142 protein-coding genes, 4 tRNA genes and 2 riboswitches (1 of these 148 cut by a window edge) are annotated in these 180,317 nt (G+C 46.6%); of the genes, 28 read left to right on the forward strand and 118 right to left on the reverse strand.

Translation table 11 applies throughout. The features are described from left to right. A protein-coding gene (locus HFD99_RS25900; RefSeq protein WP_090889783.1) for a DUF4183 domain-containing protein crosses the window boundary here: on the reverse strand, positions 1–421 show its 5' portion. The gene continues 185 nt to the left of window position 1, outside the view; the window shows 421 of its 606 coding nt (coding positions 1–421); it begins with the start codon at positions 419–421; its stop codon lies beyond the left edge, outside the window. Positions 422–870: 449 nt separating this feature from the next. Between HFD99_RS25900 and HFD99_RS04690 the strand changes: the two genes are divergently transcribed. After that, positions 871–1,284 carry a DUF4183 domain-containing protein gene (locus tag HFD99_RS04690; RefSeq protein WP_017426787.1) on the forward strand — a complete coding sequence of 138 codons (414 nt, stop codon included), beginning with the start codon at positions 871–873 and terminating at the stop codon, positions 1,282–1,284. Positions 1,285–1,446: 162 nt separating this feature from the next. Here HFD99_RS04690 and HFD99_RS04695 read toward each other — a convergent pair whose 3' ends face one another. Next, positions 1,447–2,184, reverse strand: a complete 738-nt coding sequence (locus HFD99_RS04695) for a cyclase family protein (protein WP_045244269.1) — start codon at positions 2,182–2,184, stop codon at positions 1,447–1,449. A gap of 399 nt (positions 2,185–2,583) precedes the next feature. Here HFD99_RS04695 and HFD99_RS04700 point away from each other — a divergent pair, with 399 nt between their 5' ends. After that, on the forward strand, positions 2,584–3,867 hold the full coding sequence (locus tag HFD99_RS04700; RefSeq protein WP_016821905.1) for a pectate lyase family protein: 1,284 nt from the start codon (positions 2,584–2,586) through the stop codon (positions 3,865–3,867). Between the two features lie 145 nt (positions 3,868–4,012). Here the strand turns inward: HFD99_RS04700 and HFD99_RS04705 are convergent, their stop codons facing one another. The 5 genes from HFD99_RS04705 to HFD99_RS04725 all read right to left on the reverse strand — a co-directional run bounded on the left by HFD99_RS04705 (position 4,013) and on the right by HFD99_RS04725 (position 15,002). Continuing rightward, the gene (locus HFD99_RS04705) at positions 4,013–5,080 is read right to left on the reverse strand and encodes an ABC transporter ATP-binding protein (protein WP_016821906.1); all 1,068 of its coding nucleotides are present in this window, start codon (positions 5,078–5,080) and stop codon (positions 4,013–4,015) included. 213 nt (positions 5,081–5,293) lie between these two features. Further along, entirely contained in the window at positions 5,294–6,673 is a 1,380-nt protein-coding gene (locus tag HFD99_RS04710; protein ID WP_016821907.1) for a sensor histidine kinase, read from the reverse strand. A gap of 2 nt (positions 6,674–6,675) precedes the next feature. Beyond that, complete coding sequence (locus tag HFD99_RS04715) at positions 6,676–7,386, reverse strand: response regulator transcription factor (protein ID WP_016821908.1); 711 nt, start codon at positions 7,384–7,386, stop codon at positions 6,676–6,678. Positions 7,387–7,567: 181 nt separating this feature from the next. Beyond that, positions 7,568–8,068 carry a hypothetical protein gene (locus HFD99_RS04720; RefSeq protein WP_025365558.1) on the reverse strand — a complete coding sequence of 167 codons (501 nt, stop codon included), beginning with the start codon at positions 8,066–8,068 and terminating at the stop codon, positions 7,568–7,570. A gap of 157 nt (positions 8,069–8,225) precedes the next feature. Beyond that, positions 8,226–15,002 (reverse strand): WIAG-tail domain, encoded by a 6,777-nt coding sequence (locus tag HFD99_RS04725; RefSeq protein ID WP_167440814.1) that lies wholly within the window; start codon positions 15,000–15,002, stop codon positions 8,226–8,228. A gap of 189 nt (positions 15,003–15,191) precedes the next feature. Between HFD99_RS04725 and fabV the strand changes: the two genes are divergently transcribed. After that, positions 15,192–16,379 carry an enoyl-ACP reductase FabV gene (fabV, locus tag HFD99_RS04730; protein ID WP_016818703.1) on the forward strand — a complete coding sequence of 396 codons (1,188 nt, stop codon included), beginning with the start codon at positions 15,192–15,194 and terminating at the stop codon, positions 16,377–16,379. A gap of 297 nt (positions 16,380–16,676) precedes the next feature. After that, on the forward strand, positions 16,677–16,829 hold the full coding sequence (locus tag HFD99_RS04735; protein WP_017426780.1) for a DUF1540 domain-containing protein: 153 nt from the start codon (positions 16,677–16,679) through the stop codon (positions 16,827–16,829). 73 nt (positions 16,830–16,902) lie between these two features. On the opposite strand, the gene HFD99_RS04740 is transcribed toward HFD99_RS04735, so the two are convergent. Beyond that, the gene (locus HFD99_RS04740; RefSeq protein WP_016818701.1) at positions 16,903–17,205 is read right to left on the reverse strand and encodes a hypothetical protein; all 303 of its coding nucleotides are present in this window, start codon (positions 17,203–17,205) and stop codon (positions 16,903–16,905) included. A 93-nt stretch (positions 17,206–17,298) separates the two neighbouring features. Further along, positions 17,299–17,670, reverse strand: a complete 372-nt coding sequence (locus HFD99_RS04745; RefSeq protein ID WP_016818700.1) for a DUF4190 domain-containing protein — start codon at positions 17,668–17,670, stop codon at positions 17,299–17,301. Between the two features lie 221 nt (positions 17,671–17,891). Here HFD99_RS04745 and HFD99_RS04750 point away from each other — a divergent pair, with 221 nt between their 5' ends. After that, positions 17,892–18,479 carry a hypothetical protein gene (locus HFD99_RS04750; protein WP_123797511.1) on the forward strand — a complete coding sequence of 196 codons (588 nt, stop codon included), beginning with the start codon at positions 17,892–17,894 and terminating at the stop codon, positions 18,477–18,479. Positions 18,480–18,487: 8 nt separating this feature from the next. Here HFD99_RS04750 and lpdD read toward each other — a convergent pair whose 3' ends face one another. The 5 genes from lpdD to HFD99_RS04775 all read right to left on the reverse strand — a co-directional run bounded on the left by lpdD (position 18,488) and on the right by HFD99_RS04775 (position 29,355). Then, complete coding sequence (gene lpdD / locus HFD99_RS04755; RefSeq protein ID WP_025365561.1) at positions 18,488–18,838, reverse strand: prenylated flavin chaperone LpdD; 351 nt, start codon at positions 18,836–18,838, stop codon at positions 18,488–18,490. 185 nt (positions 18,839–19,023) lie between these two features. Continuing rightward, positions 19,024–24,537: a S8 family serine peptidase gene (locus HFD99_RS04760; RefSeq protein ID WP_123797512.1), complete on the reverse strand. Its 5,514-nt coding sequence runs from the start codon at positions 24,535–24,537 to the stop codon at positions 19,024–19,026. Positions 24,538–25,076: 539 nt separating this feature from the next. Further along, positions 25,077–26,702 carry a S8 family serine peptidase gene (locus HFD99_RS04765; RefSeq protein ID WP_123797513.1) on the reverse strand — a complete coding sequence of 542 codons (1,626 nt, stop codon included), beginning with the start codon at positions 26,700–26,702 and terminating at the stop codon, positions 25,077–25,079. A 515-nt stretch (positions 26,703–27,217) separates the two neighbouring features. Next, complete coding sequence (locus HFD99_RS04770) at positions 27,218–28,996, reverse strand: SulP family inorganic anion transporter (protein ID WP_019688262.1); 1,779 nt, start codon at positions 28,994–28,996, stop codon at positions 27,218–27,220. 29 nt (positions 28,997–29,025) lie between these two features. Next, positions 29,026–29,355 (reverse strand): ArsR/SmtB family transcription factor, encoded by a 330-nt coding sequence (locus HFD99_RS04775; protein ID WP_016818694.1) that lies wholly within the window; start codon positions 29,353–29,355, stop codon positions 29,026–29,028. 554 nt (positions 29,356–29,909) lie between these two features. Here HFD99_RS04775 and HFD99_RS04780 point away from each other — a divergent pair. The 3 genes from HFD99_RS04780 (at position 29,910) to HFD99_RS04790 (ending at position 34,069) form a co-directional block, all read left to right on the forward strand. Beyond that, on the forward strand, positions 29,910–31,367 hold the full coding sequence (locus HFD99_RS04780) for an RtcB family protein (protein ID WP_016818693.1): 1,458 nt from the start codon (positions 29,910–29,912) through the stop codon (positions 31,365–31,367). Further along, complete coding sequence (locus HFD99_RS04785; RefSeq protein WP_017426772.1) at positions 31,367–32,650, forward strand: AAA family ATPase; 1,284 nt, start codon at positions 31,367–31,369, stop codon at positions 32,648–32,650. Before HFD99_RS04780 ends, HFD99_RS04785 begins: the two co-directional genes overlap by 1 nt. Before the next feature lie 258 nt (positions 32,651–32,908). Further along, positions 32,909–34,069: an MFS transporter gene (locus HFD99_RS04790; RefSeq protein WP_123797514.1), complete on the forward strand. Its 1,161-nt coding sequence runs from the start codon at positions 32,909–32,911 to the stop codon at positions 34,067–34,069. An 83-nt stretch (positions 34,070–34,152) separates the two neighbouring features. On the opposite strand, the gene HFD99_RS04795 is transcribed toward HFD99_RS04790, so the two are convergent. The 3 genes from HFD99_RS04795 to HFD99_RS04805 are packed head-to-tail and all read right to left on the reverse strand — an operon-like array spanning position 34,153 to position 36,457. Continuing rightward, positions 34,153–34,905 carry an amino acid ABC transporter ATP-binding protein gene (locus HFD99_RS04795; protein ID WP_123797515.1) on the reverse strand — a complete coding sequence of 251 codons (753 nt, stop codon included), beginning with the start codon at positions 34,903–34,905 and terminating at the stop codon, positions 34,153–34,155. A 14-nt stretch (positions 34,906–34,919) separates the two neighbouring features. After that, positions 34,920–35,588 (reverse strand): amino acid ABC transporter permease, encoded by a 669-nt coding sequence (locus tag HFD99_RS04800; RefSeq protein ID WP_016818689.1) that lies wholly within the window; start codon positions 35,586–35,588, stop codon positions 34,920–34,922. A 17-nt stretch (positions 35,589–35,605) separates the two neighbouring features. Next, complete coding sequence (locus HFD99_RS04805; protein WP_123797516.1) at positions 35,606–36,457, reverse strand: amino acid ABC transporter substrate-binding protein; 852 nt, start codon at positions 36,455–36,457, stop codon at positions 35,606–35,608. A 280-nt stretch (positions 36,458–36,737) separates the two neighbouring features. Between HFD99_RS04805 and HFD99_RS04810 the strand changes: the two genes are divergently transcribed. Continuing rightward, positions 36,738–38,030: an MFS transporter gene (locus HFD99_RS04810; protein ID WP_117289371.1), complete on the forward strand. Its 1,293-nt coding sequence runs from the start codon at positions 36,738–36,740 to the stop codon at positions 38,028–38,030. Between the two features lie 128 nt (positions 38,031–38,158). Here HFD99_RS04810 and HFD99_RS04815 read toward each other — a convergent pair whose 3' ends face one another. Continuing rightward, complete coding sequence (locus HFD99_RS04815; RefSeq protein ID WP_013372531.1) at positions 38,159–38,416, reverse strand: GlsB/YeaQ/YmgE family stress response membrane protein; 258 nt, start codon at positions 38,414–38,416, stop codon at positions 38,159–38,161. 297 nt (positions 38,417–38,713) lie between these two features. On the opposite strand from HFD99_RS04815, the gene HFD99_RS25625 reads away from it, so the two are divergent. Continuing rightward, a complete protein-coding gene (locus tag HFD99_RS25625) occupies positions 38,714–38,977 on the forward strand; it encodes a YkgJ family cysteine cluster protein (protein ID WP_185094035.1) in 264 nt (87 codons plus the stop codon). Between the two features lie 35 nt (positions 38,978–39,012). Further along, on the forward strand, positions 39,013–39,969 hold the full coding sequence (locus HFD99_RS04820) for an acetylxylan esterase (RefSeq protein WP_123797518.1): 957 nt from the start codon (positions 39,013–39,015) through the stop codon (positions 39,967–39,969). 141 nt (positions 39,970–40,110) lie between these two features. Here HFD99_RS04820 and HFD99_RS04825 read toward each other — a convergent pair whose 3' ends face one another. Next, positions 40,111–40,434 (reverse strand): DUF3817 domain-containing protein, encoded by a 324-nt coding sequence (locus HFD99_RS04825; protein WP_019688270.1) that lies wholly within the window; start codon positions 40,432–40,434, stop codon positions 40,111–40,113. 153 nt (positions 40,435–40,587) lie between these two features. Here HFD99_RS04825 and HFD99_RS04830 point away from each other — a divergent pair, with 153 nt between their 5' ends. Further along, positions 40,588–41,592 (forward strand): LLM class flavin-dependent oxidoreductase, encoded by a 1,005-nt coding sequence (locus tag HFD99_RS04830; protein WP_016818684.1) that lies wholly within the window; start codon positions 40,588–40,590, stop codon positions 41,590–41,592. Between the two features lie 279 nt (positions 41,593–41,871). On the opposite strand, the gene HFD99_RS04835 is transcribed toward HFD99_RS04830, so the two are convergent. The 4 genes from HFD99_RS04835 to HFD99_RS04850 form a co-directional block, all read right to left on the reverse strand. Further along, positions 41,872–43,491, reverse strand: coding sequence for a cellulase family glycosylhydrolase (locus tag HFD99_RS04835; RefSeq protein WP_123797519.1), 1,620 nt, complete (start codon positions 43,489–43,491; stop codon positions 41,872–41,874). Between the two features lie 441 nt (positions 43,492–43,932). Then, on the reverse strand, positions 43,933–44,184 hold the full coding sequence (locus HFD99_RS04840; protein WP_013372537.1) for a hypothetical protein: 252 nt from the start codon (positions 44,182–44,184) through the stop codon (positions 43,933–43,935). 164 nt (positions 44,185–44,348) lie between these two features. Beyond that, positions 44,349–46,109, reverse strand: a complete 1,761-nt coding sequence (gene dhaK / locus HFD99_RS04845) for a dihydroxyacetone kinase subunit DhaK (RefSeq protein WP_123797520.1) — start codon at positions 46,107–46,109, stop codon at positions 44,349–44,351. A 1-nt stretch (position 46,110) separates the two neighbouring features. Beyond that, positions 46,111–47,244 (reverse strand): glycerol dehydrogenase, encoded by a 1,134-nt coding sequence (locus HFD99_RS04850; RefSeq protein ID WP_123797521.1) that lies wholly within the window; start codon positions 47,242–47,244, stop codon positions 46,111–46,113. A gap of 190 nt (positions 47,245–47,434) precedes the next feature. On the opposite strand from HFD99_RS04850, the gene HFD99_RS04855 reads away from it, so the two are divergent. After that, complete coding sequence (locus HFD99_RS04855; RefSeq protein ID WP_029514300.1) at positions 47,435–48,466, forward strand: PocR ligand-binding domain-containing protein; 1,032 nt, start codon at positions 47,435–47,437, stop codon at positions 48,464–48,466. A 146-nt stretch (positions 48,467–48,612) separates the two neighbouring features. Here the strand turns inward: HFD99_RS04855 and HFD99_RS04860 are convergent, their stop codons facing one another. The 14 genes from HFD99_RS04860 to HFD99_RS04925 form a co-directional block, all read right to left on the reverse strand. Beyond that, the gene (locus HFD99_RS04860; RefSeq protein ID WP_167440833.1) at positions 48,613–49,545 is read right to left on the reverse strand and encodes a DUF2167 domain-containing protein; all 933 of its coding nucleotides are present in this window, start codon (positions 49,543–49,545) and stop codon (positions 48,613–48,615) included. Between the two features lie 578 nt (positions 49,546–50,123). Continuing rightward, the gene (locus tag HFD99_RS04865; protein ID WP_016818678.1) at positions 50,124–50,900 is read right to left on the reverse strand and encodes a hypothetical protein; all 777 of its coding nucleotides are present in this window, start codon (positions 50,898–50,900) and stop codon (positions 50,124–50,126) included. Positions 50,901–50,917: 17 nt separating this feature from the next. Continuing rightward, on the reverse strand, positions 50,918–51,073 hold the full coding sequence (locus tag HFD99_RS04870; RefSeq protein WP_162835280.1) for a hypothetical protein: 156 nt from the start codon (positions 51,071–51,073) through the stop codon (positions 50,918–50,920). 55 nt (positions 51,074–51,128) lie between these two features. Beyond that, positions 51,129–51,641 carry an RDD family protein gene (locus HFD99_RS04875; RefSeq protein ID WP_025365574.1) on the reverse strand — a complete coding sequence of 171 codons (513 nt, stop codon included), beginning with the start codon at positions 51,639–51,641 and terminating at the stop codon, positions 51,129–51,131. Positions 51,642–51,703: 62 nt separating this feature from the next. After that, positions 51,704–54,355, reverse strand: a complete 2,652-nt coding sequence (locus HFD99_RS04880) for a molecular chaperone (protein ID WP_123797522.1) — start codon at positions 54,353–54,355, stop codon at positions 51,704–51,706. Positions 54,356–54,386: 31 nt separating this feature from the next. Then, positions 54,387–55,076, reverse strand: a complete 690-nt coding sequence (locus tag HFD99_RS04885) for a hypothetical protein (RefSeq protein WP_016818675.1) — start codon at positions 55,074–55,076, stop codon at positions 54,387–54,389. Beyond that, complete coding sequence (locus HFD99_RS04890; RefSeq protein WP_025365576.1) at positions 55,073–56,392, reverse strand: hypothetical protein; 1,320 nt, start codon at positions 56,390–56,392, stop codon at positions 55,073–55,075. The genes HFD99_RS04885 and HFD99_RS04890 overlap by 4 nt, the downstream gene beginning before the upstream one ends. Before the next feature lie 46 nt (positions 56,393–56,438). Further along, complete coding sequence (locus HFD99_RS04895; RefSeq protein WP_025365577.1) at positions 56,439–58,316, reverse strand: serine/threonine protein phosphatase; 1,878 nt, start codon at positions 58,314–58,316, stop codon at positions 56,439–56,441. 22 nt (positions 58,317–58,338) lie between these two features. Beyond that, positions 58,339–59,169, reverse strand: coding sequence for a PP2C family protein-serine/threonine phosphatase (locus tag HFD99_RS04900; protein WP_025676108.1), 831 nt, complete (start codon positions 59,167–59,169; stop codon positions 58,339–58,341). Positions 59,170–59,204: 35 nt separating this feature from the next. Further along, positions 59,205–59,732 (reverse strand): FHA domain-containing protein, encoded by a 528-nt coding sequence (locus tag HFD99_RS04905; RefSeq protein WP_025365579.1) that lies wholly within the window; start codon positions 59,730–59,732, stop codon positions 59,205–59,207. A 64-nt stretch (positions 59,733–59,796) separates the two neighbouring features. Beyond that, positions 59,797–60,345 (reverse strand): FHA domain-containing protein, encoded by a 549-nt coding sequence (locus HFD99_RS04910; protein ID WP_044787227.1) that lies wholly within the window; start codon positions 60,343–60,345, stop codon positions 59,797–59,799. Positions 60,346–60,377: 32 nt separating this feature from the next. Beyond that, positions 60,378–60,827, reverse strand: coding sequence for a J domain-containing protein (locus HFD99_RS04915; protein WP_016818669.1), 450 nt, complete (start codon positions 60,825–60,827; stop codon positions 60,378–60,380). 130 nt (positions 60,828–60,957) lie between these two features. Then, a complete protein-coding gene (locus HFD99_RS04920) occupies positions 60,958–61,383 on the reverse strand; it encodes a hypothetical protein (RefSeq protein ID WP_007431573.1) in 426 nt (141 codons plus the stop codon). A gap of 119 nt (positions 61,384–61,502) precedes the next feature. Further along, a complete protein-coding gene (locus tag HFD99_RS04925) occupies positions 61,503–63,671 on the reverse strand; it encodes a hypothetical protein (protein ID WP_029515169.1) in 2,169 nt (722 codons plus the stop codon). A gap of 625 nt (positions 63,672–64,296) precedes the next feature. On the opposite strand from HFD99_RS04925, the gene HFD99_RS04930 reads away from it, so the two are divergent. Beyond that, positions 64,297–66,399: a vWA domain-containing protein gene (locus HFD99_RS04930; RefSeq protein WP_123797523.1), complete on the forward strand. Its 2,103-nt coding sequence runs from the start codon at positions 64,297–64,299 to the stop codon at positions 66,397–66,399. 40 nt (positions 66,400–66,439) lie between these two features. Here HFD99_RS04930 and HFD99_RS04935 read toward each other — a convergent pair whose 3' ends face one another. From HFD99_RS04935 to gcvH, 15 genes are all read right to left on the reverse strand, one after another. Continuing rightward, positions 66,440–67,351, reverse strand: coding sequence for a serine/threonine protein kinase (locus HFD99_RS04935; RefSeq protein ID WP_016818667.1), 912 nt, complete (start codon positions 67,349–67,351; stop codon positions 66,440–66,442). Positions 67,352–67,528: 177 nt separating this feature from the next. After that, positions 67,529–68,782 carry an L-lactate MFS transporter gene (locus HFD99_RS04940; RefSeq protein ID WP_017426752.1) on the reverse strand — a complete coding sequence of 418 codons (1,254 nt, stop codon included), beginning with the start codon at positions 68,780–68,782 and terminating at the stop codon, positions 67,529–67,531. Between the two features lie 189 nt (positions 68,783–68,971). Further along, a complete protein-coding gene (locus tag HFD99_RS04945) occupies positions 68,972–69,736 on the reverse strand; it encodes a LytR/AlgR family response regulator transcription factor (RefSeq protein ID WP_013372559.1) in 765 nt (254 codons plus the stop codon). Further along, positions 69,733–71,394 carry a sensor histidine kinase gene (locus tag HFD99_RS04950; protein ID WP_185094033.1) on the reverse strand — a complete coding sequence of 554 codons (1,662 nt, stop codon included), beginning with the start codon at positions 71,392–71,394 and terminating at the stop codon, positions 69,733–69,735. The genes HFD99_RS04945 and HFD99_RS04950 overlap by 4 nt, the downstream gene beginning before the upstream one ends. 59 nt (positions 71,395–71,453) lie before the next feature. Beyond that, positions 71,454–72,440 (reverse strand): S66 family peptidase, encoded by a 987-nt coding sequence (locus tag HFD99_RS04955; RefSeq protein WP_123797524.1) that lies wholly within the window; start codon positions 72,438–72,440, stop codon positions 71,454–71,456. A 182-nt stretch (positions 72,441–72,622) separates the two neighbouring features. Continuing rightward, the gene (locus HFD99_RS04960; RefSeq protein WP_123797525.1) at positions 72,623–74,119 is read right to left on the reverse strand and encodes a methyl-accepting chemotaxis protein; all 1,497 of its coding nucleotides are present in this window, start codon (positions 74,117–74,119) and stop codon (positions 72,623–72,625) included. 208 nt (positions 74,120–74,327) lie between these two features. Next, positions 74,328–74,969: a 50S ribosomal protein L25 gene (locus tag HFD99_RS04965; protein WP_123797526.1), complete on the reverse strand. Its 642-nt coding sequence runs from the start codon at positions 74,967–74,969 to the stop codon at positions 74,328–74,330. A 234-nt stretch (positions 74,970–75,203) separates the two neighbouring features. Further along, positions 75,204–77,732, reverse strand: a complete 2,529-nt coding sequence (gene pulA / locus HFD99_RS04970) for a type I pullulanase (RefSeq protein ID WP_123797527.1) — start codon at positions 77,730–77,732, stop codon at positions 75,204–75,206. A 267-nt stretch (positions 77,733–77,999) separates the two neighbouring features. Then, positions 78,000–79,655, reverse strand: coding sequence for an amino acid ABC transporter ATP-binding/permease protein (locus HFD99_RS04975; protein ID WP_123797528.1), 1,656 nt, complete (start codon positions 79,653–79,655; stop codon positions 78,000–78,002). Continuing rightward, positions 79,648–81,801, reverse strand: a complete 2,154-nt coding sequence (locus tag HFD99_RS04980) for a DUF454 family protein (RefSeq protein WP_082218667.1) — start codon at positions 81,799–81,801, stop codon at positions 79,648–79,650. The genes HFD99_RS04975 and HFD99_RS04980 overlap by 8 nt, the downstream gene beginning before the upstream one ends. 210 nt (positions 81,802–82,011) lie before the next feature. Further along, on the reverse strand, positions 82,012–83,157 hold the full coding sequence (locus HFD99_RS04985; protein WP_025365591.1) for a mannitol-1-phosphate 5-dehydrogenase: 1,146 nt from the start codon (positions 83,155–83,157) through the stop codon (positions 82,012–82,014). Continuing rightward, positions 83,154–83,588 carry a PTS sugar transporter subunit IIA gene (locus tag HFD99_RS04990; RefSeq protein WP_025365592.1) on the reverse strand — a complete coding sequence of 145 codons (435 nt, stop codon included), beginning with the start codon at positions 83,586–83,588 and terminating at the stop codon, positions 83,154–83,156. The genes HFD99_RS04985 and HFD99_RS04990 overlap by 4 nt, the downstream gene beginning before the upstream one ends. Further along, complete coding sequence (locus HFD99_RS04995; protein ID WP_025365593.1) at positions 83,585–85,663, reverse strand: BglG family transcription antiterminator; 2,079 nt, start codon at positions 85,661–85,663, stop codon at positions 83,585–83,587. The genes HFD99_RS04990 and HFD99_RS04995 overlap by 4 nt, the downstream gene beginning before the upstream one ends. Positions 85,664–85,746: 83 nt before the next feature. Further along, positions 85,747–87,225 (reverse strand): PTS mannitol transporter subunit IICB, encoded by a 1,479-nt coding sequence (locus tag HFD99_RS05000; RefSeq protein ID WP_025365594.1) that lies wholly within the window; start codon positions 87,223–87,225, stop codon positions 85,747–85,749. A 426-nt stretch (positions 87,226–87,651) separates the two neighbouring features. Beyond that, positions 87,652–88,050: a glycine cleavage system protein GcvH gene (gene gcvH / locus HFD99_RS05005; protein WP_016819056.1), complete on the reverse strand. Its 399-nt coding sequence runs from the start codon at positions 88,048–88,050 to the stop codon at positions 87,652–87,654. 407 nt (positions 88,051–88,457) lie between these two features. Then, a riboswitch (glycine riboswitch) is annotated at positions 88,458–88,531 on the forward strand. Between the two features lie 13 nt (positions 88,532–88,544). After that, positions 88,545–88,641, forward strand: a riboswitch (glycine riboswitch). 79 nt (positions 88,642–88,720) lie between these two features. Here gcvH and gcvT point away from each other — a divergent pair. From gcvT to gcvPB, 3 genes are all read left to right on the forward strand, one after another. Continuing rightward, entirely contained in the window at positions 88,721–89,821 is a 1,101-nt protein-coding gene (gene gcvT / locus HFD99_RS05010; RefSeq protein WP_016819057.1) for a glycine cleavage system aminomethyltransferase GcvT, read from the forward strand. A gap of 124 nt (positions 89,822–89,945) precedes the next feature. After that, entirely contained in the window at positions 89,946–91,301 is a 1,356-nt protein-coding gene (gene gcvPA / locus HFD99_RS05015) for an aminomethyl-transferring glycine dehydrogenase subunit GcvPA (protein WP_016819058.1), read from the forward strand. Beyond that, positions 91,298–92,794 (forward strand): aminomethyl-transferring glycine dehydrogenase subunit GcvPB, encoded by a 1,497-nt coding sequence (gcvPB, locus tag HFD99_RS05020; protein WP_016819059.1) that lies wholly within the window; start codon positions 91,298–91,300, stop codon positions 92,792–92,794. The genes gcvPA and gcvPB overlap by 4 nt, the downstream gene beginning before the upstream one ends. 128 nt (positions 92,795–92,922) lie before the next feature. Here gcvPB and ptsP read toward each other — a convergent pair whose 3' ends face one another. The 10 genes from ptsP to HFD99_RS05070 form a co-directional block, all read right to left on the reverse strand. Continuing rightward, positions 92,923–94,635, reverse strand: a complete 1,713-nt coding sequence (gene ptsP, locus HFD99_RS05025; protein ID WP_016819060.1) for a phosphoenolpyruvate--protein phosphotransferase — start codon at positions 94,633–94,635, stop codon at positions 92,923–92,925. Further along, positions 94,628–94,903: an HPr family phosphocarrier protein gene (locus HFD99_RS05030; protein WP_007431597.1), complete on the reverse strand. Its 276-nt coding sequence runs from the start codon at positions 94,901–94,903 to the stop codon at positions 94,628–94,630. Before HFD99_RS05030 ends, ptsP begins: the two co-directional genes overlap by 8 nt. A gap of 110 nt (positions 94,904–95,013) precedes the next feature. Further along, positions 95,014–97,059, reverse strand: a complete 2,046-nt coding sequence (gene ptsG, locus HFD99_RS05035; RefSeq protein WP_016819061.1) for a glucose-specific PTS transporter subunit IIBC — start codon at positions 97,057–97,059, stop codon at positions 95,014–95,016. 239 nt (positions 97,060–97,298) lie between these two features. Beyond that, the gene (glcT, locus tag HFD99_RS05040) at positions 97,299–98,174 is read right to left on the reverse strand and encodes a glucose PTS transporter transcription antiterminator GlcT (protein ID WP_090889850.1); all 876 of its coding nucleotides are present in this window, start codon (positions 98,172–98,174) and stop codon (positions 97,299–97,301) included. Positions 98,175–98,365: 191 nt separating this feature from the next. After that, positions 98,366–99,901, reverse strand: a complete 1,536-nt coding sequence (locus HFD99_RS05045; protein ID WP_090889853.1) for a flotillin family protein — start codon at positions 99,899–99,901, stop codon at positions 98,366–98,368. A gap of 48 nt (positions 99,902–99,949) precedes the next feature. Continuing rightward, on the reverse strand, positions 99,950–100,468 hold the full coding sequence (locus HFD99_RS05050; RefSeq protein ID WP_031462051.1) for a hypothetical protein: 519 nt from the start codon (positions 100,466–100,468) through the stop codon (positions 99,950–99,952). A gap of 173 nt (positions 100,469–100,641) precedes the next feature. Beyond that, positions 100,642–101,805 carry an iron-containing alcohol dehydrogenase gene (locus HFD99_RS05055; protein ID WP_016819065.1) on the reverse strand — a complete coding sequence of 388 codons (1,164 nt, stop codon included), beginning with the start codon at positions 101,803–101,805 and terminating at the stop codon, positions 100,642–100,644. Positions 101,806–101,990: 185 nt separating this feature from the next. After that, positions 101,991–103,634: a UDP-glucose--hexose-1-phosphate uridylyltransferase gene (locus tag HFD99_RS05060; protein ID WP_017426738.1), complete on the reverse strand. Its 1,644-nt coding sequence runs from the start codon at positions 103,632–103,634 to the stop codon at positions 101,991–101,993. Between the two features lie 17 nt (positions 103,635–103,651). After that, positions 103,652–104,641 (reverse strand): UDP-glucose 4-epimerase GalE, encoded by a 990-nt coding sequence (gene galE, locus HFD99_RS05065; protein WP_016819067.1) that lies wholly within the window; start codon positions 104,639–104,641, stop codon positions 103,652–103,654. 1 nt (position 104,642) lies between these two features. Further along, positions 104,643–105,821 carry a galactokinase gene (locus HFD99_RS05070; protein ID WP_045244585.1) on the reverse strand — a complete coding sequence of 393 codons (1,179 nt, stop codon included), beginning with the start codon at positions 105,819–105,821 and terminating at the stop codon, positions 104,643–104,645. 220 nt (positions 105,822–106,041) lie between these two features. Here HFD99_RS05070 and HFD99_RS05075 point away from each other — a divergent pair, with 220 nt between their 5' ends. After that, entirely contained in the window at positions 106,042–106,908 is an 867-nt protein-coding gene (locus tag HFD99_RS05075) for an AraC family transcriptional regulator (RefSeq protein ID WP_017426736.1), read from the forward strand. Between the two features lie 137 nt (positions 106,909–107,045). On the opposite strand, the gene mgrA is transcribed toward HFD99_RS05075, so the two are convergent. The 4 genes from mgrA to HFD99_RS05095 all read right to left on the reverse strand — a co-directional run bounded on the left by mgrA (position 107,046) and on the right by HFD99_RS05095 (position 110,478). Then, entirely contained in the window at positions 107,046–108,065 is a 1,020-nt protein-coding gene (gene mgrA / locus HFD99_RS05080) for an L-glyceraldehyde 3-phosphate reductase (protein WP_017426735.1), read from the reverse strand. 84 nt (positions 108,066–108,149) lie between these two features. Then, positions 108,150–108,890, reverse strand: coding sequence for an NAD-dependent protein deacylase (locus HFD99_RS05085; protein WP_017426734.1), 741 nt, complete (start codon positions 108,888–108,890; stop codon positions 108,150–108,152). Beyond that, positions 108,887–109,657, reverse strand: coding sequence for an HAD family hydrolase (locus tag HFD99_RS05090; RefSeq protein ID WP_017426733.1), 771 nt, complete (start codon positions 109,655–109,657; stop codon positions 108,887–108,889). Before HFD99_RS05090 ends, HFD99_RS05085 begins: the two co-directional genes overlap by 4 nt. Positions 109,658–109,671: 14 nt before the next feature. Next, complete coding sequence (locus tag HFD99_RS05095; protein WP_017426732.1) at positions 109,672–110,478, reverse strand: alpha/beta fold hydrolase; 807 nt, start codon at positions 110,476–110,478, stop codon at positions 109,672–109,674. A gap of 314 nt (positions 110,479–110,792) precedes the next feature. Between HFD99_RS05095 and HFD99_RS05100 the strand changes: the two genes are divergently transcribed. The 3 genes from HFD99_RS05100 (at position 110,793) to ilvD (ending at position 114,282) form a co-directional block, all read left to right on the forward strand. Continuing rightward, positions 110,793–111,827 carry an acyltransferase family protein gene (locus HFD99_RS05100; RefSeq protein ID WP_017426731.1) on the forward strand — a complete coding sequence of 345 codons (1,035 nt, stop codon included), beginning with the start codon at positions 110,793–110,795 and terminating at the stop codon, positions 111,825–111,827. Between the two features lie 174 nt (positions 111,828–112,001). Further along, complete coding sequence (locus HFD99_RS05105) at positions 112,002–112,250, forward strand: KGG domain-containing protein (RefSeq protein WP_013372595.1); 249 nt, start codon at positions 112,002–112,004, stop codon at positions 112,248–112,250. Between the two features lie 343 nt (positions 112,251–112,593). Beyond that, complete coding sequence (gene ilvD / locus HFD99_RS05110) at positions 112,594–114,282, forward strand: dihydroxy-acid dehydratase (RefSeq protein ID WP_016819075.1); 1,689 nt, start codon at positions 112,594–112,596, stop codon at positions 114,280–114,282. Positions 114,283–114,366: 84 nt separating this feature from the next. On the opposite strand, the gene HFD99_RS05115 is transcribed toward ilvD, so the two are convergent. After that, complete coding sequence (locus HFD99_RS05115; RefSeq protein WP_017426730.1) at positions 114,367–115,815, reverse strand: polysaccharide deacetylase family protein; 1,449 nt, start codon at positions 115,813–115,815, stop codon at positions 114,367–114,369. Between the two features lie 178 nt (positions 115,816–115,993). Between HFD99_RS05115 and HFD99_RS05120 the strand changes: the two genes are divergently transcribed. Continuing rightward, positions 115,994–117,148: an AI-2E family transporter gene (locus HFD99_RS05120; RefSeq protein WP_016819077.1), complete on the forward strand. Its 1,155-nt coding sequence runs from the start codon at positions 115,994–115,996 to the stop codon at positions 117,146–117,148. Here HFD99_RS05120 and HFD99_RS05125 read toward each other — a convergent pair. The 11 genes from HFD99_RS05125 to HFD99_RS05175 form a co-directional block, all read right to left on the reverse strand. Next, positions 117,136–118,911 carry a peptidoglycan D,D-transpeptidase FtsI family protein gene (locus HFD99_RS05125; RefSeq protein ID WP_017426729.1) on the reverse strand — a complete coding sequence of 592 codons (1,776 nt, stop codon included), beginning with the start codon at positions 118,909–118,911 and terminating at the stop codon, positions 117,136–117,138. The two genes, HFD99_RS05120 and HFD99_RS05125, sit on opposite strands and share 13 nt — an antisense overlap. Before the next feature lie 258 nt (positions 118,912–119,169). Then, positions 119,170–121,419 (reverse strand): methyl-accepting chemotaxis protein, encoded by a 2,250-nt coding sequence (locus HFD99_RS05130; RefSeq protein ID WP_017426728.1) that lies wholly within the window; start codon positions 121,417–121,419, stop codon positions 119,170–119,172. 224 nt (positions 121,420–121,643) lie between these two features. Then, positions 121,644–122,975, reverse strand: a complete 1,332-nt coding sequence (locus HFD99_RS05135) for a peptidase U32 family protein (protein WP_013372602.1) — start codon at positions 122,973–122,975, stop codon at positions 121,644–121,646. Positions 122,976–123,007: 32 nt separating this feature from the next. Further along, complete coding sequence (locus HFD99_RS05140; protein WP_016819081.1) at positions 123,008–123,937, reverse strand: peptidase U32 family protein; 930 nt, start codon at positions 123,935–123,937, stop codon at positions 123,008–123,010. A gap of 11 nt (positions 123,938–123,948) precedes the next feature. Next, a complete protein-coding gene (mltG, locus tag HFD99_RS05145) occupies positions 123,949–124,977 on the reverse strand; it encodes an endolytic transglycosylase MltG (RefSeq protein WP_026065403.1) in 1,029 nt (342 codons plus the stop codon). 94 nt (positions 124,978–125,071) lie between these two features. Then, the gene (locus tag HFD99_RS05150; protein WP_017426726.1) at positions 125,072–125,377 is read right to left on the reverse strand and encodes a DUF1292 domain-containing protein; all 306 of its coding nucleotides are present in this window, start codon (positions 125,375–125,377) and stop codon (positions 125,072–125,074) included. Further along, entirely contained in the window at positions 125,374–125,676 is a 303-nt protein-coding gene (locus HFD99_RS05155; protein WP_013372606.1) for a DUF1292 domain-containing protein, read from the reverse strand. The genes HFD99_RS05150 and HFD99_RS05155 overlap by 4 nt, the downstream gene beginning before the upstream one ends. A 13-nt stretch (positions 125,677–125,689) precedes the next feature. Continuing rightward, entirely contained in the window at positions 125,690–126,106 is a 417-nt protein-coding gene (gene ruvX, locus HFD99_RS05160; RefSeq protein ID WP_016819084.1) for a Holliday junction resolvase RuvX, read from the reverse strand. A gap of 9 nt (positions 126,107–126,115) precedes the next feature. Then, the gene (locus HFD99_RS05165; RefSeq protein ID WP_007431624.1) at positions 126,116–126,376 is read right to left on the reverse strand and encodes an IreB family regulatory phosphoprotein; all 261 of its coding nucleotides are present in this window, start codon (positions 126,374–126,376) and stop codon (positions 126,116–126,118) included. A 136-nt stretch (positions 126,377–126,512) separates the two neighbouring features. Continuing rightward, entirely contained in the window at positions 126,513–129,146 is a 2,634-nt protein-coding gene (gene alaS, locus HFD99_RS05170) for an alanine--tRNA ligase (protein WP_017426725.1), read from the reverse strand. 350 nt (positions 129,147–129,496) lie between these two features. Further along, complete coding sequence (locus tag HFD99_RS05175) at positions 129,497–130,564, reverse strand: AI-2E family transporter (protein WP_016819086.1); 1,068 nt, start codon at positions 130,562–130,564, stop codon at positions 129,497–129,499. Positions 130,565–130,775: 211 nt separating this feature from the next. On the opposite strand from HFD99_RS05175, the gene HFD99_RS05180 reads away from it, so the two are divergent. Further along, entirely contained in the window at positions 130,776–132,749 is a 1,974-nt protein-coding gene (locus HFD99_RS05180; RefSeq protein ID WP_016819087.1) for a methyl-accepting chemotaxis protein, read from the forward strand. Between the two features lie 177 nt (positions 132,750–132,926). Here HFD99_RS05180 and HFD99_RS05185 read toward each other — a convergent pair whose 3' ends face one another. The 4 genes from HFD99_RS05185 to cymR form a co-directional block, all read right to left on the reverse strand. Beyond that, positions 132,927–133,139 carry a hypothetical protein gene (locus tag HFD99_RS05185; RefSeq protein WP_013311529.1) on the reverse strand — a complete coding sequence of 71 codons (213 nt, stop codon included), beginning with the start codon at positions 133,137–133,139 and terminating at the stop codon, positions 132,927–132,929. A 10-nt stretch (positions 133,140–133,149) separates the two neighbouring features. Beyond that, positions 133,150–133,671 (reverse strand): PRC-barrel domain-containing protein, encoded by a 522-nt coding sequence (locus HFD99_RS05190; RefSeq protein ID WP_016819088.1) that lies wholly within the window; start codon positions 133,669–133,671, stop codon positions 133,150–133,152. Positions 133,672–133,806: 135 nt separating this feature from the next. Continuing rightward, complete coding sequence (locus tag HFD99_RS05195; protein ID WP_123797529.1) at positions 133,807–134,958, reverse strand: cysteine desulfurase family protein; 1,152 nt, start codon at positions 134,956–134,958, stop codon at positions 133,807–133,809. 389 nt (positions 134,959–135,347) lie between these two features. Next, the gene (gene cymR, locus HFD99_RS05200; protein ID WP_013372613.1) at positions 135,348–135,767 is read right to left on the reverse strand and encodes a cysteine metabolism transcriptional regulator CymR; all 420 of its coding nucleotides are present in this window, start codon (positions 135,765–135,767) and stop codon (positions 135,348–135,350) included. Between the two features lie 304 nt (positions 135,768–136,071). On the opposite strand from cymR, the gene mnmA reads away from it, so the two are divergent. After that, positions 136,072–137,193: a tRNA 2-thiouridine(34) synthase MnmA gene (mnmA, locus tag HFD99_RS05205; protein WP_025365607.1), complete on the forward strand. Its 1,122-nt coding sequence runs from the start codon at positions 136,072–136,074 to the stop codon at positions 137,191–137,193. A 269-nt stretch (positions 137,194–137,462) separates the two neighbouring features. Here mnmA and HFD99_RS05210 read toward each other — a convergent pair whose 3' ends face one another. Further along, positions 137,463–138,119, reverse strand: a complete 657-nt coding sequence (locus HFD99_RS05210; RefSeq protein ID WP_025365608.1) for a DUF5984 family protein — start codon at positions 138,117–138,119, stop codon at positions 137,463–137,465. Next, positions 138,116–139,264, reverse strand: a complete 1,149-nt coding sequence (locus HFD99_RS05215) for a WXG100 family type VII secretion target (RefSeq protein ID WP_025365609.1) — start codon at positions 139,262–139,264, stop codon at positions 138,116–138,118. The genes HFD99_RS05210 and HFD99_RS05215 overlap by 4 nt, the downstream gene beginning before the upstream one ends. A 418-nt stretch (positions 139,265–139,682) precedes the next feature. Between HFD99_RS05215 and HFD99_RS05220 the strand changes: the two genes are divergently transcribed. Continuing rightward, positions 139,683–140,513, forward strand: a complete 831-nt coding sequence (locus HFD99_RS05220; RefSeq protein ID WP_016819116.1) for a PPK2 family polyphosphate kinase — start codon at positions 139,683–139,685, stop codon at positions 140,511–140,513. 105 nt (positions 140,514–140,618) lie between these two features. Here the strand turns inward: HFD99_RS05220 and crcB (HFD99_RS05225) are convergent, their stop codons facing one another. The 14 genes from crcB (HFD99_RS05225) to HFD99_RS05290 form a co-directional block, all read right to left on the reverse strand. Beyond that, a complete protein-coding gene (crcB, locus tag HFD99_RS05225; protein WP_016819117.1) occupies positions 140,619–140,984 on the reverse strand; it encodes a fluoride efflux transporter CrcB in 366 nt (121 codons plus the stop codon). Beyond that, complete coding sequence (gene crcB / locus HFD99_RS05230) at positions 140,981–141,382, reverse strand: fluoride efflux transporter CrcB (RefSeq protein WP_016819118.1); 402 nt, start codon at positions 141,380–141,382, stop codon at positions 140,981–140,983. Before crcB (HFD99_RS05230) ends, crcB (HFD99_RS05225) begins: the two co-directional genes overlap by 4 nt. Positions 141,383–141,467: 85 nt before the next feature. Next, positions 141,468–142,778: a replication-associated recombination protein A gene (locus HFD99_RS05235; RefSeq protein WP_167440815.1), complete on the reverse strand. Its 1,311-nt coding sequence runs from the start codon at positions 142,776–142,778 to the stop codon at positions 141,468–141,470. Positions 142,779–143,057: 279 nt separating this feature from the next. Further along, positions 143,058–145,199: a HelD family protein gene (locus HFD99_RS05240; protein WP_167440816.1), complete on the reverse strand. Its 2,142-nt coding sequence runs from the start codon at positions 145,197–145,199 to the stop codon at positions 143,058–143,060. 238 nt (positions 145,200–145,437) lie between these two features. After that, complete coding sequence (locus HFD99_RS05245) at positions 145,438–147,255, reverse strand: ABC transporter ATP-binding protein (protein ID WP_167440817.1); 1,818 nt, start codon at positions 147,253–147,255, stop codon at positions 145,438–145,440. Positions 147,256–147,352: 97 nt separating this feature from the next. After that, positions 147,353–148,651 (reverse strand): NCS2 family permease, encoded by a 1,299-nt coding sequence (locus tag HFD99_RS05250; protein WP_016819122.1) that lies wholly within the window; start codon positions 148,649–148,651, stop codon positions 147,353–147,355. Positions 148,652–148,823: 172 nt separating this feature from the next. Continuing rightward, complete coding sequence (locus HFD99_RS05255) at positions 148,824–149,573, reverse strand: tRNA threonylcarbamoyladenosine dehydratase (protein WP_016819123.1); 750 nt, start codon at positions 149,571–149,573, stop codon at positions 148,824–148,826. A 158-nt stretch (positions 149,574–149,731) separates the two neighbouring features. Next, complete coding sequence (aspS, locus tag HFD99_RS05260; protein WP_019688323.1) at positions 149,732–151,510, reverse strand: aspartate--tRNA ligase; 1,779 nt, start codon at positions 151,508–151,510, stop codon at positions 149,732–149,734. A gap of 85 nt (positions 151,511–151,595) precedes the next feature. Next, positions 151,596–152,840, reverse strand: coding sequence for a histidine--tRNA ligase (hisS, locus tag HFD99_RS05265; protein WP_013372628.1), 1,245 nt, complete (start codon positions 152,838–152,840; stop codon positions 151,596–151,598). 658 nt (positions 152,841–153,498) lie between these two features. Next, positions 153,499–153,969, reverse strand: coding sequence for a hypothetical protein (locus tag HFD99_RS05270; RefSeq protein WP_167440818.1), 471 nt, complete (start codon positions 153,967–153,969; stop codon positions 153,499–153,501). Positions 153,970–154,030: 61 nt separating this feature from the next. Beyond that, positions 154,031–154,537: a type 1 glutamine amidotransferase domain-containing protein gene (locus HFD99_RS05275; RefSeq protein WP_031462070.1), complete on the reverse strand. Its 507-nt coding sequence runs from the start codon at positions 154,535–154,537 to the stop codon at positions 154,031–154,033. A 229-nt stretch (positions 154,538–154,766) separates the two neighbouring features. Further along, entirely contained in the window at positions 154,767–154,991 is a 225-nt protein-coding gene (locus HFD99_RS05280; RefSeq protein ID WP_167440711.1) for a hypothetical protein, read from the reverse strand. Between the two features lie 69 nt (positions 154,992–155,060). After that, on the reverse strand, positions 155,061–155,507 hold the full coding sequence (gene dtd / locus HFD99_RS05285) for a D-aminoacyl-tRNA deacylase (RefSeq protein WP_013372633.1): 447 nt from the start codon (positions 155,505–155,507) through the stop codon (positions 155,061–155,063). A 137-nt stretch (positions 155,508–155,644) separates the two neighbouring features. Beyond that, complete coding sequence (locus HFD99_RS05290) at positions 155,645–157,822, reverse strand: RelA/SpoT family protein (RefSeq protein ID WP_016819128.1); 2,178 nt, start codon at positions 157,820–157,822, stop codon at positions 155,645–155,647. Positions 157,823–158,091: 269 nt separating this feature from the next. On the opposite strand from HFD99_RS05290, the gene uraA reads away from it, so the two are divergent. Further along, positions 158,092–159,402 (forward strand): uracil permease, encoded by a 1,311-nt coding sequence (gene uraA / locus HFD99_RS05295; protein WP_017427785.1) that lies wholly within the window; start codon positions 158,092–158,094, stop codon positions 159,400–159,402. Between the two features lie 146 nt (positions 159,403–159,548). On the opposite strand, the gene HFD99_RS05300 is transcribed toward uraA, so the two are convergent. The 7 genes from HFD99_RS05300 to HFD99_RS05330 form a co-directional block, all read right to left on the reverse strand. After that, the gene (locus HFD99_RS05300) at positions 159,549–161,597 is read right to left on the reverse strand and encodes a methyl-accepting chemotaxis protein (RefSeq protein ID WP_167440819.1); all 2,049 of its coding nucleotides are present in this window, start codon (positions 161,595–161,597) and stop codon (positions 159,549–159,551) included. Positions 161,598–161,832: 235 nt separating this feature from the next. Then, positions 161,833–162,345, reverse strand: a complete 513-nt coding sequence (locus HFD99_RS05305; RefSeq protein ID WP_013372637.1) for an adenine phosphoribosyltransferase — start codon at positions 162,343–162,345, stop codon at positions 161,833–161,835. A gap of 65 nt (positions 162,346–162,410) precedes the next feature. Continuing rightward, positions 162,411–164,807 carry a single-stranded-DNA-specific exonuclease RecJ gene (gene recJ / locus HFD99_RS05310; RefSeq protein WP_167440820.1) on the reverse strand — a complete coding sequence of 799 codons (2,397 nt, stop codon included), beginning with the start codon at positions 164,805–164,807 and terminating at the stop codon, positions 162,411–162,413. Between the two features lie 33 nt (positions 164,808–164,840). Next, positions 164,841–165,797: a cation diffusion facilitator family transporter gene (locus HFD99_RS05315; RefSeq protein WP_167440821.1), complete on the reverse strand. Its 957-nt coding sequence runs from the start codon at positions 165,795–165,797 to the stop codon at positions 164,841–164,843. A 140-nt stretch (positions 165,798–165,937) separates the two neighbouring features. Next, complete coding sequence (secF, locus tag HFD99_RS05320; RefSeq protein ID WP_016819133.1) at positions 165,938–166,852, reverse strand: protein translocase subunit SecF; 915 nt, start codon at positions 166,850–166,852, stop codon at positions 165,938–165,940. Continuing rightward, positions 166,842–168,098: a protein translocase subunit SecD gene (gene secD / locus HFD99_RS05325; protein ID WP_016819134.1), complete on the reverse strand. Its 1,257-nt coding sequence runs from the start codon at positions 168,096–168,098 to the stop codon at positions 166,842–166,844. Before secD ends, secF begins: the two co-directional genes overlap by 11 nt. Positions 168,099–168,188: 90 nt before the next feature. Next, positions 168,189–168,446: a post-transcriptional regulator gene (locus HFD99_RS05330; protein ID WP_013372642.1), complete on the reverse strand. Its 258-nt coding sequence runs from the start codon at positions 168,444–168,446 to the stop codon at positions 168,189–168,191. A gap of 308 nt (positions 168,447–168,754) precedes the next feature. Between HFD99_RS05330 and spoVB the strand changes: the two genes are divergently transcribed. Then, entirely contained in the window at positions 168,755–170,326 is a 1,572-nt protein-coding gene (spoVB, locus tag HFD99_RS05335; protein WP_016819135.1) for a stage V sporulation protein B, read from the forward strand. A gap of 6 nt (positions 170,327–170,332) precedes the next feature. On the opposite strand, the gene HFD99_RS05340 is transcribed toward spoVB, so the two are convergent. Beyond that, the gene (locus HFD99_RS05340; protein ID WP_016819136.1) at positions 170,333–171,109 is read right to left on the reverse strand and encodes a YetF domain-containing protein; all 777 of its coding nucleotides are present in this window, start codon (positions 171,107–171,109) and stop codon (positions 170,333–170,335) included. A 205-nt stretch (positions 171,110–171,314) separates the two neighbouring features. On the opposite strand from HFD99_RS05340, the gene HFD99_RS05345 reads away from it, so the two are divergent. After that, positions 171,315–171,704 (forward strand): TIGR04086 family membrane protein, encoded by a 390-nt coding sequence (locus HFD99_RS05345; RefSeq protein ID WP_016819137.1) that lies wholly within the window; start codon positions 171,315–171,317, stop codon positions 171,702–171,704. Between the two features lie 69 nt (positions 171,705–171,773). Here the strand turns inward: HFD99_RS05345 and yajC are convergent, their stop codons facing one another. The 12 genes from yajC to HFD99_RS05405 form a co-directional block, all read right to left on the reverse strand. Next, entirely contained in the window at positions 171,774–172,109 is a 336-nt protein-coding gene (gene yajC, locus HFD99_RS05350) for a preprotein translocase subunit YajC (RefSeq protein ID WP_016819138.1), read from the reverse strand. 35 nt (positions 172,110–172,144) lie between these two features. After that, positions 172,145–173,284, reverse strand: coding sequence for a tRNA guanosine(34) transglycosylase Tgt (gene tgt, locus HFD99_RS05355; protein ID WP_019688330.1), 1,140 nt, complete (start codon positions 173,282–173,284; stop codon positions 172,145–172,147). Between the two features lie 20 nt (positions 173,285–173,304). Further along, positions 173,305–174,333, reverse strand: a complete 1,029-nt coding sequence (gene queA, locus HFD99_RS05360) for a tRNA preQ1(34) S-adenosylmethionine ribosyltransferase-isomerase QueA (protein WP_102999040.1) — start codon at positions 174,331–174,333, stop codon at positions 173,305–173,307. Positions 174,334–174,340: 7 nt separating this feature from the next. Continuing rightward, positions 174,341–176,434, reverse strand: coding sequence for a SpoIID/LytB domain-containing protein (locus HFD99_RS05365; protein WP_123797537.1), 2,094 nt, complete (start codon positions 176,432–176,434; stop codon positions 174,341–174,343). Positions 176,435–176,659: 225 nt separating this feature from the next. Further along, on the reverse strand, positions 176,660–177,667 hold the full coding sequence (ruvB, locus tag HFD99_RS05370) for a Holliday junction branch migration DNA helicase RuvB (protein ID WP_016819142.1): 1,008 nt from the start codon (positions 177,665–177,667) through the stop codon (positions 176,660–176,662). Between the two features lie 50 nt (positions 177,668–177,717). Continuing rightward, the gene (ruvA, locus tag HFD99_RS05375) at positions 177,718–178,332 is read right to left on the reverse strand and encodes a Holliday junction branch migration protein RuvA (protein WP_031462078.1); all 615 of its coding nucleotides are present in this window, start codon (positions 178,330–178,332) and stop codon (positions 177,718–177,720) included. Continuing rightward, the gene (ruvC, locus tag HFD99_RS05380) at positions 178,329–178,832 is read right to left on the reverse strand and encodes a crossover junction endodeoxyribonuclease RuvC (protein WP_016819144.1); all 504 of its coding nucleotides are present in this window, start codon (positions 178,830–178,832) and stop codon (positions 178,329–178,331) included. The genes ruvA and ruvC overlap by 4 nt, the downstream gene beginning before the upstream one ends. Before the next feature lie 230 nt (positions 178,833–179,062). Continuing rightward, positions 179,063–179,764: a BofC C-terminal domain-containing protein gene (locus HFD99_RS05385; protein WP_031462079.1), complete on the reverse strand. Its 702-nt coding sequence runs from the start codon at positions 179,762–179,764 to the stop codon at positions 179,063–179,065. Positions 179,765–179,877: 113 nt separating this feature from the next. Continuing rightward, positions 179,878–179,951: transfer RNA gene (locus tag HFD99_RS05390), tRNA-Pro, on the reverse strand. Between the two features lie 7 nt (positions 179,952–179,958). Continuing rightward, positions 179,959–180,038, reverse strand: a tRNA-Leu gene (locus HFD99_RS05395). 12 nt (positions 180,039–180,050) lie between these two features. Beyond that, a tRNA-Arg gene (locus HFD99_RS05400) sits at positions 180,051–180,127 on the reverse strand. Positions 180,128–180,132: 5 nt separating this feature from the next. Beyond that, positions 180,133–180,207: transfer RNA gene (locus HFD99_RS05405), tRNA-Gly, on the reverse strand. Positions 180,208–180,317: the final 110 nt, after the last annotated feature.

Genomic DNA, 180,317 nt, shown 5'->3' on the forward strand with positions numbered 1-180,317 from the left:
GAGAAGCTCCCTGCACACCATCTACAGAAAATTGATCCGCCATAATCGTGACTGAAGATTCAATCGGATCAGGACTAAAATAAAAATACCGCTCAGCCGTAGGGACAATTTCAATATTGGAGATGTCAGGTGCCGGACCGGTTGGACCCGTTATACCTTGGGCTCCAGTAGGACCGGTTACGCCCCGTGCCCCGGTTGGACCGGGTGCACCTGTTGCGCCTGCACTACCTTGAGCTCCAGCTGGACCGGGCACTCCCGGTGCTCCCTGTGTTCCTGCAGGGCCCTGTATTCCTGGTACTCCTGGTACTCCTGGCACTCCCGGCACTCCCGGCACTCCTGGCACTCCTGGCGCTCCTGGCACCCCGGCTTCACCTGGAAGACCTGCTGAACAGGGCATACCTTGCTTTCTTGTATGCTCCATCCTCTTCCGTTTAGCAGGAGTATTTCTGAAGCGCCGTTGTACAATAATTAGCTTTGGATGCTTTTGGGCATGCAATCCCGTTTTTGTTTTACCTTTGAATGGATACCTGGGCTTACACTTTTTTCGTTTGTTGATCTTGCAATGTACTGTTCTCTTTCCCTGCCTTCTTAGTGATGCATCACGTCTCCTCATACCAGCCGTACACACCTCCTCCTCTCATGCTTATGTATTGTATGCACATCTCCCATTAGGGTCTTAGGCATTTGTAATATGCAGATTCCAAGTATTCGCTTTCATTTTTTGTGCAGTAAAATAGGGCCTTCTCCATTTACCCTATTATTAATAGAAAGGTTCATATGCCGTTTCCGAATAGGTTGAAAAATCATTTATTGATTAAGAGCCAGCGAATGGCTCATACCACATACCAGTAAAGAAAGGAGATGAGAACTATGCCAATCATAAAACCTGTATTTACAGCAGTAGCCACGGCTCCAGTGTCAACGGGGGGTGCTATAACCACGACCATAACCCCAGCAACTACCCGTTTTTTTGCAACCATTACAGCCGGGATGATCGGAGCAACAGAAACAACTGTTCCTGCTGCCAGCTTCGTAGATGACGCCGATGCTCCCGTGGTTGCTTTACCGGCATTAACAGCCACAGATTCTTCTAATTATTATATTAACGGAGTCATTCAGCAGAGCTCCTTATTCACCCTCTCCACAGCAAGTCTGGTCATTGCCTCCGTAGATATTACACCAGGTGTCCCGGTTGTTATAGAAATAGCAGATTTTAGCGGTACAACCTCTACTATCACCACTCAGCCTACCATCTCGGCCCCTACCGTAACGATTATCACATAAGGCGTTTCAATGATTTTGAACCAAGCCGGACTGAATGGTCATTCACGCTGTACACTACCCCGTATACGCTAGAAAAAGACCGATTCAGATGTCGATATCTGAATCGGTCTTTTAAACTCAAGATCATCTAATCTATTTTCAAATGGATTGGGTACTGCAAGATTAAGGCATAATAGCAAAGGAGCGCACCGGAAAACCGGGTGAATCCTGAATGCTCGGAACGATATTATAAATGATTGCGCCCGTCGGAGGCAGCTTGTCCAAATTTGTCAGCACCTCAACTTGATATCGATCCTGCTCCAATATGTAATATTCCCCTACCAGTTTGCCCGCTTTTCGATAAGCTACAGAGGAGTCCGTATCCAGTGTTTCATGTCCGATAGCAGCAACATTCCGTTCTTCTACCAAAAAGCGCAGCGCATCCAGCGACCAGCCTGGGCAGTGTGCATCTCCGGCATTGTCCTTGTTCGAGAAGGCATCTGGATTAGGCCAGCGCTTGCTCCAATCACTGCGAAAGGCGGTAAAGGACTGTTCGGCAATACGTCCGTGCTCTTTTTCAAAATCCAGAATATCCGCGACCGTAAGCTCATAGTCGGAATTGGCTGCAACGGCTGCTGAACGGTCAATGACAACCAGCGGTAAAACCAGTTCCTTCAATGAAAGCTCATGTAAATAACGTTTCCCCTTCACAAAATGAACGGGAGCGTCAATATGAGTTCCATACTGCCCTGGAAAGCAGTATTGTTTTACAAAAAAGCCATCGTCGTGGGTAAACAGGGTATCCACCTGAACGTTATCGAAAACCGGAAAATGGGGAATTTCAGGATAAAAGGCATGGGACAAGTCCACCCACTCTTTTTGCTTCAACAACTTCAATACATTTGCTAAATCCTCTGCCATGATGCCGATTCCTCCTCAGCTTTATTACAAGCATTGTACCTGAGGATACTACAAAAATCCATAATTCTCCTGTCATTTTTCATCACTTTTTGACTTGGAATCGTTAACATTATCAGAAAAACTATTTTATCTTTATTCACTGAAATAACTCCATATAATCATATATACAATTCCCATTTCCTATGATTGTTAACGTTTTCATTTATATATATGCATTTTGATTGGAAAAAGAAGGTCTCTATTGAATTATTTAAAAATTCGACAAAAATTTTAGTATGTAACTTTTATTATATTAACAAATACTGGTACACAAAGTATGATAGAACATGTAGAAACTACAGGAGCACCCGGGACTCCCTCGTTCGTCTACTCCATTTATCCAATATACGGAGGTATTTTATGAAAAAGAGATGTTCACTCGGAATCGCAGCCGTGTTATTGTTCGCTACTCTGGCTCCTATGGGTGCACCTGCTCATGCAGCAAGCGATATTGGCAAGGAGACACTTGGCAGCAAAAACGGTTGGGCCGCCTTTTCTACAGGCACGACAGGTGGAGCTACTGCTACTTCCTCCAATACTTTCACCGTAACGAACCGCAAACAACTTGTCGATGCGTTAGGCAAAAGCAGCAACACTACACCTAAAATTATTTATGTCAAAGGTACAATCAATGCCAATGTCGATGACAATAATAAAGCGCTAGGATTGAACGATTACAAAGACCCTAAGTATGATTTCAATGCGTATCTCAAGGCGTATGATCCGTCGACATGGGGTAAAAAGGTTCCTTCTGGTACATTGGAAGACGCACGTAAGGCATCACAGAAGAATCAAGCTAGTCGTATCGTTATTGAAATCCCATCCAATACAACGATTGTCGGTCTGGGCAACAATGCTATCATTAATGGTGCAAACTTCCAACTGAAAAAGGGTACAGACAACGTCATTATCCGTAATATTGAGTTTCAGGATGCCTACGATTATTTCCCGCAGTGGGACCCAACTGACGGCAGTACAGGCAACTGGAATTCAGAATATGACAGCATTACCATTAACGGAGCTACGCATGTATGGGTGGATCACAATACGTTCAATGACGGGGCTCACCCCGATAGCGGAAACGGCACCTTCTACGGTCAAGAATACCAACATCATGATGGACTGCTCGATGTGATTAACCAGGGTGATCTGGTTACCGTTTCATACAATCACTTTTACGATCATGACAAAACATCCATTATCGGCAACAGCGACAGCAAAACAGCAGATGAAGGGGCTTTACGTGTAACCCTGCATCACAATTATTATGAGAATACAGTACAACGCACACCACGCGTACGTTATGGACAAGTCCATCTCTATAACAATTACTATACAGGTGATGTAAAACGCTCTGAATACCCTACACTATATATATGGGGCGCAGGCAAATCCTCCAAAATCTTTGCTGAAAACAATGTCATTGACGTTGCGGGACTATCCGCAGCCAAAATTGTGACTGTTTTTGGTGGGACTGCCTTGTCAGATACTGGCACACTTCTGAATGGACAGGCCGTAAACGCAGGCTCCAGCGCGGGTCTTAGCTCCTCTGTAGGCTGGAAGCCATCCTTGAACGATAAAATTTCCCCATCCGCCAGCGTGAAGGCAGAGGTCACTTCCCAAGCCGGTTCCGGCAAGCTGTAAGCGCTACCGTATAATACAAATCACCACAGACTCATGCAACCTGTGGTGTTACACCAAAAAGGCTGTTCCTCCGTAATATTATTCCATACGGAGGAAACAGCCTTTTTTTATTTATCATCTGTTTATTTATAAATTATATATTGCTTTAACTGCCGTATTGTTCAACTAAAACCGGCTTTTCAAATGCGTTATCCAGCTTGCGAAGTTTAGCCTTCACCGCTTCTGGTGGCTCAACTGCAGGTGCATCTGGATGAAGCAACCATGATTTCACAAAGTGTGTATCAGACAATTGATAGAGCGGAGGCTCTTTCTCAAAGTCAATTTTCATGGCATAAGAACTGCGGGCTGCAAACGCATCCCCTACAGGTGGGTGAAGCAGATCCGGTGGTGTTCCCGGGATCGCAGCCAGCTTCTGACCATGGCTGTCCAAACTAGGCATGGAAGCAAGGAGTCCCCATGTATATGGATGTTTTGGGTTATAGAAAATTTCATTAACCGTACCTGTTTCCACGATTTGCCCTGCATACATAACAGCAACGCGATCCGCCATCTTCGCCACAACACCGAGGTCATGAGTAATAAAGATGATAGAAGTATCAATCTTTTTCTGAAGATCCTTCATCAGTTCCAAAATTTGAGCTTGAATGGTTACGTCCAGCGCAGTCGTCGGCTCATCGGCAATCAGAAGTTTCGGATTAGCAGCCAATGCCATCGCAATGACGACACGTTGACGCATACCGCCACTAAATTCATGCGGATATTGGTTAAAACGCTGTTCAGGATGCGGAATACCTACCAGATTCAGCAATTCAATCCCCCGCTTGCGAGCAGCGTCCTTGGATATCTTTTCATGCTTGAAAAGCACTTCCGTGATCTGCTTACCGACTTTCATCGTCGGGTTAAGTGAAGTCATTGGGTCCTGAGAAATCAGGCCAATTTCCTTACCACGAATTTTTTGCATCTGCTTTTCCGTTTTATTAATCAGCTCTTGTCCGTCAAACATAATTTGACCCTTTTGATAAATGCCTGGAGGGGTCGGGATCAGCTTCATAACAGCTTGTGAGGTTACGCTTTTGCCTGAGCCGGATTCACCGACAATCGCCAGCGTCTCTCCTTTATTGACATGAAAGTTTACGCCACGAATGGCCTGCACTAGTCCCTGACGGGTCTTGAAAGATATCGTTAAGTCCTTCACTTCCAAAAGGCGGTTCATCTCATCACTCTTTCATTTATTATTCATCACTATTATTGACCACTATCTAAAAAAACGACGTTCATGAGTCAAGGTATATACGAATAATTTTACTCATTTTAGTACCTGCCAGTCAAGCAATATCTAAAATATCACCAAAAACCTTTCATGATATGTCACGTTAGTGGTATATATAAGCGAAAAAGTGATCATTTTTAACCATTTTTGCCTCATTTATAACATGTGTTGAATGTAACTGAAGCGTGCACCACCTAATGGCGATCGTGTACAAAGTAGTTCTCCATTCAGTCGGGAGGCTATTTGACGGCAGATGGCCAATCCTAGTCCCGTGACGCCATTTGATCCTGTATAGAATCTTCCAAACACCTCGGCTGCTTCAGACTCGGTTAGTCCTCTCCCATCATCATCTACATGCATAACCCACACAACCTCCGCCGTTGTCCCCGTCTCCAAATGAATGACAACCTCCGTAGAGGTGTGTCGAACTGCATTTTGCAGCAAATTCAATATCATGCGAAATAATTGCTCAGCCGGAACGGCCACATGCAGACCCTCTCCCTCCACTCGAAGCGAGATAGAGCGTTCACTGGCCATCGGCATCAATAGATGAACAGCGTCCTCCGCCATACTTCTCAGATCAATCAGAGAGACAGGCCATTCCTCATTCAACGCCTCCAGCCTCGATAGCTGAAGCAACTTTTCCACCATATCAATTAATCGCTGGGATTGCACTTTAATGATGCTCAGTCCCTCGTCCTGGGATACTACTTGATCCTGAATGGCATATACATAACCTTGGATGGACATTAACGGTGTCCTTAGCTCGTGTGATACATTTTGCAGAAATTCAATTTGGCTGTGGTGGTGCTGCTGAATGCGGGCGGACATGGAATGAAAGGTGCCTATTAGTTCGCCAATTTCGCTTTTGTCCGCCTGCGGAAACTCACTATCTTGTGGCTGATTCGGCTCATAGTTGCCTACCGCCTCTTTCAATCGTTTGAGTGGACGCACCAGACGTGAAACAATCATCAGACCAATAACGAGAATCACCAGAAAACTCGCTACGATCGATAGTAACGTAGTTCTCATTAACGGTACATATAGGGCTCTCAAAGAAGATAAGGGTGAGTATACAAAGATGCGGAAAGGTTGTCCGGGCAATTCTTCATTCGTAAACAACACCTTTTTACCTTGAAGCACCGCAACGCCTTCATGTGTAGTAACCAGATCGTGGGCAGACGGATGAACCGATGCAAAAAATCCTTGGCGGGTCAAAAGCAAATGCTCGATCTTTTTGCCTTCCATCCCAGAGACGCTGGAGTCGATGATGCGGTTATCCGTGCTTAAAATAAAGTAATCGGCAGATAAAAGCACACCCTTGATAACATAGTTAAATTCGGCATTATCCAGTCGATCAAAGCCTCCGTCACTCATAATGTGGACGGCTTTGCGTGCCTGCTCATGAAGCTTGGATTTGGCCTGATTCACCAGAATGTCATCGATGAGCCTAATAAATAAGACCACCGTAATACAGACAGTAATCAGCATGGCAATGGACAGGGACAGCAGAATTTTGGCTCTCATCGTACGCATGGCTACATCTCCTGAACCGTTGCTTTATATCCAAATCCCCATACCGTGTTAATGACAAGCGTAGAGTGGTATTCTGCCAACTTTTTGCGAATACGTTTGACCAGATCATCTACGACTCTCACATCACCTATAAAGTCATAGCTCCACACCTGCTGAATCAAATGCTCTCTGCCAAAAGGCCGTTCCAGATGATTCGCAAGAAACAGCAACAGGTCGAATTCACGTGAGGTCAAATTTAACGTTTGTCCGTCTACTGTAACTTTACGAAAGTCAGCAAAAATGCACAGATTGCCTGCATGGCAAAGATTTGTGCTCTCTGCTGCTTGCTTGTCATCGGATGCAGACGTGCCCGCCTTGCTCAGTCTCAGCATCGCTTTGACCCTTCCCACCAGCTCTCTTGGATTAAAGGGCTTGGTCAAAAAATCACTGCATCCCAATTCCAGCCCGTGGATACGGTCACTTTCCTCTCCGCGCGCGGAGATCATAATGATCGGCATTTCTGTAAACTCACGAAGCTGAGTCAATAGAGAAAGCCCGTCAATGCCCGGCATCATAATATCAAGCACGAGGCAATCTGGACGGTTTGTTCGGATATGCTCTACCAATGTTTTCCCACTGGAAAAGGAAGTTACCTCGTAGGACTCTTTTTTCAAATATTCAGATATTAATTGCAAAATGAACACATCGTCATCTACTACTACTATTTTTGTCATGGCCTTAACCCCTTGCCGTTGTTCTGGATGCTAGCATCCTTTCTTTAAGCTTAACAGAAGCCCAGCAGAATAGACAAAAGACGGGTATACCGTTCCCGGTCCCGTCTTTTCTTATCATGAATCGCTGCTGTATATGCCAGGTGAACTGAAAGCTAACTACACTTCTACCTTATTTTCTACCTTATTTCTTAGTTGTTACTACTTTAGCTGCTGCCTTTGGAGCAGTTTTGGCTGGGACTGCTTTTTTCACTGGAGCTTTATGGGTTACTTTTTTAGCTACAACATGTTGTGCACGAGTTTTATGTGCTGCTACCTTGTGTTGAACAGCGTTATGTTTTTTCACATGATGTTTAACTGTGCGGTGTTTTGCTTTCACTGCTTTTGCTTTGTGGCTTGCCACTTTTTTCGCAACGGCTTTTTTGGCAGGAGCTTTTTTTGCTTTGGTTGTTGCTTTATGAGCTGTTGCAGCTTTTTTAACAGGTGCTTTCACCACAGGTGTTGTTTTCGTTGCAGACGCTTTTGACGGTGCTTTGCTAGCAGGAGTCGTAACCGCAGGAGTTTTGATGGCTGGTGCAGGGGTGGCTGGAGTTGTGGTTGCTGTAGCGGCGAATGCGCTGCTTGCTCCTCCCAGTACGCTTACTACGGTCAATACGGCTGCTGCATTTTTAGTCCATTTTTTCATGATTGAATCACCTCTCCTTTAAAGTATCTTTAGCTTATCAGGAGAATTCGGGATAATTGTGGAGCAAATATGTGAAAAGTATATGAAAAAGCGTGCAGCTCTGTATCTGGAGAATACATGAGTCTGCACGCTATAAGTGTTGCAACCATCATCTCCACTAACCGATGGCAATCCAGGAAATAATACCGTAGTTATGCGCGGTTTCACTCCACTTGGTTACAACGATCACCGCTCCATTAGTCGTTTGGGATTTCAGTGTTGCATGAAAGAGAGGATGGTTCGTCATCGCTACCAACGTGTAGTCCGGGTTCACAAATGGCTCCCCAAATACAATGGTTACTTCCGTCTCTCCTTCGCTTCCTTTTAAAAGAAACGGCGCTCTGCCAAACTGCTGTAATGCAGGCTGGTTCGCACAAGTACGAACCGGGGTGATGCTCAAATGCTCAGGTGTCACTGCATTCAGTTCCAGCTCACGTGAGCCAACGGAACCTTCTGCCAGATGGTGACCTTCGATGCTCTGCTCTGCCACATGATGACTTTGTACCGCAGCAGCCTGTAGATGCTCTGGACCTACAGCTTCTGGGCTTAGCACCTCACTGTTGACGACCTGATCCTGCAGATGGCCGCGGGATATACTGTTTGCCTGAAGTTTGTCGCCACTGATCCCTTCCTCCGGTAAAAGCCCCGAGAGATGAATATCTGTGGATAATTGATCCAGTGTCACCGAGCCGGGCTTTATGTGGTGCGAATCAATGACTTCCTTTGCAATATGCTGACCTTCAATTGCCTCCTCAGCCACATGGCGGGACTCCACCGTTCCATCTGCGAGTTTGCCGGACGTCACTGCTCCATCCTGTATAGCTTGCTCTGACACCGCCTGCCAGCCGATATGCTGTGACTGAATAGCTCCTGCTTGCAAATGCTCAGATTGAACAGAATCCGGTGAAATGTGACGGGACTGCACAGCCCCCTCTGCCAGTGCTGACTCTTGAATCGCCCCATCGGACAAATGCTGGGAGTGCACGGCATGCTCTGTCAAATGTACGGAGCTTACACTGGCTTCCGCCAGATTCGAAGCACGCACCGCGCGAAGCGCAAGCTTCTCAGCGTTCACGCTACCTGCCTGGAGCGCGTGAACAGATACACTCCCTGGCGCAATATGCTGGATCGTCACTGCCGAAGGCTGCAAGTGGGCTGAGGTGATAGATTCCGGCGCCAGATGGCTCGACTGGATGGTCTCTTCTGCCAAATGATGGGCTTGCACGGCTTCGTCCGTAATGTGCCATGGCTGGACGGAATGTGGAGATATTTTGGCAGCTGTCACAACCTCATCTGCCAGTTTGTCGGACGTAACGGACTCATCCTGTAAGGCATCGGTCGATATCGACTGGGATGCCAAATGCTCGCCCTGAATGGTTCCAGTGTGCAGATGGTGCGACTGGATCGATTCCGGGGCAATATGCACGGACTTCACTGCACCTTTTGCCAGCGCTGTATCCTGGACTGCGCCAGTTGCCAAATGCAGGGTGTGTACCGAATGTGCGGACAAATGCGAAGGACCCACGCTGCCTTCCGCAAGATTCGCCCCTTGTACCGAGTGGACCGCCAACTTCTCCGAGGTGACGCTTTCCGCTTGTAGCGCACGACTAGACACACTATCCGAGGCCAGATGGCTCGCCAGCACAGTCGAAGACTGCAAGTGGGCTGAGGTGACGGACTCTGGCGCCAGATGGCTCGACTGAACGATCTCTTCTGCCAAATGATTGGCTTGCACGGCTTCATCCGTAATGTGCCATGGCTGGACGGAATGTGGAGATATTTTGGCAGCTGTCACGACCTCATCTGCCAATTTATCAGACGTAACGGACTCATCCTGTAATGCATCGGTTGATATCGACTGAGATGCCAGATGCTCTCCCCGAATGGTTCCAGTAAGCAGATGGTGCGACTGGACCGATTCCGGGGCGATGTGTACCGACTTCACTGCCCCCTCGGCTAGCGCTGTATCCTGTACTGCACCGTCTGCCAGATGCTGGGTGTGTACCGACTGTGCAGACAGATGTGACGGGCCGACGCTGCCTTCCGCAAGATTCGTTCCTTGCACCGAGTGGGATGCCAGCTTCTCTGAGGTGACGCTTTCCGCTTGTAGCGCACGACTAGACACACTATCCGGAGCCAGATGGCTCGCAAGCACCGCCGAAGACTGCAAGTGGGCTGAGGTAACAGATTCCGGTGACAGATGGCTCGACTGGATGGTCTCTTGTGCCAAATGATTGGCTTGCACGGCTTCGTCCGCAATGTGCCACGGCTGTACCGAGTGAGCCGACAGCTTGGCGGCAGTCACACCCTCATCCGCCAATTTATCAGACGTAACGGACTGATCCTGTAAGGCATCGGTCGATATCGACTGGGATGCCAGATGCTCGCTCTGAATGGTTCCAGTTTGCAGATGATGCGGCTGGATCGATTCCGGGACAATGTGTACCGACTTCACTGCCCCCTCGGCTAGCGCTGTATCCTGGACTGCGCCGACTGCCAAATGCTGAGTGTGTACCGACTGTGCGGACAAATGCGAAGGACCGACGCTATCTTCCGCAAGATTCGTCCCTTGCACCGAGCGCGATGCCAGCTTTTCCGAAGTGACGCTTTCCGCTTGTAGCGCAAGACCGGATACACTTTCTGGTGCCAAATGGCTCGCAAGTATCACCGAAGGTTGTAAGTGAGCTGAGGTGACAGATTCCGGCGCCAGATGGCTCGACTGAACGGCCTCTTCTGCCAAATGATTAGCTTGCACCGCTTCATCTGTAATGTGCCACGGCTGTACGGAGTGAGCCGACAGCTTGGCGGCAGTCACACCCTCATCCGCCAATTTATCAGACGTAACGGACTCATCCTGTAAAACATCAGTCGATATCGACTGGGATGCCAGATGCTCGCCCTGAATGCTTCCAGTGTGCAAATGGTGCGACTGGATCGATTCTGGAGCGATATGCACAGATTTCACTGCTCCCTCTGCCAACGCTCTATCCTGTACCGCTCCGGCTACCAGATGCCGGCTGTGTACGGACTGTACCGACAAATGTGACGGGCCGATGCTGCCTTCCGCAAGATTCGTCCCTTGTACCGAGCGCGCTGCCAGCTTTTCCGAGGTGACGCTTTCCGCCTGTAGTGCACGACCGGATACACTATCTGGCGCCAAATGGCTCGTAAGCACTGAGGAAGCCTGCAAATGGCGAGAGGTAACGGATTCCGAGGCCAGATGGCTTGACTGGATGGCTTCTGTCGCCAAATGATTTCCTTGCACCGCTTCATCTGTAATATGCCACGGCTGTACCGAGTTGACCGACAACTTGGCGGCAGTCACACCCTCATCCGCCAATTTATCAGACGTAACGGACTCATCCTGCAAAGCATCGGTCGATATGGCCTGGGATGCGATATGCTCGCCCTGAATGCTTCCAGTGTGCAGGTGATGCGGCTGGATGGACCCCGCGGTAATGTGTACCGACTTCACTGCTCCCTTTGCCAGCGTTGTATCCTGTACTGCACCTGTTGCCAGGTGCCGGGCGTGTACCGACTGTGCAGACAAATGTGACGGGCCGACGCTGTCTTCCGCAAGATTCGTTCCTTGCACTGAGTGGGCTGCCAACTTATCCGAGGTGACGCTTTCCGCTTGTAGCGCACGGCCGGACACACTATCCGGGGCCAGATGGCTCGTGAGCACTGACGAAGACTGCAAGTGGGCTGAGGTTACACTTTCCGGCGCTAGATGGTTCGACTGGATGGACTCTTCTGCCAAATGATTTCCTTGCACCGCTTCGTCTGTAATGTGCCACGACTGTACCGAGTGGGCCGACAGTTTGGCGGCAGTCACACCCTCATCCGCCAATTTATCAGACGTAACGGACGCATCCTGCAAAGCATCGGTCGATATGGCCTGGGATGCGATATGCTCGCCCTGAATGGCTTCAGTGTGCAGATGGTGCGGCTGGATCGATTCCGGGGCAATGTGCACGGACTTCACTGCTCCCTCTGCCAGCACTCTATCCTGTACCGCTCCAGCTGCCAAATGCCGCGTGTGTACGGACTGCACAGATAGATGTGAAGGGCCGATACTGCCTTCTGCAAGGTTCATTCCTTGTACCGAGCGGGCTGCAAGCTTTTCTGAGGTCACACTTTCCGCTTGAAGCGCACGACCGGACACACTATCCGGGGCCAAATGTCTCGTAAGCACCGAGGAGGCCTGTAGGTGCACCGAAGTGACCGCTCCAGATGCCAGGTGGGTCGAGTCCACAACTGCCACAGCCAAGTGGTTGCTTTGTACAGCTTCATCCATAATATGCCCGGACTGCACTGCATGGGCTGACAGCTTAGTGGAGGTTACACTTTCCTCTGACAGTTTAGCAGAGGTAACCGCTTCATCCTGTATGGCCGGAGTCGCTATAGCTTGCAATGCAATATGTTCTCCCTGAATGATCCCGCTTTGCAAGTGCTCGGATTGGATGGATTCTGCTGCAAGATGCTCAGACTTCACAGCATTCTGGGCTAATATCGTGTCCTCTACTGCTCCTGCGGCCAAATGTCTGGTGTGTACGGCCTGTGCAGCCAAATGTCCGGGTCCCACGCTGTTTTCCGCCAGGTTGGAAGCCTGCACAGCCCGAGCCGCTAACTTCTCGGAAGTGACGCTTTCCGACTGAAGGGCATGGCCGGACACACTATCCGGGGCGAGATGTTTGGTTTGGATCGAAGCAGACTGCAAATGGTTGGAGGTGACGGATTCCGGAGCAAGATGATTCGCCTCCACTGCCTCAACAGCCAGATGGTTGCTTAGCACCGCTTTATCTGTAATATGCCATGGCTGCACAGAACGAGCAGACAGCTTGGAGGAAGTGACACTGCCCTCAGCTAACTTAGGCGCAGTAATTGCCAAATCATTAATTTTATCCGTAGCCACACTTTCCGGCGATAGTTTCAACGAAGTAACGGCATGATCCTGCAAATGGTGGGAGTATACCGCACCGCTGGCCAAATGCGCGGTTTGAACAGCGCCTTCGCCTAGTATGTCTGCGGTAACGGACTGTTCTTGCAACGCCGCGGTTCCGACACTATCTTCCCCAAGATGCTTGCTCTGTACAGAGCTCTGGGCCAAATGAGTTGAATCCACCGCTTGAGCCTGTAACGCCTTTCCGCCCACACTATTGTCGGCAAGGTGGTTTTCACGGATGACTCCCGTTGCAATGTGTACGTGGGTAATGGCTTGAGACGCAATTTTATTTCCGGTTACCGCCCCTGTGCTAATTTTAGTTTCTATAACCGCCTCGTCAGCGATTTTGTCAGACTTAATAGCGCTCGAAGCAATGTGATTTTCCTTGATAGCCTGATTCGCCACATGGTGATCCAGAACTGCACCCTTCCCTATTTTCTCGCTTGTCACAGCCCCGGAATGCAAATGTTGCTCCGTAACCGCCTCTGATGCGATATGATCCTTCCGAATAATTTCGGATTGAAGATGCACGGAAGAGACTGCCTCTGGAGAAATCTGGGGTCCTTGTATGGCTGCTGTTGCAATATGTCTGGTAAGTACCGCCTCATCGGCAATTTTGTGCGGGAGAATACTCTGATCCGATATTTTGGATGAAGTGACGGATTGATCGACAATTTGCAATGAGCCTACAGACTGATCTGCCAGTTTATTGGACTGAATACTCCGATCCGCGATATGCCGTGCTGTCACTTGACCCGTTCCAAGCTGCTCTTCCCCGATGGAGCCGGGACTGAGATGCTTTCTTTCAATCGCTCCTGCCTGAATGTGCGTACTGGTGACTGCCTCAGACTCCAGATGACGTCCGCTGACAACGCCTTCCTCCAATTGTTCTCGGCCTACAATACCGTTGGATAGCTGCTTGCGATTAATCGAACCCGGAGCTAGATGCCGGGCAAGAACGGCATGCTCGGTCAGGTGTGCGCTCTCAATGCTGCCTGCCTGGATTTTAGCTCCATCCACAGCCCCATCCCGCAGTTTGGAGGTGGTCACAGACTGATCACCCAGCTTGGAGCTATCAACAGCTTCATTCGCCAAATTGTTCGATTGAATCGTACCACTGCGAATTTTATCTGAGGTAACCGACTGATCTTGAAGCATATCTGAAGACACGATCCATTGCTTGAAGTGACGACTCTCAATCGAGCCATTGGCAATATGATCGCCGCTAATAATTTTATCCGCCAGCTTTTCTGGAGTGATGCTGCCATCCCGAAGTTTTTCACCACTAATAGAGCGATCCTGCAATTTACTGCCTGCCACTGATGCGTCCGACAGATGCTCGACCGTAATGGAGTCGGGAGCAATCTTCGAAGCAGTCACAGCACCGTCAGCTATTTTAATGGTATGAACAGCATAATCTGCTAAAGATTCCGTTTGAATACTCTCTTGTTTCAGCTTGCTGGAATCTATGGAAGCGGGAGCGATCTTCTCACCCGTCACAGCGAGATCACTCAAATCGTCTGTATAGATGAAAGCATTGTTTACATGTGGAGCCTTCTTATTGTTCAAAATTTCTTCCACATCAATTGGATCTGGTTCTGGCTCTGGTTCAGGTTCAGGTTCCGGCTCCGGTTCTGGATCTAGTTCTAGCTCTGGTTCTAGCTCTGGCAGTGGAGGTTCTTCCATCAAAGCTGGAGTCTCCTCTACATCTGCAACCTCAATCTCTTTCTCTTGCAGAGCCTCGACTTCAGGCTCGACAACTGTCTGTAGCTCCGACTCCTCTGTAGTTGGGGGAGGCGGAGAAGCAACTTGATGAAGTCTTGCTTCTGTCTCCCTCTCCGCAGGCAGTGGCTTTGAGCGTTGTATCATACTTAACTCATTCATATCCGGGTCAATTACACGATAGAGCGGCTTTTTGTTTCTGTTGGTTTTGCGGCTCTTGTTCTTCAAGCAGCTCTCTCCCTTCTCATGTTTATCGTTACAGCATCATATGCAGACTCTTAGGCACTTGCCACCCTGTACAGGGATTCACTTTTGGGTAAAAAGGATACTTACTGAAATCCACGTTTGAAAAAAAATTGTTAAAAGTTAAAATAGTAAGGGTGAAGATTGCTACAAGAAGAGAGGAATTACAATAACATGATTATCAAACCAAGAACACGTGGCTTTATCTGCACCACTGCTCATCCGGTGGGCTGTGCCCAACATGTTCAGGAGCAAATTGACTATGTACAAGCCCGTCCTGCTATCCACGGACCTCGTAATGTGCTTGTGATCGGGGCATCTGCCGGATATGGGTTGGCTTCTCGAATTACGGCCGCTTTCGGTGCGCGTGCCAATACAATTGGTGTATATCGTCCTAGCAATGCTACGGCTACACGCACAGCATCAGCAGGCTGGTACAATTCTGCTGCATTTGAAAAAGCCGCTCAGGAAGCTGGGCTTAAATCTTTAAGCGTGACAGGAGACGCCTTCTCGGATGAAGTCAAAGCCAAAACGGTGGAAGCCATTCGTGAAGAACTGGGACAAGTCGATCTGGTGGTTTACAGTGTTGCTTCAGGTCGCCGTACCCATCCCCGCACAGGCGAAACGTCTAATTCCGTGCTCAAACCTATTGGTGAGCCCTATACGAATAAGACCGTTAACTTTCACACCGGTGAAGTCAGCAGCGTGACGCTCGAACCGGCTACAGAAGAAGAAGTACAGGGCACTGTAGAGGTTATGGGTGGTGAGGATTGGAAATTGTGGATTGACGCTTTGCGTGCAGGCGGTGTACTCGCTGATAACGCCACTACCTTCTCTTTTTCGTATATCGGTTCAGATATTACCCAAGCCATCTACAGAGAAGGCAGTATCGGAAGCGCAAAAGATCATCTGGAGGCGACAGCACGCCAACTGAACGACCAGCTGAAAACCACAGGTGGACGCGCCTTCGTCGCAGTCACCAAAGGACTCGTTACCCAATCCAGCTCGGCCATCCCTGTCGTTCCTCTGTATATTTCCGCTTTGTATAAGGTGATGAAGGAGAAAGGGCTGCATGAGGGGTGCATAGAACAGAGCTACCGCCTATTTGCCGAGCGTCTGTACGCCCCAGAAACTACTGTAGATGAAGAGGGTCGCATTCGCATTGATGATTGGGAATTGCGCGAAGATGTGCAGGCAGAAGTTGCGAACATATGGGAGGAACTGACGACCCAAAATATCTATGAATTATCCGATCTTGAAGGATATCGTCGCGAATTTTTCCAGCTGTTCGGCTTTGAATTCGAAGGTGTAGACTATGATGCTGATATTGATCCCATCGTAAATATTCCTAACGTGCGCTAAGCCTTTTAGTGCCGCCATTCGTTTAGAAAAACATAAAAAAGCTGTCTCCGGCAGAAGAACATTTCGTTCTGCATAGGGACAGCTTTTGTTTTTTAATTAAAAGGAACACTTGGGTCTGTTTTGATCTACAACATGGCGCAAACATTGCAATTTTAAAATTGTTTTGATATTGTACAAGTAGGCATAGCAAAATCCCTCTTCTTACCAAGAGGGTACACACAGCTGGACAAGTCCTACCTTGACTGACTGTGATTGTATTTGCTCAGCCCATCACATTCCTATAAGGAGGTGAACAATATGGCAAAAGACGTTCTGTGCGAAGTCAACTCATGCACGTACTGGGCTCAGGATAATAAATGTAGCGCAAGCTCCATTTATATTGTAAGCAACAAGCCTGCAAACACTCACACGTCCGAAGAAACAGACTGCAAAACCTTTGAAGCAAAGTAGACCTTAGTTTTCAAGCCAAACCATAGCTTTATCATGAAGGAGCCCCTGCCAGGGTTCCTTCTTTCTTATGATTCTAACAAGAATGATAATTATTATCAAGTTCTTTTTGAGCTATATTATAGAAAATACTACCCGCTCCTATACATTCACTTCCTTGAAGTTTTTCGACTTCGCTTAAGACAAAAAAAGAAGCGTCACCCTGAACGAGTCGCTTCTTGTGCTTGACCTTTTGTAATTGTTCCTGCTTGGTCGGCTTCATTCGCGTGTGCTGTGAAATCTCGCCATAATGATCATTCGTTTTGCGGCTCTGTGCCGCGCAATAGATCCCGGCGCGTTTCGCCTTGCTTAACGCTTTTTGTGTTTGAGTACGTGCCATACAGCTTCACTCTCCTTGATTGGACTCCCTCTATCATAACATCCAATAGGCAAATCGTGAATGGTTGGTCTGACTCAAGCATTCTTTAATTCATTAAATGTCTGAAAAAATATCCGAGTCGCCACTGGAAGCCGCCACAACAAAAACAATAACCAAGAAAATGATAATCAGTGCATAAATTAGTGTGCCGATAATACTACATACCAGTCCAGCAATAGCCATGCCTCTGCCTTGCTCACCATGACGATTAATTTCCTTCAGGGAAAGACTGGACAAAATAATACCTACAATTCCGATGATCAACCCAAGATAGGGAATGACAACAGATAAAATCCCGAGCACCATCGACGCAACAGCTTTACTATTTGTAGGTGGGACCACTGGGGGCTGGTTAAATGGGGCGTTATAATCGTTCGGCTCCTGAAAGGGATCGGAAGATCGAGGCTCCTTGTACAAGTCACTCATCAGTTTAATTCAACTCCAATAATTATAATAACAATATATAAGTTCTAGGGTACCACAATCTTACAAATCAGGACAGTACTTATTTCAATTTTTTAAATTAGAACGTTAAAAAGTAGCAGCATAGCATCTTAGCACTTTTTGAGATAACCGGGCATACAGTATTGTACCTATTACAGATAAATTGCGCTCCATGAGAGCATCCTGCCAAGGAGGACGGAGCTATGTTATATCGTGGAACATCCCGCAGAAAGGGCTCGCCTCACCAACGTTTACATGCAGAGACACTTCGGAAAATATCCGCCGCCATGCTGCCATTTTACAAAGCTATTGCGACCCGACGTGCTTTTGCCGTCCAATGGTCACGAGCTGTCGTTCAGGGTAATTTGGATCGGATGAAATCCCTTCTCTGCTCAGTAGCGCCATTTGCCGCCAAGCAAGGCTTAGGCACGAATGGGATCGGCTACTTTGTTTCCTTTTTAACTCAGCCACCAATGCTTTATTATACGAACGGTACGACGATTCCACCCGGGATGGTGCAGTTTACATTTGAACCGAAGGTTCATCGCGCCATTGCCAAAGCCGTTTTTCCGCTGTATCGCGAATTGGCACGCAATGAATGCTTTGCTTCTGCCTTAGCCAAAGCGATCAACAGGCAAGACCAGCGTGCAGTTCAGGTAATGATCCGTAGTTTAATTCCATCCTCTGCGCTAAAATCTGTAGACATTGAGGATAATGGATTTGCATTGCTCTTTAAGTATCCCTTTAGTAAATATCCCTATCGCAATCTACTCTTTCAGGAGTTCACTTAAAAAGGTCGCTACAAGCGTACTTGCTTAAGTTCTTCAATGAGCTCTTTTCCCATTTGTATAGCCATGTCTGTCAACACTCGGATTTCGTCCTTGGTTGCATGATCCAAATGCGTCCCGCAGCAAATGGCGAAGTTACCCGCAAACTCTTTACGCAAGCGAACTGCAATTTCTTCAGTAATATAAAATTCCTTGTGATTTTGCAATTGCACGGTTTGAATCGGCTCAAGCCTAGCCCCTGCTGTAATCGTCCCCAAGTGAGGCTGATCACCGCCTGATATGAGCACAACGATATCTTCTCCCATAAAATAGGCATCGAGTACAAGACGGATACGTCCGCTTTCTTTTTCCAAATGAATCATATGATCCTCTCCTGCTAAAAAATATTATTGTGAAACGATTCACTTTATAGAGTACTATTCATTGTATCGCTTCCTAAACTGTTGGACAAATTCAAAAAGGCCCACAGCAGCCTCTATTAACAGTGGCTTGCTGTGGGCCTGCATTGCATTCTAAAAAATCTTCTATCCCCTGCTCTTACTTGCTGTTAACGGATCGTGATGGTGTGCACTGCCTTACCGTTTGCGCCGTCATTATCCGTCACTGTTAGCTCCACGGTATACGTTCCGGCTGTGGTGAATTTATGCTTCACTTTCGAACCAACCGCCGTATCGCCATCGCCAAAATTCCAACTGTAGCTGACGATCTCACCATCTGCATCACGGGAGGCTTTGGCGTTAAATTGTACATTTTTGTTCTTCTTGGCTGAGTCATTCGCCTGGATAATAGCTACCGGCTTTTCATTCGATGTAGGTGGATTCGGACCAGGGCCCTCTCCTCCACCATGGGTTACATACAATCTTCCCGGCGCCTCCGTTTCCACTTCATTCCCCGCTGCATCCCTTACCCGGATCACGATGACTCCGCCTTCCAGGTTCAGAGAAGATGAAGTGAGATAAATACCTTCATAGTGACCTGATGAAGTTTCATTTAATGGAATTTCATTACGGGCCAAAGTGGACAGGTTAAAGGGCAACTCCACATGGAAGGATGCCTCCAAACCAGATGCACTGTCAAAAGATACCCGTACCGGCTGCCCTGGAGTGATACGTACATCCTCAGCAGGACTAATATTTTCAAGTTTCGGCAGCGCTGTATCGACATACACCGAGCGTGTAACACTCGTTTCGTTTTCGGCAAGATCTTTGGCCGTTACCGTAATTTGGTTTTCACCTTCGTTGATAAGCAAACGTTTGTTAAAGCTGCCGTCGCTTCCGAATTCAGCAGGCTCGCCGTTAATCGTCAATTCACTAAGGAACTCGTCATACACCGTACCGGTTACACTGACCACACCTGCGTTCGTACGTGCTCCCTCACCAGGCGAAGTCAGGATCAGACCCGGTTTAGTCTGATCGAGCGTTACAACCACCGGCTCGGAACGATCCGTTACTTTGCCGTATACCGCTGCTTGAACACTTAGCGGATTAGCACCTGGCTGAAGATCGACCGCCAAACTGAATTGACGATCCTTCACTTTCGTTGTGCCAGCCAACTCTTTGCCGTTAAAGAGCTGAATATCAGCCCCTTCTGCCGGAGAAGTTCCTGTTACGGTAATCGTATCCTCCTGCGTATACGTTGCCTTCGTAGGAGTTGTAATCGTTGGAGCGTTGACCGGATATCTGACGATCGCCCGGATCATGTAGTTCCCTTCCTCTTCAGGGGATTGGCTCCATGTGCCGCTTACACCTTGCCAGCTACGAAGCGCATTGGGGCTGTTTTCATCTGTAGCAAGGCCCGGCGACTGTGTGCCTACCGCAGACTGTGTATATACAATATAGAAATCGCCTTGAACCGTCACCGGCTCTGGAAGCTGTACCGTCGTCCATTGTGTCTCATCCCGTACAGCTGTTCCGTCGAATGGACCAGCCAATAGACGTCCAGGTGCTCCTGCTGCACCGGAGGCGTCATAGACAGAATATTGGAATGCTGTTCCTCCCGGATTCGGGAAAGCAGAGTTCCAGAACAACAGTGATGCTCCTGTCACCTGTGCCACTTCCGACTCAGGTGTCATTCTCACTGCCCATGAATTGCCTGCCGCGTTAAAGGCTCTGGCATTTTCTCCTGTACCGTCATCATAGGCGATGCCTCCTTGAAAACCGATGAAAGGCTTCAACGTGACATTCGCTTCTACACTGCCGTTTGGAGGAGCCGTAACGGAAATACTGTCACTATAGTAATTTTCGGCTGCGATGGACAATGTGTATGTTCCTTCCAGCACGTCCAGCGTAAATTCTCCAGCCTCATTCGTCTCTGCAGGAGCAATACGTGCATCCTCCAGCACCAATACTTTCGCTTTTTGGATCGGTTCACCAGATTGCTTGTCGGTGATGACCCCGTGAATCGTACCGTGTGGGACAGCCTGGAGACTAAAGTTTGCTCTGATGACTTTGTTATTTTCAATCGTAACTGCTTTCGTCTGAGGCACGTAACCGTAGGCTTCGGCCTTCAGCGTATAGTCACCCGCTACATGAGTGAAGCTGTATTTGCCCGTGGTTGGGTCTGTTTTCACCGAACGTCCGGTTTCCAGTACCGTAACCGTAGCACTAGCTGGAAGACTGTCGAGACCGACACGTCCACGATCCACTGATGCTTCTGCCGGCTTCACTTTTTCCTGAAATTCACTCTTTTCAGTGCTTGTAATTTTGTACAGTGGGAATTGTTCTTCTGCTTTTTCCAGCTTGATATTGGACTCAGGTACGATATCCTTGGTCACTGTCGAAGCTGGAACACCTAGCACACGGAAATCGTCAATATACCAGCCATTCTTGTTCACACTGTTATCCGATTTCAAGCGGAAGCGAACTTGAATCTCATTGCCGGTATAGCTGTCCAGATTGTAATAAACAGGTGCCCATTTTTTACCACTTGTATTATGCGAGAACTTACCCAGCTCACTCCACGTGTCGCCATTGTTTTTGGACACTTCTACATATCCGTAATCATAGCCGCCTTCAATTTCAAACCAGTGGTTGAAGGTCAGTGTTGCGTTGCGTATACCATTCAAATTAATTTTTGGAGAAACCAGTGAAAAATCAGCACCGTTCTCATAGTTGCTATCGAGATCGGTGGCCCACACATTCGGTTTGGACACTGCGCTTTCCGGTCCTACTTCCTTAGGAATGCCGCGTTCCCACTCATCCTTGGTCCCGGAATGAGTCCAACCATTGTCTGAACTGCCATCAAAATGATCGCTATACAGCGTATCCGGCACGTCCACTCTTAGTGAAGCCTCGTTCGACTTGACACCTTCGTTACCGCTATAATCCTCGGCCGCCACTGCATAATGATAAGTCGCACCACCGACAGTGATCGTATCCGTGTAGGTCAGCCCAGAGGTTGTACCGATGGAAGTATAATTTTTACCGGACTGGGTTGAACGATACACCTTGTACTGCTTCACATCTTCATCAGAGGAAGCACCCCAGGCGAGTGTAACGTTGCCCACAGTATCTGCTTCAGCAGTCAAATGACCAGGGGCAGCAGGTGCAACGCTGTCTGGTTCCTGAATGGAGAGATCGTCAATATACCAGCCATCTTTCACGATTGTATTGTCACTAGTAAAGTTGAACAGGAGGTATACCTTTTGACCCGCAAACGCTCGCAAATCAAGATATTGTGTTTTCCAGCCATTGCTGGTGCCAGTAAACGATAATACCTGCTCAAACGCATTCTGATTGTTTGTGGTCGCTACATACACTTTGCCGAAATCAGAATTGTTTTCAAGATCGTACCAATGCTTGAAGCTGACCAGTGCCCCTTTGGAACTCTCAGTCAGATCAATTGGAGGGGCCACAAAATAACTGTTGGAGTTGGTCTGGTATTGGCCTTCGAGATTGGTCGCGATGACCTTTGTACCCGAATGTGCGCCTTTAGGGCCGCTTGTCGGGGTTCCCCATTTCCAAACACTACCCTGACCCCCGATATTAATACCGGCAATGTCTTTTTCAAAGTCTTGTGTGTAGCCTGGTTTAACACCTTTGGAGACATTCACCTTATATACTTCCGTTTCAAAACCATTATTACCGAAATCATTTACACGGATATAGTATTCCAAACCTTTGCTATCCACCAAAAAGGTTGGAATGGACGCTTGGTATGTACCATCTTTGCTGTCTCCAGAGGTCCGCTCCAACGGAATATACACATAGTTTGACGAACCCGCTGTTTTGGCAAAGGCCTCAACGGCTGTTACGCCGACATCGTCCGTTACATGTGCAGTCAAAGGGATATCAATACCCTCAAATGCAGCTGCAGGCGGTGTATGCTCAAGAACAGGCGCTTCCAGATCGTCGCCACCCGTTACGACTTTACCGGATACAGAGCCCAGACCCTGCATGACAGACCCGACTGCATCAAGCGCATTAATGACGCCATGTCCATATCCATTGTTTGGCGAAGTAGGATATGTACTATCTGTCCGAGGGGTAGCTGTGTTTTCCAGAATTTCCTCCAGCTGATCCACGGTAAGAGAATGATTCGCTTGCAGCAATAAAGCAGCAAGACCCGCAACATGAGGACCCGCCATGGAAGTACCGTTATATCCACCTTTATAACCGCCACCAGCTACGGATGATCGGATATTTACTCCCGGTGCGGAGACTTCGGGCTTGATCTCACCGTAAGGTGAGGGTCCCAGCAATGAAAAGCTTCCCAGTTTATCATTGATATCGGTTGCCCCCGTGGCAAAGGATTCTGGGTAGTTGGCCGGATTGGCTACCGATCCAGGTCCGCCCGGATTGGAGAGGGAGGTATTCCCTGCGGAGAATTCGGGGAAGATTTGAGCATCCCGCCAGGCCTGAACTACAGGCCGGAACCATTCATCAAGACCCGGTCCGCCTCCCCACGAGTTGTTCACTACGTCTGGAGCAAGCTCGGGATGAAGATTACCTTGGGCATCTTTTGGCGCAAGCAGCCATTGACCGCCGTCCAGTATAATCGCATCCGTCGTTTCCGGATTAAAAATCCGCACCGCAATCCACTTCGCACCAGGGGCAACGCCCACTCGGTTTGTTCCATTTTCCTCGGAGCCAACCATCGTGCCCATCGTATGCGTACCATGGGAATCGTCTTCCTGATCGACCGGAAGCGCCGCATGACTATGCGGATCATACCAGCTCAGCTCTGGATTCACGACATTGCCTGCCGCATCCAGACCACGCCATTTGCGATGCAGGGCCGGATGCGTGTAGTCAACGCCTGTATCGAGGTTGGCGACCACGATTCCGGTTCCGTCGATTCCTTTTTCCCACACTTGTGGTGCGTTAATATGGGATATGTTCCATTCCACTGTGGACGGGTCCACAGCGTTCTTGCCTGTATTACCGGGCAATGCCGATGTTTTGCCATCGCCCTTTTCCGGTTCTACAGCTTTCTGGGCTGTGTCAGACTTTGCCGTTCCTGCTGTTGCTGCCGTTGCGGTTCCAGCCGCTTTGGTGCCTGTGTCCTCTGGCTGCTTATCAACCGTTACCTTTTGCAGATAACGTGTTTCATTCGGTACAATTTTATCGACCTCAGGCAGCTTCGAGATATGATCCAGCACCTCCTTGGTGCTCGTGACAGCCAAAGCATTGACTATAAAATAGCTTTTATATTCCTTTACTCCGCCGCTCTCCGATTCCTTGTCCAAATAACTTTCAAGCCCGTATTGGGTTCTGGAAGCCGTTTCACGTAGAGAGCTGATCACATGGCTGCGCACAGCCATTTTGGCAGCGGAAGGTGTTATTTTCTCAAGTGAAGCCTTTTGAAGAGCATTTTTGGAAACCTTGTTCGTATCTACCTGTTCTTTTAATTTGACCAAATAGGTAACATAGTTGTTCTCCTCAAACTGTTTGGTCAGCTTCGCGGATACCTTCGCGGTCGTGACCTTGTGCGAGGCTGATTTCAGCTCCAGCTTGGAGCCATCCGGGGTGTTTTTCGCCAAAGCGGGTTGAACAAATGAAAAGGCCATAAGCAAAGAGAGTCCAATAGATAACGGTTTCTTGAAACGTCTAGGTTTAATCAATTACTTCTCCACTCCTTTTACTAGGTTTAATGATTCTGGAATAACCTGTACAAGAGTCAGACCTCATGCCTTGCACATCAAACACGCGGGTTGCGCAATACGATGTGTTAGCCACCACCTCCTTCATAGATTATAGAGAGGCTCAAAAAGATATTTGGCTGTTCATAGATGGCAGTACTTCATAGGTGAGTTTACAATCCCAATAGAGAAGCGATGAAATTCAGTAGATACCTAGGAGAAAAAGCAGAAGCATTTCGAAGGAAAAAACATGTTATATCATTACATTTTATATTAAAAATTGATATATAATCATATATTATGGATAGTATAAAGTTATCAAAACAGATATACAAGTCATTTTTTTGCAATTTTCTTGAAATTCTATGACTTTTATATTCATTTATGTAGGAAAACCCCTTTTTAGCAGCTACGCCTTAGTGCAACACACGGTTAGCAGGTGCATGCATCCTTGTACGAGTCGCCCAAAGGGATTTTCGGGGATCTTTCTTAAACCTGTATGATTATGATTATGATTATTTTTAGTTAAGTACGGAGTTCACCGCAGCAAGCGCATCGATCAGACCATTTCCATAGCCGTTGTTGGGTGAAGTCGGATACTGACTGTCTGTCAGCGGTGTTGCGGTTTTCGAAATAACATCCTCCAATTGATCCACAGTTAATGATGGTTTAGCCTGAAGCAGCAATGCCGCTAATCCAGCCGTATGCGGACCTGCCATAGAGGTACCGTTCCAGCCTCCCTCATAAACTCCTCCCGGTACAGAGGAACGAATGTTTACACCAGGAGCCGAAATTTCTGGCTTCACTTCGCCATAAGGAGAAGGACCACGCAACGAGAAGCTTGCCAGCTTGTTATTGATATCCGTGGCTCCTGTGGCATAGGCTTCTGGCAAGTTAGCCGGATTGGCCACAGACCCAGGTCCGCCGGGATTCGATAGTGTTGTATTGCCTGCGGAGAACTCAGGAAAAATTTGTGCTGCTCTCCACGCCTTGGTCACTGGGCGATACCATTCGTCCAGGCCAGGTCCACCGCCCCAAGAATTATTCACCACATCCGGTGCAAGCTCAGGGTGCTTTTTGCCGTTTTTATCTACAGGTGCAAGAATCCACTGCCCACCATCCAGCAAGATGGAATCTGTAGTATCTGGATTGAATACTCGTACGGCAATCCACTTTGCCCCTGGAGCAACACCGATTTGATTCGTACCGTTGCTGTCTGAGCCAACGCTTGTCCCCATCGTATGTGTACCATGTCCATGGGAATCTGTTGGCAGCGATGCTCCATTAACCGCATCATACCAGCTCAGCTCTGGATTGACGACTTGACCGGAAGCATTCAGCCCGCGCCATTTTCTTTTCAATGCCGGGTGAGTATATTCAACACCTGTATCCAGATTGGCAACGACAATGCCTTTGCCATCAATACCTTTGGCCCACACCTGTGGTGCTTTAATCTTAGAAATATTCCACTCCACACGACTTGGCGTTACTGCATCTTTATACACGGATTCTTGCACCGATTTTTGTGCATTTTCTTCCGTCACAGCCGGGTCAACAGCAGTTTGATCTGCCACTGCTTGGCCTGCTGTTGATTGCTCCCCTATCGGCTGGGTATCCTTATCGATTTCTATCTTTTGCAACTCGCGCTTTTCATCTGGTAAAATTTTGTCGATCTCAGGTAGGGTGGCGAGATTTTCCATGACCTCTTTGGTACTGGTTACCGCAAATGCGTTTACGATAAAGTAACTCTTATATTTTTTGACGTTTCCGTTATTGACTTCCTTCTTTAAGTATTCTTCCACGGATTGTTGAGTTTTTTCTGCGGTATCCATGAGAGAGTTTACAACCGTTGTACGTACAGATAGCTTAGCAGCAGCGGGGGAAATCTGCTCGGCAGAAGCCTTCTGAAAAGCGTGCTTGGCAACAGACTCCGTGTCTACTTGATCTTTTAATTTAACCAGATAGGTGACATACTCGCTGGCGCTGAATTGCTGGTTCAGCTTGGCTGAAACCTTGGCGGAAATCGACGATGCTCCTGCTGAGGAGGTTGTGCTGGAATCTGCATACACCGGAGAAATCAGAGAAAAAGCAAGAATAGCGGTAAAACCGACCGACAGTGTCTTTTTGATATTTTTCGACTTAATCAATACTTTTCATCTCCCTTTACTTGGTTTTTTTGATTCTCAAAGACAACCTTCCGACAGCAGCGTCAAAAGCTCACAAATAGCCTCTGGTACTCACCTCCTTTAAAAATATAGATACTGGGGTGAAATCCATAGGTCGTATTCTAAGGTGAATAACCTTTGGTGCAGACCGCAAGGAACGACATTCAATTCAGAACTGTGGACAAGTCTGGAAGAAAGTAAGTGAAAAAAATGAAGAAAAGGGTAGGGTAAGATACTAGAAGTGATCGAGGAGGTTGATAAGCATATTATTAAAATACAATTTAAAACAAAAGAATGAATCATTTGGTATCTTTTGAATCTAGTATAGTGTCATAAAAACAGATATTCAAGCATTTTTTTGAATTTTATTCCTTTTTTTCTTGAAGAAGTGAAAAACCTCTTCTATAATCCGCAACCAAATGCACCGAGAAAACTCGCATTTGTTTCGAAAATAAAAGAGGTTTTAGGAGGCAATCAGCAGCAAATGTAGAAGAATGCTATCTGCCGCTATTTACAGGTATGGGAACCGAAACGGCTTCTGGAAAGGAAGATTTAGTTTCCTGGGTTCTGCGACACAGGCTCGTACATTCTCTAAAAGCCATTTGCCTGCATCCCCTGCATCGCTCCTGATTCACCATTGCAAGAGCTGCCGTAAGGGCCTCTCCTGTATGTTCGAAAAAATGATTTTGTCCGATCATGTCGTAGCATCCGGTTTTCCGCAGTAACTCCAGCGGTTGGGGCTGGAGTCCGGACACAAGCACTGTCCCACCAGACTTCCGGTACTTGTGAATTAATGCGGTAAAGTTAGCTTCTCCCGTCATATCCATAAAAGGGACCTTTCCCATTCGCAATAACAAAATCCCTTGCAGGTGGCCAGTCTGTCCCCCTACACCTGAGTTCTCCAACGTCGAAGCTGCGCCGAAAAATAGGGGGCCTTCCACATTGTAAATAGCCACCTGCGGACAATCGTGCTGCTCTGTAACCATATGTGCGCCTACTTTTTCATGCTTCACAGAAGGGTCAGGTAGCACCTTATCGACTGAAAGTGTACTGCTCATACGTTTGACGAACAATACAACTGCCAGAATCAGACCTACCTCCACAGCCGTTGTCAACGTCGTAAAGACCGTCAGCAAAAAGGTGACGACCAGCACAATAGAATCCGCTGTCCGTGTTTTGAGAATGTGCGCAAAATGCTTGCGCTCACTCATATTCCAGGCGACTACCATCAATACCGGTGCCATACTAGCCAACGGAATATTAGATGCATAAGGTGCAAAAAGCACCAGAATGAGGAGCACCACGATCCCATGCACAATGCCTGACATAGGAGAAACCGCGTTGTTGCGGATATTGGTGGCCGTACGGGCAATGGCACCTGTCGCAGGAATGCCGCCAAACAGTGGTGTCAGCAAATTAGCAATCCCTTGTCCAACCAATTCGCGATTGCTGTTATGCCGGGTTCCCGTCATCCCGTCAGCTACTACCGCTGAGAGCAGCGATTCAATAGCACCCAGCATCGCTATAACAAGTGCTGGCGGCAACAGCTTCACGATCAATTCCCACGTCATCACAGGAATATGCAGCTCAGGCAATGATGCCGGAATTGCGCCATAAGCAGAGCCAATCGTAGCCACCTGCCCTGGAAAAAGCAAAGCTGCCACCAACGTTGACAAGAGCAGGCCGACCAGTGATCCAGGTATCTTGGGCCATTTTTTAGGCACTAGAATAAGCGCAGCAAGACAGATACAAGCTGTCAGGATACTATACACATTGAGTGAAGGAAGTCGATGGACGAGCTCTGCCATCGAAGGCAGAAAAGTTTCATGTCGCTCTACCCCACGCAAACCGAGAAAGTTAGCAATCTGACCACTGAAGATCGTCACGGCAATCCCCGCTGTAAAGCCAATGGTTACGGGCTTGGGAATGAACTTGATCAATGCCCCCAGCCTTAAAACACCCATTAAAATGAGTATGATGCCTGCCATAAACCCTGCTATAAGCAAATTCTCATAGCCGTATTGCATGACAATAGCCAGCAAAATTGGAATAAACGCACCCGTAGGTCCTCCGATCTGAAATTTGGACCCACCCAGCAGTGAAATCAAAATCCCCGCTACAATGGTTGTGTACAGACCATATTCCGGCTTTACCCCCGATGCAATGGCGAACGCCATACCGAGCGGGATGGCCACAATCGCTACAATGCTTCCAGAAATTAGATCCTTTCGTAAAGCCCCTGCGTTATAGCCTTCGAACCTTCCTATCCACTTCATTCCTGTAACCCTTCTTTTCTGTAGTAGCATTACTTCTCGTTACGTATTCCTTCCAGCAACGAGATAGCTTCGACTAAATGATTGTCAAAAATCTGCCGCGCCACCGCTAGCAGCTCCGTTAAGAGCGGATCACGTAGTGAATACACGACCGTTGTGCCTTCCTTAAAGCTGTTCACCAAATTTTTAGCCCGTAAGACAGCCAATTGCTGCGATACGGCAGAACCTTCGGAACCGAGCGCAGTCTGCAACTCGTTCACATTCCGTTCCCCTTCACTCAGCACCTCCAAAATGCGGATGCGCAGAGGGTGAGCCAATGCTTTGAAAAAGTCAGCCTTAAACTTCTGGAGATCTCCTTCCATGCCTGCGCCGTCCTCCTCACAGATTGTTTTCATAACGATCAACAATATCTGAATATTTGAATATTCAGTACAATAACAGTTTTGGGTCAATTGAACTATGATGTTACTCACACTTCACCATGCGTATAGTCACATTTTTCCACACTTTTATCTTTCAGGGTTGACAGCTTCCACAGGTTTCCATTAACATAACAATTAACTTTAAGAAAAGGGGGCCGACAGACATGACCAAGCTTTACACGATAATGACAATCAGTCAGCATGATACAATCACATATTCGAAATTTCGTCTCATCGGCCCCGTTCGGGCGACATGATGGGTATGTCACGCTGTCTGACGGCGTGATGAACCAGGCTTTTTTATTTTTATATGCTATTGAAAGAACAGGTTATTTATGTTTTTATGATGTACTGTATGATGTACTGATCATAAAATGTAATGACACTTTCGGTGCACGAAGCCGTAGACGACAAGTCTGCGGCTTTTTTGTTTTTTTCGAATCTTTTTATAGGATGTTATAAATTTACATGAAGAAGGGAACTACCCATTTATTATGAATATACGACCTACGACCAACTCATCTTTTCATGAAGGACCATACAGCCACCTGATGAAGCTTCCGGCAGGGGATCTGACCGTGTACGCTTCGCAGCAACTCTTCTCCTCACTGGATTACAAAGTGTTCGAGATGGCTAATAACAATTTACAAATTCCAGGTATCCGCTATATGGGATATACACCAGATGTACATGTAGGCGTCGGAACCTGCATCGGTACAACTGCGGTATGGGGAATGGAAGACGGCTATGTATCTCCCTCTATCGTTGGCAGCGATATTGGCTGCGGCATGCGCGTACACCTGACCAATCTGCACAAGGATGCTTTGAAGGAAATCAAGCTGCGCCGCAAGCTGGTTAAGACAATCGACAAATACTTGCCGATGGAAGCCCACCAACGCGGACATTATTCGGATATACGACTGGAGCATATTGTACGTAAGGGTTTGCATGGCTTACCTAATAAATATATTCCAGATAGCTACACTCCTAAGAAATCTACCTCACTGACTCATGTAGAGCACAGTAAGTTCTCCTTTGACGAGGAAGTGCTGAATCTCGTCGAAGACCGTACTTGGCACCGGGCTCATCGACAGCTCGGCACGTTGGGTGGAGGCAATCATTTTGTCGAAATTCAGGCGATTGAAATTGCGGAAGAAAATAGAGAAGTCGCTGAAGCTTGGGGGATGTTCGACGGTCAGGTGGCTGTGATGATTCATTCCGGATCACGTGCTTGGGGTGGAGCAGTCAGTCAGTCCAGTTCATCTGCCATCGCCAAAGCGATGAGCCGTCTCGGTCTCGGCACCTCCGACCCGAGACTCGTATTCGCACCGCTGGATCATCCCGAGGCAGCACATTATGTGGATATGATGTATTCAGCGCTGAATTATGCTGTGGTGAACCGACATCTGATTGCATACTCCGTGCGAGAAGCCTTCCGCGATGTCTTTGGTACAAAGTGCGAGTTGCGTACGCTGTACGATCTGATGCACAATTATGCTTGGGAGGAGTCCCATCCGGATCATGGCAGCGTGTTTGTACATCGTAAAGGTGCAACGCGCGCGCTTCCAGCAGGACACCCTGACAATCCGCGGCCTTATGAGGCGACTGGGCATCCGGCCCTGATCCCCGGCTCAATGGGGACTGCCTCTTATATTATGGTAGGTTTACCGGACGGTCAGGATAACTTTCACTCCATTTGTCATGGAGCGGGCCGTATTCGCTCGCGTTCTGCGACCAAGCGGCTTGTAAGTGTAGACGATTTTGCAGGTGCCCTGGGTGTAGGGACAGACGACGAAATTGTGGTCAACCAGGCATCTCTGGAAAGTATTATCGACGAATCTCCACAAGCCTACAAAAATGTAGATGATATTATTGAAAGTGTCACCGGGGCAGGACTCGCAGCCGTTGTAGCCAAATGTAGACCGCTGGCCGCCCTGAAAGGAGCAAAATAATGTTGAGTATAGACATCCCAGCTATTTATGAATTTGACGAACGAACAGATGGACGCATTACCGGTTATGCCGCTTATGCCCGTCTGATCGACGGTATTAGTGAAGCACTCTATAACCGCTATGGCGTAAAATACGAGCTGTATGCCAGTGATGATCCCAATATTGAATATTGGGATCTGCTGGAGGAGGATATTCGTTCAGGCAGCCCTGATCTGGAGCATGTGGCACGGGTCTTCGATCGTTTGGAGGAACGCACCATTCAATATGACGATGACGGGCCAACGCCTGAATATGGTGTGCATCTGTCGATGCGTAACAATGTATTCGCCTATCCCAAGTGGGGGATCGCACTGGCACGAGTCCCCTTTTTCCGTGAAAATGGCGTATACAATGAAGATTACGTATTTGCCATAGGAGATCAGGAGCTGCAAAGCTTCCTCGCAGGCGTACGCGGTCGTGAACGCAAGCAAAATATGAAGCGTGTCACCGTCTTTACCGATACAAGCCGTGGACTCTCTCGGCAAGCAGAACCGATAACCCGCGCAATTACGCGGGATGACGTGATTTTGAAGGCAGAAATCAAGCGGGATATCTTCCGATCACTTGATCAGTTTTTTGAAGCGGATCGTACCTTCTATCAGACTTATAACATTCCTTACAAGCGTGGGATTCTGCTATACGGCCATCCAGGCAACGGTAAAACAACTCTAGTGAAATCAATTGCCAGCAGTGTACCGGGTCCGGCTGCTTACTGGCAAATTACAGAATATACAACCAGCGAATCGGTCAAAGAGGTGTTCGAGGCAGCTACTCGCCTGGCTCCGATGGTGTTGGTCATTGAGGACATTGATTCTATGCCTCAGGAGGTTCGATCCTTTTTCCTGAATACGCTCGACGGCGCTACATCCAAGGAAGGCATCTTCCTGATCGGAACGACCAATTATCCCGAGAAAATCGATCCGGGTCTGATGAACCGGGCGGGCCGCTTCGATCGAGCTTATGAAATCAGTTTGCCTGATGAAGCGCTGCGACTGGCGTATCTTAAACTGCGTAACTTCCTTGTTTTTGCAGGTGAGACAGGTACACAGAAGGCGGCAGCGATGACGGACGGCTTCTCCCTGGCTCAGCTCGGAGAACTATATGTCAGTACGGCTCTGGAATGGCATGAGCAAGGAAAAGCCGATATTGAGCTGATTATTAAAGGCATGCGAGGCGAGCTTGATAAAAGCCGCAAGCAGGACTGGCTAAAAAATGTCTCCGAAGGAAGAGTTGGGTTTTTCTAATCCATCCTTTTATTGCCTTATTACGAAATTTATGTTACGATGATAAACAATAAAGTACCGAAAGGGTGACCTTAAGCCAATGATCTACTAATCCTATTTCCAAAGAAAAAACGTAATCTTACGAATTTTCTGGATAGGATTAGTGTAGGCTTTTGGGTATTAACGATAAGAACATTGCTTCTTTGACGGGAGCAGTGTATCTTCTTGTTCGTATGTCTGCCTCCTATCCAGAACTAATGGATAAGGAGGTTTTTTTGTATGAAAAGAATACTCGTAATTCTCATGATTAATATATTCATTGTGATGGTCGGCGTTGGTTTGATTACCCCTATTCTTCCGGAATTGATCATTGAATTTGGTGCCAGTGGGCGAGCCATCGGTTTATTGGTAGCAGCCTATGGAATAACGCAATTCTTGCTCTCTCCCATAACTGGACAGCTGTCTGATCGATATGGGAGAAAAGTTTTTATCGTCGTAGGTGTTATTATTTTTGCTGTAGCTAAATTTATGTTTGCTATTGGGGATGAGCTGTGGATGCTGTACACCTCAAGACTTCTGGAAGGAGTTGCAGCAGCCCTGATTATTCCACCCATGATGGCATATGTAGCTGATATTACAACAACCGAAGAACGTGCCAAAGGAAATAGCCTGCTAGCGGCAGCGATGTCATTTGGATTTGTCATTGGTCCAGGACTTGGCGGCCTTCTTGCAGGATATGGAACGAGAGTGCCGCTGTATACAGCAACAGGTACAGCTATGATTGCAGTTATTTTTTCAATCGTTTATTTACCTGAAAGCTTATCGAAAGAACAAATGAAGGCAGCACGGGCAACAACTCATCGAAGGGAATCTATTTTCAAACAATATGCAAGATCATTAAAGTCAAAATATGCAATGTTCTTTGTCATTGTCCTGGTGATGACTTTTGGACTCGCTAACTTTGAATCCGTTCTTGGCTTATATGTAACGGATCGCTTCCAATTCTCACCGCAACATATTTCAATCCTTCTAACGGCAGGTGCTGTGATCGGTGTCGGTATGCAGGCATTAGTTGTTGCTAAAATGATCAAGCAGTTTGGTGAAAAAAAGTTGATCAAAGGCTCGCTTCTCTTCACCTCTGCTGCTTATATTTTATTTCTCTTCGCCAAAGACTTTTGGAGTATCTTTCTTGTGACTTCCCTTATTTTCTTTGCCACAGCTATGCTTCGTCCAGCTCTTAATACACAATTGTCGAAGATGGCAGGAAATGAGCAAGGATATGTAGCTGGTATGAACAATGCCTATATGAGTGTGGGGAATATTTTGGGTCCTACTCTAGCGGGATTTTTATTTGATGTGAATATGTTCGCTCCATTCCTAACAGGCTGTTGTATTCTTTTGATTACCTTCTTGATTACATTAAAAATGAGAGTGAAATAAAAGAGGACTACTGATGCATAAAAGGCAGCTACTGGCCTTGGCGTTATTTTTAACCCCCGGCTGTAGCTGCCTTTCTGTTCAGTTTATTCCGTTTCCCCACTCAGTCGATTCAAAAACTGGATGGCCCGTGGACTGGTCGGCTGCTCCAGCACCTGATGTGGCGTACCCTGTTCAATGATTACGCCCTGATCCATCAGGATTACATGATCCGCAACCTCTGCCGCAAATTTCATTTCATGGGTGACAATAACCATCGTCATTCCTTCGGCAGCCAATTGCTTTATAACCTTGAGCACCTCACCTACCAACTCGGGATCAAGAGCAGAGGTCGGCTCGTCGAACAAAAGCACCTCAGGTTCGACCGCCATTGCCCGGGCAATACCGACCCGTTGTTGCTGTCCTCCCGACAATTGATGCGGATAGGATTCCGCTTTATCAGCCAACCCTACCTTCTTCAGCAGCTCCAAAGCACGTTTGCGCGCTTCGTCCTTGCTTTTTTTCTGAACCGTGACTTGCCCCTCCATCACATTTTGTATCGCAGTCATATGCGGGAAGAGGTTGTAGGATTGAAATACCATCCCTGTCCGCTTACGCAGCGCCAAAATGTTTTCTTGTCGAAGCTTCGTTCCTTTCGCAAAATTCAGGGCAATATCACCTACCTGAATTTCTCCCTGATCGGGAATCTCTAGCAAATTCAAGCAGCGTAAAAGCGTTGTTTTACCAGAACCGGAAGGACCGATAATCACAAGCACTTTTCCCTTATCGAGCGTCACGCCAATCCCCTTAAGCACTTCCAGCGAGCCGAACGACTTGTGTATATTCCGAATTTGGATCACCGGTACAATCTCCTTTATCTAATGGAAAAACGGCTGAGACGCTTTTCCAAATCATTTTGCAGCACAGTCAATATCGTGCTAAATAGCAGGTAAATAACTCCAGCCTCGGTATATACTAATAGCGGTTCGTAGGTGGTAGCTACAATCTGATTAGCCGTTCTGAACATTTCCACATAGGTGATGGTGGCAGCCAGTGAGGTATCCTTTACCAAGCTGATGAATGAGTTGGCAAGCGGGGGTACGGATACACGGGAAGCTTGAGGAAGCACGATCCGCCGCAGCACTTGCCAGCGTGTCATCCCCAAGGAATATCCCGCCTCCCATTGACCCTCTTGAATGGAAATAATAGCGGCACGCATAATTTCAGAACTGTAGGCCCCCACGCTAAGCGTAAAGCCGATCACCGAAGCAATAAACGGGTCCAGTGTAATACCAACAGAAGGTAAACCGTAGAAAATAATATACAATTGCACCAGCAAAGGAGTTCCTCGAATCACCCATACATAGAAGCCGAAGATCAGCTTGAGTATTCTCCATTTGGACAACCGGGCGAGTGCAGTGATTAGCGCCAGCACAAGTCCCAGAGCAAATGAGATCAGTGTGAGCGGAATCGTAAAAGAAACCCCTGCTTTTAGCAGAGGCAATAATGAATCCATAATAATTTGTATTTGGCGATCATCCATTGTACAGACATCCTTTATTATTGGGACACATCGGCTCCAAAATATTTTTCAGAAATTTTCAGATACGTACCGTCAGCCTTCATATCAGCCAACGCTTTGTTGACTTCCTTGATCAAATCTTCGCTCCCTTTATTAAATACTGCTGCGCTGTATGAAGCATCCGAAGATTCGTCCACCTTTTTGATTGGAGCATCAGGCTTTTGCTTTTTCAGATCCAGATAGGATAATCCGTCGTTGACGGTCGCATCTACCCGTTTGGAAGTGAGGAGGTCAATAGCTTGGTTGAATCCTTCGGTTGCTACAATTTCCGCCCCGTTGCTTTTTGCGATTTGAGTCAGGTTGCTAGTCAGGGATTGCCCTGCCTTTTTACCTTTTAAATCAGCAAATTTTTGGATGTCCGTATTATCATCACTCACGATCAGAACCGCCTTGGAGACAATATATGGATCGGAGAAATCATATTTTTGCTTACGCTCATCTGTAATGGACACTTCATTGAATACTGCGTCAAACCGCTTGGAGTTCAAGCCTGCAAATATTCCGTCCCATTGTGTCTCGATAAATTCCGGTTGCACACCCAGCCGCTTACTTACTTCGGTTGCAATATCGACGTCAAAGCCTGTTAATTTGCCAGCAGCATCATGGTACGTAAACGGAGCATAGGTACCTTCCGTACCAATTTTCAGCTTGCCGCTCGCTTTTACAGATTCAAGGGTAGCTGCAGCCGTTGTATCTGCTTTTCCATTATTAGAACCGTTCCCTCCGGTAGATGCATCATTCGTGCTAGTGCCTTTATCATTGTTGCCGCAAGCCGAAACCAGCAATGCCATCACGATGAGTACAATCGGTAAAAAACTAAATTTTTTCATGTTATCCACACTCTTTCCCTTTTTCTTGATAACCTAGCACAGGCTGGTCATTGAATAGTACATCATTCATTTTCGCACGTCAATGCTTTTATCCAATAATCCCTATCCAAAAGGTAAGTTATATTTTTTTATCATCTAATTCTATTCTAGGTTGACTCCATCATAGGCTGGCTATTCATCTTCACTGCCCTCGCAGCAACTTTTTTGTGTACCATTACATAAGAGATTTCGTATAATAGATTTTAATATACAGATTAGAAATATTTACCGGAGTGTGATCATGGATACCCAAAATACAACTTTATCCCCTGAAGGAAGGCACTCGGCCTGGGCTACCTTTACTTCACCTTTAAAACAATCCAAAGCGTTCACCCTCTTATGGCTTGGACATTGGATCGCGATGTTAGGAAGCTCCGTCACGACAGTCATTTTGCCACTGGTTATCTATTCTTTGACAGGCTCGACCACCATCATGGGATTGGCGATGACGGTTTATATGCTGCCAAATGTACTTATTCTTCCTTTCGCAGGAATGATCGTGGACAGAATTGACCGAATTCGCCTCCTTCTGTTCACGAATATCGCCCGCTTTGGTCTGATGTTCGTTGCTTCGGTGCTGATGTTTACGGACGGGATGAAGTTGCCGTTCCTATTCGTTGGGCTTGCGTTGTACGGATTGATGGATGGTATCTTTAATCCGGCTTATTCAGCCTTACGTGCACAAGTGTTTACACCGGACATCCGCAATGCTGCCAATGCGCTAAGTCAAATCAGCATACAAGCTGTTCGTCTACTCGGTCCTCCGCTAGGAGGCTTTATTGTATCCTTTTCCTCTCCCGGTGTCGGCTTTGGACTGGATTCTATCGCTTACCTGGTATCATTTGCCTGTTTTTGGATGCTAAGTGCTCATTTGGCCTCCATCATCGGCAAACGTCAGACCGGTTCAGAACAGGAAGATCAGGGTGGACAACATTTTCTCAAGGATTTTATAGCAGGTTTTGCTATTCTTAAAAGCCATCCTTGGCTATGGATTACGATACTCGCCTTTTCTTTCATTAATATCTGTTATTCAGGTATTATCGCTGTGCTCATCCCATGGCTGTTCAAGGTGCATCATGGCTATAATCCAGTCGTATACGGCATCGCAATGGCAAGTAGTGGCATTGGTGCCATGTTGGGAGCCTTTGTGTATGGATCACGCAAGCATTGGAAACACCGCGGTCTGCTCGCTTACTTAGGAGCTTTTGTCAGCGGTCTTGCCTTACTGCTGTTGTCTATAGTCACCTGGATGCCAGGATTGATTATGAGCATGATGCTCGAAGGATTTGGTATTATGATTTTTGCGATCATCTGGGAGACAAGCCTGCAGGAATTAGTTCCCGCTGAATCCTTTGGGCGTGTAGCCAGTCTGGATTTGATGTTTTCCTTTGCACTGCTTCCTGTCGGCTATCTGGCCGTAGGTGCCGTGGCGGACAAGCTTGGCGGTATCCTCACCATTGGTATGTTTGCAACCATTGGTATGTGTATCGTGCTAGGGGTTCTCATTGTTCCTCATATCAGGCGTTTTCAATAGAACACGGTGTAAACTTCTCACAAAAAAAGCTACTCCCACAGGTTCATTTGTGAACCTTGCGGAAGCAGCTTTTTTCCATTTTTAACTCGCGCCCCATTGGGACGGGTCTATTCAATAATTACGTAAAGTTAGCCTCTGCTCCGTCCAACGGAACGGAAGATCAAGCTCACAATCACGACTAGCACAATCGCACCAATTAATGCAGGAACGATGTAGAACGATCCGATTTCAGGACCCCAGTCTCCCAGAATCAAGCTACCCAACCATCCACCGATAAAACCAGCGATGATGTTACCAATCACACCACCCGGAACATCACGACCTGCGATAATTCCTGCCAACCAACCAATAATACCACCAACAATCAATGCCCATAACCAACTCATTTTGCGTCACCTCGTTTTAGTTTTTATCGTTGTGTTCTATTATTAACCACTCGAACTCCTTTTGAACACACAGAGACCAAATGGTTAATATTACCACTCAATGGTACGCTGATTTGGGGGCTTGATACCATCCTACGTGCCTCCCAGATTATTTATGCTCTTTGTGTGAAAAGTGTGTCTCCTATCCGTTTATCCTTGTATTCCTGCTTTTTTTGTGCCATCCTCACATTATGGCTTCACTGAAGTCACTTCATGCATAAGTTACAAAAATAACAGATTATTAAGGAGTGACCCCCACTGGAGTGTCGAGTAGGATGTGCTGCATGTTGCATTGCCATTACGATTTCTTCCCCTATTCCCGGCATGCCAGACGGAAAACCCGCTGGTGTTCCTTGCCCTCAACTCACGCATGATTACCGCTGCCAATTATTCGGAAAATCTGAGCGTCCTGCTGTATGCAGTGGCTTTCATGCGGATAAGGATACATGCGGAGACACTAATGAAAGAGCATTTGAACTGCTGAACGAGCTGGAGAAATCCACTTTACCGAGTAATGCCTAAGAGAACTCATTCTATATGAAGGAGAATTTTTGATTATGAATGTTATTGAAAAAAGAATTGCCGAATTGAAGCAGTACGTTCCCGATCTTACCACCCATAAAGATATGAATTTATTTTGGGACAAAACACTGAAAGAAGTTCACGCCAAACCTGTACGTGCATTCAAAACGCCCGTAGAAACACCGTATCCTCATATGATGGCCTATCGGGTCACTTTTGAGGGGATCGATGATACGCCTCTGCATGCCTGGTATGTACGTCCCCGATTTGCAGGAGATCAGAAGCTGCCATGCATCGTTCTGTTTCATGGCTACACAGGCGGAAAGGGCTATCCTGAAGATTATTCATCTTGGCTAATGCTTGGTTTTGCTGTATTGGCGGTAGATGTTCGTGGTCAGGGAGGAGAAACGGGGGACCGTCGGAATGACCCTCACGGAACCGTTAAAGGCTGGGTCACGAAAGGAATATTGGACAAGGATACCTGCTACTACAAAACGATTACAACCGATGCCCTTAGAGCCGTAGACTGGGCGGCGGAGCAAGCCGACGTCGATTCGGCTAAAATCGCAATCAGTGGCGCCAGCCAGGGCGGTGGACTTGCATTAATGGTGGCTGCGCTCAGCGATAAAGTTGCTACGACGGTAGCGGATATTCCTAATATGTGTCATATGGATTTTGGCATGATGAATTCTACCAGTTCACTGACAGAAGCTGCCGAATTCGCAAACCGCTTCCCCGAGCATTTGGAGCAGGTACTACATACATTGAGTTATTTTGACGTGATGAATCTAGCTCATCGCATTCGTATCCCTGTCATGGTATCTGTAGGGTTGAAGGATACAGTGTGTATGCCAGAGACGATTTTCGCTGCTTACAACCGCATTGAATCACCAAAGACGATTGAAATTTATCCGTTCACGGGACATTGGGTTGAAGGTTTCCACAGACGCAAGACGGCTGAATTTTTAGTTCAAACCTTAGCATTACATTGAGTTAACGGTTTCCTCCGGTGCATAAAAAAAGAACACCACGCATCCATCTGCGCAATGTTCTTTCTACTGCATCGGAGCCAATCTCGCTTCCATAGACAAGCTCCTACCGCACTTCACAGCGAAGCACCTCTCCTGTAAAGTTTACGATGCAGTTCTCTGTTCTGCTGTCGAATCCCCTGTCCATTTTCGCACCCAAACAAAATCCATAATCATTAGACCAAACGGAATGAAGGATGCAAACATAATGAAAAGAGGCCGCCGTAAAGACCAATGCAATGCGGTTTTTCCATAGATCAAAGCGACGAGGAGCAACAGAAAGCTCACCCGGTATATGTTACCAATCACCATAACCGCCTGGGTCATGCCCGCAGCTTGCAGCGGCTGGTGGGTGAATAGTATCGCCAAATACGCTATAGCTTGAATCCAGAGCATGAGCCGGACACGCCCTAAAGGTGTTCTTAACACAAATGTAATCCCCTCTCCATGAGCAGAGATGTTCTCTCATCCCTTATGCATCCTTTATTATAACGAAAAGATGCCCAAACTCCAACCTATCCAGTTTTGAATTTTGACCAAATGGGTTGTGTTTGATACAGTTGTGTAAGAGGTGATTGTAAAATGCTTAAACTGGGTATACTGGACCAGTCTCATATTCCTGAAGGCGGTTCTGCTCAAGATGCATTGTCTAATACAACAGATTTAGCGCGTGAAGCTGATCAACTGGGGTACAGCCGTTATTGGGTATCCGAGCATCATGCGTCCAAAACACTAGCACACTCCAGTCCCGAGGTATTGATTGCCCATTTGGCTGCTCACACATCGCGGATTCGTGTGGGTTCAGGCGGCATTATGCTGCCGCACTATAGCGCCTATAAAGTAGCTGAAAACTTCCGGTTACTGGAGGCGCTCCACCCTGGACGCATTGACTTGGGAATAGGACGTGCTCCAGGCGGCTTGCCGCTGGCTACTCGCGCATTGCAGGAAGGGAAATACCAAGCTGTCGAACAATATCCACAGCAGATTCTAGATTTAATCGACTATTTCCATGATTCGGTGCCTGACAATCATCGGTTTGCTGGCCTTCATGCCTCCCCGATGATATCAACCGTTCCTGAATTATGGTTGCTTGGCTCCAGCGGGGAGAGCGCCAGATTGGCCGCGATGATGGGTGCCTCCTACGCCTTTGCCCAATTTTTCGGTACTCCGGGCGGCGTAGAAGCTACCGCGCGTTACCACGAGCAATTCATGCCTTCCATTTTAGGAGATAAGCCTCACTCCATGGCGGCAGTTACGGTAGCCTGCGCTGAAACTGAAGAGGAAGCTGAGCAGCTGGCATCCAGTGCTAGTTTGTATTTCCTTTTACTCATGCAGGGTAAAGAAATGAATTCTCTTCCATCGGTGAAAACAGCCATGTCCTATCCCTATACAGAATTTGATCGTGAACGGCTGCGCCAGTCTGCAGCATGGCGTGTTGTTGGTACTCCTGAGCAGTGCAAGGAACAGCTGCTAAGACTGGCTGAGCAGTATCGTACCGATGAATTACTGGTCGTTTCTTCCATTCATGACTTCAATAAACGTGTTCAGTCCTACCGTCTGCTGGCCAAAGCTTTTAATTTGGTATAAACACAGATGAACAGAGGCTCATTTTCATTAACATTAAAACCCCCGCCTGCCTATAAAGGCAACAGCGGGGGTTTGTTGTAATATAGATACCACAAAAGTCGAATGTCATATGGTACTTTAGTAGTATATCCATCGGAACTGAAGTATAAGTTGTTTACTTCTAAAGTTCCATCATCCATATACCAAAGGCACATAAGCTATACTTCATTTCTTCAAAAGAGTGCAACCAAAAGTCCCATCTCTTTACTCACTCCAGCCAAGTTTGTCATGGCTGAATTTCTAGGGTTCTATACCCCATACCAGCTTACCTTGCTGATATACGGTGCCATGGTCCCAGTCTGCGAATGCTGTTTGGGTAGCACCATAGGAGTAATCGTTGGTCTCATCAAAGTTGCTCCAATTTGCAGCATGAATACGGGATTGAATTTCCCCGGTTTCACCGCCGGGCTGAATCGTTCCTGCTCCATCTGTGAAAGAAATTTCTACATATTTATCTGCCTTGACCTTCGGCTTTGGCAATGTTACAAAAGTCACTTTTACCTTTTCGTTGCCAATCTTGGCCCAGTCTACAAAAAACTGCTGAGCTTGTTTGCTCTCATCTGTATAATAATAGCGAATTTTCAGATCACTCAGCTTCACAGCTGTTTTACCCGTATTTTTGATATTAAATTGAGGTCGGATCGCATTATCCTTGGCATTCGTATCATCGGTGCGATATTGAAGCACGATCCCTTCATTATTACCGCCTGGTGTACTTCCACTGTGATCGTTACCATTGTTTCCACCGCTATTTCCACCATCGTTACTACCGCCATTGTTGCCGTTTCCGCCGGTATTTCCGCCGTTGCTTCCTCCTCCACCATAACTGCTGGAGCCTTCCAGAATTGCCTGTTTTACGAATTTGCCGGAAGCTGTTAATTGTGAATCAGGCCATCCACCCTTGCGATCGGCACCAGGCAACAGCGCAGCCGAGGTCTCATTTTTGTCAGCAAGCGACCAATTGGCCCAACTGATTTTACGGCTAGCCAGAAAGTCAGTCCATACTTTGGATTCATTCAGGAAAGGGCCACCGTTACCCGAAGCGTCGCTTGTCCCCCACTCGGTAGCAAAAATGCCTACACCCTTGTTCAGTGCATAATCAACCCGATCGCGCAAATATTGTCCATGTGTTCCCGCATAGAAATGCACGGTATACATTGTATTTTTGTCTGGAAGTGGATGGTCTGCTGCATCATGTACATCCTGACTCCAGGTACCTGTTCCTACAATAATAATATTATCCGGGTCCTTAGCTCGAATAACCTGAGATACCTCGGATGCATAAGGCCGAATTTGATTGTTCCAGTTCACATTCCCATTCGGCTCATTAGCAAGTTCATAGATTACGTTAGGCAAATGACCATACTTAGTGGAAAATTCATTAAAGAAAGCTTTGGCTTCATTTTTATGAATGTTCGGATCGCCATCTGAGAGAATGTGCCAGTCAATAATGACGTACAGACCCAATTTCTGTGCTGCCTCAATGGCTTCCTTCACTTTATTTTTCAATGAAGGATTGGCAATATAACCGTTTTCTTCAGTGTACAACGCAACTCGAAACACGGAAATGCCCCAATCGTCCCGCAACCATTTCATAGTGTCCTGATTCACCAGATCTCCAAACCATTGGACGCCATGAGAACTAATGCCCTTGAGCTGTACAGGCTGTCCATTTTTATCCACCAGTTTACCGCTCTTTACTGAAAGTTGTCCGTAACGTTCCACAGGGGTCGTCCCGGCCGCCTCTGCTGTTGACGCATTCCAGTTAAACCCATTCGTTAACGTTAATAGCAACACTGCTGTTAGCAGTACTGCTACTCTTTTGGCGATCCTTGGCAGGATCCATTGCCTGTTCATCATTTACACATTCCTTCCTTTTAATAAAATAGATGAGACTTATCAGTACGTTGTTCTCCGCTTTTTCGCCCCTTCCTTCATACAATAAAAGGATCAGGTCCAACATTCGATGTCACTTACCTGTATATGGATGTTACTACTATTATAGTTAGTTACATGTTACATTTCGACTTTATGCTAGAAAATGAATAAGAAGTCACGGTTTTGGGATATGTACCCCTTAGTTGGCTACTGTAGAGTACTGAAGGGACAAAAGTCTCATTTAGCTATTGAAAAATTTGGCCAATTTTGGCTGGTTAACAGGTTAAAAAGAGTCTCAATTGCAACTCTTTAACTTAAAAAAAGACTGCTTCCCGATGCCTAGGCTCGGTACAGCAGTCTTATCATGATCTTGTATATGATCGGATAATGTTAACAATATCGTCTTAACGTATGATGTCCTTATTACCCCTTAGCGGCAGCTTGAGGTTCTTGGGTTGCCTGATCTTCGTTCATATCGCCGCCATCCGTCGCTTGATCTGTCAGTACAGTCTCAGATGAGTTACCCATCACCTTGTCTATAAGTTGTAGCCAAGGTTCTTCACTGCCTCCACAACTCTCAATATCACCGAGCAGGGACTCTAGCGTGGTTCCTTCTTCTGGCAAATCAATAACTAAACTGTCTTCGTCAACTTGGATGGTGCAGCAGGTTTTCATTGTAAATCCCTCGCTTAATTCTTATTTGAGCATGCAAGTATGCTTGCTCAGATGGGATGAACTCCCACGGATCCAGGGATAAGCCTTTTGAATCCGTCTGAAATTATAAACCTAATGCATCCCAATTGCAATGAACAAACCTTGAATTTTTAAGAATTAGCGAATTAGTTCAAACATTCAGCAAGCTCCGTAAAAATCACTCCAAGCGCATAAGCCCCCGCGTCTGGATAACCAAGGCTTCTCTCTCCGACCGCTCCGGCACGTCCCATACGCGCCACGATGTTTTCTGTCTTTTTAGCCCCTAGGACAGCGGCTTGAGCACCTCGCACAAAGGCTTCCTTCACGTCAACATTTGATTTCGCGCTCTCTACCCAGCTATCCGCACATGGCACTAATGCATCAATAAGCGTTTTATCACCCACGACGGCTCCTCTACCGAAAGAACGTTCACCTGTCGATTGTATGCCTTGCACCGCAGCCTGCATCATATCTGCGAATTCGGCAATGGTCAGTTCGCTTCGTTCACCCGCAGATCGTGCTGCCGCGCGAAATGCTGAGCCCCAGATCGGACCCGAAGCCCCACCGCAGTATTCCATGATGACGAGCGAGCATGAATGGAGAAAGCTTCCCATCGTCAAGGAATCTTGGTGTAGGATGTCGCTCCATTCCCGTTTCAGCTGACGGAACCCCTTGGCAACACTCATGCCAAAGTCGCCATCGCCTGCATGAGAATCAAGATCGCAGAAAGGCACCTCATTCTTGATGATAACCTCACTCATTTTGTCAACCAGGTATATCAGATTGTTCAACGTAATCTTGTTATCCTCAATAACTGCAAAAGCAGGGGCAGTTTCCACCTCGAAAGATACTTGCCGATTTTCGTCTGCTACAGTTGATAGATCTGTGAACACGACTTGATCAGCAGGTCCAGACACCTTGAACGCAGGCGTGTTGCTTTCATGGGAAAGTAAGGTTTGCAGTTCGTCGTCCAGCTTCATGATTGAAACTGAGATGCCCGCCATATCGATACTTGTCATATAATTGTTGACGAAAGCTCGATTGATCTTGATTCCCTTCGCTGCTAGTTCGCGAGTGACCGCATAATTGAAAAGATACAGTTCTTGCAGAGGCGTACCGCCAAAACCATTGATCAGCAGTGCAATTTCTCCGCTGAATCCGTTTTCGATCTGCATGTCTCGAAGGAGGTCGGTTACCATTCTGCGTGCCAGCGTATCCGCATCTGTCAGCTTCTCGCGTCTGATTCCAGGCTCGCCGTGAATACCAACGCCGTATTCGATTTCATCAGGCCCGAGCTCAAACGTTGGCGAGCCCTTCGCCGGCACGGTGCACGACGTCAATGCAAATCCGATACTGCGTACATTCGCAGCGGCTTTCTCCGCCACTGCTTTGACTTCTGCCAAACTACGCCCCTCTTCTGCCGCTGCACCCGCGATCTTATGCACAAGTACCGTGCCCGCTACACCGCGCCGTCCGACCGTATATAGACTGTCTTCTACAGCGATGTCGTCTTCGACCTTTGCATAGTCCACTTCCAAACCATCTTCAGCAGCCAGATGAGCGCCGTTTCTAAAGTTCATGATATCGCCGCTGTAATTTTTGATAATCAGCAGTGTGCCTTTTTTCCCAGCTGTTGCTCGGATGGCCTGATACACTTGAATTTGCGAAGGAGAGGCAAAGACATCACCGCAGACCGCCGCATCGAGCATCCCCTTGCCGACAAAGCCGGCGTGAGCGGGCTCGTGTCCGCTGCCACCGCCGCTGATAAGCGTTACTTTCTCCGTGTTCAGTTCCTTTTTCTTGAGCACTTTATATTTTGGTAGAAATTCCAACTCGGGATGCGCGAGCGCGATACCACTGCACATCTCAAGAACCAAATTTTCCGTACGGTTGATGACCTTTTTCATGCTATTTTACCTCCGCTTTGTACTGGCTGCCGATCCGGTCGGCCGCAGCAATTGCCGCTGCAACCTGCTCCACCGTGATCGGAAACGGCATGGCATGAATCGATTCCTCCTCAATGCAGGCTTTAGCAGCTACTTCCATGAGTTCTTCCTGGCTGATATGATCGACACCGATATCGGCCAAGCAGACCGGCAAACCGATGGTTAAACAGAAATCCAGTACCTGATGCAATTCCTCCGTCGGTGCGTTTTCGAGCACCAGCTGTGCGATCGTACCGAACGCGACTTTTTCTCCATGGTAATAGTGATGCGTGCCTTCCAGAATGGTGAGTCCATCATGAATCGCATGGGCCGCAGCAAGTCCGCCGCTTTCGAAGCCAAGACCTGAGAGTAAAATATTAGTTTCAATGATATTTTCGAGTGCTTGTGTAACATGATTTTCATCGCATGCCGCTTTTGCTTTGGCACCGTCTTTTAAGAGCATTTCATAGCATAACGTTGCAAGTGCCAACGCCGCATTCGTACCTACGGCTGGCGCACACTGTCCCTCGAGTACTCCATTAGGCAGTCCAGCGTTGACCCTGGAGTAAGAGCGAGAGGTCGCACGGGCTTCAAAGTATGTCGATAGTGCATCACCCATACCTGATACGAGGAATCGGGTTGGTGCATTGGCAATTACAGTGGTGTCAACTAATACGACACTCGGGCTTTGTTTAAAATAGGCGTAATCGTCGAATGCGCCTTCTGGAGTATAAAGAACGGCCGAGTGACTTGTCGGCGCATCCGTCGCAGCAATCGTCGGACAGATGATAAGCGCTTCCCCTTGTGCCACACATTTCGCCGCGTCAATCGCTTTGCCGCCGCCGAGACCAACGATGCAATCACATCCATTCGCAGTGGCGATTTCTTGGAGTCTAGACACTTCTTGTCTGGAGCACTCACCCATAAAACCGCTTTCAATAAAGGTTACGTTATACTTTTCCGTAGTGGAATCAAGCTTATCTTTCACCCGCTCCACATCGGCTGGATGCGCGATCAGTAAGGCAGATTTGCCGAAGGTGCTCACATAGTAACCCAAATTCAACAATTCGTTTTCACCTTGTACATATTTGCTTGGGCTGATAAAAGCTTTTCTCATCTATAATTCCTCCCTTTAATGGTGTTTGGTTTCGTTCTGATTAAAACTATAAACGAACCATGTGAACTTTACATTGGAGGAATCAAGGAATATATTATAATTTGCAATCGTATTTTTTTGCACTGAAGCATATGAATTGTACTTTTTTGTTGTTGCTTACAGGATAATTTACTATTAAGGGATGAGAATCTTGATACGTGAACATTTGAGCATCCAGAAAATCTTTGATTTGAAAAAGTGGGAGCAGTTGCAGGATTCATTAGCATCCGTTACCAAATTAGCCATTCTCACCGTCGATTATAGAGGGAATCCCGTAACTAGCCACAGCCAATGTCAATCATTCTGCAAGAAGGTTCGCCAAGATGAGAATCTCCTTCCCTACTGCCAGAAATGTGACTCTCGTGGTGGACTTGAAGCGGTGCGTTCCAACAAACCTTATATTTATCTCTGTCATTATGACATCGTTGACATCGCGGTACCAATCATTATCGACGATAAGTACATCGGCGCCGTCATGGCAGGTCAGGTTCGCCTAGCCGATCCTTCGAACGCTTTACAGCTGGAACAAATCCTCACATCAAAAAATGAAAAACTGTACAGTTCCAAATGGGAGGAACTTAAAGACTACTATGCCGATCTGCCGACGATGACCTATCAGGAAATTCAGATGATCTCCAACATGTTATCCTTATTGTGTAATTATATTGTTGAAGAAGCAATGAACAAAAATCTTCTCGCGGAAATGTTCGAAAAGGCTTCGGCCATACAGTCCAGTCCGCAATTGTCTGATATCCTTCCTGGCTACTCGCTGAAGCATATCGAAAGCCTTAAGAAAGAAATGAATAATTTCTTAGCAGATGCCTATCTGAACTCCTCAGGGGATGAGGATATTCCGTGCGGAAATCCTGTACTCAAACCCGCCTTTGAATATATTTATGAGCACAAAGGTGAAACTTTCTCTCTAAAAGCCATGGCTGACTTGTGTCACATTAGTCCGAGTTATTTTAGTCGGCTGTTTGCGAAGGAAACGGGTGAGAACTTTTCCAGCTATCTTGCCCGCTTAAAGATGAAATGGGCGAAGCAGCTGCTCGAAGCTACAGATATCCCTGTATCCCAGATCAGTAGTGAGCTCGGCTTTAATGAGCCAGGGTATTTTATTAAAATATTCAAAAAATATGAAGGCACAACACCCGCGGTATACCGAAAGTATTACAAGGGATAAATATAAAAAAACAGATGATTCATGGGTCTATCATTACCATGATCATCTGTTCATAATGTTCTTGCCCATGCTACCTCTTCAGTGTGTACTGATCAGGCTGCCTGACCTTTTTGTTAGTAATTATATTATGGCGTGTTTCTTTAGAGCTACTGTAATGTTTCTGACTGATCCTGAGCATTCGTTTCATTGTGCATAGATTCTGACTTTTTCTTGCGAAATAATTTGGCAAAAAACTTGCCTATCACACCAAACACACCTACACAAGCAGCACCAATGAGGACAAGCACCTTAACTCCCGCGCCCTTAATAAAAGCAAGGATTAATGCCAACAAGCCTACCTTTTTAGCTACTGCCAAGCCGGCCCCTCCCAAAATCAGTCCGGTCAGGCCATACTCAGAAATTTTGTCCGTTGAAGCATTAAAATCTTCGTATCGCTCACCTGATTTGACTGTCAGCTTGGGTAATATTTTCTCATTCAAGAACTTCTTATCCGCGTCCAAATGTGCAGGATCGGACACTAATATGGCAGAGATATAACCCTGACGAGTGAGCACACGAACATTATAATTAATCAGCTTTTCCTTGTTCCCATCCTCCGCCAGCATAGACCAGGTTAAATTATGGGTCGTTTCATTATAAAAAGGCTCCACATCCCAGCCTGTAACATACAGGCGATCACTTTCCGCTTTTTCCTTGTTACTCTCTTCCGTACCCTCTTTATAACTATCTAGAATGGCATCTGCATCGATGTCTTCTTTTTCATCATCCTTGATATGTCCAAGTTCATTGTATTCAAAAACAACTTCCCAATTTTGATTTTCATCCTTCGGAAATATACTCCCAATTTCCTTGCCAGATGGCTTTTCGTGATTCATCTCGCTTACCTTCGCAGTGTTAGCCGCATCCAAAAAAAGAAGAGATGAGTCTAAATCAACCGCAGCTACATTTCCCAGGTCTACCTTTCGGCCACCCTCAATCCATTTTAACTGTTCACTGGATGAAGCCCATGCATTTCCTCCACTGAGTAGCACCAGACTAAGCGCCAACAGCGCTCCCAAAATCGTTTGGCCCCATCTCATTTTGTAGTTACATCTGTTATCTAGTCTCTTATTCAAAACTCATTGCCCCTTTATAAATTCCAATATCTCCCGTGTTCCCAACCATATTAGCCACTGCATTATATTTTGTCAATTCACCGTAGCAAAGGGCGTTTCCACGACTTAAAACTCATTTTTATACATATGTATGCAAATTTTCTACTCTAATCGGACTGGTTTTACAAGGTATGGAGGAGCGATATAAAAAGACTCATCATGGACAAGCACAATTGCGCAATCGCTGCAACTTATCCGTTCAAGTCTCTCTCACTTATAATTTCTTAAAAGACGTATTCCTTGATATGACAACTTTGTTGACCTCAAGCTTAGTCTCAAGCACATCCATCTAGCCTATAAAATGTCGAATTTCAGCAGGTTAAGGAATGCATACTTCACCAAACAAGCGACTATAGTCTTAGTGACTTTATGCCTGTTTTTATACATATGTCATCTTTTTTATTTAAAAAAATGTATAGGCTTACACCGGATTGATTTAACAAATACTGGGGCACAGAAGTAAAGATAGAGGGGATGCATACTCCACTCCTCTATCTGATGTTCTAATCCACAATCATCCGTCCAGCTCCACCGCCCTGCCAGCGGCCTGTTGTGCGCTTCCCCCGTCCGGCTCCTTCCAAAATCAGCACCAGCTGCCTATGAAGCTGAGCATGTGAATATTCCTTATATTCCACACCACTTCGGTTTGCAATATAATGCTGGATAGATTCTCTGTCTACAGCCTCCAGGTTCAGGCACATCATAGCAAACATACAATCCATCGGATCGGTTGTACCGCTTTTGAGCAGCTCGGATGCAAAATAGCGCAGCGTTTCTGGGCGCAATGTACTTTGATACAACCCCGCAAACGGGACATGAATATCACTCCATGTATTGAACTCAGTAGCCATATCAGCAAAATCCTGATAATTGGAGCGAAGCACGGCTCCATCTTTGAGTTTGAATCGGCCCAACTCCAGTTCATCCAATCCAATCTCAGCCTCGGCCTCTAGCACAATATCTGCATGATGCACGGTGAAATCCGGGCGATCGGTTTGTTCCAAAAAGAGCAGCTTCAACACCGATAGCCGCCCCGTAGCCACATATGAAACTTCCTGCTCTTGCTCCAGCAGGTATAATCTATTTTTATGCTTTACAATGCCTCTGCCTACGGTCAGCGCATGTTCCCCGACGGTCACATTCATTCCGGTAATAATACCATCCGAATAATCCTGATACCGGATATCCAGAAAGCTACGGGGGTAATCCCGCAGATTTTCCAGCATCTCGGTTTTGAGAATGCGACCTTTTTCAAACTTTGGAACGATATGCGTTAACATGGGGTTTCCTCCTTTCTCTATTCTTCTTTATTTAAGGGAACAGATAGCCGATTCACACCAGGCGCAGGAGGCGGAACAATAACTCCATCATCGGTGGTGGGTGGAGCTTTACTTACTCCAAGTAATCCAATAAATAGGCGAAAATTCTTTTCTATACATCTGCGTATATCCATCGTGCTCCCCCCGATTGAAGACTGAGGTTTAATCTCAGAGTTTATTGATCTACCTTTACATCCCGGCTCCGCGCCCAGCCTGCTCGCGCAGTATATAATTCAGCTCGCGCTTGTCCACAACATAGGTACGTGCAATCAGATCGTGAAGAGCCTGTTTTCTAGCTGTAAAGCCTGCCATGATAAAACCGATCCACAAAATGATACTCGATACAATTTTACTCCAGTAGCGGGCACTCGCACGTCCAAAGCTCAGCTTTTGGTTAAATTCATCTACTACAACGATACCAAGAGCCAGCTTGCCCACCGTAGCTCTGCATTTGGACGATTCCATGATCGCAAAATACAACCATGAAGCCCCCAAATTCATCAAAGTTTGTCCTAATAATTGCATAGTAAAAATAGCAGTCGGCCCGTCTGTCAGCATAGAGGTTTCTGCCGGAGATGGCACCCAATCTACAATGGCCTGAATGATGATCCAGACCAGCCCGATAACCATAAATACAAATCCTAAAATAAGGCTGTCAATGATATAGGCCAAAGTTCGTTTCCAAAAACCTGCATACAGCATGTTATTCCCTCCATGTGTTGTGTGCTTTTCTGATTTCTGCATTTTGCAAAATCCTTAATTTATTATTTCGTGCCGTCAAAGAAATCCAGCTCGGAGAGATCATTTTCGAAGGCATAAAAGCGCTTCGGACCCAGATACAGCAATTCATCACGGCGAGTAATCGGTACGACGTAAAAGCCCCAACGACTATCCCCGACAAAAACAAAATATTTCGTCTCCTCATTGCGAATGGAATCCGTATCATCCTGTGGAATATCCTGCCCGTACAGCACAGCAATTTCCTCATACGGCATGGGTTCAAAGGCATCTGGCCGACTGCGGTACACATGACGCTGACGCAGCTTGCCCCCGTTGGCCGTCAGGAAAAATTCCACTTCGACCGCTTGAGACGGCCGGGAAATAGAACCGCGTACCCGGTTGCTTTCCAAACTCGCAATCAGCTCCTTCTCACGCCCCGTATGCGTCCATGCGCTGACCGTATACGGAATCGCTGGAATATGATTGGTAATGACAGGCTCAATGGTTCCCATTTTTTTAGCGTTCAGGTAACGAATAGCCCCGCGCAGACAGGCCATTTTCAACTCAGGTACTCGGCTCAGGTCTTCTGCCTTTTGTCGGAACTCAATACTGCGCCCCGGTACAAATTCCTTGAGTGCTTCGCGGAACACGTCTATCCGGCAGGACTGCCCGGTCAGTTTGATAATCGAATAATCCTGCAAGCGTCCCTCCAAATAAAAATCATCCATAAACTTGCGCACAATATTGTAGATATCTGCCTTAAGTAGCTGCTGTACTTCACGAATATTAAACACCACATCAGGTAGACCATATTCATCACGGAACCGTCCGTTCTCAATGACCGAAACCAGCCAACGATCCATTACGGCAATGTTCAGGTCGCTTTCAGCAGATAATACCTGCTCGGATTCAAAGCGGCTGCGCAATATCCCCGTACGTAGAAAAAATTCCTTTTTCATATTTTCTGCCGCACTCCACAGCAGATGAAAATTACTCAGCACCCGTTGATATTCATCTCGTGTAGCATGCTCGTACCGTTTGAACGCGGTAGGCAAGATCGCCTCTGCGTCACGATACCGTTCCTCCAGCCCTGCATATACAGCATCTACACCAAACTCATCCACATGACGGTACAAATCTCCCGAAGGAATGCCGATCAGAGCATCAATATCAGTGTCAGGCAAACGCGTCTCAGCAGCATAATAACCTGCAAATACAATTTTCATAAACTGCATAATCCGATACGTCAGATTATTTCCACCAAAATTGGTATCCCCATTCTCATACGTTGTGTGAATATCCAGCTTGTAAGCAATACGTCCATCTTCAATCCGGAAGCGGCAGGAAGACAAATCTGTCGTGCCCCCACCACAATCAATGACAAGTGCCTGATACTCCTCACCGTCTGCAAAAGTTCCTCGTTCCATCTGATCTGCCAACGTGTTGTACAGCACTGCCAGCCCTTCATCCAGCGCATCCTCCGCTTCAATCCGATAATCAGGCAAAATATCGCTAAACATCTCAATAAATTGGGGCTGCAGCTTGACAGGAGCAGAAAAGTGTAAATTGCGAAACCGACACTTAAATTGCTGCTCGGCTGTAGCAATCACATAACGGATAAACGCCGCTAAAATATCGCTGCGGGAAGCGGTTGCTGTATTCCCCTCAGAATCCATTAATTCTTCGATTCGCTTATAGTCATTGACCCAACGTTTAATCCCCCGCAATACCGTAGCGCGGCTGCCTGCCACATCACTTCCACGTAGTGCCTCCTCCCCAAATACATAAACGATATGCTCGGGATTGGAGCAGTCCGCGACGCGAATGGCGGTCGGCAGCACTTCGATCCAGTCGCCTACCGTACCTTCTGGACCAGGGAATGACACATAATTGATAGCGTCCAGCCTTACTGTGCTGCTCATCCCTGTATCAGGGGCCGTAACGTAGGAACTATCCAAATAAGCACCTGCCGTGGTGTTCGAGGTGCCAAAATCAATCGCCAGTACCGCATCGGTTGTTTCCGTGCCCCGAATGATCAGCTCTGCCACCGGGATTCGATGACCCTGAAGTTTCAGCGGTAGCATCGGCTTATCTCCATAGTAGAGGTTATAAAAATATTCTGACTCCTGTCTTCGCAGAAACAGCAAGCTATAGCTATGATTAGATGTCTCTCGCAGTTCAGCATCGCGGTGACGAGAAAGATAATATACGCCTGTTCGTCCCTCATCCTTCACCAAATTTAAAACACCACATAATTCCCCTGTCGCATTCACCAGCAGCACATTAGATGAGCTCAGCCAAGGCAAATCGGATTCGATCCGATAGTTGTCCATGCGACCTGTGCGCACCCCCTGATACAGCGTGATTTTGGCGGGAACCCGAATACCGCCACTTTCCTGCGGGCGGTCATTCCAGTTGCGCTGTAGTGCCGATTGCATACGTTCAAAACCGTCAGGATTGGGTCTGGTAATGAGTAGATGCTCCTCCGCGCTTCGAAATCGCAAAATTACGCGAATCAATTCTTCACGTGCCAGACGATTCGCAAAGCCCTCGACCAGTCGCTCTTTATCACATATCCCGCGCAACTGAAAGGTCGTCATTTGCTCCAATTCCGCCCGCGTGTATTTAGTCGTGAAACGAGCGCTTTTTCGATCGGTGAGCGGGTCTAGCAACCTGTATGTATAGGGTCCGTTCATCGTTCACATGTCCTTTCTTAGCCATTTAGCCTTAATAGAGGGCGATAGCATCTATTTTCATCGTAGGGTCTTCCTCCAAAATGCCGAAATGACTGGTCCAATACAATTCCGTCGTAAACCGTGCTGGAAGAAACAAATCGAGAATCAGATCGACTTTGATTCGTGACAGCATCGTCTCCTCCTGGCCAATATATATGAGTAGTTCGTCTTTTTCCTCACAGTTGGTGTAAATGATCGAGCGATGGAAGACGCGACGCATCGTTTGTTTTAACAGATGTACGGCTTCCCCCGTCTCATACAGGCGCAGCAGGCCTTCAGCAATCGCGTCTTGTTCCTCACGGTTTAATTGTCCAAAGGCTTCCTTTACCTTCGGGCCAAAGATGCCATCCGCAATATCACGCTGAACAAACCGGATATGGTACTCTCGCCGATTCATGCCTTGATACAAATCGATCTCCGCCAGAAAATGCATCATAATATCAAATAGCGATTCTCTCAGCTCCAGATCCTCTGCTGCATCCGGTGGAAACAGATCCCGAAAAATAGAATAAAAGCGGTAGTACGGATTAATCTCCACTACCTGCTCCAAATGGGACGTATTCAGCTCAGCCAAGCTAAGCTCCATATACGGAGAATAGCTAACAGCGGGTACGAAGCGGAATTTATCTACATCCAGCCCCTGTTTCCTTGCGCGCATGAGCAAATCCCAAACGTAATTCACACCCATTCTCCTTCACACTTGTACTCTGGAAAATACATCTGCACTTCTGACACCAAAAAGCTCATTAAATCGGACAAAATGTAAGCAGGTGTGGTTGGCAACACATCCTCAGAACCACGTCTGAACCCCAATCGCATGATCTGCTTGCCATCCTCTGTCCGTACATTATCGCTGACAAACGGATTTAACGGATACGTCTGAGTTTTGGTTACAAGGTTGCTTATATCATTTCGCCCAGCACCTCCCCAGATGTCCACACGCTCTAGCTCTAGCCCCTGTGCCGCTTCAAACGAATTAACGATGCGCGTGATCTCTGCTTTAGCCCGGACAATCACGGCCTGTTTTCCTGCATAGCGACCCAAAAAGCTGTCCTGCCGCCGATTAGACAATACCGGAAAAGTCTGACGACTAAGCTTGGTTGTAAATGGTTTCGTAACCTTCAACACATTCCATTCGCCAGATTTATCACGTGGTGTGACAATCGTCAGTTCCTCTTCTGTCCGCTTGATATAGCGGATATCACTTTCAGTCCCGTCAATCAGGTAACCATGCTCTGATCCTGTTTTACGCAAAGGCAGCACATGCTCATAGTTCACACGATCCATAGCTGGTATAGGAAAACCGCTGTTCTTTAGAGCCAGTCTTTCAATGTTCCACAGCGGAAAAACATCGGCTTTCTTATAAACGTCGAATTCCTCCAACGAAATCGAGATTTCATGGATTTCTTCATGAGCGGCCGGCTCGCCGTCCCCACCAATCAATACACAGTCCACAAATTTATAAGCGTATGGATGATTAATCGTTTTCCACGGCATACCATTTTGCATAAATGTATGATACAACTGCTCAATCTCCAACATATAAGATCGGTTATGCTCCAGACGAAAACGAATCGGGTAATTTGCAGTTTCCGTGACCAGCATTCCTAAGAAAATTCGTTTGCTGCGTACCAGTGCCGAGATTTGTTCGGTCTCCATTTCGAGAAAAAGCGTAAATAGCGGCATCTCCCCGCCTTCGCGTACCACCTCTGCCACACGACTGATGTCTACCTGTTTTTCTACTGCATCGGAGGGCAACACAGGATATAAAAATTCATGAATCGGGTCGTAGTCCTCACGCGATGTCAATGACACATACACATCAAACTTTTCTTCTGTATTCTCAATTTCCTCAAATACCCGCCGTTCTAGCTGGCGGGTCATTTCTTCCTGATATTCGACGAGGTTCATAAATACCCCCGCCATCATATTTTTCAGTAAACGTCTCTGCTCTAAATCGTCCATCTTGCTCAAACGATCTTGTACCAGCTCTTTCACGACGTCTCACTCCCTTCCGGCTCCAGCATTCAATGAACATAAAAACTTATTTCCCGTTCGCAGCAGCCTGATCTTGACTCTCTGAATTCGACGCCCCGGCTGCTTTAGAAGCAAAATCAGCAGTTCCTTGCTCTTTGCTGGTGTCCGCCTTGGTCGAAGCGGCATTGCCATCCCCCGTACCACCACTTTTTGCAGTCGGAGAGGCTTCCTTCTTCGCGGGCGTAGCACCCGCTGAAGCCGTCGGCGCAGCCTTCGCTTGCGATGCTGTGGCAGAGGTTGCCGCAGCGGAAGATGAAGCTTCACTCGCTGCGTCTCCAGCATCTGTGTCGTTCAACACTCCGTCAGACAATCCCAATCCAGCAGGAAGCTGTCCATTTTTCTGCTGCTCCGCGCTCTGCTTTTCCTCCGCCTTGGCTATGCTCCGCTCCAGCGCCAGAACACTTTCGAGCTTATCAATCTCCTGATAAATCTCCTGTGCCCCGCTATAAGCATCAATGGCCCCTTCATAATCGAGATCTTTCATCAGCCGATCCCCTTTGGCCTGAAGCTTGCCAGCTTGAATCTCCTTGAGCTGCTGCTGAATAGCTGTCAATTTATCATTGGTCTCTGTAATCTTCTTCTCCAGCTCTTTTTGCGCGGACGTATAGCCGGATTCCATCGCAGCCTTATTTGCTTTTTTGTACAGCTTGAGTGCATTTGTGTAATCGCCACCCTGGAATTTTAAATCTCCGTCCTTCATCCAGCTCGCCGTCTCGGCATAGCTGTCCAGTTGGTCGATTTTATGCTCAATGTCCTTCACATTAAATGGTGGATATAGCCCGGCGCTTTTCCGTGCTTTATCGTAGCTGGCTTCAGCTTTGGTAAAATCGGCCTTTTCCACATAGCCGTCTCCGTCGACCATCAATTGAGATACTTTCTGCTCTGCCGTGTACAACCGCTTGTGAATTTTATCATTAATCTTAACTGCCGCGTTTTTCGCTTCACTGTAGGATTTGAGCGCTTTTGCATAATCGCCAGCTCTTGCATAATCATCCGCGGCCTGAGCCGATTCGATCATCGTTTCCAGCGCAGCCGCTTTGTTCGCAGCCATACGCGCCAGTGTAATCCATGCTCCCCCGCCCACGATTACAAAGGCGAGCAACGCAATCAAAATCCGTTTGATCAGCTTACGACGGTTTTTAGGCTTTTCCTGGAAAACTTTGTTTACATAAATGGCGGCAGCCGTGTAATTATTCACCGTCCGGCGCTGTTTGCTCAGCAGGACCTCTTCCAACGTATCCGTCAGCATACCCGGGTCCTTCGCTTCCTCCAGCGCACCCAGCATTTCCGCCAGTTCAACGTCCTCCCACATCCCAGATGTAGCGAGCAGCATGACATCTCCATCTGCAAGCTGTGTCTTTTTGGCGTAATGGGCATGAACCCCATTCGGATTCCCCAAGTATTCCAGCAGATTCCCCCGTTCCTCGTGTGTACTGGTCGCTTCGTCTGGAATACGACCATCATCTGCCAGTGACTGAGCCAGGCTATGATCCTTACTACGAAAATTAAGCCTTCCATTGCGAAAATGATATAGCCGCACATTACCGCACGAAACGTACACCATTTTGTTGTAGTTGGTCACTACCATCAGTAGACTGGCCTTAAGCCGGACACGACGGCTTTCAAATTGCAGCCATTCCTGCGCTTCACGCAGATCTCTCATCAAACGCCGCTTGGACATGGAAGGCTTCTCCATAAAGTTTTCCAGCACCGTTTTGACTACCATTTCTGCACTGCGCAGCTCCTGATCCGAATCCAGACCGTCTGCGAGGACATAACAGGCCATGTCGTCCGTCTCCATGAATGCAAAATAGTCCCGGTTATCTATATAAGAGCCCGCTTCCGACACAAAGGCGGTACTAAAATCGCTGTTGTCCTTGCGCATCGCTACCCCCGTCTTTCTTGTTTCATCCTATCGCCAAAATAAGCACTGTCGCATTATCCTGACTTTTAAACCCTTTATCGTTAATGGTGTCGATCATGGCATCCGCCATTTCCTGCGGTGTTCCGCCCTTGCGCATGATCTCTTCCTGCTCAATCTCCGTCAGCGCCTCCTGAATGCCATCACTGCACAGCAGCACATAATCACCCGAATACAGGCGAATCGGTGCATTCCCCAGTTCCATGCTCTCAAAGCCTTCATAACCTAAGTAGTTGACCAGTTGATTGCGTACAGGACTCGTTTTAGCTTCCTCCGAGGTCATTTGTCCAGCAAGCACTCGTTCCTCCAGCAGTGTTTCCGCTGTATGCTTGGAATTGACTGTCTGAAAGTGACCATTGCGGTAAATTGTAATCAAGCTGTCGCCCACCGCTCCGTAATACAGCTGATAGCCGCACACAATGACCGCCGCGAGCGTCGTTCCCCCGCCCTGCCCATTCAAATTTTGCAAAATACCGCGATTGCTTTGGGTTGCCGCCTCTGCAAAATATCCGTTCAAATTCGTTGCATCTTCTAACTTGGCAAATGCCTTCGTAAAAGTCGTCACAGCCAAGGTACTGGACATACGTCCATTAGCCAGCCCACTGATCCCGTCTGCAACAACAGCCAGCGTACCCACAGGGGTGGTCATACTGGAGAAATAATCATCCTGCTCGCTCCGGCTCCCGATCGTTTGACCATTTCCAATCTCAATTCCACTCACGGTACGGCTGCCGGAACTTCGCGTCAGTCGTATACGGATGATGAGAAGAACAGCGAACAGCACCGCAGCTCCACATACAACAAAATAAGGCTGCATCTCGTTACCTCCCTGCACCATTGCCCACTTCCGTTCTAATTTTCGTTATCCCACTCGAAATGAGCGCCGCACAGCGGAATAAAGATAAATTTGCTGCGTCCGAGCTGAATCACGTCATAAGCAGCCAGCTCCACTGGTGAATATACCGCCTCGTTATTGTGATACGCCAAGCCTGACGAATCGCCTGGCAGCAAGTAAAAGTTGCGTTTCTTCGGATCATACACAATGACCGCATGATTTCTGCGGGAAATCGTGTTGTCTCCGATAATACGGACATGCATTTCCTCTGCGCGCCCGATAAAGTTTTTTTCTGCCATAATGCGATAGTCCTGACCCACCTGTGCTCCTTCGATACATACCAGCCATCCGGTTACCGGGTGAATCCCTACCGTCTCGCCTAAATACGGCATGGTTTTGTCATCGTCTCCCGCAACGTTTGTTTTCGCTGCTGGTTCCGCGCTCTTGGGTGCGGCTATATTTACTACCGAATTACAATAAGGACACGTATTTCCGTGCTTTCGTGTACTGAACATGTGTCCGTTCGGGCATCTTGTCAAACTCATAGTCGGTTCCTTCCCCCATTGTCTTGATTGTCTTTACAGCGATCTACGTGTTGTGCAATTTCTTCTATTTAACGAGCAGCCTGGTATTGGCAATATATAACAAATCGCCTGAGTAAATTCGGTAAGGCTCGCCACTTTCCAGCTTTTTGGTGACACTTTCGTTCGCAGACCGTAGCCCGGTACCGTTGCCGGAATCCACATCCTCCACAAACCAGTCGCTGTTTACCCGGTTAAGTACCGCATGCTCCACACTTACCAAGGAAGCATAATCTGTACCTGCTAAATCAATATCCGCTTCAGAGCGTGATGTCGTTTTGCCGATTAACAATGAGGTTTCGCCTTCAATATACCATTCTTTAACGGACTCACCCTCTTCATCAATCAACACCAGCTTGGTAATCCGTTTACGCTCTGCCTTTGGCTTGGGCACAGGTACCACGGACACCAGATTGCGCAGTATGTATACAAGCACGCTAATCCCAATACCTATCGCGACCACAGTCTTCAAACCGCTGTAGCCTGTACGATTAAACACATAAAAGGCGATCGCCAGCATCAGCCCGAACATGGCAACATCTATGATGAAAACCCATCTGCTCTGCGCCGTTTTCACTGCTTGCTTCCCCCGTTTCTATCCTGAAATCATCACTTTTTACGAATACCAAAAAATTGGTTGAACATGGCTGAGGTATCCGTCGGATCACCGGATTTTTTTGTTTTTTTCCCTGGTGAGCCCTCCTTCGTTTTCGGATGAAAGCCGAAAAATTGCTCAAAATCAGTGCCTATGTCAGCCGGATTGAATCCTTTAGCTGTCCTACGCGTACCGCCTGAAGGTGCTGCCCCTCTCGCTTTATCTTGCTGTTCTCCGCTAGTTCCCGTAGCTTTTCGGATGAGCTCAGCATCGTATGCCTGCCGCAATGCTTCGTCACGCAAGGTATTGTAAGCCTCGTGAATCAGCTTGAACTTGCGCGTTGCTTCCTCGCTTCCCTGGTTGGTATCAGGATGATACTTTTTGGCCAGTTTACGGTAAGCTTGCTTAATCTCTGCCTCCGAAGCATCCCGGCCGACACCGAGCAGCTCATAGTAGTTGGTCATTGTCTGATGTTCCCCTCTCCGAAAAAAATAAATATTAAGAGACCCGTAGGCCTCTTAATATTTATCCACCCTTCACGTATGCGCCGGGTGAGTGTGTGTTTAATCTGCGCTTAACATTAAGACGTTAAGCTTAAACCGGATATCCGCCGTCGATGGTAGCCAACTCGGTTTTGTCTTTCTTTTGTTTGATGTAGAGTGTAAACGCACCTACACCTTCTGTGTCGCCGAAGTGCTCGTTGTAGTCTACAACGAAAGCATTCGGGAAGTAGATTTTACGCACCACTTGATCGGCTGCGATAACTTCCAGTGTTACTTTACGGTAGCTGTCTGCTTTTTCAGCAGGAACCAGAGACCACAAAGCCAGTTTCAGCGTGTCATCCGCGCTGTCACCATCTACTGCTGTGATGATTTTACCGCTGATGCGCAGCGTGGAGCCTACGTCAGTGGATCGTGCATTGGAATCGTCCGGTGTATCGGTGTCATAAATAACCGTTTGGATGTTATCCAAGCCCAGCTCGATTGTTTCTTGTCCTTCTACTTTCAATCTGAATCCCATGTGTGTTGCCTCCTTGATATTAGGTAAAATGATGGCGGAAGAAGCAGGGCTTCTCCGCGATTTATGTATAAAGGCGGTTCTGGATAGAAACGCCTCTACCATCTTTCGTAGTGCTCGGATCATGATTTGACCGAGCTGGTTCCCTTAGTGATCATGACTTCCAGGTTCTTCACATTACCATTGAAGACCAGATCGATATGACACATATTGCTTTTCTCGTCAATAATGAAGCTCATATCATCTCCGTCCTGAATGATCGAGTTCACAGATCCTCTGCTGCTCAGCCACTTGCTCTTCTGGCTGCTCGGATTGTTACTAAAGAAGCGGACGATATTTTCGTGCTTGAAGTCACCTGTTTGGTAGCGCAAAATACGTTCAATGTACGTGCTGACCAGCGTTTTGTAGATAGAGTCAAAGCCGTCCTCGGACATCGCCATGCTTCTTGCCTTGTAGACAGTAATCCGGCGGATATCCTTATCCTGAATCTGAGCATTCTCGGACGAAAATACAAAGCCAAAGTTTTTACGGTTGATGGCATCCTTGATCGTGTTGGTGAACCCAGTGATTTCCTTGGCCATCGTCGTCACCGTGCGCAGACTGTTGTCTCCAGCTTCAATGTCGAAGCGTACACCCGGGAAGTTTTTATTGACCGTTTTGAACGTCTCACGCAGGTATTCAGGACATTGATAGGAAGCGACCAAGCCAGCGGCCACATAGGCAGCGCCTACATATACGCCCTCGATCCACAGCTTGAGAATATCTTCTTTTTCCTTGGAGAGCTGCACACCGTCTTCGGTCTGTAGCATTTTGCTATCAATAATGACACCCGATTTATCCTTCGGAATAATGGTAAAGTTTGGTACACAAGGAATCGCAAATTCGCTATATTCTCTGCGTACAAGACTGGCGCATTTATCGACATATTTATCGATGCCTGCTGTCGCCATACTGTTGAAGGTCGTCTCTTCACCGGATTCAAAGTTAAAGAACATTTGAATTTTGTAATCCTTCACGACTTGCAGCAGCATCGAAAGCGATTCCATCGAATTTCCGCCCTGCTTTATGACCTTCTCGTTGCCCTTAAAGCGTTCACGAGAAACTTTTACCTTACCGGCTGCTTCAAGCTCGATAGATGGAACGATCCCGAACCAGATGGTGTCGCTGAATTCATTTTTGGCATTTACGGTGTTCAGGTACGTTTCCAGACGCGGGATATTGCTACTTTTCACCAGCATGTCCAGCTTGTTATTCGCCACCAGCATTGTCGGCAGCATCCCTTTGCTCTTCGTCGCATATTGATCGAAGAACATTTTGACACCGAGGATTTTTTCTACCAGCGGCTTAACCGCCTTTACAAAATCATCCTTGGCATTTTTATAGAACTCCAGATACGTGTTGTAGTTCTGAACTTCAACCGCTGTGTCAACCTTGGTCTGAACAGCTGGCAGTGGCACAAACGTGCGAACCACCAAGTCCTTCACATAGTCAGAAGGCGTATCTGTGATAGAGTTGTAATCTTCTTCGAATACTTGGGAGAGATCGCCAGTGCTGTTCTCATCCAACAGCATCAGTTCAGTACTTTCGCTCTTCGGCGCTTCAATAATTTTCAGTTCGCCGCTTTCCCCAATGGAGAGCATACCCACCTGGATCAACTCACCGGCGTTTTCCTCTTGGGCCCCACCGAGCAGAAGTCGGGTTTTGATGTCCTCAATGGCCAGTGGCAGCATAGCCATAACGTTGTTATAGTTCTGGCTCGCTTCCTCGAACATGGCATTCAGTTTGTCACCCATGTCGAGTTTCTTCGGATCGCCATCATCCAGCTTGTCGTATTCACCGTACATATAGTGAATTTCTTTGCGGACTTGACGAATATCATCCATAACCTTTTTCGGTGAAATCATATCCAGCAGATTTTCAAACTTGAAATCTACATTGGTGATACCTTGACTGCGCTTAGTATCAATGAGCGTAAACAACATTTTCAGAAAATCATTGCTTTGATTGATACGAATTTCAGAAATGCTATCCTCATCAATTCCCTCAGGCTTTTTAAGGGTGTAGACGACCTTTTGATTGGCCGCGTTAAAAAATGAATACACGGTCGGTGAAAACTTATCCAAAAATTCGTCAAAGCTGCGCACCAGAAGGTGCTGATTAATTTCCTTGATCTTCTCATCGCTCAAGCTGTCGATACCCTTCACATCACCTACAATGGTGATCAGGTCCAGCTTTTCCGGGTTAATCTCTTCAAAAAGCATTGTCCGGTTGGTTTGATAAATGATTTCCATCGCTGTCGACAAATGAATAAAGTTTGAGTATAGGTCCATTGCTCCATATTCGGACATGGGATGTCCAATTTGAAACGGACGAATATTCATTTTTAGTTCATTTGCCTCCTCCCCCCTACTTAACATTTAAATTCGTCAAAGGATTGAGCTTATACCACATTTACGGTACAGGCATATAACCTCGAAAATCGGTCCGAAGCGCTATTCGGCTTTTAACGGCAAGGCATTCAAATGAGATAAAATTCAAAATCAAAAGTCATATAACACAGAAACTTCAAATTTATGATTTCGTATTCCTAACTTCAATCCCAATTTTTGCCGTTGATACGAGAGCTATCATACAAAGCACCCTTTAGTTTTGTCAATTTCTGTAGTCTCAGATTGAAATAGGGCATTTTGGCTCATTTTATGCGTGAATACGTAATTTTTATGATATGTTAGACCTGTTTCTTCAGGGAAATATTCACAAATGGAATCCAATTGCCGATAGAAGTTCATTGGATATTTCTGATAAGCGTAAAAGTATCAAATTCATGGCTAATGTGAGGGTTTTCAGCTATTTTGATCCTTTATCCCTTATATACCAAGGATTAGGAGAGTTGGCACGCCCACATTGGTCTCGCCGATGGAGGAGCTTATGTTCAGAATAAGGAAACTAGGAATTATCATTTTCATGACTTTTGTACTATTTTTCCAAATGGGCTTAAACGGGGTCATTTGCACTGTAAATCAGGCTAATGCAGCATCTTTGGGGACTGCTCCGATTGAGGGTTACGATGCTGTTTTTGTACTGGATACCAGCTATTCCATGAGAGACACGGATCCCGAGGGTATTGCCGCCGAAGTCATTAGTATGTTTATGGACTTAAGTGATGCAGACCGTACACGCGTGGGTTTCGTCGCCTACAACCATCATGTTGTCGCCTCAAAACCACTTACCTCGATTGGCGTGGCAGCGCAAAAATCGCAAATTCAGCAGGAAATCAGAATGTTGAACCGTTCTGGCTATACAGATTTGGGACTTGGGCTGCGTAAAGGCTCAGAACTGCTAGCTGCCGGAGCATCCCAAGGGCGTCAGCCTTTTATGATTTTATTGTCAGATGGAGAGACTGATTTTGGTGCCTCTTCTGGTTCTCGGTCTAAGGGTGACTCGAATAACGATGTATCCTCTGTCATCAAATCTGCACAGACCAAGGGATACCCGGTGTATACGATTGGCCTGAACCATGATGGCACGGTAAACCGGCAAGAACTCGAACGGATCGCTTCTCAAACGGGAGGAGCTTCTTTTATTACGAGTAGTGCTGAGGATCTGCCGGAAATTCTGAATCGTATTTTTGCCAGTCAAATTCGCTCCAAGCTCGTTCCAGTTGCTGCAATTACGACCACTGGCGAGATGCAAGAATTAACGGTGACTCTACCGGACTCTAGTATGGAGGAAGCCAATCTGGTGCTTTTGTCGGAGCATCCCCTGCTGGAAACCCAGCTATACTCCAATTCAGAAAATGTCCGTAGGTACAAGTCGAGCCGATATGCAATTTTGAAAATTGAGCATCCACAAGCAGGTAAAGTGAAGTTGAAATTACGGGGCATACGCGGAGATTTGGTTAAAATCAATTTACTTGGCAGCTACCGACTGGAAGCTGAAGCTACTATAGGAGGAACGCAAACAACAGCAACTCATGGCGACAAGCCTATGCAATTGCTGAAGGGACAAGCGACACCATTTCAAGCTCAGCTCCTGTTACCGGATGGCCAAAATCTTACAGATGAGGCCGTATATACATCTCTTCAAGCCCATATTATAGTTACCCCTGTAAAAGGCGGTATAGCTAAAAAGGTGCCTATGACCTATAAGTCAGGAGCCTTTCATACCGAATATGCGTTCCCACAAACGGGTGATTATACATGGCAGCTATCTCTGGATAGTCCGCAGTGGTACCGTAAGGGAATTGTACATAAAGTTCACGCCACCAATGCAGCACCACAAGCTTTAAACGACCTGACGATACATCTGGTAAAAGAAGACGGTGATTCCCGTCGAAGTTTATCGGATTTTATTGTTGATCCCAATCATGACAAGCTGAATTATAAGCTGGATTCAGGAGCCTCTGAGGATACAATTAATGCCGAGATTAACGGTAATGATCTGCTGCTATCCAAGCTTCACACAGGTGACACGAAGCTAAAGATTACCGCTACCGATCCAGAAGGTGCATCCAGTAGCGCTACACTGACCGTTTCAGTCCAATCCCGGTATACAGCCATTAAATGGACGGTAGCCATCAGCATTGTGATAGCTGCTCTTCTGTATTGGTTCTTGCGACCGAAGCCGCAGTTTGCTGGAAGAATCGAAGGATATTTTCTCGCTACAGCGAGTGGACAGGAGATTCCGGTAAAATCTTGGCCGCTGACCTCCTTTCCGGGTCATAAGGTCAGCTTGCAGGAGTTATTCCGTACGCTTGACGTTCACGAACCATTACCAGAAGCGGAACGAATCCTATTTTCCGCAGGTAAAAAAGGGACTCTGATCGTGAAACATGATACACGTTGCGCCCTGCAGCATGGAAAAATCAGATTGACCCGTAACAAAAAAGCGGTCATGGCGTATGGTGATAAACTGTACATCACGTTTGAGGACGGCGTCACTGAAATTGAGCTGCGGTACAAGGCGATTAAGCCGAACACTTCAGTGTACACCGACCATATTCAAGCTCCGACAGGATAACGCCCGTCGGAATAAAAAAGAGAAGCACCTACTCTTACGATTAACGAACCGTAAGAGTAGGGCGCTTCCCTTTTTTTATCCAATATTCCGCACGTAGTGCGGCTTTAAACCATCGAAGTGAGCGGCAACGCTTGTTAGCCTGTACCTCCAGGCCACGCCGAATCACGTACGGCAGTAGTGAAATCCCTGCATTTTCGATCCGAATCCGTTCGGTCCGATCTGCAAATAATCTGCCTGGCACGTCCGGTGGAGGTGATCCTTTTTGGCAATAATACAGCGTTGCGGCCAAGCTATAAATATCCGACACAGGTCCCTGCCGCGAACGGTTAGAGTAAAATTCCAGTGGAGAATAGCCTGCCGTCGTGAAGATCGGATGCTCCTTGCCTTCGAAATGCACAGCAGAGCCAAAATCAATCAGCTTGATGTTGCCATGTTCCCCAACCATAATATTGCCTGGCTTAATGTCCCGATGAATAATTCCTTTGTTATGAATATACTCCAAGGCATCAATTAAAGGCAGCAGCGTTTGGTACAAAAAAGTAGGATCAGACGTTGGCACAGCTTCTTCTTTCATCATTCGATCCAGCGTCTTGCCTGCACAGTATTCCATGACCAGATAAGCAGTTCCATTTTCCTCAAAGTGATCTATATAACCGACAACCCCCGGATGATTTAATTCCTTCAACATTTGCCCTTCACGCAAGAAATAATGCATAAACTCTACATATTTGGATTGCATAGAAGCGCTACAAGTGACCGTTTTTCGATCCATCCCCCGCAAAGCCAGCGCATTCGGAAAAAATTCCTTTACAATCACCTTTTCTCGGTTATCCAACAGCCTTGCCGTATACACGATGGCCAGCTCACTGCGGGACAAGGCGCTTCGAATTTGATATGTATTTCGCAGCTTCGTATTGCGGGCAAGCAGATTCCCGCTTGTATCCACGATCATGACTCGTCCTCCTGTCAGGTTCTTAGCTTATGTCTTTTGTATATATCGGCTTATTACACGTCTTTTTATTATACCGTAAATCAGGTTATTGGAAAAACAAATAACCTGCCATAATCTCCCTTAGAGAAATGATGACAGGTCTTTTGGCATTCATCTGGTCCTATTTTCTCAAATCGTTTAACCTAATTTTGTACCTGGCTTCATACTGCGTACACCGTTGGTATTTTTCTTCCGTTCGCTGCGCAGTTTGCCTTTACCTTGTTCTGGAGTGCGAATGGTGAGGGCAATCAGGAACGATACGACGCACAGCACAGCAATTGTGGTAAAGGTCGGGATAAATCCGCCGAGCAAGGCAGCGATAAATGACCCCGCCAGCGCACCAAGGCCAAAGCCCTGATACACAATACCATAGTTTTTGCTTTGGTTCTTCAGACCGAAGAAATCAGCTACGATGGCAGGAAAGACGGTAATATTGCCACCGAAGCAAAAAGCAATTCCTGCTACACAGGCAAAGAACAAACCAAAATTCAGGGGTACCAGACTCAGTACTGTAACTGCAACTGCTGTTGTTAAAAGTGCACCTGCTACCACTTTCAGACGACCTACCTTGTCCGATAGCGCACCTAATATAATCCGACCCGCCGTGTTGAAAATAGCGACCATAGCGACCGCATTGGCAGCTGTTGCTACATCCAAGCCAGCCATCCGTACGCCGATATCTTTGACCACTCCGATCAGGTAGAGACCACTCATACAAGCGGTAAAGAACATGACGAACAGCAGGTATGCCTGCTTGGTGCGCAGCATTTCTTTAACGGTATAGTCCCGCTGTACAGCCCCATTTTGTTCCGAAGGTTTGTTCACAACTACTGCTTCTTTCACCAGGAAAGAACCACCGACGATCATGATCAGCACGATGATACCCCAATACAAAAATGCCTGCGATACGCCAACAGACTGAATCAGCGAACCGTTAATATACTTGAATATCAGACTGCCTGTTCCGTAGGCCCCAACTGAAATACCGGAGATAAGTCCTTTTTTCTCGGGAAACCATTTAATCAGATTTGACAATGATGTAATATATGCCGTTCCATCCGCAAAACCTACGACAATACCTGCCAAAATGTACAGCAGGGATAACGAAGTTACCTGTGAACTAAGCATGAGCCCTGCCCCTAGTACGACACCTGCACACAAAATCAGACGACGAAGTCCCCATTTATCCTGTAGCTTGCCTGCGAATAACGTAGCAAACGCCAGTGCAAAACTGGTAATTGAAAAGGTAATAGCGACCGAACTGAGGTTCCAGCCAAAGCGGTCCACCAACGGTTGATTAAATAAGCTCCATGTGTAAATGGTACCTAAGCCCATCTGGACAATAATCGTTCCCAGTACGACCAGCAGGCGATTTCCGCTGTTTGATTTCATATTGATCTCCTCTTTTCATTCCGGCTCTACAGCATCCATTTGTTATGATGATAACCGTGAATCCAGTACGCTTTGCGCCTGTGAAAGAGCAATTCTGTAAGGATTCTGTTTACACGGTTATTATAACCCTGCATGTCAGCTAGAAATCGTTTGAGGAATGAAATGCACATATAGCGGAATGAAATGCCTTTAAAGTCGCATAATTTGCCGAAACTCCTTGGCCTTACTGCGACTCACCGGAATTTCTGCTTCTAGTCCACGCAAGCGCAAGAGATACGTATGATTGAACCAAGGTACAATTTCACGGATTTGCGACAGATTAACCGTATACGATCGGTGACAGCGAAAGAAGTCCTGCTGCGGCAGGCGGGCATGAAATTCCGAAATGCTCATCGGCATCGTATATTCTTCGTGCCTTGTAAAGACACGAGTTACCTTTTCCTGCGCACACGCATAGTAAATATCGTTTGCATCCGTTACGATAATTTTGTCATTTTTCAGCAGATTAATACGCCCCGGAGCAGCAACGGTACTGGTTTCAGCAGCTCGGGGTTGCCCAGCCTGGACAGGTTCCTGTATTTGAGCGTTTCGCTGCTCATAAGCATTTTCGAGCTTATGCAGCATGGATGCGATCCGTTTTTCATCATATGGCTTGAGAATGTAGTCGAACGCCTCCAGTTCAAAAGCCTGCGCCGCATGTTCTTTATAGGCGGTCGTAAAAATAATATAGGGCTTTTTAGCAAATTTGCTAATGTTCTGTGCCAATAGCATCCCGTCCAATGAAGGAATGTTAATGTCCAGAAAGATCGCATCCGTCTCCTGATCTTGCAGAAACCGGAATACATCCAGTCCATCCTCGAAACTATCGGTCACCTCAATACTGCTATGAGTCTGAATAAGATACTCCAGCTCTTCACGTGCCGGAAGTTCGTCTTCTACAATTATGGCCTTCATGACTTCTCCTTTGGTATGTCAAAATATACTTCGGTGCCCGGATCATGTTTAAGAATAATGACTCCTTCACCGTACATAAGCTTGAGTCTTCTGTGCACATTGTACAAGCCGATCTGTTTAGCCGGAACTTGATCATAATATAGGTTATCCACTACATCGTCCCGTATACCCACCCCGGTATCAGCTACAGAAATACGCACCTTTTCGCCACGGTCTTTTACAGAAATGGTTACTGTACCTGGCCCTTTTTTCTTGAGGATTCCATGATTAATCGCATTCTCAACTAGGGGCTGGATAATTAGGCTCGGAATACGCACGGACACCTCATCCATTACATACTTCACCTGAAGCCGATTGCCGAAGCGAGCTTTTTCAATTTCTACGTAATCCGACACCTGTTGAAGCTCCTTGTGAATTTCGATCAAATCATCATTCAGCTCCAAATTATAACGCAGATAGCCTGACAAATTGATAATCAGCTCTCGCGCCTTATCCGGTTTGGTGCGCGTCGTTGAGGCAATGGCATTCAACGCGTTGAACAGAAAATGAGGGTTGATCTTCGTCTGGAGTGCCTTTAACTCGGCCTTATTCGCCGCTTCCTTAATTTGCTCCACACGCGACACTTCCATTAACGTGGAAATGATCTGAGACAAGCCGATCGCCATCGTCTGCAACGGATACGTGATTTTATAAGCTTTTCGGTAGTAAATCTTTAGGGTTCCGGTTACTTCTCCCCGCTCCTCTAACGGGATAATGAGCAGAGACTGGATTTGGGGCGTTTTGTCGTCAGCAATATGGTTGCGGATCGTGATTTTACCACTGCGGATCGTCGATTTAGTCACATCGCTAATAATTTCATCCCCGATATGATAGCGTTCTTCGCCAAATCCGACGTAAGCCAGTACATCTCGGGTATCCGTAATCGCCACCGCGTCTGCCTTGATGTCTTCTTTTATAATCGAGCAAATCGTATGCAAGGATTCCGCATTAATCGAACGAAAATAAGGCAACGTCTTGTTGGCAATATCCAATGCCAGCTTGGCCTGTCTGGCTGCGATATTCTCCTTTTCCCCCTCTACACTTTGGATCAATAGAACGATTAAACCAATACTGACCTCTCCGATAATCATCGGTAGACCGATCTTGGAAACGATGTCCACACCAAGGCCGTGAGGTTCTGCCATTACCAGAATGAGCAGCATCGTCAACGCTTCACAGACCATACCTGCGGCGATACCAACCAGCCATCTCTTGGAACGATTGACCCGGCGACCGATATATCCTGACACCACACCTGCCAGAATACTTGTAATCAGACACGGAATCGAGGTCACTCCCCCGATATCAATTAGATAACGATGGATCCCCGATACAATACCTGTAATGATCCCAACCCAGGGTCCGAACAAAATACCGCCCGCCATAATTGCAATGATTCGAACGTTAACCAGCGAGCCTTCAACTTCAATCCCGGTGTAGGTACCAAACAGGGCAAACATACAGAAAATCAATGTTAGTAAAGTCAGCTCTGCCGGAGAATGACTGTTCTTCTGCAAGGTTTCCTTAAATCGGGGGATACGTGTAATAAAAAACAAACAAATCAGCAACAATGCTGCGCGCTCAAAGAGCTGCATCAGCATTTCCAGCAAGGCGTTCACATGCGTTCCTCCCAAATAAAAACGGATATGCCTACATAGGTTGTATTAATAAAAAACCACTACTCACATATTTCAATTCCTACCCTGCCATTACGGGCACGAATAAGTACCTTCCCGCCAATCGGATATGTAAACTGCGGCGTGGTATGACCAAAATCAGCATCTGCAATCACCGGTATAGAGGCCAATTCTCTTTTCGAGCGAATGATTTGCCGCAGCAATTCTTCTGTCATATGCGAAGCCTTCTGAAATCGACCTATGATGATTCCTTTAACCTGATCAAATTCAGGCTGGTGCAACAATGATTGCAAATCCCGATCAAATGTAGCGGGAGAGCTTTCGTAATCATCCTCAACAAACACTATAGTTCCTTTTAGACTTGGCATGTATGGGGTTCCCTGTAACAAATTCAGAGTACACAAGTTTCCGCCCACAATCGTACCCTCTGCTTCGCCTTCATGAATCGCATATGGACCCGCATTGCGGTGAAAGCTTCTTTGATCCTGATCCAGATACCAAGCATCGTCACTCCACTCTGGCGACGATTGGATTTGAATGCTTCCCTCTTCCAACATTAACCTTTGAAAATAAGTCGTCGTATATTCATTTCCTCGCAACATGGCGAACGTCAAAAAGTGAGGTCCTGCATACGTGATAAGCCCTGTTCTGGCATAAATCGCATGGCTTAACGCCGTTATATCCGAATAGCCACATAATCGTTTAGGATGAGCGCCGATCAGATCATAATCCAGATGGGCTAGAAGCTGATTGGCATTATAGCCCCCAATTGAGGTCAGAATGCCCTTTACCTTTGGATCGACAAAAGCTTCGTGCAAGTCAGCTACTCTAGACTCTATCGAAGAAGATGCAAAGTCATCGTTTTCCAGCACATGCTGCGAAAAACTCACTTTAAACCCAAGCGCCTCCAGTCTACTCTGGGCAATCAGTCGATTTTCCTCAGAAACAATAGACAAGCTTCGGGATGGCGAAAGAATGCGTATCTCGTCTCCAGCTTTTAATTTAGGTGCTTGCTTTCCCATCATCATGGTCATTCCCCCTTGTTACAAAGCATTTAAACTGCCACAAATTATACCATCAACTTCCATCTAATTATAGCTTCTAAAACTTCCCACTTCATTGCCTACTTCCCAATAAGAAGTAAAAAACCGGGGATACCGCTTGTTAGCGATAAGCCCCGGATCTCTAGTCCGATGATGATGCTTTTCGGTTATTTACTTTTGTCGATTTCACTAGAGCTGTTGTTCTCATTCTGATCATGGACCAGCTCTTTCAACTGAATAATCAATGCCTCCAGCTCACTAAATCCCGCCATCATATTGGAAGTTATATTTTGCTGCTCTTCTACTCCAGCCAAAATTTGTTCAGACGCTGCACTTGCTTGTTCTGTCACACTGGAAAATTCCATCATCTCTTGAACGACCTGAGACGAAAATTGTTGCATACTATTCGTACTGGACTCTACCTCCACAGCCTGCACCAATACTTTATTGGCATTTTGCAGGATATCTTCCAGTACAATTTCAGTCGAATGTGCCGACTCCATGCTTTGCTGTAATCTTTCCTGTCCCATGTCAAATTGGCTTACGACGGAATCCATCTGAGTTCTCAGCTGCTCCAAAATACCCTCCATCGCCACTGAGGTGTTCCCAACCATTTCAGCCAAATTACGCACTTCTCCAGCCACGATCGCAAATCCTTTTCCATGCTCTCCCGCTCTGGCGGCCTCAATGGATGCATTCAAGGACAGCAAATTGGTTTGCTTTGAGATTTGAGTAATATCTTTGAGCATGGCAGACATATTGTCACTCTGCAATTTAAACTCATCCAATTCTTCTTTGGTACGACTCATCACCTGACCCAAATCTTTAATTTGAGATGTTAATGCAAGCAGTTGACTGCTGCCTCTACCCCCGGCATTTTTCGTATCTTCGGAGAGCTGCTTCAGCTCCCGGGAATGATCGGCAACCTCGCGCACATGCCGATCAGACTGAGCCAAGTTATCGGTTACCTCAGTGATATTCGAAGCCTGCATCTCTACCCCTTCGGCAACCTCCTGAAACCCGATGGCGACTTCATTCGTCACAATGCCTGTAGCATCCACTTGATTCCTGAATCGTTCTGTAAAGCTATGTAATCCCGCTACAGCTTGCCTCACTTGCTCAAACAGAAATTCAATACGTTGCCTTGTGGCATCCATATTTTTATTTTGTTCCTCCGTTATCTTAAACTGCTTTTGGTTTAACACCGATACCACTAGCAATAGTAATCCAATCAGCCCTACAATAATAAATTCATGTACATAACGCAAAGAACCGGTAGCTGGCAGAGTTGCAGGCGTACCGATCGTAATTTGTATAAAAATATTACATAAATTTAAAGTCATAGCTACCAGAAAATATGGATAAGATGGGTAGAGTAGCAACAATGAACAAATAAAGATCGTAGTCACTACCTCCACACTAGATAAGTTCACAAATATACATATTAATGCACTATAAAATGTAATAATCCAAGGAATAAGCCGGATTCCTATCTTTTGTATATTCAGAATCGTCAAAACTGCCGCGACTACTAATCCTACACCGCTAGATATCCACATCGAGGGATTAGATATTGCCGGGACGATGCTGCTCAAAGTCATAATCCAAAAAATAATGATCACCAATTTGTTTCTTTGCCACAACAATTCATTCGTTCTGTCCATGATTGTGTACGCGCTCCTTAGAGATATATTAGGTATTTATAAAATAAAAATGTAAATGCCATACTATATATATCGTCATATCAGAACGCGTATTGAATGATGGTCGTACTTTAAAGACAAAAACCGTCCCCCTAACAGGGAACGGTTTTAATTCACGGTTTGATCATCTTCTTTAATTGGCAAACGTTTAATGTGCCTGCTGAATCCATTAAGATTCCTTGTTTTCGGAAGCCTCTTCAGCACCTTCAGTTGCCGCTGCATCACCTTCCACAGCAGCATTTTCTACTTCGACTGCACGCGGAACGATCACGGATGCCAGCAACTCCTCTTCAGAGACATGCAGCGTCACGCCTTTAGGAAGCTTCAAGTCGCTTGCGCTCAGCTTGTCGCCAATATCCAGTGCGGATACATCCACTTCAATAGTGGACGGCAAGTCAGAAGGCAAACCTTCAACCTCGACTTCTGTTTCTTGAACTTGCAGAATACCACCTGATTTTGTACCTACAGGCGTACCCTGATAATCAATCGAAACACGCACGCGAAGCGGTTTGTTTTTGGAAATTTTCAAAAAGTCGGCATGCAACCATTGGTTGTCACGCTGTTGATAATCTTTAATAATGACTGGAATCGTTTCTCCGCCTTCTACTGTGAGATTAAAAACCTCTGAACGTCCGGTTCTGATTACTTTATTAAATTCCTTGGCATCGACATGTACAGAGGTTCCCTCGATTTCAGAGCCGTAAACCACAGCTGGAATCCGTCCTTTTAACCTCAATCCACGAATGGCCGAACCCTTCTTCTCTGTTCTCGGCTGGGCGGTTAGTTGAATACTTCCTCCATTAGAACTCATGATATACAACCTCCTTCAGGTTACCTTACAAATGATTTTCCTCCAAGAATCTTGCTTGTTTACCAGTCGTACTACAGAATATAAGCCAGCAAGCTGGCAAAACTAAACAAGTCCATAATTCTATTTTACCCCTTTTTTCTGAAACTGACGCACATTTGCATAAAAAAATAGCATTCTTCGAAATGATCGAAAAATGCTATTTCTCGTGTATATATGGCAACCAGGCATACAAGTCTATCCCGCCCGGTTATCGTTAACCAGTAATAAATATTCCTCTCTGCCACTATGAATCAATACCTGCATCACAGACTGGGTCGGATCTACATCAATATATCGATCTGCCTCCACATCCTTGGCATCCCAGTGATTCAGGCGGACAATGTAGCCAATTCGCTGTACATCAGGAGCCACCCGAATGCGGGCTACTGCCCGACCATCATCCCAATTGTGAAATTCAACATGTCCGTCCTGGTGTCCGGTGCCCCATACCCACACATTCCAGCCAGAGTATTGCCGGTCTGCACGCTCGTAGATCAGTTCAATCGTACGAAACGGAATAACCGCTCTATCGTTTCCTCGCTGGGCATCTGTCATTGCTGCACCTGCAATCTCTTGATTCGTCCCCTCATCCAAGCCCTTCGTTTCGTTATCCACTTGCTCGTTAGCTTGATCTTGCTCAGTCAAAAAGGAGGCTTGGGGAGGTCCAGCCTGATCATACAACACCATCATCGACCAGCGCGATACAGTCACACGATGGCCTACCACTTCATAGCGTGTCTCATTCCCGGCCCCGTGTGCATCCACGACCACATGCCAACGATCCGATTCCGCAGGCAATGATATTGTCTGCTCTGTATCCGAACCGTTATAAATCACCACAATATGATTCCAGGCATCGCCGTTAGCATGATGCCTCAATGCAAAAGCCACCACATGCCCACTGCTTTGCAGGACTTCCATATGCTGCTCCACCAGCTCACGCTGATCCATACGGAATGCCGGGTGACTGCGCCGCAAAGCAATTAAGCCCTGGTAGTAATCAAACACGGATCGAAACCTCGCCTTGTTATTCCAACGGATGGCATTCACTACATCAGAGCTTCGGTAGCTGTTATGGTCTCCATATTTGGAACGCAGCAGTTCATCCCCTGCATGGATAAAAGGAATACCTTGCGATGTCAGAATCATGCCGTTAGCCAACAGAGACTTACGTACAGTTTCGTTTTCAAGTAGGTTACTTTCATCCAGTTCCTGATACGGGTCTGCTTCAGCTACGGCTTGTTCGGCTGTCCTTCCATCTTTGGGGTTCCCCTGCTCCCATTGCGGAAAACGACAGTTCTCCCGTACATGTCTCACCGTCAAAATTTTATCCCACAAATTGAGATTATCGTGGGCCGTTACATAATTGACGGTCTCAGATGGATGAGCTGTAAAATCATAGATAGCTCCAAAAGCACCTTGAAGTACCCGTTCCTCCTGATTTTCCGCCCCCGTGGCAAACCCATTCCCGGTACCGTCGCTATCTCCCTTAATGGCAGAGCGGTAATTGTCGTTAAAAACGGCAAAGCCCTTATCCCGCTGCGTTCCTTTTAATGTAAGCAAAGGCTGCGGGGACTCCCCACCCGTCCAAGGCTCACCATAGATCAGCAGATCGGGACGTATTTCAGCGCGAAGCTCTCGGGTAAGCTGCTCTACAGTCGGTGTATCAATTAACGCCATCAAATCAAACCGGAAGCCATCTATGTGATATTCCTCTGCCCAATAGCGTAGTGAATCCTTGATATACTTGCGCACCATCGGACGTTCGGTTGCCAGTTCATTACCTACACCTGATCCATTGGTGAGCTTCCCTTGCTCATCCGTACGGTAATAATATCCTGGTACAATCGGCTCAAACGGACCCTTTTCCACCGAATACGTATGATTGTACACAACATCCATAATGACACCAATGCCAGCAGTATGCAGAGACTGTACCAGCCGTTTCAGCTCTCGTATACGCATCTCCGGGTCAGCTGGATTGGAAGAGTAAGATCCCTCCGGCACATTATAATGCTGCGGATCATAGCCCCAGTTATATTCAGTTCCTAATTCCGAAAAGTCATTCACCGTATGAAAGTCAGCCACTGGAAGCAAATGAACATGTGTAATGCCCAGCTCCAGCAAATGATCCAGTCCGACACTGTTACCCTCGGCATCCATTAATCCTGTATACGTAAAGGCTGCAAACCGCCCCTGAGCAGTAGATAAATCTTTTATACCCGCATTAAAATCGGGGTCCATCGAAAAATCACGCACATGAAGCTCATAAATAATAGCATCTGTCGTACGCTCAAGAACGGGTCCCTCATCCTGTTCCCATCCATCCGGGTTCGTTCGATCCAAATCAATGATAGCCGTACGTTGCCCGTTGGCTGATACCGCTCTGGCATATGGATCGGTAGCATAATGAATGCTGTGGTCCGCCCACTCCAGCCTGTACATGTAATAATATCTGTTCCAGTCGCCCTCCAGCTCTATAGACCATACTCCGTGACCATCACGATTCATGAGAAATTCCTGACCACCGCCGTGCTCCTGAACGATTCCTTCCTGATCGTACACCCCTGCGTCGGTATACAACGCGATATGAACCTGCTGTGCAGTCGGTGCCCATACCTTAAATTTGCTGCCCGCAGGCGTATAAGTAAGACCCAAATCATAGCCTTCATATATGGGATATGCTGTGTGCTCAAGTCCCTTGAGCTGATTGAAATCAGACATTCCTGTTCACCACCCATTTCTATACATCGGCTTATAGCCTCTGTTCATCCATCATTTATGATGTTTATGACTTGTCAATATACCTCAGGATTTGCAAAATCCTCACCTCATAGGCTATCAAAATAAGACAAGCTTGAAAAGCTGGATGATTTAAATAAGGATGACGCTCCCATTTCAACACGCACACTCCATTTTATGACAAAACGATGAACAGGCTACAGCTTTCGCCTTCAAAGCATCACATTTATTTCCCAGCTTTCATCACGTTCAGGAGAGTCGGCGGTTATCCATTTGAAAAATTTCGTCAGCCATTCGCATAGTGGAGCTTCGATGCGAAACAAGGATAATCGTTTTGTCTTGCTGCTGTTCTTTTAACGATTTTAAAATAATCGCTTCGTTCAAACTGTCCAAATTGCTAGTTGGTTCGTCCAACAGTAAGAGGGGCGCATCATGAACAAAGGCTCTGGCCAGCCCCAAGCGCTGGCGTTCTCCCCCAGACAGCCTGTCCCCCAACTCTCCGACTCGGCTGTCATATCCTTGAGGCAATGTCATAATAAAATCGTGTACTGATGCCTTACGGGCTGCTTCCACAACCTGTTGATGTGTAGCATCCGGCTTTCCAATTTTGATATTAGCTGCAATGGAATCGTCAAACAGGAATGTATGCTGATCGACGTAGCTTTGCACGCTTCTCAAATGTCGGGTCTCAATGTCCTTCAAATCGTGGTCAGATAGTAAAATCCCACCCTTCTGCGGGTCCCTGAATCGCATCAGCAACTTCAGCAACGTTGACTTGCCGGACCCACTTTTACCCTGAATACCTATAATTCGCTTGTGTGGTATCGTGAGACTTACATCATTTAGCACCGTTTGACCATCGTATGCAAAAGTCACCTTGTCTATCTGCGCTCCAGTAAAGCCAACGGTCATTCCATTCATATTTTCTTCTACCTCCGGGCTCTCCTCCAGCAGACTTAGCACTCGCTCCCCGCTTGCCAGCGTTTGAAGCAAATTGTTGGACAAATTGCTCAGTGCGACCACCGGACCAAATGAACTAAACAGGGCAATGACTGAAATCAGCATACTTGTAAAATCCATCTGTCCTTTAGACATGCCATACAATCCAGCTAGCAGCATCAAGAATGAAAATCCGACTACAGCTGTATCTGTGACTGCTCTTGTGATGCCTTCATGATGCTTCAAATCCTTCTGCTTGGCATCTAACTGATCCGTACGACGGTTAATTTCATTTAATCGTTGTTCCCCTTGCCCATATTGCACAATTTCCTTCATCCCACGTAAGCTGTCCAAAAAATAACTGCTCAGCTGGCCGAAGCTGCTCCGGTATTCCATCCCTTGGCGCTTGCCGATACGTGACGTAAGTAGGGGAATAAACAAACCGACGGTTATGTAAGCAAGCGCAGCGATCCAGCCTAGTAAAGGCTCATAAGAGCCTATAAAAAATACCATGAGCAGTGAAGTGATGATGCCAATCATAACAGGCGCTATCGTATGCGCATAAAATACTTCCAGCAGCTCAATATCACTTGTAATCAGCGATATCAGATTCCCTTTGTCCTTGCCTTCAAGCTTGGCTGGAGCCAATCTGCGCAAAGCTTGAAGCACCTTGTCTCGCAGCACAGCCAGCAGCTTGAAAGCGAGATAATGACCACTCATTTGCTCGCCATAACGAAATACACCGCGCAATACAGCACATAGCACGATGACAGTCAGCAAAAATGTCATGCTGTAGCCTGTCGTGATGCCCGTTGCTGTCAGTAGGGCAAGGGCCCCATATACAATAATGCCAATAGCACACACAAAGCCGAGCACTCCTGTAACAATCGTGATGAGCAGCACAGGTAAAAGAGGTCCTGCCAAGACCAACAATTGACCCATGATTCGTAAACCGGGTCTACGCATATACAGCACCCCCTTTCACAAACTGTTCCATCCGATGCTGACTGAGATACATCTCCGCATAATGTCCCTGCTGGCTCAACAGCTCCTGATGTGTTCCGGATTCTGCCACCAAACCATTTTGCAGCACATAAATACAGTCGGATTGAATTACATTTTCCAGTCTATGAGAGATGAGAATCACTGTTTTTTGACCTGCCAGTGCATGTATGACCTCCATGATTCCTTCCTCACTCTCGACATCAATGTTAGAGGTAGCCTCATCAAAAATATATACATGACTGTCGTGCAGCAACGCTCTGGCCAGTGCTAGCCGTTGACGCTGTCCTCCTGACAGATTAGCTCCCTGTTCTTCTATCTCTGCTTCCAATCCTCCTTCGGAGAGAATAAAATCATACAGCTTCACTTGCCGCAACGCCTCCAGCATTTGTCGCTCATCCGCGTGCTCATTGCCCATTCTTAGATTCGCTTCTACGGTGCCTTTAAAAATATAGCTGTTAAAACCGATCCAGGTCATATGACGCATGCGGCTTTCTTCCGAAATGAAGGTCAGTTCGGTTCCTCCGATCGTCAGGCTTCCTTGATAACCCTCATGATGTCCAACGATCAATCCGGCTACCGTACTTTTACCTGAGCCTGATTCTCCAACAATGGAAACGAAGCTGCCTTGAGGAATGTCCATGGTTATATTACGCAAGGTATCTCTTTCGTCGTAAGCAAAATTTACCCGTTCCAATCGAATGTCTGTAGCTTCTATGCTTTGTTGTCCTTGTACAAGATCCTCTGTACTCAACATTTCGAATATTTTGTCACTTGCTGCCATTCCGTTCATGGCAATATGAAAGTAGGAACCGAGCAGACGCAGCGGGATGAAAAACTCTGCCGACAGCAACACAATGATGAGTGCTCCTGCCAAGCCAATATGACCCGAAGAATATTCGTTTACCGCGACCAGCACACCTGCGGCGGCACCACCAAATGCGATAAGATCCATGACAGCTACGGAGTTTAACTGCATGGTCAGGACTTTCATTGTCATTTTGCGAAAATCCTCAGCCGCTGTGTTCATTTCCTGATGTTTATTCTGGTCTGTCCCGTAAATTTTGAGCGTGGTCAGACCTTGTACATTTTCCAAAAAGCTGTGGCCCAAATTGACGTAGCTGCCCCAATATTTCCGAAACAGCTTTTTAGCCATCCGCATAATAACAATAATGGACACTGGAATTAAGGGAACGCAGATCAATAGAATGATAGCCGCTTTGAAGCTGACAAAAGAGAGGGTGATGAACAACGTTACAGGTGCAAGCAGACTATAAAATAGCTGAGGCATGTATCTACCAAAATAGGTTTCAAGCTGCTCCACCCCTTCTACAGCAACCTGAATAACCCCTGAGGTGGAGGTATGATCCGTATAAGAGGGTCCCAGCTTTAACAGCTTGCTGTAAATCTGCGAGCGCAGCGTTTTTTTAGCATTGATTGAAGCCCGATAGGACAACATACTGGATGCATAATTACTCAGGAAGCGAACGGCAATGGCAGCAATAACAATGACTGTCATGGATAGAATTAGCTGGCGAGTTACTTGTCCTTCCCATGCTTGCTGCATCACAAAGGCCATAGACAAAACGGCGGCTATACTCCCTAAAAGACCAATCCACTGTACGAGCACACCCAAGATGATATATTTTCGGGAATGCTCCACCAGGCCTAGTAGACGACTGTCGACCATTTTAGACCTTTTTTTCGGAGTAGGGACGGCTTCAGATGAAGACGGAGTTTCCGCCTTACCTTCCCTCACAGTTCCGACTCGAAATATAAAATAATAATATTTGAACAGGATGACCAAAACGATGAGCGCCTTGCCCCACACAATGGGGGTAAAGATAAAGCCTGTAATCAGCATAGCTGACGCTAAGCCCAATGACGTAATTTTTGTAGACAGCTTCAACGACCTGGTTTGTACAAAACTCTCCAGATACTTATGATACAAAGATGTATTCGAAAACCACTGATGAATCCTTTCAGACCCCCGCATAAAGAAAAAGGTTGCCAGCAGCAGAAACGGTGTAGTCGGCAGCAACGGCACCACTACGCCAATCACTCCAAGCGCCAAAAATAAAAACCCTAAGGTAATATAAATCGGTTTCACTGTAATCCCCCTAATATATATACTGTTAATGATATCTTATAGATAATGATAATCATTATCAATATATATAATTTAGTCAGGTTGTTATGTGATGTAAATCACGTATATAAAAATCCTCTTGAAGTTCAACTCTACAGAACACTTTCGTGCTCATATAGATGTTTTGTCTTCAAGAGGATAATCGAAATAAGTGCGTGTTATTACGTTGTTTTACGAACTTATAATATCATATTGCTCCAATACCTGCCGATGTAACGGGTCATCTGCAGGTATGGACGTATAACGTGTCAGCGCTACACTCACCCCTTGGCTGCGAATCATCTGTTGAAGCTCAACCGCTTCGGGGTCTTCCGTAATATCAAATTTACAGGCAGCAGCCATTCCTAACGCCAGGTGTTTGGTCGGGATGCCATACTCCTGTGCTTGCAGCGCGGGACGTACGAGACGGTCGTTGGGAGACAGCTTGCGCAGCGGTGAACGTCCGACCCGAGTAACCTCGTCTGTCAGATTAGGATTGCGGAAGCGATCCAAAATCTTAGCGATGTACTTCTTATGCTCCCCTTGATTCAAACCGAAGCGCTTCACAAGCACCGCTCCTGTTTCCTCCAGCGCCCCGTGTATGGAGTCCACCACCTTGGTATCCTTCATGGCCTCCTGGATCGTGGCATAACCTGCGACATAACCAATATAGGCTGCCACGCAATGGCCCGTATTCACCGTGAACAGCTTGCGTTCAATGTAAGGCTCCAGATCCTGCACGTAAAGAATGCCTTCAATCTCTTGATGATCAGGAGCCATTTGCGAGCGATCTACAACCCACTCGTAAAAAGGCTCTACCTGCACATGCAACGGGTCCTCATGATGCTGAATCGGCACAATCCGGTCTACAGCGGCATTGGGAAAATAAACCGAAACCTCTGCCTTGGCACGAGTCGCCTCATCCAGTAGCGCAAAAACATGCTCTTTCAGTTGGGCGCTGCCTCCAATTGCATTTTCGCAAGCAATCACATGCAGCGGGGCTGCCCCTCGCTCTACCCGCCGCGCTATGCCCTCGGCAATACCTGCTGCAATATGCCTGAGGATGCTAACCCCTACCGCGGTCGTGACCAGATCAGCATGGTCTACCGCGTCCGCTACAGCCGATGCATCTCTACCGTCAATCGCGGTTACATTCGTAACTGTCTCCGTATCCTTCGTGTCATTCGCCAACTCTACCGTATACTGCTTGCGGCGGCGTAACTCAGATACAAGGGTCTCGTTGACATCTGAAAAGACAACCTCATAGCCTGCACGCGACAAAATCAGCCCAATAAAGCCACGACCGATATTTCCTGCTCCAAAGTGAACGGCTCTCATAACTCCAGCTCACTTTCGAACAGATCTATAATTTCCTGTGCGGTCACCGCGTTGCGAAGTTTGTCCATATTCTCTTCCTCCGCACATACCACAGCGATACTCGTCAAAATCTCCATATGATCGCCGCCTTGGGCTGCAATACCAATCACCATGTATGCTTTTTCTTCCCCGAAATCTACGCCTTGCGGGAACTGAACGATGGAGATACCAGTGGATTGAACAAGCGTCTTGGATTCCTTGGTACCATGTGGAATAGCCAGCCCGTTCCCAATATAGGTGGATACGATCTCCTCGCGTTCAAGCATCTTGTCAATATACTCACTTGTAATATGTCCTGCATCCAGCAGAATTTGTCCTGCCATACGAATCGCCTCATATTTGTCTTTGGCGGTTGCGTTCATTTTTATTTTGTCTATCGTCATAATACTCACGTTAGATTCCTCCCTGTCCCTAATTTACTGTGGAAAAATTCAGCCAGCTCACTCGATATATAGTTGGCAATCTGATCCCTGCTACCGTGTTCCAGTAGCGTAATCATGTCTTCCTGCAACAGTAATGCACTAATCTCGCTCAATACCTCCAAGCTTTCTTTCGGCAACTCACGAGGTCCCAACATCAGCAGAACGCATTCTACCTGCTCATCTACATCCGCCAGCAGCGGCTCAGCCAGCCTATACAAGGTCAGCGAAGGCTGGCGAACATAGGGACTGCGCGTATGAATCAAAGCAACGGAGGTATCAGAAATCACCTGACTCCCTTGACGCTCTCTTTCTACAAGTTGTTCAGCAACAACAGAAGGCTCTGTGACATTTCCCCGCACTGCCTCCAACATGCAGATAGTCTCTATAGTGGCTGACATATCCATCCCTCTATTTTCCAGCGGGTATACTTGAAATTGCTGTACAATGTGTACAATCTCCTCAAGGCTTTTCCGTAGACCGGTAAGCCACTCCATGCCCTGGCCGGGCTGAACAGCCTGTTCCTGAGGATGGTCATTGAGTTGATTGAGTGTAATATGCTGGATAAAATGACGCAGACGGTCACTCTCCTCTTGCGTCAGCAGCGGACTGATTTTGAGATAACGATCCGGTTCAAGCGGCAGCTCCACTGTCGAAATGATCAGATCATAATCCTCCTTGGGAATTCGCGTCGCCTCGTACCATGAGGCCCTATCCACGATTTTGATCTGTGGCAGCTCCTTGGCCAGTCTGGTTGCCAGAAGTCTGGAAGATCCAATCCCGCTCGTGCAGACTACGATCGCTCGCACCTCCCGTTGCAACTGTCTCAGCCGCTCCAGCGAAGCGCCAAAATGCATGACCAGAAATCCGATCTCTTCATCTGGTACTTCCATTTCGGTCATATCCGCCGCAGCCTTTTTGACCGAATCGAATAAACTGCCGTAATCCTTGCGGATTTGCTGAAGGAGGGGGTTGCGGATGGACCTCCCTTCCCTCAAACGTTTGAATACTGGAGTCATATGGGCAATCAGCCCTTCACGCAGAACGCGGTCCTCTGCCAATGGTGTGCCAGTCTCTGCCTCCACACGACGAATCAACTCATGAACCGACTCCAGCAGTACAAGATCATCCAGTGGCAGCAAGCGGGTGGAATGATCCTCAGCATCACGGAACAGCAGCCCGAAATAACATCGCTCCGATTCTGGAAACTCAATATCCAGCGCTGCTGACAATTCTCCACATATGCGTTCCACCATAGCTGTGCGCAGCATGATATTCTCCTCTGAATCTGTTTTCGAATACGAGAGACGATGATCTACAACGTACCCAAGCCGCAGACGTGCCAGCGAAACGCAAATTTGAATCAGCAACTCCATATATTTGCTTTCCACCATGTTTTTCAGCCATTGATCATGAGGCTGCCAAAGGGCATTTTCCACGGTTAGCAGGTTCTCCCTACCCATCATCTCCATCAACTTTTCAGTGACACGTGTCACTGAACGAAGCTCCTCTCGACCGGAAAACAGATCCGATTCATCCAAATATTCGAGAGCCAGCTCAGAAATCGCCCGTCTTTTGTCTATCTCCCGTCCTGTAATCTTGACACCGTATCCTCGTCTGCGCACAAGCACGAGCCCTCGATCTCCGATCCATCCTTGTAATTCGTCCAGATCATGACTGACCGTAGTTACTGTGACTTTCAAATCCGATGCCAGCGCCAGTAGCTTGATCGGCTCCTGTGTATCCAGCAGCATGCACAGCACTACAATTTTTCTCTCCTCAGCGGAGTATTCGTCTGACTTCGTATGCAACAATTGCTCCCGCAGACTTGCAAGCTGAGTCGGGCCGGCATCCACATAGATACCGATCCCTGATTTTTTCTCCAGCTTTACCTCATGAGCCGCCAACCAACACTCAACTGCGCCAAGTTCCCGATGAACCGTCCTTGTGCTGACATTGATCTTCTCGGCAATTTCCCCGGCCGTAACCTCTTGGGGCTGCTCCAAAAGATACTCTACGATGTCAGATTGTCGTTTCGTAATATTCATAAGCGCATACCGTTCCTTCCCAAGCTCTCATCCCATCCAGCAGGAAATACAAACTGTATACAACCGGCCTGACTTTATAGGGATTAAAAGTCGGATTTCAGCCGTTCAACCAGCGCTTCGTATTCAGGGCTTTTCAGAAAATTGTCAATGGAAATGTGTTCAGCATTCGGGGCTACCGTTTTAGCCCGGTCTGTCAACGTTTTTTGCGTAATGACAATGTCCGCATCCTGTGGAATTTCACTGATTGCCGTATTCGTTACCGTAACGCCCACGCCCGCCTGTTTCATTTTTTTGCGTAAAATTGAAGCTCCCATGGCACTTGAACCCATACCTGCATCACAGGAAAAGACAATTTTGTTCACTTCGGATTTATCCTTGAGCATTCGATCTGCGGCAATCTCAGCAGCACGATCAGATGCGTGGTTATCTTCCATTACAGTGGCGTTAGCACTTGCACCCTTGCTTTGATTTTTCATATCTTTCAGGCGGGATGCAGCTTCCTCCAGCCCCTCTTCCTTTTGCTTACCTGTCTTGAGCAATACTGCGGCCACAGCAAAGGATACGACCGCAGCAGCGACCACACCGCTCAGCATCGGCAAATATCCGCCTTTTGGTGTCATCAGGAAATAAGCGATGATACTGCCTGGTGAAGGAGCAGCAACCAGTCCGGCACCTGTTAACATAAAACAGAAAGTCCCCACAACGCCCCCTGCTATAGCAGCAAGAATCAGAATCGGCTTCATCAAAATGTAAGGGAAATAAATTTCATGAATCCCGCCGAAAAAATGAATGATGACTGCACCAGGAGCAGACGACTTCGCAGATCCTTTACCGAACAGGCAATAGGCCAGCAAAATACCGAGCCCCGGACCAGGATTGGATTCAAGCATGAACAAAACGGATTTTCCTGTTCTTGCAGCTTCCTCTAGCGCAATCGGGCTCAATACTCCGTGATTCAATGCGTTGTTAAGAAATAATACTTTTCCGGGCTCAATAATGAGGTTGACAAGCGGCAAGAGCCCTGCATTTACGAGAAACTGTACCCCTGTCGACAATACTTGGCTGATGGTTTGAACGACCGGGCCAATCCCCACATGAGCGAGTAGTGCTAGAATGGCACCGATAATCCCGGCCGAGAAATTATTGACCAGCATTTCAAAACCTGATTTGACTTTGCCTTCAATGGCCTTATCGAACTTCTTCAATATCCATGCAGCCAGCGGACCAGCTACCATCGCACCCAGGAACATCGGGATATCGGCCCCCACAATGACACCCATCGTCATAATGGCACCGATCACACCTCCGCGCTGTCCGTGAATCATTGTGCCTCCTGTATAACCAATCAATAGCGGCAGCAAATAATTTTTCATCGGATCAACCAGTTGTGCAAAACCCTCGTTCGGAAACCACCCGGTCGGAATAAAAAGGGCCGTAATTAATCCCCATGCGATAAAGGCCCCCATATTGGGCATAACCATACCGCTGAGAAAACGGCCAAAACGTTGTACGGCGACACGAGCGCCACCGCTTGAACTGGACTTTGTGTCCACTGTGCTCATATTCATATCCTCCTTGTGAGTAAATAGCATCACTACCTTTTCTTAAAATTCATACTAAATGACAGCGCTATCTTCATCAACGAAATGAAAACGTACTTTCGTCATGAACGTTGATGACAACATTTAAATTTAAAATAACGGACAACGTATTATACCTGCATAATTCTTCTTAATATGACCGATAACAATAGAAATTAGTCGAAAAAACAGTGCTGTAAATCTGCACCTTATATAGAGGAGCTCACCTCTAAATCTAATAAATCGACGTAATTACGTCTTCTAAAAGACAACAAAAAAATAGCCGCCATGTCAGATCATAGCGACTATTTTATACACAAAACGAGCGGACTAACGATGCTTTTATTCAATTCAATATCCATATAAAAATTTAGAATAAAGCGCTAATATTCCATCTTATATTGCTCATTATTGTTCATCCGAAATCAACTGCTCGTACTGATCCGCAGACAGCAGCTTGCTCAGAGCCTCCTCGACATCATTGCCCATCTCTACTTCAATCATCCAACCCTTTTCATAGGGAGATTCATTCACCAGCTCAGGTGTGCTTTCCAGAGCTTCATTTACTTTCAATACGGTTCCCGCCACCGGAGCAAAAAGGTCGGATACGGTCTTCACCGATTCAATTGTACCAATCTCTGCCCCCTGTTCAATCGTTGCTCCCGCCCCAGGTAATTCCACAAAAACAATATCACCCAGTTGATGCTGTGCAAAGTCTGTAATGCCGATCCGCAACGTCCCGTCTGCTGTGCGCTGAACCCACTCATGTTCGTCTGTATACCAAAGTTCCCGTTTCACTTCACTCATCCTGCTTTCGCCTCACTTCCACATGAATAAAATGCTTTTAATCACCTGTATTAGACAGGTTAAGATTATGACAACATGAACACTCATGTCAATAATACTAACAAAAATACTTCATGTTATCTCATATAGCATAGAATATTAAAAAATGATAACTTGTAACAAACGCTTACATATCCTTATTTATACATTAAATGTTTTTTGGATTGTTTTATATGACATTTTTATTGACATTTTGAATGAATTTGCGTATTAATGGGTTATAGCAAATGCTTTTGGAAATACCCCGACAACTGCAAACGCGGATGAACGCGGAGGGAGAGACTACCCAAAAGATTCGCATAGCTGTTGTCGTTTCTGAGACAGTGTGCACGCGAACTCGGATCAAGTTGTTACCTGCAAAACCGGGTAACCTACCGTTGATCCAAAAGGTAGCGCCGAAGGAGTAAACTTGCATTGCAGGTGAATCTCTCAGGCAAAAGGACCTCTGCCGGACGCATCTCTGGAGAGCATTCGCGATTAGAGCGGATCACCCAAGGGGAAACCTGGTTCACACCGGGGTAACTTTCTGGTATCAAGGACAGAGCTGAAAGAAGAGTATGGACTGCCGTCTATACGTTTCTTTCAGCCTGTCTTTTTTGTTTAGCCGATTACACTGGATAGGAGTGAAAAAATGTCTAATTTGCGAAGAACACCATTATTTTCGTCTTACGGGACGCAGCCCGGGGTTCGTTGTATTGACTTTGGCGGGTGGGAGCTTCCCGTTCAGTTTAGCGGCATCCAAAAAGAGCATGAGGCCGTCCGGCAACGCGCGGGTTTATTCGATGTCTCGCACATGGGCGAGTTTTTGGTTGAGGGCAAAGAAGCCGAGGCTTTTTTGCAATGGGTAACCACGAATGATGTCAGCCAGTTGGAACCGGGCCAGGCACAATATTCACTCCTGTGTTACCCCGATGGAGGCGTAGTGGATGACTTGCTTGTATACTGCAAAGGACCAGAGCGCTACATGCTCGTTGTGAATGCCTCCAACATCGACAAAGATTGGGATTGGCTCATGCGCCACGTACCTGCATCGGTTCATCTGGAGAATGTGTCTGATGCGATCGCATTGCTGGCATTACAAGGACCGGAAGCAGCACATATTGCCGCAGCCGTGACAGATGCAGATATTACGAATCTGGCATCTTTCCGATTCCATGAGAACGTGCAATTGTTCGGAGCAAAAGCACTCGTCTCCCGAACCGGATATACCGGGGAAGACGGTTTTGAATTTTATATACCTGCTGAGGAAGCACCCGCCGTGTGGAATGGTTTGCTTCGTTGCGGTGAATCGTATGGGCTAATTCCCGCTGGGCTTGGTGCTCGCGATACACTGCGGTTTGAGGCACGGCTGCCGCTGTACGGACAGGAGTTATCTGCCACCATTTCACCGCTTGAGGCTGGTTTAGGTTTCTTCGTCAAGCTGAATAAAGGAGATTTTATCGGCAGAGAAGCACTGCAACACCAGAAAGAACAAGGAATTCCTCGCAAGTTGATCGGGCTGGAAATGATTGACCGCGGTATCCCGCGCGCTCATTATCCAGTCTTCGCGGAAGGCCAACACATTGGTGAGGTCACAACGGGGACTCAATCGCCCACCTTGAAGCGTAATTTGGGGCTAGCCCTGGTGGACAGTCGTTTTAGCACCCTATCTACACCGCTGGAGGTCGAAATTCGAGGTAAACGCCTGCGTGCGGAAGTGGTCGCAGCCCCTTTTTATAAACGGCCACGCTGATCCTAAATCCTCTTCATTTCAAAAAAATGATCATGTCAGATACGAAATTCTGGATTTTCCAACTACGATTATGTATTAGCTAATTTACTATCTAAATTTTGCTTTTCGAAAGGAGCCAGAACTTATGAAGCAGCATCGCTATCTCCCCATGACCGAACAAGATCAAACCGAAATGCTGCGTGTGGTGGGCGTATCATCCATTGATGATTTATTCAGTGACATTCCAGAGGCAATTCGATACCAAGGGGAACTCCCTCTTTCCTCTCGGCTCGACGAAAGAGCCCTAACTCGCCACATGGCCGAGCTGGCCGGGCACAATGCCAATACAGATACACATGCCAGCTTTCTTGGTGCAGGTATTTATGATCATCATATTCCGTCCGTCATTCAGCACATCACCTCACGTTCCGAATTTTACACAGCCTACACCCCCTATCAGCCGGAAGTAAGCCAGGGCGAGCTGCAAGCCATTTTTGAATTCCAGTCGTATATTTGCGAATTGACAGGCATGGCAGTAGCGAATGCCAGCATGTACGATGGAGCGACAGCTCTGGCGGAAGCGGGCTCACTGGCCGCCGCAGCCACGCGCCGTAAACAGCTTATCGTATCAAGGTCTGTCCATCCAGAGGCACGCCAGGTATTGGCAGCCTATGCGCGCGGATTGGACTTGGACATCGTGGAGATCGGCTGTTCGGACGGCGTAACGGATGTCGATGCGCTTGCCGCGGCCGTATCGGAACAGACGGCGGCTGTCTTGATCCAAAGCCCCAACTTTTTTGGAGCCGTGGAAAATCTGAAGCCGATGGCTGACCTCATCCATGCACACAAGGGGCTAATGGTCGTCAGTGCCAACCCGCTGGCACTTGGCTTGCTGGAGGCGCCCGGTAAGCAGGGCGCGGATATTGTTGTAGGAGACGCGCAGCCGCTTGGGATCTCGTCCTCCCTCGGCGGTCCGACCTGCGGTTACTTTGCCGTTTCTCAGGCACATATGCGTCGTATCCCTGGGCGTATCGTAGGCCAAACCACAGACCGCAACGGCAAACGCGGCTTCGTGCTGACCTTGCAAGCGCGGGAACAACATATCCGCCGCGAAAAGGCCACGTCTAACATTTGTTCCAACCAAGCGTTGCTTGCTTTATCTGCATCTGTGTACTTGTCTGTCATGGGTAAACAGGGTATCCAGGAAGTAGCCGAGCTGAATTTGCATAAAAGCCGCTATGCGTTAGAACAATTGCTGAGCTTGAATGGCATAACTGCCTCGTTTCACGCACCGACCTTTAACGAGTTCGCCCTTAGGCTGCCTGAAGGTACGAATATGAGCAAACTTCAGGACAATCTGCTAGCTGCTGGATTTATCGCAGGCTATGATTTGGGCCGGGACTATCCGGAACTTGCTGGTCACATGCTGATTGCCGTGACGGAGCAAAGAACCAAAGAAGAGATTGACCAATTTGTACACACCTTGGAGGGATTGCTATGACACACACCGGACCGGACCAGAAACAAGAGCTGTTGAAGGAACACGATCAAGCGCTCATTTTTGAATTGAGCCGTCCGGGTCGCATCGCTTATTCCCTTCCCGAGTGCGACGTTCCTCGTCGCCCGGTGGCAGAGCTTTTGCCGGATTATGCGCTGCGCAGCGAACCTGCGGCATTACCCGAGGTATACGAAGTAGATGTTATTCGCCATTATACCGCCCTGTCCCAGCGCAACTTCGGCGTCGACAACGGATTTTATCCGCTTGGCTCGTGTACGATGAAATACAATCCAAAAGTGAATGAGGATGTCGCCCGTTACGCAGGCTTCGCTAAAATTCATCCATATCAGCCGGAGAATAGCATCCAGGGGGCTATGGAGCTGCTGCATACGCTCCAAAACGATCTGGCTGCGTTGACCGGCATGGATGCCGTCACGCTCCAGCCCGCTGCTGGCGCCCATGGCGAATGGACCGGGCTGATGATGATTCGCTCGTACCACGAGGCACGTGGTGAGCGACGTACCAAGGTGCTCGTGCCGGATTCCTCGCACGGTACGAACCCCGCCAGTGCAACCGTCGCGGGCTTCGAAACAATTACCCTCCCCTCCACCCCTGAGGGGCTGGTGGATCTGGACGCGCTCCGCCAAGCCGTAGGCAACGACACCGCTGCGCTCATGCTGACCAATCCGAACACGCTGGGCTTGTTCGAGAAGCAAATTACTGACATTGCCGCGATTGTGCATGACGCAGGTGGTCTGCTCTACTATGACGGGGCAAACTCCAACGCCATCATGGGGATTACCCGCCCCGGGGATATGGGCTTTGATGTGGTGCATCTCAATTTGCACAAAACGATGAGTACTCCGCACGGTGGAGGCGGCCCTGGCGCTGGACCCGTCGGCGTAAAGCAGCGGCTGATACCCTATTTGCCCAAGCCGTTTGTCGTACGTGATCCGCAGGGTGTGTACCGCTGGGATCGGGAGCAGGGAGATTCTATTGGGCGGGTCAAAGCCTTTTACGGAAACTTCGGCATTCTCGTCCGAGCCTATGCCTATATCCGCAGCTACGGTCCTGATGGCTTGAAGCGAGTGTCCGAATGCGCTGTACTCAATGCCAACTACATGATGCATCGGCTGGCTCCGCACTTTGACCTGCCTTATCCTGGGCATTGTAAACACGAATTTGTCATGTCGGGGCGAGGTTTGAAGAAATTTGGAGTACGCACGCTGGATGTAGCCAAACGATTGCTTGATTTCGGTTACCATCCGCCTACCATTTATTTTCCGCTAAATGTAGAGGAATGCATCATGATCGAGCCGACGGAAACAGAAAGCAAAGAGACGCTGGATGCTTTTGTCGACACTATGATTCATATTGCGCGCGAAGCTGAGGAGAACCCTGAGCTGGTGCTCAATGCACCCTATACCACTCCAGTCACACGCCTGGATGAAACCACTGCAGCCCGTAAGCCTGTGCTGAATTGCGCATGTAGTTAAGGTTAAATTCAAACACAACCATCCAAAGCATACAAAAAAGCCGGTATCTGTTGAGATACCGGCTGCTGTATGTATACAGCAATTTTTGTTGGAAAAAGATATAACCTTTGAAAATGTGATACCCTTCCTTATGCTTCGATGCTTTGAACCAATTCAACAACCTGCTCGGCTGTTTGCATATCCAGAGCTTTTGCAGCCAATTTCTCCATGTCCGCACGGGACAACTTAGAGATTTGACTACGTGCTGGCAGAATGGAAGTTGCGCTCATGCTGAACTCATCCAGTCCCAGACCCAGCAGCAACGGAATTGCTGTTGTGTCTCCTGCCATTTCACCACACATACCAACCCAACGTCCTTCACGGTGAGCGGCATCAATAACCATTTTCACCAGACGCAAAATGGATGGATTATATGGTTGATACAGGTAAGAAACCCGCTCGTTCATACGATCCGCTGCCATTGTGTATTGAATCAGATCGTTAGTACCGATACTGAAGAAATCCACTTCTTTTGCGAATTGGTCAGCCAATACCGCTGTGGAAGGAATTTCTACCATGATGCCCAGCTGAATTTCTTCAGATACGGATACACCCTCGGCTACCAACTTTTCTTTTTCCTCCAACAAAACAGCTTTAGCTTCACGGAATTCGTTCAGCGTAGCAATCATTGGGAACATAATGCGCAGGTTACCGTGCACGCTTGCACGCAACAAAGCACGCAATTGAGTGCGGAAAATATCCTGGCGATCCAGACACAGACGAATAGCACGGAATCCGAGGAATGGATTCATTTCTTTCGGCAGATCCAGATAAGGAAGTTCTTTATCTCCACCGATGTCCAAAGTACGGACTACAACCGGTTTGCCTTCCATTCTTTCCAGAACCGTTTTGTAAGCTGTATATTGTACTTCTTCGGATGGGAGCTTGTCGCGTCCCATGTACAAGAACTCCGTACGATACAAGCCAACGCCTTCACCACCGTTGTCTAGAACACCAGCTACATCGTTAGGCGTACCAATATTGGCTGCCAGTTCGACATGGACACCATCGACGGAAACCGTAGCTTCGCCGCGCAGCTTACGCCACTCTTCGCGTTGCTTGTCATATGCCACTTGTTTAGCGCGGTATTCTGCAACGATTTCTTCGGTAGGATTCACGAACACGTGACCATCCAGACCATCGACGATAATCAAATCGCCGCTTTTAGCTTGAGACAATATATTTTTTGTTCCTACAACAGCAGGAATTTCTAATGAACGAGCCATAATAGCCGAGTGTGAAGTGCGTCCGCCGATATTCGTTGCAAAACCCTTAACAAATTCACGGTTCAGTTGAGCTGTGTCAGAAGGTGTCAAATCTTCTGCAAGTACAATCGTTTCTTCGGCAATTTCTGCAGGGCTGACAAAATGAACACCAAGCAGATGATTAAGCACCCGTTTGGTTACATCACGCATGTCCGATGCGCGTTCTTGCAAATATGCACTTTTCATGTTCTCAAACATGGAAATAAACTGTGTAGCTACTTCATTCAAAGCATAGTCAGCATTAAGCTGCTCGTCTCTGATTTTAGCTTTAACCGGATCGATCAATTCAGGATCATTCAGGATGAGCAGGTGAGATGCAAAAATTTCTGCTTTTTTCTCACCCAGCTCACGAAGCGTTTTCTCCTTAATCGATTCCAATTCGGTTTGAGATTGTGCCAAAGCCGCATCCAATCTTGCGATTTCAGCTTCAACATCACCAACCGCGCGTCTCTCTACAGCGTAATTCGGATGCTCCAAGATAAACGCCCGGGCAATGGCTATGCCTGCCGAAGCGGCAATCCCGGAAATTTTAAGCATGAATTTCGCCCAGCCCTTCGTTAACGATTACATTTTCAAGAGCTTTCAATGCTTCAGCAGCTTCAGCGCCTTCGCAGATAATGTTAATAGTATCCCCTTGTTCCAGACCAAGAGACAATACACCCAGAATGGATTTCAAAGTTACTTTTTTACCGTTAGCTTCGGCGAAAGATTCAGCACCGCTGAATTTGTTAGCTGTATTTACCAGCGCAGTTGCAGGACGTGCATGGATACCGTCTTCATCCGTAATTCTAAAAGTTGTTTGCATAATTTGTTCCTCCCACTTTCCTAAAAATAATATTTGTTTACACGCAGCATACCGGATAATTGATCAGACGGCTTAGGCCGCCTAATCAACTAATCCGAAACACATAGAGTTTATTTTATCGTAATTATACCATCTTCGCCAGCCTTCAATACTCCAGTTTTGTTTAAAGTTACCGAAGATCCTTCTGGAAGGTTGGTAAAAATGACAGGTGAGATGATGGATTTAGCGTTTGCCTTCACGTATTCCAGGTCTACTTTCATAATAGGCTGGCCGGCTGACACAAGATCGCCTTCGTTCACCAAAACGTCAAATCCTTGACCTTTAAGCTTCACTGTATTCACCCCGATATGAACAAGCACTTCTTTACCACCATCGGATTGAATACCAACCGCATGCTTGCTTGGGAATACATTAAATACTTTACCATAAACAGGAGAAACAATGGTTCCATCATTTGGCACAACTGCAAATCCATCACCTGTCATGCGTTCTGCAAAGACCGGATCGGGAACGGTCGAGATGTCAACCAATTCACCGTTTACTGGCATCACGATATCTTCCACAACGATTGTTTGCTTTTGTTCTCCGGCTTCCTTTTCCTCTTGTGGAGCTGGTTCTGAAGGAGCAGGTGCAGGTGTACGTCCTGCCATGATATCAGCCATTTGGGTTTTAATTGTATCGGAACGGGTACCGAAGATCGCCTGTACATTGTTACCAACTTCAAGGACACCTGAAGCGCCAAGTTGTTTCAGACGAGCTTTATCCACGTTTGATTTTTCATTAACTTCGATCCGAAGACGTGTAATACATGCATCCAGATGCTTGATATTCGATGAACCACCGAAAGCAGCCAAAATGTTATGTGGAAGCTCGTCACTGCTACCGCTTGCTGCACCCTCCACATTATCTGTAGCTTCTTCACGTCCTGGTGTCTTCAAGTTGAATTTCCGTATGATGAATCGGAATCCGAAGTAGTAAATAACCGCCAAAATCAGACCGACGATAATTACATACCACCATGGCGTACGGGTTGGAATAATCCCGAATATCAGGAAGTCAATAAATCCACCTGAGAACGTCATACCGATTTTAACATTCAAAATTTGCATCGTCATAAATGACAAACCTGCAAATACACAGTGTACTGCAAACAGCAATGGAGCTACGAACAGGAAGGAAAATTCCAGTGGCTCCGTAATACCTGTCAGGAACGAAGTCAAGGCAGCTGAACCCATGATACCTGCTACATATTTTTTGTGTTCCGGTCTTGCTTCATGATACATCGCAAGTGCTGCTGCCGGTAATCCGAACATCATGAATGGGAACTTACCTACTTGGAACGTACTTGCTGTCAGTGCCACGCCGTCGCGAAGCTGATTGAAGAAGATCTGCTGGTCACCGTGAATGGTTTGACCTGCTTTGTTAACATATTCACCAAACTCAAACCAGAACGGTGAGTACCAGATGTGATGCAAACCAAACGGAATGAGCGCACGTTCGATAACCCCGAACAGGAACGCAGACAAAGTCGGGTTGGAATACACCATAAAGTGAGATACTGCGTTAAGCCCTTGTTGAACTGGGGGCCAGATCAAAACCAGTGCCAGTCCGACAATCAGTGAAGATACTGCCGTTGCAATTGGAACGAAGCGCTTACCCGCAAAAAAGCCCAGGTACGAAGGAAGCTCGATTTTGAAAAATCGGTTGTACATAGCAGCGGCCAGTATACCGATGATAATCCCGCCGAACACCCCGGTTTGAAGTGTAGGAATACCCAACACATTCGCATAACCCGGTACTTTTTGAGCAATCAGACCAGGTGTAACACCTACAGCTGTACCCAGCGTAATGTTCATTACGAGGTAACCGATGATCGCAGCCAAACCTGCTACACCTTCGCCGCCCGCCAGACCGACGGCTACGCCGACTGCAAACAACAGCGCCAGATTATCAAAAACAATTTGTCCGGCGTTCATCATGATTGTCGCTACCGATTGAACCCAGCCCGCATTTAACGCAGGGATGTACTGGAGAAAATCAGGATTGACCAGCATGTTGCCGATACCCAATAAAAGCCCCGCAGCTGGCAAAATGGCTACTGGAAGCATTAACGCTTTACCGACACGCTGTAAAACGCCGAAAAGCTTTTTGAACATACCTTCCACATCCTTCTCTGATATTTAGAACAGAGGCAAAACAACAAAAAAGGCATGAGCCGATTTAAGTATGTTTGAACACAACCTTGGGATATAGCATACCCCAGTAGGCTGTAAACAATCATAACTTAAAACAACTCATGCCTGATCGAATCAGTAACACGTTAAAATGTTTAGTTGTTGTCTTCCTCATTGCAAAATTGATTATAGCACCACGCTAAATGCGAGGCAATACTTTTTTATTCGGGCTTTATCACAGTTTGTTGCTCTCCCTGCTCCTTGCGTTGGGACAAACGCTGCAGATGCATCGTCAAATAGCTAACTTCAGCTGGATACACCGGTTTACGTAGCCTTTTCTCCATAATCTTCGTAAGTTTCCAGGCCAGCATATACATTTCTGGATATTCTTCATTCAAAAGCTTGTCCAATCGGTAAATCTCCTGCACAATTTCTCCTCGTCGTACACGTTCAATCGCAAATCTCAGATGAGTCAGCAGACGAGAATAATCAAGGGATTGGAGAGGAATTCGGTAATCCAGTGTCGTCTCGACGACCTGAACCATGTCGGCAATCAGACGAGAATCCTTCCTAACCTCGGAGATATGTTGGTTCGTCATAGCACTATAAATATGCAGAGCTACGAATCCGATTTCATCTTCTCCCAGATCTACATTCATCTTATCCCTGATTAAAGCAACAGCCTGCTCAGCCATCTTGTATTCCTGAGGATATATTTCCCTAGTCTCATACAAAAACGGATTATGAATCGTAATTCCCTGTTTATGACGGTTGATGGAAAAAGCGATATGGTCAGTTAAAGCAATCAAAATATGCTCATTTAGAGGCTTCTTTGCTTGAAGTTGAACAAGATGAAGTACCTCACCGATGACCTCGATGAGCTTTTCATCCAGCTCAGGAAGCAACCGTTTGTATTGCTCCTGTTCTTCATGGCTTTTTAATATAAATAATTTTTCAACTGAATCCAACGGCATAAGATCGCCGGGTCTGCGATTGAAACCGATTCCTTTTCCAATCACGACAACCTCATCATGCTCGGGATGCATCCCTATAATCACATTGTTATTCAGCGCTTTGGCCACTTTTAGGCTGCTCACATCCGCACCTCTTTTATCAGAACCTTGATCCTAAGAATTATAGCATGAAGCTCAGAGGAATCCACGTTAAAGTACCAAATATTCCGCTAAAGGTCAATAAAAAGAAAACGCTTTTCATCACAATTTCTAGGAAATGCTGTGATGAAAAGCGGTCTTTTGGGGGCTAAGAATCTGCTCCCGAAGGCTTATCGTTATTCTTTATCCGTTAGTGTCACCTCAACCGAGGCTGGATTGTGCAGCTTGTTCGCATCAACGGAGGACGGTACGGAATGAAGACCATTTTTTCCAGTGGTTAGTCCCTTGATCAACTGCTCTACATCAATACCGGATACACTCTTAAGCATCTCAGGAGCCGTCGCCATCAGTTCGGTGACATAATTGCTGACACGCGTTGCTCCTTCCCCTTTCCCCGTATCCACAACAGTCAGTTTATCAATGGATGCAATCGGTTCGGCAATACGTCCGGCCAGATCCGGCAGCATTTTCACGATAATATCGAGCACGGCGGCCTCTCCGAACTTCTGAAACGCCTCCGCCAGTTTTTCCTTGGCCTCAGCTTCCGCGAGACCACGCAAACGGATGACATCTGCATCGGCTGTACCTTTGGCCCGTTCTGCATCCGCTTCTGCTTGCCCGTTTAGACGTTTTTGTTCAGCTGACGCTTTAGCCTGTGTTTCAATCGAGTATTGCAGCGATTCCGCCTCACGCATTTTACGCGATTTGTCAGCTTCCGCCGCTTGTTCTACTGCGTACCGATCGGCTTCCGCCTTCTTTTTCACTTCCGCATCATATTGCTTTTCACGTACCTGTATTTCCTTGGCTTGAATATCAATCTCCCGTTCCTTACGTACCAACTCGACTTTCATCTGTTCTTCGACGGCAGTCTGCTTGGCACGGGCCTCCTGAATGTGATAAGCCTGATCGGCTTCTGCTCTGGCAGTATCCTGTTCTTTCTTAAACGAAGCCACCTTCAGTTCCTTCTCCTTGGCTGCCTCGGCAATATTCGTATCCCGCAACAGCTCGGCCTTCTGTCCTTCCTGTTCTGCTTGCGCCTTCTGAATTCGGGCATCCCGCACTGCCTCGGCTTCTGCAATCTCTGCATCCCTTTTCACAGCAGCAATTCTCGGCTTACCAAGCGCATCCAGATACCCATGTTTATCGCGCACGTCTTTGATGGTGAATGAAACGATCTGCAAGCCCATCTTTTTCAGATCGCGTGCAGCCACGCCCTGTACTTCCTGCGCAAACCGATCCCGATTACGATATACTTCCTCTACCGTCATGGAGCCGAGGATTGCCCGCAAATGTCCCTCCAGCACTTCTTGAGCCTCTCCTCTAAGCGCTTCCAGCGGCTTTCCGATGAACTGCTCGGCTGCTGTGGCTACATCCTCAATGGAACTGCCAACCTTGATGATCGCCACACCATCCGCAATCACGGGTACTCCTTGCTCTGTATATACTTCCGGTGTAGTTACGTCCAATTTGTGAGACAACAGAGAGATAAATTCGGACTGCTGGAAAATAGGCCAAATGAAAGCGCCCCCACCACGTACAATTTTAATCTTGCGACCAGAATCATCCTCGGAAATATTTTTATTTCCCAGAAAAGAACCTGTCACAATCATTCCTTCATCCGGTCCTACCGTTTTGTAACGGGCCCAAAAAGCAATCCCTAATATGACGATAACAATGACAACAATTCCAGGGATCAACACAATATCTTGCAAACTTGACACTCCCGATCACGCTCCCTTCAAGTTAAGCGAATGCGCCGTCTATGTGTCCAGGTACGCTACGCGGACGACGCCCTCTGCGACCTCAACCACGACAATACGGGTTCCCGCAGCTAGCGGTTTGTGATCAAAGCTAGATGCTGTATGTATGGTGTTGCCTGCACCCAAGCGGATCATAACTTCCCCGTAACCAACCTCAGGTACAGGAATGGTGACCTCACCGATTCTGCCAGTTAGTTCACGCATTGAGAAGCCACTGGATACCTCTGAATTCGCCATAGGCTTGATAAACGCAAAAAACACTAGCACTCCAATCACAAGTGCAATCCCTAAAGCAAGCACAACGACCCAGCCCATGGTCAGCCCAGTATACTTTGTCAGTAGTACTCCAGCCCCGCCAAAAGCAGTCATAGCCCCAAGTAGAACGACAGGTCTGAACCAATCAAGGCCCGGCAGTTCTAACGCCCCATCCAGCCAGCTACCGAGTACATCCCCGATCAACACGCTAACCAAGGTAAAGATTGCCCCTCCTGCCAATAACCACCAAAATAAGGTTTCCATGCGACTCCTCCTTCCATGCACCTTTTCAGTCTGGTTTCCAGTCTATAACTATGTTTACGTATTCAACCTTAAAAAGTTTCAAAATTTACCTCCTATATTCCAAATTAAACCCAAAAAAGCACGTTCGTACGTCTAATGACGCACAAACGTGCCTATTATGCTCCAACCGCTGTTTACAGGGATGCTTTGTAAATTTCGACTACATCTTCGCGATTGAGCTTGTTAAAGCCACCGAAAGGTCCGAATTTCACAGCTTTATCAGCCATTACATCAATTTGGGACGCATCAATATCGTAATCAGCCAGACGGCTTGGTGCACCAATCGAGCTCCAGAAATCACGCAACGCTTGAATACCTTCCAACGCTACTTCTTCATCACTCTTACCTTCTGGGTTTACATGGAACACATTCACAGCCAGCTGTTTGAAGCGTTCAGGCTTCACATGCAGGTTATGTTTCATCCAGTTCGGGAACAGAATAGCCAGTCCTCCACCATGCGGAATATCATAAACAGCAGACACAGCATGCTCAATATTGTGAGTAGCCCAGTCACCTGTCAGCCCCATGTTCAGGAAGCCGTTCAGTGCCATCGTACCACAATACATAATGGTTTCACGCAGCTCGTAGTTTTCCAGATCGTTAACCAGTCCCGGCGCCGCATCTATGACCGTACGCAAAATCGTTTCACACCAGCCCAGTTGAACCGGAGTATTGGATTCCAAATGGAAATAATGCTCGAGCGTATGTGACATCATATCCACAATTCCGTAAACCGTTTGATTTTGTGGCAGAGAGTATGTGTTCACCGGATCAAGAATGGAAAACGCAGGAAACGCATGTACGCTACCCCAGCCCAATTTTTCCTGAGTTTTTTCGTTTGTAATAACAGAACCTGCGTTCATCTCAGAGCCGGTTGCAGCCATGGTCAGAACCGTACCTAATGGCAAGGCTGCTTTGGGAGCCGCTTTACGCTCTGCAAAATCCCACATGTCCCCATCATATTTTGCACCGACAGCAATAGCTTTGGAGCAATCCAGTACACTACCACCGCCCACAGCCAGTACAAGGTCGATTTGATTTGTTTTACACAATTCAACACCCTTATGTACCGTAGACAAGCGAGGATTTGGTTCTACACCCGCCAGTTCTGTTACCTCTGCACCAATTTCACCAAGCAATTTTATTACATTATCGTACAAACCGCTGCGCTTAATGCTGCCGCCGCCATATACAAGTAGTACACGTTTTCCATATTTAGGAACTTCACGCTTGAGAGCCTCCAATTGTCCTTTACCGAAGATCAATTGTGTAGGATTATAAAATTCGAATGCTTTCATCGCAAACGTTCGCCTCCAATAATTCTAAAGTTTAATGTTAAGAAACTACTCTATTATAACCTTTATGGTTACAGGAAACAAATTGCTTTATTTTCAGAAAAAAAACCATACCCCTTAAGGAGTATGGTTACATTTCACATCTTGGGAGGGTTCTCGTATTGTATTATGTGGCAACATAAGCAACTTTATTCTCCCAAGGTATAGCCCAATTGTTTCATAAAACGGCCAAACGCTTGCTGACCGGATGGATTCCGTTTATACACTCCTGCGTGCTCTAAAATTTCACTGAATTTCAGTCCAACCTCATTTTGTACGGTACGAACAGCCGTCTCCTTATCAGACAGGCGACCGAACCGGGTATTCAACTGGTAAATCCAGTCTGCATGCTTAAACAGTGGATGTCCTTCCTGCTGCATAGCCACGGCCAATTCGTCGTCCCCACACAAGATATCAGCAATTCCATCCAGCTCATCCTTGAGTCGACCTGGTAAGATGGCAAGCCCCATCACCTCGATCAGACCGATATTTTCCTTTTTGATATGATGCATCTCGCGATGGGGATGGAAAATACCTTCCGGATATTCTTCACTCGTTCGATTGTTCCGCAGTACGAGATCCATCTGATATCTTCCTTCAGAATCCCGGCGCACAATCGGCGTTACTGTATTATGCGGAATCGTTTCCCCCTCCAGCTCGGTATGAGAGAGAACGTCTACCGATGGATCACTATAACCCTTCCAGGCTTCAAAAGCAGCATTCCCCGCCTCCAACAGTGCGTCGGGATCTGTTGACGTAAAACGAATGACCGACATCGGCCAGTTTACAATACCTGCCGTAACCTGCGGAAACTCTTCATTATGGTATACGCCGTCCACACCCGCTTTTTCAATTGGGAATGTATGACGACCACCCTGAAAATGATCATGAGTTAGGATAGACCCTCCGACAATAGGCAGATCCGCATTAGAGCCAATGAAATAATGCGGAAACGCTTTCGTAAAGGCCAGCAACCGCCGCAGCGTATCCTTTGTAAGCTTCATGGGTACATGATCATGATGGAACACAATGCAATGCTCGTTGTAATACACATAAGGTGAATATTGAAAAAACCACGGTTCCCTATTCAATTCGACCGGAATAATACGCAAATTTTGGCGGGACGGATGGTTTACCCTCCCGGCATATCCAACGTTTTCACGGCACAATTGACATTTGGGGTAAACAGGCGGCGGTAAAAGCTTCGCCATTGCAATTTCCTTGGGACTTTTTTCTGGCTTGGACAAATTAATCGTAATTTCCATATCTCCGTAAGGCGTTGACTGATTCCAGTACACATTGCTGGCCACCCGATCCATTCGAATGTAGTTCGAATCGATGGATAATTGATAAAAAGCATCTGTAGCCGCTTCTATACCACGTTCAGCCTCCGTTTGATGAAAGTCACGGATGACTTCAGACGGTCTCGCCATTAGCTGGCCCATGATTTTGGAATCCAGCAAATCACGATACGTATCCGTGTTTTCAGGGATAAGCCCTATGGCAAAACCATAATCTATCAATACATTAAGCACAGGCTGGAGAGCTTCGGGGGCAATAATGCCCCCTGCTTCCCCACCGGAATAAGGCTCCGAAAACCCGAACTGCTCCAATAGCAGATTACGACTGTAATCCGTATCTTGCAGACCAATCAAGCCCTTCTTATGTGCGAATGCAACCAGTTGCTCCACCGCATATAGAGCCGATTGCTGTACAGTTTCGTCGATGTCATGGGCCAGGTGCCGGGAAAGTTCCCGGTCTTGGCCTTTATCTACAGATTGGCGCTCGCTCATATGTCATCGTCTCCCGTCTATTCGTCGCCGTAGCCTTGAGGGTGCGACTGATGCCATCCCCATGCTCCGCTAATAATATCCTCCAGTTGGGTACGTTTTGGACTCCAGCCCAGCACCGAACGGGCCTTGTCAGAAGATGCAACCAATATTGCTGGATCGCCTGCACGGCGGGGTTCTGTCACAACTGGAATGTCGAGTCCAGTAACCTTGCGTGCCGTTTCAATAACTTCCTTCACAGAGAAGCCCTGCCCGTTGCCCAGATTGAATATGTTGCTGTCATTACCTTCACGCAAGTAATTCACTGCGCGCACATGAGCATCCGCCAAATCACTTACATGAATGTAATCACGGACACACGTACCATCAGGTGTCGCATAATCCTCACCAAACACAGCGATATGTGGACGCTGTTTTAATGCTGTCTGGAGCACCAATGGGATCAGATGGCTTTCTGGTCGGTGATCTTCACCGATTTTGCCGCTCTCATGGGCACCAGCCGCATTAAAATACCGTAAAGACACGTATTTGATGCCTAATACTTTATCAAACCAGGACATCATGCGCTCCATCATCAGCTTTGTTTCACCATACACGTTAGTTGGCTCAGTACGGTCACCTTCTTCAATCGGCACCTTTTCCGGTTCGCCATAGGTAGCGGCAGTCGAGGAAAATACGATCTTGCTTACGCCGGCATCTTTCATCGCCTCCAGCAAGCTCAACGTACCAAATACATTGTTGTCATAATACTTTCCGGGATTTTGCATGCTTTCCCCAACCAGCGAGTTGGCTGCAAAATGAATAACAGCGTCGATTTTATTTTCAGAGAACAGTTTGGACAGAAGTTCTTTATCTCTCAAATCACCTTCATACAACTTGCCTCCAAGTAATGCTCCTTTGTGTCCGGTTTGCAAGTTATCCAGCACAACAACTTCTTCTCCCAGATCCAACAGTTCTGCTACGGTATGTGAACCGATATATCCAGCTCCACCTGTGACTAAAATGGCCATGTTATTCGTCCTCCTTCAGTTCTTTAACTCCGTCTCCTGCCTTGCATACATAAAAGCTGGCTTCCAGCCCTGTACGGGTCTGATAAGCTTCGCCGACTTCCTTCACAAAACGTTCCACATCGTCCTCATGAACCAATGAAACCGTACAACCTCCAAACCCAGCCCCTGTCATGCGAGCACCCAGCGTGCCAGGAATGCGTCGTGCTTCTTCCACCATAACATCCAGCTCGGTGCAGCTGACCTCATACAGGTCACGTAATGAATCGTGAGAAGCGTTCATTAACTGACCGAAAGCTGCAAGTTCATTCGCCGCGAGAGCTTCGACAGAAGCCAGCACACGAGCGTTTTCCTCCACCACATGCCGTGCCCGGCGGCGAACTGTTTCATCTGCAATATGATGCTGGAGCTCTCCAAACCGAGCCTCATCCAGCTGTGCAAGGTATTCCAATGACGACTCCTGCTGCTGCAAAATGGACAGTGCTTCCGCACACTGACTGCGACGCTCGTTATAGGCTGAATCCACCAAACCGCGGCGCTTATTTGTATTGCCGATCACAAGCTTATAAGCTCCCGTGCGGAATGGCACTTTACGGTACTCCAGCGTATCACACATCAGCAGAATTGCATGATCAGCCGCTCCGTTCGCTACAGCGAACTGATCCATAATGCCGCAATTGACACCCACGTAATTGTTTTCTGCCCGCTGGGACAACAAAGCGATTTCGACAGTGTCGGTTTTCTGCTTTTCGGTAGTCAAGAAAGCGTAGCCTGTCACGACCTCAATCGAGGCTGAGGAGGATAATCCAGCTCCGTTCGGTATTTCTCCATGATAGAGCAGATCGTATCCGCTAGAAGGATACACTCCCTTTTGAGCCAACTCCACCAGCACACCCACCGGATAATCCACCCACTCATCCGTTTTGCTTTTACCTATCTCTCCGCGGGGGATAGACACTTCGTACGACAGGTTTGTCGAAGCAAAATGAATTTGGTCATCATTGCGCGCACGAAGGATCAGCGTCGTACCAAATTCCAGCGCAGCCGGGAGTACATAACCACCATTATAGTCGATATGCTCTCCAATCAGATTGACGCGCCCAGGTGCATGAAATATCAGCAGTTCATTGCTGCTTTCACCATATTTTTCAATAAAATGTTTCTTTAATTCAGTAGAGTCCATATCCGCATCCACCTCATTCACCGTTAGTAAAAGTCCCCCTGATTTCCCTGTAATATCTTAATCAGGTTGACATCTCTTATGATTTCAGTATAAATGAAAGCGTCACACAATGTAATGCATCCATGTGTTTAAGCTATGGATAAATGTGACTTGGACATGTACAATGTAAGTATACCGCATCCGCTAAACTATCCACAAATGCAGGAAGGATGACTCTATTTTGCAAGCGCATTCATATAGTTATGCTGTCGCCTCTAATCCGGTGTTTTATGAAAATAGCCCGCTGCATGTGCTTTTTGCAGGAGAGAGCCAGACCAAATCCGGTCATGCTGTGGGGCCGAAAATCTATGATTACTATCTGCTCCACTTTGTAGAGTCGGGCAAAGGCATCTTTCGAACAGAACAGCACACATATCAGCTTAAAAAAAACGATTTTTTCCTTATTCATCCCGGTCAGCTGGTGAGCTATACCTCTGATGAAGAGGAACCGTGGCGCTATCGTTGGTCTGCCTTTACCGGACACCATACGGAGCAGGTGGTGCAAGAGGCAGGACTGCGTGTTCATCAGCCTGTTTTCCATGCTGCTGATCAAAGTCCTATTCCCGGTTATCTGGAACAAATGCAATTGGCCTTTTACAGCAGAAAATCTAGCTCTCATCTCTCAGCCTTGGGCTACTTGTACCTAATTATGGGGGAAGCAAGTAATTACCTGAGTGACTGGACTGATCCGTCTGGGGCGGATTCGCAAATTCGACGTACAGTCAAGCAGATGGTTCAATACATGTCCACTCAGTACGCACACCCCGTTTCCATTGAGCAAATGTCTGAAGGACTTGGTTATAACCGTGCATACTTATCACGGATATTCAAAAAAGAAACGGGCATCTCCCCCGTCACCTATTTGCTTAAACTACGGATCGACAAATCACGTCAACTGCTGCGTGAACGTCCTGAGCTGTCGGTCGAGCAAGTGGCTGCATCTGTAGGTTTAACCGATGCTTTATACTTCTCACGTCAATTCAAACGTTTCTGTGGTCAGTCTCCAACCGAGTACCGGAGCAAGGTTAAGCAGTATCCTCAGTTGTAAAGTAAGCTTTAGCAGGTTTCCCTAGCTCCCTGCCAATAACAAACAGCCCGCATCCTTCAAGCGAATGCGGGCTGTTAAGTATATATCGTATAAGAGAATGTGAAATTAGGTCAATGACTCCGAAATGCCTTTTGTCATTAGGCTGTGCCGCTGTCTTGTCCGTTCCCGGCATTTAGAATCGAATCAATCCGGTCCAGCTCTTCCTGTGAAAACTCCAGATTGGATAAGGCTTCAACATTCTCTTCGATTTGGCTTACACGGCTAGCCCCAATCAGGACAGAGGTCAGACGTTCACCGCGTAGAGCCCATGCCAGTGAGAATTGAGCCAAACTTTGTCCACGTGCAGCAGCCATCTGGTTCAAGGCGCGCACCTTGCGAAGAGTTTCAGGCGTCACATGGTTCTCATTCAGGAAAACCGATGTGCTTGCTGCACGTGAATCCTCGGGAATTCCGTTCAAATATTTATTGGTCAGCAGTCCCTGAGCCAGTGGACAAAAGGCAATGCTGCCTATCCCGTTTTCGTCCAGTACATCTTGTAATCCATTTTCAATCCAGCGGTCAAGCAGAGAGTATCTCGGCTGATGGATCAACATCGGTGTGCCAAGCTCCTTCAAAATACGAGCTGCTTCTGCCGTTTGCTCTGCACTATAATTAGACACACCCACATACAGCGCTTTACCGGAACGTACGATATGATCCAGTGCTCCCATCGTTTCTTCCAGGGGCGTATTCGGATCGAAGCGGTGAGAGTAGAATATATCGACATAGTCCAGCCCCATTCGCTTCAGACTCTGATCCAGACTGGATATCATATACTTGCGAGATCCCCAGTCACCATATGGACCTTCCCACATATGGTAGCCTGCTTTGGTGGAGATAACCAATTCATCCCGGTACGGCTTCATATCACTGGCTAACACTTGTCCGAAAAATTCCTCAGCTGAACCCGCAGGAGGACCATAGTTATTAGCTAAATCAAAATGCGTAATGCCCAGATCAAAGGAGCGAGTAATCATGCTGCGACCATTCTCCGCGTTGTTAATCCCGCCAAAATTGTGCCACAAGCCCAGCGAAATAGCGGGCAGCTTAAGACCTGATCTCCCTGTACGGTTATATTTCATACTTTCATAACGATCTTCGCCAGCTAAATAAACCATGCTATCACAGCCTCTCTCGAAACATTGTTATGTCCATCACAACATCATCATAGCGCTTTTATCCGGGCGTTGACAAGAAAACGATTACAAGCCCAATTGATGAGCAAGTTTTTCCATAACTTTACCGATCGGTTCAGTGATCAAAAGATCCGCCTTGTGATCATATGAAGTGGGGTCTGTATTCAGCAGCACTGTATGTTTACCGCGAAAATAAGCAATCAAGCCTGCCGCAGGGTGAACTGTCAGTGACGTTCCTCCAATTAACAGCAGATCTGCTTGAGAAATGGCCTGAATGGATTGAATAAGGGTATCTTGATTCAACTCTTCCTCATATAAAACGACATCCGGTTTGATCATTCCTCCATCTACCGGACATTTAGGTACAACCTCGGAACTGTTCATCACTTCATTTAGATCGTAAAAGCGACCGCATTCCATACAGTAGTTGCGATGTACCGAGCCGTGAAGCTCCAGTACATTCATACTTCCTGCAGCCTGGTGTAATCCGTCAATATTTTGCGTCACAACCGCTTTAAGACGGCCTTGCTTTTCCAAAGACGCGAGGAAATGATGACAGCCGTTCGGCTTCGCATCGGGATGCAGCATTTTGCTGCGATAGAAACCGAAGAATACCTCAGGATGCTTCACAAAAAAAGAGCGGCTAAGCATAACCTCGGGAGAATAAGGTAATTTTTCCTCGCTCTGATACAAGCCTGCTGCTGAACGAAAATCTGGAATACCACTTTCCGTCGATGTCCCTGCTCCGCCGAAAAAAACAATATTCTGCGATTGCTGTATCCAATCCGCCAACGTATTAACTTTCATGCTCTACGCACCTCCAGCTCTTTATATCCACGAACCACCTTATCCGCATCCAGCAAATGACCGGAACGCTCCGGTTCCGGCGCAAATCCAATGGCTAGCCGTACTCCGGCACGCTTGCCCATCTGCATATCCCCATTACTGTCTCCGATCACTACCACGTCCGCTGGCGACAGTCCTAGTAACGCGCAAGCTTTTTCAGCCATTTCCGGGTCAGGCTTACCGTATGTAACCCTATCATGTCCGATGATCTCGTCAAAATAGGATGTCAGCCCCATCCACTCCAGATGCTCTTGTGCAGCCTCTGTACTGTCAGAGGTCACAACCGCCAGCTTCAATCCGGCACGGCGACTCTGCTCCAATAAGGTCCGCAACCCCGGAAACACCTTCGCTGCCCGATGTCGGCGGACGTCAGCCATCGCTGTTTTATTAAATTCGCGGACAAGCCGCACAGCTTCATTCCACGGGACACCGGCAGTATAAAGCTGCCAAGCCAGCACACCTGTACTTTCATCCACCGTCCCCATTGCCAGCGGACCAGAAGGATCGTAACCGATCACACGTCCCTCCTGATCGTGAACAGTGCCTAGAATGTTGCCTTTTTCCATCGTAAAACCAGCTCCCGCCACGACAAGATGCTGCTCCATCATATCCAGTATAGAACGAGCCCAAGGACCCCACAACTGAATAAAATCCAGTAGTGTGCCATCTTTATCGAATAAGATGCCACGGCATGAATATCGCTTCCCCTGCACGATCAGCTCAGACATGCATCACACCTCCTTTACGGGTTCTTAGAAGCTGAATCTACACTCTCTTTCATCCAGTCCTGTAAAGCCGTTACCGTCTGATTCCATTGCTCAACGGCGCTAATTTTCGCAGGATTATCCCCTTTCTGGGCACCGTAACTGCCAAATTGGGCATGGTTCCCCCCTTCGACTGTAAAATACAGCGTGTTGGCAGGTAAATAAGTTCTCCCACTTTGGACATTTTTCATCTGGATGACTCCATCATCACTTCCTAGTAGAGAAATCACTGGCAGATTTTTATCCTTTAAATTACCCTTGTTATCCGGGTAGGAAGCAAGGAAAAATACACCTTTAACCTGATCAGGATGTGCAGCTGCATATCGGGCCGCCATCACACCACCTAACGAATGTCCGCCAATAACAAAGACTTCCTTCGGGTACGCCTTTAGCACTTCATTCGCCAAATCCGGTGAGATCAATGCAAGGTTCAGTGGCATTTTTACAATAATCACATGATGACCCTTTTCTGCCAGACGGCGTGCCAAGGGCGCATAGCTTTCGGGTTTAACCAACGCTCCTGGGTACAAAATGACTCCTGATCCACTTCTTTTGGCAGGCTCAAAACTTAACCAATGCTCTTGCTCATTTACTTTCACAGTATCCGCTATTTCGGCTAATGCAGCAGCAGCCGTCTCGTCAGGCTGATAAGGCGTAAATACCTTCCATGCTCCCCAACCCACGATTAGCACGATGACAATTAGGATGCCTAAAAGAATTTTCCATATTTTCCGAGATCCGCGTGTTCCATAGGAGTTGTATGATCTTCTTGTTCTTCTTCTCATCGTATAAGTTCCTTTCGACTTTCGTACCTCGTGATTCGTAACTTGAATCTAAATGGTGTCGCTGTATTTGTTAGCATAACTATAACCTTGTTAGGGTAACATCGTTGCCTGTACAGGGTCAAATTAGCACACGTTTCCAGACATAAGCCCATCTTTATTCCGTGTTCAAGCTTTCGCCACATAAAAAGGACATGATAACGCTTACTATTGTGAATAAAATCACAATGTTACAATCCAGAGTATCGTACCTTGTTCCATGTAAAGAATTATTTTTTAAATAGTTTAGTCGGCAGAAGCCGTTCGGAGGGAAACACATGACGACAAGCCATGATGTACAAGGGGAAAGCTTTTTTCTCAATTTGCGATTTCTGTTGATTATATGCGTATTTGCAGGAAACGCCCTGGAGCCATTAGTCGGTTCACTTCATCTTGCCCAACAATGGTTCAGCTGGATATTCATGTTTCATATGCCGTTGTTTGTACTCGTTACAGGCTACTTTGCCAAAACCACTTTGACGGGTCTCGCAGGACAAAAGGTTCTGCTTCAGATCGGTATGCAATATCTGATTTTCCAATCCCTTTATTCAATTTTGGATATCGTAATCTTTCACGTTCCCCATATCCATCATTCTTTTTTTGCTCCTTATCTGCTGCTTTGGTTCCTTGCCAGCCACATCTGCTGGAGACTGCTGATGCTATCTTTTCAGAAAATACCACCAGTCTTCCAACTGGGCATATCCGTGCTACTGGGTATCCTTGTCGGATATCTCCCCGTAGACGGTATATGGCTAAGCGTATGCAGAACCTTTGTTTATTTGCCTTACTTTGTAGCAGGTTATCATTTGAATTATGCCGACGTTCGACGCTTCTTCACAACACCTGTCCGTATCATCGCTGGTATTGTATCTCTTTTACTTATGGTACTGGCGGGAACGTCGTATTTTGGCATCCCGGCAGGCTGGCTATATGGCAACATGACTTATGGTGAACTGGGCCATACCGAATGGTACGCAGGGATTTACCGTATCGGCATTTATGGAGTTCAATGGATAGCATCTATGGCGTTTCTAAGCTTTGTTCCAGCCGTCACAGGACGTATAACCGAGATGGGACGACGTACATTATATGTCTTTTTGCTGCATGGCTTAATCGTCCGTTCCGTTGTTGCAAAGGGGGTCTACGAGTATATAGATACTCCTGTGGAAGTCATGTTGATTCTAGTGTGCGCCACAGGTCTGTGCTGTCTGTTGACCATGCCTTGGGTTCGAACTGCAACACGGCCTCTGATTGAGCCACAGGTAGAGTGGATGTTGAAGCCCGCTCCTTATCTTTTTAGACGGTCTGCGTAACTTTTTATCCATTGATATTTCACAATCAGGACGCGACAACCCACTTACAGACGAGAATGGAAGTGGGTCTCCCCCTCTTTACTTCGCGCATAGTGCCTGTTTCATACAGGCAAGATGTGGTAAGTAAATGATACGCGCAACAAAAAACAACTTTTTAATAAGGAGTGATTTGTAATGGCACGTAATCAAAATCAGGGTAAAATGAGTCGCGAAGAAGCAGGCCGTATGGGTGGGGAAGCTACCTCCAAGAAGCACAATAAGGAATTTTATCAGGAGATTGGCAAGAAAGGCGGACAAGCAACCGCAAACTCACATGATAAAGAGTTTTATCAGGAAATCGGCAAAAAGGGCGGCGATGCTACAGCTGAGTCGCATGACAAAAATTTCTACAGAGACATCGGTCGTAAAGGTGGCAGAAATTAAAATATAGTTTCATATTCCACCCTCCTTTAACATAAAAACAAGCCTGAGCCCATCCGTTTTATAGCGGAATGGGCTTTTCCTATTTATCCGATAGGCTAATATATCAGGATATCAGAGTTTTGAAGAATCCAATTCAAATCCTTACAGATGCAATATATAGATAAATAAAACTGTTCCTATCTATATATTGTTGCTTACAGAACACTTCTATACTTTTTTCAAAATCCTCATATATGTAGAAATATGCGCACAACTATGATAGACTCTTTAGAAAACATCTGCGCTATTACGGCGTTCAATTGAATGCCATACCATTTTTATACTTTGGGGGGAAACCAGCATCATGACAGCTAAGACGAAAATGCGTTCCGATATGATTAAAAAAGGCTTTGACCGCGCTCCTCACCGCAGCTTGCTGCGCGCAGCGGGTGTCAAAGAAGAAGATTTTGACAAACCGTTTATTGCGGTATGCAACTCGTATATTGACATCGTACCGGGCCACGTCCATTTGCAGGAATTTGGCAAAATTGTCAAGCAGGCCATTCGTGAAGCAGGCGGTGTACCTTTCGAATTTAACACTATTGGTGTAGATGACGGCATTGCCATGGGACACATCGGTATGCGTTATTCTCTGCCAAGTCGTGAAATTATTGCAGACTCTTTGGAAACTGTCGTTTCCGCTCACTGGTTTGACGGCATGGTATGTATTCCTAACTGCGATAAAATTACCCCTGGTATGATGATGGGGGCATTGCGTGTTAACATTCCGACTATTTTCGTCAGCGGCGGTCCTATGAAAGCTGGTAAAGATAAGAACGGACGCTCTATTTCCCTGACTTCCGTCTTCGAAGGTGTAGGTGCATTCCAGGCTGGCAAAATCGATGATCAAAGTTTGCTTGAGCTAGAACAATATGGCTGTCCAACCTGCGGCTCCTGTTCAGGAATGTTCACAGCGAATTCTATGAACTGTCTCGCAGAAGCGATGGGACTCGCTATGCCAGGTAACGGTACCATTCTCGCCGTAGCAGAAGAACGCAAAGAATTCGTCAAACAATCTGCACGCCAATTGATGGAATTGATTAAGCTTGATCTCAAACCACGTGATATCGTGACTAAAGAAGCCATTGATAATGCATTTGCACTGGATATGGCAATGGGTGGTTCTACGAATACCGTATTGCATACATTGGCACTTGCCCATGAAGCTGAGGTTGACTACCCTATCGAACGCATCAATGAAGTCGCGAACCGTGTACCTCATTTGTCCAAATTGGCACCTGCTTCCGACTATCACATTGAGGATGTTCATAATGCAGGTGGCGTAAGCGCAGTGCTGAATGAGCTATTGAAGAAACCGGGCGCATTGCATGGTGACTGTATTACTGTAACTGGGAAAACCCTTCGTGAAAACGTAGAGGGTCAGGAAATTTTGGACACTAACGTCATCCACAAATTGGACAACCCTTATTCCGAGCGCGGCGGTCTAGCTGTATTATTCGGCAATTTGGCACCACAAGGCTCCATTATTAAAGTCGGTGCGGTTGATCCTTCTGTTGGCGGTTATCACAAAGGCCCTGCCATCTGCTTTGATTCACAGGAAGATGCACTGGCTGGCATCGCTAACGGTAAAATTGCCGAAGGACATGTTGTTGTTATTCGTTATGAAGGTCCTAAGGGCGGACCTGGTATGCCTGAAATGCTCGCTCCGACTTCACAAATCGTGGGCATGGGGCTTGGTGCCAAGGTTGGTCTGATTACAGACGGACGATTCTCAGGTGCTTCCCGTGGTATCTCCATCGGTCATATTTCCCCCGAAGCAGCAGAAGGCGGACCTATCGCTTTTGTTGAGGACGGCGATATCATTGAGCTGGACCTGAACAATCGTAAGATTGAGCTTCACATTACGGACGAAGAATTCGACCGTCGTCGTGCCAACTGGAAAGGCTTCGAGCCGAAAGTGAAGACAGGCTACCTGGCGCGTTATTCCAAGCTGGTGACGAACGCAAGTAACGGCGGAATTATGAAAATCTAAGTGCTTTGCCAAGATAGATTATTGTATGAACCACTAAAAAGCCTCTCGACTCCTACAAAGGATCGAGAGGCTTTTTTTATTAGGTCAACTGCTTGATCCTGTATCCGCTGTTTGTGAAGCCCTGATCGAAGTATGCATAGGCTCCCCTTCTTCGGTCATTTCACTGTTGAGTGTATGAACCACATCCCTTTGATCAGTTGGATCAAAAGCCTGGTCTGCCCGGTGCGAATCCCCCGGTTGAAAACGTTCAAACAAGGTATCAATGGGCATCACGATTAGTTTCGGTACCATGACCTCTTTTTTTTCACTCAATTGTTCTGAACCCGAAGGATGGATGACACGAAATAACAGCTTTAAATATACAGTAGATGCATGCTTAAACAGTCCTTGGGGAAGCTCCTGAATTTGAAAGCCTAATTTTTCAGGCCCTCGATGAATCATACTTACTGCATAGATCGCCTTTACACCCTTCATACCAGAATCATGTACAACCCGTTGGGTAAGATCAGGCAGTTGTCTTTTCACAACCCGAATCAATTGAATCGCTAGATGTACCAAGGACTTTGCCGTCGCTCCCAATTGAAACAACATTTTATTGTCAAAATGAAGCTCAATTATGGGGTCCCCCTTTTCCAGCCACCTACCGTTCTCCATGTTAATATTGGGTCCATGATAGATACGGCGACGATAATAAAAGATCGTGTTATTCTTGCTAACAGGACGAAGGCGGAACAAGGCGTGAAAAAGGCGCTCGTATTGTAGCCATCCGAATACCATCGTTTTTTTCATCCAATCTGTACTGGACAAGCAGGAGACAGTGGAATGATAGCCAGATTGACGGCAAAACAATGTATCCACGCGGACACTGCGTAATTGCCGTTCCTGGGCGACCCTCAATAGCTTCTCTAGCGCAATGAGCATATTCTGTGGCGCTTCTGCGTCTGCCCCCAATGTCGTACCACAGTCATGGAGCAGCATCACCTCGCCACCCCTCAGCTTTTTGAGCATTCTTTCTGCTAATTGTTTCGCTCCAATGCTGGCCTTCCAGTCACCAAACATAGAGGACCATAATACGATTCGACGACCATTGTTTTTGGAAATATCAAAAAAGTTCACAATCCCCCAAGGTGGACGATAAAAGGTCGTTCCTTCGCCAGTTACTCGACGAATGACTGACTCTGTCTGGGCAATTTGTCTTCTAACAGTAACAGGCCGCATAAGCCAATTCGATTTGTGCACATAATTGTGAATACCGATTAGATGACCTTCATCATGCATGCGCTTCAGAAGCTCAGGGTGTTTTTCGGCATTCAACCCTACAACAAAAAAAGTAGCCTTGGCATCAAAACGCTTGAGTAAATCGAGCAACTGTGGTGTATAGACTGGATCAGGACCATCATCAAAGGTTAGTGCATATTCTTGGTCACTTTTTCCACGCCTAAACACCCGGAAACCAAATATACGACTCACCAGCGCCGGAATAAAAGCATAAAAAGTTGAAATGTAAAACATCCATAACAGCAAAGTCTGCACGTTTTATCCCCACTTTTCTATTCTGAACTTCCAAGCAGGCCTCCTGAGGAAAACTCACTTACTTATATGTTATCACAATGATGTAAGCATGCCGAGATTTTGCCATTGCTACTGGTCAGCATTGAGATTCAATTTAGTGTACAATAAATAAAAATCTTAAAGGAGTCGTTGTATACATATGCTTCCATTGTACAAAAAATATTGGCGTACTGTTTTTGATATCGGTCTGATCGTATTAACCGTGTATTTAATTATGTTCGTATCCAGCAAACTGTATCAGCTAGCCGCACCTGTGTTCCTTTCATTCGTCGTGTTTTGGTGCATTGAACCTGCTGCCCGTTATTTTCATCGCAAAGGCATGAAAAAGCCTTTTGCCTCCGCACTCTCCGTATTGCTGTTTATCATCTTATTAATGGCTATTTTTTTCGGATTGGGCCTGATCCTGGTTACTCAATTTACAAAAGTCGCGCAAAACCTCCCACATTATACCCAGATTATCCAAACGGAATTCACGCGGATTCTTCATCTTTCTCAAGATAAAATTGCTGCCTTGCCTCCGGGTGTTACCGAACGTGTAAATGATTATTTTGCGACTGCTACCACCATTGCTACGAAATGGGCACAGCTAGGGTTATCTTTTTTCATTCAATTTCTCAGCTCCTTCACTGTTTTTATGGGCAACTTTGCGGTTGCCATCATTTTAGCGTTCTTTTTGAGTATGGAAATTAATCTCTGGAAAGGAATTGCCCGCAGTAAAACACCGAAGACACTAAAAACGGCGTACCTTTTTCTAAAAAATCATGTACTTAAAGCCATTTCCGCCTTTCTCAAGGCTCAAGCCTTACTGGTAGGAATTACCTTTGTGCTCGTATTTATAGGTTTACTCATTTTGCAAGTAGATAATGCCCTATCGTTGGCGCTCGTAGCAGCTTTGTTTGATATTCTGCCGTTGTTGGGTGTGCCTGTTATCTTTATTCCGTGGGCAGTGTATTTGTTCATCACGGGGAATACCGGCTTGGCTGTAGGCTTGCTTATTGTCATGGCTGTCACCGTGATTGTGCGCCAGTTGGCGGAGCCCAAAATTACTGGTAATTCCATCGGCGTCTCATCTGCCTATCTAATGCTTTCCTTTGCCATTATATCGTTATCCATCTTCGGATTGGCCGGATTAATCCTATCCCCCATTCTGATCATTTTGCTCAAGGAATTGTGGCAGCAAGGTTATTTGCAGCAATGGATTCGGTTTCCGACTGAGGAATTTGACGAGCCTCCTTTTATCGTCAAAATTCAGGAGGAAGAGCGTGAAGCTACTCGCAGGACTCAAGAGGATTGAGCTAGCAGATCCATGACTTGGCCGAACAGTGCTGTGGCCTGATTTGCAGCATGCGTTGAAGCATTTTGCACAAGAACGGCAACCGCATAACGTGGCCGCTCTATCGGACCGTAACCAATAAACCACTGGTGATTTATGGGGCGACCGTTTTTTAAAGCTTGGGCCGTACCCGATTTACCGGCCAGCTTCCAGGTTTTGTTACACAAGGAGGCACCTGTACCGTGTGTCACAACTTGTTCCATTGCTTCACGAAGCGTATGAGCCGTGGATGTGCGAATCGAGCGGCTGCCTTGGGGTAAAGGAGCAGCGTGAGCAGGTAGCTCCAGCAAGGTGCTTCCGTCTGCGTAGCTGACGCGTTTTACGATGCGCGGTGCATGTACTTGACCATCGTGCAGCAAGGTGACGATGAGGTTAGCTGCTTGGAGAGGCGTCACCAGCACATCACGCTGGCCGATAGCTGTCTGCACACGTACGCCTGGATCAGATGCATTTGTATGGGAGCCGAATACGGCTCCCTTTTCTTCGTGATCCATCGGTCTGAATTGAGCTAGCCCTGCCAGATCCCGGTCCTGCCAGCCCACGGTTCGACTCAATCCTAGTGCAGAGGCTGCGGCCTGAATTTGCTCGGCGTTAAGCCGTTCGCCGAGATGGGCGAACACACTATTACAGGATACGGCAAGCCCTTCCTCCAGGTTCAGGGTTCCGTGTCCTTCTTTTTTCCAGCATGACAAGCCGTACTTGCCATAGGCTCCATGACAATGAAATTGCTCCTGCGGTTGAACCACACCTGATTCAAGTGCAGCCGCAGCCGTAACCAACTTAAAAATTGAACCAGGCGTTACTGCTTTGAGAGCACGATTAGACCAGTCTGTTTTCTGCTGCGGATCAACATGAGCGGGATTATAGAAAGGACGAGACACCATCGCCATCACATCCGCGTTACCTGCATCAAGCACAACGACTGCTCCTTCTGCCAAGTGGTTAGATTCTGTCAGCTTCTCAATCTGTTCCTGCAACGGGAGATCAATTGTAGTCTGCACCTGTAATGGATAGTGACTATTGGATGGAGCACTGACACGAAGCGGGACATGAGTCAATGGACGACGTTGGGCATCTACAAACCGAGAGACGAATGTCTCACCAACGCCGCTTAGCAGCGGCTCTAGCGTTCTTTCCAGGCCAGCTGCCCCCATCGGCAGTTCACTTGCTCGTTCACCACGTTCATACATAAAACCAAGCCATTGTCTGCCATTGGGCAAGTCCCTATAACGTTGCGCATACGGTACAAGCTCTATGAGCGAAGGGGCTAACTTCAGCAGTCTGCCCGCTTCATTCGGATGGATTTGTACAGGCTCTCCACGTCCATCCCTCCATATGAGCGGAGATTGCAGTCCCTTCCATTGCGTCAACAGTTGCCCTTTACTCGTATGCAATAACTTGGCCAGCTCCTGTCCATGCGAAGCTGCTCGGCCATCTACATCGGGAAAAAGCACTGGCGTCCATACGACTCCTCCAGTCAAGGGCTGCCCGTGTCGGTCCGTAAACTGTCCACGCCCAGTATCAATAGCGATTCCTTCCTGTCGCTGACGTACTGACATTTCTTTAAGCGAATGCCCCCCATAAAATGACAAATGAATACCTGCTGTTCCCTGAATCCAAGCCAGTCGGAAACATAAAATCAGTAGCGATACCATGATCCCCAGGGCTATATATGCAATTCGACGTTGACGAATGAAACTGCTATGACGCCTAGACACATCCATCCTCCTTTCATCATTTTTCCAGTAGTATGTCCGGTGATGGAAAAAGAAAACCCACTCAACATGTAATGTTGAATGGGTTACCGAATTTATTGGATATCTAGTGATGAATATGGGCTACAACCTAAAATTTCATCTAACGAATAATATACCGTTATAAAAATAGTAATGGCTAGAACCACCCAGGCCCACTTTGTGTTTCTATTCATAATCTGCTTTCCTTCTCAAGAGATTTCCCTGATAACCTTGATTTTACAACACCTACACTGTAAACCTTGAAAGCTGTTCTTTCAAATTCACTGAAACTCCTTCCAGCTTATCAGACAAGCCTACCAGCTGATTACCGATATTGGCCTGCTCATTACTGAGAGAAGCGACTTCCTGCGAAGTAGCAGAGGATTGCTCGGCCACCGCACTAACATTGGTCATTGCCTCAGACAAAGTAGTCTGCGATTCACTCAGATGATGAATGGAGGCGGTGACTGTTCCCAACCGAAGCGCGAACTCGCCCATTTGCTGCTGCACCGATTGGAAAATGTCCGTCGTTTCTCGTACGGCTCCCATCTGCTCTCGGAACAGCGGGTACACTTCAGATAACGCCTGTACCGTTTCATTCATCTCATTGACGATATTATTCGTAATACCTGTAGCTGTACGAATGGCTTGACGTGATTGTTCTGCCAACTGACGGACCTCATTTGCAACCACCATAAAACCACGCCCGGCTGTCCCTGCTCGTGCCGCTTCTATCGTCGCATTCAGGGATAGAATGTTCGTTTGTTTAGCAATATCCTGCAATACGTCCAGCACCTTAAAGACATCGGAAGTTGTCTTCTTCAGTTCATCTACTTTGCCTACCAAAGCATGCGTAGTTTCTTCCGTAACCTTAGTCTTGCTCAATAGATTTTTCAGCTGAATTGTCCCTTTTTCACTGGACTGTTCAACTTCTTGTGCGACCAGACTCATTTCATAATTAGAAGTCATAACCGTATCCATTTGCTGGGATATATTCCCCGTTAATCCGCTACCACGTTCCGCCTCTGTTGCTAAACTGGTGGCACCATGAGCAATCTCTTCCGTCGCAGCTGCAATTTCTTTGGCTGAAACGGCTGTCTTCTTCGAGGCATCACTCAGTTCCGTCGCTGTATTCAGTACCTCCTGTGCTGATGCATTCGTCTGTTCTACCAGCAGTGTAATTTGCTCCATCATTGTATCAAAGCTAGCGGACAACTGCCCAATTTCATCCTGAGCCTTATAGTTCGTTCGGATTTGCAAGTTGCCTTTGGCGCCTTCAATCATTAAATCCTTCAGGTGTGTCAGTGGACGAGCCACGAGGCGCACGATCCACAGGCCGATGAACAATGCAATGAGTGCAGCCACCGCAGCAAATACCCAGGTCGTAGTTAGAATCCCCTTAGCGTCTCTCACCAGCTCGGATACAGGTACTACACCCACGAGAATCCATTTGGAAGTTCCCAGTGTATTATGAACCGTAAGCACACTTTGCTCTTTGCCATCTGCTACCTGCTCCATAATTTGATTTCCTTCGATCCCTTCAAGCTTGGAAACGTAATCCAGCTTTGTCTTACCCCCGGCCAAGCTCTCATTGTTAGAACCTACAAACTCCCCCTTGTCTGTCACAAGGCTAATCATACTGCCTGAGCCCAAATTAACACCTTTCAACTCGTCCTCCACCGCACTGGCCTTTAAATCCATAACCAGAACATAAGTCCCTCCCAACCCGGACATGCTGTTCATGGATCGTGCCAGACGAAAGGTCTTGCTGCCATTGTCATTCACCTGCGTAGGTAGCCAAACCATTCCCTTGTTTTTCAAAATATCGTTAAACCATGCTTCCTGCCGTACATCCTTTTGTGTTCCGGTACCCATTGCAGCTAAACTGGTTTCTTCCGGGTACAAATACAATGAATCAATCGCTTTATTTGTAAAAGCAATATTGGTTAATTTCTTGTTTACTTCTCCCATAGCAACAAAAGATGCAAAGGGATTTTTATCTTGCTTTACAGCCTTTTGCAACTGATCACTTAATTCAGTATCGAAAAATACCTGTGTCGATGTGTCTTGAAAGCGCTCTAAAATAATATCAAGCTTTTCCGAAGTTTGCTGAACCGTTTGCTGATACGCTGTAGCTGCATTTTGCTCAATCGTGCTTTTAGCTCTGTAGTACGAGAGCATTCCCAAGCTGACCACAAATAACATAATGGCCGCAAAAAAGATCAGAAACAACTTCATCCCAACCGAACGGATCGGATTATAGTTTTTGACTAAATGCATAAAATCCTTACTGTATCTTTCAGGCTTAAGTAAACGCTTTAAATTGTTTGTGCATTTACGTAAGACCTCAGCTACCCAGGGAGTACCCTTCGAAGACATCACAACCGTCTCCTCCCCTTTATCCGTTGTTACTTTACTTCCTTTTAAACCTTTCATTTGATCCTTTTTCTTGGGTTGCCTTTTTGCTGTATTCCCCTCTTTTTTCCGAAAACCCATTCCTCTCACCTACCACTATATAATTAGTTTCTTGTTCCACGTCATCCATTATGTATCTATTATCTATATAGTCTCTATCGGAACTATTCGACAAGGAATGTAGCTTTCCTTTGAGTACCCACTAAATTTTGTGAAACTTTTTTCCTAGAAAACTATTCAAAAAAAAGCCTCTCCAACCGATAGGAGAGGCTTTTGAATCTTTTAACTTGTGACTTAAGACTTATTTACTTCTTTTTACGCATCATATCAAAATATGATACAGGCTGATCTACCTTCATTTTGATTCGTTGAAGCGGATGACGTGCAGCATCTAATTCGTTGCCTTCCTCATCCCAGATCGTTCCGACCGTTTGCTTGAAAAATGTTCCGTTCGGACCGAAAAATTCAATTTCATGACCTGGTTTAAAATGGTTGCGTTGTTGAATCGTTGCGATGCCACTTGCAGCATCGTAGTCCATGACCAGTCCGGCAAAATCATAAGGGACCGCTTTTTCTTCCGGCTCATAAATATGATCCTCATGATCCGGTGTATCATAGAAGAATCCAGTATTTAACGGACGATTGGCTGCCTTGTTAATTTCTTCAATCCATTCTGGTTTGAGTACATAATTTTCCGGATCAGCCATATAGGAATCAATCGCTTGACGGTAGACATTCACGACCGTAGCCACATAGTGGATGGACTTCATACGTCCCTCCACTTTAAAGCTGTCTACACCCACATCAATCAGATCAGGAATATTTTCAATCATACACAGATCCTTGGAACCCATAGAAAAAGCATTATCGCTCTCTTCAAACAATGGAAGCTGGTTAACGCCAAGCTGGAACTGTTTTAGTACATTGTTGTCCTGTGCCTCTTCCTCAGATATCCAAACCTCACCTGGTCGGGCATCCTCAAACAAATCATATTTCCAGCGGCAAGACTGACAACATCCTCCACGATTAGAATCTCGGTCTGTAAAATGATTGGATAACACACAGCGACCGGAAAATGAAGAGCACATTGCACCGTGGACAAAAGCTTCGATTTCGATGTCCACATGCTTTTTAATTTCTTCGATTTCCTCCAAGCTGGTTTCACGTCCAAGTACCACACGCGGCAGTCCCTCGTCTTTCCAGAACTTTACCGCTTGCCAATTCAGCGTGGACTGCTGTGTGCTCAAATGCACTTCCAATCCGGGAACTGCCCGCAATGCCACGGATACAATAGCCGGATCAGCGACGATAACAGCATGAATTCCTACTTCATACAGATTGCGCAAGTATTCCTCAATTCCGGCAATATCTTCATTGTGAGCATAGATATTAGTCGCCACAAGCACCTTAGCGCCGTACTTGTTGGCGAATTCCACACCTTCACGCATTTCTTCAAAACTGAAATTATCGGCGTTAGAACGCAGACCGTATTTTTGCCCACCTATATATACAGCATCCGCGCCATAGTGAACGGCAAACTTCAGCTTTTCTAGATTTCCGGCAGGAGCCAACAACTCCGGCTTATCCAAACGATTTCGTTTACCTGTATATTTTCTCGTTTTGGTGATCGTTCCCATGACGTTCCCCCCTCTGTAAATTCATTTTGTAATTAATAAACCTGCTCTTTGTAGAAAAATCCGAAGGAAAGTTCCCGTTCAGGGTCTTGAAGGCGGCGAACCTCATCCAGCCAGCTTTCATCATAAACATAAGCATCCGGGTCGGCTGTATAACTGTCTATAGCTTTACGGTAAGCACGGACAACTGCCTCATTGTAAGCTGTGGGTTTCAACAAGCCCTCGATCTTAAAGCTGTGCACGCCCGCCTCCATCAGAATATGCAGATCCTCCATGATACAAAAATCATCCGAACTCATAATATGTGTCCCGTTGATATCTTCGTAAATGGGGAACTTCTCTTCCTTCCGCTCTGCTTCAATCAGAAACAAGCCACGCCCTCTGCCGAGATCACCTTCTACCGTGCGACCTTGGTGCAGCATATAGCTTTGAACAAGCTTACGCTTGGAGTGATAAATATTGGTCATTCCATGTACCTGAACCTGTGCTTCTATGTTCAACTTTGGAATCATTTCCGTAATCTCATCCATACTGAGCTCACGAGCCAAGATGACACGTGATGCCCCTTTTTCACCCCAGTAGTTGGCGGTTGCGAAGTTGGTAGAAATCATCTCTCCGTTCCAGAAGAGTTTCAGATGAGGGGCATATTCCTTCACAGCCATGAGCACTGCTGGATCATTAAACTCAATGGCGTCTACGCCGCATCCAGCTATGGTCTGCACATATTCGGGAAGAAGTGGCAATAGCTCATTCGTCATCAAATTCGTCATAGATACATATACCTGCGCCGCATGCTTCCGTGCCTCTTCCACAACCTCACGGATTTGGTCCGGGGTAAAATGTCCTGGCAGTCGCATGCCAAAGCGGTCATCTCCAATCAGCAATGCAGTTGCTCCAGCCTCCAGCATATGGCGGGCATCCTCCGGAGAGCTGGCAGTTGCCAGCAGTTCGGGTTTGTAAGCCATAGGCTCACCTCCTAATTTGTCTTACGGTTACTTATCTGAATGTTATGCAAATGTTCTTTATACGTTTTGGCAAATAAATGTTTATGTGTCCCATCTTTTTTGGTCACATAAAATAAATAATCTGTAGATTTTGGCTGTAGAGCCGCCACTACTGATTTCAGACTAGGACTTGCAATCGGTCCTGGCGGAAGTCCCTGATGCATATACGTATTATAAGGACTTTCTACAGCCAAATCCTTGTAATACAGTCGTTCCTTTTGCTTGTCCAGCATATATTGAACTGTAGCATCAATTTCCAGCTTTTTATCCTGTTGAAGACGGTTATAAATAACGCCAGCTACGATAGGCCGCTCATCGTCTACAACTACCTCGCGCTCTACCAGAGAAGCAACTGTCAGCAGCTGATGCAGTGTTTCACCCCGTTGCTGCAACCCGGCATCCAAGTCAGAAATGGTATCCAGACGTTTTTGCGTCTGCTCCAGCATCGTCTGAATGATATCCTTGGTTGTGCTTCCTTTTTTCAGTTCATAGGTTTCCGGGAAAAGATAACCTTCCAGCGCATAGCGAAGCCCCATCTGCTTTGGTATGTCCCGCACCAGCGCGACGTCAAAAGCGGACGGATCGTTGGCCAGCTGCAAAAATTGCTGCCGGTCCGCCAGTCCTTCCTTTTGCAGTTTATCTGCCATCTGTCTAATCGTAAAACCCTCCGGGATTGTAAAACGAATCATTTCCTCTTTGACTACATCCCCAGCCGATAGCTTGGCAATCAACTGATCAAAGGTTGCGCCAGGCTGCGCTTCATATTTTCCAGCCTGAAATGCGTTTCCTTGCTGTTTGAATTTTACATAAGCCTTAAACACGAGCGCATTACGTATAAGTCCCTTTTGCTCCAGCGTATCTGCAATAGCCGATGTTCCCGTACCTCTTACCACCGTAAAAGCAACGGGTTGTGTTTTCGGCTGAACAGGCTGCATGGCATTCCATATATAGAGGAGTGCACCTCCTGCTATGCAAACAAGCAGGAGAAGCAACGTAAGCATCCTTGTCCTTCGCTTCACATCCACCCAACTCCTTCACAGCCAAAAAGGGCGGACTGGTCCGCCCTTTCAGGTTTGATCTCCTCGTTATCCAGACTTACAGCTCTTCCGGCAACGTACATTCGTCGTACAGCTCAGAAATATCTTCCCACTCATCATCATCTTCAATGGTGGTGATGGAGATTTCGCCGTCTGTGGATGAGCTTACATGATATAATTCATGTTCGCCAGCAGCAGCGCCAGGTCTACGCAATACGGCGTACCGTTGCTCACCTACCTTGAACTCTGCTTCCAACTCCATGCGTAACGCATGACCCTGTTCATCCTGCAACTCTACGTCACCATCAAAAGCTTCTTTCAAATCAGAGGTCCAGCTCAGGTCTTCACGTGAATAGCTCGTCATTTCCCGTCTTCCTCTTCTTCTTCCTCTACAAATGTATTAAAGGTCTCTTCGACGATTTCCCATTCGGCATCGTCTTGGATCACAAACAATTTAATATCATCGCCTTCTTCCTCGTAACGGAAGGCGTACACATCGGACTCATCAGCTTCAGGGTCCACTGGCGCAACCATCATGTACTTCGCTTCGGAACCATCTACCTCAAACTTCATAATGACCTCGAACTCTTCCTCGTTGCCCTCGTCATCGGCAATATAAATAATTTCCGGCTCTTCTTCCATACCCAATTGATTTTCAGCCATTACGAAATCCCCCTCACCTTGTACTGTGTGCGTCCAAATAATTTTGCAAGATCAGGCTTGCGGCCAGTTTATCTACCACCTGCTTGCGTTTTTTGCGGCTGACGTCGGCCTCCAGAAGCGCACGCTCTGCCGAACGCGTCGTCAGCCGTTCATCCCAAAGGTGAACGGGTAAACCCAGTAACTCCTTGAGCCGGTTCGCAAACTCAATGCAAATCTCACCGCGTGGACCCACGGTTCCGTTCATATTTTTCGGCAAGCCTACAACAACCTCACCAATTTCATGTTCACGAACCAAATTTGCAATTTTACCGAACTCGCTGTCGTCACCGCGTCGTTCTATGACTTCCAATCCTTGGGCGGTCCAGCCGAAGGCATCACTTACGGCGACCCCAATTCGGCGATCCCCGTAATCCAATCCCATTACTTTCATGCCTGTCTCCTAACGATGCTTAGCGAGATAGAAACGAACCAGCTCTTCAATCAATTCATCGCGTTCTTTTTTACGCACCAGGCTTCTAGCATTATTATGCCGTGGCACATAAGCCGGATCACCGGATAGCAAATACCCGACGATTTGATTGATCGGATTGTATTCTTTTTCTACCAACGCATCATATACGGTCAACAAAATCTCCTGAGCAGAAGCTTCCTTCTCATCCGCCTTGACATTAAATTTGACCGTTTTGTCCATGGAATCCATTGTTGACACCTCGCTTCCACAAAACATGTGTACATGTTTATGCCAGCTTATTCTTTTATATCATACCATAAGCAAAGCCCTTCAAGGAAATGTCTAAGTCCGTTTTTTTCCAAAAATCCGCAAAAATTATCGAACTTTATCCTTGTGAGGCTGCTGACACCAATTCATGTGCACGTTGAAGTGCTTCGTCCAGCTTGCTCGCATCCTTACCCCCGGCTTGCGCCATGTCAGGTCGTCCGCCGCCACCGCCGCCGCATACGGCCGCAATTTCTTTCACGAGCTTACCTGCATGAAGTCCTGCCTTGGTATGCTCAGCTGGGACAGCAACGACAAAATTAACTTTGTCGTCCATTGCAGCGCCTAGCACCAGCACAGCTGCAGGAAGCTTACTTTTCAGCTCATCAGCAATCGCACGCAGCGCATCCATGCTGGAGGCCTGCACGCGTGCAGCCAACAACTGCACTCCGCCAGCTTGCACAACCTGATCAGTCAGTTGACCCGCCTCAATAGCGCTCAGCTTGCTTTGCAGTGATTCATTTTCACGACTGAGGTCTTTGATCTGTTGCTGCAAAGATTCGATGCGTTTTGGCACCTCGGACAGCTTGGATTTAACCAGCCCAGCCGACACCTTCAACAGCTCTAATTGACCTTCCATGTACTCAAAACCAAAACGTCCGGTCACTGCTTCAATACGACGTACACCTGATCCGATGCCGCTCTCGCTAACAAGCTTGAACAAGCCAATTTGCGAAGTATTGCTGACATGACACCCTCCGCACAGCTCGATGCTGTAATCGCCAACCTTAACGACCCGTACAATATCACCATATTTCTCACCAAACAACGCCATCGCTCCAAGCGCCTTGGCTTCGTCAATCGGTTTCAGTTCAATAGTCACATCCAGTTGGCTCCAGATGGCACGGTTAACCCGCAGTTCAATATCTGCCAGCTCTTCTGGGGTAATGCTACCAAAATGGGAGAAGTCAAAACGCAGACGCCCAGGTTCTACCAAGGAACCCGCCTGATTGACATGGTCACCCAGTACTTCTTTAAGCGCTTTGTGAAGCAAATGCGTAGCCGTATGATTCTTCTCAATTTCTCCACGTGAAGCCTGATCTACTTCAGCTTTTACCGTGTCGCCTACGTTTAGCTCACCGGCTTCTACAACGACCTGATGCACATGCTGACCTTGCGGCGCCTTGAACAGCCCTTCAACCTTCGCGGTTACCGTTCCACCACGCAGTAAGCCATGGTCACTGACTTGCCCGCCGCTTTCAGCATAGAAAGGAGTCACATCCAGCACGACTTGACAGGACTGCCCTTCACTAACACTCTCCACCAGCATATCATTATATACAATTGCCACAATTTTGGACTCAGTTATGAGGTCATTATATCCAACAAATTCACTTTTAACCGCCAGATCGGACAAAGCTCCGCCCTGAATCTTCATGCTGGCATTGTCTTGATGAGCATCACGCGCACGTTGACGCTGTTCCTGCATCGCTTCATCAAAACCTTCACGATCAACTTTCAAGCCCTGCTCGTCCGCATAATCCTCTGTGAGATCAAATGGGAACCCATACGTATCATACAGCTTGAAAGCATCTGCTCCGCTAATGACATTGCGGCCTTCGGCCTTTGCCTGAGCACTGATATCAGCCAAAATAGCTAGTCCGTCTGTCAATGTTTCATGGAAACGCTCTTCTTCTGTTTTAATCACCTTGATGATGAAATCACGCTTGTCCACGACTTCAGGGTAGTACACGCCCATGATGTCCCCAACGGTTTCCACCAGTTCAAACATAAATGGACGGTTCATGCCCAACATCTTTCCATAGCGAACAGCCCGGCGCAGCAAACGGCGAATGACGTAACCCCGTCCTTCGTTGGAAGGAAGTACACCGTCACCAATCGCGAAAGTCACGGTACGAACATGGTCAGCAATGACCTTGAGAGCCACATCACTGTCCACATTGTCGTTATATTTAACTCCTGCCATGGCAGCCGTTTTCTGGATTAGTGGCTGGAAGATATCCGTATCAAAATTGGAATCGACATTTTGCAAAATGGATGCAAAACGTTCCAAACCAGCTCCTGTATCTATATTTTTATTGGGAAGCGGCGTGTAGCTGCCATCTTTGTTATGGTTGAATTGTGAGAATACGAGGTTCCACACTTCCAGATAACGCTCATTTTCTCCCCCTGGATACATTTCAGGGTCTGTCATGTCGCTGCCGTAGGCTTCGCCACGATCATAAAAAATTTCCGTACAAGGTCCGCAAGGGCCTTCACCGATATCCCAGAAATTGTCTTCCAGTTTGATGATACGTTCAGCCGGAAGTCCAACTTTTTCATTCCACAGCTTGTACGCTTCTTCATCCTCAGGATATACCGTTACAGCCAGACGTTCTGGATCAAAGCCGATCCATTTCGGGTCTGTCAGAAACTCCCACGCCCATGTGATGACTTCTTCCTTGAAATAGTCGCCAATAGAAAAGTTCCCAAGCATTTCGAAAAACGTATGATGACGACGCGTTTTACCGACATTTTCAATGTCGTTCGTCCGAATACATTTTTGCGAATTGGCGATACGTGGATTTTCTGGTTTTACGCGTCCGTCAAAATAAGGCTTAAGCGGCGCCATACCCGCATTGATCCATAGCAGGGAAGGATCTTTGTGTGGAACAAGCGGTGCGCTTGGTTCAATCACATGTCCCTTACTTTCAAAAAACTCCAGCCATTTGGAGCGGATTTCACTAGCTTTCATATAAGTAGCCTCCTAATTATGGTGTCACTGGTTTCTGGCACAGGCCATAAAAAATAGAAAAACGCCCCTGAACGGATCAGGGACGATTGTATCGCGGTACCACCCTGGTTATCGCCGTCCCCTCTGTACGAAATGCCACATGTGCAAGCGCACACCAACATCTGCTTAACGGACGATCGATCGCCTTGTTTTCACTGGTAACGGGAGCATCCCGGCGGGTTCAGCCCGCACTCCGAAATGAGCTTTCCCTACTGGATAAACACATTTAAACATACTCAATTCAGTATATCCGTGTCATTTAGCCGTGTCAACGCGATTTCAGACAGCATGCATCTGGGATATAGACGAAATTAGATTGTTTTTCGCTTGACGTAATATGCAAAAAAATGCTGAAGCCCTACCTTCAAAACAGCCATCACTGGAACTGCCAAGATCAAGCCAGCAATTCCCGCAATTTCCCCACCCACTAGCAGAGCGAAAATAATGGCTAACGGATGCAGGTGCAGCGTTCGCCCTACCACCTGAGGGGATATTACATTACTTTCAAGAACTTGAATACAGGAATTAACGACTACCACTAAAAGCACCATTTTTAAGGAAACCGTAGAAGCCATAATTACTGCCGGTGCAGCGCCCAAAAAGGGGCCCAGATATGGAACAATATTAAAAAGAGCCACAACTCCGGCCAGCAATAGCGCATAAGGCATGCCAATCAGCATATATCCAATATACGCCATTACGCCAATAATGACGCACACCAGCAATTGGCCCCTGACATAGTTGCCAAGCGCCTGATCAATTTCCTTAAGCACCGATACAATCGCCTTACGACGAGAACGCGGGAGATAAGAAACAATCGTCCGTTCAAACACGTCAAAATCCTTTAAAATATAAAAAATGAGAAAAGGTACGATGAACACATTAAACAACATGTTGATCATCCCACCGATGTTGTCCATAAAGGTAGAAATCCCAGTAGCCATCCGATTCTCCAGTTGGAAAAACCATTGATTCATCCCCGTACGCACCCCTTGGGGTAAAATACCGCTGTCCATATTCGTCATTAGTCCCTGCGCATGCATGGTCAGCTCTGGCAGATGCTCATTCAGCTCATCCAGTTGTTCAATGAACATCGGAATCAGATTCATCAGGATCACAATAAGACTGGCCAAAAACACAGCGTAAATAAGCAGTACAGCTACACTACGAGGCACCTTTCGACCGCCCAGCATACTCACTACAGGATTAAGTACATAGGAGATGATCATCGCTACCGCAAACGGAGCAATGATTGTTTTCAGAAATTCATACAAATGAAAAAACAAAGGTCTCAGCAGCCAGATAAAATATAGAATGACAAGTCCCAGTAGCGTCCATATGCCGTACCGGAACAGTCTACTTTTCGTTAATTGGTCCATTTTGTGCCCCCTTACCGGACTAGCCTCCTTTAAGTATATGCCTGTACCTGTACTTTAATCCTTCCCGCCAGTCTGAGATGTCCCATTAATAACCATTGTGAAAAATTGATGAAAATGGATGAAAACAATAAACAAAGTCATTCGATCTGACGATATAAGTACAAAGCACTATCCTAAGCTTTCACATTTCTGAAACATCGGGGGTCGTTACATGAACTTAAAAATGAAGCTTATTCTCCTTTTCACTTGCATTGTAATCGTTGCAGCTGGGCCTTTGTCCGTCATTAGCATGACAAGTGTTAAAAATCAGGCCAATCATGATATCCAAGAGCTTATGAACAGCAAAGCTTCCGAAACCGTCAATCAGCTCGACGGATGGACAGGCGGCAAAGCTGAAATTATTGAAACATTAGCTGCGAGTCTGGAATCCAGCGATATTTCATCAGATGCCAAAATAGCATCTCTGAAAGCAGCTTTCCAAAACTATAAGGATCAAAATATTTCCAACATTTATGCAGGGTATGAAGATGGATCTTACTGGGATGGATCTGGCTGGTTTGAAGAGGGTTACGATCCTCGCGCTCGTCCGTGGTACAAGGACGCCAAAACCAAGGGAGAAATGTACTATTCCTCACCTTATACTGATGCAGGCAGCAATGACTTCACCATTTCCATTGCTAAACCTCTCAAGGATGCCAACGGCTCGATCACCGGGGTAGTCAGCGAGGATATTATGCTCAACGATATGACAAAAATGATTAAAGGCATAGACTTGAACGGATTGGGCTACGCATTTCTGATTGACCAAAAGGGAGTCGTAATCGCGCATCCAGACAACAAGCTGGCTGGCAAAAACCTCAAGGAAACCCCCGAGTTAGGATCATCGACCGCGACCCTGCTCAGCACAGCTTCGGGAAAAACAGACTATAGCTACAACGGCAGTGACCGTCAGCTTTATTTTAAAAGAATGCCTAGCACAGGCTGGATTGTAGGCCTGTCTATTTCTAAAGATATTGCTTTTCAGGAATATTACTCTACTCGTAATCAGTTGATTATTACTGTTGCTATCATTTTAGTCGTTGCTATGCTGCTGGCGATCTGGGCGGCAAACAACTTTATCAAGCCGATTCGCAGACTCCAAACAAATGTCAAACGGATAGCTGAAGGCGATATGACCGCTCGTGTGGATATTAAGGGTAAAGATGAAATTGCCAGTCTGGGGACAGATTTTAACCTCATGTCAGACAATCTCTCTCACCTGTTGCGCAAGGTATCAGATACAGCTAGCGATGTCAGTTCTGCTTCCCATGATATGCACCAACACGCCAAAGATACTGGAACCATTGCGTCACAAATCTCCAGTGCAGTTCAGGAGCTAGCGCAAGGAGCCAGCGACCAAGCCGAGGCGGTATATTCCGGTTCTGAGAAGCTGACACACATGACAGGCTCCATCAACCAGATTGGCGAAAGTGTCAAACGGACCCAAACTGCTGTATTCGAAACAGATTCTGCTGTGCTGGCCGGCTATGAAACAGCAGAGCGTCAAGCGAAACTGGCAGCCGAGTCCAGACAAACGACCACTGCGGCAGGAGAAGCGGTAGATTCACTCACGCTGAAAACCCAGGATATTGGGCGGCTGGCCGGGGCCATCCACGATATCGCCGCACAAACAAACCTACTGGCCCTCAATGCATCCATTGAAGCGGCACGGGCCGGGGAACACGGACGAGGTTTTGCCGTCGTCGCGGGAGAAGTGAGAAAGCTGGCCGAACAAGCAGGTAGCTCCAGTGACAGTATCATGAGTAAGCTGGAAGAAATTAAAATTGCGGGAGTACAAAGCGCGGAAGAAATGAAGAAGGCTCTTGCTGTAACTGTAGAGCAGGAGCATGCTGCCATTGCAACGAGACAGGCGTTTGAATCCATACGTGGCGCTTCTCAGCACATGCTTGCCCAAATTGAAGATGTTTCTGCTGCAGCAGATCATCTGCGTGTAAATGCCGGACATATTTCTGATGTCATCTCCAGCGTTGTCGCTGTTTCTGAGCAAAGTGCAGCATCTACCGAGGAAGTAGCTTCCTCAGTACAAGAACAAGGTCATGCTATGAACAATATTGCCGACCTTTCTGCCAAACTTGATTCTCATGCAGATCTTCTATTGGAAGAGGTCAAACGCTTTAAATTGTAAAACTAGCCATCTTCACAAGAAAGGATATACAAAAGAGGGTGCCCCCAGGCCAATAGCCGTTCGGGACACCCTCTCCATTTTTTATTAAGCATGATCCAACCCACTTAGCTATATGTTAAGCCATAGGGGGAAGATCACCCCTCTTCGTAAACAGCCTGTCCACTTCCCGAGTCAAACTTAGGAAGAAGCGTGAATTTGCGGCAAGTCCTGTTGTGCCATCTCATCTCCAAAGAATAAGTCGTCCAGCGAACTGAGCGTTCCATCCTCTTCCACTTGGTAGACAGACATTTTTTCACCATTCACTTGAAGTTCGATAAAGCATCCCCAGCAATAAAATTGATGGGAGCCAATTTTTCCGATATCTTTGGAATTACAATTCGGACATCTCAATAAACTCACCCTATCCATTAACAGAATATATGGCTTTTTCCAGACGCTGCTCGCTTAACGGGGGAACCATAACAGCATTTTCCCCGATGGACATATCTTCGGTGCAGGGCAGCCATTTCCGCCCTTCAATAATATCCGATACAAAACCATCGCTGATTTCCAAGCCTATTATGTTATTGCCCATTTCCTGGTCAAAATAAACATCCGAGATGTGCCCGAGCATAAGCCCTTCCTCTGTTAGCACGGATAAATCCTTCAGTTTACCGGGTCCAAGCAAGTACGTATGTTGTATATCATGGGCCTCTGTTTTACGGACGGCCTGCTGATTGCGAATCATAATCGCATCCTCACCATAAGCAACGATGTCATCCCAAGCCACCATTTTGACATGAGATGAAAAAAGCCCTTTACCTTCTAGCTCAATCCCTGTAATTCGCCAATCAGCTGTCAACATAAAGTCATGTATTTTACCAATCTGCTTCCCGTCCTCGACATCGAAAACAGCAAGTCCGATCATGTCTTGAAGCCTCATATATAGGGTCCCTCCTTACTATGCAGTCCGAACGAAGGTGCGGTGTTTTTCCTACATGCCTGTCAATACCTTGCTTCCGTTCATGCAATGAAATGGAAACCGCTCCTCCCTTCTTACTAAAATGCGGAGAAATCCCTAGTACCTAGTACGCAGCCGCTTCCATATAGTTTCAATTTTCTTGGCCGTGTATTCCATTTCTTCCGTAGTATTACCCAAACCGAAGCTAAATCGAATCGCTGAATTCAAAACATCTTCAGGAAGATCCATCGCCTGCAACACATGCGATAGCTCTAGAGACCCCGAAGTGCAGGCTGATCCGCTGGCCGCTGCGATTCCTTCCATGTCGAGATTCATCAGCATGGTCTCTGTACCAATGGCTGGAAAGCTAATATTTAGCACATTAGGCACAAAATGTTCAGGATCGCCATTAATTATAAACTCATGGCTGCCCAGAGAGCTTTCCAACGCTTTTAGCAGCGTTTGGCGAAGAGCCATATCGTGTGCTCCTCGCTCTTCAATGGAAGCATTGGCAAGAGTTGCGGCTTTAGCAAGCCCAGCAATGCCGGCGATGTTTTCTGTTCCTGCACGGCGTTTCTTCTCCTGAAGTCCTCCATGCATTAGCGGCTGAATGCGTGTACCCTGACGGATATACAGTGCACCCACTCCTTGCGGTCCGTTAATCTTATGGCCAGACACACTAAGTAAGTCAATCGGGAGGTTCCCGCAGTCGATGGATATATGCCCGAAGGCTTGAACTGCATCTACATGAAATATAATTCCATGCTCTCTCGCAATCTGTCCTACTTCTTGGACCGGCTGAATGACGCCCACTTCATTGTTGGCATACATCATGCTGATCAAAAAAGTATCTGGGCGAATAGCTGCCTCAATGTCTGCAGGATTCACACGCCCAAAACCATTGACTGGGACATAGGTCACCCGGTATCCCACTTTTTCCAGCTCATCGCAAGCATGAAGCACGGCGTGATGTTCAATCGCGGTTGTAATAATATGGCCGGAAGTACGACCATCTGCCGTAGCCGTCCCAAACAGGGCCAGATTATCACTCTCTGTCCCTCCGCTCGTAAATATAATTTCTTCAGGCTTGCAGCCCAAAGAGGCCGCAACGGCATCCCGCGCTGCGCTGACGGTGCGCTTGGCATCGCGGCCAAAGGCATGAACGCTCGAAGCGTTGCCGAATTGGCCGGTCATGATATCCATCATAGTCTGCGCAACCTCAGGATGCATAGGAGTCGATGCGGCATGATCCAGATAAATTCTGTTCATGTTATCCACCTCAAATATAGAACATCTTGTTTTTAGTATTGCTGAAGTTCCATTATATACTTCTTTATTGATATAATGCACTTTAAAAGTTTTTGTAAGAGCATTTCATTGCAAGTTTTTACGGAGGCCCCCTTGATCCGATTATCGGTGTAAGAAGACAGATATCACGAAGAGATTGTACTATAAAAAGCTTTGGCCAAAGCTCAAGCTGCTTATGACGAAATCAAAAAAGGGATTGGTCCGTAAAAAATAACTCTCAGACATGCTCAAGCTTGGTAATTTACAGGATAGACAATTTTAATGTATTTTATATAGAATTAAAGCCCCATATAATGGGGCTAAAACGTTTGATGAGCCAAGATATCTCTTGTTATATACACAATTGGAAATTAAATATAAAACATGTAGTTATCCAATTCATCATGTTCTTGGTATGTGATCAAGTCCTTGAGTGTAGTTGAATCCAGCACTTCAGCAATGCTGTCACGAATTCGCAGCCAGAGCTGACGTTTTGCCGGATCGTCTTCTTCCGTAAAATCAACTGGAGAAATCGGGCCTTCCAGCACACGAATGATGTCTCCTGCTGTTACGCCTGACGGTTCATTCGCCAAAATATAACCGCCATAAGCACCACGGATACTTTTTACCAAACCTGCATTACGCAAAGGCGCAATGAGCTGCTCCAGATAATGCTCTGATAGCTGATTTTTTTCGGCAATACTTTTTAAAGAAGTTGGACCTTCGCCAAACCTGGCCGCAAGCTCCATCATAATGGTCAGGCCGTAACGGCCTTTCGTTGATATTTTCAATTGTGGCACCTCGCTTATATTAACAATTCCGTTAAACACGCGGAATATTTGGAGTTGTAAACCTCTCTATTCCGATCCTAACCCTCAGCTTATGTTAACATATTAGGGCAGGTAAAGGGAAACATTACGGTAACAATCTTAAAAAAAGTTGCTTTCGAGCGATTAGCAACAGATTTAGCCCGTTTTATGTAGCTTTCTTGCATCGTTCGCCGTGTCGTTTGTTCATCCAAACATCGTAACTTATTATCGTTTATGTTACAATAGGTGGGTTCTACAACAATATTGAAAGAATTGGGTGATGACCATGGCTAAAGCCAATCATGAAACCCGTGTCGTCGTCGGCATGTCCGGTGGCGTCGACTCATCCGTTACCGCGCTGCTGCTAAAGGAGCAGGGCTATGACGTAATCGGCATCTTCATGAAAAATTGGGATGACACGGATGAATTTGGCCGTTGTACGGCTGAAGAGGATGCGGAGGATGTACGCCGCGTCTGTGAACAGATCGACATTCCTTACTATACAGTCAATTTTGAAAAAGAATACTTTGATAAAGTATTCTCCTATTTTCTTGATGAATATAAAGCTGGACGCACACCCAATCCAGATGTCATGTGCAACCGTGAAATTAAGTTCGGCGAGTTTCTGAACAAAGCGCTGGATTTGGGAGCAGATTATGTTGCTACTGGACATTATGCACGGGTTGTGGAGGAAGACGGCCGCTTTACTTTGCTGCGAGGTGTGGACAGCAACAAGGATCAGACTTATTTCCTGAATGCATTAAGCCAAACACAGTTGTCGCGAGCCATGTTTCCGATCGGTCATCTGCCGAAACCAGAAGTACGTAAAATCGCAGAAGCTGCGGGACTTTATACAGCCAAGAAAAAAGATAGCACGGGCGTATGCTTTATCGGCGAACGCAATTTTAAGGAGTTTCTGAGTGGATATCTGCCTGCAAAAGGTGGAGATATGGTGGATATTGCTACGGGTGAAGTCAAAGGACGCCACGATGGTCTGATGTACTATACACTGGGTCAACGACAAGGCTTGGGCATTGGCGGTTCAGGTTCAGGCGAACCATGGTTCGTAGCAGATAAGGATCTGGAGAAGAACATCCTGTATGTGGTACAAGGTGATCGTCACCACAGCCTGTATTCTACCAGCCTGATTGCCACGGATGTAAACTGGATTGAAGGCGCAGATGCACGTCCATCCGGCGAATTCCGCTGCACAGCCAAGTTCCGTTACCGTCAGCCTGACCAGCAAGTCACTTTACAATGGCTTGCGGATGGGACCGTGCATGTCGTATTTGATGTACATCAAAAGGCCATTACCCCTGGACAAGCAGTTGTATTTTATGACGGGGAACGTTGTCTGGGTGGGGGAACCATTGATAAGGTTGAAAAACTTCAGCCTGAAACGGTTTGAATGAATGACAATTAACATTGAATAGCCGTAATAAAAAAGTCGTCTCTCCTGATTTGGGAGGAGCGACTTTTTTCTGTTACATGTTTTTAGCCATAAGTCGAAGGGAATTGGTTATCTGCTCTTTATTATGTCTATCATGCTGAACAAACATTTCCTGTAAAAAGGTTTCCAAAGTATACAGGCTATTAGGAGTTTAATAATTAGTTTATTGGACAATGATAGCCCATCGAAAAAGACCTTAGAGGCACAAAGCTAATCAAGCAGTAAAACTATTCTTGGACTATTAAGCCCTTTATTTTTTCACAAATTTTTTCGGCGTCACTTTTGTTCTTAGAATTCAATAGAAGATTATCCAAGAAATCTTCAACAAAATTCCTTACAGTAGAATCAAATATACCAATGGGAATATATTCAACTCCAATTGGATTCATGAAAGTGATCCCTTCCGAAGAGTACGTAGACTCATTATCCCATGCAATCTCTATTTTATCGTTAACTCTCCTGAAGAATACATCAGGCAAAAATGAGCCTGCTCTATTTGAAAACCATGAGTGTTTAAACTCCCATTCTTGCTTTGTATCGAACCATTGATCAAATTCAGCGTCATTGTCGGAATCAAACAACAAACAATTATCTATAAGTTCAAGAGAGTTTTGTCCTTCAACTGGAAGAGGAAATGCTTCATCACTCAATATATGCATATGATTTTCACTAAACCATTCAACAATATAAATTAAGTTCCATTGAAAAGGTGTTACAACATTCTCTTTCTTATACTCAAAAATATTTCTTCCTCGAACAAAAATTTCAATTTCTCCCCATGATTCACCAGCTAAACTCTTTTCATTAAAAGGATTATTTACAAGTTCATATTGGATAGCAAAAGTACTTTTATCTCCAAATGTTCTCAGAATAACGCACCTCACTTATTTCTTAATAGCTTATTGTACTCCACTTTCGTAATTTTACCATCCCTTAGGAACTGCCTCAATACATCGGCAGGTACTTCCCTAGCAGGGTTCGTAACCTCATATGGATGCCAACCCGTTTCACCATCTGGTTGAAATTTAACAAGCTTCCCCTCATAAATATTATATAATTGCTTATTTTTTGAAGATGAATAGGCTGCATCCAATAACTTTTGCCCTGTCTCAGCGTCTGGAATGGGGTTAGGACTCCCCCACCCACTTTGAGGATCATGTTTAGGGCTAGGCTCATATGTTCTCTTTTGAATTTCACCCGTTCCTTCAAAACCATCAGGTACCTTTTCTACCTTAACTTCTGGGGAGTTAGACGAACCTCTACCTTCTCCTTTGGCCATCTGCCACAATTCCGCTGAGCTTTCCCCTACTCCACTTGCACTTTTAACCGCAGTTGTAGCTCCATGCGCCGCCAAAGCTGCCGATCCAATTAATCCGGGCACTCCGATTATACTCCCTACGCCTGTAGATGATATAGCAACTGATAATCCTTCTCCACCCAATCCAGCTACTACCTCACCAGCCCCCTGCAATGTTGTAGCTACATTCCCGAGGATTTCTCCTACTTTAGCTGCCATGGGATGATCATAATCTCGTTCTTTATCTGGCAGCATCCCCAATGTCAAATTTCCCTGAATAGCTCCTTTTGCTCCCTGTGCAGTATCCCAAAGGATTTCTCCTTGAAGTTTGCTAGCTTCCAATTGAGCTTCAGCCTTGGTAATCTCAGCTTGTCCAATCTGTTCAAAGATTTTATGTAACCAACCTTCACCTGTGGATGCCGTTTTAACAGGGGCACCAAGCCAGGGCACATTCAATACGACTTTTTCTCCATCTACCTGTGTAAAGTTTTTTGAAATAAAAATAAGTTCTTGTGCTACTGTCGATAGTCGGTCAATTGTTACACTCATGGATTGTCGAGAAACCTGAAATTCCTGAAAAAATCTCTCTTGGGTGGCACCATACCAGCCTTGTTGGACAAAATCAATTCGTCCATTCAAGAAATTCAGCATACGTTCCAATTCATGCTTTCCTTGTAAAAACTGATCAGCAACTTCCATCAGTTTGTCAGGTGGAACTAATATTCTCCCCATTTTAACCACGCCCACTTTAATTTTGATGGAAATAATCTTATCAGAAGGGGATGTTTAGGGACATCCATCTATTATCCTGATATTTCCTTTTATATTATGTGACCAATGGACTGAAATAAACAGATTACTATGTCAAAAGTATTATAATCCCTTGTTATGAGTTACATGGATCAAAGTAGAGTTAAATTTCAAGCTGCGTCTAGGAGTGGAAGTGTAACCGTTTCTGTTGATATCGTCTTTCTGCATGACTGTGAGTAATGACAACTTGCTCATTGTGGGCAACTTACGTGAAGAGGTTCATTCATGCGCTCATCGGTTGTTAAACGGATTGCGACACTAAGAAATTTTTGATAACGCCCCCATTTGGGTATATGATGTAGACAAGATCATTACTTCAATTGAAAAGGAGCGTGCCTTTATGTCTGATTCATTAGGAATGCTGACACCGGGTAAGAAAGTTTCTTTGAAAGAATGGGACCCCAAGGATACGAAGAATATTAAAAATAAAGAAGAAATCCGACAGGAAACAGATCAATTGAAGGAACGCTTTGCCGAATTACAAAGTAAATTATTTACAGAGAAAAAACAAGCCGTTTTGTTTGTATTCCAGGGTATGGATTGCAGCGGAAAAGATGGCGTGATCAAGCAGGTATTTTCTAATCTTAACCCTGCCGGGGTGACTGTACACAGCTTCAAATCACCTACGACTGAGGAATTAAGCCATGATTTCTTGTGGCGCGCCCATAGCGTAACTCCAGGACGCGGATATATTGCGGCGTTCAATCGTTCTTACTACGAGGATGTGCTGATTACACGTGTTCACGGACAGGTATCCGATAAGCAGGCCAAGCAGAATATGAAGCATATCAAGCATTTTGAACAGTTGTTGCTGGATAGTGGTGTAAAGGTGGTTAAAATCTTTTTACATATTTCAAAGCAATTTCAGTTGGAAAAGCTGATTGACCGGATTGAGAAGCCTCGCAAAAACTGGAAGCTTGATCCGAGTGATTTGCAGGAACGGAAATTTTGGAAGCAATATACCCAATACTATGAGGAGGTACTAGAGCTAAGTGCAACCAAGCAAGCACCTTGGTATGTTGTTCCTTCAGACAATCGTTGGTACAGAGATTATACTGTACTGCGGATTGCCGTCCAAACGCTAGAGGAAATGAAGCTATCTGACCCTGATCCACGACCTGAACTCAAAGCCCTTTTACCTGAATTATACAAAGAACGAGATAAAAAATAATTAAATAAGCACAGCACTAAGCTTCCGCCCTCCTATTCACGGCTGATACGCCTTGAGTGAGGGTTTGGAAGCTTTTATGGTGTGCTCACATGTCATTTTGAAAATTTATAAGGTATAACTGACCCTGTACCCGATTGCTGCAGCTATAACTCCTACTATTACAGAAGATAATACATACATAGCCATACGTCGGTATTTTTTGTGTTCCATCAGTTGAAGAGATTCATAGCCGAATGTGGAAAAGGTGGTGTAGCCGCCACAAAAACCGGTTCCCAGTAGCATCCAGAGTGCAGGAGACAAATTGTGTTGCGCAAACTCGCCATACAGCCAGCCGAGCAGCAATGAACCGCTAATATTAATGATCCACGTCCCCCACGGGAATACAGTACCCAACCTTTTTCCGGCCCACATGCCAAGCCCGTATCTCGCTAGTGTACCCACCATTCCACCTGCTGCCGCCCACCAAATCATAAATGTTCCTCCTTGGGGGCAACCTGTGTCATTTTTGTGCCTAAACGGATACCTGCCCACGTCAAAAACAAGCCCCCGCCTACGCTAAGCAGCAAGTACAATATAGCCGTCAGCATACGATCGTGAACCGTGAGGCGTACAGCATCCACTGTAAAGGTGGAAAAGGTGGTAAATCCCCCTGTAAAGCCTGTTCCGATGGCAAGTCGCCAGCGGGGGTTGATCCGCCACGATCGCAAGGTCACCGTAAAAAACCAGCCGAGAAACAGGCAGCCAAGCCAATTCATTAACAGGACGCCAAATGGAAAGTCTGCCCCAGCCGCAGGCAATAATAATTGTATACTGTAGCGAGCAGAGGTTCCGAGCGCTCCACCTGCTGCGACGAATAGTACGTCTTTCATTTCTTTTATTCCCTTCTTCACTCTTGCAAGATCATCGTGTAACCTGACAATGTCGTACACACTTCGTATATTAAAGTCACATATATTAAGACTGCGACTCCCGCCAACGTTGGTTTTGCCTGATTTTAGACTCATTTCCCTGCTCAGTGGCCTGGTAAAAGGTCTGGTCTGCTATCGAATCGGGCAAGTATTGCTGCCTTACATAGTGATTCGGATAATTATGCGGATATTGATAGCCAACATGGCCGAGTTTTTCCGAGCCTTTGTAATGTGCGTCGCGCAGATGTAGCGGCACCTCGGCCGATTTTATATCGTCCATGGCCGACATGGCCCGTGAAATCGCCGTGTATACGGCATTCGACTTGGGACTTTCCACGGCGAACAAAATGGCCTGTGCAATGTTCAGTTTGGCCTCAGGCCAGCCGTTATTGCGGTAGGCCTCAAGCGCACTCACCGCTTGCACCATCGCCTGCGGGTTCGCCAGACCAATGTCCTCGCTGCTCGCTGCAATGAGGCGGCGAATAAAAGTCATCGGGTCCATGCCGAGCTTCTCTACGGCATACAGGAACCAGAACAGCGCCGCGTCGCTGGAACCGCGAATGCTTTTGTGAAAGGCAGACAGCACGTCATATTGTGTGGACTCGTCTGCCTTGACAATCGGGCGGCGGATGGATTCCTCTGCCACTTCCAGCGTCACATGAATCGTGCCGTCTGCCAGCGGAGGGGTCGTGAGCGCCGCTAGCTCCAGTGCGTTCAATGCACGGCGGATATCGCCGTTCGCCATGGACGCGATGTGGTCCAGTGCAGCTTCATCTACCTGAAGCTGCATATAGCCGAGCCCCTTGTCCGCATCGCTCAAGGCACGGCGCATAGCAGCCAGCGAATGCTCCCGGGTTAGCGCTTCAAGCTGAAATAACGTAGAACGGCTCATTAAAGCGCCGTTGACGTAGTGAAAGGGGTTTTCCGTCGTGGCGCCGATAAATACGATCGTTCCCTTTTCCACCGCAGGCAGCAAAGCATCCTGACGCGAACTGTTAAAACGATGGACCTCGTCAAGAAACAGAATAGTCTTTTTGCCATACATCGATTTATTCGTCTGTGCACGGTCAATGACTTCTCTTACATCCTTTACAGATGCTTCTACTGCATTTAGACGGACGAAATCACCTTGCGTGTGTTGAGAAATGATATGTGCCAGTGTCGTTTTGCCGCATCCCGGTGGCCCGTACAGCAATATAGAAGAAACCTGATCGGCCTCTATAGCTCTCCGCAGCAGCTTGCCTAGACCCACAACATGCTCCTGTCCAATATATTCATCCAGCGATGTCGGACGCAGGCGGTCTGCAAGCAACCGATTGTTTGGCGTTGACTCCTGGGAATATGAAAATAAGTCCATTTCATTCACTTCCTTATCATTTATGAACGAACACTTTCTTTTTTCATTGAAAACAAGTTCGCCCATACAGCTAAAAGACATGAAAATTCAATCGATCTACTGTATTAAAACGATTATAAACCGCCTCTTATTCTACCATATCGGTTAACAAGTTGCAGATAGCCTGGTCACGGTATAACTGTAGCCTTACCTGTGATTCAACTAAAAAGAAAGAACAGCCTAGGACGAAAAATGAATTTCGTGGCTGTTCTTTGGTTGACATGACCTTCAGCGTTCTAATTACTCCGTTTGCGCCTGTACGTAACTTGGAAGTGGACCGTCATGCAATAGCCACAGCTCATGCAGCGCACGGGTACATCCCACATACAACAGCTTGGCATCCCAAGTCCGTTCTCCATAATGATCCTGGTCGGCATCGGCCACAATAACTGCATCAAACTCCAGACCTTTGGACAGATATACAGGCAGTACAGACAAGCCGCCTTCATATTGCTTTTTACCACCATCAATCAAATGGACATCCAACCCCGCACTGGTGAAAACCTCATGCAGCTCTACAGCTTCTTTTAAGGTACGTGTCAGTACCGAAACAGTACGATACTCCTTGGAGGAAAGCTCTTTTAGAGCGGTAAGTAAACTCTGTTCACGCATGGACGAGTCGTAAGACACAGTACGCACCGGATCACCGCTACGAAATACCGGAACCGCTGTAATGCCGCCACGTACTCCCTGCTCCAAAATTGTATTTGCAAATTCTATAATTTCCAAAGTTGATCTATAACTCCGTGTAAGTGCAAAATACCCTGTTTGTTCAGGCACAAATAGTGAACTCATTTCCTCCCATGCATGTACACCACGATATTCATGAATTCCCTGGGATAAATCGCCCAGTATTGTAAAGGAATGCCCTTTTACGAACAAATCCAGGAGGGCAATATGAAAAGGTGAAAAATCCTGCGCTTCATCAATGACCACATGGTCAAAACGTTGAGATGATTCTACCTCATGAATCAGCACGTGAAGATACACCAACGCAGTCAGATCCTCTTCACGGATGATCTGATTTCGCAGGTCTGACTGTGTGGCCTTAAAGATGGGAGCCGGCAAAGAAGCCTTCATTTCCGCAGCGGTCTCTGCAGGTAATCCTTTAGTTGCCTGAAAAAGCTGCTTATAAAGCGTCAGTGCGTCATATTGTGGCCATTTTTTAGCATACGCCTTTTCCCGAGATCCGGCTTTTTTCTTTCGTTCCTTGAGCGCAGCCGCCGAAGGTGACTTTTTCAGTTCCATTTCAATCCAGCGATGGACTCTTGCCAGCACACGCTCCTTCCGCTTCGCGAGCGGATAGGGCTTATATTCCTCATTGAACCAATTCAAAATCTCCGTTCGCGGCAGCACCGCCCCATCCCAAGGTGAAAAGTCGCCCTCAGGCACCGAGATAGGCTCCAGTCGTCCCACAAAATCCTGAAGCAGCTTCATAAAATGAACCGATCCCTTAAATCTACCCGGTGCCTCATCCATAGATTCCGTTCTCAAGCTGCCACTTTCAAACCAATAAGATAACGTTTCGGTAGGATCTGCCAGAGGTAAATCCAGCCCCAGCAAGCCTAGCGCCCAGTCTGCAAATGTACTTTGCTGAATATTTCCAACCCCCAGCTCTGGAAGTACATCTGAAATATAATCGAGAAACATGTGGTTTGGTGCGAAAATAACCATTTTGTCCGCCGACACCTGATCCTTGTATTGATACAGCAAAAATGCGAGTCGATGGAGCGCTACGGTCGTCTTGCCACTACCGGCTACCCCTTGAATAACGAGGGCTGTATTTTTAGCCGCGCGGATGATCTGATCCTGCTCCGCTTGAATGGTAGATACGATATCCCGTAAACGGTTATCCTTGTTCTCTCCCAAACGATAAACGAGAAACTCATCAGAAACGGCAGGCTCATCACTTTCACGATTGTACGTATCAGCTACCCGTTCCAGGATTCTTTTCCGAATGACAACGTTGCGTTTCAGATACACCAAGCCCTCGACAGTTCCCTCAGGAGCTTCGTAGGACGCCGTTTCTTCACCACCTGTAAACGAATAAAACAAACTGGCAATCGGTGCACGCCAATCAATCACCAGCGGATATGCTGACGTTTCTTCACGCTCCACCCCGATCTTACCGATATAAAGTGGCTTGCGCTGACCTCTACCGCGCTCGTCAAAATCCATACGCCCAAAATAAGGCTCCTGCGAGCTTTTGGCTAAAGCCTGGCGTTTTTCCTCCCGTGCAGATTCCAGTACTTGCTCCGTAAAGTCATGCCCGGTGTACACTGGCGTATTGCGAAGCCGTTCCAATCTCCGATCAATTTCCTCCATAGCAAGCGACAGCCTATGCTGTTCTTCTTGATAGGCACTTTGAAACTTATTCTCCATTTCAGTTACCTCCTAAGAATATCAAGTCTCGATTTCTGCATCTCATTCACTTGCTCCGATACAAAAAAAGGAAAGTAAGCGTAACACATTTGACCACAAAAATCCAACCTTATTTCCTAATACGCCCAATTCCCTACTCTTTCACAAAAGTATGAAGCTTTGCGGCACCAGTGGAGCGGGTGATTTGAATCCGAAGAAGCGGAGTGATCGGAGGATCAAATCACACGCGAAGCGACCTTTAATACTCCATACTTCTTTCCCCCATCTCCACAAACTGCTTTTGAGCCAGCTCGCGGTACACCTGATGGGTTTCTAATAACTCGGCATGGGTTCCTGCACCAGTCACATTGCCCTTGTCCAACACGATAATTTGATCGGAGTGGACCACCGTAGACAATCGGTGTGCAATGACAATCGTCGTGCGTCCTTCCATCAAATTCGCTAAGGCCTTCTGCACCTCATGCTCGGATGAGCTGTCCAGGCTAGAAGTAGCCTCGTCCAGCATGAGGATATCAGGACTGCGAAGAAGCGCGCGCGCAATGGCGATCCGTTGTCGCTGCCCGCCGGACAGCTTCATTCCCCGCTCCCCTACCTCCGTATCGTAGCCTTGAGGTAGATCCATAATAAATGTATCCGCATACGCCATCATGGCAGCTCGTCTGACTTCTTCCAAATCAGCTTCGCGCCCCAAGCCATACGTAATATTATCTCTAACCGTTCCGGTCATCATCGAGCTCTCCTGTGATACATAACCAATTTTCGAGCGCCAGGAGGATAGTGTATAAGACGATATCGATTCGTCTCCATAACGAATTTCCCCTGTATCTGGCACATAAAAGCGCTCCAACAATGAAAACAAGGTGGACTTCCCACTCCCGCTCGGTCCCACGAATGCTGTCGTTCGGTTAGCCGGAATGACCAGGTTTGCACGATGAAGAACCTCTTCACCTTCGGTATAGGAAAAAGCGACATCACGAAATACAATATCTCTGCTCTCTTTTGCCGCTTCCTGCTTCAATTCAAGTGGTTCCTCTTCATGGTCTAAAATAGTCTGAATTCGTTCAGTGGCACCAACTACCTTTTGCAGACGTGAATATAAGGTCGTGAATTGGGCCATCGGTGTAATCACCTGAAACAGTAGCAAAATAAAAGCCACCAAATCACCCGCGGTTAGTACACCTGATGCGACGCGAACACCACCAACACCCAATATAATAACGAGCACCGCAGTCAGCAAAAAGGTAGAAATGGGACCTACAAGGGCCAATATACGTGACTCCTGCAACCCGAAGCGGAACATACGGTAAATGCGATCCTCCCCTGCCTGTGCCTCTCTGCTTTCCGTTCCGTAGGCCTTCACCAGCCTGATTTCGCCGATAACCTGACTCAGCACTGAGGTCAGATCTGCCATCTCATCCTGCTGTTTTTTGGAGATACGATACATTTTTCTGCCTACCGGAAATAAAATCAGGGCTGTTAGCGGAACAATGGTCAGAATAATGAGCGTCATCACCCAATCCAGATAAAATAACAACGCAATACCACCAATAATGGCAATCACATTAGAGATCAGATTCACGAGATACTCGGTAATTAAGTTCATAATCAGGCTTGTATCATTAGTGACACGACTCATCGTATCTCCTGACCGATTCCGGTCAAAGTATGGAATGGGTAGAGATAAAATTTTATGCCATAAGCGTTTGCGCAAATTAGCCACTATTTTGTGCCCGGCGTAGTTCAACATATAGATCGAAACTGCCGAAGCTACCGCTTGAAGCACAAAAGCGCCAAGCAGACCAATAATGACCATACGGTTCAATGAAGAAAAGGTTAAGCCATCGATCAACCCTTTGGTCATCATCGGTACGATTAAACCAGCAATCGTCTGAACCAGGGTCAGTATCAGGGCGATGATCAGAATGGACTTGGGTGGATGCGCACTCGCAATCAGTTTGATAAACCGACCCATACCTGCCTTGTCCGGCCTTTTACCTGGCTTTTCCTTCATCCGATCTTCCTGCTCATCTTGTCGCCCATGTTGTTCTTTTTCCATAAACCATCAACCTCGCTTCCTGTCTGACCATTCTTATTCAAACAACAACACCCGCGCTCTGCGCGGGTATGAACAGTACAACCTATCTTCGAGTTTACTACACCAGAGAATGAAGCACAAAGTTAGCCACAAACAGTACAGAAATGATATATAATGCGACAGGCACTTCCTTGCCCCGTCCTGCTGCCAGCTTGGCTACGGGATATGCAATAAAACCAAATGCCATCCCGTCTACAATACTGTAAGTAAAGGGCATCATCACCATGATCAGAAATGCAGGAAAGGATTCAGTAAAATCACTGAAATCCATCTCTCGCACATTTTGTACCATTAGGCCTCCGATAATGATTAATACAGGCGCAATGGCACTGTCAGGAATATAAGCCAATAGTGGAATAAAGAAAAATGTCGCTCCGAATAAAATTGCAGTTACCAGCGGGGTCATTCCTGAACGTCCGCCTGCCGCAATACCAGCCGTCGACTCCGCAGCGGCTACCGCGGGACTGCTGCCCAGAATACCAGCAAAAATATTGGTCACAGCCAATACACGCAAGCTATTCTTAAAAGAATCCGGTCTTCCAATCATGTTGGTCTGTGCAGTAATCATTCCAACATTCTCAAACAACACAATCAGTAACAGCAAAAAAACAGCGATCCAGAAGGCTACCGAAGCGATACCTGAAAAGGAAAGCTCCCCAAACAATTGCCCATACTGTCGCACCGTTTCAGAGGTTTTTACCGTGCTTGTTGGTTCTACAGCTCCCAGTACGTATGCAAGCCCAGTTCCTGCCAAAATGCTGATAAGCAAACCGCCCTGAACGTTACGTACAAATAATACAATCGCGAGTAGCAACGTTACACAGGCCGTAATCACCTTGGGATCATTGAAATGACCAATAGCCACAAAAGTCGTTTGATGTGCAATTACGATCCCACTTTTTTGCAGACCGATAAAGGTCAAAAACAGACCAATACCTACCGTAATTCCATGCTGCAAATTATGGGGAATCGCCTGACTGATCAGCTTGTACAATGATGTAAACGCCACAACGGCAAATATCACTCCTGTGACGGCAACCACCATCAACGCTTCCTGCCAGCTCAGCTTCATGGAATGTACGAGTGTGTAAGTGAAAAAGGCATTAATCCCCATCCCTGGTACAACGACCATGGGAGACTTTCCGCCAAAAGCCATCAGCAGACAGCCGATCATCGAGGTCAGCAGCGTCCCGAGCATTGCCCCTTGAAGAGGGATCCCGGCATCTGCCAAAATGGTTGCATTAACCATAATAATATATACAACGGAAAAATAAGAAATGGCACCCGCGGCTAATTCCTTTTTCCAATGATGCTCGGGCTTGAAACCGAGACTTCTGGACCATAGCCCATCCTTCATACCAAAACCCTCCAGCAAGTTGTTCAATCTGTTTGCAGTAAGCTGCTTTTTTCAAAACAAAAAGAGCTGTAGCCTACTGTGACACCAAGAAGTGATGCACAGAACTACAGGTCTTAGGTTGAAACATACTACTGTAAATCTAACGAATGTACTGTCATGCTACATTTCAAGCTTATACACCAGCGTGCTCTAACAGGTCCTTGACAGCTACGCTGACCATAATCAATCCTGCTACCGGAGGTACAAAAGCATTGCTTGCAGGTGGTTGCTTCGCTTTCCGGATTTCAGGTGCGTTGGCAGGTACAATTTTTTTGGTAATTTCTTCACGCGGCTTCATTGGCTCCTCATCAGAGAATACAACCTTGACGCCTTTGGTAATACCTTCTTTGCGCAGCTTGGTGCGGATGACACGGGCAATCGGGTCCATTCTTGTCTTGGAAATATCGGCAACTTGAAAACGGCTTGGGTCCATTTTATTCGCAGCACCCATACTGGAGATCATCGGAATTCCTCGTTTCAAGCATTCTTTAATCAAATGAACTTTGTAAATAATCGTATCCGAAGCATCCAGCACATAATCCAGATCGTACTTGAATAGCTCCTCATATGTTTCTTCCGTATAAAACATGTTCAGTGCAATTGCTTCACATTCAGGATTAATCAGCTTCACACGCTCTACCATCAGATCAGCCTTTTTTTGACCTACTGTTGTCGTCAGCGCATGAATTTGGCGATTAATATTGGTAATATCTACGACATCCTTATCAATCAAAATAATGCGTCCAACACCCGTCCGCGCCAGCGCTTCCACTGCAATCGAACCGACACCGCCGATACCCAATACAGCTACCGTGCTATTTTTCATAACCTCCAGACCTTCCGTCCCGATGGCCAGTTCCGTGCGTGAAAATTGATGCAGCATATGGTAATCCTCCCTCACTGGTCTAAACTCTATGCTTGAACTCCAGCATACAAACCACGAACCCATTATCCATAAAAGGGTAACGGGTTCAAGGCATTTTATAATCTATTTACATGCCAACAGATGGCAACTTGCACTTGCAAAATCCAACGCTTGTTTTAAGCTTTAGGTGCAACAGGCTTCGGAGCAAGACGAATATGAAGCTGATCCAATTGAGCTTGATCCACTTCGGCTGGTGCATCCATAAGCAGGTCTGTCGCGCTGGCCGTTTTCGGGAATGCAATGGTTTCACGCAGATTTGTACGACCTGCAAGCAACATAACAAGACGGTCAAAACCGAAGGCAATACCACCATGTGGAGGCGTACCGTATTCAAATGCATCCAGCAGGTAACCGAATTTATCCTTCACTTCTTCAGGCGGCAGATTGAGCGCTTTGAACATTTTCTCCTGAACTTCACGTTTGAAAATACGCATCGAGCCGCCACCCACTTCGTAGCCATTCAGCACGATGTCGTAGGCCTGAGCACGAACTTGACCTGGATCTGTGTCCAAGAGGGCCAGATCTTCTTCCTTCGGACGAGTGAACGGATGGTGCTCCGCTACATAACGTTTTTGTTCTTCGTCATAGCCCAGAAGCGGGAAGTCTACGACCCAGGCAAATTTGAATTTGTTATCGTCGATAAGCCCCAAATGACGGCCAATTTTCAGACGAAGCGCGCCCAAAACATCAGCAACTACTTTTTTATTATCCGCAGAGAACAGCAACAGGTCGCCTTCTTCGGCTCCCGTACGCTCTTTCAAGGCTTCGATTTCTTCCGGTGTGAAGAATTTAACGATAGGCCCCTTGAATTCGCCTTCTTTCACTTGGATCCAAGCCAAGCCCTTTGCTCCATAACGTGCTGCAAAAGGACCCAGGTCATCAATGTCCTTACGGCTCCACGTGCCACATCCTTTGGCATTAAGGACTTTAACTTCGCCACCCTTTTCAATTACGGAAGCAAATACTTTTACCCCACTGGTTGCCACGATATCATTGACATTTATCAACTCAAGACCAAAACGCAGGTCAGGCTTGTCAGAACCATACTTGTCCATTGCCTCTGCATGTGTAATCCGTTGGAACGGGGTTTCCAGTTCTACCCCAACTGTTTCTTTGAACAATTTCACCATAAGACGCTCCATCATAGGCAGCAAGTCATCCTGTTGCATGAAGGAAGTCTCAATGTCGATCTGCGTAAATTCAGGCTGGCGGTCAGCACGCAAATCTTCATCACGGAAACAACGTGCCACTTGGTAGTAGCGCTCCAGGCCGCCTACCATCAGCAATTGCTTGTACAATTGTGGCGATTGCGGCAAGGCAAAAAATTCGCCTTCATGCACTCGGCTAGGAACCAAATAGTCACGTGCACCCTCTGGGGAGCTTTTCGTTAAAATTGGTGTTTCTACCTCAATGAAATCTTCACCGTCCAGGAAGTCGCGGAATACTTTTGCTGCTTTGGAACGCAGTTTCAACGTCTGATGCATTTCCGGACGACGCAGGTCCAGATAACGGTATTTCAAACGCAGTGACTCGTCTACTTCTACGCCGTCTTCAATGAAGAACGGAGGTGTTTTGGATGCATTCAATACTTCGATTTCAGTGACACGCACTTCAATTTCACCTGTAGGCAGGTTCGTATTGATCGTTTCTGCATCACGTTTGACAACAGTACCAGTAACCTCAAGCACATATTCACTGCGAACACGATCCGCAATTTGCAATGCTTCACCGGAATAGGCCGGATTAAACACGATTTGTACAATTCCGCTACGGTCACGCAAATCTATAAAAAGTACGCCCCCTAAGTCACGACGGGTCTGTACCCAACCGTTCAATGTAACTGTTTCTCCGATATGCGCATGAGTCAATGCGCCGCATTGATGACTCCTTTTCATAATACACACTCCTGTTAGGTTTAGTAGTTAATGCTATATGACAGCCAGAGGGAAGCTCCCCCTGACTGATGTTACATCATGTTGTTTAGCCTAATTCTTCCACCAGCTGATCCAGCTTAACAGTACGTTGCTCACCGGTTTCCATGTTTTTTAGTGCAATTTCACCTTTAACCAGCTCATCATCACCCAGAATCGCCGTATATCTTGCTTTAAAGCGATCTGCCGATTTCATCTGAGCCTTCATTTTACGCCCCAGATAATCTCGCTCTGCGGAAAATCCAGCTTGACGCAGCTTGAACAGTTGTTTGGTCACTTCCGTTTCTGCCGCCTCACCCAAAGCCACCATATAGATATCCAGCGGCTTGGCTTCGTTCAATTTGACACCCTGATGCTCCAAAATCAGCTGAATTCGCTCAAGCCCAATGCCAAAACCAATCCCTGGCTGATCCGGTCCGCCCAGATCTCCAACCAATCCGTTGTAGCGACCGCCTCCACCAATCGTATCAATAGCACCAATGCCTTCGGCTTTGAATTCGAATGCTGTCAGCGTATAATAATCCAGCCCCCGTACCAGGCGCGGGTTCACTGTATATTCCACGCCCATCGCATCCAAATTTTGCTTCACTTTCTCAAAGTGCGTGCTGGATTCCTCGTCCAAACTATCCAAAATCGAAGGTGCTCCGCCAAATTTGTCCTGATCATCTTTGCTATCCAGCACACGCAGCGGATTACGCTCGATGCGCGCTTGGCTCTCCTTGGTCAACGTATCCTTAATGGGCATCAGGAAGTCCACCAAATGCTGCCGATAAGCAGCACGACTGGCAGCATTACCAACAGAGTTGATTTCTACCTGTACCCCTTTCAGGCCCAGCTCACGACAGAACTGATACCCGAAAGCAATAACTTCTGCATCCAGCGCCGGGTCCATCGCCCCGAATGCTTCAATGCCAAATTGGTGAAACTGGCGCTGACGCCCAGCTTGTGGACGCTCATACCGGAACATTGGGCCGATATAGTACAGCTTAGTTACATCCGGTTCACCATACAGTTTGTTCTCCACATAAGAGCGGACAACCCCTGCCGTTCCTTCCGGACGCAGCGTCATGCTCCGTTTGCCTTTATCCTCAAAAGTGTACATTTCCTTTTCCACCACATCGGTCGTTTCACCCACACCCCGAACGAACAAATTCGTTTGTTCGAACATTGGTGTACGAATCTCTCGGTAATTAAAGCGGCGGCTAATCTCACGAGCTTTTTCCTCGACCACTTGCCATTTTTCTACACTACCTGGCAGCAAGTCCTGTGTTCCCGTCGGTTTTTGAAAGGCCATTTACGTATCCCCCCGTCATTGTATTTCTTATAAAAACAAAAAATCCCTCGCCCTGTTATCATTAACAGGGACGAGGGATTGTCGTTTACAAATCACCCGTGGTACCACCCACATTCCGGAGTTTACCCAGACCACTAGCATACAAATGACTCAGTGTCCGTCAGCATTACACTGACTCCGCTCATACGTATAACGCCCGTAACGCGCAGTACGGCTATTATGCAGGATGGTCCGCTGTTTGGCATATGCCATGCATGACTCAGCAGAGCTTCCTCATTGTTCGCCGCCTGTTCTCGGGGAGGTCATTCGTCCGCTCATCAAGGGAATTTTTACAGCCTGGAAATTCCTCTCTGCGCTTGTGGGTTCGGAGTACTTGGTCCCGTCATCAAATCATTTTTCATTATTTTATGATTTTAATGAACTGCTTCGACAAAGTCAAGACATTCCCCCTAGAATAAGACAAATAAGTCTTATAAAAAGAAAATAACCTGCGGAAACGGTCCGCAGGTTTAAAAAGATATATCAAAAGGGGGTCATGCTGTTATTATAAACAACGAATATTAAGGAATGATGTTTCGAATATTACAATTGTATTACAGCCACTCTAGTGTGACTAATTTCCTCGTATATCGACATTTTTGTGACATTCGCTCCCTTTTTAATCCAGCTGCGCCACATATGCACGATTGGAACGAAGCTTATAAATGATCTCATGATAATCGGCATCATTCACCTTGGCGGACAATACATACCGTAATTCATCATGATCACCGTTAATATACACATCTGTCGCACGGAGCAAACCTCCGTCATGATTCGTTGTTCCGCTCCGATCCTCATTCAGATCCCTTTGAGCTGCACCAGAGTTAACCTCGTCATTCTTTGCATCGGGTAGAATATTCTCGCCATAAGCCCCTGCGGCTGGAATCGCCGCACCCGCAGAACCTCCTGTGCTCACAGAGCCAGTATTGTTATAAGGGACCAACGGAATTAAAACCCTCGTCTCCCGACCGAGCGTCTCATCCAGAGCACCTACTTCCAAATGTTCAGTTCTATAAGCCTGAAGCGAAGCTCTGGCGCCCTCAGCTTCATCTTCTGTGCGAAAATAAGCCTGAATCTGTTTAGCCATATCAAATCCTCCTCGTTTGGGAATTGTACTGGCATAAATCTAGGAAGCATTCACGGTTAAATTACAATGCCTTTAACAACTCACGCACAAAAGCGGGCTCATCCTTAGGAGTCCGAGACGTAATAAAGTTACCGTCCACCACCACCTCTTGATCCTCAAAATGAGCACCCGCATTAATCAAGTCATCTTTCAATGGAGGGTAAGCTGTAATCGTCCGGCCTTGTAACAAATCGGCACTCGCCAAAATTTGCGGCCCGTGACAGATAGCTCCGATCGTTTTTTTGGACTCATTTATTTCAGTTACAAACTTCAGAACATTTGCATCCAAACGCAGATTTTCCGGTGATGATCCACCAGGAATAACAACTGCATCATAGTCACTTGATTTCACATCGGCAATGGCTTTTTCAATAGTGTAGCTAACTTTGCCTTGCTTACCGTTCACTTTTTCACCTTGCTTCAGCCCAATAATATCTGCCTCATGTCCAGCCTTTTTCAGTTCATCATAAGGGACCTTCATTTCGGAATCCTCAAATTGGTCAGCCAACAAAAATGCAATTTTACTCATTATCGTTCAGATCTCCTTTCCGGTTATCCTTAAAGCGAGCTTAAAGTTAGGTTTGTTTGTTTACCACGCTTTGTTATTACCCGCTTGATCTGTGTTTATAACAATTCCAAGCAGTGAAAAAGAAAAAGGAGCCCGTTGGCTCCTCCCTGATGTACTGCTACATAATTATTTTCGATCTCTTTATACCCGCTTGAGACAATACGTCGTTAATGCTGCATTTACAAATGGCTTACCTACGCGGTAGGACACCGCGTCCTGGCTTGTCCACAGCTGTAGCAACATGCTGTAATAACGCATCAGTATTACGAGTAAGGTTGATTGCCTCCCGCATACTACCAGGATAAAGTAGCACCGCGCTTTGATATCCGTCCATTTTTGGGGTCTGACGCATAGCTTCGTCTCTCCTGTCACCCTTAAGGCTTTCCAGATGGCTGCTTACCAACCGGGATGACATTATGGTTCCTCTAAACGGCTATTTTATTCTCTTCTACTCATGTTCTCAGATCATACCAAGAATGGATACCTACGAACGTTCGCTATCCAAAATCAACGTCACTGGACCCCAGTTGGTCAAGGAAACATCCATCATAGCTCCAAAAATCCCCGTCTCGACCTCCAGGCCCTTGGCTCGAAGCTGACTGTTAAAGAAATCATACAGCTTCTCCGCTTCCTCAGGTTTGGCCGCTCCCATAAAGTTGGGCCTTCTTCCTTTACGGCAGTCACCATACAACGTAAATTGCGAGACAGACAAAATGGCCCCCCCGACATCCAGAACACTGTCGTTCATTTTGCCTTCAGCATCTTCAAATATACGCAATCCCGCTGTTTTATCCGCCAAATAAACGGCATCGGCTGCCGTATCTCCCTGACCAATACCAACCAACAGCATTAATCCAGTTCCGATTTTACCGACCACCTTTTGATTCACCGTTACCTGAGCGTCTTTACAGCGCTGAATAATGATCTTCATTGCCTATCCGCTGCTCCTTTACTCTTCCCCTTACAAGGTGCTTACAGTAGTACCACGGCTCTTTCAGCCACCTATGAGTCTTTGTACCCAAGATGTATTACAAAGGCTATATAAACCTGCGTGTATGCTTAACAAGTTTATTGCATAATCCGATGCACGGTGTATACATCCTTCACCCGTTTGATCCGTTCGACAACAGAATGCAAATGATCCGTGTTACGAATAAGAATTGTAATGTGAATCATTGCCATTTTATTTTTATCTGTACGTCCTGTCACGGCCGAGAAGCTAGTTTTATTCTCAGAAATGGCCTGGAGCACCTCGTTCAATAAACCATTGCGGTCATGCCCTGTAATCTCAATATCGACACTATAATTGACCTCGGCTGCTTCTTCCCACTCCACTTCAATCACACGCGCCTGATCTTCGCCCACCCCCGAAGGAATATTCGGGCAATCGGTACGGTGAACAGATACGCCGCGCCCGCGTGTTACGTAGCCGATGATGTCATCACCCGGTACGGGATTACAACATCGTGCAAAGCGAACGAGCAAATTGTCGACGCCTCTGACGCTGACACCGTTGGTCGGTGTTTTTTTCCGATCACCTTGGGGTTTGTACTCCTTAACCTCGGTCGTCAGCTCAATTAGACGTGCCTCTTCTTGTTCCTTGCGCAGCTTCTCTGTCAAACGTGTACAAACCTGCGCTGCGGTTATACCGCCAAAGCCAATCGCAGACAGCATATCTTCAGAATCATTAAAAGAGAACTTTTGTGCCACATCCTGAAGTTTGTCCTCGCTCATCCACACGGATGGCTCAATATCACGCTTCCTTAGCTCACGTTCCAGACTTTCGCGGCCTTTTTCTACATTTTCCTCACGCTTTTCTTTCTTGAACCATTGCTTGATTTTACTGCGCGCGTGAGAGGACTGAGCAATTTTAAGCCAGTCCTGACTAGGTCCATAGGAGTGCTTGGACGTCATAATTTCCACGATATCGCCAGTTTTCAGACGATAATCCAAAGGAACAATTCTTCCATTTACCTTAGAGCCAATCGTTCGATTGCCAACTTCGGTATGGATACGGAAAGCAAAGTCCAGCGGAACCGATCCAGCCGGTAACTCAATGACTTCTCCCTTAGGAGTAAAGACAAACACAAGGTCTGAGAAAAAGTCCATTTTGAGTGATTCCACAAATTCCGAAGCATCCTTCGCCTCGTTTTGCAGCTCCAGAATTTCTCGGAAAAAGGTGATTTTGTCCTCAAAGTTTGTGTTATTTGCCCCGTTGTTTTCTTTATAGGCCCAATGGGCGGCAATCCCGAATTCAGCGGTGCGATGCATATCCACTGTGCGAATTTGTACTTCTGTAGGCTCTCCGTTGGGACCTACTACGGTCGTATGGAGGGACTGATACATATTAGCCTTAGGCATGGCAATATAATCCTTAAACCGCCCCGGCATCGGTTTCCACAACGTATGGATAATCCCCAATGTGGCATAACAGTCTTTAATGTTATCCACAATAATTCGAATCGCAAGCAAATCGTATATTTCATTGAATTGCTTGTTTTTCGTCGTCATCTTTTTAAACACACTGTAAATATGTTTAGGGCGTCCAGACAAATCAGCCTGAATCCCCATCTCTTCCAGCTTCTCTCTGATACGCTGTATGACATTATCAATAAATTGCTCGCGCTCTGCCCGCTTCTTATGCATCAAATTAGCGATGCGATAATACTGCTGAGGATTCAGATAGCGCAAAGCAATGTCTTCCATTTCCCATTTAATCGCTGAAATACCCAATCGGTTTGCAACCGGACAGAAAATTTCCAACGTTTCATAAGCGATTCGACGCTGACTTTCTTCCGATTGATATTTCAGGGTACGCATGTTGTGCAGACGATCTGCCAACTTAATGACGATGACACGAATGTCCTGCGCCATGGCAATAAACATTTTTCGATAATTTTCGTTCTGCTGTTCTTCCTTGGATCGGAACTGGATACGCTCCAGCTTCGTCAGACCATCGACAAGCATCGCACATGTATCGCCAAAATGCTCGCGAATCTGCGCCAAAGACACCGTCGTATCCTCCACAACGTCATGTAAAAGAGCGGCGATAATGGAGATGGTATCCATCTGCATATTAACGACGATATCAGCAACCGCAAGCGGATGCAGAATATAAGGTTCACCGGACTTACGAGTCTGGCCGGAATGGGCCTGCTCGGCAAAATCATAGGCGTCCCTGATGCGGATAAGATCTGCTTCTCTGGTATAGGCCCCGGCCTTTTTAAGTAATTGCTCTATCCCCATTCTGCTCTATTCCGTGTCCTTTCTATGCAAAATGGAACCCGCCGATCAATGTCGCGCAAAGGTTCCCTTTTAAAAGTGATTTCCTACAATTATGACGCTTAGCACGCCACACGTCAACTATTACAGGTTTGGCACTGTCGCATTATTTTGTCACACATGGTTAAGTAAAATCAGGATTGTTGACGAAATGAAACGAATTATATTGAAAAAATTACGAAAAGTAATTAATGTATATAAGAATAATTGAAAGAACTAAGGAGTGAACTGCGTTGCAACGCGAAATTCAAGTTAATGAAAAGCTTCCAGCAGGACCTGGGATCCTGCTCAGCGTACAGCATTTGTTTGCCATGTTTGGCAGCACCGTGCTGGTGCCCAATATTTTTGGCGTCGATCCCGGCATGATTTTGCTCATGAACGGTATCGGAACATTGTTGTACATATGGATCTGCCGTGGCAAAATCCCTGCCTATCTCGGCTCCAGCTTCGCTTTTATCGCTCCTGTCAGTCTTGTGCTTAAAAGTAACCCTGGCAGCAATGGCTATGCAATGGCCCTGGGTGCTTTCATCGTTACAGGTATTATTTTCTGTCTCGTTGCACTGGTAATCAAATACGCCGGGACACGTTGGCTAGACATCGTTTTTCCACCGGCTGTCATGGGATCAATCGTAGCCTTGATTGGTCTGGAACTGGTTCCGGTTGCTGCAGGCATGGCAGGCATTATTAATGCCGATCCTACTAAAGCCTGGACGCCAGATCCCAAAACGATCACCCTTTCCCTCGTTACGCTCGGTGTTACTGTTCTGGGTGCGGTGTTGTTTCGCGGATTTGCCAAAATCATTCATATTCTAATCGGTATCGTGGTGGGCTATGTGCTTGCTTATTTCATGGGTATGGTCAATACGCAGGCTATTGCGGACGCTCCTTTGTTCGCTCATCCCGCAATTACCACTCCAACCTTTAATGCTTCGGCTATGCTGACGATTCTTCCGGTTGCTCTGGTCGTCATCGTAGAGCATATTGGTCACTTGCTAGTGACGAGCAACATCGTCGGACGTGAGTTGTCCAAAGATCCTGGTCTCCACCGCTCTTTGCTGGGTAACGGGATTTCTACCATCATTTCCGGTTTTGTTGGTTCTACACCTAATACGACTTATGGTGAAAATATCGGTGTTATGGCATTAACTAAAGTGTACTCTGTATGGGTTATTGGCGGAGCGGCTATTATTGCCATTCTGTTGTCCTTCTCGGGTACGTTCTCAGCGATTGTTTCTAATATTCCATCTCCAGTTATGGGTGGCGTATCCTTGCTCTTATTCGGTGTGATCGCTGCCTCTGGTCTTAGAATCTTCGTCGAGCAAAAAGTTGATTTCGCCAAGCCAACCAACATGCTGCTCGCTACCATCGTGCTTGTTGTCGGAATCAGCGGTACTACGCTCACTTGGGGTGCTGTCACCTTGAAAGGTATGGCCCTGGCGACTATCATCGGTATTATCCTGAGTTTGTTCTTCAAGCTGGTTGATGTGCTCGGCTGGTCGAATGATAAAACGCAGGAACCTTTAACTGAAAAAACACCAGATTAATATCTACTTTTCAATTTTAAAACGCCGCTCCATGTTAGTTATGGATGAACACGCTCAGGCTGTATAGACAAGCGTGTAAGTATCCTTCTTACATGGAACGGCGTCTTTTTATGCACGGCTTTTTTATTTATTTTTAAAATAAGATATCACACACGAAAACGGGATACGACCTGATTAAGCGTATCGGAAACACCTGTAAGCGACTTGGCAGAGCTATCCAGACCTTTCAGGTCCTTTAGCTGCCGTTCGGATCGTTCCGAGACTTGGCCTGTACGTTCAGCTGAAGCTTTCGCAATGTCTGCAAGATAACCAATCGAGGCTGCAACTTCCTCTGAGCCTGCCGACATTTCTTCAGAGGCAGATGAGACCTCCTGCACTTCTATCGCCACCTGCTGAATATCTTGATTCATCGCCATAAAACGTTCTTCCACCTCACGTAAAATAGATACGCCTTCATCCATCTCCAGAGCCCCCTGCTGCATTCCTTCCAAAGCGAATTTGGTTTCTTCCTGCATGGATCGGATTCGACTTGTAATTTGCTCCGCAGACTCGCTTACATTTACGGCCAGCTTTCCGATTTCTGAAGCCACTACAGCAAACCCTCGTCCATACTCCCCAGCACGTGCGGCTTCAATGGAAGCATTCAGCGACAGCAGCTTGGTTTGCCCACTAATATCCTGAATCATTCCAATAATGCTGCCAATTTGAGCGGACCGCTCATTTAACGAGCTTACTACCCTGCCTGCCTCATCCATAGACATTTTCGCTTTATGCATTCCTTGGCTGACCACGTTCAACCGTTCATTTCCTTGTTGTGCTTTATGTTCAATCTCAGTGGTAGCCTCGGATACATGCTGTATAGATTCAGCAATACGCTGTATGCCAACAGCCATTTCTTCCATTGCAGTCGCACTTTCTGCTGCTGCGGTCAACTGAAGCTCTGCCCCTTCCTTTACCTGCGCCAGTTCTCCTGCATTATGGTGCGCATCTTTAGTCGCTCCGGAAATCTCCTGAGATATTTTTAAAGATACACCTGAGATTACACCTGACTCTTCGCTCAAGCGTGATGCCATTCCTCTGGTTGCAACAATCACCTTATTGATCCCATCAGCCATTTGGCCAAATTCATCTTTACGATGATGTGGTAATTCAACGGTATAATCACCAAGTGCCATACGATTGGTCATCTGCCTAATTTTTTTAATCTCTTTGATCATGCCTGAATTGTTAATCAATACCGCTCCTATAATTAGTAAAATACCTATAACACTAACAATCAGCAGAAGTTTAAGCATTTCATTCGCAGAGCGATTCAAATCCGATTCTGGCAGTAATACACCGATTTTCCATCCGGTTTGTGGGAGTGTTTCGTACATTATCCGGTAATCCTCATTATCAATGGGTACGGATAGTTGTCCAGACATACCACTTTGAATAGATTGTGCTGCTTCCGCATTCATCGTGTTTTTTAACGGCTCGCCTGCTTTTAAGGACTGAAGACCGGATGACAGAATGGCTCCATTCTTATCCACTAAGGTCGCACTACCTTGAGTACCAAACTTCATTTTTTCAATATACGTCTGGATACTCGTCATGTTTAGGTCGCCTGTAATGACACCTAATAGTTTCCCCTCCCTGTCGTAAAATGCTTTCCCTGCCGTAATCATATTGATGTTCAGCTTGCTATCGTAAAAAGGCTCTGTGAAATTTATGTCTTTACCACGTTCCACGGCTTCTGTATACCAAGGCTGCGTTAAATAGTCATATTGCGGATCGTCATATTCAGTCGATTGCTTGACTAGCTCGCCATCTCTATGCACATATATTGAACGGTATGTCACTCCTGGTTCATACGCATCTTTAGCAAAATAAATCCCTAACCCGTAAGTCATATCATTTAATGTCAGCTCTTGTTCAAAGAGTCGTCCATAGCTCTCAATGTTCATTTCTGTTCCCAGTTGTTCCGCACTCTTAGTCAGCATCGAAACAAGTAAAGCATGACGATCTACGTTAGCTGCAATATCTGCTTGAGCCCTCGACAAGGAATGAGCAGCATTTTGGCTTATTTCCGTATCCAGCTTCTGTTTGGCAAAAAAATAAGACAAAAAACTGATTAAAATCAGCGTTATAAGTACTAACGGAACCAAGGTAGAAAGTGTCCGTGCTTGTAAACTCTTAAATTGAAATATACCCAATGTATATCCACCTCTGTTTCTTTTTACACTTTTATCGACATTTATTTTATTTTTTTATAACTATTTTCCAATAAACCCCGTGGTAATTTGTTACAATAAGATAATTCAATTTAATTACAATCAAAAAATAGTCCGATGGAGCAACTCTTTAGATAAAGAGATGTTTCATCGGACTATTTAGGCAATCCATGTATAAATATTTCCCGGGAAACCCCAGTTTCGAAATACTTGATACTTAATACTTAATTAGGGTGAATACGTCTACATCAGGCAGCTTTGCCCGTCCGTTGAGATCAGACAGCTCGATAAGGAAAGCAGCCCCTGCCACATTGCCCCCAAGTTGGCGTACCAAGTTAACGGACGTAGCGATGGTTCCACCTGTAGCAAGCAGATCATCAGCAATCAGAACATTTTGCCCCGGCTCAATCGCATCCTTATGCATAGCCAGAGTATCCTTACCATATTCCAAACCGTATGCTTCCTCAATGGTTTCTCCAGGCAGCTTGCCACTTTTACGGATGGGAATAAAACCAACACCAAGCGCATAAGCCAGAGGTGCACCAACAACGAATCCACGTGCTTCCGGACCTGCAATCAAATCAATTTTTAAATCAGATACCAGTTCCTTCATATCGTTGATCGCCTTGCGATACAGTTCACCATTTTTCATTAGGGTCGTAATGTCCTTAAAACTAATCCCTGGTTGTGGAAAATCGGAAATTACCCGAATATATTCTTTGTAGTCCAACTTAGTTCCTCCTACTGTAAACTTCTAATTAGTATATACATTTTACAAAACTGCAAGGTAATATCTCAAGACGCACCTTTCATAAGCGACATGATCCAGCTCGTCATCTGGGTGGTGTCCGCATCCAGTAAATACCGCTCCATCTCAGCCATATTATACAATTCCTGATAGCGCGGAGAAGCAGTCAAATCCCGCTTGGGCGGATTGGATACAAAACGAAATTGACCATCTGTACGAGTCAAAAATTCAAGATCCTCGAAGATGTCCAATACCTTGGATAACATGCGCACTGAACACGAGCACTGCCTGCTAAGAGCAGGTAGCATTGCTTTTTCATCAATTAGCTGTGTTCCCATTCGAGAAAGCACAATGTAAATACGCTTAAACAGCTCCCTATCGGGGCTCACGAGCCGGCCGCCACGCTCACTGATCGAATGAAGAAGAAATACGTTCTCTACATTCTCAAAGGTAGACCATAATGCATGAAACTGCTCGGGTGTATCTGGCGGCTCCAGTACGAACAGCGACTTCACAGAGTGCTGTGTATCTTTTTGACCATCACTAGGAGTAACGCTGCCATCTTTATCGTATAACCATAAGGATCCAGCGCCCACGGAACTCGATGGACGAAGTCGGGATGACGGATGGATCAACACCGCAACATCATTCTTTCTTTCCTCTAAGCTTGGATGGAAGATCCTCAGCCCTCGCTCCAGTTCGGCAAGTGGGTCCGATACTCCACGATAATCAAAAATTTGCGGAGCCTGCACACGAATATCCTGCATCATCAGCTGAAGTGAACGTTTACCGTTCCACTCGTTAATTGATAACTCGCCCAACAGATCTATGTCCGTTTGCTGCTGTAAAAAATCAGCCAAATCGCCACGTCGGAAGGCAATCGCATCCAACGATAAACCGTTCTGCTCCAGCAATAGCTTCACATGGTTTTTCTCACGTCCCATTTTACGAGCCTCGCGCAATTGAAGCCCCTGTAATATGAATCGTGGAGAAGGATTTCCCATCCCAAAAGGCTGAAGTAATTCCAGTTCTTCAACCACTTGTAAAGACACCTCATCCAGACGACAGACCATATCAGCCTCAGCTATAGGGATAAAATCCTCCGGTGTCAAAATGGAACCTGCATAGCAGTTAAGCCGTTCTTCGAATAATTCCAGATTGTCACGGGACAGCGTCATCCCCGCTGCCGAAGGATGTCCACCAAAATGCTCCATGAGCTCATGGCAATCTGTAAGAGCACTGTATATATCCAATGCAGGAATAGAACGAGCAGAGCCTTTGCACATGCCTGTCTCCGCATCTATGCCTAGAATAATGGTCGGACGATAATACCGATCCAATAGCTTGGATGCCACAATTCCGACGACACCAACATTCCAACCCTCACCAGCCAAAACAATCACAGATGGAAGCTTGCCTCCATTTAGTTTGGACGCTAATTGCTGCTCGGCTTGCTCCACAATGTGTTCGACCACTTGTTGACGCTCACGATTGAGCAGATCCAGCGCATGCGCAAGCTGGTCTGCTTCCTCCTCTTTTTCTGTCGTCAGCAGGGAAACTGCTCGTCCCGCATGATCCAGACGCCCGCTCGCATTAATCCGCGGTGCCAATGCAAATGCGATGTTGACCGAAGTCACTGTGGATATCTCCACACCCGCTACATGAAGCAACGCCCGAATCCCTGGGAATGCAGTGTTTCTCATAGATTGAATCCCTCTACGTACTATCGTCCGATTCTCACCATGTAGTGGCATCAAATCAGCTACCGTACCAATAGCGGCGATTTCAAACCATTCCTCGGGTACTTCACTCAACAGCGCCTGAGCCAGCTTCAGGGCAACACCAACGCCTGCAAGGCCTTTAAACGGGTAGGGACAATCCGGTAGCTTCGGATTGATCAAAGTATAAGCCTCGGGAAGCACAGCAGGCGGCTCATGATGGTCAGTCACAATCACATCGATTCCTAAGGAAGTCGCATAAGCAATTTGCTCTACTGCACTAATTCCCGTATCCACTGTAATGACCAGCGTCACTCCCTGCTGATGTGCCCAATCCAGAGCATGGTTATGCAGACCATATCCCTCATTAGAACGATGGGGAATGTAAATATCATAAGATGCCTTCAGAAAACGCATAAGCTGAATCATCAATGATGTACTGGATACACCGTCCGCATCATAATCGCCATAGATTAATATATGCTCGCCGCGCTCCAGAGCCTGGCGAATTCTCGGCACGGCCTCTTTCATGCCAAGAAGCAGAAATGGGTCGTGTACATCGTCCACACTTCCGTACAAAAAGCGGTTTGCTTCCCCGGCCGTAGTGACGCCCCGGTTCACTAAAAGCCGGGACAACAATGGTGAAATCCCCAGTTCTTCTGTTAACGGTTGAGCCGCTTCCAGGTTAACCTCCGGGGTCTTCCATCTGTACTGCGAATGAAGCAATCCTATTCACCTTTCTTTCATAGTCGGCCTGCCTTATTGAAGCAAGGACGACGCATCATTATCTGGCAGTTCATAGTTGGATTTATAAGGATACCCGGCTTGGTAAGAAATGAACTGCATTTGTACATGAGATACCTGTGGAAAACGGGCTAACAGTAAATTTTTGGCTCGATCAGCAATTTCCTGCGCCTCCTGCACCGTAATCCGCGGGTTAACACTTATCGTCACATCCACTGTTATGAAATGACCCGTTTCCTGAGCATGTAAGTGTTCAACCGTTACAATACCATATACCCGTTGAATCGTCTCCATAAAGCGCTGGGAGTCTTCCTCCTGCAAGGGCTGTGCAGGCACCTGGTAAGCGGTATTCATTACCATTAGATATCCTTTACGCAGCACCAGACAGGCTACCAGCAAAGCTGCAGTTGGATCAAGATATAATAATGCAGGCCATTCCATTGCCTCGCCAGTCATTGCACCGATCATGCCGATCAATGCAATCAGCGATGCATATAGCGAGTACCGTTCATGGTTAGCGTACCGAACCGCTTCCGCTTTATGGCCGTGTTTAATCGAGTAGCGATATTGAAACTGAAACAACGCTTCTCTCAACACCAAAGCAATAAACACGGTAATTAATGCGTACAAACCGGGAGCTTGCGGTTCCGAACTGCTTAATGAACGAATAGCAGAAATAGCTAGTTGAAGTCCGCTCATCAGCACTAAAATAGCCAGCACCACAGATATAACCGTCCGAACTTTTTCACCGTTCCGCAACCGCGCCAGCATTCCGTGATCTGCACCACCCTTGGAAAACAGCATCTCCTGCAAACGGGAAGCACTATCCGCAGCCGTGTGCAGTGCATCCCCCATCAACGCCTTGCTGTTTGCTGCATAACCGACGGTTCCCTTTAGAACAGCCAGCGCGAGATTACCTACAATTCCGCTCAACGCCGCAGTTTCTAATGATCGGCTGCGTTCGCTATTCACAACGTTTCCCCCTCAATCCTGAACTAACCATTTCCCGATAAAGCTCCAATCCAATATAACCGAATTCTTAAAACCTTAGAAAACCGCGCCCAAGCAGACGCGGCTTTCTCTTTAATTTATACTACTGGTATTTGCGTAACTTAAGACTTTGCAGTTTTGGCTGCTCCACCAGTTGTTGGCGTCTTTTGTTTTCCCTTCAAAGCTACCCACAGTGGGCTGGCAATGAAGATGGAAGAGTAAGCACCGAACAGCAAACCGATAACCATCGCAAGCGAGAACATCCGAATGGACTCGCCGCCAAAAATGAATAGGCAGACGGAGGCAATAAACACTGTAAACACAGTTGCGAGTGAACGTGTCATTGTCTGTGCAATACTGTGATCGACGACTTGCTCCAAGTCGGTTCTGGACTTTTTCTTTGCAAATCGCAGATTTTCCCGAATACGGTCAAAAATAACGACGGTGTCATTAATGGAGAAACCGACAATCGTCAGAATAGCCGTAATAAAGGTCAAATCCACCTCAAGCCGGAAAATCGAGAATATACTAATGACGAGAAACGCATCATGCAGCAGCGAAACAATCGCAGCAACCGCAAAACGCCATTCAAACCGGATCGAAATGTAGATAGCAATAGCCACAGAGGCCAGCAAAATCGCCCAGATTGCATTTCGCTCCAGCTCTTGCGCCATTTCCGTATCCACCGTATTGACCTCAAATGATGCTTTCGGATCAAGCTCTTTGTTAAAAGAGGTTTTGAATTCATTCACTTGCTGATCCGTCAATACCTGTGAAAAACGAATGCCGAAACGCTCTTTACCTGGTGTATAATCCACCTCTTTGCCGATCCCGTTCTTGTTCAGCAAAGCTTGAATCTGTTCTTGTGTAACTGTCTTAGTCAAATTAACATCCACGTTGGAACCGGAACGGAAATCAACCCCGTAATTCAAACCAAATATCGATAAGCTCAAAATACCAAGCAATGTGATAATAATCGAGAACGTGTAAAACCACTTGCTCATCTTGACATATTTATAGTCCCAATTAAAGCGCACTGATATCACTCTCCTTCACACCAAAATACTTGGCCTTCTTCACAGCATCTGCTTTAACCAGCAGATTGAGCAAGAAGCGCGAGAAGAAGATATTTGTCAAAATACTCACGACAATATCAACGATGAGCACGAGAGCGAATCCTCGAACGGAGCCTGTACCCAGACCAAACATGACGGCTGCCGCTATAATTGTCGTAATATTGGCATCCATAACAGTACGGAACGATGCCTTACTGCCTGCAATGACAGAAGAACGAATCGTTTTGCCTGACTTGATTTCTTCTTTAATCCGTTCATACGTAATGATATTGGCATCCACCGCCATCCCGATCCCGAGCACGAAGGCTGCGATACCCGGAAGTGTGAGCACGAAACCGCCCAAATAAAAAATCGCAAGCACCAGCCAGGTATGAACGATGAGACAGAAGCTAGCTATCAGTCCCGGTACACGGAACATTGCAATCATAAAGATCAGAATGATGACCGAGCCGATCAAACCAGCACGGATCGTCTGATCCAGTGACAGCTGACCCAGTGTAGCCCCTACACTCTGAGAATATTTTTCCGTCAGTTTAAGCGGAAGAGCACCCAGGTTGATCGTATCTGCTAGCTTGTTCGCCTCATCACGTGTGTAGCTACCTGTAATCGAAGCACTGCCATCCGTCAATTCACTACGGACTGTAGGTGCAGACAGTAATTCATCATCCAGGAAAATAGCCAACTCTTTATTCATAAGTCGCTTTGTGATTTCTGCAAATTTAGCTTTGTCTTTTACTTTGATACTAATCTCAGGCTTGTTCAGCTGATCATAGCCTACCACAGCACCATTCTCCACAAAATCATTACCGCGGAGCTCAATTTTGCTGTATTGACCCGGCTTTTTAGCATCTGCTGCCGTTGCACTACGGAATGTTAACTCTGCGGGTTTTTTTAGCATGGAGCGGACTTCCGCCTCATTAGAGACACCAGCAAGCCGCACGCGAATACGATTGCTCCCCTCAGTTGTTACTTCCGGCTCAGTCGTACCAAGCGCATTAATACGTCTCTCCAAGCTTTGTGCTGTTTGTATCAGAGACTGGCTGGTTACACGCTGCCCGGCTTCCAAAGGCTGGGCTTCATATAAAATTTCAAAGCCTCCCTTTAAATCGAGGCCTAGTTTTAAACTTTTTAGTAGGCCCGGGCTTGTCCCGACCATAACACCAGTAGTTATGAGCACGACCACGATGAAACTTAGAATTCTTTTCATTCCGTCCCATGTTCCCCTTTCATTCTCAATATTCCTATTATAGCTACCCCTCAAAAAGCAGTCAATTTGAACGCAAAAAAAGACCCCCTTCTATTCGAAAGTGGAGCCCCGTAATGCGGACATCGTCAAATAGTTCATAAAGCTCGTCGCTTTAAGGGAAAGTATATCGTTAACGAGCTTGTGCAGCGGAGGAATACCCTCCTTTTCATATTTATGGCTGACGCAATTCCACACGTCCTTACTGGTGACATGTTCATAACCTACAAGGATCAGCTCGTCTGCCTTACTTTGACAGAGTATCTCAATTGCGTCATCCCAATCCTGCTCATCCAGCTCTTCCATACCCACGATGGCCGTTCCTCCTCCCAGCGACTATCGGTTCCGCAGATCAGCAATTAGCGGGGTTATTGACTGCTTTATAGAACATTTCTGTCCTGATCTTGGAAAACCCTTCTTTTCATCGAAAAATAGCCGTAAATCAACAATATATGCATTCATTTCGCTCGTCAATAGCAGAATTCACCACTCTCCCTCTTGTAGTCTGGATCACCTTGTTTCTAAGCTGAAAAGCTTGTCATGAACATGGACAGGTTCAGCATATCTTCTAAAGAAACACATAGACGCAGAATTTCATTTTGGGGAAGAGGGAGTTGCGATTGAAAAAGCAGACATTCATTCATGGAGCAATTATTTTATTGGCAGCGGGAATCATCAATCGGCTACTGGGTTTTATTCCCCGAATCGCACTCCCGCGTATCATCGGCCCCGAAGGAGTCGGCTTGTACCAGCAGGGGTATCCCTTTTTTATTGTACTAGTGACTCTTATTACCGGCGGCATCCCTCTTGCGGTAGCCAAGCTTGTAGCTGAAGCTGAGACGGCGGGGCAACCCGAAATGTCGCGGCGTATTTTGCACACTAGCTTGCGCTTCACCATTACACTCAGCCTGATCGCCATGGCAATCTGTCTTGTGTTTGCACCTTGGATCACAAGCCATCTCCTGACCGACAGCCGTGTGTATTATACATTCGTGAGTATGAGCCCAATGATTGTCATTGTTGCTGTTTCCTCAGCTTATAGGGGCTATTTTCAAGGAAAACAAAATATGATCCCTTCCGCAAGCTCCTCCATTGCGGAAACCGTCATGCGCATTTTTTGCGTCATTTGGTTTGCTTACTTGTTACTTCCCCATGGGGTAGCCTACGCTGCTGCGGGTGCCATGCTTGGTGCTTTGGCGGGTGAATTCATTGGCATGGTTGTGCTGCTGTGGCAATACGCCTGGAACCAGCGAAAAGATCACATTCTTCAACCGAAGGCGCCTTTACCTTCAGAAGTTCATACCGAGCAATCATCCGTTTTGTCACGTCTTATGTCGATTTCCGTTCCCGTTACTGCTGGAAGGCTTGTCGGTTCCTTATCTTATTTGCTCGAATCTATCTTATGCATGCGTAGCCTCGCCGTAGCAGGCATTGCAACTGGCGTGGCAACTGCACAATATGGAGCCATGCAAGGCATGGTTATTCCTGTGTTATTACTACCTGGAGCCCTTACCAGTTCGCTGGCTGTTTCACTCGTGCCTTCGTTATCCGAAGCAGCAGCAAAAGGGCATATTACCGCCATTCACAAACGTTTGCATCAATCGCTTCGTCTTGCTTTAGTCGCAGGAGCGCCATTTGCCGTAATTATGTATGTATTAGCAGAGCCGCTGTGTCTGCTGCTCTACAATAATGGCGATATTGCGGGCATGCTTAAACTCATGGCGCCCTTTGCACTTTTTATGTACATTCAGGCCCCGCTTCAGGCAGCACTTCAGGCGTTAGACCGTCCTGGAAGCGCCTTATTGAACACCTTTGTCGGAGCCATTATCAAAATTGGGCTGATTGTATGGCTTGCTTCCCAGCCTCAGTACGGTATCTACGGAGCTGTCATCGCCATCTGTATTAACAGTGCTATCGTTACCCTCCTACATGGCTTCAGTGTCAGCAGACTGCTTCGCTTTCGTGTACGTTTACTTGACTTCTGGAAAACCGGGATAGGCATGATCATTATGGCGGCAGCGGTATTATATACCTACAGACATTTAACGATTTTCGATCAAATGTGGCTCCAGTTTATTTTTGCCGCAGGCTTGGGAATTATTCTGTACCTTTTCCTGATGACCTTGATCAAAATGATCGACTGGGACAACCTCACACGCATTCCAATCCTGAGAAGATGGTTTAAAGCATAAAAAAAGCTAATCTGAAGATTCTCCATAGACCGGTGGTGTAATATATACATCCCCTCTATGGTTGACCGAACATAAGAAAACATCCTTAAAATCTTTGTGTCCCTTCGCTTGAATCTGATTTTTAAGCCAAAAACGGTTCATATCCATCCGTTCCAAATTTCGATCCAGCACCTTGCCATCCATAATTAATGGAATCGGCAGTCCCTCATATCTAAACTTTCCACCGATTTGTGGAGAAGGGTGGACTCTATTTTCCTGGTGCTCTTTGCTTATCAAATCATTCTCGCTTTGTTCCTGCTTTATTTTTTCGCGTTTAGCGCCATCGTAAATATCCTTGCTAATCACCGTGAGTTTACCTGTTGTTTCCAGAATGACATATTCAACCTCGTCCAAACTTTCTATATTTTGTTCACGAAGTTGTAACAGCAAGTCATCTAAGTTATAACGCTGCTTCGCCATTTCGTCCTTGTTTAGTTGTCCATTGGAGAACAATACACTGGGCCTACCATCAAATAGTAAGCGCAGACGCCGACTTTTCAGACTGAAATAGGAAATCCCGATTTGCAAAATTAACAGCACTCCTAAAGGAATCAACCCTTCATAAAGTGGACGTTTTATATCCTCCAGGCTGAACACAGCAATTTCCGCAATCATAATGGATATGACGAGATCGAAAACAGACAGTTTTCCGATCTCCCTTTTACCCATCAAGCGCATCACCAGATATACAATAAAATACATGAGCAGCGTCCGAAAAATATGAGCAAAAATATCGTGACTCAATAGTTCGCCTCCTCTCCTGTACTTGCGACAAGACATTAGCCGTTCATTGTACACGTATTCTGACCGTTCCTCACTTGGCTCATACAAAAAACAAAAGGCTAAATTATTGAAATAAAGAGAAAGACTGCTTACGACTTGGTACTAACCCGGGAAGCTTGGCCATAGAATGATAATAGTTCAAACCTTGGTACAGGAGGAATTATCCATGGAGCTCATTCGCCGCTGGTGTTCGTTTCGTCTGGCCCATCCCATTTTATCCGGCTTATTTTATGCCTTTGCATGGATGCTGTTTGGCGCATTGATTCTTTCAATACTCTTGTGGATGACACAGATGCAAGAACAGGATTTATCATTGTATACGTACATCGTCCACGCATTCGCCATGCTATCTGGCGGCTTCGTCGCCGGTAAAAGATCCACGAACAAAGGCTGGTATCAAGGCGGTATTACAGGCATTCTGTATGGACTAATCGTTCTTCTAGTCGGTTTTTTGGCATTGGATGCAGGCATGAACGGTAAAGACCTAATGCACTTAGGAATCGCGTTTGTCATAGGAGCAGGTGGCGGGATGTTTGGCATTAACTTCAGCAAGTAAGTCGACATGTATGCAACACAAAAAAACCGAGCCTCCTCTAAGGCTCGGTTTTTGCATTACAATCGCATATTACGATTTAGAAACAACTTCCTCAGTTGCAGTGTCTTTTGCAATCGCATTACTAATTGCACTGCGGTCAAAGGTCAGCTTTGTCACATCATTCACACGCAAAACAACCACATCGTCCGTAATCTCCACAATTGTACCGTGAAGACCTCCGATTGTAATTACTTTATCTCCCTTTTTCAAAGCTTGAAGCATCGATTGACGCTGCTTTTGTTTTTTCTGATTCGGACGAATCAGCAAGAAATAGAAGATTACAAACATCAGAGCCAGTGGCCAGATCATTTGAAAAAGTCCGCCAGCTCCACCAGGTGCAGCCGCAGCTGTAGCAAAATGAAACACATTAAATCCCCCTTTCGTATACTCTCCCCTAAAACTTAAAAGCCTTTATCATTATCATGAAGACCGTACTGCTCAAAAAATTCATCGCGGAAATCAAGCAGCCTGTCATCCATAATCGCTTGTCTGACATTACGCATCAATTGTATTAAGAAATGCAAGTTATGATACGTTGTCAGTCGGAGCCCGAAGGTTTCATCTGCTTTAATTAAATGTCGCAAGTAAGCACGTGAATAATTGCGACAAGTGTAGCAATCACAAGCCGGATCAAGCGGGCCAAAATCGCTTGCATAATTCGCATTCCGAACGACAAGACGTCCTTGACTTGTCATCGTTGTCCCATTGCGAGCAATTCGGGTTGGAAGTACACAGTCGAACATATCCACACCACGAATGGAGCCTTCAATCAAAGCATCCGGCGAACCTACGCCCATCAGATAACGTGGTTTGTTGGTAGGAAGCAGAGGAACCGTATAATCGAGCACTTCATACATCAAATGCTTAGGTTCACCTACACTCAGTCCACCAATAGCATACCCCGGGAAATCCATGGAAGTCAAATCTGCCGCACTTTGCTTACGCAGATCTTCATGCATGCCTCCTTGTACAATGGCGAACAGACCTTGATCATGAGGACGCGCATGTGCCTCCAAACAACGCTCAGCCCAACGGCTGGTACGTTCCAGTGACTTTTTCACGTATTCATACTCAGCCGGAAACGGTGGACATTCATCGAAGGCCATCATAATATCCGAGCCAAGTGAGTTTTGGACTTCCATCGCCACTTCCGGAGAAAGAAACTTCTTATCTCCATTTAAATGAGAGCGAAAATGAACACCTTCCTCTGAAATTTTACGCATTTCACTTAAGGAAAACACTTGGAATCCGCCGCTGTCTGTTAAAATAGGACGATCCCAATTCATAAACTTGTGCAGTCCGCCCGCTTCACGGACAATATCATGACCAGGACGAAGAAACAGATGGTACGTATTACTCAAAATAATTTGAGCATCCATCGCTTTCAGTTCCTCAGGGCTCATCGTTTTAACAGTTGCTTGAGTTCCCACAGGCATAAAGGTTGGAGTCTCAATAACTCCGTGGGGGGTGTGTACACGCCCCAGACGTGCTCCTGATTGCTTGCAGGTCTTAATATGTTCGTATCTTATTGCTGGTGCCATATTTTCTCTACCATCCTTAATTAATATATGAACATAGCGTCCCCGAAGCTAAAGAACCGATATTTTTGGTCAATCGCCTCCTGGTAAGCATGCATAATATTCTCTCTGCCAGCTAGTGCGCTGACCAGCATAACCAAGGTGGACTTAGGCAAATGGAAATTCGTAATCATTGCATCCACCACACGGAATTCATAGCCTGGATAAATAAAAATCTGTGTCCAGCCACTGCTGGCCTGTAGCACACCATCTACGAAGTTATTGCCCACCGTCTCCAGCGTTCGGCAACTGGTTGTTCCCACTGCCACGACTCTCCCACCGCGTGCCTTGGTTGCATTGAGTATATCTGCCGTTTCCTGTGACAATGAATAGTATTCTTCATGCATAACATGTTCCTCAATCGTATCCACCGACATCGGTCTGAACGTCCCTAAACCGACATGAAGTGTGATAAAGGCAACCGTAACGCCCTTCTCTTTAATTTGGTCCAGTAATTCTTCTGTAAAATGTAACCCTGCCGTTGGTGCCGCAGCAGAACCTTCGTGCCGAGCATAAACGGTTTGATACCGCTCACGATCATCCAGCTGTTCCTTGATATACGGAGGAAGCGGCATCTGCCCCAAGCGATCCAGAATCTCCTGAAAAATACCATCATATGAAAATGAAAGTACCCTTCCGCCCATATCTCCTTCTTCCTCAATAACCGCCTTCAGCTCATCACCGAAAACAATAACAGCTCCCTTTTTCAGCTTTTTGCCGGGTTTCACCAATGCTTCCCATCGGTCTCCCTCCAGTTGTTTAAGCAGCAGAACCTCGGCCTTAGCCCCAGTGTCTTGCTTGATGCCAAACAAACGTGCAGGAATTACTCTGGTATCATTCAGAACCAGCGTATCCCCTGGCTGAAGATACTGCACAATATCCGAAAATGTATGATGTCCCACTTCGCCGTTGTTTTTGTTTAACGTCAGTAATCTAGAAGCGGTCCGCTCAAGCAAAGGCGTCTGTGCAATTAATGTTTCAGGTAGTTCAAAATCGTAGTCGTTTACGTTCATATATTGGTCAGTCCTTAACTATATCCACATTTTTGTAATAGTGTTGCAAAATTTTCTTGTAATCATACCCCTGCTCTGCCAAACCGTTGGCCCCCCATTGTGATAAGCCCAAGCCATGACCATTCCCTTTACCTGTAAAAATAAAGCTTTGCGTTTTGTCGATGACTCGTGCATGGCGATCTTCATTCATGACGACCACCCCGTTACCACTTGAAGTGCTGGTGCCAGATGCAGACAGAATTTGGGTGCCTTGTGTGCCGCTTATATGAGTAGTAGCTCCATCAGCGCCTAATACAGTATAACTGCCGGTACTCGCAATATCAAACAGTGTGCTCGGCAGTCCCCCCATCGCTGAGCGATACATGTCCGGATATTTCACTTTTAAAGGGGTGCCATCTGCTTCAACCTCCAATACTCGCCCTGACGGACCTCGTTTGGTGACATCAAGGTGATTAATAGAGGATGGTACCGTGCCAGTTATTTTTCCTTGCAAGGACTTAGCAATTTGAGCTGCTGTAAAGGGGCCTCTAACCCATGCATAGTCTCCGGATTGAGGCACCTTTTCCAAAACAATCATCTCTTCGCCCGGCTGCGCCTTTGCTACGGGTGTAACCGTTGATTGGATTTGGGGAATAGGACGCACATTTGTATTTTCCGCAGTGACGGTGATTTTGTCTAACCCTGCTTCTGTAACTCCCTCCAGCTCCTTAGCATTATCCTCGCGAATATAGCCTGTCTTGCCACTGGAGAGAAGTACGTGATACCACTCTTGTGCTCCTTTTTGTGCCGAAGTATCTCCCGAGCTGTCCACGCTCGCAAACGCTTCACCACCACTATTCCACACCTCGGAAGCATCTGCTGTCACACCGCCCGCATTAGAAGAGAATACAGCTTCGACCACTTTGCCGCCACTCTTAATAACTTCACCAGCTGTTGCATCTACAGCCTCGTTGACATTCGCATGTTCTGAGCTCTTACCGTTGTAAGCTTGGCTTAGGGTGCCATCTACCACATTGCCGATCTGAAACCGATTGCCTTGGGCAAGCGCATAACTGCGAGCAGCTACCGCTTGAGCCTTGAGCGCTTCATCTGGCCATGAAGAATAGACCTCTGCTCCTACTACGGAATACAAATACTGCTCCAAAGGGACTTCATTTACAAGCGCCAGCTGTCCTGACGTCATGCCAATCTCCATGTCGCCGCGATATGTACGCTGTGATCTTTCGACCACTTGGATTCCATTATTACCGCCGTTGACAATTACCTTGCTGTTATTAGAGCCACTTAGCATGTAATGAGACATCGTCTGTGAGCCTGTCGTTACTCCTGCTTCCTGTCTTAGAATCAGACCAGTTTGAGTAGTATTCACTTTGGAAAGGGTGAGTCTGGGCTGCTTGCTCTCCAGTTCTGTTTTCAAGGCCGACAGCTTGCTGTCATTACTTTCTTCTCCAACCCATACAGCGTACTGGCCTCTTGATTGAATTACTGTAAAAGCATCAAAGCCTGCGGCAGCAATAGTCGTGCGAACAAGATTAGCCTCCTGCTCGGTTCCGTAGCTTCCCGTCGACCAATGTTTGTTTCCCTTAACTTCGGCCTGTGCTCCGGTTGCTAAGGAAATCCGCTGCACAGCAGCCTGTGCCGACTGTTCACTAGCATATAATCCTGCATACACTTGATAGACAGAGCTACCGTTTTTTGAACCGATAAAAACAGTAGGTTTATCATTAGTCTTTTGCAGAGCTTGAGCCGCTTTTATCGCAGTCGCTTCTTTTCCTTCAAATACCTTCACTCGATAGCTGTCTACACTAAAACGAGCCGTACTGTCCGGCAGTCCCATCCAAGCCTGAAAGCTTCCCCCACTGTTCTGGCCGACACTCAGGCTTCCTGATGATTTCAAAGTTACAGCGGGGACTGTCGCTTTATATTTACTACCTAGATCCGCAAAGATCACTACACGAATATCTTCTTGGGCGGCAGCAGCGTGAACGCCCGAAGACCAAGGTATGCAAGCTGTAGCTAATACCATAATAACTGCTGCTCGTTTGAAGCCGCCTGTCCACGCTCCGAAAGTTTTTTTTCGGTTCAATGTTTCTCCACTCATTTCTAGCTCCCCCAATTCTAGCTGACTAGCACTTTTATTACATGATTTATCGGATCTCGACCTGCGTATTTCCCTTTAAATACATCGGCGGAATAAACCAAATTTTGAACCCGCTCGAATCGGACTTACACACTTCTTACCTCAATTTATCTGTCTATCCATTTCATATCGCCATACTTACGAATAGCATTCAATGATTTTTAAAAGTGCACCATGGTTTTCTAGTCACCGTGGGTCTGTTGGCATTGGAATTCCAAGGTGAGCATATGCCGCCGGAGTCACCGTTCGTCCCCGAGGTGTTCTTTGTAAAAGACCAATTTGTAACAAATAAGGCTCATACACATCCTCAATCGTCTGGCTCTCTTCGCCAATGGTCGCAGCAATGGTGTCCAATCCTACAGGTCCGCCCCGGAATGAATGAATCATAGCCTTAAGCATTTTATGATCAATTTCATCCAGCCCGAGTGGATCTATTTGAAGTCTCCTTAGTGCCTCAGCAGCCAACTCTGAATGAATAATACCGTCTCCGGCCACTTGGGCAAAATCACGTACCCTTTTTAACAGTCGGTTGGCAATCCGCGGTGTTCCCCGTGAACGCAATGCAATTTCCTCCGCCGCGTCCCCGACAATCTCAATTTCCATAATATCCGCATTCCTAGACACGATGTAAGCCAGCTCGTCTGTCGTATAAAACTCTAACCGACTAATAACGCCAAACCGGTCACGTAATGGCGCAGAGAGCAACCCAGCGCGTGTAGTAGCACCTATAAGAGTAAAGGGAGGCAAATCCAAACGCACCGAACGTGCACTCGGACCTTTGCCAATCATAATGTCCAACGCAAAATCTTCCATCGCCGGATACATCACTTCTTCCACTGTACGATGAAGGCGATGAATTTCATCAATGAACAAAACATCCCCCTCTTGCAGGTTGGTTAGCAATGCTGCTAGATCTCCCGGTCTTTCAATTGCAGGGCCTGAAGTCGTACGTAAATTAACCCCCAACTCATTGGCGATAATGTTAGCGAGCGTGGTTTTACCCAATCCAGGCGGTCCGTACAATAATACATGATCCAATGCTTCTTTACGCATCTTGGCTGCTTCAATATATACTTTCAGATTTTCCTTAACCTGATTTTGCCCGATATATTCATTTAGATAACGGGGGCGAAGGCTTAACTCCGCCGTCTGGTCTTCCATCATCAAATTGGCGGAAATAATCCGGTCATCCATATTCCATCGCTCCTCTTTTTACCAGAATCCTATCCACGGACATCAGCGTCCTATCCGGCAAACAACAGTTGCAAAGCCCGTTTCATCAAAATATCCGCTGAATCATCAGGTTTCGCATCTTTCTTCATTTTGCTCCATACCTTATCTAGCTCAGCATCCGTGTAACCGAGCGCCTTAAGCGCTTCACGCGCCTCACTCCAATACGAACCTTGACCTTCTTCTACAACAGGCTCCGCAAACAATCCGGTAGCCATTCCCAACGCCCCAATACCGTCCAGCTTGTCTTTCAAATCTAGAATCATACGTTGTGCCGTCTTTTTACCAATTCCCGGTAATTTGGTGAGAAATGTGATATTCTCCTGATAAATCGCCGTCACCACATGAGCAGGCGTACCGCCTCCCAAAATCCCAAGTGCCACACGCGGTCCAATACCAGATACATCGATCAGTTTACGGAATAATTGCTGCTCCTCACGGGTTGCAAACCCAAACAGTAAAATTGCATCTTCCCTTACATGATGATGAGTGTAAATAACCACCGGTCCTTCCGTTTTGGCGAACGCGTAAGGATTGGGACAAAATACCCGATACCCTACACCCTGCACATCCAAAACGACATATTCATTTTCCAAGTGAGCTACAGAACCACGCAAGAAATCTATCATTTTCGTAATACCTCATTTAATTTTGAATTTAGTCCATAGGAATGCGCATGACAAATAGCCACTGCCAAAGCATCCGCTACATCATCCGGTTTGGGCACAGCCTGGAGCTTTAGAAACATTCTAACCATCTCCTGTACCTGCTTCTTCTCCGCCTTGCCATACCCTACAATAGCCTGCTTTACCTGCATCGGCGTGTATTCCCCTATAGGCAAATTACGTTGTTTGGCAGCTAATACCAGCACTCCACGTGCCTGACTTACGGACATAGCCGTTGTAACGTTGCGATTAAAAAAGAGCTTCTCCAATGCTACCGCATCCGGCTTATACTTATCAATTAATTGCAACATGCCTTCATATACATGAAGCAGCCTGTCTTCTTCGGGGGTGTGTGCCTCCGTCTGGATGCAGCCATACTGCACAGGAACCACTTTACTACCAACCTTGTCTACAAATCCGAAGCCCACAATGGCAATACCCGGATCAATTCCTAGAAAACGCAAAAAAATCTCTCCCCTATCGCTCAAACATGACGTAACTAACCAACAGCCAGCACTATCGTCAATATACATGACCAAATCCCATATAAAGCGAACATATGTGTCGTTCTTTTCATTATAACAAAACTTTGTATCTAATAGAGGAAAAAGTTTAACCATGAGTGAAAACATAAAAAGAGACGCTACAAACCTCACCTCGTGGGCAAAGCCTAACGTCTCCGTACTTGGTGTAATCAATAATGCTGCTTTAATACCCTCTGTGTTCGCTCCACTGCAAAATCACTAAAAGTGGAGATTACACTGTTATACTCATTTATATCCTGTACACGGATTCCCTGCTGAAGTTGTTTATATACCCCTTCCGGCAAGGCCGTCTCCATGGACCCTATATCCAATTGAAAAAAGGTACGAATTACTTTTTCCTTTTTTGGCAGCCCTTCAAACAGTGTAAGCTGCCCATCAGTGCTTAAGCCCATATATGCGCGCTCTTTGCATGACTCCGACAAATCTTCCACTCTGCGCTCCAGCCACACTTCTCCTTTAGTATTAAGTCTTCCCTTCCAATCGGGATGTTGCTTCAGCAAATTTTCCAGCTGCTTTGAACTTAACGTTCCCAAGGAAGTGGTCTCCGTGCCACATACGTAGGTAGTTAACAAACGGGTCTTCCTGCTTATACCGGAAGCACGAATACTTTGCAATAGCTGCATCTGTGGGGAGCGGTCTTCGGTCGGGCTATATGATAACTCCTTCATTTCCACCTCTGCCATAACGGGAGTAGCCAGTGGTTGCGACAGCATAGCCTGCATATGATTCGAAAACAGAACGCCCAAACCTGTCAGTAAACAAGCCGCACTAAAAATAGTACATGCCCACACTGCTCTTCTCCACTGTTTCCAGCACCGTTTCATCTGTTTTTTCCAACTTAATCGCTTCACAGTAATCCCTTCCGTCCCACTTTTTGTGTTAGTGTGACCTGAAGATTACTGAATTATACAAAAGATAATAACATAAACAAAAAAGCCGCTGCTTCCAGCGACTTTCTTTTGAATCGGGATGACACGATTTGAACATGCGACCCCCTGGTCCCAAACCAGGTGCTCTACCAAGCTGAGCTACATCCCGAAATAGATGCCGGTGAGAGGACTCGAACCTCCACGGTTTCCCTCACGATTTTGAGTCGCGCGCGTCTGCCAATTCCGCCACACCGGCTTATGAAGTTAATGGCGCGCCCTGAGAGATTCGAACTCCCGGCCTTTTGATTCGTAGTCAAACGCTCTATCCAGCTGAGCTAAGGGCGCAAATATGGAGCGGACGACGGGAATCGAACCCGCGACCCTCGCCTTGGCAAGGCGATGCTCTACCGCTGAGCCACGTCCGCAATACAATTATATTCATGACGTATAAGTGCATGAATGGTGAGCCATGAAGGACTCGAACCTTCGACACCCTGATTAAAAGTCAGGTGCTCTACCAACTGAGCTAATGGCT

This window comes from Paenibacillus sp. EKM301P, assembly GCF_011800295.1.
Taxonomy (GTDB): domain Bacteria; phylum Bacillota; class Bacilli; order Paenibacillales; family Paenibacillaceae; genus Paenibacillus; species Paenibacillus polymyxa.

Coding starts and splice junctions, on each gene's coding strand:
- HFD99_RS04740 (WP_016818701.1), bottom strand. CDS start 17,205: ATGGCACGTACTCAAACACAAAAAGCGTTAAGCAAGGCGAAACGCGCC.
- HFD99_RS04860 (WP_167440833.1), bottom strand. CDS start 49,545: ATGAGATGGGGCCAAACGATTTTGGGAGCGCTGTTGGCGCTTAGTCTG.
- HFD99_RS05060 (WP_017426738.1), bottom strand. CDS start 103,634: ATGAGCGAGCGCCAATCTGTAGATAAAGGCCAAGACCGGGAACTTTCC.
- HFD99_RS04920 (WP_007431573.1), bottom strand. CDS start 61,383: ATGGGATTCAGATTGAAAGTAGAAGGACAAGAAACAATCGAGCTGGGC.
- HFD99_RS05235 (WP_167440815.1), bottom strand. CDS start 142,778: ATGGACTTATTTTCATATTCCCAGGAGTCAACGCCAAACAATCGGTTG.
- HFD99_RS04955 (WP_123797524.1), bottom strand. CDS start 72,440: ATGATGATGGGAAAGCAAGCACCTAAATTAAAAGCTGGAGACGAGATA.
- HFD99_RS04960 (WP_123797525.1), bottom strand. CDS start 74,119: ATGGACAGAACGAATGAATTGTTGTGGCAAAGAAACAAATTGGTGATC.
- HFD99_RS05120 (WP_016819077.1), top strand. CDS start 115,994: ATGCTTCCATTGTACAAAAAATATTGGCGTACTGTTTTTGATATCGGT.
- HFD99_RS05275 (WP_031462070.1), bottom strand. CDS start 154,537: ATGAGTAAAATTGCATTTTTGTTGGCTGACCAATTTGAGGATTCCGAA.
- HFD99_RS05195 (WP_123797529.1), bottom strand. CDS start 134,958: ATGAACAGAATTTATCTGGATCATGCCGCATCGACTCCTATGCATCCT.
- HFD99_RS04745 (WP_016818700.1), bottom strand. CDS start 17,670: ATGAGTGACTTGTACAAGGAGCCTCGATCTTCCGATCCCTTTCAGGAG.
- lpdD (WP_025365561.1), bottom strand. CDS start 18,838: ATGATTCATTTGGAAAAAGAAAGCGGACGTATCCGTCTTGTACTCGAT.
- HFD99_RS04995 (WP_025365593.1), bottom strand. CDS start 85,663: ATGAATATTACGAAACGACAATCTGACATCGTAGAGTATCTTTTGGAG.
- HFD99_RS05090 (WP_017426733.1), bottom strand. CDS start 109,657: ATGTCTGAGCTGATCGTGCAGGGGAAGCGATATTCATGCCGTGGCATC.
- HFD99_RS05345 (WP_016819137.1), top strand. CDS start 171,315: ATGGAGCTCATTCGCCGCTGGTGTTCGTTTCGTCTGGCCCATCCCATT.
- HFD99_RS04905 (WP_025365579.1), bottom strand. CDS start 59,732: ATGAGTTTGACAAGATGCCCGAACGGACACATGTTCAGTACACGAAAG.
- tgt (WP_019688330.1), bottom strand. CDS start 173,284: ATGGCACCAGCAATAAGATACGAACATATTAAGACCTGCAAGCAATCA.
- HFD99_RS04770 (WP_019688262.1), bottom strand. CDS start 28,996: ATGAAGTGGATAGGAAGGTTCGAAGGCTATAACGCAGGGGCTTTACGA.
- HFD99_RS05240 (WP_167440816.1), bottom strand. CDS start 145,199: ATGGAGAATAAGTTTCAAAGTGCCTATCAAGAAGAACAGCATAGGCTG.
- HFD99_RS05190 (WP_016819088.1), bottom strand. CDS start 133,671: ATGAGGCTTCAAGACATGATCGGACTTGCTGTTTTCGATGTCGAGGAC.
- gcvPA (WP_016819058.1), top strand. CDS start 89,946: ATGAAGCAGCATCGCTATCTCCCCATGACCGAACAAGATCAAACCGAA.
- HFD99_RS04945 (WP_013372559.1), bottom strand. CDS start 69,736: ATGAAGGCCATAATTGTAGAAGACGAACTTCCGGCACGTGAAGAGCTG.
- HFD99_RS04930 (WP_123797523.1), top strand. CDS start 64,297: ATGGAGGAGCTTATGTTCAGAATAAGGAAACTAGGAATTATCATTTTC.
- HFD99_RS05150 (WP_017426726.1), bottom strand. CDS start 125,377: ATGACGAGCTATTCACGTGAAGACCTGAGCTGGACCTCTGATTTGAAA.
- alaS (WP_017426725.1), bottom strand. CDS start 129,146: ATGAAAGCTAGTGAAATCCGCTCCAAATGGCTGGAGTTTTTTGAAAGT.
- HFD99_RS04830 (WP_016818684.1), top strand. CDS start 40,588: ATGCTTAAACTGGGTATACTGGACCAGTCTCATATTCCTGAAGGCGGT.
- HFD99_RS04805 (WP_123797516.1), bottom strand. CDS start 36,457: ATGAAAAAATTTAGTTTTTTACCGATTGTACTCATCGTGATGGCATTG.
- HFD99_RS04900 (WP_025676108.1), bottom strand. CDS start 59,169: ATGCAGCCTTATTTTGTTGTATGTGGAGCTGCGGTGCTGTTCGCTGTT.
- mgrA (WP_017426735.1), bottom strand. CDS start 108,065: ATGGTTTATTTAGCTGGCGAAGATCGTTATGAAAGTATGAAATATAAC.
- HFD99_RS05270 (WP_167440818.1), bottom strand. CDS start 153,969: ATGGCTAAACAGATTCAGGCTTATTTTCGCACAGAAGATGAAGCTGAG.
- HFD99_RS04720 (WP_025365558.1), bottom strand. CDS start 8,068: ATGAAAAAATGGACTAAAAATGCAGCAGCCGTATTGACCGTAGTAAGC.
- gcvH (WP_016819056.1), bottom strand. CDS start 88,050: ATGAGTGAAGTGAAACGGGAACTTTGGTATACAGACGAACATGAGTGG.
- fabV (WP_016818703.1), top strand. CDS start 15,192: ATGATTATCAAACCAAGAACACGTGGCTTTATCTGCACCACTGCTCAT.
- HFD99_RS05130 (WP_017426728.1), bottom strand. CDS start 121,419: ATGGGTTTTCGGAAAAAAGAGGGGAATACAGCAAAAAGGCAACCCAAG.
- pulA (WP_123797527.1), bottom strand. CDS start 77,732: ATGTCTGATTTCAATCAGCTCAAGGGACTTGAGCACACAGCATATCCC.
- aspS (WP_019688323.1), bottom strand. CDS start 151,510: ATGAAAAGGAGTCATCAATGCGGCGCATTGACTCATGCGCATATCGGA.
- ptsP (WP_016819060.1), bottom strand. CDS start 94,635: ATGCTTAAAATTTCCGGGATTGCCGCTTCGGCAGGCATAGCCATTGCC.
- HFD99_RS05100 (WP_017426731.1), top strand. CDS start 110,793: ATGACGACAAGCCATGATGTACAAGGGGAAAGCTTTTTTCTCAATTTG.
- ilvD (WP_016819075.1), top strand. CDS start 112,594: ATGACAGCTAAGACGAAAATGCGTTCCGATATGATTAAAAAAGGCTTT.
- HFD99_RS05095 (WP_017426732.1), bottom strand. CDS start 110,478: ATGAGAAGAAGAACAAGAAGATCATACAACTCCTATGGAACACGCGGA.
- HFD99_RS04875 (WP_025365574.1), bottom strand. CDS start 51,641: ATGCTGTATGCAGGTTTTTGGAAACGAACTTTGGCCTATATCATTGAC.
- HFD99_RS04850 (WP_123797521.1), bottom strand. CDS start 47,244: ATGAGAAAAGCTTTTATCAGCCCAAGCAAATATGTACAAGGTGAAAAC.
- ptsG (WP_016819061.1), bottom strand. CDS start 97,059: ATGTTCAAAAAGCTTTTCGGCGTTTTACAGCGTGTCGGTAAAGCGTTA.
- HFD99_RS05165 (WP_007431624.1), bottom strand. CDS start 126,376: ATGGATTCCATGGACAAAACGGTCAAATTTAATGTCAAGGCGGATGAG.
- mnmA (WP_025365607.1), top strand. CDS start 136,072: ATGGCTAAAGCCAATCATGAAACCCGTGTCGTCGTCGGCATGTCCGGT.
- HFD99_RS04815 (WP_013372531.1), bottom strand. CDS start 38,416: ATGAGTTGGTTATGGGCATTGATTGTTGGTGGTATTATTGGTTGGTTG.
- HFD99_RS04715 (WP_016821908.1), bottom strand. CDS start 7,386: ATGACAAAAATAGTAGTAGTAGATGACGATGTGTTCATTTTGCAATTA.
- dtd (WP_013372633.1), bottom strand. CDS start 155,507: ATGAAGATCATTATTCAGCGCTGTAAAGACGCTCAGGTAACGGTGAAT.
- HFD99_RS05125 (WP_017426729.1), bottom strand. CDS start 118,911: ATGGATGTGTCTAGGCGTCATAGCAGTTTCATTCGTCAACGTCGAATT.
- HFD99_RS05180 (WP_016819087.1), top strand. CDS start 130,776: ATGAACTTAAAAATGAAGCTTATTCTCCTTTTCACTTGCATTGTAATC.
- HFD99_RS04965 (WP_123797526.1), bottom strand. CDS start 74,969: ATGAGTTCTAATGGAGGAAGTATTCAACTAACCGCCCAGCCGAGAACA.
- ruvB (WP_016819142.1), bottom strand. CDS start 177,667: ATGGATGACCGGATTATTTCCGCCAATTTGATGATGGAAGACCAGACG.
- HFD99_RS04800 (WP_016818689.1), bottom strand. CDS start 35,588: ATGGATGATCGCCAAATACAAATTATTATGGATTCATTATTGCCTCTG.
- HFD99_RS04915 (WP_016818669.1), bottom strand. CDS start 60,827: ATGACCAACTACTATGAGCTGCTCGGTGTCGGCCGGGATGCTTCGGAG.
- HFD99_RS04865 (WP_016818678.1), bottom strand. CDS start 50,900: ATGTTAACGCATATCGTTCCAAAGTTTGAAAAAGGTCGCATTCTCAAA.
- crcB (WP_016819117.1), bottom strand. CDS start 140,984: ATGATTTGGTGGGCGGCAGCAGGTGGAATGGTGGGTACACTAGCGAGA.
- HFD99_RS05250 (WP_016819122.1), bottom strand. CDS start 148,651: ATGAAGGATGGGCTATGGTCCAGAAGTCTCGGTTTCAAGCCCGAGCAT.
- HFD99_RS04785 (WP_017426772.1), top strand. CDS start 31,367: ATGTTGAGTATAGACATCCCAGCTATTTATGAATTTGACGAACGAACA.
- HFD99_RS04690 (WP_017426787.1), top strand. CDS start 871: ATGCCAATCATAAAACCTGTATTTACAGCAGTAGCCACGGCTCCAGTG.
- crcB (WP_016819118.1), bottom strand. CDS start 141,382: ATGAAAGACGTACTATTCGTCGCAGCAGGTGGAGCGCTCGGAACCTCT.
- hisS (WP_013372628.1), bottom strand. CDS start 152,840: ATGGCCTTTCAAAAACCGACGGGAACACAGGACTTGCTGCCAGGTAGT.
- HFD99_RS04870 (WP_162835280.1), bottom strand. CDS start 51,073: ATGGATATACGCAGATGTATAGAAAAGAATTTTCGCCTATTTATTGGA.
- HFD99_RS05155 (WP_013372606.1), bottom strand. CDS start 125,676: ATGGCTGAAAATCAATTGGGTATGGAAGAAGAGCCGGAAATTATTTAT.
- HFD99_RS05050 (WP_031462051.1), bottom strand. CDS start 100,468: ATGGAAACCTTATTTTGGTGGTTATTGGCAGGAGGGGCAATCTTTACC.
- HFD99_RS04750 (WP_123797511.1), top strand. CDS start 17,892: ATGTTATATCGTGGAACATCCCGCAGAAAGGGCTCGCCTCACCAACGT.
- HFD99_RS04700 (WP_016821905.1), top strand. CDS start 2,584: ATGAAAAAGAGATGTTCACTCGGAATCGCAGCCGTGTTATTGTTCGCT.
- HFD99_RS05135 (WP_013372602.1), bottom strand. CDS start 122,975: ATGGGAACGATCACCAAAACGAGAAAATATACAGGTAAACGAAATCGT.
- HFD99_RS04735 (WP_017426780.1), top strand. CDS start 16,677: ATGGCAAAAGACGTTCTGTGCGAAGTCAACTCATGCACGTACTGGGCT.
- HFD99_RS04775 (WP_016818694.1), bottom strand. CDS start 29,355: ATGGAAGGAGATCTCCAGAAGTTTAAGGCTGACTTTTTCAAAGCATTG.
- HFD99_RS05000 (WP_025365594.1), bottom strand. CDS start 87,225: ATGAGCACAGTGGACACAAAGTCCAGTTCAAGCGGTGGCGCTCGTGTC.
- HFD99_RS04840 (WP_013372537.1), bottom strand. CDS start 44,184: ATGAAAACCTGCTGCACCATCCAAGTTGACGAAGACAGTTTAGTTATT.
- HFD99_RS04820 (WP_123797518.1), top strand. CDS start 39,013: ATGAATGTTATTGAAAAAAGAATTGCCGAATTGAAGCAGTACGTTCCC.
- HFD99_RS05280 (WP_167440711.1), bottom strand. CDS start 154,991: ATGTCATCCCGGTTGGTAAGCAGCCATCTGGAAAGCCTTAAGGGTGAC.
- HFD99_RS04985 (WP_025365591.1), bottom strand. CDS start 83,157: ATGAGAGCCGTTCACTTTGGAGCAGGAAATATCGGTCGTGGCTTTATT.
- secD (WP_016819134.1), bottom strand. CDS start 168,098: ATGAAAAGAATTCTAAGTTTCATCGTGGTCGTGCTCATAACTACTGGT.
- dhaK (WP_123797520.1), bottom strand. CDS start 46,109: ATGAAAAAGGTCATCAACCGTACGGAAAATTTGGTTCTTGAGATGTGC.
- HFD99_RS05215 (WP_025365609.1), bottom strand. CDS start 139,264: ATGGGGAGAATATTAGTTCCACCTGACAAACTGATGGAAGTTGCTGAT.
- HFD99_RS04975 (WP_123797528.1), bottom strand. CDS start 79,655: ATGCGTAGACCCGGTTTACGAATCATGGGTCAATTGTTGGTCTTGGCA.
- HFD99_RS05055 (WP_016819065.1), bottom strand. CDS start 101,805: ATGAAAGCATTCGAATTTTATAATCCTACACAATTGATCTTCGGTAAA.
- HFD99_RS05220 (WP_016819116.1), top strand. CDS start 139,683: ATGTCTGATTCATTAGGAATGCTGACACCGGGTAAGAAAGTTTCTTTG.
- HFD99_RS04880 (WP_123797522.1), bottom strand. CDS start 54,355: ATGAACGGACCCTATACATACAGGTTGCTAGACCCGCTCACCGATCGA.
- HFD99_RS04695 (WP_045244269.1), bottom strand. CDS start 2,184: ATGGCAGAGGATTTAGCAAATGTATTGAAGTTGTTGAAGCAAAAAGAG.
- HFD99_RS04935 (WP_016818667.1), bottom strand. CDS start 67,351: ATGATCGTGGATACAAGCGGGAATCTGCTTGCCCGCAATACGAAGCTG.
- HFD99_RS04705 (WP_016821906.1), bottom strand. CDS start 5,080: ATGAACCGCCTTTTGGAAGTGAAGGACTTAACGATATCTTTCAAGACC.
- ruvX (WP_016819084.1), bottom strand. CDS start 126,106: ATGAAAGTAATGGGATTGGATTACGGGGATCGCCGAATTGGGGTCGCC.
- gcvT (WP_016819057.1), top strand. CDS start 88,721: ATGTCTAATTTGCGAAGAACACCATTATTTTCGTCTTACGGGACGCAG.
- HFD99_RS05070 (WP_045244585.1), bottom strand. CDS start 105,821: ATGGACTCTACTGAATTAAAGAAACATTTTATTGAAAAATATGGTGAA.
- HFD99_RS04780 (WP_016818693.1), top strand. CDS start 29,910: ATGAATATACGACCTACGACCAACTCATCTTTTCATGAAGGACCATAC.
- ruvA (WP_031462078.1), bottom strand. CDS start 178,332: ATGATAGATTTCTTGCGTGGTTCTGTAGCTCACTTGGAAAATGAATAT.
- HFD99_RS05085 (WP_017426734.1), bottom strand. CDS start 108,890: ATGAAAGTTAATACGTTGGCGGATTGGATACAGCAATCGCAGAATATT.
- galE (WP_016819067.1), bottom strand. CDS start 104,641: ATGGCCATTTTAGTCACAGGTGGAGCTGGATATATCGGTTCACATACC.
- queA (WP_102999040.1), bottom strand. CDS start 174,333: ATGAACGTAAACGACTACGATTTTGAACTACCTGAAACATTAATTGCA.
- HFD99_RS05105 (WP_013372595.1), top strand. CDS start 112,002: ATGGCACGTAATCAAAATCAGGGTAAAATGAGTCGCGAAGAAGCAGGC.
- HFD99_RS05175 (WP_016819086.1), bottom strand. CDS start 130,564: ATGGACCAATTAACGAAAAGTAGACTGTTCCGGTACGGCATATGGACG.
- HFD99_RS04810 (WP_117289371.1), top strand. CDS start 36,738: ATGGATACCCAAAATACAACTTTATCCCCTGAAGGAAGGCACTCGGCC.
- gcvPB (WP_016819059.1), top strand. CDS start 91,298: ATGACACACACCGGACCGGACCAGAAACAAGAGCTGTTGAAGGAACAC.
- HFD99_RS04710 (WP_016821907.1), bottom strand. CDS start 6,673: ATGCGTACGATGAGAGCCAAAATTCTGCTGTCCCTGTCCATTGCCATG.
- HFD99_RS04835 (WP_123797519.1), bottom strand. CDS start 43,491: ATGATGAACAGGCAATGGATCCTGCCAAGGATCGCCAAAAGAGTAGCA.
- HFD99_RS04925 (WP_029515169.1), bottom strand. CDS start 63,671: ATGGAAATCATTTATCAAACCAACCGGACAATGCTTTTTGAAGAGATT.
- HFD99_RS04940 (WP_017426752.1), bottom strand. CDS start 68,782: ATGAAATCAAACAGCGGAAATCGCCTGCTGGTCGTACTGGGAACGATT.
- HFD99_RS05140 (WP_016819081.1), bottom strand. CDS start 123,937: ATGGCTTACAAACCCGAACTGCTGGCAACTGCCAGCTCTCCGGAGGAT.
- HFD99_RS05245 (WP_167440817.1), bottom strand. CDS start 147,255: ATGGAAAAAGAACAACATGGGCGACAAGATGAGCAGGAAGATCGGATG.
- HFD99_RS05255 (WP_016819123.1), bottom strand. CDS start 149,573: ATGCTGCATCAATTTTCACGCACGGAACTGGCCATCGGGACGGAAGGT.
- HFD99_RS05030 (WP_007431597.1), bottom strand. CDS start 94,903: ATGCAAACAACTTTTAGAATTACGGATGAAGACGGTATCCATGCACGT.
- HFD99_RS04895 (WP_025365577.1), bottom strand. CDS start 58,316: ATGCGCAAGGACAACAGCGATTTTAGTACCGCCTTTGTGTCGGAAGCG.
- mltG (WP_026065403.1), bottom strand. CDS start 124,977: ATGCTTACGTTGCTTCTCCTGCTTGTTTGCATAGCAGGAGGTGCACTC.
- HFD99_RS05365 (WP_123797537.1), bottom strand. CDS start 176,434: ATGAGTGGAGAAACATTGAACCGAAAAAAAACTTTCGGAGCGTGGACA.
- HFD99_RS05290 (WP_016819128.1), bottom strand. CDS start 157,822: ATGGGGATAGAGCAATTACTTAAAAAGGCCGGGGCCTATACCAGAGAA.
- HFD99_RS04790 (WP_123797514.1), top strand. CDS start 32,909: ATGAAAAGAATACTCGTAATTCTCATGATTAATATATTCATTGTGATG.